Raw genomic sequence first — 227,627 nt, forward strand, 5'->3', positions numbered from 1 at the left:
GCACGATGACGGCGATCCACCACAGGGCCTTGAGGGCGAAACCGGCGCCGAAGAGGATCAGGGCAAGCAGAAGAACAAGAAGAATAGGAACCATTGTTATCAACCTCCGATCCTCCGCTTGCCCTGTGGAGCGATCTTCACTCCTGCGGATTTTTTGTGTTTCCCGGGCGGTCCGGAACTGCTGAGAGTCCGTGCGGCAACCGTCCGGTTTGAAGGCGGGATATGCGGTGAGACGGGCGGCGAACCTATTTCGAGACAGGCAGGGGTGAGTGGTTGTGGCTGCGGACGAGAAGGCGAAGGCCAAGGGCGAGCAGGCCAAGGGCAAGGTCAAGAAGGTCGTCGGCGGAGCGGTGGGCAACGAGTCCCTCAAGGCCGAGGGGCGCGCCGAGGAGACCAAGGGCGACCTGCGCGCGGCGAAGGAGAAGGCCAAGGACGCCATCAAGCCCAAGTAGGGCACCACTCCTGATCCCGGTCCCGGCAGTCCGTTGGCTGCCGGGATTCGTGCTGTCCGGCGCCTGCGACGCTCCATCGGCGGCCGGACAGGCCGACACGCGTGGCGTGCGTGACGAACTCGGCTACGGCTGGTCGGCACCCTGCGCCGGTACCTGCCATGGGCGGCCGCAGCGTGCGGGGGTGGTGGGGGCGTGTCCGGGGTCGGCCACTCCGGCAGAAAGGAGTCCTGGGGGAAGAGCCTCACTCGGCGTTGCCGAAGGCCGGCCTCCGTAACCCGCACCGTTTCCCGGGTCCCGGCGTCACCGGGCGAGGAGGGCGCTTACGGTCTTGCCGCCGGCCGCCTGGCGGGTCACGGCGGTGGCCTGGGCGAGGCGGTTGACCATGGGCCAGCCGAAGCCTCCCGTGCCGCCGTTCAGATCGGGGGTGCGCATGCGTGGCGTCCGGGGGCTGCGGTCGTGCACGGCCACCTCGACGCCGTCCGGGTGCGCGGTCAGGTTCAGGGTGCAGGTGCCGCCGCCGTGACGCAGGGCGTTGGTGACGAGTTCCGAGACGACCAGGACCACGGTGTCGGCGGCCTCAGCTGCGATCGGATGGTCGAGGCCTCGGAGGAAGGCCCGGGCGCTTTCGCGTGCGCCGGCGGCGGAGGTCGCGGAGCGGACGGTCGCGACGTTGACGCTCATGGTGTTCATCAGGTCTCCCCGGTCTCTGGATCGTTGTCCGGTTCTGCCTGGCGGGTCTTGTGCCCCGGCCTGTGGCTCGCTAATCAGGCGGGAGCAGCCCTCGCTCCTGCGTCTACTGCTGTTCGAGGTGGATTGCCTGACTGTCGAACACGCGGAAATCTGTGTTTGTTGGAGTAGACATTGGTGCGGGGGCGTGATTATGGTTCTCTCGTAGCCCAGAGAGACAGCAGGGCCCGGCAGATACGAACTGCCGGGCGGAGCAGTACCCGCAGGTGCAGTTCGCAGGACGGTGCGGTGGTGGAGTTCCGAAGCCAGAGCGGTTGCAGGACGGCGACGGGACTGACGACCGGACCGGGTGGCCCGCAGTGATCAGGGGCCGCCATGAGCAGGACCCAGCAGCACGCAGTAGCCCACCAGTAGGCAGTTGATCCCAGAGGGAAGAACGGAGGAGCCGAGCGCCATCAGGATCGCCCGGGCCGACATCTTGAACCCGGGTACCGCAGGACATCGATAGTGAGGTGGTCTCCGGTCAAGCAACCGCGATCCCGGCACCCCCGACGGCATTCAGGTCGGGGCTGCGGAAACAGAGGGCCGGCGCAGTACGAGGGCCGGCAGATGGTGTAGCAGTTCCTTCGGGGCCTTGGTGCCGTTCGGCACCAGGGCCCCTCGACGCGTTCCACAGAGAGGTGCAAATGACAGCAGACGACTCGTTCGGCCGTATCGACGACGAGGACTACCCCGCCTACACGATGGGCCGGGCCGCCGAACTTCTCGGCACCACCCAGGGCTTCCTCCGCGCCATCGGCGAAGCGCGGCTCATCACCCCGCTCCGCTCCGAGGGCGGGCACCGCCGCTACTCCCGCTACCAGTTGCGCATCGCGGCCCGCGCCCGGGAACTCGTCGACCACGGCACTTCCGTCGAGGCTGCCTGCCGCATCATCGTCCTCGAAGACCAGCTCGAAGAAGCCCAGCGCATCAACGCCGAATACCGCCGCACCGCGGAAGCGGCGGACCCGACCAGCACGGCCTGAGACGGCTGAGCCCGTCGGCAACGGCGGGCACCGCACTCCCGGTCCCAGTCCCGGTGTTCGGGGTGATCGCTTTCCCTGGTGACGCGAGGTGTGGGCATGTAGCGTCTGTGTCAGCTGTCGTGGTTCGGACTTCCCTATAGCCCACGCTCTTGGCGTGGGCGTTTTGCTGTGCTGTGCCGCAGGGACCAGGGCGATCACCTCCGCCTTCCACATGGAGTGGGAGGCGTTCATCGACTGGAAGGCATGAGACATGGCTACGGGAACTGTGAAGTGGTTCAACGCGGAGAAGGGCTTCGGTTTCATCGCCCAGGACGGCGGCGGCCCGGATGTCTTCGCGCACTACTCCGCGATCAACTCGTCGGGCTTCCGTGAGCTCCAGGAGGGCCAGGTCGTGACGTTCGACGTCACCCAGGGCCAGAAGGGCCCCCAGGCCGAAAACATCAGCCCGGCCTGACCCCGCACCCCTGCCCGGGGGATCGCACACGTCGCGGCGGTGACCGTCACCTTCCATCGGTGCCGTGCCGCTCACTCGGGCAAGGGGACCGGTTCTCGTGCCAGGCGTCGACAGGATGTGCAGTGCACAGGATCAGGGCCGCGCGGCAATGGCTGGGCGGCCCTGGCCTGTTGCAGTAGATCCGGGGCCGGCGCAACCTCGGCCGCGGACTTCCTGAACCGGGTCGGTACGAGCGTCGTCCCGGGCTCGGTCGCCTCCCCGAACGCGTTGCCGATGGGCCCTGCCAAGACCTACAGCACCAGGTCGCTCGCGCGCAGTTCGCCGGCGAGCAGGCCGTCCGCGTAGAGCAGGACCCCGATGAAGCCGGCCTCGACGAAGAAGGCCGTCACGACCTCCATACCAATGATTTGGCCCGTCCTGGCGCCGCACACGCCCCAGTTGAGACCCACCTGGAAGGCGGTGCCCGCCCCGGCGACCACGCCGATCGCGAAGCCGACGGCGAAGATGCGCCGCCAGGACCGGAACATCTGGAGGTGGACCGCCCCGCCGGTGCGTCAGTACAGCCCGTAGACGACCGACAGGAAGATCGAGAGTCCGACGGAGATTGCCGGAAGGGTCATGTGGAACACGCCGGTGATGGCGAACTGCCATCGCGACAAGTCGAGAAGACCGATCGCAGCTCTCTTTCGAGAGGGCCGGTTTCAGATCTCGACGACCGGAGTGGCGGCCACCGTGGCCTTGGCGAAGCGCGGTAGCGCTGCGGCGCTGACCGCGAGCAGGGCGACGATGCCCATCTGGACGTACTCGACGCCGGCAAACGCATGGGCGACGTTGTGCGGGGCCAGGACCAGATAGAGGGTGCCGAGGGTGGCCACGCCGAGGGCTAGTCCGCTCTGTTGGAGGGTGATCAGCACCCCGCTGCCGATACCGGCCAGGTGGGTAGGGACATCGGCGAGCACACTGCGGAACAGGCCGGCGAACAGCATCGACTGTCCCGCACCGACCAGGGCCAGCGGCAGGGCCAGCGACCACAGGCTGACGTGCGGCCAGTTGACGAGCAGGACCGCCACCAGTGAGACCAGTCCGGCGAGTTGGACCACGGCACCGGCGGACAGCGCGGCCCGGCCGAAACGGGTGATCAGGCGGGGCGCGACCAGCGAACCGGCGAAGAAGAGCAGCGCCATCGGCAAGATCGCCAGGCCGCTGTGCAGGGCGTCGGCGTGCAGGCCGTTCTGCACGGTGAGGGCGAAGACGAACATGAACGCGCCGAACCCGATGCTGAAGGCGAACACCATGGTCAGACCGCGGGACATCGAGGGCAGACGCAGCAGAGAGGGCGGCAGCAGCGGGACCTCGCCGCGCCGCTCGGTGCGCTTCTCCACGACGTAGGTGGCGACGCCCAGGACGACGGCGACGGCGATGAGCAGCCAAGTCCACCATGGCCAGCCGAGGGAATGGCCCTCGGTCAGCGGGACGAGCAGGGCGGTCAGGGTGCCGGCGAACAGAACTGTGCCGGGCACGTCGATGCCGACGGGGTGGTGCGAGCGGGTGCTGGGCACGATTCGGGACGCCACAAGGAGTACGACCACGCCGATGGGTACGTTGACCAGGAAGATCGGGCGCCAGGACGTTCCGGCGATGTCGGCGCTGACCAGCAGGCCGCCCATCAGTTGCCCGACAACAGCGGCGATGCCGGAGGTCGCCCCGTACAGGGCCACGGCGCGAGCCTTGCGCTCTCCTTCGAGGACGTGGTGGAAGGTCGCCAGCACCTGCGGGACGAGCAGGGCGGCGGTGGCGCCCTGGACGATGCGGGCCGCGATCAGCGCACCCACGCCGGGGGCGACACCGCAGGCCAGCGAGGCCAGGACGAAGCCCACCAAGGCCCCTAGGAAGATACGGCGGCGACCATAGCGGTCACCGAGCCGACCGCCGAGGACCAGCAGAGTCGCGTACGCGACGCCGTACCCGGCGATCACCAGCTCCAGCGACGACGCGGAGGCGTGCAGCGAGGCGTCGATGCTGGGCAGGGCCACGTTGGTGATGAAGAAGTCCGTGATCGGCAGGAAGGCACCGGCCAGCAGGATGAACACGCCGAACGGGTGCAGCCCGCCCGCACGGGCCACGGCGCGGGGCGAGGCCGTATCGGGTTGGGCCTGCCCGGAGGGAAGGGTTGTCGTCATGACAGATCCTCGATGGTAGTTATGCACTCATAACTATGAGGCGATGACGAGTATGATGTCATAACTAGTTCCTCGGCAACCCCCACCCGGGAGATCCCATGCACGACAGAGCGCAGCAGACAGGCGCAGCGGCCGGACCGGACGACGGCCATCGGTGGGCCGAGCTGGCCGACCTCGTGCTGATCATCAGCCGGGAGATCCAGTTCCGCCGCTACACGGACGAGCAGGCCGTCCACCTGTCACAGTCCGAGGGCATGGTGATGCGCTACCTGAAGAGCGACCCCGACGCCACACCCAGCCGCATCGCCGCCGCGACCGGGCTGCAGCGCACCAACCTCTCCACCGTCCTGCGCGGACTCGAACAGAAGGGCTTCATCGAGCGGCACGCCCACTCGGACGACGGTCGCGGGGTGACCGTCCACGCCACCGAGCGCGGGCTCAGCAACAGCGTCCTCGTTCGGCAGGAATGGGCAACGACCCTCTCCGAAGCCGCCGACCATGACACCCAGGACCTCGACGCGACCCTCGCACTGCTTGCCGCCGTGGAAGCCGGACTGACCAGGGAGCGACCTCGGATCCGCGCGACGCGCCCGGCCACGGAGTCCTGATCTTCTGGCCTCCGCGACGCGACCGGGCCTGACGCCGTCGCAACGTCGTCGCGTCCAGCAGCACGTCGACCGTTCTCACATCGGACGTACGCAGTTGCCCGCACTGCCTGACCACATGCAGCTTGGCCGCCTTGCCCTTGGCCGAATGCACCGTGACCAACGAGCCCTCAAACGGCCCGAGTGGAACGTCGGCTATCGACAGTCCGTCACCCGCCAGTTCCCCATCTCACTTCCTCCAAGACCGGAGCCAGACAACACCTGCGCCCCTTCCCGACGTCAGAACGGCCTCCACCGAACGACGCCGCTTCATCACTTGCATGCTCTTCGTCGACACCGACACCGCAACGCCACTGCGCGTAGCGGGCACTGGTCCCCAGCCTTGGTCCCCGGACCCACGCCGTACCACCACCCGCACCTCTGCGCGCCGTCAGGTCGCGCACCCGCACGACACGAACGCGACCTCAACGACAAAGCACCGATAGGCACTACCGCAGACAAGAAGACCGCGACGCCCGTCAGCGAACGCAGACAATGATCAGGAGAAGCGCCGGTTTGGCCAACCGGCGATCCCGTGTTTCAAGCGCCAGGCACGGCAGCCAGCGCGGATGCCCAAGCAGCCTGGTGGCGAGGGGTGCCGATCCGGTTGGGAACGGTTCCGCACGGGTTTTGACGGGTGTTCTTCCAGAACTTCCCGAAGTTCTGGTGCGGTCTCTCCGCAATCCACACGGCCGTACGTCCCTCTGAAGCAGGGCAAAACGGCATTCAGGTTGAAGGAGAGCTATATATCGCATCACCCTTGACGCCATGAGTCTTGTCTCCGCGTCCTTAGACCTGCCCGCCACGGGTGACTACGCACGCGACTGGGCCCTGGTCGATGTGGAGACCTCCGGGCTCGTCGCCCGGCGGGACCGGGTGCTGTCCGTCGCGGTGGTGACGATCGGGCCGGACGGCGATCAGACCGGGGAGTTCTCCACGCTGCTCGACCCGGGGTGCGACCCGGGACCGGTGGAGGTGCACGGACTGACCGTCGAGCGCCTGCGGGGTGCGCCGACCTTCGACCAGGTCGCCGGGCGAATCGGGGCGATGCTCCAGGACCGGATCCTGGTCGCCCACAACGCCCAGTTCGACTACGACTTCCTGGCCTACGAGTTCGCCCGCGCGCGGATGTGGCTGCCGGTGTCCCAGCGGCTCTGCACCTTGGCTTTGAATCGCCAGGTGGATCCGCCGACGGACAACATGAAGCTGGGCACTCTGGCCGCCCACTACGGCGTACCGCAGCAGCGCGCGCACGATGCGCTGGACGACACCCGGGTGCTTGCCGGGATCCTGCGGGCTTCGCTGCGCGAGGCGGCACGGCTCGATCTGCCGTTGCCGCTGGTGAGTTGTCCACCACGGGCGGAATCGCAGTTCACACCGAAGCCGCCCAAGACACCGTGCGCCTACCGCAATCCGGGGCGCATGACTCCGGGAGGGCCGCTGCTGCAAGGGATGAAGGTCGCGATAACCGGTGAGACCGCACACGCGCGGGCGGAGTTGGTCGGCCGGGCTGTCGCCGCCGGGCTGAACATGATGACCTCCGTGAGCCGGCACACCAGCGTGCTCGTCACCAACGAGCCGATGTCCCAGTCCGCGAAGGCCCGACGCGCAGCCGCCGAGGGCGTACCGGTCATCGACGAGCACACCTTTCTGCGGCTACTGGCCGACGTGCAGGGCGGAACGGTGCATGAGGCGACGGCTGCTTCCGCCGTGATCGCGCCGGTGAAGGCGCCGGCGATGGCAGCAGTTCAGGCCTCCGAGCCCGAATCCATCACAGCGCCTGTCCCGGAAGCGCCGGTCCTGCCGCCGCCCTCCCCCGGCGCGACCGTCCCCGCTCCGCGCCAAGCCGACGACTCGGCCGACACCTTGGCCAAGCCGCTGATCGGCCGCCGGGTGCTGGTGCTCGGCGGTGCCCATGCCGATGCCGCCGCGGCCCGTACCCGCGTCGTCGAACTGGGCGGATCCGCAGCGGTCAACCTGTCCACCAGTGTCACCGACGTCGTCGTCCTCGCCGACAGCGAGAAGGACCGCCGCATGAGCCGTATCACCGCTCTTGAACTCCCTGTGCACGACGCGGATTGGCTCATTTCCCCGACCTCCACCGCCCCGGACACGGCGGCTGTCCGACTGAACGAACCGCACGTGATGCCGAGGGGCGGTGTCATCGACCTGCCCATGCCATCCGGCAGACGTGCGCCCGAGTGGTATGTCACCGCCGGCTGGGCTCCGCAGGCCGACTGCGAGATCGACGTCGTCGCCTTCATCCTTGACGAGGACGAACAGGTCGTCTTCGACGAGGACTTCATCTTCTACGGCGCCCCCGAAAGCCCCGCCGGGACTGTGCGGCTGCTGACTGGCGGCCCGGCAGAACAGACCATCGCCCTCGACCTGGCATCCCTGCCGCCCGCGACGCGGAAGGTAGTCGTCGCCGCGGCCATCGACGGCCCAGCCACCTTCGGGACGGTCGGCGCGATCCAGATCGGGGCGGCTCCCGGCGACAGCGGATCGCCCCTCACCCGGGCCACTCTGGACGCCGCGACAACCGAACGCACCATGCTCCTCGCGGAGATCTACCGCAGGGGTCCGGTCTGGCGGCTGCGCGCCGTCGGCCAGGGCTACGACTATGGCCTCGACGCCCTCGCACGGGGATACGGGGTCGACATCGCCGACTGAACGACGGTGCCGGACGGGGAGCTCTGTGCGTCTCCTGGTTCAGGCCCGGCGGCGCGATGTGGGCGAGGAACCAGGCAGAGGAACCCGCGGACTCGGGGACAGCCCAGCGGGCAGCCGCTGGCGGTCTTCGCTGCGCTGCTGGAGTGCGGCGAGCCGGGAACTGCACTCAACGGCCTGATGATGCGCGGCAGTTACGGGACAGCCCCAAGCCGCCTGGTGGACCCGCCCGGAGCATGCCGTGTCCGATCCTTCCCACCACGCCCTGCCCGATGCACTCCAGTTCCAGCGGCGGATTCGCGGCTACCACGCGGACCACGGACTCCAGCACGGCGAAATCGTCGCGCTGACGCTCGACGCCCTCCTCGGTGCCAAGGGATACCCGCCTCACCTCACTTCGGCGCATTCAGAAGCGCCATGACCTGCTGTGCCGCCTTGCGGCGCCCTCGCTTCCAGCAACAGGGAAACCGAATCCCCCGTTGGCGCAGCAGCAGACGGCAAGAGGCTCAACGCCGCCTGGAATTCATGGATTTCCTGGAGAAGCCCGCGTCCCTCGGGCAGGCGGTTCTGTGCTGGTTCGGCACTCCTCGTTGCCACGGACGGCGTCGTTCCGACGCACGTGGCGGACCTTGACCGGTCGCCAGCACCGTTCCCTCACGTCATCTTGACGACGACCTTGCCGGCCTTCGCACGCCCTGCTTCGACGTACTCCAGCGCTTCTCGTGCCGACTCGAACGGGAACACTGTGTCGACGACGGGTCGGATCCTGCCGGCCTCGATGAGATGGGTGAGCTCGCGCAGCTGGTCCCCACTGGCCTTCATGAACAGGAACGAGTACGTCGCGTTGCGGCGCCGGGCGCTTCGCCGGATCCGGAAACTCAGCGCGGACATCACCAGCCGGACGATCGGATTCGCTCCCAGTTCCCTGGCGAAAGCGGCGTCGGGAGGACCCGCGACACTGATGACCTTCCCGCCGGGTTTGAGTACGTCCAGGGACTTCTTCAGCGTCTCGCCGCCGAGCGAGTCCAGGACGACGTCATAGTCGTGCAGCACCGTCTCGAACGCCTGCTTCTTGTAGTCGACGACAACGTCCGCGCCCAGACGCTTCACCAGATCGACGTTGGCCGTGCTCGTGGTGGTCGCCACGTGCGCACCCAGCTCCTTCGCCAGCTGGATGGCGATGGTGCCCAGGCCGCCGGAACCCGCGTGGATGAGAACCTTCTGGCCCGGCTGAACGTGCGCCCGCTCGACCAGCACCTGCCACGAGGTCAGGGCGACCAGAGGAAGGGACGCCGCCTCCTCCATGGTCAGCGTGGCCGGCTTGATCGCCACGTCGTCCTGGTGCACCGCGATGAGTTCGGCGAACGTACCGATCCGGCCTTTGTCGGGCCGCGCGAAGACCTCGTCGCCCACCGCGAACCGCGTAACGGCCGCACCCACTTCGACCACCACCCCGGCCAGGTCGTTGCCCAGGACGAACGGAACCTTGTACGGCAGGATCGCCTTCATCTCCCCGTCCCGGATCATGCGGTCGAGCGGGTTGATGCTCGCGGCGTGGATCCGGACCAGCACGTCCTCCGCGCCCGCCTCCGGGTCCGGCACATCGCCGACACGCACGCCGGCCTTGTCGCCGTAGCGCTCTACCGTGAAGGCCCTCATCGTCGGCTCCTCATCTCGCCCGCGAGCGGACGGTGGTGCTGTTCATCCCGGACTTCGTTGGATGGTTGGTGATTTTTGGTAGTACGCGCTCTTTGGCGCGACGGGTCTCAATGGGAGCTTTGGTCGCACCCACTGACGAAGGGCAAGCACCCTGGGTGACGATCACCCAGAGGACACACCAGGCGCAGCGCCCGACGTTCACCTCCGTCGGCAGAACCTTGCGGCGACACCCTGCCAATTAAATTATGCTCGTAATTCTAAGCGGCCGACCGGCGGCCCGCAAGTGGACCCGCCCCTCACGGGGATGCCTCACTCGCGGCGGACGCGGGACTGATCGGCGAGGCCCGGCCGTCGGCGAGTCATCGCCCTCGCAGCCTTGCAGAGGCACTCGGCTTACGGCGAGGAGTTGACGCGACATGCGGCCAACTGGTGCACCACCCAGGCGTAAGTGAGCGCCCCGCGATGCGGGCCAGCGCATCCCACTGACACGCCGATTCGAGGTCCCGGCGTGCTCACGCCAGGCACCCAGCGGTGCGAGGGCGTCGCGGATGCCCCGATCGAGGAGGCCATCAGAAAGATGCCTGCCGAAAAGGACACAGGAGAGCCGCAGCGTCCCGCCCACCTCATCGGAGTTGCTGACCTGGTTGCTTCCCGGTCGCCCTGTGATGTCAATCTTGGCGTGGCGGACACCCCCGTCATCGAGGTGGACGGCAGTCTCGGCTGATCTTCCAGACGTCCAGCCAGGCGAAGGCGTGCTTGGCGCGGGAACGGGCTTTGCGGTGTGAGCGGTTGCGGTCGTCACTCCGAGCCGGCAGCTCGGCCTGGCCGCGCTGCCGGCAGTGCGCGATGACCAGACCGGTGTCCGGGTAGCCGCCACCCGTGATGATCGCGGTTCTGCTGACGGTGTCCTTCGCCTCGGACGACCCCCACGCCCTGGAGTCGCTGCCGTCGGCCATACCCGCCTCCCCGCTGGTCGGCGTGAGGCGAGCCGGGAGAAGACTCCCGGCGACTCCTTGGGCGACCTTGGGCTGTCCCCTCAGCGCATGAAGGCGAGGGCGTTCTCGATTCCCCGCTCAAGGACCTCATCGGCGAACTTGCGGTCGGAGAGGGCGCGGGACAGTTGCAACGCCCCCACCAACATGGTGAAGAGTCCGATGGCCTTGCCGCGAGCGGACTGCGGATCCTCAGGTGCCAGGCGGGCGGCGACCTCTTCCAGGATGTCCCGCGCGCCGTCGGTGTAGACCTGTTTGGTCCCGTCTCCGCAGCGGCCGATCTCGTCGAGCAGGGCGGCGGAGGGGCATCCAACGCCGGGGTGGTCCCGGTGCTCAGCCGACAGATATTCGCGAACGAGGTCCTCAAGTCCCGGGCGGCCGGGACGCAGAGTGCCGTACCTCGCGATCTGCGTGCGCAGCTCGTCGGCCACGACATGGGCGACGAGGTCGTCCTTGGATGCGAAGTGAGCGTAGAAGGCCCCGTTGGTGAGCCCGGCGTCCGACATCAGCGTGGAGATGCCCGAACCGTCGATGCCGTCCTGCTTGAACCGATGGCCGGCCGTCTCGATGATCCGTTGCCGCGTCACCTGCTTGTGCTCCTTGGCGTAGCGCGCCACAGGGTTCCTCCATTCGCTTCGCGGGGCCGTTGCGACGCACTCCATCCTAATCGATGGCCTGACGAACGTAATATTACGGCAGGCGGATCATTGGCAGAGGTCGACCGTCGGGCGACCCCGCGTTGTTGATCAGGAAGGGGAAAGCCCCGGTAGCTCCGGTGCGTTCCCGACTGGCACATGCTGCGCACCGGTCATACCGCAAGCAACGCGTGAGGGGCCTGCCGTGTGCACGGCAGGCCCCTCACGCGATCAGCCGAGACGGACTCAGAGGTTGACGATCATGCCGGAGCGGTGGCGACCTCGACGGCGAAGCGGATGCGGTTGTCGAGGGACCCGCCCAACCCTGTTCGACCAGGCCGGCCCCGTGACCGATACGCGGATGACGTCTCAGCCGTGCTGCTCGGCATCCAGTAGTGCGAGGGCGTTGTGGATGCCCTGTTCGAGGAGTTGGTCGGCGAGTTGCCGGTCGGTCAGGGCACGGGAGAGCTGAAGCGTACCGGCCATCATGCCGAGGAGGCCGAGTGCCTTCAGACGTGCCGACGGCGGATCGCGGGGTGCCAGGCGGGCGGCGAAGCCGTCGATGAGAACCAGAACGCCGTCGGTGTACGCCTGCCTGGTGCGATCCGTGGAGCGTCCGATCTCGTCGAGCAGGGCGGCGTTGGGGCAACCGTCCTCGACGTTGTCGCGCTGCTCGGTGGAGAAGTACCAGCGAATCAACTGTTCGAGTCCGGCACGTCCGGGCGCCGCCTGCGCGACGATGTTCTCGTGCTGTGCGCGCATCTGGTCGGCGACCGCGGTGGCGACGAGCTCGTCCTTGGACGCGAAGTAGGCGTAGAAGGTGCCGTTGGTCAGCCCCGCGTCCTTCATGAGCGTGGCCACTCCGGAGCCGTCGAAACCGTTGCGCTTGAGCCGGCGGCCGGCCGTCGTGATGATCCGCTGCCTTGTCTCCTGCTTGTGTTCTTTCGGGTACCGCACGAGGCGTTCCTCCATCGCAGCCGGGGCTTGTGCTCCGGATACCGCCCTGGGCGAGTCAGTGTGCCGCGTGGGCAAGGAGAGCAGCGAAGTTGATCCTCGCTGTCTGGAGTTTCGGGTCGTGGGGCTCGGGGACCCCGCCGTCGGTGACGTACAGCCGGTCGCCACGGACCGCGGTCGCGGAGGGCGAGGCGAGACCGTCCGCGCTGGTCAGGACGGGCTTGTAGCTGCCGTCCGGGTAGATCACCACGCCCCTGTCCGGACCGTTGTTCGAGGAGGAGCCGTTCTGCGCCGCGAACACCACGTCGGAGCGGGGGGTCAGGAAGCTGAGGTCGTCGATGTTGGGCAGGCCGCCCGTGACCTGGCGGATGTGACCGGCCGTGCCGGTGGCGGTGACCGGTACCCGCAGCAGTGTTCCCTTGTTGAAGTTGCTGATCCACAGGGCGCCGTTGTGGAACCTGAGCCCGTTGGCGCCGATCGGCAGGGCTTCGGTCGGTACCGGCGCGAGAGCGGCGTCGGTCAGCCAGGGGGTCGCCGATCCGCCCGAGACGGGAACGGACCAGATGATGCCCTTGAGACTGTCGGCGATGTAGAGGGTGCGTCCGGCCGGGCCGACGGCCAGCCCGTTGGGGCCCGCGTCGGCGGGCAGAGCGGCGACGCGCTGAGGGGCACCGTCCGGAAGCAGCTTGTACACGCCGTTCCTGGCCGCGTTCCCCGGGGCCCACACGCTGTAGTAGATAGTGCCGTCACTGCCACGGGTGTTGCCGCTGATCGCCTCACCCACCTGCCCGGTGGCGAGCACCGTGTGCTGTCCGGACGCGGAGATACGCATCAACTCCGGACCGTGCGTGCGCTCGCACACCGCGCAACTGCCGAGCAAGGACAGGGTCACCGAGCCGTCGGGGTTGACGGTGATGTTCTCGGGGATCTCTCCGGCGGCGAAGTCGAACTTCGCCGCGGTCCGTACGTCGGTGACAACGGATTTGTTGTACGAGTGTCCCGTCCACGCGGACGCGGACGGCGCCGACACCAGGGCGGCCGCCGTCACGATGACCGCCAGCGCGATGCCGACGTTCCTCTTCAGGAAACGCCTTGCGCCCGAGGCACCGCGCCGGGCCGTTTGCTGCCGTTGCTGCTGCATGACTCTCCTCGGCAAATCAACGAGCGACTGATCAATGGGCTTTCGGCGACATCAGGGAAGCCAGTGATGTCGGGTACACCGGAGACATCCAGGCGGAATCGGCGCACCCTGAAGCCGTACCGGGATGTCAGGCGGGCATCCGGTTGAATTTGCGGATGCCTTTGTCGAAGGTGATGGCGGGGGCGAAGCGGCGCAGCGTCCTCATGCGCGTGGCGAGGGGGCCGGCCGCGTAGCGCAGCTTCGGCTTCTTGTCGGTGGCCGCCGTGACGATCACCTTGGCGACGACCGCGGGGTCGTCGCCGGCCTTCATCGCATCCGCGATCACCTCGTCGAAGACGCGCCGTCGCTCCGCGTACAGAGGCAGCGGGGTGTCGGGCTGTGCGGCGTTGGAGTCGAAGCTGGTCTTGGTATAGGCGGGTTCGACGAGGAGGACGCGGATGCCGTGTTCGCGGACTTCGTGGTCCAGGGACTCGGAGTAGCCCTCGATGGCGTGTTTCGCGGCGACGTAGAGCGCCATGTAGGGCTGGGGAACCAGGCCCAGGACGGACGAGATGTTGATGACGCGTCCGCCACCCCGGGCGCGCATGTGCGGCAGGACGGCCTTCGTCATACGGATGACACCGAGGACGTTGATGTTCAGGACGTTCTGGGCCTGGGCGACGGAGTTCTCCTCGACGGCGCCGGCCGAGCCGATGCCCGCGTTGTTGACCAGGACGTCGATGCGTCCGAACCGGTCGATCACCTTTCCGACCGCGGCGGTGGCCGAGTCGTCACTGGCGACGTCGAGATCGAGGTATGTCACCCCGGCGGGCGGGGTGAGTCCGGAGGTCTTGCGGCCGGTTCCGATCACCTCGAAACCTGCCGCGGCGAAGGCGCGGGCCGTCTCCTTGCCGATCCCCGATGAGGCACCTGTCACGAGCGCGACCGGCCGAGTTGTCGTCATCACTGACTCCTTTTGATTGCCTTACGTTCGTATGCCTTACGTTCGTACGACCATACGATGGTCGTGGGTCGATGGCAAGTAGTCACGTCCGGTGCTCCAGCCAGCTCCACCGCGCCGACGGCGCTCGGCGACGAGCGGTCGCTGTTTCACGACACGGTCGCCGCCGATACAGATCTCCGGCCGCTTGGCGCCGATACGGCGAAGAGCGACCGGAGAACGGTGGGGCACGGCACCGCTGTGTCGCGATCGGCGAGAGCGGCTGTCGTTGTGAGAGCGCGGTCAGGCGGCGAAGGAGGCGAGCAGTTCGTTGTACTGCTTGACCGCGGTGGCCAGGTCTTCGTCGGAAAGGCCGAAGGCGGTGCCGTAGAGCTTGACCATCGGCTGGATGTCGAACTGGCACAGCCGCAGACTCGCGTGCCAGTTGCTGAGGAGGGTCACGATGATGGCCTGGTCGGCGCCTTCGGGGGTGTAGTGGTCGGCGGGGACGCCGGTGGTGACGGCGACGACGGCCTTCTTGCCGGCCGGCTGCGAGGGAGAGCCGTCCACAATGTAGGCCCAGCCGAGGGTGAAGACCTTGTCCTGCCACTGCTTGAGCAGAGGGGTGGTGTACCAGAACACCGGGTGCTGAAAGACGATCACGTCGTGGTGGGCCAGCAGCGCCTGCTCGGCGGCGACGTCGATCTGGAAGTCGGGGTAGACGGCGTAGAGGTCGTGCACGGTGACATGGGCCAGATCGCGGACGGCGTCCACCAGGGCCTTGTTGGCCTTCGACTGGGACAGGTCGGGGTGACCTACGACAAGGAGAACCTTGGACGTGACGAGAAACCTCTTCAGTGATCAGTGAAGTGGGTGAACGGATGCAGGTCGGTCGAGTGCGACGGATCAGCAAGTCGCCACGGCGTCAGATCACCGGTCGATGCTGGCCATGTTCGTCTCGTCGTGGCGTTCGCCCGCGGCCGGTGTGAGGTTGTTGAGGCGGTCGAGCTGTACGGCGCTGAGCTCGACGGCGTCGGCGGCGGTGTTCTCCTCGACGCGCGTAACCCGCCGGGTTCCGGGGATGGGGGCGATGTCGTCGCCGCGGGTCAGCAGCCATGCCAGCGCGGTCTGGGCCGGGGTGGCGCCGATCTCGGCGCCGATGGCCTGTACTTCGTCGACGATGCGCAGGTTGCGCTGGAAGTTCTCGCCGGTGAAGCGCGGGTTGGTCTTGCGCCAGTCGTCGTCGGTGAAGTCGTCGACGGTGCGGATCTGCCCGGTCAGCAGGCCGTGCCCGAGCGGGGAGTAGGGCACGAATCCGATGCCCAATTCGCGCAGCAGCCGGAGGATTTCGGCTTCGACGTCACGGGTCCACAGGGAGTATTCGGTCTGGAGCGCTGCCACCGGGTGCACGGCGTGCGCTCGGCGGATCGTCTCGGGACCGGCCTCGGAGAGGCCGATGTGGCGCACCTTGCCCTCGGCGACCAGCTCGGCCAGCGCGCCGACGGTCTCTTCGATGGGGGTGTTGGGGTCGACGCGGTGCTGGTAGTAGAGGTCGATGTGGTCGGTGCCCAGCCGCAGGAGCGAGCCTTCGACCGCGGCCTTCACGTTGCCGGCGCTGCTGTCGATGACGCCGGGGCCGCCGCCGGAATGGGAGACGAGACCGAACTTCGTCGCCACCACGACGTCGTCGCGCCGGCCCTTGATGGCCTTGCCGACAAGCTCCTCGCTGTGGAAGGGGCCGTAGATCTCGGCGGTGTCGATGTGGGTGACCCCGAGGTCCAGCGCCCGGTGGATGGTGCGGATCGACTCGGCGTCGTCGAGTCCTCCGCCCGTGGTGTAGGTGCCGGCCATGGTCATGGCTCCCAGGCCGATGCGGGAGACATCGAGCCCGCCCAGCGATACGTGCTTCATCAGGTACTCCTTGTCGTGACGGCCGTCAGGCCGGTCGGTGGTCATGGTCAGGGGGGGGTGTGCCACCAGTTGGTGGGCCGTGCTGGGGTGGTCCGCGCGGCGCTGGCGCGGCGCCGTTGCCCGGGGAGCTGCTCAGTGCCAGCAGGTGCAACGGGCGGCTGCCGGCCTCGGCCGGGGCATGGTGCTCAGGCGTGGGTGTCGTCGTCGTAGGCCAGGCTGCCGCCCAGTTCGCGGGAGGCTTCGGCCTGGGCGAGGAGTTCCTTCGCCTTGGCCTCGGCGGCCTCGATGGCGTCCGCACCGGCGACGAAACGCGGCAGCGGCTTGTCCTGCCCGGCGATGGTGAGCAGGGCGCGGGCGAGCTTGGCGGGGTCGCCGGGCTGCCGGCCGTTCATGCTCTTCATGCCCTCGATCCTGGGGGCGGTGCGCGGGGCGTAGTCGTCGATGGACAGCTCGGGCCAGTTGGTCGAGCCGTCCACGAGGAGTTCGGTACGGAAGTAGCCGGGCTCCACGATGGTGGTGTGGATGTTGTACGGCTCGACGTCGTGGCGCAGGGACTCCATCCAGCCCTCTTCCGCGAACTTGGAGGCGGCGTAGGCGGAGGTGAACTCCATGCCGACCAGCCCGGCGGTCGAGGTGATGGTGATGATGTGGCCGGCGCGCTGCTTGCGCAGGATCGGCAGGACGGCGCGGGTGACGTTCATCGGGCCGAAGAGGTTGGTCTCGAACTGCCGGCGCATCTGCGCGGGCGAGATCTCCTCGAAGTAGCCGGTGAAGAGGTTCCCGGCGTTGTTGATCAGCACGTCGATGCGGCCGAAGCGGTCGACGGCTGCCTGCGCGGCGGCCTCGGCATCCTCCGGGCTGGTGACGTCGAGCCTGGTGACCAGCAGATCGTCCTGCGGCCCGCCGAGGGTCTTCTCGACCTCTTCGGGGCGGCGGCCGGTCGCGACGACCTGGTGGCCTGCGGCAAGGGCCTCGCGGGCGATGTCCGTGCCCAGACCGCGTCCGGCACCGGTGACGAGAATGACCTTGCTCATGGGTGGGGTTCCTTTCAGGCGCCGTGATCCGGCACCCGCTGTATGCCGGGGGGGCATGTGGCGCTGACAGCGCTACAGAGGGGGCTCGGACCGGCGGCACAAGCACCGTCTGTCCGGACGGTTCACACCGCCGTGGGCGGTGCACCACCAACAAAACCGCCTGTCACGCGCGCGTGGGAGTCCCTGCTGAGGGGGTCACTGACAGGGACCCCCACCCCGGCGGAAGCACTCGTAGAGTGAAACGCATGGCAGGCAGAAACGACCCACAAGGCGGCAACCGCGACATCCGAGATGATTTCCGCGCGGAGATCCGGGAATTCCTCGGCACGCGACGGGCCAGGGTCACCCCCGAACAGGCCGGACTGCCCCTCTACGGCGGAGAGCGCCGACGGGTCACCGGGCTGCGCCGCGAGGAGGTCGCCCTCCTCGCGGGCATCTCCAGCGAGTACTACACCCGGCTGGAGCGCGGCAACGCCACCGGCGTCTCCGAGAGCGTCATCGAAGGCATCGCGCAAGCACTCCAGCTCGACGAGGCCGAGCGCATCCACCTGCTCGACCTCCTGCGCGGCGCCGGCACGACCCGTCCGCCGCGCCGCCGCCCGGCCCAGCAACGGGTCCGGCCCGCGGTGCAGCGCGTCCTCGACTCGATGGCCGGCACACCCGCGTTCATCCTCAGCGGACGCGGGGACATCCTGGCCGCCAACCACATCGGGCGCGCCCTGTTCTCCCCGGTCTACGCCGACCCGGCACGGCCGCCGAACAACGCCCGGTTCGTCTTCCTCAGCCCGCACGCGACCGAGTTCTTCCGCCGCTGGGACGAAGTCGCAGGCGACACGGTCGCCATGCTGCGCGCCGAAGCCGGCCGCGACCTCTACGACCGACGGCTGACCGACCTGATCGGGGAACTGTCCACCCGCAGCGAGGAATTCCGCCGTCGCTGGGCCGCCCACAACGTCCGCATGCACACCACCGGCGTGAAACTCCTCCACCACCCGGTCGTCGGCGACCTCGACCTGCCCTTCGAGACGTTCCCACTCCCCGACGGCCCCAGCCGGTTCCTCCTCACCTACACCCCCGAACCCCACTCACCCACCCAGGACGCCCTGAACCTGCTGGCCAGCTGGGCCGCGACCACCGACGACATCGAACGGTCCGCTCCGGCCACCGACTCCCAGCCCGCCGACTCGGCCGAGACACCCGACTGACCGACGAGCCACGCGAGTCGATCCGCGGCAACTTTTGCGGAGCAGCGGCAGCTACAGGCCCGCTTCAGTGTCGAGAAGACCGTCGAGAGCGTGGGTCAGAGCGTGCTGATGCCGGGTCAGCCAGTAGTGCGCGGCCTGGTCGCCCGCCCTCTGCTCCCCGGACCCACAGGGATAGTCCCGTTGCCGGGTACTTCCGACGCACCGAAGCGCAGGTCCTCTGCCTGTGGAAGTGGACCCCCACTCACCAAGATCCGAACCAGGAGCGGATCCCGTGCCGGGCATCAAGCACCAACGCCCGCGCCACGACCAGTGCACAACCCGTGCACACTTCCACCGGAACTCCCGGGAACTCCCAGATAGCAGCAGGAAGCCCCCAAGCACACCGATCGACCCCAACCAGGCAAAAGCGCCTGGTCAGAGCGCCGGCACTAGGCAAGTCCCGCCCTACACGCTGTAAGGTGAGCGCCATGGCTGGCAGAGACCCGCAGGTCCGGGCGGAGCGGCGCAGCGCCGGTGAGCTGGAGAGCGAGGTCCTCGCCTCACTGTGGGCGACCGACCGCCCCCTGACACCGGCCGAGATCCAGGCCGATATCGCGGGCGCGCTCGCCTACAACACCGTGCACACGATCCTCAAGCGGCTCTACGACAAGGGGCTCGTCCTGCGTGACGCGGACGGGCGGCGCGGGGCCTACCGGCCGGCGAAGAACGCGGCCGAGTTGACCGCCGAGGCGATGCACGAGGCGCTGAACAGAGGCCCGGACCCGATCGCCGCGCTGCAGCAGTTCGTGACCGGTCTGCGTCCCGATGAGGAGAGGGCCTTGCGCGATCTGCTGGCCGGGGGCGCCGGATGAGGTTCGAGGTCTCTCCCTCCTCGGTTGCAGCCGTCGGTGCCACTCGCGGCGATCAGCCCTGGCCCACGCCGTCCTGAGCGCCGAACGCGCCCTGCCCGTCCGCGCGTTGAGCTCCACCGACCGTGCCGTCATCCGCTGGATCACGGTGTCGCGGACGGCTCCGCCCCACGCCGGTGACCCCTCACGTCAGCCGTCCCCACCCTTGGCGCGCTGCCCGCGCCCGGCGCGACCGACGAGCTGTTCCGGATGCTGACGGAAGTGCTCCAGCGGGCGCCGGTGTCGACGTCGGCCTGAGCGAACCGCGTCGGCTGTCGGCTGTCAGCGGCCTCGGGGCTTGCCGCGCTTGGTGCCCTTGGCGCCACCGGAGGAGCTGCGGGGGTTCTTGCCGGTGTTTCCGGTCCTGCCGGTCGCTTTTCCGGCGGCGGGCTTGCGACGCGCGGGGGTTTCGGCGCGCTTCGCCTTCGTCTTCGGCTGGGGAGGCGTCGGAGTGCGACCCCGGGTGCTGTTGACCGTGCGGCCGCGGACGATGCCGATGAAGTCCTCGACCAGTTCGGTGGTCGCGTCCTCGGGCCAGGACAGGGCGACGTCCGACTGGGGGGCGTCGACGACGGTCCGGTAGGTGAGGTCCTTGCGGTGGTGCAGCCGGGCCAGGGACTGGGGGACGTAGAGGATGCCGATGCCCGACGCCACGTGTTCGATGGCGTCCTCGGTGGTCGCGGGACGCTCGAACGCGGGCTCCCCCGGCGGCTGTTCCCAGTCGAGGACGTCGTCGAGGGGGTGGAGGACCACCTCGTCGGCGAGTTCGTCGAGGGACACCTCGTCGGCCGCCGTCACCACATGGTCCTTCGGCGCTACGACCACGGTCGCCTCGGTGTAGAGGGCGATCGCGCTGAAGACCTCGCGGTCGACCGGCAGCCGCACGAGTCCGGCGTCGGCCTCGCCGCGCCGCAGTACATCAGCTGCCTCGCCGGCCGGGACCGGTACGAGGACGAGGGGGACGTCGGGCAGGCGCTCGTTCCAGATCCGCACCCACTTGGCGGGCGTCACCCCGGGGACGTACGCGAGCCGGAACGTGGGGGATGCTTCCGAGCCTGTCACCCCGCAAGGTTACCCGCCGTGGTCGGAGGTCTCGAACGCGGTCGATACTCTTGACGGTATGAAGTCGCAGCAGACCGCCCAGACCATGAAGCCCGCCACGGCGGCGAAGAAGCTGGGTGTGTACCTAGAGGCCACCCCCGCCGAGTTCCAGAAGGGTGACGTCTCCCGCGCCGAGTTGAACGAGTTGCAGGCCAGTCCGCCCGAGTGGCTGCGCGACCTGCGCGCCAACGGCCCGCACCCGCGCCCGGTCGTCGCGGCCAGGCTCGGCGTCTCCATCGCCGGTCTCGCCCGCGGCGGGGTCACCGAGCCCCTCACCACCGAGCAGATCGAGGCCCTGAAGGAGGACGGCCCCGAGTGGCTGGAGAAGGAGCGCGCCACCCAGGCCGAGGTCCGCAAGGAAGCCGAGCGGATCAAGAACAAGAAGAACGCCGAGAGCGCCGAGAACGACTGACGGCCTCGGGACCTGGGAGAGGCGCGCGGTGACGGACGGCCCGGCCGGCACGGGGAGACCCCCGGCGATGTACCGGAAGGTCGCGGCCGACCTCGGCCGCGAGATCGGCGAGGGCCGCTACGGCTCCGGCGGACGACTGCCCGCCGAGGGCGACCTCGCCGAACGGTACGGCGTCTCCCGGGGCACGGTCCGCCAGGCGATGGCCCTCCTGCGCACCGAGGGACTGATCGCCTCCCGGCGCGGCACCCGTCGGGTCGTGATCGGCACCCCCCGCCCGCAGAGCTTCGGGGAACTCCTCAGCTTCACCCGCTGGGCCCGCTCGACGGGCGAGGAACCCGGCGGCCGGACCGTCACCGTGGAGACCCGCCCCGCCGACGCGACCGAACGGGAGCAACTGCGCCTGCCCGCGGGGGCGGAGATCTACGAGGTACGGCGGCTGCGCACCCTCGCGGGGCGGCCCGTGATGATCGAGCGGACCGTATACCCGTCCGCCGTGGGCGAGTTGATCGCCGAGCTGCCGCCCGACACCGTGTCGCACACCGTGGCTCTGGAGGAGTCGGGCGTGCTGATCGCGGACGCCCAGCACACCATCGACCTGTGCCGGGCCGACGAGGAGGACGCCCGGCTGCTCGGCTGTAGGCCCGGCGACCCGCTGCTGCGCGAGCGCCGGTGCAGCACCGATCCGGCGGGCACACCGGTCGAATGGTCCGAGGACCGGTATCTCCCGGAGACCGTGGCCTTCACCGTGCACAGCTCGGCCGCGTCCGGCTCGCTGGCCCGCCGCCCGGCCGACGACGCCTGAGCCAGTCCTTGGGGTAGAGGTCTTGGTCAGTCCTTCCGCAGCAGGGCCGTGAGCAGCGGCCGGAAGTGCGCGAAGTCCGGGGTCGGTGCCTCGGGGTCCTTGCCCTCGTCGTCCCAGCGGCGCACCGCGACCCCGTCCGCCGCGTAGGGGTTCGCCTCGTACGCGGCGACCTCCGCTGGAGACATCGGACCACCCTGCACCTCCAGTGTGTACACCGAGGCCTGCGAGAGCCGGCCGAAGTAGCCCGGCTCGACCGCGCACAGATACCGCTTGGCCGCCACGTGCAGCCGGATCGGCTCGGTGACCTCGGGGCCGAACCACTCGGCCAGCCGGTCCGCCCCGGTGTGGCTGTGCCTGTTGTCGGTGCCCTCCATCAACTCCGCACCGCTGACCGGCCCGTGGAAGTGCCCGAGGTCGTGCAAGAGCGCGGCGGCGACCAGCGCGTCGGACGCACCCGCTTCCTCGGCACGCACCGCCGCCTGGAGCATGTGCTGCGCCATCGTGACCTCCTCCCCCAGGTAGGCGCCCGCACCCTCGCCCGCGAAGAGTTCGGCCACCTCGTCCACGAACTCCGTTGCGGCTACGGCCCGTTCGCGACGCAGTACGGCCAAGGTGCCGGCCAGTGCGTCGAGGTCGGCGTAGGTGCCCTGGAGGTGACGGGCACCGCTCTCCTCGAAGGCGGTCCGTGCGTGCAGCAGCCGGACGTTGTCGAAGATCAGGCAGTCGCCGGGCAACAGCCGGAACTCCAGTTGGAGTTCGGGGCGCAGGGTGATCTCGGCGAAGGTGCGGTAGGCCCGGTAGAAGGCTTCCAGTTCGTCGGCGGGCAGCAACAGGGTGCCGATGGAACGGTTGTTGAAGCGCACCTCACGGATCCGGCCCCGGCCGTCCACGTCGATCAGCGGCCGGTCGGCGGCCAGTTCGGTGCGCGCGTCGCCGAAGCGGAACGGCACGGGAGTGCGCGTCAGGACGGCGAACGCCTCCGGGTCCTCGGCACGCAGCAGCGCGGCGGCCTTGAACCCGTCGACCAGTCCGGAGTCGCCGCCGACCGCCGAGTTGGCCAGACAGTGCAGGAGTTGGAGCGTGGGCACCGGGTCGCGGTACGGGTTGTCGGTGTGCGGGGTGATCCTGGCGCCGGTGAAGGCGAGGTTGTTGGGGTCCGGTTCGACCCGTACGTCGAAGAGCCGCCCGTAGTTGGTCTCACGGACGTACCCGAAGGTCTCCGCCACCTCCAGCACCTGCCCCTCGCGGCACGGTACGGCACGCAGCAGGGCGAAGCCGAGCCCGAGGACCGACTCCAGCACCCGGGCCTTGGCCACCGGATCGCCCAGGTACTCCGCCCAACTCGCCTCAGGGAGAAGGCCGTTCAGGTCCGCGGCGGACCACAGGGTCTTGCCGTTCTCGCCACGCCGGTCCCCGGAACCGCCCCCACTCTCGGGCCGGTTGGCGGTCAGCCACTGCGCGGAGTACTCGGACCGGTGCCCGTCGGGCGCCCAGTCGACCTCGACACCGTCGGCGGTCCGCCGTACGGCTTCCAGCGCGAGGCCTGTGGGCAGTTCGGTGATCTGGAACAGCTTCTGCCCGTTGCGCGGGTCGCGGCACCGGGGGCAGGGGCAGTTGTCCCGCAGCCAGGTGAGCGGCAGTTCCTCTACGGATGGTGACATCGTCACCACTCTCTCTCAAAGTTGTATAGCCAACTTTTCCAACAGAGGGAACGTCTCAGGACGGGATGAGCAACAAGTGACGCTCTGGCTACCTGCGCATGAACGAGACAGCGGCGACTCGGTCAGCGGGACAGACGCAGGCCCGCGACGAGGACGTCGACGAGGCGCAGCGCGTCGTAGCGGTCGTCGCCCTCCGCGCCGGCGCAGAGGTTCCCCACGCCGCGCATGACCTCGTAGGCGGTCAGATCGGACCGGACCTCACCGGCGGCGGCCGCCGCGTCGAACAGCTCGGCGCACACGGGCAGGAGACGGTCGAGGAAGTAGGTGTGCAGCGCCTCGAAGCCGGCGGTGTCGGACCGCAGCACCGCGGCGAGTCCGTGCTTGGTGACCAGAAAGTCGACGAAGAGACTGATCCACTCGCGCAGCGCGGCGTACGGCGTGGCGCTGTTCGCCAGCAGCGCCGGGCCGGCTTCGGCGCAGGCCTCGACCTGGTGCCGGTAGACGGCGATGACGAGGTCCGCGCGCGTCGGGAAGTGGCGGTAGATCGTGCCGAGCCCGACCCCCGCTTCGCGCGCGATGTCGCGCACCGGCGCGTCGACACCGGACGCGACGAAGACCTTGGCGGCGGCGTCGAGGAGGGTCTCCTTGTTGCGCCGGGCGTCGGCCCGCTTGGACTGGACCGCGCCGCCCGCTGCTGCCTCGTTGTCACTCACCGCGCGGTTTCCTCCACCACTAGAACTTGCTCGGCACATGGGAGCTTGCTAAACGGAACAGTGTTCCGTATCGTTTTCCGGAACCTCGTTCCGCTTGCTCATGATGCCAGAGCAGAAGCCGGACGACCAAGCCATGCCCGCCACCACGCAGTGCGTAAGAACGGACGGCACCATGCCCCACACACCCCGCCCCGGCTTCGGAATCATGACCGCCCCCATGCAGGTCGACTACCCCGACCTGCTCCGCGTCTGGTGCGAGGCGGACACCGTCCCGGAGATCGAGCACGCCTGGCTCTTCGATCACCTCATGCCCATCGGCGGCGACCCGGACGGCCCGGCCTTCGAGGGCTGGACGCTGCTCTCCGCCCTCGCCGCGCGGACCCGGCGACTGCGGCTCGGCGTGATGGTGACGAGCAACCGCTTCCGGCCGCCCGCGATGCTGGCCAAGATCGCCACGACCGTCGACATCGTCTCCGGGGGACGGCTCGACTTCGGCATCGGCGTCGGCTCACGCCCCGATCACCCGCTGGCCAGGCGGGAGTACGAGGCGCACGGCCTCCCCTTCCACGGCTCCGCGCACGCCGTGGCAAGCCTCGCCGAGGCATGCACGGTGATCCGGCGGTTGTGGACCGAGGAGAAACCCTTCGACTTCCACGGCACCCACCACCACCTCACCGGAGCGTTCGGCAACCCCAAGCCCGTCCAGCGCCCGCACCCGCCGATCCTCATCGGCGGACGCTCGTCCGCGACCCTGCGCGTGGTCGCCGAGCACGCCGACCTGTGGAACATCCCCGGCGGCGACATCGAGGACGCCATCAACCGCAGCGCACTCCTCGACCGCTACTGCGCCGAGACCGGCCGCGATCCCTCCTCGATCACCCGCTCCATCCACCTGTCCGCCTCCTACGACAGGCCCGACACCACCCGGCACGCGATCCGCGAGGCGCTCGACGCGGGCTTCCACCACATCGTGCTCGGACTGTCCTCCCCCTACCCCGCCGAGGTCGCGCACTGGGTCGCCGACGAGCTGATCAGCAAGTCGACCTGAGCGCCCTTTCGAAGTCGGTCGTACGTCAGTCGTGCGTCAGTCGTGCGGGAACGAATGGTGTTCGTGCGCGACCAGCCACCGGCCCCGCTCCTTGCGCAGGCCGAAGGTGAGCCGCAGTCGCAGGGCCGGGTATGCGGCGAACTCCTCGGGGGTGCCGCACCGGAGCAGGGCATGGGCGTAGGCGACATCCGTGCCGGCCGTGATGTCGAGGGAGTCGATGTCGAAACAGGCGCCCTGGGCCTGCCAGTCGAAGAACGGCGGCCAAGTGGCGCGGTAGGCGGCGAGGCCGTGGATGCCGGAGTGGGGCGGCGGGACGTCGTACATGACGAGGTCCTCGGTGTGGTCCGCCATGACGCCCTCGATGTCGCCGCGGTGGACGGCCTCGGCCCAGCCGGTGATCAGGGCGCGGATCTGTGTCGCGTCGTCGGTCATGGACGGCTCCTGTTCCTGTCCCCCACTCCATGGTCTCTCTGCTGGGTCGACTCCCCGATCTTCCGCACATCATCGCCCCGGCCGGGCAACCGAGACGGATGGCACACTCTCCGTGTGCCGCTGACTTTCGACGACCTCCTCACCCGTGCCACCGCGCTCGCCGCCCCGGGCCGACGTGCCGTCCTCGGTATCGCCGGCAGCCCCGGTGCGGGCAAGACGACCCTCGCCGAGCGCCTGGTGCGGACGCTGAACGAGAGCGGCGCGGAACCGTGGGTCGCGCACGTCCCCATGGACGGCTTCCATCTCGCCGACGTCGAACTCGACCGCCTCGGCCGCCGCGACCGCAAGGGCGCGCCCGACACCTTCGACGCGGGCGGCTACGCGGCACTGCTGCGGAGGCTGCGCGAGGAGCCCGCCGAGGTGGTGTACGCGCCGACCTTCGAGCGCGTGCTGGAACAGCCCGTCGCCGGCGCGATCCCGGTACCGCCCACGGCCCGGCTCGTGGTGACGGAGGGCAACTACCTGCTGCTGGAGGCGGGTTCATGGTCACGGGTACGGCCGTGCCTGGACGAGGTGTGGTTCTGCGAGGTCGACGAGGACGAACGCGTCCGCCGACTCGTCGCCCGGCACGAGGAGTTCGGCAAGGACCACGGGACCGCCGTGTCCTGGGTGTTGGGCACCGATCAGCGCAACGCCGACCTGGTGGCGGCGACCCGGGACCGGGCGGACCTGGTCGTGCCGGTCGGCGCACTGCCCGCGCCGGAGCAGAACTCGGCGGCGCGGGCAGGCAGTTGAGGGGCCCTCAGGCCCGCAGGGTCAGCTCCGGTTCGGCGTCGGAATCGCCCGCCGGGTCGCCGATCACCGCGGTGAACGCCTCCGTGCGGACGGTCAGAGTCAGACCGTCCTCGCCGGTCTCGAAGGCGGCCGTGAACTCCCCCGCTCCGGGGCCGTACCGTACGGCGAACACGTGCAGGTTCTCCGGCGCGCCCGGTACCGGTTCGGCCTCCAGTGCCGTGGAGGTGACCAGGTGACCCCAGCCCTCGTCGGGGTTGCCGTAGCCGCGCGGGTCGGCCGCGAGGGCGAACGCCGCCTCCTGCTGGGTGAGTTCGGAGCGGGCGTCGAAGTGGTCGGCGCCCTGATCGGTCGGGTGGGTGAGGCGCAGGGCGCCCGCGGACGCGACCTCGCCCTCCGCCGTCCTGCGCACCCGGTCGCCCTCGTCCGCCGCGTACGGCAGCCCGGCCAGCAGGTACGGTGCTCCGTCGAGCCGTTCGACGGCCACCGTCGTCCACAGGGTGGTGCCGTCGGTGACGTAGAGGGACCGGATGTGCCGCAGGACGTGGTCGCGGCCGACGACCGGCTTGGTGACCAGCTTGGCGGCCAGCCCCTCGGCGCGGACGTCCCGGACGCGCACCTCACCCATCGGGCGGCAGAACAGGAAGCCGTCGAGCACCGGGCCGAAGCCGTGCTGGCGGTTCACGGCCGCGGGCAGGTAGTAGGTGCCGTCCGCCTCGATCAGTGACGGGGTCATCTTGCCGTCGAAGGCCACCGAGACGGTTCCCGCGCGGAGTTGGTGGCGCGCCGTCTCCGTCGACGGTGTGCGGTGCCAGCGTGTGCTGTCCTGGATCTGCCAGACCAGCATCCACGCGAAGTGGCCGTCCGCTCCCCCGTCCGGCTTGACCGCGTGCCGGCCCCAGCGGCTGTCGCCCCGGTAGCGTCCGATGTCCGAGCCGATGCGGCTGCCGAAGTAGCGCAGGCCGAGGACCGATTCGAAGGCGGAGTGCTGTTCGCTGTAGCGGGGGCCGCCGTTGTCGAAGCCGCCGTTGGTGAGGCGGGCGTCGATGTAGCGGGCCAGCGCCTCCCCGTCCTCGGCGAAGACGTCCTCGCCGCTGACGATGTGGGCCTGCGCGAGGAACGACAGGGAGATCGGGCCGTAGTTGTTGTCGTACGCGCCGCCGTGCTCGGGCGGGAGGAGAGCGCCGCGGTCGCTCACGCGGTGGGCGCGGATCTCGTCGCCGTACACACGGAGTGCGCGCGTGCGGACCGACTCCCCTTCCCCTGAAGGGAGATGGCGGGCCAGCATCAGGCCGCCGACGACACACCCGATGGCCTGGTTGCCGGCCTCCTGCGGGTTGAAGAAGGTCGCCTCGGTGAGCCAGCGCCAGTAGCCGTGCGCCAACTCGACCAGCGCGCCGCGCTGTTCGTCGTCGACGAGTCCGTCCGCCGCGTCCAGGACGTTGACCGCCTGGAGGAGGGCCCACGCCGTGCTCGGCCAGTCGCCGATGGGGTGCGCGCCCGCTTCCAGGACGTAACGGGCGTACGGGAGACCGGAGTTGCGGACCTTCAGGTTCGGGTAGCCGGGGTTGTCCGCCGTGTAGACGCGCTCGCTTAGGTGGAAGGCGAGGCTGCGCCGTACCGCCTCCGGCAGGCGGGGGTCCTTGCCGCGCTGCCAGGCGAAGGCCAGCAGGGACGTGATCCCGAGCGAGGTGTCCCCGATGTCGTCGTAGCAGTCGGGGTGTTCGAGGTTGCCGTCCGGCGTGATGCGGCGCAGGGCCTGCTCGACGACGTCGGCGAGGACCGCGTCGTAGGCCTCCTGGGTGTCCGGGAGATCGTGCAGCGGGCCGCGCTGGTGGAGGAGGTGCACGGGTGGTTCAGCCCTTCATGCCTGAGGTGGCCATGGTGTGGGTCGTCGGGGTCATGAGACGGGTGCGGGGCGGCGGGCGCGGAGTGCGACGGTCAGTGTCTGGGGGCCGTTTCCACCGATGTAGAGGCGGTTGCCTGTCGTCGCGTCGGTGCCGCCGACCACCGTGTAGTCCTGCCCCGGGTCGTACCGTAGTACGTCGCTCCGGCCGGGCCCCGCGAGGGGTTCGCCCGCCTCGACGGTGGCCTCGACCCGGATCTCGTCGTCGCCGACGCGGTAGGTCACCGGCCCGGTCGTCAGGCACCAGCGGCCGTCGGCGATCGGTACGGCGCCCTCTGCAACTCCCCCTGGCCGGAAGGTGAGTTCGAGGGCCCAGGGCACCCGTGGTCCGCTGATGTCGATCCGCAGGTCGGCGCCGTCCTCCCGCAGCTCCACGTCGACGCGGGTCGTCCGGGAGACCTCGTCCTGGGGCCGGTCCGGGAAGGCCATCGCGGCGGAGAAACGTCCCTCGTCCGCCATGCAGTAGGCGCCGTCGTCCTGTCGTCGGTCCGGCGGGAGCGGCTGGTAGTAGGCGGCCGAGAGGGTTTCGGTGAGCCGGTACCGGTTGTCGGCGAGCTGCTCCATGCCGGCGGCGCGGAACGGGCCCAGGTCGAAGAAGCCCTGCGAGAGGCGGACCGCGTCGAGGACGGCGGCGCCGGCGAACAGGCGCAGGAAGGTGGGATTGCAGGCGAGGCCCGAGCGGATGCGCCGGTGCGCGGGCACGTCCGAGCCGCCGTAGAGAACGCTGTGCGCGGTGGTGGAGGCGCGTGAGGCGAGGCGCGCCGTGGTGATGTAGCGGTCGCGGGGAAGGCGTTCCGGCGTCGGTGCCGGGAGTTCGCGGCACAGGTCGGGGGTGAGGATGGTCTCGGCGAGCAGGTCGGGGTCGTCGATGCCCCCGGCGGCCGCCAGTCGCGCCGCCCGGCTGAAGTCGCCCCTGCCGGTACGGATCGCGAGCAGCCGGTAGTGCGGCAGGTAGGGCGCCAGCGGGAACGAGTGCTTCTGGTCCTGTCGGCGCGAGTGGACGGTCTCCACCGTGCCGTCCGGCCTGATGAGGTCCAGGGTCGCGGTGAGGTTGCGTTCGACGGCGTCCCGCAGGTCGGCGCGGCCGAGGACGTCGGCCAGCAGCAGGAGCGAGGGGTTGGACACGTGGGACGCGTAGACGGCGCTCCGCTCCGAGTACAGGCCCTCCGCGTCGATGTCGACGCCCTCGGCGAGCCACTCCTCGACGCGGTCGAGCAGCCGGTCGTCGGGGAACGAGCGGTGCAGCCGGGCCAGCGCCGCGGACAGCTCCCAGCGGTGGTTCGGGGTGTGCACGCCACCGGTCAGGAGACTGTCGGAGGCGGCGCCCGCGATGTCGGCGAGCGCGGCCGTGACCTCACGCAGTTCCGGCCCCGCGCCCGCGGCGAGGACGTACGCGTCGCACACGTCGTTCATGGTGAACGCGGAGTCCGGCGGTGACTGCACGTTGTCGCCGCCGGCGAAGAGGCCGGTGGCGGTCTGCGCGGCCCGCAGGGCGCGCAGCTGGGTCGTCGCGGCGGCGACGGCCCGCCCGCTGCCGTGCAGTGCCGAGTCCGGGGAACGATAGGCCGCGATCAGGGTCTTCACCCGGCGCGCCAGACCACGGTGCGGCACACCGGCGGGTTCCTCGTCGGGGCCGGCCGCCAGCGGGGCGGCCGCCCGGTCGGCGGCGCCGGCCGCCGCGCGGACGAAATCGTGGTCGAGCGGGGTGGGCAAGGTCAGTCCTTCAGTCCGGCGTTGATGTCGGCGCTCATGACGTAACGCTGGAAGACCAGGAAGATGACGATCAGCGGGATCATGGAGATGACCGAACCGCCGAGCAGCACCGACCAGTTGATGTTCTGCGCGCCGACGAGGCTCTGGATGCCGATCTGCACGGTGAACTTGTTGGGGTCGTTCAGCATCAGCAGCGGCCAGATGTAGTCGTTCCACCGCCACTGGAAGGACAGGATGGCGAGGGTCAGCATGATGGGCCGGGAGATCGGCACCATGATCCGCAGGAAGATCGACAGTTCACGGGCGCCGTCGATGCGAGCGGCCTCGACGAGTTCGTCGGGGACCGTCAGGAAGAACTGGCGGAACATGAAGCAGCCGGTCGCGGTGAGCACGGCCGGGAGGATGATGCCGGCGAAGGAGTTGTAGAGGCCGAGGTTGCGGACGACCAGGAACTCCGGGGCGAGCATGACCTCGGACGGCAGCATCGTGGTGGCCAGGATGCAGAGGAAGAAGAACTTCAGCCACTTGTTGTTGTACTTGGCCAGCGCGTACCCGGTGCAGCAGCTGACGCCCACCGTGAGGATCGTCGTGATCACGCACACGATGGCCGTGTTGATGAAGTACTGGGAGAAGTTGGCGCTCTCCCACGCCGCCTTGTAGCCCGACACGGTGGGGTTGTGCGGAAGCACCGTCAGCGGAAGCGAGAACAGGTCTCCCGCCGGCTTGAAGGAGCTGAGGACGAACCACGCGACCGGCAGCCCGTAGAGGGCCGCCAGGATCCACAGCAGTGTCGTCGCGGGTACCGCGCGCCGGAGCCCGCCGTCGCGCACGTTGCGTCGCTGCCTCTTGGAGAGGGTCCGGACGGAGTCGGCGTGGGCCGGACGCGGCGTGTCTGTGGTTGTCATCGGTTCTCCACCCGTCGGTTGACGATCAGCTGGATGATCGCGACGGCCATCAGGATGAGCATCAGCACGAACGACGCGGCGCTCGCGTAGCCGATCTGGCCCCGGTTGAAGCCGGTCTGATAGATGTACTGGACAAGCAGGTTGTTCGAGGTGCCCGGTCCGCCGTTGTTGAGGGAGACGAAGAGCGGGTATTCCTTCATCGCGTTGATCGTGTTGAGCAGGATGACGATGAAGGAGGTGGGCGCGATGCTCGGCAGGGTGATGCTGATGAACTGGCGCCAGGGTCCCGCGCCGTCGAGCGAGGCCGCCTCGTAGTACGAGGTGGGCACGTTCTTGATCGCCGCGATGAACAGCAGCATCGAGAAGGCCGTTCCCCACCAGGCGCCCGCCATCACCACGACGCCCAGCGACAGGTCGGCGTTCGACTGCCACGGGACGGCACTTCCGCCGAGCTTCTCGATGACGTAGTTGATCAGTCCGAAGTTCTCACCGAACAGCCACCGCCACAGGACACCGACGACGATGGGCGAGATGAGCCACGGGATGAAGAAGACGACTCGGGCGACCGACGCGCCCTTGGCCTGCTTGCTCACCACCAGGTTGGCGATGAACAGCGCGAGCACGAAGTTCAGCGGGACGACGAGCACGGCGTACAGCAGCGTCCGGAACAGCGCGTCGTAGAAGGTGGAGTCCCCGAACAGGTTCTGGTAGTTGTCCAGCCCGATGAACTGGAACGCCCCCACACCGGTGTAGTTCGTGAACGAGTAGACGAGCCCGATCACCGCCGGCCACACGAAGAACAGCGCGAAGAGCACGACATTGGCCGCGATGAGGACGAGCGGCGCGAGTGTGTAGGTGCTTCGTCGTTTCCTGGGCGGCCTCACGGACACGTCCGCGGCGCTTTTTGTCATCTTCCTGACTTCCGTGCTGGTGGAATGGATCGCTGTGGGCTCGCGTCATGAGCCCGGCATCACGTGGGCGACCGGGGCCGGGCGGCGGTGTCCCCGCCGCCCGGCCCGCCGGCCCACGATCAGCCGCCGACCGCCGCGTTGTAGCCGTCCACGATGTTCTGCAGGGCCTTGTCGGCCGACTGCTGGCCGTTGATCGCCTTGCCGAGCTCCGTCTTGGTCGGGTCCTCGGTGAGGCTCTTGCCCTTCAGCACCCAGTTCGTCTGCGCGTTGTTGAAGTAGCCCGAGATCGGGGCGTAGAGCGGGATCTCCTCGTTGTAGAGCTTGAACGCCGCCTGCGCCGCCGCGGACTTGAAGGGGTACTTCGGGCTCAGACCGCTCTCGACCGGGAGGAATCCGGAGGTCTCCACCAGCTCGGTGTAGTTCTTCGGCTCGTACACCCAGGACATGAACTTCTGCGCGGCGGTGGCCGCGGCACCGTTGTTGTTGAAGCCGACCATCATGCCGCCGCTGTTGACGTCACTGGCCTGCACCGGCTGGGCGGGGGTCGGGACGCTCGCCCAGTCGAACTTCTTGATGCTCGTCGCGAAGGCGGGAACCTGCCACACGCCGGACCAGTAGGCGACCACGTCACCGCTCTGGAACATGGCGGACGGGTCGGCGCCGCTGGTCCACACCGACTTCGGCATGACCTTGTCGTCGTTCAGTCCGACGAAGTACTCCACGGCCTTCTTGGTCGCGGCGTCCGCCGAGAACTTGCCGGAGGAGTCCGCGTGGACGTACTTTCCGCCCATCTCGTACACCATGGCGCGCAGCCGGGACGGAGACTGGTCGAACGTCAGGGAGTACTTGGCGCCGGTCTTCTCGCGGACCTTGTTGGCCGCCGCGATGAACTCGGTCCAGGTCCAGGTCTTCGCGGGCGAGGCGGGGACGGCGACGCCGGCCTTCTCGAACAGCGACTTGTTGATGAACAGGCCGGAGGCGGTGACATCCGAGGGGATGGCCAGCACCTTCCCCGACGAGTCCTTCGCGAGGAAGTTGGAGTTGATGTTGTAGCTCTTGTTGTTCGCGATGGACTTGAGGTCGATCAGCTTGCTCGACCAGATCGGGTCCAGCGCGGGCACGTCCGCCACGTCCGGCAGGGAGTTCGCCTGCGCGGCGTTGTGCAGCTTCGTCGTGTACCCGTCGTAAGGGATGTTGACGAGCTTGACGTTGACGCCGGTTTCCTTCTTGTACTGCGCGACCAGCTTCTTCCAGCCCGCGTCCTGTCCCGGAACGGTGGAGATCCAGAACGTCAGGGACTTCGCGTTACCGCCCGAGCCTGACCCCGACCCGCAGGCCGAGAGCAGCAGGGCACCAGACACAGCGACGGCAGCGAGGGGAACCAGGCGGCGCATGCCGCCGCGGCCGAGTCGGCTGGAGCGCCGCACACCCACAGTGGTCATCTTCGATCCCTTTTTCGTCGTAGGGGACGGAGCACGGCGCCGGCTGAGGCGGCACGGGTGCATTTTGCAGGAAAAGTCGCTTTCCGGGGGCGCGGCCTCGCCCGGCCGCGTCGTCCACGCGGGGCGAGATCCCCGGCCGTCATGGCCGTCACCGCACAAGCACACCCTCGTGCGGTTGCCGTACGTCACGTACGGGCTGAGAAGTCTCACCCCAAGTCGGCGTCCCGGCCGACTTAGAAAGCGCTTGTCCGGACATTGGCAGACCAAGTCGGAGGCCGTCAATCCTTCGCCCCCGCACCATCGGTCACGGTTTGGACTCCTCTGGCGACCGCGAGCCGGGCCGCACCCACCACGGTGCCGAGATCACCGACCGTGCTGCTGACCACCTCGGTGGGCCAGCTCAGCCGCCCCAGCTCGGCCCGCACACCGGGCAGGAGCTGCGGGTCCGTGCCCGTACTGCCGCCCAGGACGATCAGTCCCGGGTCCAGTACGGCGGCCACGGCGGCGGCGAGTCTGCCCACGTCGGCGGCGTGCCGGCGGACCAGCTCACCCGCCGTGACCTGCCCCTGCCCGGCGAGGGCGAAGAGCTGGTCGGCGGTGGCCGGACACGGCCCGTCGGTGTCCCGCCAGGCGGCGGCGGCCCGGCGCAGCAGCGAGCGGGCGCCCACGTAGTCCTCCAGGGCCTCACGGCGCGGTTCCACGGCGTCGTCCCACGGGTAGGGCAGCCGGGCGAGCTCACCGGCCGCGCCGTTCGCGCCGCGCAGCACATGGCCGCCGACGACGATGCCGAGGCCGATACCGACGCCGATGCGCAGATAGCCGAAGGTGGTGCGGCCCCGGGCGGCGCCCTCGTGCAGTTCGGCGAGGGCGGCGCAGTTGACGTTGTTCTCCAGATGGACCGGCACGCCCGGCGGCAGGGCGACCGTCATGGCGTCGAACACCGGCCCCGCCTTGGCGGTCGCGGGGCGCATGCCGGCGCCCGCCCGGTCCCGCGCGGCGACGTCACCGACGGCGACGACGACCGTACGCAGCGGGGTGCCGACGGGCAGCGCGTCGAGGGCCTCGCGCACGGCGTCGGCGGCGTCCTCACGGGATCCGGTGGCCTCGGCCAGCAGGGTGCCGTCGAGGGCGCAGCCGCGCACCCGGGTGAGGGCGGGGCCGAGGTCGACGGCCAGTACGACGCCCGCGGCCGGGCCGAGACGGTATACGGCGGCGTTGCGGCCCGTGCCGCTGGAGGCGGTGCCGGAGTGGGCGGCGAGCCGGACGTTCTCCAGTTCCACCACCGCGGAGGACACCGTCGGTTTGGACAGGCCCGCCAGGGTCGCGAGCTGTGGCCGGGTCGCGCTGCCGGCTCTCGCCAGCACCGCGAACACCGCACTCGCGCTCTCGGTCAGCCGAGACGCCTGCGCCACGACGTGTTCCACACTTCCCCCAGTTCACAGGCCGCGTTCCCGGTGGGTGTCCGTGGGATGCGGCGATGGGACGTCCTGATGTCACGCGGGCCCGGGCCATGGTCTCCGTGACCGAGTTCGCGATGACTCTTGACGCACTGTACTTCGTTAGTTAACTTCCTAACGAACGTCACGGTACTCGCCTGCCGTGGTCCGTCAGAAGCCCGTCCCGGGGCTTCCCTAGTGCTTGAACTGCCGTTCCCCCGGACACGGTTCGCCCAACCGTCGCAGCACAGCGCAACGACGAAAGAGGTTCCGTGCAGGACTTCACGCCCCTCGTGGTCGGCATCGACGTGGGTGGCACCAAGACACATCTGCGCGCGTGCGCGGGCGCGGATGTCGTCGCCGACCACATCCGTACGAGCAGCGGCTGGCGGCCGCACGACCCCGCGACCGCCGCCGACTGGCTCACCGCGCTGATCCATGACGCCCTGCCCGCACACACGCGCCCGTCCGCGGTCGCGGTGGGCGGGCACGCCTGTGAGACCCCCCGCCAGTGCGCCGAGATCCGTGCCGCGCTGGAGGAACGTCTCAAGGTGCCCGCGCTGGTCGTCGGGGACGCCGAACTCCTCGTCCCCGCCGCTGGGTTGGACAAGGGGGTCGGCCTGGTCGCCGGCACCGGTTCCGTCGCGGTGGGCCTGCTCGCCGACGGCAGCCGCCTCCAAGTGGGCGGCTGGGGCGCGGTGTTGGGTGACGAGGGGGGCGCCGCCGGTCTCGTCCGCGAGGCGGCCCGCGCCGCCTGGGCCGCGCACGACCGGGGTGAGGCTCCGGACCAACTCGCGACGGGACTCATCGAGGCGTTCGGTGTGGCCGAAGTGCCCGCGCTCGGCGCCGCGCTGGAAAGCGCTTCCGACGTCTCGGCCGATTGGGGACGTCACGCCCGTGTCGTCTTCACCGCAGCCGACGCGGGCTCGCTCCTCGCCCGCGAGGTGATAGCGGAGGCCGGTGCGTCCCTCGCCGAACTCGTCGTACGGCTCGCCGAACGCGGCGTACCCGTCGACGACGTGGTGGTCTCGGGCGGCACCGTCCTCGCCCAGCCCCTCCTGTACGACGCCCTCACCAGCGCGCTCGCCGAGCGGGTGCCGGGGGCGCGGCCATGGCCCATCCAAGTGCCGCCCGTCGAGGGCGCTGTGGCATTGGCCCGATCGATCCTGTGAACCGCACGGCCCCCGTTCACCCGGGGGTCATGTCGTGGCCGCCGAACCCTCTCCACCGGGACACGGTCCGCCGTAAATCTTCGCACGTACGCACCAGTTGACGTATGCGCTTTCCCGCGTCGTACGGTGCACCCCGAACCACAGCCGATCGCACGACCCTCCCTGGTCGCACGACCTCGCCGGCCTCATCGGCCGTAGAACTCAAGAGAGGCTCACCCATGCCGTCACCCGCCGGGCAGCGCACGAATACCGTTCGACCCGCCGTGAACAGACGTGGTTTCCTCAAGACCTCGCTCGGCGCCTCGGCCGGTGTGGTCGCCGCGCCCACGCTGGTCAGCTGGCTGGCCGCCGCGGACGCCAAGGCCACCACGGTTCCGCTCGCCTTCGTCGACGACTACAAGACGAACGTCATGGCGAACCTGACGCCCGAGACCAACGCCGTGGTCCGGGTCCTCGGCGGCATGGCGCAGATATGGAAGACCGGCGCCGCCTGGAACACCGGCACCCCGCTGCGGCCCGAGATCCTGCGCGCCAACGTGCGGTACTGCGTCGACCTCACCACGCACCGCACCGAGGCCCAGGCGAAGGAGGCGTTCCTCTACGACCGCCAGCACCAGAGCTACGCGATGATCGCGGGCCTGGGTCCGCTGGCCGACCTGTACAAGTCCGGTGCCCTGGCGGTCACTTCGATCACCAGCGCCCCGGACGGCACGCCCGCCACCACGATCAACGACGCCGTCCCGGCCGACGCGCCCGCCGGTTCCGCGCTCGGCGCGGGCTCGCACGACTCCGCGCTCGGCAAGGTGGCCGAACTCGTCGACACGCTGCGCGGCAACTACGCGTCGGGCAACCCGGGCAAGTACGCCTACCAGTACCCGCGTCCGTGGCGCATGAACGAGAGGAGCGAGGTCGTCGACACCGGCAAGGTCGACGCGCTCGGCTACCCGGTCTACGACTCCAAGGTGGTCGTCGCCCCGCAACTCCTGCGCCAGCGCAGCACGTCACCGGTGGACGACGGCGGCTTCCCCAGCGGTCACACCAACGCCTTCCACCTGGCGGGCCTCGCCTACGCGTACGCCGTACCGGAGCGCTTCCAGGAACTGGTCACCCGCACCTTCGAGTTGAGCCACACCCGGATCATGGCCGGCATGCACTCGACGGTCGACGTCATGGGCGGCCGCGTCATGGCCACGGCCCTGGCCGCCGCCACCCTCGCCGACCCGGCCAACGCCACGGTCAAGGCCGCGGCGCGCGCCCAGGCCCTCGCCTACTTCGAGGCGAAGACCGGCACCACGGCGGACACCCTGTACACGTACGCCCACTCGGCGTCCACCGCGACCGACCCGTACGCGGACCGGACCGCCAACTCCCGTCTGGTGGAGCCCAAGTTCACCTACGTGCTGACCCGCAGCGGCCGTGACAAGCCGCTGACCGTGCCGAAGGGCGCGGAGGTGCTGCTGGAGACCCGGCTGCCGTACCTCGACGCGGCGCAGCGACGCGAGGTCCTGCGCACGACCGCGCTGCCGTCCGGATACGTCCTGCTCGACGGGTTCGAGCAGTGGGGCCGCCTCAACCTCTTCGCCGCGGCGGACGGTTACGGCTCCTTCGAGTCCGACGTCGTCGTCTCCCTCGACGCGGCGGCCGGGGGCTTCGGCGCGGCCGACGCCTGGCGCAACGACATCGACGGCTGCGGCGGCCTGACCAAGCAGGGCACCGGCACGCTCACCCTGACCGGGCACAACGCGTACACCGGCGGGACCGTGCTCAAGTCCGGTGCGCTGGTGGCCGGTTCGGCGCACGCGCTGGGCCACGGTGACGTGAGCGTGCTCGGCGGTGCGCTGCGGGTCTCGGAGTCCGTGCAGATCCACGGCGCCTACACCCAGCAGTCCGCCACCCTTGAGGTCACGCTCCGCTCGGGCCACCAGCCCGCCGTCGAGGTCACCCGGCGCGCGATCCTCGGCAGGGGCAGCACGCTCTCCCTGCGGTTCGACGCCGAGCACCCGCCGGTCGCGGGCTCCACGGTGCGGGTGCTGAGCGCGTCCTCGCTGCGCGGCCAGTTCGACGGCATCACGGTGAACTCGGACAAGCTGCGGGCCGTACCCGTGTATACGGCGGAAGGTCTGTCGGTACGACTCCTGAAGCGGTGACGCCCCTGGTGGCGGGAGCGATGCGACAGTAGGGCCATGACCCGGCCCCGGCTCGCTCCCGCCACCACGCGGCCGGCCTCACCGCAGGGCGGATGATGGCGCGCGAACAGCACTCGGTCCTCGACCCCGACACGCTCGGCGACTGCGGTGGCGGGGAGTCACCGCCGCGCGCCGACGGCTCGCGGTCGGCACGCCTCCACGCCGGGCTGCGGCGCCACAAGCGATGGCTGTTGCCCCTCCTCGTGGTGGTGCTCCTCGCGCAGATGGCCGCCGTGATGATCACTACAGCCGTGCAGCAGACACCGACGATCGACGAGCCGGTGTACGTGGCCACGGCCACCGTCTATCTGCGTGAGCACAGCCTCGACTACAACCCCGAGCACCCGCCCCTCGGAAAGCTGGTGATCGCCGCCGGGATCGCGCTCGCCGACCCGCACTTCGACGCCAACTACAAGGGTGACCAAGGCGAGTTGGGCCGCCATCTGCTGTACGAGTCGGGCAACGACCCCTGGCGGTTGATGTTCTGGGCCCGGTTGCCGGTGATCGTGCTGACGCTGTTGTTCGGGCTGGTCGTGTTCGCGTTCGCCCGTGAACTCGTGGGCCCGGTACGGGGGTTGGCGGCGCTCGCCCTGTACGCGTTCTCGCCCGATGTCGTCGCGCACGGCTCGCTGGCCACGCTCGACGTACCGCAGGCCGGCTTTCTGCTGACGTCGGTGTGGCTGCTGTGGCGGGCCAGACGGCGCCCGCGGCTGTACGTCCCGCTCGCCGGGGCGGCGCTCGGGGCCGCCGTGGCGACGAAGATGAGCGCCCTGCCCGCCGTACCGGTGCTGATGCTCCTGGCCGTCGTGTCGGTGTGGTCCGCCCGCCGCCCGGCCGACCGCGACGCCAGGCGGCGGGCGTTGGTCCTCGGGGTCGCGGGCGCAGCCGTGGTCGCGGTGGTGGCGCTCGCCGTCGTATGGGCGTCGTATCTCGTCGTCGATCCGCGGCTGCGGTTCACGTCCACGGAACCGGTGCCGGTGATCCACGGGCTGCGCGGGCAGTTGGTGGATCTGATGCCGTTCCCGCGCGCGTTCCGGGACGGGATGCTCATGCAGTTCGGCATGGAGGACTACCCGTGGCAGGGCTTCCTGTTCGGGCACCTCTACACCGGGTCGCACTGGTACTACCTGCCGGTGGCCCTGCTGGTGAAGACCCCGCTCGGCATGATCGCGCTGTGGGTGGCGGGCGCCGTCGCGGTCGTGGCGGTACGGCGGCTGCGGCCGGCGGCGCCGTATCTGCTCGTGCCCACCGCCGTGCTGCTGGCCACGGCGATGGACGGTTCGCGCGACTTCGGCACACGGTACGCGATCTTCGTGCCGATGTTCCTGGCGGTCGCGGCGGCCTGTGTGCCGGCGCTGCGGTGGCGGTGGGCCGCGCTGTCCACGGGGGTGCTGGTGGCGTTCGTGGCGGTCAGTTCGCTGCGGACGTTCCCCTACTATCTGCCGTACTCCAACGAGGCGTTCGGCGGCCCGTCGAAGACCTATCTGCGGCTGCACGACTCCAACGTGGACTGGGGCCAGGACCTCGGCCGCCTCGCCGACCGGCTCCACGAGCGGTACGCGGGCGAGCGGGTCTGGCTCGTCTACAAGGGCAGTGGTGTGCCGTCGTACTACGGCATCGAGTCGTCCGATCCACGCAAGGCAGGGGTGCGCGAGGTGCACGGGCTGCTGGTCGTCTCGGACACCGCGATCGACAAGGCACGGGGAAAACTGGCCGAGTTGATCGACAGCAGTCGTCCGATCGATCAAGTCGGTCATTCGATCACGATCTACCGGCGTTGATCACCCTCTGGTCACAACGCTCCGTGAGCTATGTTGAGTGGCTGTGGGAGACAAAGGAGGCGCACCGGTGCCATCGCCGCAGCAGGCACGCGCCCAGGCATCCGTGATCACCTCGGGAAAAACCGACCCGGAAGTCGGCGCGGCACCGACGTCCCAACTCAGGGAACTCTTCGACGGGCCACGGCTGTCACCGGGCCAGCGGCGCATCGCCCAGTACCTGATCGAGCACATCACCGAGGCCGCGTTCCTCTCCATCACCGATCTCGCGGAGCGCGTCGGCGTCAGCCAGCCCTCAGTGACCCGGTTCGCCGCTGCGGTCGGCTTCAGCGGTTACCCGGCGCTACGGGAGCGGTTGCAGGCGATCGCCCTGCGCACCCTCGCGGGCGGCCCGGCGGCCGAGGAGAACCGCAGCAACGAACTGCAGGCCGCCGTCGACGCCGAGATCGCGAACCTGGAGAACCTGCGCCGGGACTTCGCCGACCCCGACCGGCTGATCGAGGTCGGCCGCGAACTGTCCGCGTCCACCCCGCTCACCGTCCTCGGCCTGCGCATCTCCGTCTCGCTGGCCGAGTACTTCGCGTACGCCGCGCGCCGCATCCACCCCGATGTGCGGCTGGTGACCCGCGGCGGCAGCGTCGCCTACGACGCGATCCTCCAGTCCCGCGAGGCGGGCGGCACCTGGCTGCTCGCGTTCGACATGCCCCGGCACGCGCACGAGACGCTCACCACCCTCCGGGTGGCGCGCAGCGCCGGGCTCAAGGTGGCCCTCGTGACCGATCTGGCGCTCGGCGCGCTGGCCGACGAGGCCGACGTCACCTTCGCCACCGGCACCGGTTCCCGCCTGGTCTTCGACTCGTACGCCGCGCCCGGCGTGATGGCCTCCGCGCTGCTCCAGGCCATGACGGACGCCGATCCCGAGCGGACCCAGGCCCGCCTGGAGGACTACGAGCAGATCGCCGAGCAGCACCAGTTCTTCATGCGGGACTGACCCGCCACTCCCCCCTCATACGACCTCACAATGGGGCGATTCCGTCTATTTCGCGCATGAATGTTTTCATACGCCTTGCAAAGCGGACGGCATATATAAATACTGCTCACGGATCGCACCCGCCCCGAGAAAGCCCGGTCCGCCCATGCGCACCTCCGCTCGACCCGCCGCGCCGGCGACACCTGCTTCCCGGGGCCCTCGCACGAGCACTCCCAGCCGCCGTCTCCTACCCGCGTCGGCGCCGGGCGTGTTCGGTCGGGCATCGCCTGCGCGAGCGCCCAGGGCGGCCTCGGTCATCCCCTGGGCCGGGGCCGCCACCCACCGTCGACCCACCCCCGCGACGCCGCACACCGGGAAGCGATGACATGCAACTGACCACCACGCGCATCAGCCAGGACTGGCCCTGTCAGGTCAAGACGCCCGGCAGCTACGACTGGGAGCGCTCGGCGGCCAAATGGCTGCGCGAGCTGGTGCCGGCCCGCTACGCCAGCTATCCCGCGTTCATCCGCCACCCGGTGCTGCTCGCCCGCCACGCGCAGATCCAGGTCCAGCACGAGATCCGCGTGGCCCGGACCGCCCTGCAGACCGCGCGGGCCGACCTGCCCGGCATCGGCCTGCCCGAGTCGGTCATCGAGCACACCATCAAGCTGTACGCCGCCGAGGTCCTCCAGCTCCAGCACATCGCGCGCAGCGTCCGTGCGGTGACCGAGGCGCTGGTCGGGCACAGCACTGGACGCTGACCTCACCTCCGGTCGAGGTCAGTCGTCGCGGTGCCGCCAGTACCAGAAGGCGCCCACGACGAGGGCCAGCAGAAGGACTCCGGGCAGGATGAGACCAGGAACGCGCGAGCCGCTCATCGGCGTGGCCTTCGGTTCGGAACGGGCACGACACCGCCGTCCTGCGGCGCCGCGCTGTCCATGATGAGGCTCTACGGCCCCACCAGCACCGACTTTCCGCGGGCCTTGTCGCGTGTTCGAAACCCCGGGTGCCCGAAACCCCTGCGCCTACTGGCCGGCGTCGAGCGTCGTGCGGGACTCCAGGTCCTTGCGGGTGTCGTCGCCGTACACACCGTTCTCGTCGCCCCGGATGCCGTACCAGAGCTGGAAACGGGCGACCGCCGCGGTGAGGGTCGCGTCGTACTGGCCGCTGGTGGAGCCGTTCTCGTAGACGTTGGGGATGCGCAGGAGTCGCTGCTCCAGCTCCTTCACCTCGGGGCCGCTGTCGCCCTCGCGGAGGGTGCCGGCGCCGTCCGGGTCCGCGGTCGCGGCGGTGGCCGTGGCGGACGCCACCGGAGTGGGGGTGCTGATCGGCTGGGCCGTGCTGGCCTCTCCCTTGCCGGGCAGCAGCAGGGCACAGGCGAAGCCGACGAGGGCCGCGGCGCTCACGCCGACCACGATCGCGGCCCGGCGCAGACCGGGTCCGAAGGGACCGGTGGCGGTGGGCAGCGGGTGCAACTCGCCGAGTACGGGCGGCAGTTCCTGTGTCTCGGCCTCGGAGCCGAAGAACGACCGGGGCACCGGCACGGACTCGAAGACGGAGGAGTCCCGGCGGGTCTCCCGCAGCAGCTCCGCGAGGTTTTCGGAGCGGCGGCGGCGCAGGACCCGGGAGGGTTCGAGGACCGGGCCGCCGGACGACGATCCCGGTTCGGGCGGTGTAGACACACTGCTCTCCTTCCGTTCCGCGCGCGCGGATGTCCGCCATCCCATGGAGAGATACGCGCGTACGGCCGCCGGAGTTCAGCTCGGCCTCACGCTCGCACGAACCGGTGCAGTGACTCCTTCAGCGCGGCGACGAAGGCGTCCCGCCGGGTGTCGTCGAGCGCCTCCAGGGAGAGGTACGGGTTCAGGTCCTCCAGCTCGACCAGGAGCAGCCGGCCGTCCGGGGCGCGGCAGGCGTCGACGCGCTGGATGCCGTGGTCGATGCCGTTCCAGTCGATGAACCGTTGCGCGAACTCCAGGTCCGCTGGGGCGGGTTCGTAGGGTTCCAGCTGCCAGCGCTTCCCGGTGTCCGGGGCGTAGAGGGCGTACTGGAAGTCGTGGTCGACGAAGTAGAAGGACACCTCGTACGAGAAGTCGACGCACGGCTGGATCAGGACGCTCCCGTCGGCCGGCGCGGGCAGGCGGTCGGCCGGGACGATCTCCAGGCCTATGGAGTCGGCGCCGAGTTTGGGCTTGACCACATAGCGGTCGGTGCGCGGCAGCCGGTCCAGGTCCTCGACGCGGTCGACGGTCGGGATGACGGGGAACCCGGCGGTGCTCAGGTCGAGGAGGTACTGCTTGCCCGCCATGTCCGCCCGGCCCGACAGCTGGTTGTAGACCCGGGCACCGGTGCGGAGCGCGCGCTCGCGGAACGCGTCGTACTCCGCCTGGTAACCGAGGACGGGACCGCTGTTGCGGACGACGACCGCGTCGAAGCCGTCCATCAGCGCGGCCGCGTCCAGTGGATGACACAGGGCCAGGTCGAAGTCCTCGCGCAGCCGGGAGGTCAGGTCGATGTCCTCGTCGCAGTAGCGGCGCCCGCGTGCGGGGTAGGCCAGGTCGGTGACGTACAGGACGCGGGGGCGAGGGCGGGTGAGAGGTGTGGAGGGCATGCCGGTTCTCCTTGGTCGAGAGCGTTCACCGAGAGCGTTCGCGCGGAATGATCAAAACGGTCGGCCCGTGTTCAGCGGGCGAGCGCTTTTCCTCCGCAGGACGAACGGATCCTCAACTCGGGGAGGAGTTCGACGTGTTGACGCGGGGTCGGCCGGCGCCCGCCGCCGCGCTCGGCGAGCCGTTGCAGGAGGAGTTTCGCGGCCGTCTCCCCCACCGCCCGCTTCGGCGGGGCCACGGCGGTGAGCGGGACGTCGGCGAGCGGGGCGACCTCGTCGTCGTAGGCGATGAGCGCCAGGTCGTCCGGGACGCGGATGCCGCGGGCCTGGAGTCGGGGCACGAGCACGATCGCGTCCTCGTCGCTGTGCACGAGGGCGGCGGTGACTCCGCGCTCGCGTACCGCGTCGACCAAGTAGTCCACGCTCGACTCGTAGTCGCCGTGTTCGCGGACGGACGGGGCACCCCGGGCGTCGTCGAGACCGAGGGAGCGTACGGCCGACTCGTAGCCCGCGAGGATCTGCGCGGCGTGCGAGCTGTCCTGGAGCACCGCGGTGATCCCGCGGTGGCCGAGGGCGGCGAAGTGACCGACGGCGACCGCGGCCCCGTGGGCGCGGTCGGTGCGCACCCGGTCCAGGGCGGCCGCGGGGTTGCCGGGCGGGGCGGAGCGTTCGACCAGGACGGTGGGCACGTCCCGGTCGAGGAGCCACCGTTCCTGGCCGCCGACGGGCACACCGCCCGGCCAACTGGGCGCGACGAGCAGTCCCTCGGCGCCGCCCGCGACGAGGTGCGCGGCCTGGACGGCGTCCTCCGTGTCGACGTATCCGGAGACTCCGAGCACCAGTCGGCCGCCCTGCGCTCCCACGGCCTCGCGGGCGCCGCGCACTATGCCGGCGAAGATCGAGGCGGTGGTCGGCACGATCATTCCGATCACGATGCCCTCGGCGGACGCGGCGGGTCCGGTGGACATGGCGGACTCCTGTCGCGCCCGCGGCCCGACGGTGTTCTCGCCGCCCGGCCACACCACCGCGCCGTGCAGCCGGTGCACCCGGCCCTGGCCGGCCAGCGCCTCCACGTCCCGTCTCAAGGTGACGGCGGAGACGCCGAGTTCGGCCGCTAGGTCGGCGACCCGCAGGCTGCCGCGCTCCCGGACGAGTTCGAGCACCCGCTCATGGCGCTGGTCGACGTGCGGTCGCATGGGTCCCCCTGAAGGTGAAACTGGTCGCGGTCACTCTATGCCGCGGATCGTTTCGATCGTTTTGATCACCTCGGTCGCTCCAGGTCTTCAGGTCTTCCAGGGGACTCAGTTCCCCGCATGGAGCGCACTGAGTGCCATCCGTGCCTGCCTGGTGCTACGTTCCCGTCCATGAGCTCCAAGCCGCCCATGCGGGACGCCCTGGTGGCGGCCGCGTTCCAGCTGTTCCTGGAGCGGGGCTACGAACAGACCACCATCGACGACATCGTGGCGCTGGCCGGGGTCGGACGGCGGTCGTTCTTCCGCTACTTCCCCTCCAAGGAGGACGTGGTCTTCCCCGACCACGAGCGCTGCCTCGCCGACATGACGGCCTTCCTCTCCACCTCCGGCGACGAGCACGAGCCCGTGCGGCGGGTCTGCGACGCGGCCCGGCTCGTCCTGCGCATGTACAACGAGAACCCGACGTTCTCCGTGCAGCGTTACCGCCTCACCAAGAAGGTGCCGGGGCTGCGCGCGTACGAGCTGTCGGTGGTGTGGCGCTACGAGCGCGCCCTCGCCGACTATCTGCGCGGGCGCTTCGCCGGGCGGCGCGACGGCACCCTGCAGGCCGACGTGATCGCGGCCGCCGTGGTCGCGGCGCACAACAACGCCCTGCGTTCCTGGCTGCGTTCGGACGGGCAGCGCGACGCGGGTGCGGAGGTGGACCACGCCCTGGGGTACGTGCAGTCCGCCTTCGGGCACCCTCCGGACCTGCCCGTCGTCCAACAGGGGCCCGAGGACGTCGTCGTGGTCGTCTCCCGGCGCGGGGCCCCGCTGTGGCGCGTCGTCCAGGAGATAGAGACCGTGCTCGGGCGGGGCTGAATCAGAACAGTCAAGGGTACGCAGTGTCTTTACGCTTGGCACTGAGTGCCATACGCTGTGGTCGTGCACGGTGGCACGGCGAGCCGCGCACATGCGTGCCCGGCTCGGCCGCGCGCGCGGGATTCCGGCCGAGCGCAGGGAGTTGACAGCGTGTACCACCACTCAGGATTCGCGACCCGTCCGGCAGTCGGCTCCCCGGCGGGCGTGCTCGATCCGCCCAGCGCGGACGGAGACACGATCCTCTTCCAGCGCTGCACCTGGTGCGGCACCGCCATGTACCACCGGCTGTTGTGCCCGGTCTGTCAGGGCGGCGACCTGCGTACGGAGCGCAGCGAGGGCACCGGCACGGTCCGCCACTCCACGGTCGTGCACCGCAACACCCCCGCCGCCCGCAATGTGTCGCTCATAGAGATGGCCGAGGGTTTTGTCGTGCGCGGCCGGGTCATCGGCCCGCCCATCGGCATCCACAGCGGCGACCGCGTCCGGCTGTCCACGGCGAAGGACCCGGTGCGCGGCGAGCCCGTCTTTCAACTCCTCGACGAGCCGTACCGCGCCTGGCGCTGACCGCCTTCGACCGACCCAGCGGGCACCGGTCGGCGGACGGTGCCTGAACGGCCGTACCGCGAAGCCGAGTTCAGGCCCGGCCCGACGAAGATCGGCCGAATCCTCCTCCACAGGCAACCCACAGGCTCCGCTTCTCGTCCTCCGGGGCGCGAGAGGCTCCCGTGATCCACGGGGCGCCTGAGCCTGGGGTTCGAGGAGGAGAACACATTGTTCCGTGCCCGGCGAATATGGGTCACGGCCGCGGCGGTGCTCGCGGTGGCGGGAGGGATGTCCGGGTCGGCGCAGGCGGCGCCACCGTCGGACACCGGACCGTTCACGGCGACGGCGGCGGTCAACGACGGTACTCTCCCGCCGGGTTGGCGGATCACGGGGAAGGGTTCCGCGCAGCAGTTGGTCTGGCGCTCGGGCACGCGGGTGCCCATGGGGGACGCGCGCGTGGAGTTCCACGCCGGGGGCCGACTCCTCGGTGTGCCGAGACCGGCGAAGGACGGACGGACGTTCCGGCTCGGCCTGGGTGCCGTGGCGCCCAAGCAGCTGACGGACCTTCAAGTACTGGCCGCAGGGCGCCGGTTGGACGCAGCCGGTGACAACAGCAACTCCGGCAAGGGGCGTTCGGAAGTCGCCGCACAGCCCGCGGCCCCGCTCCCGGCCGGCGCGATCGATCCCGGCAAGCCGGGTACGTACCGTACGACGACAGGCGAGTACAAACTCAACTCGGTGCGTCTGCCCGGATATCCGCAACCCATCGAGATGCAGGCCGTCGTGGTCGCGCCGAAGGGCGCCACCGGCAAGCGGCCGCTCGCGCTGTTCCTGCACGGCCGTCACTACACCTGCTACAAGCCCGGCACCGAGGACATCACCGGCGACTGGCCCTGCCCCACCGGCCTCAAGTCGGTCCCGAGCTACCGGGGTTACCTGCGCGACCAGCAACTCCTCGCCTCCCAGGGCTATGTCACGGTGTCGATCTCCGCGAACGGCATCAACGCGCAGGACGCCGATGCCGAGGACGCCGGCGCACAGGCCCGTTCGTCGCTGGTCCGGCTCCACCTGGCCCACTGGGCCGACTGGTCCGCCCACCCGGATTCGGCCCCGCCCGTCGTGCGGAACGCGCCCAGGACCGACCTCTCCCGCGTCCTCCTGATCGGCCACTCGCGCGGTGGCGAGGGCGTCAACCGCGCGGCGATGGACAGCCTCTACCCGCCGCCTGCCGCCCAGGACGGCTACCACGGGCCGGTCCGCTGGAAGATCCGCGGCACCGTCCTCATCGGCCCGACGATCTTCGGCCAGAACCCGGTGGCGGACGTGCCGTCGGTGACGATCCTGCCCGGCTGCGACGGTGACGTCTCCGACCTCCAGGGCGAGGTCTACGTCGACGGCACGCGCGGGGTCAGCCGGGGCGCCGCCCTGCACAGCGCGGTCTACGTCGAGGGCGCCGACCACAACTTCTTCAACACCGAGTGGACGCCCGGCCAGGCCCAGGCGCCCGCCGAGGACGACTTCTACGACGACCCCGACCAGCGGGACGCGGTGTGCTCGCCGGGTGCCGCGACCCGGCTGACGGCCGACCAGCAGCACAAGGCCGGCTCCACCTACATCGCCACGGCCGCACGGCTGTTCATCGGCGGCGACGACCGGGCGCGCCAGCTGCTCGACGGCTCCGGCCGCCGGGCGCCCTCGGCGGACCCGGCGCGCGTCCTCACCCACGCGGTGGGCGCGAACCGTGGTGCCGGGTTCCTGCCGGACGGTCAAGTCACCGTGTCCGGCGCCAAGTTGTGCTCCGCGGTCGATCCCGACCCGGCCGTCGCCTGCCTGGGCCCCGACACCAGGGGCAGTTCCCCGCACTTCGCGTACTGGGAGACCTCGAAGGAGGCTGGCCGCCGCGCGCTCGCGCTGCGCTGGTCCGCGGCCGGTTCGAAGGTGACGGTACGCCCGAACAAGCCGGTCTCCCTCGGCGGCGCCAAGGGCCTCGCCCTGCGCGTGATCGTGCCGCCCAACAGCACCGGCACCCAGCTCGACGTGTCCGTGACCGACACCTCCGGCCACCGTGCGACCCTCGGCCGGGTCCGCGTCGACGGCCTGCCCGGCACCGAGCGCACCGCCTCCTACTGGGCCCGCGAGGTCCGCGTACCGCTGGCCGCCGCCGCCCACGCCGGGCTCGACCTGCGCCGCATCAAGTCCCTTGAGCTGACCCCGCGTTCACGCTCCGGCCAGGCCTGGCTGATGGACGCCTGGGCCTGGCGCCCCGGCACTCCGGCGGTCACCTCGGCCCCGCTTCCCCGCGTCGACATCGGCCGACTCACCGTCAAGGAAGGGAACTCGGGCGTCAGGACGTACCGCGTGCCCGTCCAGGTCTCCGGCCACGGCAGCGGCCAGGTCCGGGTCTACGTCAACAACCCAGCCACCGGCCAGAACACATCGCGGCTCGTGACGGTACGCCCCGGCGGCAACGCCATCGACGTACCGGTGAAGGTGGAGGGCAACACCCGCTTCGACTACGGCGTCCAGCACGACATCTTCGTGAAGGCGGTGCACGGCGCGGTGGTAGGCGCCCACCGGGGCGGGGTGACCACCGAGAACGACGACCCGATGCCCACGTTCACCGTCACGCCCATCGCCGACCGGGTCACCGAGGGACAGCCCCTCAAGTGGAAGGTGACGCTGTCCGCGCCCGCCGACGTGGAGCTGAACCCGGCGTTCCTCGTCCAACCGATCGTCTCGGGCGCGGAGTTGTCGACCCTGGACGTCGACCCGCAGTGGCTCAGCGAGAACTCCGGTGAGGAAGCCGCGCCGGAGCGCCCGCTGTCCAAGGTGCTGGGCCTGTTCCTCTGGACGTCCGTCCCGCCGGGGCAGCTCGGCGCGGAGATCACCGTGCCCACGATCACCGACCAGGTGACCGAACAGCCCGAGTCCGTGCGGTTCCTGGCCGTGGACGAGAACGGCGACCCGCAGAGCGGCGGACCGGAGCTGACCGGCACGGTGCTCGACGCGTCGTAGCGAAACGTCGTAGCGGAGAGTCGTAACGGAACGTCGCACGAAGTGAAGGGGCCGCAGCGCGGAAGCTGCGGCCCCTTCGTCATGGTCGTCGTGCCGGTTCTCAACTCGGCTTCTGTGTCCCGCCGTTCATCTTGGCGCGGTTCTCGGTGAGGAGTTCCTGGACACGTTGTTCGACTTCGCGGGGGTCGAGGCCCAGCGCGGCGCCGATGTGGGCGGACCAGACCTCGGAGCGGACGTTGGTCTCGAAGTCGAGGTCGGCGCGGACGTTCTCGCGGGCCGCCTGGCGGTTCTGGCTCACCATGACGAAGGTCGACAGGAAGATGGCCTCCAGGCTGACGATCATCGTGAGCAGCCCGTAGGGATACGGGTCGAAGATCCCGACCGACCCGAGGAGCCCTTCGTTGAGGGCGATCCAGACGGCGAACCACAGCGCGTGGATGTAGACGAAGAGCATGGTGCCGGCGAAGGCGGTGATCGCGTCCGCGACCCGGTCCTGGGTGCCGCGCATCCGGGCGAAGACGACGCTCTCCTGCCGCAACGGCAGGTCGGCAGGGTTCAGCGCGGGGTCCACGGGCACTCCCTGGGTTCGGTGGGCGAGGGGGTGGTCGTCAGGGGGTGAGCGTCACGCGGATGCCGATGGTGCCGTCGAGCCCGCGGCGGAGCCGGCTGCCGAGGAGCGTGATGCGCCCGGTGAGGCCGTACTTGCGGGTGATGAGCTTGCGGTAGTGGGCGGTGGTCTCGGCGTCGCAGATCTCGGCGGTGCCGGGGACCTGGTTGCCGGTCGGGTTGCCGCGCAGGTCGCAGGGGCCGACGAGGACATCGCCGCGGGCCCGGATGCGCTTCACCTTCCAGGAGTCGGCGACCGTCCAGACACCGAGGGTCTCGCCGTCGCGCACGACCCACACGGGGGTGGCGACCGGGGAGCCGTTCTTTCGGTAGCTGGTGATCAGCAGGTATTGGCTTGCGCCGAGCCGGTCCAGCGGGGTCTCGTCCATGGTCGGCAGTCTAAGCACCCGCCGGTGCCCGTAGGAGGTCGAGATACCTGCGGGTGAAAAGGTAGGCGTCGCCGGGCCAGCGCGCCGACAGGTAGGTGCCGTCCCGCACGACGAACGCGTGCGTGTCGTCGCTCGCGGTGCCGCGCCGGGTGAGTTCCTTGGGGCCGCGCTCGAACTGTGTGCCGGGGTCGTCGAGGGCTGCCCGCACCTCGTCCTCCACGTAGGCGGGGTAGGTGCGGTAGTAGCGGCCGAGGCGCCAGGCTGTGGTCAAGTAGGCAGTGCGTTCCATGTACTTGGGCAGACAGGTCGTACGGCGTCCGGCGAGCACGCTGCGGCCGGTGTCCGGGTCCTGGGTCCGGGCCAGCACGAGGACGCCGTGGCAGATCGCACCGACCGGGCGGCCCAGCGCCCAGAACACCCCTGCTTTGGCGGCCAGTTCAGGAGATCCCAGGTACTGCCGCATGCCGGGCGCGTGGCCACCGGGCAGCAGCAGTCCGTCGAAGCCGGTCACGTCCAGGTCCGTCCACGCGACGGTGGCCCCGAACTCCGGTGCGGCGGTGAGCTGTTGGTAGAACCGCTTGGGTTCGTCCTCGGCACCGAGCTGCCCGAAGAGAACGCCGGTCAGCAACCGGGGGTCGGCTACGGGCCGGGTACCGGCCCGTTCGGTGGCGAAGACGACCTCGTGCCCGGCGTCGGTGAGCAGCCGCCAGGGCACGGCGACCTCGGTGACGTCGAAGTCACGGTCGGGGACCGGCATCAGCACACGCATGGGGTCATCATGGCAGCCGGGTCGGGTGTCCATGACAGCACGGCGGCACGGCTCGCTCCGTCGCCATCGCCCCGCTCACCCCGACGTCAGCACCATGCTCACCTCAACGTCACGGCCACGCTCACCCCAGCGCCACCGCCATCCGCCGTACCGCCTCCGTGATCACCTCGGGCGACGTCGCCACATTCAGCCGTACGTGCCCAACTCCCCCTGTGCCGAAGTCGATTCCGGGGCTCAGCGCCACCCGCCCCCGCTCCAGGAAGACCCCCGCCGGATCGTCGCCGAGGCCGAGTGCGCGGCAGTCGAGCCAGGCGAGGTAGGTGGCCTCGGCCGGACGGTAGCCGATCGCGGGCAGGTGCTCGGCGAGGAGATCCGCGAGGAGGCGCCGGTTGTCGTCGAGGCCTGCCAGCAAGGCGTCCAGCCACGCCGTGCCGTCGCGCAGCGCGGCCGTGTGGGCGATGACGCCGACGTGGCTCGGGCCGTGGCCGACCTCCTCCGGGAGGCGGGCCAGGTCGGCGGCCGATGCGGGGCCCGCGACGGCGAGGGCGGCCTTGAGGCCCGCGAGGTTCCAGGCCTTCGACGACGACATCAGCGACAGCCCGCTCTCCCCGCCCGGCACACTCAGATACGGCACGAAACTCGCGCCCGCGGCGACGACCGGCGCGTGGATCTCGTCGGCCACGACCCGCACGCCGTACCGCTCGGCGAGGGCCGCGACGGACGCCAACTCGTCGGCGGTGTGCACCGTACCGGTCGGGTTGTGCGGGCTACAGAGCAGATACGCGGCCCGCCGCCCGCCCTCGGCCGCCCGCCGGAACGCGTCCTCCAGCGAGCCGAGGTCGATCCGCAGGTCCTCCCCCAGCGGCGCGTCCACCAGCTGCCGGTCCATGTGCTCCACGAACTGGAAGAACGGCGGATACACGGGCGGACTCACCACCACCGCGTCACCGGGCCCGGTCACCAGCCGGAGCATCTCGACGACGCCCAGCATGACGTCCGGCACGATCCGCGTGCGCTCGACGGCGAGCCCGCTCCAGCCCCACCGCTTCTCCGCGAACGCGGCCAGCGCCTCCGCGTAGGCCGTACCGGCGGGATAGCCGGTGTCGCCGAGCGTGAGCGCGTCGGTGACCGCGCGGACCACCGGTTCGGCGAGCGGCACGTCCATCTCGGCCACCCACACCGGCAGCACGTCCGCGGGATACGTGCGCCACTTCATGCTCGTACGACATCGCAGCCGGTCGAGGGTGAGGGCGCGCAGGGGATTCGGTTCGCCGGACGCGTCCTGCGGGATGCTGGTCATGAGCCACAAGATAGGGGGATGTGCGATGACCGGGAATCCTGAGAACGGCGCCCTCATGGAGATCGCCTGCGACGAGTCCGGCTCGGACGGCGAGAACCTCACCGGCGGGAACACGGATGTCTTCGCCCATGCGAGTGTCCGGCTGCCCGTGGAGACGGCCGCCGAGTACGTGCAGGAGATACGGCGCCGGATCCGCTCGCCCGCGGAGGAGTACAAGGCGAACCATCTGCTGCGGGACAAGCACCGGGCGGTGTTGGAGTCGTTCCTCGGGCCCTCCGGACCGCTGCGCGACGGCAACGCCCATGTGCACCTGATCGAGAAGACGTTCTTCGTCGTGGACCGCGCGGTCGACCTGCTGCTCGACGGAGACGGGGACGGCGACAGGGACGGGGACCGAGACGGCACCGAGGCCGTCACCCTGTTCCGGGAGGGGCCTCGGACGTTCGGCGAGCGCGGCTGGCGGGAGTTCCTCGCCGCGTCCAACCAGTTGCTGCGGGTCAGGAACGACGCGGCGGCGACCGTCCCCGCCGACGTCTTCTTCCGCACGGTCGGCGCCCTGCGCGACGAGCATTCCGGTACGACCGCGGGTGTGATCGTGGGGCGGCTCGCGGCGGCCCGGTCGCGCGCGGAGTCGTACCGGGAGCGGATGCGGGACTCCCCCGTGCTGTTCCCCGTCCTCAACCCCCTGCTCCCCGCGATCGTCAGCACGGCCCGGTACTGGCTCGCCGGGGGCCGGTCCGTCCGGCTGGTGCACGACCGGCAGAACATGCTCACCCCGGAACGGATCGCCTGGATCATGGAATCGGCCCCGCTGAGCGACGTACGACTCGTCGCCGCGCGGTCCGACGCGCGGGTCCAACTGGCCGACTTCCTCGCCGGTATCGCCCGCAAGCTCGCCTCCGACGAGCTGAACGGCCGCGGCGACCCCGCCCTCACCGCGCTGCTGCGCCCGTACGTCGGCACGGATTCCGTCTGGGGCGATGACGACAGCGGGCTCCGGCTGGGTACCGCCGAAGCCAACTCGGCCGTATAGACCGCTCGTTGGTCGCGCGAGCCGAAGCCGATCCTCCGTCCGGTGAACACGGGAGTGCTGGGCCACGTATGGAGGAAGGGCACTCAACGACCGGAGCGCCCCGCGGTGTCGCACCGCACGTTCGGGGTTCGGGAGCCAAGCATGAGGCACGCACGACGACGGGTCATCCGGCGAGTTACACGGTTGGCGTCCGTCGGCGGACTCCTGCTGGGAGGTGCCATGGTCACCCAGGCGGCCATGGCCAGTGATTCTTCCGGCCCGTCCGCCGCCACGCTCAGCGCGCCACAGACACCCGCGGACAAGGGTTCCGCCCTGGCGGCGAAGCTCGGTTCGGCCCGCACGGCGGGCAGTTGGGTCGATTCGGGCGGCCGTACGGTCGTCGCGGTGACCGACGCGACGACGGCGGCCGCGGTGACGAAGGCGGGCGCCGAGGCGAAGGTCGTGCGGTACAGCATGAACGAGCTGAACTCGGCCGCCACCACGCTGAGTTCGGCGCCGAAGGTGCCGGGCACCGCGTGGGCGATGGACTACCGGAACAACCGGGTACTGGTGGAGGCCGACAGCAGCGTCTCCGCCACCGCCTGGACGGCGATGACGAAGGTCGCGAAAGGCATCGGCGCCTCGGTCCAGATGCAGCGCACGCAGGGCAAGTTCACGACCCGGATCAACGGCGCGCAGCCGATCCTGTCGACCGGCGGGCGCTGTTCGGCGGGCTTCAACGTAACCGACGGGACGAACGACTTCATCCTCACGGCCGGGCACTGCGGGCCTGTCGGGTCGATCTGGTTCGCCAACAACCAGGGCGACCAGCAGTTGGGCAAGACGGTCTCCGACAACTTCCCCGGCAGTGACTTCTCGTTGGTGCAGTACGCGAGCGGTTCGGCGGGCGACGGCGCGGACGTCGTCGCGATCGGCAACGGCAGCGGGGTGACCATCACGGGCCTTGCGGACGCGGCCGTGGGTGAGAAGGTGTTCCGCAGCGGCAGCACCAGCGGGCTGCACGACGGCGAGGTGACCGCGCTCAACGCGACGGTGAACTACCCCGAGGGCACGGTCACCGGTCTCATCCAGACCACGGTGTGTGCCGAACCGGGCGACAGCGGCGGCCCGTTGTTCGCCAACGGCATCGCGCTGGGCGTGACGTCGGGCGGCAGCGGTGACTGCACGGCGGGCGGTACGACGTTCTTCCAGCCGCTGTCCAAGGCGCTGGCCGCACTCAACGTCAAGCTGCTGGTGGCGCCGAAGACGGCCGCCTCGCCCGCCCCGTCCGCCTCGGCCCCCGCCGGAGCGGCAGCCGCCGGCTCGGTGACGCCCGGGACCTCCGCGCCGGCGACGAACACCACGGCGGAGGGGTCGACGACACTGGCGGCCCGGCTCACGGACCCGAAGAACGTGGGTCCCGGTCTGCTGGTCATCGCGGGAAGCCTGATCGCGCTGGTGGCGACGCGCTGGATTCGCGCCGAGCAGGACCGCAAGGCCTTCCAGCGGCACTACTCGGCGATGTGGGGCTGATCACTCGAGAGAGTTCAGCGAGGTAGGTCGGTGAAAGACGGAGCGGCCTGGAAGACGGAAGGGTCTGGGAGACAGAAAGGCTTTCGACGGGGGTGACGGGGTCGACCGGCTGGGCCGAAGGTCACGAGGAAGAAGGCCGGGCGACGGGATCCGAACGACACCTGCGTCGGCCGGCCGGACTGCTCTCAGGCCGCCGTGGCCGACTGCGGAGCTGCGGCGGCCCACTCCATGACAAGCCGCCTGTACTCCTCGCGCTGCTGGGCGCTCAGTGTCCCGCCCGACCGGAGCCACAGGGCCCTGATCTCCTCGTTGACCTCGGCTGCCGATCGCTCGGTGGCTGATTCAACACTGGTGGACATGGTGTGAAGCATACGTCGCCGAAGGTGAAGGCGATGTGAGTAATCGCGAGCTAACCGGACATATCGGACCGTGTTACTGATCACGTCATCTGTCAAGCCCCGTAACGCAATTCACACTTCGGCCACACCCAGCACCAGCACCTGGATCGCCAACACCGCCGCGCCACGCGCCCAGTCGTGGAAGTCGGAGACCTTCGTCTCCACGTCGAGCGGGGCGGCCAGCGGATGCCGGTGGGCGCGGAGCGTGTCGTCCACGGTCTTGCCGGCCACGTCGATCAGGCCGACGCCCTCACCGGCGAGCAGGATCTTCTGCGGCAGCACGAAGTTGGCGATCTGGGCGACCAACGTGCCCAGCGCGCGGGCCGCTTCGTCGATGACGCGGGCCGCCATGGGCTCACCGGCGGCGGCGCGGGCGAGGATCTCCTCGTAGCTCAGGTCGAGTCCGGTGGCGGCCCGGATCTGGTAGCGGATGCTGGGGATGGTCAACAGCGAGACGGCGCTGCCGCGTTGACCGGCCGGGGTGATCGGGCCGTTGGGGTTCAGAATCCAGTGGCGGCCGAACCCGCGGTCCTCCTCGGCGTACGGCACCCGCTTGCCGCCGAGGACGAGGCCGTAGCCGATGCCCGCGCCGATGGTGAGCACGACGAAGCGGTCGAGGCCGCGCCCGGCACCGAACCAGGTCTCGGCCTCGACGAGGGCGGCCACGTCGTTCTCGACGACGACCGGCAACCCGGTGCGCTCCTCGACGAGTTGGGCCAGCGGGACGTCGCTCCACTGCAGGAAGGGCGACTCCCCCACCACGGCACGGTCCTGGACGAGTCCGCCGACGCCGATACCGATGCCGGTGAGCGTGGGGAACCGGGTGGTGAGTTCGCCGGTCATCTCGCCCAGCAGATCGGCCACTTGGTCGGGTTCGCGGGTGGTGAGCGGCCGGTCGAGGCGGGCGACGATCTCGCTCCTGAGCGTGGTGACGACGCCGTAGACCATGTCCTCGGTGACCTTGAGGCCGAGGAACGTGCGCGACTCGGCGACCACGTCGAGGGGTTGGGAGGGGCGGCCCTGGCGGACCTCGGCCGGGCCGGAGCCGTCGGGGACCTCGATCAGCAGGCCGGATTCGATCAGCGGCTTGGTGAGGCGGGTGAGGCTGCCCGCCGACAGGTCGAGCCGGCGCGCGAGGTCGGTGCGCGACAGCGGGCCGTGGACGAGCACCTCGATCGCCACCGAGCGTTCACCGGGGCTCAGCGGCTGCCAGCTGGCGGCACGTGTGGTCATGAGGGTCACACTCCCACAGGTCTCTTTCTTTCACCATGGAAGTAACACGACCACTCCATAGCCGGAATCCGGCACGGAAAAGACCTTTGCACAGCTATTGACGCCTGGATTCTTTCGCAACGAAAGTAAGTGACCCGAGGACGAGCCGTCGTAGACAAGGGAGTCTCCAGATGACCATCGCCTCAAGCAGTCCCCCGACCCGTCGGCCGCGGGCCCGTGAAGACGGGGGCGACGGACGGCTGGCGGCGGTCTTCATCGCCCCGGCCCTGCTGGGCTTCCTGGTCTTCCTGCTCTGGCCGACCCTGCGCGGCATCTATCTGAGCTTCACCCGCTTCAACCTGCTGACGCCGGCGAAGTGGGTGGGCCTCGACAACTACGACCGGATGGTCCACGACCCCATCTTCTGGTCGTCGTTGAAGGTCACCGTCGAGTACGTGCTCATCAACATCGGCATCCAGACGGTCACGGCCCTCGCCGTCGCCGTCCTGCTCCAACGGCTCACCCAGTCCGCCCTGTTGCGCGGGATCGTGCTGACGCCGTACCTGATGTCGAACGTCGTCGCCGGCATCGTCTGGCTGTGGATCCTCGACACCCAGCTCGGCATCGGCAACGAGATCATCGGCGGGCTCGGCTTCGACCACATCCCCTTCCTCGCCGACAAGACCTGGGCCATCCCGACGATCGCCCTGATCAACGTGTGGCGGCACGTCGGCTACACCGCGCTGCTGCTGTTCGCCGGGCTGCAGGCCATCCCGGGCGACATGTACGAGGCGGCGAAGGTGGACGGCGCGAGCGAGTGGCGCATGTTCTGGCGGATCACGATGCCGCTGCTGCGGCCGGTGCTCGCGGTCGTGCTGATCATGACGGTGATCGGTTCGTTCCAGGTGTTCGACACGGTCGCGGTGACCACCGCGGGCGGCCCGGCGAACGCGACGAACGTCCTCCAGTACTACATCTACGGCTCCGCCTTCGGGCGCTTCCAGTTCGGCTACGCGTCCGCGATGTCCGTGGCCCTGCTGATCGTGCTGAGCGCCATCACGTTCCTCCAGTACCGGCTCACCCGCGCCGGCCAGACCGACCTCGGCTGACCGGAAGGAGTCGACATGGCCACCCTGACCACCACACCCAATGTGCCCAACTCCCCTACGCCCACGGCAAAGCAGGAGGTCGTACGGCCGCCCCGGCCCCGGCCCTCCGTCGGCAAGGTCGCCGCCTGGATCGCGATGGCCGCGATCATGCTGATCACCCTGCTGCCCTTCTACTGGATCCTGCGCACCGCGCTCTCCACCAACACCGGGCTCGCCGCCCACCCCTCGGACCCGCTGCCGGTCGACTTCACCACCGGTGGTTTCGAGCGGGCACTCGGTCTCCAGTCGACCAAGGAGGCGATCGCCCAGGGCGGTTCGGGCGGCGGGCTGAAGTTCTGGCGCTATCTGCTCAACTCGGTGATCGTCTCGACCCTGGTCACCGTCGGCCAGGTGTTCTTCTCCGCGATGGCCGCCTACGCCTTCGCCCGGTTGCGCTGGCGCGGCCGGGACCGGATGTTCGGGCTGTTCCTGGCCGGGCTGATGGTGCCGGCGATCTTCACCCTGCTGCCGAACTTCGTCCTCATCAAGCAACTCGGGCTCGTGGACACCCTGTTGGGGATCGCGCTGCCGACGATGTTCATGACGCCGTTCGCGGTGTTCTTCCTCAAGCAGTTCTTCATGAACATCCCGCGCGAGGTCGAGGAGGCCGCCCTGCTCGACGGCGCGGGCAAGGTCCGCGTGTTCTTCCGGGTGCTGCTGCCGATGGCGTCCACGCCGGTCCTCACCCTGGGCGTGCTCACGTACATCACGTCCTGGAACGACTACTTCTGGCCGCTGATGGTGTCCTACAGCGACGGTTCCCGCGTGCTGTCGGTGGCGCTGGCCATCTTCCGCTCGCAGACCCCGCAGACCGGCTACGACTGGTCGGGCCTGATGGCGGCGACCCTGATCGCCGGGCTCCCGATGCTCGTCCTCTTCGGGGTGTTCGCGCGCCGCATCGTGAGTTCCATCAGCTTCACCGGAATCAAGTAAGGGGCAGGGCATGCGATTTCGTACGGTCATGGCATTGACCGGGGCGCTCGCGCTGTCCCTGACGGCGGGTTGCGCCAAGGGCGACTCCGTGGGCTCGGCCTCGAACACGGTGACGTACTGGCTGTGGGACTCCAACCAGCTCCCCGCCTACCAGGCCTGCGCGAAGGACTTCGAGCAGCAGAACCCCGGGCTCAAGGTGAAGATCACCCAGTTGGGCTGGGCCGACTACTGGACCAAGCTCACCGCGAGCTTCATCGCGGGCACCCAGCCGGACGTGTTCACCGACCACATCCAGAAGTTCGGCCAGTTCGCCGACCTCAAGGTGCTCCAGCCGCTGGACGACCTCGATATCGACGCGTCCGCCTATCAGCCCGGTCTCGCCGCCAACTGGCAGGGCCAGGACGGACATCGGTACGGCGCGCCCAAGGACTGGGACACGGTCGCCCTCTTCTACAACCAGAAGATGGCCAAGTCGGCCGGTCTGGACGCGGACCAGCTCAACAGCCTGTCCTGGAACCCGACGGACGGCGGCACCTTCGAGAAGGCCATCGCCCATCTGACCATCGACAGGAACGGCAAACGCGGCGACGAACCGGGCTTCGACAAGCACCACGTCAAGGTGTACGGCATGGCCACCGGGGGCGCCGGTGACTCCGACGGTCAGACCACGTGGAGTCCCTTCACCGCCTCGGCCGGCTGGAACTACACGGACAAGAAGCGCTGGGGCACGAACTTCCAGTACGACAGCAAGACGTTCCAGTCGACGATCAAGTGGTACTTCGGACTGGCGAAGAAGGGCTATCTCGCGCCGTTCACGGACTACAGCGACGGCGCCAACCCGCCCAACGCGCAGATAGCGGCCGGCAAGGCGGCGACCGCGTTCGACGGCGCCTGGATGATCTCCACGTACGCCGCGGCCAAGGGGATCAAGGTCAACACCGCCTACACCCCTACCGGTCCGACCGGGAAACGGGCGACCATGATGAACGGACTGGCCGACTCGATCACCAAGAACGCCCCCAACAAGGCGGGCGCGCGAAAGTGGGTGACCTACCTGTCGTCGAACAACTGCCAGAAGACGGTGGGGAGTTACGGCATCGTCTTCCCCGCGACCCCCGACGGCACGAAGGCCGCCGTCGCCGCCTACAAGAAGAAGGGCATCGACGTCACGGCCTTCACCCGGCCGGTCGCCGACAAGAAGGACTTCTCCACCTTCTCCTTCCCGATCACCAACTACTCGGCGGACGTGTACGCGTTGATGCGCCCCGCCATGCAGGACGTCTACGCCAACGACGCACCGGTCAGCGGCCTGGGCAAGACCAACAAGCAGATCAACTTCATCCTCGGTCAGTGACTCATCGGTCGACGACTCATGAGTCAGCGAAAATCTCGTCAGAGAAGGACACGCACCTATGACGTTCTCCCTCGGCATCGTCGGAGCAGGCCAGTTCTCGGGCCAGTTCGCCAGACTGTTCCAGGCCCACCCGGGCGTGAGCGAGGTCTACGTGACCGACCTCCTGCCGGAGCGGGCGGAGCAACTGGCCGCCGAACAAGGGCTGGCGGGCACCTTCCCCTCCTACGAAGCGATGCTGGAGTCGAAGGCCGTCGACGCCGTCGCGATCTTCACCCAGCGCTGGACACACGGCCCCCTGGTACTCCAGGGGCTCGGCGCCGGCAAGCACGTGTACTCCGCGGTGCCCATGGCGATCAGCACCGAGGAGATCGCGGCGATCATCGACGCGGTCAAGGCGACCGGACTGACGTACATGATGGGCGAGACCAGCCAGTACAACCCGGCGACCGTGCACGCCCGCAACCAGATCGCGGAGGGCGCCTTCGGGCGGATCTTCTACGCCGAGGGCGACTACGTCCACGACATGGATCTGGGGTTCTACGAGGCGTACCAGTACAGCGGCGGCGACAACTGGAAGGCCACGGCCAGCTATCCGCCGCTGCTGTACCCGACGCACTCGGTGGGCGGGGTGCTCGGCGCGTGGCAGACGCACGCGGTGAGCGTGTCGGCGATCGGGGTGGTCGACGAACGCGGGGACGGGGTCTTCGACAAGGAGGTCAGCCAGTTCGGCAACGACTTCTCCAACGCCACCGCGCTGTTCGAGGTGGCGGGCGGCGGTTCGTTCCGTACGAACGAGTTCCGGCGGGTGGGCTATCCCTCGCAGATCCGGGAGTCGCGTTTCCGGTTCTTCGGGACGGACGCGAGCATGGAGCAGCTCGCGACGGTGGCCTTCTGGCAGGACAAGAAGGGGGTGCAGGACATCAGCGAGCTGCTGGAGCCCAAGCCCACCATGTCTCCTGACGATCCGTCACTCCAGCACATCGCGCCGGATCTCCGGGCCGCCTTCACCTCGGGCTCGGCGCCGGTGCACGACCGGTCGCGGCTGCCGCGGGAGTTCGACAACCTGCACAACGGCCACGAGGGCAGCCACCACTTCCTGGCGGACGACTTCGTGACCGCGGTCAACTCCCGCACCCTGCCCAGCGTGAACGCGTGGGTCGCGGCCCGCTACACCCTGCCGGGCATCATCGCGCACGACTCGGCACGGCAGGGCGGGGCGAGGCTGGAGATCCCGGACTTCGGGGACGCGCCCGCGTAACTGGGTTGGCACGCAAGCCGGGTGACTGTCTGTCAGGTCCCCGGCTTGCGGCTGTATCAGGTACCCGGCTTGCGGCCGTAGACGAAGACGTCGTCGCCGTTCTTCAGCAGCGACCAGTACTTCTTGGCCGTGGTCTTGGTCATGTTGACGCAGCCGTGCGAGCCCGGCGGGTTCCACATGCTGAGGCCGACCGAGTGGAAGGCCTGGCCGCCGTCGAAGAACTGGCTGTACGGCATGGGCACGTTGTAGATGTTCGAGACGTGGTCGATGTCCCGCCAGTAGATCTTCTTCAGACCGGTGCGGGTCTCGTAGCCGTTGCGTCCGGTGCGCACCGGGACCGGGCCGTAGACGAGCCTGCTGCCGTCCTGGATCCAGCTGATCTGGAGCGTGAGGTTGACGCAGGCGATGCGGCCCTTGTTGGTCGGGCACTTGCCGGCCTTGTTGGGCTTGTTGCCCACGGCCTTCTGCTTGTTCATGAGGTCCATCACGCCCCACGTGACGGAACCCGCGTAGCCGATGTTCGGCGTGATGCCGTGCTTGGTCTGGAAGGCCTTGATGGCCTTGCAGTCCGCGGCGGACTGCTTCCCGTCGACCGGCCGCCCGAGGAACTTCTCCACCTGCTTCTGGTACGGCCCCGCCTGCGTCGTACAGCTCGCCGCCATCGCCGGCGTGCTGCCCAGCGCGAGCGTGAGCGGTGCCACCAGCCCGGTGATCCCGAGCACCACGGCACCTCGTCTGCGTATGTCCCCCATGTCGAACCCTCCCCCTCGGCAAGAACTGCGATCTCTGCCACCTAGACCGGAGTATGGCGGCCGAGGTTGTAGTACGGGACACGCTGCGACGAAACGGTGACATTCCTCGCCTGCCGGTCAGCGTGCGCACCGGTGGCCGTCGTCCCTTCAGCAGTCCAGTTCCCCCGAAGTGGCCCGATACCCCACCCGCGACCTCCGCCTACGCTGCCGCTCATGCACCGCACACTCGCCGACGACCTCTCCCGGCTCCCCGCGCTCCTCCGGTCCGCCCATGACCTCGCCGCCCGCGAGCTGGCCGGGGTGGACGAGCGGCCGGTAGTCCGGCTCGACAAGGCGCCCGGCGGGGAGCCCCTGCCGGTCGAGGGAGCCGGTGGCGAGGCTGCGCTCGCCCGGTTCGCCGAGCGGTGGGCGCCCGGGCTCTCGGGGTCGGCGGGCCCGCGCTACCTCGGCTTCGTGACCGGCGGTGCGACGCCCGCGTCGGTCGCCGGCGACTGGCTGACCAGTGCGTACGACCAGAACGTGTCCGGCGCGGCCGGTTCCTGGGCGGCGGCCCTCGAACGGGAGACGGTCGACTGGCTGCGCGAGCTGTTCGGGCTGGGCGAGGCGCACTCCGGGGCCTTCGTCACCGGCGCGACCATGTCCAACACGGTCGGGCTGGCGATCGCCCGCGAGTGGCTCGGCGAGCGCCTGGGCGTGGACGTGTCCCGGGACGGGCTCGCCGCACTCGGCCCGGTCGACGTGCTCTCCGGCAGCCCGCACTCCAGCGTCACCAAGGCACTGTCCGTGCTCGGCATCGGCCGGAACCGACTGCGCCACGTGCCCGTGCTCGCCGGAAACCGTGAAGCCGTGGACGTGGCCCAACTCGACGCCGTCCTGGCCGAGTTGGACGGCCGCCCGGCGATCGTCGTCGCGAACGCCGGCACGGTGAACACCGTCGACTTCGACGACCTGCGGGCGATCGCCGCCCTCAAGGAACGGCACGACTTCTGGCTGCACGTGGACGCCGCGTTCGGCGGCTTCGCCGCGCTCTCCCCCACGTACGCCCACCTCGTCGACGGCCTCGACGCGGCCGACTCGGTCTGCGTCGACCTCCACAAGTGGCTCAACGTGCCCTACGACGCGGCCGTCCAGTTCACCCGCCGCCGCGACCTCCAGACCAGGGTGTTCCACAACGCGTCCCCCTACCTCGGCCTGCCCACCGGCGACCCGGACTTCCTCCACCTGACCCCCGAGAACTCCCGCCGGCTGCGCGCCCTCCCGGCCTGGTTCTCCCTCATGGCCTACGGCCGCGCCGGGCACCGCGAGATCGTCGAACGCAACGTCGCCCTCGCCCAGCGCCTCGGCGCGGGCATCGCCGCGCTCCCGGGCCTGCGGCTGTCCGCGCCGGTCCGGCTGAACGTCGTCTGCTTCACCCTCGCCGAGAACCCCACGCCGGAGCGGGTGGCGGCGGTGGCGGAGGCCGTGTCCGCCACCGGCGAGGCGTTCCTGACGCCGACGGTCTACGACGGGACACCCGCGCTGCGCGCCGCGTTCAGCAACTGGCATACGTCCGAGGCCGATACGGACCGGGTGCTGGCGGCGCTTGCCTCACTGCCCCTCGGCCCTGCGCTCTGAAAGGGACTGGTGGAACCCGGTGTTGACCGCCGTGAGTCCTCCGTCGACGGCGAGCGTCGTCCCGGTGATCCAGGAGGCGTCCCGCGAGGCGAGGAACGCGACGGCCGCGGCGATGTCCTCGGGCAGCGGAACGTCCCCGTCAGGGTGATGTCGAGGTCACGCGCCCACTCGTCGTCCGGTTCGTCCTCGAAGAGCGGGACGTCGGGCGTGCAGTGCGCGGCGCAGTTGACCAGGACGTCGAGCGACCCGAAGGTGCCGACGGCGTGCGCGACGGCCCGCTCGACCGCCTCCTGGTCTCCCACGTCACAGCCCAACGCCTCCGCCGCCAGACCGAGTTCGCGCAGTGCCGCCGCCGTCTTCTCCGCCTCGGGCAGATCCGCGTCGGTCACCAGCACCCGCGCGCCCTCCTCCGCGAGCCGCCGGGAGATGGCCGCGCCGATGCCGCGGGCCGCACCGGTGACGAGAACTCCGTACCCCTCGAAGCGCGTTGTGTCAGTCATGGACCCGAACGTACTGCCGGAACGATCAACTCGGCAGATAGCGTGCGGACATGCACGCGTTCCTACAGCAACTGCCCGCGCTCATCGGTGTCGTGATCGGCGCCCTCGGCTCGTACGTGGCGATCGTGCGGGGCGATCGGGCGAGGTTCCGCCGCGAGCGGGCGGCCCGCTGGGAGGAGCGGCGGCTGGAGGTGTACGCCGAGTACGCCCGGACGCTGAAGAAGTCCGTGACCCTGGCCTACCGGGTCGCGTCCCACTTCGGCAACGACCCGCATCCGCACCCGCTGACCCCGGCCGAGGCGGAACCGCTGCTGGCCGAGGCGACCGTGGGCCGCGATCCGTCCGGCGAGGCGCTCATCCTGCTGGGGAGTCCGGAGGTGGTGGAGAAGGCCCGGGCGTGGGTCAGCGCGGTGATGGAGATGGAGCGGTTCATGCGCACGCAGACCCACGACCCGGTCGCCTGGCGGGAGTTGATGGACCGTCAGCGTGCCGGTCGCGAGGGCTACTACGCTGCCGTACGGGACGATCTGGCACTGCCGCCCGGCCACTCGGGCCGCTGGTTGACGCCCCAGGACTGATCTCGTGGCTCACCGGTACCCGGTCACGTCCGCCGGCTTCCCCACGTCCTGTACCTCCACCAGGTACCGCCACGCGTCGGGGCGGCTGCCGTCGAGGTCCGTGAAGCCGTACACCGGGGCGAGTCCGCCGCTGGACAGCGACTGCCCGTTCCAGCGGGCCACTTCGGGGTCGGCGGCGAGGGCGGCGACGGCGCGGCCGACGTAGCGCGGGGTCTCCGAGATCGCGAAGTGGGGGACGCGTTCCAGGGCGTCGCGCCAGTTGTCCTCGCGGACGCCGAACTGGTCGAGCATGATCTCCGAGCGCAGCCAGCCCGGGGTCAGCGCGAGGGCGGTGGAGCCGCGCGGGCCGAGTTCGTGGCCGAGGGCGAAGGCCATGCGCAGGACGGACGACTTGGCGAGGTCGTAGAAGAAGGAGACGCGGTAGGTGTCGCGGTTGTACTCGGCGGTCCCGTCGGTCATCTCGACGACCAGGCCGCCGGGCCGGCGCAGCAGCAGGGGCAGCGCGTGGTGGCTGGTGATCGCGTGCGTCTCGACCGCCAGCCGGAGGATGCGGAGCCCCTTGTCGAGGTCGTGTTCCCAGACGGGAGTGTCCCAGGCGAAGAGGTGCTCGCCACCCCAGATGTCGTTGACGAGGAGGTCGAGGCGGCCCTGTTCGTCGTCGATGCGGTCGACGAGGGCCCGTACGGCCGAGGGTTCCAGGTGGTCGGTGGGGACGGCGATGCCCCGGCCGCCGGCCGCGGTGACGAGGTCGGCGGTGTCCTCGACGGTCTCGGGCCGGTCGTACTCGGAGCGCCGGGCACGGGTGCTGCGACCGCTCACGTAGACGGTGGCACCGGCCGCGCCCAGCTCCACCGCGATCCCGCGTCCCGCTCCGCGCGTCGCCCCCGCGACCAGCGCGACCTTGCCTTCCAGTGGACCCGGCATGTCCGACCTCCCGTGCTCGTTCGACCTGTCTCACGTCGATCGTGCAGGAGAAGCCGGACACCTTCTGTCAGGTATTCACCGGTGTCTCAGTGCCCCCGCGCGATCCACTCCTCCAGATGCGCGGCCTCCGCCCCGACGGTCGTCGAGTCGCCGTGCCCGGTGAGCACCTTGGTCTCGGCCGGGAGGGTCAGCAGACGGTCGCGGATGGAGTCGATGATCGTCGGGAAGTGGGAGTACGACCGTCCCGTGGCCCCCGGTCCGCCGTGGAAGAGGGTGTCGCCGGTGAAGACCGTGCCGAGCCCGGGCTCGTACAGGCACACCGCGCCGGGCGCGTGCCCCGGCGTGTGCAGGACCTTCAGGTCGGCGCCCGCGACCTCGATCACCTGACCGTCGACGAGATGAGCGTCGGGGTCGCGGTCGGGGTGGGTCTGCTTCCACAGGGGCAGGTCGTCGGGGTGCAGCCAGATCGTGGCACCGGTGCGGTCGGCGAGTTCGGGCGCCGCGTCGATGTGGTCGTTGTGCGCGTGGGTGCAGATGATCGCGGTGAGCCGACGGTCGCCGACCGCCTTCACGATGGCGTCGGCGTCGTGGGCGGCGTCGATGACGACGACCTCGTGGTCGTCGCCCACGATCCACACGTTGTTGTCGACGTCCCAGGTGCCGCCGTCGAGGCTGAACTGCCCTGAGGTGACGAGGTGTTCGATACGCGTCGCCATCACAGCACCACCACCGAACGCAGCACGTCGCCGCCGTGCATCCGCTCGAACGCCTTCTCCACCTCGTCGAGTTGGATGGTCTCCGTCACGAACGCCCCCAGGTCCAGGCGCCCTTGCTGATGCAGATCGATGAGCATCGGGAAGTCACGGGAGGGCAGGCAGTCGCCGTACCACGACGACTTGAGCGAACCGCCCCGCCCGAAGACGTCCAGCAGCGGGAGTTCGAGCTTCATCTCCGGGGTCGGCACCCCGACGAGGACGACCGTGCCGGCGAGATCGCGGCCGTAGAAGGCCTGCTTGTACGTCTCCGGGCGGCCGACCGCCTCGATGACGACATCGGCGCCGAAGCCACCGGTCAGCTCACGGATGGCCTCGACGGGGTCGCTCGTCTTCGAGTTGACGGTGTGCGTGGCCCCCATGGAACGGGCCTTCTCCAGCTTGCGGTCGTCGATGTCCACGGCGATGATCCGCGCGGCACCCGCGAGCCGGGACCCGGCGATCGCCGCGTCACCGACACCACCGCAGCCGATGACCGCGACCGTGTCACCGCGCCCGACATTGCCGGTGTTGATGGCGGCACCGATACCGGCCATGACCCCGCAGCCGAGCAGTCCGGCGACCGCCGGAGAGACGGACGGATCGACCTTGGTGCACTGTCCGGCGGCGACCAGCGTCTTGTCCGCGAAGGCGCCGATACCGAGAGCCGGGGAGAGTTCCTGGCCGGTCGAGGCGAGGGTCATCTTCTGCTTGGCGTTGTGGGTGTTGAAGCAGTACTGCGGCCGGCCGCGCAGACAGGCGCGGCAATTCCCGCACACGGCACGCCAGTTGAGGATCACGAAGTCGCCGGGGGCCACATCGGTGACACCCTCCCCCACCGACTCCACGACGCCCGCGGCCTCGTGCCCGAGCAGGAAGGGGAAGTCGTCGCTGATGCCGCCCTGTTTGTAGTGCAGGTCGGTATGACAGACCCCGCAGGCCTGCACCTTCACCACGGCCTCACCGGGTCCGGGATCGGGTACGACGATCGTCTCGACCCGGACCGGCTCGTTCTTGCCCGGTGCGATCACGCCGCGTACTTCCTGCGCCATGGTCCTGAACCCCTTCGTCGCCGTTGTCCCTGCCTACGACCCTACGCGTGACTGATCGGTAAGGCCCACGCGTACCACCATGGTCGTCACCGCCACCGTCCCTCTCACCCCGGTCGGTCACCGACGTAGCCTGAATGCTCCGACCGACTCGCAAGGAGCACCGTGGGCGCCGTGGGCATCGCAGGGACTCGGAGCGCCCCGCCGACCTGGCGGCTGCTCCTCGACTACGTACGGCCGCACCGCTGGGCCCTGTTGGCGGGTGCGGTGCTTTCGCTGGTCACCGGGGGCACCGGGCTGCTGCTGCCGCTGGTCGCGCGAGGGCTGATCGACGACCTGTCGCACCACCGGACGATCACCGGGGCGCTGTTCGCGATGTCGGCGCTGGTGGTCGCCAACGCGGCGCTGGGCGCGCTGGGTTCATACGTTCTGCGGCGTACCGCGGAGTCGGTGGTGCTCGGTGCGCGGCGCGCCCTGTCGTCGTATCTGCTGCGGCTGCGGATCTCAGCGGTGGACCGCAGCGAGCCCGGTGACCTGATGGCCCGCATCACCTCGGACACCACGCTGCTGCGCGAGGTCACCACCGACTCCCTGGTCGGGCTCGGCACCGAGGGGCTCATCCTCGTCGCGACGGTGGTGATGATGGGTCTGGTCGACCCTGTGCTGCTGGCCGTCACCCTCGGCGTGATCGTGGGTGCGGGCGTTGTGCTCAGCGTGATCGTGCCGCGCATCAACCGGGCCAGCCGGCAGGCACAGGACGCGATCGGTGTGATGGGAGCGTCGCTGGAGCGGATCCTCGGCGCGCTGCGCACGGTGAAGGCGTCCGGCGCCGAGGACCGCGAGGAGCGCACCCTGCACGCGGCGGCCGAGGAGTCGTGGCGGCAGAGCATCCGCGCGGCCAAGTGGGCGGCGGCGGCGGGCAATACGGCCGGCCTGTCGATGCAGATCGCGTTCATCACGGTCCTCGCGGTGGGCGGAGCGCGGGTGGCGACGGGCGCGATCGACGTCGGCACGCTGGTCGCGTTCCTCCTCTACGTCTTCTATCTGATGATGCCGATCCAGCAGGTCGTCGGCGCGATCACCCAGTACCAGACGGGCGCCGCGGCCCTTTCCCGCATCCAGGAGGCGCTCCAACTCCCCGCCGAACCCCCGTCCCCGCCCGCCCAGTTGCCCTCCCCCGGTGCCGAACCCGCGTCCCTCGCCTTCGACGACGTCCGCTTCCGCTACGCCGACGACCTCCCCTACGTCCACCACGGCGTGACCTTCGAGGTACCGGCCCGGGGCATGACGGCGTTCGTCGGCCCGTCCGGCGCGGGCAAGACCACCGTGTTCTCCCTCATCGAGCGTTTCTACGACCCCGAGTCCGGCGCCATCACCCTCGACGGCCGGGACCTCGCGGAGTGGGAACTGTCCCAACTCCGGTCCGCCATCGGCTATGTGGAGCAGGACGCCCCTGTCCTGTCGGGTTCCCTGCGCGAAAACCTGCTGCTCGGCAACCCGGACGCGGACGACGACGCCGTCACCCGCGTCCTGAGGACGACCCGCCTCGACGGCCTGGTCGCCCGCCTTCCGAAGGGCGCCGACACGCTCGTCGGCCACCGCGGCACCCGCCTCTCGGGCGGCGAACGTCAGCGCGTCGCCATCGCCCGCGCGCTGCTGCGCCGGCCCCGGCTGCTGCTCCTCGACGAGGCGACCTCGCAGCTGGACGCGGTGAACGAGGCGGCCCTGCGCGACACCGTCGCCGATGTGGCCCGTACGACGACGGTCCTGGTCGTGGCGCACCGGCTGTCCACGGTGACGATGGCCGACCGGATCGTCGTCATGGACGCGGGCCGCGTCCGCGCGGTGGGCACGCACCGGGAGCTGGTGAGCGCGGACCCGCTGTACGCGGAGCTGGCGGCGACACAGTTCCTGGCGACGACGGGCTGATCCCGGGGAACGGCTGAGGGCCGCCCGTTTCCGGACGGCCCTCAGAAAGCGCGTGCTCAGCAGGATCGGTACCGCTTCGGTGCCACAGGCTCGACAGGCTCTATTCGACGGCGGGGAGGAGTCCCGTGACCGGCGCGGTGAGGTCGGTGACCTGGTGCAGCTGCTGGAGGTCGTTCAGGTGGTTCAGCCCCTGCAGCTGGCTGGCGACCCGGGGAATCTCCGCCTGGTGCTCGGCGGGGATTTCACTCACCGCGAGCGAGTCCAGCAGGGCGACCGGGCTGACCTTGCCGTCCTTGAAGGCGGGCGCGTCGGCGGCGTTCGCCATCGGCGCGACGAGGCCGGTGACCCCGACCGCGAGACCAACGGCGGCGGCAATACGTCGTGTTGAGATCATGCCCTCAGCAACGCGCCCGGTCCCCGCGCGGTCACGGGCACCAGGCACCGCTCACCCGTCAGGCGGAGCGTGCCGCCCGGTTTGCCGACCCCGGCGTGACGGAGGAGTCTCGTAGGAGAGGCCCGTCGCGGCTCGCTCCTGTGCGGACCGCGGCCCTCCGAGGAGGTCACCATGGGCACCGCGGCACGCCCCGGCTTCGACACCGAAGCCCTGCGCCGGGGCATCGAGGACCACACAGCGGCGACACTTCTGTCGCTCTACGCGGACGACGCCGAGATCCACGTCGTCGACCACCAGACCCAGCCCAGTCACCCCAAGGTCCTGCACGGCCGGGACGAGATCGGCGCGATGCTCGCCGACGTCTACAGCCGCGACATGACGCACAAGCTGGAGGAGTGCGTCGTGGAAGGGGACCGGGTCGCCTACAGCGAATCGTGTCAGTACCCGGACGGGGCCAGGGTCCTCGCCGAGTCGATGCTGTTGCTGCACGACGGCAAGATCACCCGGCAGACCATGATCCAGGCATGGGACGGCTAGCGAGGCTGGTGCCGAGGGTCCGGATCAGCACCCGTCTGACCTGGACCTTCTCGGCGAGCACCGCACCCGCGCGGTCCGTTGTGACGCGACGCCGCGCACCGGTTTCCGCGGCGGGCCTGCGAGCGTCCACCGCCCTCCTGGGGTCAGCGCTGCGAGCGGCGCAGTCCCGTCGGCGCGTCCGGCGTGGGTGAGCGGGCCCCTGACGGCCGTGGACAGGTCGGTTAGGCTGTTCGTGGGTCGTGACTGGCGCTGAGGTGGAGCACCACCGTGGAGCGGCCCACGCGGAGTCGATGCCGTGCGCCTGGGCGATTGGTCAACCAGCTCAGGAGTGGATCATGTCCCAGGCACGACTCATGGACGGCACCGCGCTCGCCCGGCGCATCGTCGAGGACACCGCGAAGAAGGCCGCCGACCTCACGGAGCGCACCGGTACGGCGCCCTGTCTGGCGACGGTCCTGGTCGGCGCGGACCCGGCCTCCGTCACGTACGTCCGGATGAAGCAGAACCGTTCGCGCAAGGCCGGCATCGAGTCCCGGCACGTCGAGCTGCCCGCCGCCACGACCACCGCCGAACTGGTCGGCACCCTCGACGAACTCTCCGCCGACCCCACGGTGCACGGCATCCTGCTCCAGCACCCGATGGGTGAACACATCGACGAGCGGGCGGCGTTCGAGGCCATCGCGGCGGAGAAGGACGTGGACGGTGTCACCTTCGCGTCGTTCGCGACGATGAGCTTCGGCCTGCCGGGCTTCGTGTCCTGCACGCCCGGCGGCATCATGCGGCTGCTCGACGAGTACGACGTCGACCTGTCCGGCAAGCGGGCCGTCGTGGTCGGCCGCAGCGCGATCCTCGGCAAGCCGGCCGGCATGCTGCTCCTGGCCCGCGACGCGACCGTCACCTACTGTCACTCCCGCACCCGGGACCTGTCCGCCGTGGTCCGCGAGGCGGACATCGTGGTCGCCGCCGTCGGGCGCCCCCGGCTGATCCGCGGCGAGGACGTCAAGCCCGGCGCGGTCGTCGTCGACGCCGGCTACAACGCGGGCAACGTCGGCGACGTCGACTTCGAATCCGCCGCCGAACGCGCCTCGTTGATCACGCCGGTGCCGGGCGGTGTCGGCCCGATGACGATCGCCACGCTCCTGGAGCAGACCGTGACCGCCGCAGCCCGGCAGCTCGGGGTGTGATCAGCGCGTCCACGCGCTGTACTCCATGACGTCCCCGGCCTTGACGCCGTACTCGGGCTGATCCTTCGTGGAGGTACTCTCCAGTCCGAGTACGGCGCCGGTGGCCGGGTCCATGATCAGCATCAGGCGGCTGCCAGACCGCTGATACACGTACGCCTGCCCGTGCCGCCCGAGGCGGTCGGTCACCTCCCCCACCGGCCGCAGTCCGTCCGCCCCCGCGAGCAGCCGCGCCAACGCGGCCGACTCACGCGCCCCGAGCGTCCAGTGGTCCAGCAACTCCCCCACGGCCGACAGGAGTTCGGGGGTGGTCAACGGCGTCTTGCTGTACGCCGCCTCCTGGAGGTACGCCCGCAGTCCCGCCACGTCGTGCGGGGGCCGGGCGTCGGGCGGGACATCGCTCCAACTCGGCGGATACGTCGTGTCCTTGACGACACGCCCGTCCTCGATGTCCCGCTCCGTGTGACTGTCGTCCGCGTTCCAGCGCACGATGCGTTCCTCGGGGACGGTGACGGGTGGCTTGTCGTCGGACATGCCGAGGCTCCACGACTGCACATGGGTTCCCCTGCGCAGAGCGGGAGTTCCGTCGGCCGCGACCGCCGCGGCGAGGGCGGCGAGCTGCTTCAGGGATACGGGGGTGGAGTGCGCCTGCACGACCAGGGCGCGGGGAGCCGCCACCGCCGGGGTGCTGCTCGGCCCGCCCAGCGCCAGAGTGAGCACGGTCGCGGCCACGGAAGCGGTGGCCGCAAGGCTCCACAGCAGCCGGCGCCGCCGTGAACGCCGGTCGTGCAGCAGCCTGTTGAGCCGGCGCTCGGCGTGATGGTCGAGCGGCCCATCGCCGTAGAGGGGTCCGTCGCTCGTGAACGGGTTGGCGCTACGCAGGAGTTCGAGTTCATCAGCCATGGAGACGGTCCTTAAAGGGGCGGTACCTGAAAAGCGCCCCACCTGTAGCGACCCAAAGGGGCGCGGGGAACTGCGCGACCAGCCACGACGCGCCCGCAGCCGACCACCAACACATCGCGGCACTTTCGACGCTCATCGCCCCGCCCCTCCAAGCACCGCGAGTCGATCGATCTCGGCGCGCAACCTCCGCCGCGCCCGATGCAGCCGCATGGCCGCGGCCCGCCCCCCACACCCAAGAACCACGGCAACCTCCTCCACGCCCAGTTCCTCCCACGCCGTCAGCCGCAACACCTCCTGATCGGCCGGAGACAACCGCGCGAGCGCCTCGTGCACCCAGGCCCCGGGCGCCTCCGCCTCGGGACCGACCGCGACCTGCCGCCCATGCGCGCTCTCGTCGTTGCCCAGCCGGTCGACAAGCCGACGCCGCCGCCCGAACCCACGCACCGCATTGGCCAGACAGTTACGGGCCACGCCGTACAGCCAAGGCAACGGGGCCGACGGAAGATCCGCGCGGCGGCGCCAGGCGACGGTGAAGACCTCCGCCACCACTTCCTCGACCTCACTGGTCCGCCCGTCCAGTCGCCGCGCAACGTAGCGGCTGACCGCCCAGTAGTGCTCGCGATAGGCAGCGGCGAAGATCTCGTCGTTGCTCATGTCCCGTTCGTGTCCGGCACCGGGGCGATCGTCACACCCGGTTTCGTGATTCTCCTCGCGTCCGTCGAGTGTGACGTGCGGGCGGGGCGCGGACACAGGCGGGGCGTGAGAGACCTCAAGAGCATCAAGTGGCTGACGACCACGGATCACAAGACGATCGGCACGCTGTACCTGGTCACGTCGTTCGCGTTCTTCCTGATCGGCGGCGTCATGGCGCTGCTCATGCGCGCCGAACTCGCCAGACCCGGCCTTCAGATCATGTCCAACGAGCAGTTCAACCAGGCGTTCACGATGCACGGCACGATCATGCTGCTGATGTTCGCGACACCCCTGTTCGCCGGCTTCGCCAACTGGATCATGCCGCTCCAGATCGGCGCCCCGGACGTCGCCTTCCCCCGCCTCAACATGTTCGCCTACTGGCTCTACCTGTTCGGCTCGACGATCGCGGTGGGTGGCTTCCTCACCCCGCAGGGCGCTGCCGACTTCGGCTGGTTCGCCTACTCCCCGCTGTCGGACGCGGTCCGCTCGCCGGGCATCGGCGCCGACATGTGGATCATGGGTCTGGCCTTCTCCGGCTTCGGCACGATCCTCGGCGCGGTCAACTTCATCACCACGATCATCTGCATGCGCGCACCGGGCATGACGATGTTCCGCATGCCGATCTTCGTGTGGAACGTGCTGCTGACCGCCGTACTCGTTCTGCTGGCCTTCCCGGTTCTCGCCGCCGCGCTCTTCGCGCTGGAGGCGGATCGGAAATTCGGGGCCCATGTCTTCGACGCCGCAAACGGCGGGGCGCTGCTGTGGCAACACCTCTTCTGGTTCTTCGGCCATCCAGAGGTGTACATCATCGCCCTGCCGTTCTTCGGCATCATCTCCGAGGTCATCCCGGTCTTCTCCCGCAAGCCGATGTTCGGCTACATGGGACTGGTCGCGGCCACGATCTCCATCGCCGGCCTCTCCGTGACCGTGTGGGCCCACCACATGTACGTCACCGGCGGAGTCCTCCTCCCGTTCTTCTCCTTCATGACGTTCCTCATCGCCGTACCGACCGGCGTGAAGTTCTTCAACTGGATCGGAACGATGTGGAAGGGATCCCTGTCCTTCGAGACCCCGATGCTCTGGGCCACCGGCTTCCTCGTCACCTTCGTGTTCGGCGGCCTGACCGGCGTGATGCTCGCGTCCCCGCCGCTCGACTTCTCGACCTCCGACTCGTACTTCGTCGTCGCCCACTTCCACTACGTCGTGTTCGGCACGGTCGTGTTCGCGATGTTCTCCGGCTTCCACTTCTGGTGGCCGAAGATGACCGGCAAGATGCTCGACGAGCGCCTCGGCAAGATCACCTTCTGGACGCTGTTCATCGGCTTCCACGGCACCTTCCTCGTCCAGCACTGGCTGGGCGTGAACGGGATGCAGCGCCGGATTCCCGACTATCTGGCAGTGGAGGGCCTGACGACGCTCAACACGGTGTCGACGATCTTCTCGTTCCTGCTGGGCCTGTCGTTGCTCCCGTTCCTCTACAACGTCTGGAAGACGGCCAAGTACGGCAAGAAGATCGAGGTCGACGACCCGTGGGGCTACGGCCGTTCACTGGAGTGGGCGACCTCGTGCCCGCCGCCGCGACACAACTTCGTCACGCTCCCCCGCATCCGCAGCGAGTCCCCGGCCTTCGACCTCCACCACGCCGAGATTCCGGCCCTGGAACGGGAGTTGACGCCCCGGTGACCGCGATGGACGAACACCCCCTGGACCAGCGGACGTTCCTCAACGAGATCGAGGGTCACCTGCTGATCGCGGCCGCCCGCACGGAGGGCCGTACGGCCGCCGTCCGCTTCAGCGCCCGGCTCGACTGGCTCACCGACGGCCAACGGGCCGAAGTGGAACGGCACTTCGAGGCGGAGTACCTCACCGTCACCCGTGCCTCCTGGGAGCGCACGGCCGAGCGGGGCAGGCAGGTGCGGAACGAGTACGAGGAGACGTACCGGCGCCTTCGCCAACGTCTCCTCGCCGCCTGCCTGTTGGGGTGTGCGCTGGTCGCGGCGACGGGTCTGGTCGTCACCGCGCTCACCTAGGGACGCGTGTCCCGCCGGCCCTGACGACCGGCGGGACGATGTGACTGTGCGGAGGCCGGTGCGGCTATGTCAGCGTCCACTTCTGGTTGTTCGCCGTGCCGCAGGTGTACAGGATCAGCAGGGTGCCGTTGGCGGTGGCGGCACCGGACGCGTCCAGGCACAGGCCCGCGTTGACGTTGGTCAGGGTGCCGTCGGAGTTGGCGGTCCACTTCTGGTTGCTCTGGCCGTTGCAGTCCCAGATGACGACCTTCGTGCCGTTGGTGGTGCCGTTGTTGTAGGCGTCCAGGCACTTGTTGCCGTAGACCACGAGTTCCTTGCGGGAGGTGTACGTCCACGCCTGGTTCTGGCCGCCGTTGCAGTCCCAGATCTCGGCCTGCGTGCCGTTGGTGATGGTGTTGTTGTAGACGTCGGCGCAGCGGCCGGATCCAGTGCCGACGACCAGGGAGCCGTTCGTGCCCGGGATCGGCTGGACGTTGACCGTGCCCAGGGTCGGGAGTGAACTGCCCGTGAGCGTTAGGGAGTTGGCCGATCCCTTCGACAGGTTGGCCTGCACCGAGATCGTGCCGGCGCTGGAGCCGGTCGGCGGGAAGGACACCGTCGTCGCGGTCTGGCCGTTGACCGAGAGGGTGCCGGTGACGGCCGTGGAGCCGGTGTTGGTGTAGGTGACGTCTACGACGTTCAGGCCGGTGCCGGCCGCGCTCACGCCGGTGTACTTGCCGGTGGAGGTGGCGGTGTAGTTGGTGCCGGCCGCCTCGGTGCCGCCGCTGATCTTCAGGAACACGGAGCCGCCGGCCGGGACGCTCGCCGTGTAACTCGTGCCGTAGGAACCGATGTTGGTGCGGGACCACAGGTCACGGACGGTGGCGGACGCGGTGGTCAGGCCGAGGTCGGACCAGCGGACGGTGATGTTCTGGGCGGACGAGGTGCGGTTGAGGAGGGTGACCGCGCGGTTGCCGAGGCCCGAGAGGACCTTGCCGTAGACCTGGAGTCCGGTCGTGTCCTCGGCGACCTTGACGCCCTGGAGGCCGCGCGCGTCCTGGTCGACCGCGACGACCTCGGGGTTGGTGAGGATGCCGGTGGTCTCGGTGGTGAGGGTCGTCAGGTCGTTCCCGGCGAGGAGGGGTGCGCCGGAGATCGCCCAGAGCGCCATGTGGGTGCGGTTCTGGGCGGCGGTGAGGCCGGACATGCCGACCATCAGCATGTCGGGGTCGTTGTAGTAGCCGGTGTGCTGGGCGGCCGGGTGCAGGCCCTGGTCGAAGTTGGACAGCATGTTCGTCGTCGACGGCGAGTTGCCGTAGTAGATGATGTCCGTGCTCGTCCGGTACATGGGGGCCAGGCCGGGGGCCCAGTTCCAGGGGTTCTGGTAGCCCCAGTTGCAGATCGAGAGGGTCAGCGCGCGGCCGGTGCTCGCGGTGGCCTTGGTGACCGAGGCGCTGAGCGCCTTGTACGCCGTCGCCGCGTCGAGGCCCTCGGCGTCGCCGCCGCACCAGTCGACCTTCACGAAGTCGAAGCCCCACTGCGAGAACTGGAGCATGTCCTGGTCGTAGTGGCCCTCGCTGCCGGTGTTGGCGGCGGCGGGACGGCCCGTCGGGTAGTAGTAGCCGCAGCCGTTCGCGCCGGCGTCCGTGTAGATGCCGGCCTTGAGGCCCTTGCTGTGGATGTAGTCGGCGATGGCGCTCATCCCGCCGGGCCACTCGCTGGTGTCGACGGTGATATTGCCCGCGCTGTCGCGGGTGCCCTGCCACCAGCCCTCGTCGATGTTGATGTACTTGTAACCGGCCGCCGGCAGGCCCGCGGCGACGAACGCGTCGACCTGCGCCTTGATGACGCTGTAGTCGATCTTCGCGGCGAAGCTGTTCCAGGAGGCCCAGCCCATAGGGGCGGTGGGCACGGCTATCTGACGGGTCGTCGAGGCGACGGGGGCCGCTCGGAGCGGGTCAGCGGGCGCGGGTCTGGTGACGAGAAGCAGGGTGAGCGCTGCTACGGCCATCGCGAGGGCGCGGAGGATGGGGGTGCGGAACATGCGGCTCCTTTGCCGATATTTCGAACCAGGATCGGGTCGCCGAACGAAACGGCGCGCTGAAAGTAGAGGCAGCCGGGGTCGAAGTCAACGGCTGTGACACGAGGGGCAGTTGGAATCCCGGCGGGAATCCCCCCCTCGTCGGTCACCGGACGGGATACTGACCGTCGTGCGCGTAGCGATCATGACAGCGGGATCCCGGGGCGACGTCGCCCCCTACACCGGACTCGGGCATGCCCTGGCCCGCGCGGGCCACGAGGTCACCCTCGTCACCCACGCGGGTTTCGCGCCCCTGGTGGCGGGCTCGGGTGTCGGCTTCCACCCTCTTCCGGTCGATCCCCGGGCCGAGTTGGAGTCCTCGCGGGGACGCGGACTGCACCGCAGCGCCTCGGGCGGGGGCAAGCTGCTGCGGGTGGTCACGATGGCGCGGGCGCTGGTCGGGCGGATGACCGACGACCTGCTGACGGCCGCCCGGGCGAGTGACGTCCTGTTGCTGTCCAGCTCGTTGGGGCCGTTGGGGCATGCCGTCGCCGAGGGACTGTCGTTGCCGAGCATGGGCGTGTATCTCCAACCCCTCGCGCCGACAGGGGAGTTCGCGCCGCCGGTACTCGGGGCCGGTTCCTGGGGCGCGGTCGGCAACCGGGTCGCCGGGCGCGGGGTGAACCGGGCGGTGGAGCACGTCTTCACCACCGCAGTACCGGAGGTGCGCTCCCGGCTGGGCCTGCCCCGCACCCGCCCCGGCGCCGCGCTCCGTTCCCGGGAACGGCAGAACTGGCCCGTCCACCACGGCTTCAGCCCCCTCGTCGTGCCCCGCCCGGCCGACTGGCGCCCCGGGCTGACGGTGACGGGCTACTGGTGGCCGTACGACGTCGACGCCCAACTCCCGCCGGAACTACGGGACTTCCTCGACTCCGGACCGCCCCCGGTCTTCGTGGGGCTCGGCAGTGCCACCGTGCCCGATCCGGAGCGGCTGAGCGCCGAGGTCGTGCGCGCGCTGCGCCGGGCGAGGCTGCGCGGGGTGGTCCAGCGCGGCTGGGGTGGCCTCGAAGCGGCCGGGGACGACGTCCTGACCGTCGGCGAGGTCCCGCACTCGGCGCTGTTCCCGCGGATGGCGGCCGTGGTCCATCACTGCGGTGCGGGCACGACCGCGGCCGGACTGCGCGCCGGGGTGCCGGCCGTACCGGTGCCGATCCAGTTCGACGAGGGCTTCTGGGCCGCACGCCTCGTCGCCCTGGGCGTGGCACCGGGCGCCGTACCGCTGCGCGGCCTGACCGCCGACTCCCTGTCCGCCGCACTCGTCCGGGCCACGCGCGAGCCTGCCTACGCCGAGCGCGCGCGGGTCCTCGGTGCCCGGGTGCGCGCCGAGGACGGGGTCGCGCCCGTGCTCGCCGCCCTGGACACCTTGCGCTAGCGCTCCTGCCGGGCCACGGCCTCGGGAGTGACCGGCGTGAAGAAGTTGATCAGGTTGCCGTCGGGGTCCCGGAAGAGGAGGGAGCGGTTGCCCCAGGGCATCGTCGTCGGCTTCTGGACGATCTCGCAGTCGAGGGGCGTCAGGTGCTCGAATTCGGCGTCGACATCCGCCACGCGGAACTCGGTGATCACCGAGTGGTTGGCGGCGGGGCGAGCGGAGTCGGTGCCGAACAGGGCCACGGTGCGGGTGCTCGCGACCGCCAACGTGCAGGCGGGTGTGGCGAGTTCGGCGAAGTCGGGGGTCGACCAGGTGGCCGTCACGCCGGTGACCTGTTCGTAGAACCCGACGAGGCGGGCGACGTCGTCGGTGATGACACGGATCGAGACGAAGTTCATGGCAGTTTCCTGTCGGAGGTCGGAGGCGGTACCGGATGAACCGGCGTCTCTCACGCTAGGACCGATACCGGACAGCTTCCGCCCGGTATCCGAGGGAGACTTTCGGGGTGACCACCTCGACCGCGCGCGTGCTCGCCCTGCTGGAGATCCTCCAGGGCGGCGGCCTCCGTACCGTCCCCGACCTGGCCGCCCGCCTCGGCGTCGACGAACGCACGGTCCGCCGCTACGTCGGCCATCTGCTGGAACTGGGCGTGCCGGTCGACTCGGTGCGTGGCCGCTACGGCGGCTACCGGCTCGCCCCCGGCTATCGGATGCCCCCGCTGATGTTCACGGACGAGGAGGCCCTGGCCGTGGTGCTCGGGCTGCTGGCCGGCCGGAGGGCGGGGCTCGTCACCACGTCCGCGGCGGCCGGCGAGAGCGCCACGGCGAAACTGCTGCGGGTGCTGCCCGTCGCCCTGCGCCGGCGGCTGGACGCCCTGCTGGACACGGCCGACTTCACCGCGCGGCCCCGTACGGCCGCCGCCCCGGAGACGGGGGTGCTGCTCGAACTCGCCGAGGCCGCGCTCCATCGGCGGCCGGTGGCGATCGGCTACACCGACCGCAAGGGCCGGGGCAGCGACCGTACCGTCCTGCCGTACGGTCTCGTGGCGCATGCCGGCCGGTGGTATCTGACCGGCGCGGACCCTGCCGACGGGGAGGTCCGCACCTTCCGGCTGGACCGGATCACCGCCATGAGCGTGCGGCCCGGCTCGTTCGCCGTGCCGGATGAGTTCGACCCGGCGGCCACGGTGCTGGACAGCCTCGCGCGCACGCCGTGGACCCACGATGTGTCGCTGCGGATCCGGGGCAGCGTGCGGCACATTCGCACACAGCTCCCGGCCGAGGTCGCGACTCTGTCCACGGTCCCGCCCCACAGCGGCGAGACCCCGCCCGACGGTTCAAAGGCGGACGACCACTCCGATTGGGTCCACGTCCGGATCCGGGCCGAGCGGCTGGACTGGATCCCGCCGGTCCTCGCCGCCCTCGACCGCCCGTTCGTCATCGAACGCCCCGCCGCCCTGCGCGATCTCGTACGCGCGCTGGCCCGCCGCCTGGACGAGCACGCTACGGACGACTCGGTCTAGGGCTTCCAGCCGGGCGGCTGCATGATGCCGAGCAGTTGCCGGACCAGTTCCTCCACGACCTCGTCCAGCGTGGCGTCCACCCAGCCCGCGCTCCAGTCGTGGAGCAGGCCGTTGACGCTGCCGATGAAGGCCGCCGCGGCGATCCGGTAGTCGCGCCGGGCCGCCTCCCCGCGCTGGGCGGCGGCCTTCGCCTCGTTGCAGATGAGGTTGACCCAGCGGGCGCGGCGGGCCAGCCGCTGTTCCTCCAGCCGCGGGCTGACGCCGATGATCTCGACGAACGTGATGCGGATGCGGCGCGGGTCCGTGGTGACGTCAGCGGCATAGGCATGGAAGATGCCGGTGCACCGCTCGGCAAGGGGAAGGCCCTCCACCGAGCTGAGCGCGGCCATGACGGCTTCCTCGGCCCAGTCGTTGACCTGGAGGTGGAGGGCGGCCAGGACGTCCTCCAGGCTGCGGAACTCCTCGTAGAACTGCCGGGTGGACAGGCCCGCGGCCTCGCTGAGGGCAGCCACGGTCGTGGCGCGGTAGCCGGGGGTGTCGCCGAACAGCTGGAGCGCGGCGTCCAGGAACCGTCCGCGCCGCTCGGCCTGCCGTTGTTCGGCGGACTTGCCGCCGTAACGACCGGTCGGCGCCTTGAGCCTGCCCACCACTGTCACACCCCTGTCTCGTCGACCATCGGCCAATCTTGTCGTGTCCACAGTCTTGCGGAGAAGAGGGCCCTTCCTTACTTTTCAGTAAGTTCACTCTGAATGCGAGCGTGTTCAGATTCCTTCACGCCCTCTCGGCACCCCTCTCACCTCACAGAAGAGAGCAGTCATGCCTGCCTTCAGACCCAGGCACCTTTGCTCCATGGCCGCCGCCCTCGTCCTGACCGTCGCCGCTCCCGCCACGGCCGCCACGGCCGACTCCTCCGCCGCTCTGCGCGAGGTGCTGTTCGTGGGCAACAACTGGGACGGCACCGCGTACGTCATCAAGTCCACCGGAGACTTCGCGAAGATCGGGGAGATCAACATCGTCCCCGACAAGGCGGCGCGACTGGCGGAGATCAACGCCGACCCGATCAAGTGGATCTACTACACGTCCATCCACAACGAGGTCGGACAGGGACACGACCAGTACGTGGACGACATGTACTCCACGCCGGACGGCAAGTCCCTCGTCGTCTCCCGCCCCAGCTTCGCCGACGTCGTGTCGATCAACCTCGCCACAGACACCATCAACTGGCGTTTCCCGGTGGCCGGTTACCGCGCCGACCACATGGCGGTGTCCCCCGACGGCACCCGCGTCGCGGTCTCGGCCTCGACCGCCAACAAGGTGCAGGTGCTGGACATCGACACCGGCGCCGAACTGGGCGAGTTCGACACCGGCGACAAACCGCACGAGAACTTCTTCACCAACGGCGGCAAGTACATCTGGAACATGGCGATCGGCGAGGTCACCACCTCCCTCGACGATCCGGCCTGGGACTGGACCAAGGGCGACCGGCACATCACCGTCGTCGATGCCACCACGTTCAAGCAGGTCAAGATCATCGACATGCGGGACCGGCTGGACGCGATCGGCCTCACGAACTTCTCCGACGCCGTCCGCCCGGCCGCCTTCACGCCGGACTGGTCCAAGCTGTACTTCCAGGTGTCGTTCTTCAACGGCTTCCTGGAGTACGACGTCGCCACCGACAAGATCACCCGCGTGAAGACGCTCCCGGCGAACCCCGCGACCAGCACCGACCGCACCACCTGGCTGCTCGACTCACGCCACCACGGCATCTCGATGAACCCCGACGGCACCAAGCTGTGCGTCGCCGGGACGATGGACAACTACGCGACAGTCGTGGACCGGGCCACCCTCCAGGAGGGCCCGCTCGTCACGGCGTCCACGCCGTACTGGGCGACCGTGAGCGGCGACGGCAAGGACTGTGTCATCTCGGAGGCCGGCGCCGACCAGGTGACGGCCATCGACTTCGCCACCGGGCAGAAGGTGCTCTCCGTCCCGGTGGGGGACCATCCGCAGCGCGTACGGCTTGGTCATGTGCAGGCCGACTGGACGAGCCCGTCGGCGAGTTGAGCGACCGTCAACGGCACCGGTCCCCGAGGGGATCGGTGCCGTTGCCTTTGTCAGCTGTGCGCTGCCGCCCACGTGGCCAGTTCGGACTTGGCCGCGCTCAGCAGCGTCGAGGAGGGGCTCGACGCGCCGTTGGTGATCAGGGCGTAGTGCAGGGTTCCCGAGCCGGAGGCGGAGAGCAGCAGACGGTGGCTGCCGGTGCCGCCCGGTTCGTTGGCGTAGCCGATCGGGGTCGACGACGTGTACGCCGGAACCCCCGAGATCGCTCCCAGGTCGGAGACCACCGTGGTGGACGCGGCCGGGAAGGACGCCGGGAGGTGCAGTTCGGTCGGCGCGGTGGAGCTGTTGGAGCGCCACATCAGGAGGCCGTACTGGCCGGAGCCGACCAGCGAGGACACGTTCGGGAGGGAGCTGGGGACGGGGTTCCAGGTCAGGGTCGTCGAGCCGTCACGGGAGCGGTCCTCGTAGGTGAAGGCGACCGTGGTGCCGGCGGTCGCGCTCGGGTAGATCCGGTCGAGCAGACGGGCGTCCTGACGGAGTGTCACCGTGCCGGAGTCGGTCATGTTGACGGCCGAGAGGTCCTCGTCGTTCCACGCGTCGCCGGAGGTGAGCACCTTGTCGGGGTTGTCGTTCATCAGCTCGCTGTGGCGGCCGTTGTAGATGTCCCACTGCCACTGCGTGCCGGACAGGACCGGGCCGGAGCCCGCCGGGTTGGACCACCAACTCGCGCCCGGCAGACGGGAGTCGAGGGCCTGGTACATCGCCTTGAGCACGGTCGGCGCCTTGCCGGAGACCGTGCCGGACAGTGGATGCCCGAACTCGCTGACGATGGCGGCGGTGCCGGCCGCGGTGGCCCGGTCACGGACCGTCCCGAAGTCGGTCGAGTACTGGCCGTCGGCCGCGTTGCCCCACATCAGGATGCCGGAGATCGCCTTCTGGTCGTAGAAGTGCGTGTTGAAGACGTACCGCGACCCGAGCGTGCCCGCGTCGAGGAGTCCGCCCACCTGCACCTGGCTGGAGATGTTGGAGTTCCAGAAGAGGTTCGGCTCGACGAGGGCGGGCTTGGCGCTCCAGCCGGCCGCGTCCATCCGCGCCCGGAACTTCACATAGAACGGCCAGAGCAGGTTCTGTTCCCAGGTGCGGCTGGTCTGACCGGAGTCGTAGGTGCCGGCGAAGGGCTCGTTGTACGGGTCGAAGCCGACGACACCCGCGAACTCCTCGGTGGTGAGGTGCTGTTGGATGTACGTCATGGTCGACTGGGCGGTGGCGAGGAAGGAGTCCTGGAGGCCGTAGTTGTTGTGCCAGAAGTCGTACTGCCCCTCGGTCACGGCCGCGTTCTGGGTGATGTTCTGACCCCAGAAGAGGCAGATGCCGCAGGACTCCTGCGGGTAACTCCCCAGCGCCACGGCCCACTTGGGCGCGCCGTCGCCGGTGTACCAACTTCCGCTGTTGAACAGGTACTTCGAGTAGAGGTCCTGGTGGAAGTCGGGGTAGACGCGGATGCCGGCGTCGAGGAACGCCTGCATCTGCGCGGTGGCGGCGGCCAGGTACGTGGTGTCGACCTGGCCTCGGACGGGTTCGGCGTAGGCCCAGGAGAGCAGGAAGCGGACCGAGTTGCCGCCGCCGAGGGCGCGCAGCGCGGTCGCGGACTTCTTCGCGTCGGCGACCGAGGCGAAGGGGAGACCGTCATTCTCCGCCAGTTTGGTCTCACCGGAGACGTTGTAGCCGCGCAGCACGACCTGGCGGCCGTAACCGTCCACGAAGCTGCCGTTCTGCACGGTCAGCGCTGAGCCGTCGAACCAGAGGGAGTCGGTTGGGGTGGCGGCGGCGGGCGATGCGCCCGCCACCGACAGGAATCCGCAGAGGACAACCAGGACAACGATCAAACGCGCCCGGATATTCGTCATGTCCACTACAGTCGGGTGATTTCCGGACACTGTCAACACTTCTGACTCACGAGTAAGTCCGCGCGCCACAAGCCCTGTTGAAACATCTCAGGCCACCCGACGTGTCACGTTCAACAGGTACTCCTTCCGGTTCAGCGGGTTGTGGTCGGTGCGCGCCCGCTCCGGAACCGTGCCGTGCGCGACGGGCGCGTAGTGGTCGAAGGCGCTCTCCCACTCACCCTCGCCACGCGTCAGACCCGGCAACTGCCGCTCCAGTCCGTGCACTTGAGCCGCCGGCACCTCTCCCTCCAGCACGCACGACGACCCGTGGGTCTCGGTGGTCCGCGGTACGGCGCGCAGCGCGGCCAGCACCGGCAGCAGGGCACCGAGGGTGTCGGCCGGTGCCTCGACACGGAACCGGTGCATCGGCTCGTGCACCTGGCTCCCCGCCCGCCGCAGCGCCTCGGCCAGGACGAGCGGAGTCACCCCGCGGAAGTCGGCCCCGGTGCTCGACATGCCCTTGTCGAAGCCCTGGTGGGCGTGGCTCTGCCGGGGCGAGTAGCCGGAGTGCGTCATGGTGACCGCGCAGTCGGTGACCCGCCAGCCGTGCAACCCCTGCCCGAGCGTCTCGCGCACGGTGTCCTCGACGGACTTGAAGAAGGCGTACGGCATCGCGCCCAGTTCCACCTCCAGGCCGAACCGCACACCCGAGCCGACCGGGCCCGGTTCGACGCGCAGGCCGACCGTGGCGAGGAACGGGTTCGGGTCCTTCTTGTTGAACTCGACCGCCGCACCCGTGCCGACCGGCCGCTCGATGCACAGCGGAGTCGTCTCTCGGAAGGTGACCCGCACTCCGAACTCGTCGGCGAGCGTGGCCTGGATGACCTCCTTCTGGACCTCGCCGTAGAGGGAGACGGCGGTCTCCTGGCGCACCTCGTCGTGGCGCAGGCCGATCAGCGGGTCCTGTTCGGCGAGTCGGGTGAGCGCGAGGTGCAGGGCGCGCCGGTCGGCGTCCGGGCCCGGGACGACGACGGTTTCGAGGGTCGGCGGCGCGAAGTGGTGCTCAACCGCCTTCCTGGGTACGCCGATCGAGTCCCCGATCCTGATCCCGCCGAGTCCCCGCAGCCTGCCGATCCGGCCCGCCGGAACGGAGTCGCACTCGACGTCCGTACCGCGGTCGAAGACGCTGACCGAGGTGACCTTGCCCTCCTCCCCCGCGTCGCCGAAGGTAATCCGGTCGCGGGTGCGGAGGGTGCCGGAGAACATCCGAGCGTAGGCGATCTTCTCCCCCGCGAGGCCGCGCTCGACCTTGAACACCGTGCCGGAGAGCGGGCCTTGGGGGTCGCCCTCGGCTGCGGGGAGCAGTTCCTTGATGCCGGTGATCAGCGCGTCGACGCCGGCGCCGGTGATGGCGGAGCCGAAGTAGACGGGGTGCACGAGGGCTTGGCGGGTCTGGGTGGCGAGGGCGGTGCGCAGGAGGTCGTAGGACACCGTGTTCTCGACGTACGCGGCGAGGAGTTCGTCGTCGTGCTCGGCGAGGACGGCCGAAGCGGTCGGGCCGAGGCCCGGCAGGCAACCGGCCTCCCGTGTCCCGAGGCCCTCGACCGAACCCATCGGTACGACGGCCGCCTTGAGCCGTCCGGAGATCGCCGTGAGGAGGTCGTCGTAGCGTGCCCCGCGGCGGTCGATCTTGTTGACGAAGAGGAGCGTCGGGATGCGCAGCCTCTGGAGTGTGCGCATCAGGACGCGAGTCTGCGGCTGGACGCCCTCGACGGCCGAGACGACGAGGACCGCACCGTCGAGCACGCCGAGCACCCGCTCCACCTCGGCGATGAAGTCCGGGTGGCCGGGGGTGTCGATCAGGTTGACGGTCACGTCGTCGACCGGGAAGGAGACGACGGCCGATTTGATGGTGATACCGCGCTGCCGCTCCAGCGCGAGGGTGTCGGTGCGGGTGTTCCCGTCGTCGACGCTGCCGATCTCGTCGATCACGCCGGCCGAGTGCAGGAGGCGCTCGGTCAGGCTGGTCTTACCTGCGTCTACGTGCGCGAGAATCCCGAGGTTGAGCAAGTGCACCTGGTGTCATGTCCTTTGAAGAGGGGGGCCTTCCTTCCTGGGTGGACATGAACGGTGCGCGCATCTCAGTACTCCTCGGTCGTCGCTGACTCGTCACGGGCAAGTGCAGCAGAATGGCCGGAGCGACGCCAGCGGATTAACGCCCGTGGCGGTCCGGGGCCGCTCACGCACCGGATGCGACGCTTGCGGCGTCCGGCGGTGGTGGAGACAGGAGCCGAGCATGCGTGACCTTCTTCCGGTGCTGAGCGGCTGGTACGCCGCGCGCGCCCCGTTCGGCCTGGCCACGGTGGTCGCGGTCAGCCGCAGCGCGCCGCGTGACCCCGGTGCGGCGATGGCCGTGGGCCCGGACGACGAGGTCGTGGGAAGTGTGTCCGGCGGCTGCGTGGAGGGGGCGGTCTTCGAGCTGGCGCGCGAGGTCGTGGCGAGCGGTGAGGCGCGCCTGGAGACCTTCGGGTACAGCGACGAGGACGCCTTCGCGGTCGGGCTCACCTGCGGCGGCGAGATCACCGTGCTGGTACGGCCCGTCACGCCCGGGGCCGATCCCGCGTTCGGGGCGGTCGCACGGTCGGTCGCCGCGGGTGAGCCGGTGACCGTGGCGACGGTGACCGACGGCCCGGCACCGCGCGGCGCCACGCTCGCCGTCTGGCCCGACAGAGTGGACGGCACCCTCGGCACGACCGGCCTGGACGTGGCCGTCACGGCCGACGCCCGCGGTGAACTCGCCCTCGGGGCAACGGGGTTGCGGCACTACGGCCCGCACGGCGAGCGACGCGAGGACTCCGTCACCGTGTTCCTGCACTCCTTCGCGCCGCCGCCCCGGATGCTGGTCTTCGGCGCGATCGACTACGCGGCGGCGGTCGCCCGGATCGGTGACTTCCTCGGCTACCGGGTCACCGTGTGCGACGCCCGCCCGGTGTTCGCGACGCCGAAGCGCTTCCCGGCGGGTGTGGAGGTCGTCGTGGACTGGCCGCACCGCTATCTGCACGGCACGGACACCGACGAACGCACGGTGATCTGCGTCCTGACCCACGACCCGAAGTTCGACGTGCCGCTGCTGGAGGAGGCGCTGCGCCGGCCGGCCGCGTACATCGGGGCGATGGGCAGCCGCCGTACGCACGACGAACGGATGCGGCGCCTGCTCGAATCAGGCCTGGACGAGGGCGAGTTGACCCGCCTGCGCTCGCCGGTCGGCCTGGACCTCGGCGCGCGTACACCGGAGGAGGTGGCCGTGTCCGTGGCCGCCGAGATCGTGGCGCTGCGGTGGGGCGGCACGGGGGTGCCGTTGACCGCTACGGCGGGGGCGATCCATCGGGCACCGTCGGGGTGAATCGGGCGCCGTCGGGGTGATCAGCGCGTCACCTCGGCGGCAGGCGGTGCAGTTCGACGTCCGTCAGGGTGCCGTCGGCGACCGTCGCCGTCATGTACGTGCAGCAGGGCTGGCGTCGGCGGTCGGTCGGGGACCCCGGGTTGAGCAGCCGCAGGCCGGTCGGGGCCGTGGTGTCCCAGGGAATGTGGCTGTGCCCGAAGACCAGCACGTCCAGATCGGGAAAACGGGCCGCGCAGCGCGCCTCGCGGCCCTGGGCGGAGCCCGTCTCGTGCACGGCGCCGAAGCGCAGGCCGCCCAGTTCGGCGTACGCCACCTCGGGGAGCCGGGCGCGCAGCTCGGGCCCGTCGTTGTTGCCGTACACACCGACGAACCGGCGGCTGCGGCTCTCCAGCAGGTCCAGGGTCGCGGCGTCGACCCAGTCCCCGGCGTGGAACACGACGTCGGCGCGCGGGAGTTCGGCGAGGAGCGGCGCGGGGAGTTCCTTGGCACGCTTGGGGAGATGGGTGTCGGACATCAGCAGCAGACGCACGGTCTCAGCCTAGGGGCCGGAAGCCTGGGCATCGGAGATCTTCAGTTGTACCTGTTCAGTTGCAACTGGACAGGTGCACCTGAGACTCCTACGGTGAGGGTGTGGATCACAAGCCGACCGAGACCTCCGCGGGCATCTCCGACTCCGCCGCCCGCTCCGCGCGCGATCTGCGGGTGGTGCTCAGCCGGCTGCGGCGCAGGATCCGTGAGGTCGCGACGGACGAGGACCTGACCCCGTCGCAGGAGTCGGCGCTCACGCTCGTCGGCAAGCACGGCGCGGCCACGGCCAGCGCGCTGGCGTCGGCCGAGGGGGTCAGGCCGCAGTCGATGGCCGCCACCCTCGCCGCTCTCGACCAGCACGGGCTGATCCGGCGCAGCCCCGACCCCGAGGACGGCCGCAGACAGCTCGTCACGCTCACCGAAGCCGGCCGCGAGCGGGTCGAGGACAACCGGCAGGTCCGGGAGGAGTGGCTCGCGCGCGCCTTCGAGGACCGGTACACCGAGACGGAACGGCGGACGATCCTCGACGCGCTGACGTTGATGGAACGGCTGTCCGAGCAGTGATACCGAAGCTCACCCGGGCACGAGGGACCACGCGTCCCGCACCGGCCGGCTTCGACCGGCGCCTGATCGCGCCGATGGTCCTCGGCTCGGTACTGAACCCGATCAACTCCTCGATGATCGCCGTGGCCCTGGTGCCCATCGGCATCGCCTTCGGGGCACCGCCCTCGCAGACGGTGTGGCTGGTCTCGGCGCTCTACCTCGCCACGGCCGTGGGCCAGCCGGTCATCGGGCGACTCGTCGACATGTACGGACCTCGCCGTCTCTATCTCATCGGTACGGCCCTCGTCGGCATCGCCGGTGTCATGGGCGCCCTCGCGCCGTCGCTCGGCGTGCTGATCGCCGCCCGGGTCCTGCTCGGGTTCGGCACCTCGGCCGCGTATCCGGCCGCGATGCAGCTGACCCGCAGCGAGGCCGAGCGCACCGGCAAGGACAGCCCGGCCGGTGTCCTGACCGCGCTCGCCGTCTCCGCCCAGACGGTGTCGGTGATCGGACCCACGCTGGGCGGCTTCCTGATCGGCGTCGGCGGCTGGCGCGCCATCTTCACCGTCAACGTGCCGCTGTCCGTGGCCTGTCTGGTGCTCGGCGCGCTGCGACTGCCGAAGGTGAGCAAGGACAAGGACACGGCCGGCGTCCGCCGCGATGTCGACCCGCCGGGCATGCTCCTGTTCGCGGTCATGCTGGTCTCGCTGATGATGTTCCTGACCGCCCCCAAGCTCTCCGAGTGGTACCTCCCGGTCCTCGGCGCCGCCGCGGCCGTCGCCTTCGCGAAACGCGAACTCCGCGTCCCGGAACCCTTCGTGGACCTGCGCGTCCTCGGCGGCAACCTCCCGCTGGTGACCACGTACATCCGCCAGTTCCTCGGCTACACCACCTCGTACGCCTTCCTCTACGGCTACACGCAGTGGCTGGAGGAGGGGCGCGGGCTGCACGCCTCCGCCGCCGGACTCGTCCTGCTGCCCCTGTCGGTCACCGCCCTCGGCGTCTCGACCCTCACCGGGCGCCGTGAGGCGGTCCGCGCCAAGCTGCTCGTCGGTGGCGCCGTCCAGGTCGTGGGCTGTGTCGCGCTGTTCCTGGTCGGCTCCGGCAGTCCGGTCTGGCTGCTGCTCGCCGTCGGCGCCGTGCTCGGCGTACCGCAGGGCCTGCTCGGTCTGGCCGGGCAGAACGCCCTGTACCGGCAGGCCGAGCCCGAGCGCATCGCGTCCGCCGCCGGACTGCTGCGCACCTTCATGTACCTCGGCGCACTGGCCGCGTCGGCGGCCACCGCGGCCTTCTTCCCGCACCGCGCCGACACCCCGGGACTGCACGACCTGGCCCTGTTCATGGCCGTCGGGTCGGCGCTGCTCCTGGCGATCACCCTGCCCGACCGTTCGCTGCGGACCCTCACCCCCCAAGCCACCTGAACCACGGAATACCCCGTACCTCCTGAAAGGCCTCTCCCATGGCACTCACCACCCTCGACCCGCGCACCGCCCTCGTCGTGATCGACCTCCAGGGCGGCATCGTCGGCGCCCCGACCCAGCCGTACAGCGGTCCCGAGGTCGTCGCCCGTACCGTCGGACTCGCCGACGCCTTCCGTGCCGCCGGCCTTCCCGTGGTGCTGGTCCGGGTCAGCTTCGCCGCCGACGGCGCGGACGCGGTGCCCGGCCGCAACGAGCAGCAACGGCCCGGCGGCGCGGCCCGCCCCGAGGGCTGGGACGTCATCGTCGACGAGCTGGCCGGGCACCCCGGCGACATCCAGGTCACCAAGCGGAACTGGGGCGCCTTCCACGGCACCGACCTCGACGTACAGCTGCGCCGCCGCGGTGTCACGCAGATCGTGCTGACCGGCATCGCCACCAGCATCGGCGTCGAGTCCACCGCCCGCGCCGCCCACGAGCACGGCTACCACGTGACCCTGGCCACGGACGCGATGAGCGACCTGGACGCCGTCTCGCACACCCACAGCATCGAGCGGATCTTCCCGCGTCTGGGCGAAACGGGTACGTCCGCCGAAATCCTGGAACTTCTGGCCAAGACCCACGACGTGAGGTGACGTCCGTCCACGTCGGGTTAACCGTTGCCCAACACCGGCCCAATGGGCGGCATCGAGACAGACCGGGTTAGCATCAGCCCACCGCGCCGTTCCACGACTGGGGACGGGCAGCGCAAACAAGGGGGCTAGAAGCCGGATGTCGGTCAAAGTCAGTGTCGTCGTCCCTGTCTACAATCCAGGGCCTTATATCGAGGATTGCATCTCCTCTCTCCTCAGGCAGTCGCTGCCTAACGACGAGTACGAGGCGATCTTCGTCGACGACGGCTCGACGGACGGCACGCCCGCGCGGCTCGACGAGATCGCCGCGGAGCACCCCCACATGCACGTGATCCACCAGGAGGCGTCGGGCTGGTCGGGCAAGCCCCGCAACGTCGGAATCGCCGCCTCCAAGGGCGAGTTCGTCATGTTCGTCGACAACGACGACTACCTCGGCGACGAGGCCCTGGAGCGGATGTACGAGTACGGCGTGGCCAACGGCGCCGACGTGATCGTCGGCAAGATGGCCGGCAAGGGCCGCGCCGTACCCGTGGAGCTGTTCCGCAAGAACTACCCGCACGCGTCGGTCGAGACCGCGCCGCTGATGGACAGCCTCACCCCGCACAAGATGCTCCGCCGCGCGTTCCTCGACCGCATCAACCTGCGGTTCCCGGAGGGGCGTCGCCGCCTGGAGGACCACGTCTTCGTGACGGAGGCCTACCTCGCCGCGGACAACGTCGCCGTGCTCGGCGACTACGTCTGCTACTACCACATCAAGCGCGAGGACGCCTCGAACGCCGGCTTCCAACGCTTCGACCCCGTCGGCTACTTCAAGAACCTGCGCGAAGCCCTCGACGTCGTCGAGAAGTACACCGAGCCGGGTCCGGCCCGCGACAAGATCTTCCGCCGCTGGCTGCGCGTGGAGATGATGGAGCGTCTCGGCGGCGGCCGGCTGCTCAAGGTCCCCGACGACTACCGCCGTGAACTCCTCAAGGAGATCCGCGGTGTCATGAACGAGCGCTTCGGCCCCGGCGTCGCGGCCGGTCTCGGCCCGCGGCTGCGGGTCGTCGCGGCCCTCGCCGCCGCCGACCGCTACGACGACCTCGTCGAGCTGGCCGAGTGGGAGGCCTCCCTCAAGCCGACCGCGGTGCCGGGCGAGATCGAGTGGCGCGACGGCAAGCTGCTGGTCCACTACCAGGCCGAGTTCGTCATCGACGGCAAGCCTGCGATCTTCGAGGCCAAGGGCGCCCCCGCTCCCAAGCACCCGGAGCCGAAGACCCTCGCCGAGGCGACGGCCATGCTCACGGCCGACGCCACCGCCAACTTCAAGAAGGCGACGGCCGACCTCGTCGTCCGCGAACGCACCAGCGCCGCCTCGCACTTCCAGCCCGTGCAGATCTCGCACGAGACGGTCACCGACGGCGCCGGCGTCCGCCTGGTGTTGCACGCGACGGCCACCATCGACCCGGCCACCGCCGCGGTCGGCGCCCCGCTGGGCAGCGGCCTCTGGGACACCTACGTCCGGGTCGTCATCGGCTCCTGGAACAAGGAGTGCCGCCTCGGCCCGGTCCCGCAGCACGGCGAGAACGCCGGGCACGCCGGTGTCGTCTCCGGCCAGGTCATGCTCCCGTACTACACGGAGCCGCACGGCAACTTCTCCCTGGATGTCGACAAGGCGAGCAAGCGCCTCGGCCTCGCCGACCTCAAGCCCGACGACTTCACGGTCACCGGCGCCCGCGTCGGCGTCCTGCTCCCCTTCCACGTCCCGGCCACTACGGACGTACTGCTGCGGCTGACGCACAAGTCGTCCGGTACGACGCTGGACGTGCCCGGTGTGGTCTCCCCCGAGTCCTCCGGCGCACGGCTCGCCGCCGAGGTGCCGGCCGCGGATCTGAAGGACGCGGCGTGGAACGCCTCGGTGTGCCTGACCCCGGCCGCCGCCGGGCAGCGTTTCCTGGCGCTGCCGGTCCGGCTGACCGGTGACGCCGGTGGCATCCGGGTCGAGGCGGCCCCGAAGTCCGCGGCCAAGCCCGCCCAGCCGAAGCCCGCGCCCAAGCCGGTGGCCGCCAAGCCCAAGCCGGGGCTGGCCCGCCGGGTGGCACGCAAGCTGAAGCGCGCCCTGAACAAGTAGCGGTACCCGAGAGCGAGTTGCGGTACCCGAGCAAGCAGCAGTGCCCGAGCAAGCCGAAGGACGGAAGAACGTGCGATCACTGGGGATTGAAGGCGCCTGGGTCCTGGAACCCAAGGTCTTCCCTGACGACCGGGGCAGTTTCCACGAGTGGTACCGCGGTGAGGAGTTCCGCGAGGCCACCGGGTACGACCTGGCTCTGTCCCAGGCCAACTGCTCGGTCTCGCGGCGGGGTGTGGTGCGCGGAGTGCACTTCTCCGACGTGCCGCCGAGCCAGGCCAAGTACGTCAAGTGCGTGCGGGGCGCGGTCCTCGACGTGATCGTGGACATCCGCGTCGGCTCTCCCACGTTCGGTCAGTGGGAGGCCGTCCGGCTGGACGACGACACCAAGCACGCCGTGTTCCTCGCGGAGGGTCTCGGTCACGCGTTCATGGCCCTGACCGACGACGCGACGGTGGTGTACCTGTGCTCGACGGGCTACTCGCCCGGCCGTGAGCACGGGATCAACCCGCTCGACCCGGCGCTGGGCATCGCCTGGCCCGAGGGCTTCGAGCCGGTGCTGTCCGACAAGGACGCGGAGGCTCCGACATTGGCAGAGGCGGAGCAGTCAGGACTTCTTCCGTCCTACGCGGACTGCTCCGCCTACTACGAGCGACTGCGCGGTGGGCAGGTCAGCGACTGACGCTGAGCTGCTCCACCGAGCGGCGCAGGGGCTCCCAGCCGCGGGACCGCTTGGTCCCGCGGTCACGCGCTTTGGCCAGGGGGCCCCAGAAGCCGGCGCCCAGCAGCGCCTCGGGCTTCACCGCGGTGGTGCGCTCCAGGATCGCCTCGGGCACCTTCTGCGGGTCCGGGACCTCGAACTCGGCGACGATCTCGTCGTACTTGTCCTTGAGGACGGTGCTGCTGGGGTCGGCGCCGAAGACCACGAGCTGGCCCGTGGGCTGGGTGTCGACCAGGACCGTCACGAGGTCGGGACGGTAGCGGTTGAGAATCTCGATGAGCTTGTAGACGTCACCGGTCCAGGCGTCGGTGTGCCGGTCCCGGGCCGCCTCGTCGATGCTGCGGGGCAGCATGTCGTCGAAGACGATGACGCTGGCCCAGTCCGAGTGCTTCTCCACGTTGATGAAGTCGCGCAGCGCGTACTCGAACAGGTGCATGCCGTCGATGAACGACAGGTCCAGCGTGGTGGTCTTCCACCAGCCCAACGGGCTCCGGTTACGGGCCAGTTGACGCAGCGGGTGACGGCCGCCGCGCAGGTGCACCAGCGGGTTGTCCCGGGCGAAGAAGTCGTCACTGGTCGCCTTGGCCAGGTGGACGTCACAGCGGATCTCCGTGACCACCTTGAACGCGGGATCGATCGCGACGCTGGGCACCCGGGAGAGCGTCAGGCTGCGGCCGTCGTTGACGCCGATCTCCAGGTAGTTGCGGTTCGCGGTTGACTTGTGGAGCCCCCGCAGGAACTCATGGCGTTTCACGAAGAAATCTCCTTGCGGATGTGAGGAAGTGCTTCGTGCAGGGCGGACCGCCAGTCCCTCGGCGGTTCCAGGCCGACCTCCCGCCACCGCTCGTGCCCGAGGGCGCTGTAGGCGGGGCGGGGCGCGGGACGGACGAAGGCCGCGCTCGTGGTGGGGCGGACACGCTCCGGGTCTGCGTCGATGAGCCGGAACACCTCCTGTGCGAGACCGTGCCAGCTGGTCTCGCCGGAGCTGGTCGCGTGGAACACCCCGTGCGCGCCTTCGACTTGGCCGATACGGGCGCCGAGATCGGCGATCCGCACGGCGACGTCGGCGGTCCAGGTCGGTTGACCGCGCTGGTCGTCGACGACGTCGAGAGTGTCGCGACGTGCCTCCAGCTCGATCATTGTGCGGACGAAGTTACCCCCACAGGCTCCGTACAGCCAAGCCGTGCGCACGACCGCGCTCGCACCGGGCAGTTCCGCCAACACGGCCTGCTCTCCCGCGAGTTTGGTACGGCCGTAGGCGGTGCGCGGCGCGGTGGAGTGATTCTCCGGGTACGGCGTGCCGCGGGCCTCGCCGTCGAAGACGTAGTCGGTGGAGACGTGCACCAGGCGCGCGCCCGAGGCGGCGCAGGCGCGGGCGAGGAGCCGGGGCCCCTCGCCGTTGATGCGAAGGGCCCGCTCCTCGTCGGTCTCGGCGTCGTCGACGGCGGTGTACGCCGCGCAGTTCACCACCACGTCGGGGTGGTGCTCCGCGAACGCCCGGTCCACCGACGCGGGGTCGGTGATGTCCAGGGCGGCGCGGTCGAGACCGACGAACTGCTCACCGCGGCGGGCGAGTTCCTCCAGCACGTCGTGGCCGAGCATCCCGCCGGCACCGGTGACCAGCCACTTCATCAGGGGCGCTCCACCCGGGCCTTGAGGGGCTCCCACCAGGCGCGGTTGTCGCGGTACCAGGCGACGGTGTCGGCCAGGCCGCTCGCGAAGTCGTGCTGCGGCTGGTAGCCGAGCTCGTCGTGGATCTTGGACCAGTCGACGGAGTAGCGCAGGTCGTGGCCCTTGCGGTCCTCGACGCGCTCGACCCGGTCCCAGTCCGCGCCGCAGGCCTCGAGCAGCAGGCCGGTGAGCTCCTTGTTGCTGAGCTCGGTGCCGCCGCCGATGTTGTAGACCTCGCCGGCCCGGCCCTTGGTGCGCACGAGCTCGATGCCCTGGCAGTGGTCCTCGACGTGCAGCCAGTCGCGGACGTTGAGGCCCTCGCCGTAGAGGGGGACCTTCTTGCCGTCGAGGAGGTTGCTGACGAACAGCGGGATGACCTTCTCGGGGAACTGGTGCGGCCCGTAGTTGTTCGAGCAGCGGGTGACGCGCACGTCCAGGCCGTGGGTGCGGTGGTAGGCCAGGGCGAGCAGGTCGGAGGACGCCTTCGACGCGGAGTACGGCGAGTTGGGCGCCAGCGGGTGCGTCTCGGGCCAGGAGCCGGTCTCGATGGAGCCGTAGACCTCGTCGGTGGAGATGTGCACGAACGGGGTGCGGTAGCGCAGGGCCGCGTCGAGCAGGACCTGGGTGCCCACCACGTTGGTGCGGACGAAGTCGGCGGCGCCGTTGATCGAGCGGTCCACGTGGGACTCGGCCGCGAAGTGGACGACCTGGTCCGCCTCGGCCATCAGCTTGTCGACCAGTTCGGCGTCGCAGATGTCGCCCTGGACGAACTCGAGGCGCGGGTGGCCTATTTCCAGGTTGTCGAGCGTGCCGGCGTACGTGAGCTTGTCCAGCACCGTGATGCGGGGCGCGTCAGGCGCGTCCGAGGCGAGGAGCGTGCGGACGTACGTGGAACCGATGAAGCCGGCGGCGCCGGTGACGAGGAGATTCATGAACGGATCTGCACCTTGCTGTGGTCTCCGAGAACGAGGCGGTGGGCGCTGGGTACCCCCGGAGCGGGGGTCACTTCGACGTGCTTGCCGATGAGCGAGGACTCGATCCGGCCCACCCCGGCGATGGACGAGTCCTGCAGCACTATGGAGAACTCCAGCTCACTGTCAGTGATGCTGCAGTTCTCCGCGACAGAGGTGAAGGGGCCGACGTAGGAGTCGCTCACCACGGTTCCGGCCCCGATGATGACGGGTCCGACGATGCGTGAGCGCTCGATGCGCGCGCCCTTTTCGATCACCACGCGGCCGATGGTCTCGGACACGTCGTCGACCTCGCCGTCGATGCGGCGGTCCATGCTCTCCAGGACGGTCCGGTTGACCTCGAGCATGTCGACGACGTTGCCCGTGTCCTTCCAGTAGCCGTGGATGACCGAGGAGCGCACGTCGGCGCCGTCGTCGATCAGCTGCTGGATGGCGTGGGTGATCTCCAGCTCGCCGCGCCAGGACGGCTTGATGGCGCGTACGGCGTCGTGGATGGCGGGCGTGAAGAGGTAGACACCGACCAGGGCGAGGTCGCTCTTGGGGTGCTCGGGCTTCTCCTCCAGGCCGATGACCTGGCCGGATTCGCTGAGTTCGGCGACGCCGAAGGAGCGCGGGTCGGGCACGTGGGTGAGGAGGATCTGCGCGTCGGGCTTGTTGGCCTGGAAGCCCTCGACGAGACCGGTGATGCCGCCGACGATGAAGTTGTCACCGAGGTACATCACGAAGTCGTCGTCGCCGAGGTACTCGCGCGCGATCAGTACGGCGTGGGCCAGTCCGAGGGGACGGTCCTGCGGGATGTAGGTGATCTGCAGGCCGAACTTCGACCCGTCACCCACCGCCTCCTCGATCTCCGCCGCGGTGTCACCGACGATGATGCCGACCTCGGTGATTCCCGCGTCGGCGAGTGATTCGAGCCCGTAGAAAAGGACGGCCTTGTTGGCCACCGGGACGAGCTGTTTTGCCGATGTGTGTGTGATCGGCCTCAGGCGGGATCCAGTGCCGCCGGAGAGAACGAGAGCCTTCATCGCTTCACCTTAGCGTCATCTTCGGACGTGCATCGTTCCTCCCTATGTTCGTTTATTACGACCGGCCAACGATGAGGGGACCGCGAGGTGTCTAGCCGGCTGCCGGGCCGGACAAATCGCCCGCGGCCCGTGCCACGTCCGCCTCGACCTCGGCCCGGTCGAGGCCCTCGTCCCTCGCGTACTCGTCCGCCGCGGCCTGCATGTCACGGGCGAGGTCGCGCCAGGCCCGCCACGCGGTCTCGTAGATGTCGGTCTCGGTCTCGGTCCAGGATTCGTGGGCGGGGGCGCCCAGGGAGTCCCGCATCTCCTGCACCCGGGCGCGTGCCGCCTGGGCCGCGCGGTGCTTCTCGATCAGTTCTTCGAAGGTGTGTGCCACAAGCACGCACCCCATCACGGCGGGGACGCACAACCGCCCCGACCTGCCGTTCCACGTCCGGACAGGCACCCGTGCGGCGGTTCCCCGGGTCGGCTACCGGTCGAGGGCGATCTCGGCCCACACCTGCTTGCCCCCGCTCACCGGCACCGTGCCCCAGGCCGCCGACATGGCCTCGACGAGGAGGATGCCGCGCCCGCCGGTGGCCTCCCAGCCGATGCTGGTCGGTTTGACCGGGGTACGCGGCGAGGAGTCCGCCACGGCGACGCGGAACCGCCGGTTGACGAGGGTGAGGTCGAGGCGGACCGGGCCGTCGGTGTGCACCAGGGCGTTGGTGACCAGTTCGGAGACGACGAGCAGGATGGTGTCGGTCTCCTCGGTGACGCCCCAGGTGCGCAGGGTGCGCTTGGTGAAGCGGCGGGCGTGCCGGGCGGCCTCGGGGACGCGCCAGACCGTCCAGTTCTCCCGGCGGGGGCGGGTCGCCAGGCCGTCGTAGCGCATGAGGAGGAGGGCCACGTCGTCCTCGCGGCGGGCGTTGCCGAGCAGGGCGTCGGCGACGAGTCCGAGGTGGGCGGGGTCGGAGACGGCGAGGCCGTGGGCGAGCCGGTCGAGGCCCTCGTCGATGTCGGCCTCCTTGGACTCGACGAGGCCGTCGGTGGTGAGGGCGACGACGGTGCCGGGCTGGAGCCGCAGCGGGCTCATGGGGAAGTCGGCCTGCGTGACCACGCCGAGCGGTGGTCCGCCGTCCGCGTAGGGGATCTCGGTGCTGCCGTCCGGGTGCCGCAGGACGGGCGGGAGGTGACCGGCCCGCACGTACCAGGCGGAACCTTCCTCCAGATCGACGTCGACGTAGCAGCAGGTCGCGAAGAGGTCGGTCTCCAGGTCGATGAGCAGGCGGTTGGCGTGCGAGACGACGACGTCGGGCGGGTGTCCCTCGACGGCGTAGGCGCGCAGCGCGGTGCGCATCTGGCCCATGAGAACGGCGGCGCCCGCGTTGTGGCCCTGGACGTCGCCGATGACGAGGGCGACGTGGTTGTCCGGCAGCGGGATCACGTCGTACCAGTCGCCGCCGACCTCGAGACCGGCCGTGGTCGGCAGATAGCGGGCGACGGCGACCGCGCCGGGCAGCGTGGGCAGGCGGCGCGGCAGCAGCTGGCGCTGGAGCATGCCGACGAGTTCGTGTTCGGCGTCGAAGGCGTGGGCGCGCATCAGGGCCTGGCCGGCGAGGCCGGCGGAGGCGGTGAGCAGGGCGCGTTCGTCGGGGCCGAAGACGTGCGGGTCGTCCCAGCCGATCAGACAGGCACCGGAGACCCGGCCGCCCGCGGACAGCGGCAGGACGGCGAGGCCACCGGGTCCGACCTCGGCGAGGGCGGGCTCCAGGTCGGTGCCCGCCGGCCAGATCGCGGCGCGGCCCTCGCGCAGGGCGGCGGCGAGGGTGGGCATGGTGCGCACGGGTGCGTCGGGCCATTCGCTGCGCCACTCCAGGCGCCACAGCTCGGGCCAGGCCTCCGGTTCGGGCGGGTCGAGGACGGTGACGACGAGCCGGTCGCCCTCCAGTTCGGCGAGGGCGATCCGGTCGGCGCGCAGCGGTTTGCGCAGGGCGGCGACCACGGCCTGGCTGACGTCGTGGACCGTGCCGGCCATGGCGAGGGCGGCGGCGAGGCGCTGGACGCGGGCCACGTCGTTGACGCCGGAGCGCAGCTGGGAGGCGTCACCGACGGTGCCGACGAGGCGGGCGGGGCGGCCGTCGCCGCCGGGCAGGAGCCGGCCGCGCAGCCGCAGCCACTTCGGTGTGCCCGAGGGCTGAAGGACCCGGAACTCCAGCTCGCGGTCGCCGATGGCCATGTGGTCGGCCTCGACGACGGACATCAGCGAGGGCAGGTCCTCCGGCACGGTCAGCCCGAGGAGGGTCTCGACCTTGCCGTCGAAGTCGCCTGGGCCGAGTCCGAACAGCTCCAGGACGTCGCCGCCGACCTCGACCCGCCCGGTGTCCATGGCCAGGTCGAACGCGCCCGCGGCCACGTCCTCGCCCGCCGCCGCCTCGGCCGGTACCGGGATCGCGACCGCCTCGGCGATCAGCGCGAGGCACGCGCGGTCGTCGGTGCCGAAGCCGTCCGGGTGTTCGCCGACCGCGAGCAGACAGCCGCCGCCCCGGTCGCCGTGCACGGGCAGCGCGGCGAGATGGAACTCCCCCGACGGCAGCCGTCGCGCGTCGCAGCCCGCGGCCAGTTCCTCGGGGCCGAGCCACACCGCGTGCCCGGTCCGCCGCACCTCGGCGACCGGTGATCCGCCGGACGCCGGATAGCCGTCCCGCAGCCCGTACAGCGTGCGCGGCACCCCGACCGACTCGACCAGGCACAGCAGCTCGGCTTCGTCACCGGGTGTGTACACGCCGGCGAAGCTCGCACCGGCGAAGACGAGGGCCTGTTCGAGGACGCGGCGCAGCCGTTCGCGGGGATCGAGATCGACGGTGAGCGTCTTGAGGGCAAGTTCGGCTCGCAACGTTCGCGTTCCGCGTCCCTCAGCGCCCTCACTGACCACGTCCGCAATTACAGCGCTTATGCGGCGACTGCGCAGCCCCTGTGACCGTTCCGTGGAGATGAGGGACCGGATGGCCCTCAACGCGCCGGGGTACTCGCTCGCCGTGCGCGTCGGGCGCGCAGGGTGGAGCCTGATCACGGAGACCGCGCGGCCGTGCGAGGAGGTGGTCGGCGTGTCGGACGGGCAGGCTCCGGCGGTCACCGGGGCGCCGGTCGGCCGGCCGCTGCTGTCGCTCGCGCTGGCCGCGATGATGGACGGCGTCCACGCGCACTCGGGTGCGGTGTATCTGCTGACGCCCGACGAGCCGGTGCTGGAGATGGCGGTCATGGCCGGGCTGCCGCGCGCCTTCGCGGCGCCCTGGGAGCGGGTCGGGCTGAGCGCGCCGATCCCGGTGGCCGAGGCGGTGCGCGAGCGGCGGCTGATCTGGGTCGGCGGCGAGGAGGACATGGCGCGCCGTTATCCGCGCATCGCGGTCGTGCTGCCGTACCCCTTCGCGCTGGCCGCCGTGCCGGTCGCCACGCCGTCCACGGTGTACGGCTCGGTCTTCGTGACCTGGCCCGGTTCGCATCCGCCGGTCCTCTCCGACCGGGACCGCGACCAGCTGACCGCCGCCTGCGACCGGCTCGCGCTACGGCTGGAGCGTGCCGTCGAGGAGCGGCGTCCGGTGCGGGCCGAGCCCGACCTGCTCGCCACCGGGCCCGCGGCGAGCGTGGCCGGGACGCTGGGCACGGTCGAGGCGGCGCGGATGGTGGCCCGGCTCCCTTACGGGCTGTGTTCGCTGGATCTGCACGGGCGGGTCGGCTTCGCGAACGCGGCGGCCGGGGAGCTGCTCGGCCGGTCGGTGAGCAGTCTGCTGGGCACCCAGTTGTGGGCTGCGGTGCCCTGGCTCAACGACCCGGTGTACGAGGACCGTTACCGGGCCGCGCTGCTCAGTCAGCAGGTCACGTCGTTCGTGGCGCTGCGGCCGCCGGGCGACTGGCTGTCGTTCCGGCTGTACCCGAGTACGACCGGTCTGAGCGTACGGATCAGCCGGGCGCGGGCGGTGACGGAGCTGAGCCGTGCCGCACCCCAGCCGGGCGAGGGGCCGTCGCGGCTGGTGACCATCTCCCAGGTGCTGAGCCTGGCCGGGGCGCTCACCGAGGCGGTCGGGGTGGAGGACGTGGTGCAGCTGATCGCGGACGAGGTCGCCCCGGCCGTCGGCAGCCAGGCGCTGGTCGTCCTCGGTTCGCGGGGCGGGCGGCTGCATGTGCTGGGACACCGCGGCTATCCGGACCCGGATCTCGTCGAGCGCTTCGACGGAATGCCGCTGACCCGGTCGACGCCGGGGACGGCCGCGCTGAACAGCGGTATGCCCGCGTTCTTCGACTCCCGGCAGGAGATGGAACGGCTGTATCCGGACCTGCCCTCCACGCCCGACATGTTCACGGCCTGGGCGTATCTGCCGCTGATCGCGTCCGGGCGCCCGGTCGGCACCTGTGTGCTGGCCTATGCCGAACCGCACGCCTTCCCCGCGGACGAGCGGGCCGTGCTGACGAGTCTGGGCGGGCTGATCGCGCAGGCGCTGGCGCGTGCGCTGCTCTACGACGCGAAGAACCAGCTGGCCCACGGACTGCAGGCGGCGCTGCTGCCGCACTCGCTGCCGCCGCTGCCGGGCATCGAGGCCGCCGCCCGCTATCTGCCGGCCACGCAGGGCATGGAGATCGGCGGCGACTTCTACGACCTGGTGACGTCCGAGGGCCTGGTGGCCGTGATCGGTGACGTACAGGGGCACAACGTGACCGCGGCCGGGCTGATGGGACAGATCCGGACCGCCGTCCGCGCGTACACCACGGTCGGCCAGGCGCCGGAGGAGGTCATGCGCAGCACCAACCGGCTGCTGATCGACCTCGGTTCCGAACTCTTCGCGAGCTGTCTGTATCTACGGCTCGATCCCGCGCGCGGTACGGCCGTGATGGCGCGGGCCGGGCATCCGCCGCCGTTGCTGCGCCGGCCGGACGGGCGGGTACGGGTGCTGGACCTGGCGGGTGGTCCGCTGCTGGGCATCGACCCCGACGCCGTCTATCCGACGACGGAGGTCGATCTCGCGCCCGGTTCCGTCCTCGCCCTCTACACCGACGGGCTCATCGAGTCCCCCGGTGTCGACATCGAGGACGCCCTGGCCGAACTGGGCCAACGCCTCGCGGCGGCCGGGGACTTGCCGCTGGAGGAGATCGCCGACGAACTGGTGCGGCACAGTGCCGCCGCACAGGAGCGGATCGACGACGTGGCGCTGCTCCTGCTGCGGGCCCGGGAGCCGGGACCGGATCAACTGCCGTGAACGCAGGGCGGTCCGGCCCTCCCGCCGGAGGGCCGGACCGATCCACCGCCGACCTGATGGAAGGGGTCGGATCAGTGGTTCGAGGTGAGCGACGAGCCGTCGTCGGCCCCGTTGCCGGTGTCCTGGCCGGTGCCGTTCTGGTCCTCGCCGGTGCCGGTGCCGTCGGTCGCGGACGGGTCGACGGCGCCGGACTGGTCACCGGTGCCGTCGGTCGCGTTCGGGTCCACGGCGCCGGACTCGTCGCCCGTGCCGTCGGTGGCCGACGGGTCGGCGGCGGTCGCCGACGGGTCCGCCGTGGCGGTGTCGTCGCCCGCGCCGGCACCCGCGCCCGCGTCACCGAGGGTGGCCCCGGTCGCGGTGAGCGCGGCGGTGACCGGCTGGAAGAAGGTCTCGCCGCCGGCGGTGCAGTCGCCGCTGCCGCCGGAGGTGAGGCCGACCGCGCCACCGTCCTGGGTGAAGAGCGAGCCGCCGCTGTCACCCGCCTCGGCGCAGACGTCCGTCTGGATGAGGCCGTTGACGGTGTCGACACCGTTGGGGTCGGTCTCGCTCTGGAAGTTGACCGTCGCGTCGAGCCCGGTGACCGTGCCGTCGTGCAGACCGGTGGTGGAGCCCATCCGGAAGACCTGGGTGCCGACCGTGGCGTCCTCGGCCTGGGTGATCTGCACGGTCTGGCCGTTGCCGACGTTGACGTCGCTCGTGGTCTGCGTCGCCGGGTCGTCGTACTTCACGAGGGAGAAGTCGCTGACGGGGAAGGTGGCCTGGTCGACGGTGGCGATCGGGGCGCCGTCCTGCGAGTCGGACCACTGCTTCGCCGCGACGCCACAGTGGCCGGCGGTCAGGAAGGCGGGGGTGCCGTCGCTCGCGGTGACGTTGAAGCCGAGGGAGCAGCGGACGCCGCCCTGGTCGGTCTGGGCGAAGATGGCGTCGCCGCCCGAGACCAGCGTCTTGAAGGAGCCGCCGGTCTTCTTGACGGTGGCCATGTCGGTGCCGAGGCTCTTGACCGTCGAGAGCACGGTGTCCCACTTGGTGCCCGTGACGGTGCTGTCGGCGAGGACCTGGATCTTGTTGGTCTTCGGGTCGACCGACCAGGCGGTACCGGGGACGGTCGCCTTGGTCTTCAACACCTGGGCGGCGGCGGTGAGTTCGGCGGTGCTGTTCTGCACCTCGCGCACCTTGGCGCCGGCCTTCTCCGCCTGCACGACCACGTTGTTGTTGTCGCCCGAGATCACGTTGACGACGAGCTGCTGGGTGGAGCTGTCGTAGTAGGACCCGGCGAAGGCGTCACCCAGCAGTCCGGCGATCTGCGAGGAGAGGTCGGAGGCGCCCGTCGCCTTGAGGGTCTTGGGGGTGGCGGCGCCTGCCGAATTGTCCTGGGACGCGTTGGCGTTCGGGAGCAGGATGGCCGCCGCTCCGAGAGCCGCGACACCGCCAACCGCTATGACTGCCTTGCGCTTCGGAATTCGCTTGTGACTCAAACTGCTCGACCTCCTGGGGACCGGGGTCTGTGCCGCCGGGCGGCGGCTTATGGGGGGGGCGCCTGGATGCCCGTTGATACGCACGTGTCACGTGGGCCGTTCAATTCCGTTTCTCAACTTCCTTTGCGAAACCGCGAATCGGCCATGTCCAAGCCCTGACCCGGCGCGGGTACGAAGGGGCTGCGGGCCAGTGCTCACGGCGTATCGGCCGCTGTCCGTCCGGCGTGCGGTGAGCGGGCGGATGTCTTGATCGAATCGGTGCCGCTCAAACCTGCCTGTGCGGGTGGGCAGTTCACACACTCCCGGTCCGCCGCCGGCCCATTCCCGAACCGACACGGAACGCGTTCGGTCGGCAACGGTCCGTCGAGAACAGCGGGCAGAATCCTCGCTTCAGGGAATCTGCACAGCGCGTACCCAACGAAGTCACCGGTCTCCACGGATCTGCACATGCACACGCCCCCTGCAACGCCTTTGGTGGGGAGTGCCCGATTCCGCTTCGGCGCCGCAAGCCCTCCCGCGCGGCGATGCCGCGCGGTGTGTGAAGAAGTCGCCGACACCTCGTGCCCACGCCTGCACGGTTCGCGGCTCCTGGGGCTCAAGTGCCCTGGTGGGACAGGAGTTTGATTGGCTGCGTCCACCGGCGGCGTGCTTTGATCCATCGCATCGCAGGAGCCGGAAGGGCTCCGGAAACGGCGCCCGGCGCCTGCGGTCGCGGCCGTCGTCTGTCCCCAGAGGGGGCCGCTCCCCCCCTTGTGAATATCCATATGAAGGGAAGTTCCCCCATGAACTCCACCCCCCAGGTTGAGACCGTCGAGATCTCCGACGCCGAGCTCGACAACGTCTCCGGCGGTCTGTCCGTGAACGCCCTCGGCACCGTCACCGGCCTGGTGGACGGCGTCGCCCCGGTCTCCGGCCTGGTCGACACGGTCGTCGGCACCGTCCAGGGTGTCACCGGCCTCAACGTGACCCCGGTCACGAACCTGGTCGCCGGTCTCTGATCGCACCTTGTTCCACCGAGTCCCGGAGCCGTTTCCCGGCTCCGGGACTCTCGGGTGCCCCCCTTTTTTTTGGTTCGGTTCACCTCCGGGGCGCCAAAGCCTGTGTCGAGAGCCCGACCGTGCTCGCCCCTTCGGGCCTCCGCGCGCTCGAACTCTCGACACAGGCGCGCCCCTTCGGCTCACTCGCCGCGCCGGTCACCAGCGCCTTCACAGGTGAGGGAAATTCGTGCAGTTCCGCCAACAGGCCCTCGCCAAGCTCCAGTCGCCCGAAGAGCTCGATCTCCCGGTGCGCTTCGCGCGTCCCCAGGGCTGGCTCGTGCTCTCCGTGACGGTGGTCGTGGTGGCCGCCGCGTCCGTGTGGGCGGTCACCGGTTCCGTGGCGTCCACGGTCGGGGCGTCCGCCATCCTCACGCACGGGGAGGGCAGTTACATCCTGCAGAGTCCCGTGGCCGGACAGGTCACCGCCGTCCTCGCCCAGGAGGGTGAGCGGCTGCCCGCCAACTCCCCTGTCCTGAAGGTCCGTTCGGGCGACGGTGACGCAGTCGTGCGCACTGTTGCCGCGGGCCGGATCACCGCGCTCGCCGCCACCATCGGCCAGATCATCCAGACCGGCGCGAACGTCGCCGCCGTGGAGAAGGTCGCCCGCGCCACCGACCCGCTGTACGCGACGGTGTACGTGCCCGCCGAGAACGCGGCCTCCATCCCCGCGAACGCCGCCGTCGACCTGACCGTCTCGTCGGTTCCGACGCAGACGTACGGCGTGCTGCGCGGCCATGTGAAGGCGGTGGACCGGTCGGCCGAGTCGGCGCAGCAGATCTCCGCGTTCCTCGGTGACAGCCAGCTCGGCGAGCAGTTCACCAAGAAGGGCAGGCCGGTGGCCGTGCTGGTGAAGCTCGACAGGTCGAAGGGAACGAAGAGCGGTCTCAAGTGGTCGTCGAAGGACGGGCCGCCGTTCGCCCTCACCTCCATGACCATGGCCTCGGCCTCGATCCGGCTGGCCGATCAGCGTCCCCTCGATTGGCTGCTGCCGTGAGCCCCGCACAGGACACCCGGAGCAGACGCCGCTCCGCCCCGCCGAAACGCCCGGTCCCCAAAGGCCGCGCGAAGACGGTCCGTTCACCCACCGTCCTCCAGATGGAGGCCGTCGAGTGCGGCGCCGCCTCCCTCGCGATGGTCCTCGGCTTCTACGGCCGTCACATCCCGCTGGAGGAACTACGCATCGCCTGCGGCGTCTCCCGCGACGGCTCGCGCGCCAGCAACCTGCTGAAGGCGGCGCGCAGTTACGGCCTGACGGCCAAGGGCATGCAGATGGACACGGCCGCCCTCGCCGAAGTCCGGTCCCCCGCCGTCCTGTTCTGGGAGTTCAACCACTACGTCGTCTACGACGGCATGGGCCGCCGCTTCGGCCGCCGCGGGGTGTACATCAACGACCCCGGCAAGGGCCGCCGGTTCGTCCCCATGGAGGACTTCGACGCCAGTTTCACCGGTGTCGTCCTGGTCATGGAGCCGGGCGACGGTTTCGAGAAGGGCGGGCGCAAGCCGGGTGTCCTCGGTGCGATGCCGGCCCGGCTGCGCGGCACCGCGGGCACGATGCCCGCCGCCGTGCTCGCGAGTCTGCTGCTGGTGCTGGTCGGTGCGGCGATGCCCGCGCTCAGCCGGACCTACATCGACATGTTCCTGATAGGTGGTCAGACGTCCCTGCTGGGCGTCCTGTTCGCGTCGATGGGCACCTGTGTGCTGCTCACACTCGCGCTGACCTGGCTGCAACAGGCGAACCTGCTGCACGGCCGCGTCATCTCCTCCACGCTCTCCAGCGCCCGCTTCCTGCGCCATCTGCTGCGGCTGCCGGTGACGTTCTTCTCCCAGCGCAGCCCGGCCGACCTGGTGCAGCGCCTCCAGTCGAACGACGCCGTAGCCGAGACCCTGGCCCGCGACCTCTCGGCGGCGGGCGTCGACGCGGTGGTCGTGGTGCTCTACGCGTTCCTCCTCTATACCTACGACCCCCAACTCACCTACGTGGGCATAGCTGTCGCGCTGCTGAACGTGGTGGCGATGCGGGTCGTCATCCGGCTGCGCGCGACCCGTACCGCGAAACTGCGCGCCGACAGCGCCCGGCTCACCAACACGGCATACACCGGGCTCCAGTTGATCGAGACGATGAAGGCGACCGGCGGCGAGGACGGCTATTTCCGCAAGTGGGCCGGACAGCACGCCACCACCCTGGAGGAACAGCAGCGGCTCGGTGTACCGAGCGCCTGGCTGGGCGTGGTCGCGCCGACGCTCGCCTCGCTCAACAGCGCGCTGATCCTGTGGATCGGCGGCCTGCGGGCCGTGGAAGGGGGCATCTCGGTCGGCCTGTTGGTCGCCTTCCAGGCCCTGGTCACCCGCTTCACCGCGCCGATCACCCGGCTCAACGGCGTCGCGGGCCGCATCCAGGACTTCGCGGCCGACGTGGCCCGCCTCAAGGACGTCGAGAACTTCCAGGCCGATCCCCTCTACTCCCGTGCGGGAGGCGCCGATTCGACCCGCCGACTGCAAGGGCACGTCGAGCTGGAGAACATCACCTTCGGCTACAGCCCGCTCGACAAGCCGCTGCTCACCGGCTTCGACCTGACGGTCGGCCCGGGTCAGCAGGTGGCGCTGGTCGGCGGCTCGGGCAGCGGCAAGTCGACGGTGTCCAGGCTCATTTCGGGCCTCTACACGCCCTGGGAGGGCGTGATCCGCATCGACAACCACCGGCTGGAGGACATCCCGCGCGGCGCGCTCGCCGCCTCCGTCTCGTTCGTCGACCAGGACGTGTTCCTCTTCGAGGGCTCGGTCCGCGACAACGTGGCGCTGTGGGACCCGTCGATCCCGGACGAGGCCGTCACGGACGCGCTGCGTGACGCGGCCCTGTACGACGTGGTCATGCGGCGGCCCGGCGGCATCCACAGCCGGGTCGAGCAGGACGGCCGCAACTTCTCCGGCGGTCAGCGTCAACGCCTGGAGATCGCACGGGCGTTGGTGCGCAGGCCCAGCATCCTGGTGCTGGACGAGGTGACGAGCGCCCTGGACGCGGAGACCGAGCTGGTCGTGATGGACAACCTGCGCAAGCGCGGCTGCGCCTGCGTGGTGATCGCACACCGGCTCAGCACGGTGCGGGACAGCGACGAGATCGTCGTCCTCGAACACGGCACGATCGTGGAACGCGGGCGGCACGACGCCCTGGTGGCGGTCGGCGGCGCGTACGCCACGCTGGTCAAGGAGCGGTGAGATGACGTCCGTCCACGAGGGCGACCTGGTCCTCGGCGCGCTGGGAAACCTGGGCACGCCGATCGACTGCGCCGGATCCAACCGCCTCGACCTCGAAGGCCCGCAGGTGCTGTGGCTCGTCGCGTCGGGCGCCATCGACCTGTTCGCGGTCGACGCCGTGGAGCAGGGCCACTGGCACCACCTCGGCCGGCTGGAGGCGGGCTCGCTGCTGCTCGGCCCGGTCGCCGGGCCCCAACACACTCTGGTGGCACGCCCGTTGCGGGACTGCGTGGTGCACCGCATCAACCTGCGCGAGCTGTACCAGCCCGCGAACACCCAGACCTGGTCGTACGACGAGTACGGCAACCCCCAGTACGTGCCCCCGACTTCGAGCCCGCTCGAATACGCCCTCGCCCTCGGCGTCGGCCGCGGCCTCTCCATCCTCTTCCAGGCACCGATGGCCACCGAACGGGCCGCCGCGCTCACCGACGAGGACGTCTTCTGGATGCAGGTCCCCCCGGGCAGCGTGCAGTACGGCTCGATGTACGGCGCGGAGGCCGCGGCCGACCTGCTGATGGACCCGGGTGTCTGGCAGGGCATGGTCGACCAGCAGTACCGGCTGCTGTCCACGCTCGACAAGTGGATCGAGCAGCTGGAGCGCACCCACGAGACGCGAACGGCCGCCGGAATCAAGGCCGGTGAGGCCGTGCGCGCGCAGGCCGACCGGACCCTGCTGGCATCGATCGGCAAGCCCTCGGCCCGGCGCACGACGTCCGCGGACGCCGACGCGTCGTACGCGGCCTGCAAGTTGGTCGCCGAAGCGGCCGGCATCCCCCTCGCCGAGCCCGCGCAGAGCGGCAGCGAGAGCGACCGCCTCGATCCGGTCGAGCGCATCGCCCTCGCCTCACGGGTCCGGGTGCGGGCCGTACGGCTCGACGGGCGCTGGTGGCGTGACAACGTCGGCCCGTTGGTGGGCCATCGGGCGTTGTCCGGGGCGCCGGTCGCGCTGCTGTGGCGGCGCGGCGGTTATGTCGCCGTCCATCCGGCGACCGGCCGCGAGACGCCGATCGAGAAGGCGAACGCGGAGGAGTTCGAGCCGCGCGCGGTGATGTTCTACCGTCCGCTGCCCGAGCGGCGCCTCAGCCCGTTCGGGCTGCTGCGCTTCTCCATGCAGGGCACCGCCGGCGACCTGACGAACCTGCTGATCAGCGGACTGGTGACGGTCGCCATCGGCGCGTTGGTGCCGATCGCGACGGGCAAGGTGCTCGGCGAGTTCGTACCGAAGGCGCAGACGAACCTGATCGTCCAGGTCTGCCTGGCCGTGATGATCACCAGCGTGGTCGCGGCGGCCTTCATGCTGCTGGAGAACCTCACCATGCTCCGCCTTGAGGGCCGGATCGAGGCGACCCTCCAACCGGCGGTCTGGGACCGGCTGTTGAGGCTGCCGACGAAGTTCTTCACCGAGCGCTCGACGGGTGAGCTGGCGAGCGCGGCGATGGGCATCAGCTCGATCCGCCGTCTGCTGGCGGGAGTCGGCCCGGTGGTGGCCCAGTCGGTGACGGTCGGCGTCATGAACCTGGGGCTGCTGTTCTGGTACAGCCCCTCGATGGCGCTCGCGGCGATCGGCATGCTCGTCGTGATCGCGGCCGTGTTCCTGGGCCTCGGCCTGTGGCAGGTGCGCTGGCAGCGCAAGCTGGTCGTGCTCGGCAACAAGCTGAACAACCAGGCGTTCCAGACCCTGCGCGGCCTGCCGAAACTACGCGTCGCGGCGGCCGAGAACTACGCCTACGCCGCTTGGGCGTCGGAGTTCGCCCGCAGCCGCGAGTTGCAGCAGAAGGTCGGCCGGATCAAGAACCTCACCACGGTGATGGGCGCGGTGTATCTGCCGGTCTGCACCCTGCTGATGTTCATGCTCCTCGCGGGCCCGGCACGCGGCTCGATGTCGGCGGCCTCCTTCCTCACCTTCAACACCTCGGTGACGATGCTGCTGACCTCCGTCACCAGCCTGACCGGCGCCTTCGTCTCCGCGGTCTCCGCACTCCCCCTCTTCGAGGAGATCAGGCCGGTCCTGGACGCCGCCCCGGAGGTCCGCACCGCGAGCACCCGCCCCGGCCGGCTCTCCGGCGCGATCGAGGCCCGCCGGGTCTCCTTCCGCTACGCCGACGACGGCCCCCTGGTCCTCGACGACGTGTCCTTCCATGTCCGCGCGGGCGAGTTCGTGGCGATCGTCGGCCCCAGCGGCTGCGGCAAGTCCACCCTCCTGCGCCTTCTCATCGGCTTCGACAAACCGGTCTCCGGCAGCGTCCTCTACGACGGCCAGGACCTCGGTGCCCTCGACCAGTCGGCGGTGCGGCGGCAGTGCGGGGTGGTGCTCCAGCACGCGCAGCCGTTCACCGGTTCCATCCTGGACGTCATCTGCGGCACCGAGCCGTTCACGCCGGAGGAGGCGATGGCGGCGGCCGAGATGGCGGGGCTCGCCGAGGACATCAAGCGGATGCCGATGGGCCTGCACACAATCGTGGCGGGTAGTGGCGCTGTGTCGGGCGGCCAGCGTCAACGCCTCATGATCGCCCAGGCGTTGATCCGCCGACCGCGCATCCTCTTCTTCGACGAGGCGACCAGCGCCCTGGACAACGAGACCCAGCGCACGGTGATCGAGAGCACCAAGGCCCTCAACGCCACCCGCATCGTCATCGCGCACCGCCTGTCGACCGTCCTCGACGCGGACCGTGTCGTCGTCATGGAGGACGGCAAGGTCGCCCAACACGGGCCGCCCGCAGAGCTGTTGGCGGACACGGGCGGTCGGCTGCACGAGCTGGTGCGACGGCAGATGGCGTGACGGTCGACGGGCCCGGGATGCGTCAGTCCAGGCCCGGCACGGCCGCGCCGGAAGGGACCCCGGCCGCCAAGTAGCCGTCGTAGAACGCCTTCCAGGGCGCACCGGCACCGGAATGCGGTCCCTCGGCGCGCTCGCCGCGGGCCTTCGCGTCCAGGGCGGTCAGGCAGACCTCCCAGCCGGCGCCGTTGCGGGACGCGGTGTTCCCGGCGCTCAGGACGTTGGTGAGGGTGAAGCGGGTGCGCTTCTCCTCGACCTCCTCCAGGTCGAAGTGCAGTTCGTCGCCGCCCCATTCGAAGGAGAGGTGCCGGGGCGCGTCGACGGCGATGACCCGGCCGGTCGACTCCGGCATGTCGGGATCGCCGCTGAAGGTGACCGTGCCGCCGGGGCGCAGCTCGAACTCGGCGCGTGACGGGAACCATTGGGCGAGTTCGTCGGGGTCGGTCACGAACTGCCAGACGCGGTCGAGGGGTTGGTCGTAGGTGCGGCTGAAACGGACGGCGGGGCGGCCGTCGTCCAGCGTCAGGTACGTGCCGGTGAGATCGACGGACATGACGGATCAGTCCTTCGGGGTGGGGTGCGGGGTGTCGTCCTCCGACGTCTCGTCGAGGCGTTGGCCCAGCCGGTCCAGGCTGCGGTTCCACAGCTCGCGGTAGGGGGCGAGCCAGGCGTCGAGTGCGGCGATCGGTGCCGGGTCGAGGGCGTAGACGCGGCGCTGTGCGTCCTGTCGTACCCGGACGAGGCCCGCGTCCCGCAGCACCCGCAGATGCTTGGACGTGCTGGGCTGGCTCAGACCGCATGCCTCCACGATCTCGCCGACGGGCCGGGGCCGCTCCAGTAGCAGGGCGACGATGGCCCGCCGGTGGGGATCGGCGAGGGCGGTCCAGAGCGAGGCGTCGGACATGACTTCAATATTCCTCGGCGGTTATATTCCCGTCAAGGAATGCAGAGCCCCGGAACCGGGACCAGGACCGCATCCCCCTCAGGCGACCCGGCGGCCGTACCCCGCCGCGTCCCCGTGATCCACCCCGTGCGCCGCCCAGCTGTACAGATGCAGGTCGAGGCCGTCCGGGTCGTTGAACACCAGCAGCCAGCCGATCGAGGCCTCGATCACCGGCGAGTGCGGGATGCCGAGGGTGTCGAGGTGGGCGGCCCAGGCCTCGACGTCGGCGCGGTCCCGGACCGCGAAGCTGACCGGGTCGAAGCCCTGACAGCCGTGTGCCGCCTCGGAGTTGACCCGCAGGCAGAGCATGGAGTCGCCGAGTCCCGGGACCTCCCCCGCCACTCCGCGCACGACGCCGTCCGCGTCCGCGAACTCATGGGTGACCTTGAAGCCGAGGACGCGGCCGTACCAGTCGCGCGAGCGGTCGAGGTCGGTGACAGGCATCTTCACGTGGTGGATTCCGGCGAGCTCCGGCATGGCACCCACACTCCTCATCGCCCTGATTTCACGCCCTGATTCATTTCACCGCAGTACCACTGCGACGATTTACTTCTAGACTCCTCCCCATGTCCGACCCCGTCAACCAGAAGAGCAACCAGGCGAGCAACCCGAAGAGGCCCTACCGCTCGGCCAAGCGCGCCGAGGCGGCGGAGGCGACCCGCGCCCGCATCCGGGAGGCGGCCGCCCGGCTCTTCACGGAGAAGGGGTACACGGGCACGCGGATGAAGGAGGTGGCGGCGCTGGCCGGTGTCGGCGAGCGCACGCTGTACGACGCGTTCCCCACCAAGGCCGCCCTGTTCGGGCACACCCTGGGCGTCACGCTCGCCGGCGACGAGGAACCGGTCGCCGTGCCGGAACGCCCCGAGACCCTGGCGATCCGGGAGGAACCCGACCCCGAGCGCGCCATCGGCCGCACCGTCGACCAGATGACCGGCCTGCTGGAACGCGCCGGCGACCTGATCATGGTGACCGTCGAGGCGGCCGGCGCCGACCCGGACATGCGGGCGTCCGCCGACGCCGGCGCCGAGGCGACGTACGGCGTGCACCTCGCCCTGACCACGGCACTTCAGGAGCGCGGAGCCCTCCGCCCGGGCCTCGACGCGGGCACCGCCGCCGACACGCTGTACGCCCTGGCGTCACCGCACACGCATCAACTCCTGCGCAGGCACCGGGGTTGGACGCGGGACGCCTATCGGGCGTGGCTGCGAAGGGTGTTGGTCACGGAGTTGCTCGGTCCTCACTGAGCCCCGCCCTCCCAGAGTTCCGGCACCTCGCCTTCCCGGCTGTACATCTGGGTCGCCAACACCCGTACCGCCGCCGCGAATCGGTCCGGGTCGCGCAGGAACTCCATGTGGATGCCGGGGAATTCGACCCACGGCACGCCGATCCGCCGGGCGATCTCGATCGACGGCCGCGCGTAGTACGTACCGCGGTCCTCCGCGCCCGCGCCCAACACCACAGGAAACGGCGCCGACTTGAGCGCGGTCTCGTCGGGCCGGAAGGCGGCGAAGCCGGGCCACTCCGTGCCGAAGAGGTGGTCCTGGTTCCCGAGGAACCGCTTCCAGAGGTCGGCGGGCCAGCGGTACGTGCCCTCGCCGCGTGTCGTCTCCGCGAACCGGCGGCCGGCCGCGGGTGCCCCGCCCTGCTCGTACAGTGCGGCCAGTTCCGCGAAGAAGCCGCGCCCGGGGTCGCCGTCGGGCAGGACGTTCGCGGCGGGCGGTTCATGGGCGATGAGGCCCGCCATCACCTCCGGGTGCCGCGCGGCCAGCGTGAGGCCGATGATCGCGCCTCCGCTGTTGCCGAAGACCAGCGCCCGGCCGCCGGCCAGGCCGTCGATGAGCGCGCGGGCGTCGGCGGCCTGCACGGCGAGCTCCATCGGCACCGGTGACCTGCCGGAACTCCGCGAGTTGCCGCGTCGGTCGTACGAGATCACCATGAATGCGTCGGAAAGGGTCGCGGCGATGCCGGAGTAGTAGTCGGCGTCTCCCCCGGCCCCGCTGATCATCAACAGCGCCGGGCCGGTTCCGCGCACCTCGTAGTACAGCCCGGCCCCATCGACCTCGAAGACGCCACTGCGCATGCCTGCTCCCCGTCCTCAGCGAAACGTTGCCGTTTCGCTGAAAGTGCTCTAGTCTCCATGTGTACGAAACCGTTTCGTTTACGTTTTGGTAAACCCCGAACGACTTCCCTGGAGTGGTTCCCGATGTCCCAGAAGACATTGACCGAAGACACCCGGTCGGGTGCCGGGGAGGCGCAGTCCGCGTCCTCCTCCAAGCGCTGGTGGATCCTCGCGATCGTCGCCGTAGCGCAGCTGATGGTGGTCCTTGACGCCACCATCGTGAACATCGCCCTGCCGTCGGCCCAGAAGGACCTCGGATTCTCCGACGGCAACCGGCAGTGGATCGTCACCGCCTACGCCCTGGCGTTCGCCTCCCTGCTGCTGCTCGGCGGCCGGATCGCCGACCTGTTCGGCCGCAAGACCGCCTTCCTGGTCGGTGTCGTCGGATTCGCCGCCGCCTCCGCGCTCGGCGGCGCCGCCACCAGCTTCGAGATGCTGGTCACCGCACGCGCCCTCCAGGGTGTCGCGGGCGCACTGCTCGCGCCGGCCGCGCTCTCCCTGCTCAACACGACCTTCACCGACGCCCGCGAGCGCGCCAGGGCCTTCAGCGTCTACGGCGCCATCGCCGGCGCCGGTGGCGCGGTGGGCCTGCTGCTCGGCGGTGTGCTGACCGACGCCTTCGACTGGCGCTGGACGCTCTACGTGAACGTCGCCATCGCCTTCGTCGCCTTCGCGGGCGGCTGGGTACTGCTGAGCAACCACCGTGACGCCGCGGGCTCCAAGCTGGACGTGCCGGGCACGGTCCTGGTCGCCGGTGGCCTCTTCTCCCTCGTCTACGGCTTCTCCAACGCCGAGACGCACGACTGGAGTTCGCCGCAGACCTGGGGCTTCCTGATCGTGGGCGTCGTACTGCTCGCGGCCTTCACCTGGTGGCAGAACCGCGCCGCGCACCCGCTGCTGCCGCTGCGCATCCTGCTCGACCGCGACCGGGGCGCCTCGTTCCTCGCCGTGCTGATCACCGGTGCGGGCATGTTCGGCGTGTTCCTCTTCCTCACCTACTACCTCCAGCTGAACCTCGGCTTCAGCCCCACCAAGACCGGTGTCGCGTTCCTGCCGATGATCGGCGCCCTGATGGTCATGGCGCAGATCGGCACCACGATGCTCGTGCCGCGTGTCGGCCCGAAGGTGATCATCCCGCTGGGCTTCGCCATCGCCATGGTCGGCATGGCCTGGCTGACCGACATCGGGACCAGCTCGTCCTACGCGACCCATGTCCTGCCGCAGCTGATCGTGATCGGCGCCGGTCTCGGCATGGTGATGCCGCCCGCGATGCAGCTCGCCACGGGCGGCGTGGCCGCCGAGGACGCTGGTGTCGCCTCGGCGACGGTCAACGCCATGCAGCAGGTGGGCGGTTCGATCGGTACGGCGCTGCTGAACACGCTGGCCGCGAGCGCCGCGACCGACTACCTGGCCGGGAAGGACGCGCGCAGCAAGCTGGTCCAGGCGCAGGCGACGATCGAGAGCTACACCACCGCGTTCTGGTGGTCGGCGGGCTTCTTCGCCGCGGGCACGGTGATCGCGTTCGTGCTCTACCGTCGCGGGGTCCCGCAGCAGGACGCGGACGCCGCACCGGTCGTCCACATGTGACCGGCTCCGCCCGAGCCTGAGCCGCACAGACCGAGGGGCCGCCGTCCGCAGGGAGACGGCGGCCCCTCTTCTCCGGAGTGACGCTTGAACAGAAGTCAACCTCCGGAACCGAAATTCACCTTGTCGAGTGAACCAGATCTTGCGCACGGCGTGTCGGGGATGCCGGGGGCTCCTCCGGGGTAACTACCGAGACCGAATGCGCCCCGTGCCGAGGTGGAGCGGCCATGACAGCGGAAGCGGACGAACGCGACAGTCCCACAGCCAACTCCTGTGCCCGTACGCGGTCGAGGGGCCCCTTCACGGTGGTCGAGGTCTCGGGCGAGATCGACATGGCGACGGCCGACCTCGTCGTAGAACATCTGGACGCCGCGACGGCGGTCGCGGAGCCCGACGTGCTGGTGGACCTGCGGCCCGTCGAGTTCTTCGACTGCTCGGGGCTGCGTGTCCTGTGCCGGGCCGAGCGGCGGGCCAGGGAGCGCGGCGGCCGGCTGCGGATCGTCTCCGACGGACCGCGCATCGACCGGCTGTTGCGCGCCTCGGGGCTGCTCGGCCGCTTTCCGCCGCTCCGCGTGCTGCCCTCGCGGACCGAGCGGCCGCAACGATGACAGGGGCCGGCACGGGCGACCCCACACCGCCCGGCCGACCCCTGGATGCGGGACCGCAGTGCTCCGTGACAGGGGCACGCACTCCCCAGCTACGGACCCTCCCTGGTACTCACGGAGACCGTGCGATCCCGGTCTCTCAGAACGTGAAGACGCCTCCGTATCCGTAGGAGTCCTTCACGCACTCGTTGGAGAAGACGCGCTCGTAGGAGACGCGTCTGCCCTGCCAGACACCGTCGATCGTGACGACGACGGGGCGGTAGAGCTTGTTGCAGAGCACGTCGTCCCGGGCCGACAGGGCGTCGAAGTCGCCCCCGACGCCGCGCAGTTCGGCGCAGGCCGCAGCAGCGGCCGGGTGGGTGCCCGAGGAGGTCGGCGCGCAGGTGAGGGTCACCGCGCGTTCCGGTGTGGCGAGGGCGGCGTCGTCGCCGTGGCCCATGGTGAGCACCAGGGCCGAGGGGGCGTAGAGCGCGGCCGGGCCGGCTCCGTGGGCGGCGAGGGCGGACCCGGTCAGGGGTCCGCAGACGGCGGTGGCCGTCAGGCCCAGGGTCGCTGCCCAGCGCGCGGTGTTCCGCATTGTGTGCATCCTTCCGCTCGGTACGGACCGATCACGAAACGATCGGTTCGAAGAGGTGCCGGTCCCGCTCGGTCGGTGCCGGACCGGCGGGCGCCACTCTGCCGAGTCCGTCGCGGAAACTCACATCCCACCCACAGGTTTCAGTAACCTTGCGTATTGAATCAGTGGCGTGAAGTCACAGAATTCGAACGCGCGAACCCCGTAACCACACGGTTCTTGATCGCCAGAGCGGGTCGGATGGCCGGTTTACCCGTGCTCGCCAATCGTCCTGAAACAGTCCCGAAACATTCCGCTTCAGCTCTCGGCGCACTCCGCCGCAGCCCCTTGCCTTCGCTCCGCTCGCGAGTAATCGTCATTACATGATTACGACAGAGCAGCAGGAGAAGCTTCGCGGCTGGTTCACCGGCCGTCTGCCCGACGACCTGTTCGAGGAGCTGGTCGAGGTCACGGTCGACCGTGAGGAGGTCACCGTCATCGGCCGCATCCCCGCGCCCAAGCTCACCGAGGGCGTCTCGGACGCCGAGAAGGAGGCGGCCGTCCAGGGCCGCGTGCAGGAGTTCCGCGAGCGCACCCGGGAGACCCGGATCGCCCTCGCCCGCGAGGCCGAGCACCGGTTCCGCAGGAAGGTCTCGTGGGGTGTGGAGTGCGCCGGGGAACGCTCCCTGTTCACTCACATCGCCGCGCCCGTCATGACCCGGCTGCGCCAGCCCGAGCGCCAGGTCCTCGACACCCTCATCGCCGCCGGCGTGGCCCGCAGCCGCAGCGACGCGCTCGCCTGGTGCGTCCGCCTCGTCCAGCGTCACACCGACGACTGGCTCAGCGAACTCCGCGACTCCCTCGAACACGTCCAGCGGGTCCGCGCCCAGGGCCCCGACGCCGAACCGGAGGACGTCCCGGGCGACAGCGCGTAGGAACAGCGGTGGATGATTCCTCCACCCACGGCACGGAAGATGGATGAACCGTCCTCTGGTGCGGGTGTCACGGCCGGCCATAACGTCGGCAGACCCCCTGAGGACGGCATCCGCTCACCCCGCCCACCCCGCGCGCGTGAACGGCCGTCCCCTCCGCCACCGCGCCACAACGCGCTCCACCGCCGTCCCCCGCTGGAGCCCCCTTGTCCGAGCAGCCCGCCCCCTCCCCCGCCGCACCGAGCCAGTCCCTGACCGAGGTCGAGACCTACGGCGTCGAGCGCATCCCCGACGCGGACCGCACCGCCACCCCGCTCGACCTGTTCCGGGTCGCGTTCGGCGGTGCCAACACCTTCTCCACCTGCGTGCTGGGCGCCTTCCCGATCCTGTTCGGCCTCTCCTTCTGGCAGGGCCTCGCGGCCACGCTCCTGGGAGTCGTCGTAGGCGCCCTGATCCTGTGCCCGATGGCGGTGTTCGGCCCGGTCAACGGCACGAACAACGCGGTCGCCTCCTCCGCGCACCTGGGCGTGCACGGCCGGGTCGTCGGCTCGTTCCTGTCCCTGCTCACCGCCGTCGCGTTCTTCTCCATCTCGGTGTGGAGCTCCGGCGACGCCCTGGTCGGCGGGGCGCACCGCCTGTTCGGCCTGGAGCAGAGCACGCTCTCCTACGTCGTCGCGTACGCGCTGTTCGCGGTCCTGGTCCTTGCCGTCTGTGTCTACGGCTTCCGGTTCATGCTGTTCGTCAACAAGATCGCCGTGCTGTCCGCGACGGTCCTGTTCCTGCTCGGCGCGATCGCCTTCGCCGGTGACTTCGACCCGTCGTACGCCGGTGTCTTCACGTCCTCGGCGGACGCGGCGACCCAGGCGCTGTTCTGGCCGTCGTTCATCGGCGCGGCCCTGATCGTGCTCTCCAACCCGGTCTCCTTCGGCGCGTTCCTAGGCGACTGGTCGCGCTACATCCCGGCGAACACCCCGCGCCGCAAGGTGATCGGCGCCGCGTTCCTCTCCCAGATCGCGACCCTGCTGCCCTTCGTCTTCGGCCTGGCGACCGCGAGCATCATCGCCGCGAAGGCCCCCAAGTACGTCGATCCGGCCGCCCCCAACTTCGTGGGCGGACTGCTCGCGATCTCGCCGAGCTGGTTCTTCCTGCCGGTCTGTCTGCTGGCCCTGATCGGCGGCATGTCGACGGGCACGACCTCGCTCTACGGCACCGGGCTCGACTTCTCGTCGGTGTTCCCGCGGCTGTCGCGGGTGCAGGCGACGTTCCTGGTCGGCGTGCTGTCGATCGCGTTCATCTTCGTCGGGCGGTTCGGCTTCGACCTCGTCCAGTCGATCTCCACCTTCGCCACGATGATCATCACCTGTACGACTCCGTGGATGGTCGTGATGATGCTGGGCTTCTACACCCGGCGCGGCTGGTACGACCCGGACGCCCTCCAGGTCTTCAACCGCCGTCAGCGCGGCGGGCGTTACTGGTTCGCGCACGGCTGGAACTGGCGCGGCATGACCGCCTGGTGGGTGGCCGCCGTCGTCGGTGTGCTGTTCACCAACATCCCGGGGCAGTTCGTCGGCCCCCTCGGCGACCTGGCCAACGGCGTCGACATCAGCCTGCCGCTGTCGCTCGCCGTCGCCGCCGTGCTGTTCCTCGGCCTGCTCCGGCTGTTCCCCGAACCCCGGGCCGCGTACGGGCCCGAGGGGGCGCGGCTGGCCCGTACCGTCGAGGTCCCGGTGCCGCCGATCACCGGCCCCGGAGCGGACGTCGACGCGCCCGCGCCGGCCACCGCGAGCAGCTGATGCCGGCCTGGTTCGACCTGTCGGTGCCCGTCGTCACCGGGATGCCCGTGTATCCCGGTGACCCGGCCGTCGAGGTCTCCCCCGCGCTGCGCGCACCCCGCGACGGCGTCAACGTCCTTCAGCTGCACATGGGTTCGCAGTCGGGCACGCATGTCGACGCCCCCTACCACGTGGACGACGCGTGGCCCCGCCTCGACGAGCTGCCCCTGGAGCGCTTCGCCGGGCACGCGGTGGTGGCCGACGTACGGGGGCTGCCGGACCGGGCGCCGATCACGCCCGGCCTACTGGCGCCCGCGCTGGGGCAGTTGAGGCCCGGGTCCCTCGTTCTGCTGGCCACGGGCTGGTCCGCGTACTGGGGCACCGACCACTACCTCGCGCACCCGTGGCTCACCCCGGAGGCGGCCGAGGCTCTTGTCGCGGCGGGGGTCCGTACGGTCGCGGTCGACGCCCTGAGTGTCGATCCGACGCCCGAACCCGGCGACGCTACGGCCGACTTCGGGCTGCCCGCCCACCGGGTGCTGTGCGGCGCGGGCGGGGTGATCGCCGAGAACCTCACGGGTCTGGAGCAGCTGGTGGGCATCGCGGACGTGGAGTTGTTCCTGTTCCCGCTGCGGCTGCCGGGGGCGGACGGTGCGCCGGTACGGGCCGTGGCGCGGGCGGTCTGATCGTTCCGGGAAGTGTCGTTGTCAGACCCGGCGGTTACGTTGGGATCATGACTCGATTCGTGGTGGTGGCGGGGGCGTGGCTCGGTGCGTGGGCGTGGGACGAGGTGGTGCCCGAGCTGCGCGGAGCCGGGCACGAGGTCCATGCGCTGACCCTGTCCGGGCTGACGGAGAAGCAGGGGGTTCCGGCCGGGCAGCGGACCCATGTCCAGGACGTCGTCGACGAGGTCGAGCGCCTCGATCTGCGGGACGTCGTCCTGGTCGGACACAGCTACGCAGGTGTTCCTGTCGGTCAGGCCGCCGAGCGGATCGGCGATCGGCTCGCCCGGGTGGTGTTCGTCGACGCGAACGTGCCGGTCGACGGGCAGTCGTTCCTGGACAGCTTCCCGAGCGACCACGTCAGGAAGTCGCTCGACGAGAACGACGGCGGCTGGCCGCCCCTGGACCCGGACGACTACGCGGGCCAGGACCTCACGGACGAGCAGATCACCCGCATCATCACCGAGGGGACCACACACCCGGGTGCCACGCTGACCGAACCGGCGGTCCTGGCCCACCCGTTGGCCGACCTGCCGGCCACGTACGTCAAGTGTCTGCTCGACGGCGACGAGTTGCCGGACCCGGTGGACGAGCTGGTCGGGAGCGGGCGCTGGGAGCTGGTCCGGATGGACACGGGACACTGGCCGATGTTCTCCCAGCCCCGCGAACTGGCCCGTGTCCTGCACGAGTCGGCCACCCGGTCCTGACGTACGCGCGGACCCCGACCCGTCTCCCCCGTCCCGACAAGGATTCCGCATGTCCCCCACGAAGAACGTCCTGGCCGTCGTCCCACCCCACATGGGCGGCCGGAGAGCTGGAGCCGGCCTCGCGACGCTGCTGCCCGAGGGCGTGGACGTCACCGTCGCCGAGACCGTCGACGAGGACCCGCGAGCCCTGCGCGCGGCGCACGTCGTCATCACCGCGCTCTCCCCGGTGACCGCCGAACACCTCGCCGCAGCCCCGGAGTTGGAGCTCGTCCAGTGCGCGAGTCACGGCTTCGACTACGTCGACCTGGACGCCGCGCGCGCCCAAGGGGTGGTCGTCTGCACCATCGGTTCCAGCGGTGCCGAGGCGCAGAACGTGGCCGAGCAGACCTTCGCCCTGATGCTGGCGCTGGCCAAGCAGCTCGTCCCCGCGCACACCGCACTCGTCGAGGGCGACTGGGCGCTCCCCCGCCTCCAGCGCTCCCTGACCGAGCTGTCCGGCAAGACGCTCGGCATCGTGGGCCTGGGCGCCATCGGGCAGCAGGTCGCCCGCCGCGCGGCCGCGTTCGACATGACCGTCGTCTACGCCGGCCGACGTCCCGTCCCCGAGGAGACGACCGCCCGGCTCGGCGGCGCCCGCCACGTCCCGCTCGACGAACTGCTCCGCCTCTCCGACTACGTCACCCTGCACACGCCGCTCACCGACGGGACCCGGCATCTCCTGAACGCGGAGCGGCTCGCGCTGCTCAAGCCGACCGCGTTCGTGATCAACACCGCGCGGGGCGCCCTGATCGACCAGGACGCCCTGGCGGACGCGCTCGAAACGGGCGCCCTCGCGGGTGCGGGACTGGACGTCTTCGACCCCGAACCGCCCACCCCGGCCCTGCGGTTGCTCAAGGCCCCGAACGTGGTGCTCTCGCCGCACGTAGGCGGCGTGACCCGGGAGACGGTGCTCCGGATCGCGCTGGCCGCCGTACAGAACGCCGCCGGCTATCTGACCGGCAACGCGCCTGCCGACGTGGTCAGTTGAGCCGGTCCGCGATCTTCGCGGGGCGCGGTGACGGGGCTCCCGTGCCGGCGATCGACAGCGAACCGGGGCTGGCCGTCACCGAGTCGGTCAGCCAGCGTTGCGCGGTGGAGCCGTCGCGGACCTTGAGGACGATGTCGGCGCCCGGGTCCTTGTTCGTCGAGGTGAGTGCGAGTTCCGAGTTCCAGCGGGGCAGCAACTCGCCCTGCACGGTGAGGTCGTAGCGGACGTCGTTGGCACGCTTGGTCTTCGCGTCGGCGCAGGTGCCGAGGACGACGACACCGGCGTCCGCGTGCGAGTCCAGGCACAGCCCGGGGCTCGCGACGCTGCGCAACAGCCCGTCGGTGTCGTAGGACCACTCCTGGGTCTCGGCCGACGAGCAGACGGCCAGGACGGTGGCGGCGCCGGCCTTCGCGGTGCCCTTGATGTCGAGGCACAGGCCGGCCGCGGCGTTGTGCAGCCGCGTCCGCTGGGGTGTGGCGGGGAGCCGGGCCGTGCCGGGGGCCGACGCGTGTCCGGAGCCGCTGTTCGTGGTGCTGGAGGCGACCGGACCGGTGCCGCCACCGTCGTGGTCCGGCCACAGGACGACGGCGAACACCGTCGCGAGGATCCCGGCACCGATCAGGCCGACGCCGACGAACAGTGATCGGGAGGACCGGGACGCGCGGGCCGCCCGGGCCGCGTCCACGATGCGGCGGCCGGGTGCGGGGATCCGGGACAGCAGCCGGTGTCGCCCCGTGCCGCCGCCGGTGTTTCCGCCGTGCCGGGAGGCGGCCCTCGTCCGCGTGTCGCGGCGGGCGCGGCCGGGCCGTGATTCGAGGTAGCCGCGGGCTCCCCAGCCGAGCACCGCCTCGGCGAGGAGGACTCCCAACCCGCCTTCGAAATAGCTGAGTTGTTCGGCGGCGAAACGGCAGTAGCGGCACTGGGCGAGATGCTGCTGGACATCCGGCAGCAGTGCGCCGCCGCGGCGAATCGGGACGTCGAGGAGCCGGTTGTAGAAGCGGCAATCCTGGGTCGGCGCGAGTTCCCGGTGGGCGCGTACACAGCCTTCGCGGAATTTTTCGTGCGCCTGCTGGAGAGCGGCCGACGCGTTGTCGGTATCCATGCCGAGCAGGGCCGCCGGGACGGTTATCGACTCGGCCTCGACCTCGGTGTGCCACAGCAGACACTGGGCGAACGGCGGAAGGGTCTGGAAAGACCGCTCGGCGAGCTTGCGATTTTCGGCGGTCATGGACTTCGCGGCACGCATGGCGCGGCCCCCGGAGGGTTTCTCCAGGTCCGGCAGAACACTGGATATTCGCTCTTCCGCGGCCCACTCCCGGATCGTGTCGCGCACGGTCAGCAGCAGCCGGGGCCGCAGCGCCACACCGTGTTCGCCGAACGTCAGCCGGTCGAACACCCGGTGGAAGGCGGCCGCGGCGGCCATGGCGGGAATGGCTCCCTCGGCGGCGAGACAGATGCCCGCGTAATCCTGGACCGGCCGCCAGTGCCGCGCCATGAGCAGTGCTACGGAATGAGCGGCCTCGCCCTCCGGACGGCCCCGCAGCCGGGCGGCCAGGGTCTCGTCGGATTCCTCGGGGGCACCGCCGTCCGGCGGTGGGTAAGGAGGACGAGGAGGGTGCGGGATGGACACGGAGTGGATTCCTCGGATTCGCTTCATCAACAGGTCAATGAGCCCCGGGCATTGCCCCCGCGCGGGTGATTCACCCTTGCACAACCCATCGAACCCAACAAGGCACTTGGGTAACTTCCACCTCGTTGAAAGTAAGTCAGATGCGGTGACAACTCGGTTCACTCGCACCGGCTTTCGACTTTCCATGCGCCCCGTGTGAACCATGCGCACACGCCGGTGTGTCGCGCACGCTCCCGGCGCACCGCTCACCGCGGTCCACTGGATCCGGCCCTTCTCGGAGGCCACGCGCTGGACGGCGGCTCTCCCGCGCCAAACGGCCGCCGACCTTGCTCCTCCCGCCCTCGGTCGGCGGCCCCGAGGGCGGGGGCGGCCCACCCCCGCCCTCCCCGCATCAGGCCACGGCTGATCAGTCCACGGCCCCGCCGATGGTGTCGAGTTCGGCGATCGCGTCGGCGGGCAGCGCCAGGTCCGCGGCGGCGATGTTGTCGCGCAGATGCGCGCGGGACGAGGTGCCCGGGATCAGCACGGTGGTGGCCGAGCGCTGCAACAGCCAGGCCAGGGCGACCTGTTGGGGCGAGGCGTCCAGCCGGGCGGCGACGTCGGAGAGGGTCCGCGACTGAAGCGGGGTGAAGCCGCCGAGCGGGAAGTACGCGGCGAACGCGATGTTCTCCGCGGCACACCGCTCGACGAGGGCGTCGTCCTCCCGGTTGGCCAGGTTGTACAGGTTCTGCACGGTGACGACCGGCGCGATGGCCTGGGCCTCGGTCAGCTGGGCGGCGGAGACCGTGCTCACCCCGAGGTGCCGGATCAACCCGGCCTTCCGCAGCTCGGCGAGCGCACCGAACTCCTCCCCGATCGACTCCTCGTGGGCGCCGTGATCGGAGCCGGCCCGCAGGTTCACCACGTCGAGCGCGTCGAGCCCGAGGTTGCGGAGGTTGTCGTACACCTGGGCCTTGAGGTCCTCGGGGTGCCGGGACATGATCCAGCTGCCGTCGGGGCCGCGCCGGGCGCCGACCTTGGTCACGATGCGCAGGTCCTCCGGGTACGGGTGGAGGGCCTCCCTGATGATCTCGTTGACGACGACCGGGCCGTAGAAGTCGCTGGTGTCGATGTGGGTGATGCCCCGCTCGACGGCCTCGCGGAGGACGGCCACCGCTTCGGTACGGTCCTTCGGCGGGCCGAAGACGTGGGGGCCGGCGAGTTGCATGGCGCCGTATCCCATGCGGGTGACGGTGAGGCCCTCGGCGAGGGTGAGGGTGCCGCCGGAGACGGAGTCGGCCATGATGGCGCGCCTTTCGATCGGGGAGTGGACGCTTCGGTCCTGCCACCGACTCTGCGCCGGTCCCGGCCGGGCAGGCAGTACCCGGATGTTCCTGGTAGTGGCAGGGCCACGCACCTCCGCGGATTCGGACCTACGGTGGTGGGTGTGGACAGCAAGAACGCGCTCGGGGAGTTTCTGCGGGCCCGCCGTGAGCGGGTCCGGCCCGAGGACGTGGGCCTGAGCGGCGGCGGGCTGCGCCGGGTGCCGGGGCTGCGCCGGGAGGAGGTCGCCCTGCTGGCCGGTATCAGCTCCGACTACTACCTGCGCCTGGAGCAGGGCCGGGACCGCAACCCGTCGGTGCAGGTGCTGGAGGCGCTGGCCCGGGTGCTGCGCCTGGACGCGTCCGCGACCGCCCATCTTCTGAGCCTGGCGCAGCCGGAGCGGCCGGCCGTGTCCCGCAGGAGGGCCAGGCGGCCCGAGGCGGTACCGGCGAGCGTCCGCGAACTGCTGGACACCTGGTCCGCCCACCCGGCGTATGTACAGAACCGGTTCACGGACTGCCTCGCGGCCAACGCGCTGTGCCGGGCCCTCTCCCCGAACTACACACCGGGTGCGAACCTGCTGCGGGCGGTCTTCCTGGACCCCGGCGAGCGCGAACTGCGCCGCGACTGGGACGAGTTGACCGCCGAGGGCGTGGCGACCCTGCGCGGTCACATCGGCCCCGACGTCGACGATCCCCGGCTGGTGGAGCTGGTGGGCGAGCTGTCGGTGCGCAGTGACCGCTTCCGGCTGCTGTGGAGCCGCCACGAGGTACGGCCCATGCTCGGCCGGACCAGTCTCCTCAGCCACCCGCTCGTCGGCGACTTCGAGCTGCGGTCGAACAAGTTCGAGATCCCGGGCACGAACGCGTTGAGCGTGGTCGTCTTCCACGCCGAGCCGGGGAGCCGCAGCGCGGAACTGCTGGGTCTGCTGGGCAGCCTCGCCGCGTCCGACGACGATCCCCGCGAGGAGAGCCCACGGTCGCACGAGGAGAACGCCCGCCAGGACGACGACCGCTGACGGACGCGTCGAAGCTGCCGCTCAGATCTGCCAGGAACGCAGCCGGTCCGCCGCGCCGTAGACATCGGTCTTGCCGGAGATCAGATCGCGGGCGAGGTCGACGAGGGCGCCGTAGGGCGGATCGATGCCGACACCGCTCACGAACATGTAGGCGACCGCCGTGGCGCAGGCGAAGCGGGCGTTGGCCGAGGGCAGGGGCTTGAGCAGGGCGACGGTGTGCAGCAGGGCGGTGGCCCGCCAGGCCGGGTCGGAGTCGACTCCGAGGCGGGGCGGATCGACGCGGTGCCGGGCTACGGCCGCCACTAACGCGGAGAAGTCGTTGATGGTGGGCTGGTCCGGCAGGACTTCCTCATGGCGCTGGAGCAGCCAGGGCACGTCGATATGGATGGCGGGGATGACGGGCATGCGTCAGGCGACCCGCCCCTCGCCCTTGGCCGCCGGTTCGTCGTCGGGGAACGCGGCGGCGAACTCGTCGGCGTGCGTGGCGAAGAACCGGCGGAACGCCTCGGCGCCTTCCTGAAGCGCCCGGTGCCGAGCGATGTCGGCCGCGGCCGCCTCGCGCACCAGCGCCTTCATCGACGTACCGCGCTCCTTGGCGATCTGCCGCAGGTCCTCTAGCTCGCGGTCGCTGAACTCCACGTTGAGAGCTGGCATCCCAACACGGTACCGCTCGGGTACTTACCCGTAAATACCCCCAGGTCAAGAGCATCACCCGACGGTACCGAGCGGGTCCCGTCAGGCCTCAGCTCCATGTCCGAATCCCGCCGGACTCGACCGCCGTTCCGGAGCAGACTCATCTCCATGACCACTCTCTACACACTCACCGACAGCCCCGTGGGCGAGCTGCTCCTGACCGGCGAGAAGTCGGCCGACGGCACCACCCTCACCTCCCTGACCATGCCGGACCACCCGGGCATCCCCGCCGACTGGCAACGCGACGACGCGGCCTTCGCCGAGGCCACCCGCCAGCTGTCCGCGTACTTCGCCGGACACCTCACCCGCTTCGAACTCCCGCTGGCCGCCGAGGGAACGGAGTTCCAGCAGCGGGTCTGGCAGTCGCTGGACGAGATCCCGTACGGCACCACGACGACCTACGGCGCCCTCGCCGAACGCCTGGGCGTACCGCGCGCCGAAGTCCGGGCACTGGGCGCGGCCCTCGGCGCCAACCCGCTGCTGCTGGTACGCCCGTGCCATCGCGTGATCGGCGCGGACGGCTCGATGCGCGGGTACGCCGCCGGTGTCGAACGCAAGGTCCAACTCCTCACCCATGAGGGCGCGTTGCAGCCGATGCTCGGCTGACGGAGGACCGGGACGGAGAAGGAGGAGTCATGGATCGCACCAACTGGCCCGCGCTCGCAGCGGAGTTGGACGAGCACGGCAGCGCGCCGACCGCCCGACTGCTGACACCGGCCGAGTGCCGCGACCTGGCCGCGCTGTACGAGAAGCCGGAACTGTTCCGCACCACGGTCGACATGGCCCGGCACCGCTTCTGCTCCGGCGAGTACCGCTACTTCACCCACGACCTGCCCGCACCCGTCGCCGCCCTGCGCGCCGCGCTCTACCCACTCCTGCTGCCGATCGCCCGGGACTGGGCGGCCCGGCTCGACCGCCCGGCCCCCTGGCCCGACGAGCTGGACGAGTGGCTCGCCCGCTGCCACGACGCCGGCCAGGACCGTTCGGCACAGATCCTGCTCCGCTACGGCGAGGGCGACTGGAACGCCCTGCACCGCGATGTCTTCGGCGAGTTGGTCTTCCCGCTCCAGGTGGTGATCGGCCTCGACGAGTACGGCACGGACTACACCGGCGGCGAGTTCCTGATGGTCGAACAACGTCCCCGCGCCCAGTCCCGGGCCACCGCGACCCCGCTCCGGCAGGGCCACGGCCTGGTGTTCACGACGAGGGACCGACCGGTTCGAACGAAGCGCGGCTGGTCGTCCGGACCCATGCGACACGGGGTGAGCACCGTACGCTCCGGCAGGCGGCACGCGTTGGGCTTGGTGTTCCACGACGCTGCCTGAAATCGCCGGGGAGGCGTCCCGGCCGTGGGGACCGGCGAAGCCCGGTCCTTCAGGGGCGCGGGGAACTGCGCGCCCAGCCCCCACCGGCCGTGGCCGAGCGAACGCCCCAAAGCCCCTACCACCAACGATCAACGCGCGGCCTCCTCCAACTCGGGCTCGGACATGGGCAAGGCATGCGGATTGACGGACGGCCCGTGGTGTCGCCGTACGGCAAGACAAGCGACCGCCCCGGCCAGCAGAACGGCGACCGCGACATACACGGCCGGCCCCATCGCATGGACGAAGCCGTGGCCGAACACCTCACCACCAAGCGCACGCATCCGCTCGGCGACGCCACGCGGAACCCCGGCCGGCGCACCAACCTGCTGCCCGGCACCGACGTCGGACTCCCCCTTCGAGAACGCGGCGACGAACGACTCCCGGTAGGCGACGGGGAGTTGACCGGCCCGAGCCCGTGCCTGCTCGGTCAGGGAGGAGGCGAGCTGGGCCTGGAGCACCGCTCCGATCACAGCGCCGGCGAGCACCGACCCGACCTGCCGGAGCGCGTTGGTGACACCGGACGCGGCACCGGCGAGCCGGGGCGGGACGTTCCGCATGACCTCCGTGGCCATGGGCGCGAAGGTGCAGCCGACGCCCAACCCCGTGAGGAACAGCGGGAACGCGACGGTCAACCAGCCCGTGCCGACGTCCGCGACGCCGACGACCCACACAAGCCCGCCCGCCCAGGCGAGCAGCCCGCCCATCAGGATGAACTTGCCCCCGACCTTGTCCGCGAGCGCCCCGGCGGGCCCCGCCATCACGAACGAACCGAGGGCGACGGGCAACAGCACGAGCCCCGCCTTCTGCGCGCTGAAGCCGAGCACGGACTGGAGATAGATCGTCAGGGTCAGGAACATCCCGACCACGCCGAACGACACGGTGACGCCGACGAAGTTGATGAGGCTGAAGTCGCGGTCCTTGAACAGCGAGAAGGGGACCAGGGGTTCACCGTCCTGCTGCCCGCGCTCGTGCAGCAGGAAGCCGGCGAAGAGGACTACGGCCGCGCCGAACAGGCTCCAGATCCAGGCGTTCCAGTCGTACCGCTGTCCCTCGGTCAGCCCAAACGCCAGGCAGAACAGGGCAGTTGAGGCGAGGGTGACGCCGAGGGTGTCGAAGCGGCGCCGTACCGTGCGCCGGGCGCCCGGGATGATCGCCATGGTCAGGACGAGCACCAGCGCGCCGATCGGCAGGTTGACGAAGAAGATCCAGCGCCAGGACAGATGGGTGATCAGCACCCCGCCGAGGATCGGGCCGAGCGCGCCGGACACCCCCGCCACGGCGCCCCAGATGCCCATCGCGACACCACGCCGGTCGGCCGGGAACACCTCGGCGATGATCGACAGGGTCTGCGGCATGAGCAGCGCCGCGCCCAGCCCCTGCACCGCGCGGAACCCGATGAGTTGGGCCGGGTCCTGCGCGAGGCCGCAGGCGAGGCTGGCCAGCGTGAACAGGGCGACTCCGGCGGCGAACAGGTTGCGTTTGCCGCGCAGGTCGCCGAGGCGGCCGCCGGTGATCAACAGGACGGCCAGCGCCAGCGTGTAGGCGTTGACGATCCACAGGATCTCGTCCAGGGACGCGTCGAGGTCCTCGCCGAGCTGCGGGATCGCGATGTTCACGATCGTCAGGTCGAGGAGGGTCATGAAGAACCCGAGCGAGAGCGTGCCGAGGATCGCCCAGGGGTTGCCGTGCCACTTCTTGAACACGATGTCGACTCCTTACGTCCGACTGCGCGTCCGACGACGGGTCGGACTCGCGTTCAAGAGGGCGGACGCCCGACGGGTGTGACACGGCGCGAATTTCCCGAGACGTACGTCACATTCAGGCCGTCCGCTGTCACATTCCGACCCCCGCCGCCCCTCGCAGTAGTGAGCACGCCACTGGGGAGGCGCATACATGTCCGAGTTCTCCGAGATCGCTGTCACCGATGAGGCGACCACTGAGGCGACCACTGAGGCGACCACTGTCTTCATGGACCATCGGGAGCTGCTGTTCGGTCTCGTCTACAACATGCTGGGCAGCGTCGCCGACACCGAGGACGTCCTCCAGGAGACCTGGCTGTCCTGGACGGCCCGCGCCCGGCGCGCCCCGCTCGGCACCATCGCCAACCCGCGCGCCTATCTCGTCCGCATCGCCGTCAACCACGCCCTCCAGCGCCGCGCCACGATCACCCGCCGTCGGGAGACGTACGTCGGCCCGTGGCTGCCGGAGCCGTTGGTCGACCAGGCCGCCGACGGCGACCCCGAGGACCCCGCGTCGCGCGCCGAGTCCGTGTCGCTGGCCATGCTGGTCGTCCTGGAGTCGCTGACGCCGCTGGAACGCGCGGTCTTCGTCCTCAACGAGGTGTTCGGGTACGCCCACACCGAGATCGCGGACATCATCGACCGCACCCCGGCCGCCGTACGGCAGCTCGCGCACCGGGCGCGGGCCCATGTGCACGCGCGGCGGCCGTTGTACGAGGCGCATCCCCGGGTGCGGCGGGAGGCGACCGAGCGGTTCGTGCGGGCCGCGATCGGCGGGGACATCGCCTCGCTGATGGAGATCCTCGCGCCGGACGTCACGGTGTGGACCGACAGCGGGGGCAACCGGAAGCCGGCGGGACTGCGCCCGGTGCACGGGCGGGACAAGGCCGTCCGCCTCATCAACTCCTTCGCGACCCGGCGCCGCGGCCCCCAGGACCTGGAGCTGCGCTACCGGCGCGTCAACGGCGACGACGCGGCCGTGCTGTTCGAGGGCGACTCGCCGTACGCGGTGATGGTCATGGACCTCACGCCCGAGGGCGACCAGGTGTCCGGCGTCTACATCGTCACCAACCCCGAGAAACTCACGCACGTGCACAAGGACGAGGAGGAGGACCAGTGACCGGCACCTCCGACACCTCCGACACCTCGCGGGGCGAACGCGTCGCCGACTGGTTCGACGGCCGCCTCGGCATCCACACCCTCGGCAAGCAGTACTTGCGGAAGGTGTTCCCGGACCACTGGTCGTTCCTGCTCGGCGAGATCTGCCTCTACAGCTTCGTGGTGCTGATCCTGACGGGCGTCTACCTCACGCTCTTCTTCCACCCGTCGATGAACGAGGTGACGTACCACGGGAGTTATGTCCCCCTGAACGGCATCCGCATGTCCGACGCCTACGCCTCGACGCTGCACCTCAGCTTCGACGTGCGGGGCGGGCTGCTGGTCCGGCAGTTGCACCACTGGGCGGCGCTGGTCTTCATCGCCGCGATGCTCACGCACATGATGCGGCACTTCTTCACGGGCTCGTTCCGCAAGCCGCGCGAGCTCAACTGGCTGTTCGGCTGGACCCTGTTGTTCCTGGGCCTGTTCGAGGGCCTCTTCGGCTACTCGCTCCCGGACGACCTGCTGTCGGGCACGGGCATGCGCTTCGTGGACGGCGCGCTGCTGTCGGTGCCGATCGTCGGGACGTACCTGTCGATGTTCCTGTTCGGCGGCGAGTACCCCGGCCACGACATCGTGTCCCGCTTCTACTCACTCCACGTCCTGCTGATCCCCGGCATCATGGCGGCACTGGTGGTCGTCCACCTCCTGCTGGTCGTCCACCACAAGCACACCCAGTTCGCGGGCCCCGGTCGCACCGAACGCAACGTGGTGGGCTCCCCGTTCATGCCGGTGTACCTCGCGAAGGCGGGCGGCTTCTTCTTCCTGGTCTTCGGCGCCCTCACCCTCCTCGCGGCGGTGGCGTCGATCAACCCGGTCTGGTCCTACGGCCCTTACCGCGCCGACCAGGTCTCGACGGGCGCCCAGCCGGACTGGTACCTGGGCTTCGCGGAGGGCCTGGTCCGCATCATGCCCGGCTGGGAAGTCACCTTGTGGGGCCACACGTTGGTCCTGGGCGTACTGATCCCGATCGTGGTCTTCCCGCTCCTCCTGGTCCTCATCGGCGTGTACCCGTTCCTGGAGTCATGGCGAACCGGCGACAAACGCGAGCACCACCTCCTGGACCGCCCCCGCAACCGCCCCACCCGCACGGGCATCGGCGTGGCCTGGATCAGCCTCTACCTGATCCTCCTGGCAGGCGGCGGCAACGACATCGTGGCGACCCGCCTCCACCTGTCGATCAACACGGTGACCTGGGCGGTACGGGTGGCGGTGTTCGTCGTACCGGCGATCGCCTTCATCGCCACTCGGCGCATCTGCCTGGGCCTCCAACTCCGGGACAGCGAGCTGGTGTTGCACGGCCGCGAGACGGGCGTGATCAAGCGTTTGCCGCACGGCGAGTACGTGGAGCTGCACCGGCCGCTCGACCGGGCCGAACTCCACACACTCACCGCGCACAAGCGCCCGAGGGAACTCGTGGAACGCGAGCCCTGACGCCCGTTACCAGGCCGGCCGCGGATCCCGGAGGTGTTCCGGGGTCTGCTCCGGCAGCTCGCGGTCCTGGTCCGTCCGAAGGAGATAGCCCGGATCGGGCGGGAACTCTTCGGTGGGCGGGGCCGGTTGGTGGAAGCGGCGGGTGCGCGGAAGAGGTACCTCCACCAGTTTCCCGTCGTGGAACATCCACAGTCCGAAGCACTCGTCGTCCTGGTCGTGGATCAGCACCTGGACGCTCCCCGGCCAGGGCCACGGGAGCGACTCCAGATGCCTCAGCAGCCCCTCCCGTGGGCGCATGCGCTCGAACTCGGTGGCCCATCCCGCGCCGAACGACGTCCCCCACTGGCTCTGGATCGGTACGAAGCGGCCCCGCCAGGTGCGCTCCGGGTCGTCCCGGGTCAGCGGTTCCATCACTTCGTGCGCGTGAAGGGCCAGCACGACGACCTCGGCGAATCTGCTCATCCGGAGATCATCCCTGATCCGCCGCGAACGACGCCATCCACGCCAACGCCGCGTTCCAGTTCACCGCCGTCTCGTTGGTCGACCACGACTGGATGTCGTCGATGTAGCAGAACTGGCCGACGCAGCCGAGGAGTTTGCTCTGTGCGTAGGGGTCCTGGATGGAGGAGTTCGCGCCTCCCGCGAGCGTGCCCCTGGGCGGGTTGGGGAGGTTCGGGTCGAGTTCGTGGGCGTACCAACGGCTGTGCTGGTTGTGGGAGTTGGCCTCGCCGTAACCGGTGACGTACGACATGTTGAGGGCGTTGCGACCGAAGATGTAGTCCATGCTCTGGAGCGCGCCGTCGCGGTATTTCGCGGCGCCGGTGAGGTCGTACGCGGTGGCGATGACATGGGCGTTGTTGAGGATCTGACTGTTGGAGCCCCAGTCGTAGAGGTTGCCGGGCGGCGCGTACGGCATGCCGTACGGCTGGGTTCGCAGTGTGGTCAGGTAGGTGTCCGCGCCCTCGATCACCGAGCGGCGCACCTTGTCCCGGCCCGGAAGCCTGCTGGGGACCGTCGCGAGGTCGAGTCGGCCCAGTGCCGCCGTCCGGGCCCAGTCGAAGCCGAGGCCGCCGAAGATGTCGGCCGTGTTGAGGGGCGAGTTGACGACGTAGTCCGCGAACTGCCGTTCCCCCGTGGTGAGATACAGCTCCGCCGCCGCCCAGTAGAACTCGTCGGTCGCGTTGTCGTCGGGGTACGCGCCGCCGCCGGTGCCGTCGTTCGGGTCCGGGTACACCGCGGGGTGCGCGACCGCCGCCGCCCAGGCCTTCCTCGCCGCGGCCAGCGCCTTCGCAGCGAACTCCCGGTCGTAGGGCCGGTACAGGCGGGCCGCCTGTGCCGCCGCCGCAGCGAGGTTGAGCGTCGCCTGGGTGGTCGGCGCGTGCAGTTCGCGCTTCTGCGGGTCCTGGCTCGGCAGCAGGGGCAGCCCGGTCCACTGTTCGTCGTGGATCTTGTCGTGGGCCATGCCTGCCAGTGGCTGTCCGTCCGGTACCTGCATCTTCAGCAGGAACTCCAGTTCCCAGCGGGCCTCGTCGAGCACGTCCGGCACCTTGTTGCCGCTCTCCGGGATGGCCAGTGTCCCGTCGCGCAGTTTGGCCGGCTGTCCGGTGCGGGCCAGGCGTGAGCGCTCGTAGGTGCTCAGCAACTCCCAGGTGGAAATACCGCCGTTGACGACGTACTTGCCGTGATCGCCCGCGTCGTACCAGCCGCCGGTCACGTCAAGTGTGTAGTCGCACAGGCCGGGTTGGCAGGGCACATGCGCGTCGCCCTGGTTGGGGGCGACGTCCAGGTGACCGGCCGGGCGGGCGTAGCCGGGGCGCAGGTCGTCCCGGATCTCGATGCCGCTGCGCTGGGTGTAGTAGTACTTCAGCGAGTCGAGGCGCAGCTGCTCGTAGGCGCTCGTGCCGATGTCGAACGGACGGCTCGTCTCCCCGTCGGCCACCAGCGTGAAGCCCTCGCCGTGCCCCCGATAGGAACCGAAGTCGATCGACTGGACGTTCTGCGCGGAGGCCACGTCCGTGCCGCGCGGCGCGGTCCGCCCGTGTGCGACGACCGCGCCCGCCGCGTTCTTCAACTGCCAGGGCAGCACGGCCGTCGACGCGGTCACCAGGGTCGCGTTCTTCGGCCCGCCGGGCAGATAGGCGACCTGGTTGACGCGCACGCGCGGCCCGGTGTCCGGCTGGTACACCTCCGGCGGCACCCCGCCCAGCAGCGACACGTCGTCCATGCAGAAGTGCCAGGCGTCCGTACCGCCGCCGAGTTGGAAGGCGACCTGCCCCTGCGTGGTGTCGACGGGTGAAGTGAACGTGTACGCATAGGAGTTGCCCGACCCGCTCAGCTCGGGACTGACCTCGTAGTAGGTGTCGTACGGCGCCACCGACAGTCCGACGATCGCGCGCGCCACCTGCCCCTCGGGCGCACCCGACGCGGTGAAGGCGAACTTGTACGACTCGCCCTTCACCAACGTGATGTCGTTCTGGCCGACGGCCGCGTCCCAGCGGTTCGTCGTGCCGCCCGGCACGTCCGCGCAGAGCTGTCCGTCGGACAGGCCCGCCGTGACATTGCTCGTCGTCCACCAGGGTTCGGTCGTGGTGTCGAAGGTGCCGTTCCTGACCTGCTCGACCTCGTCGGCCCCGGCCGGGCCGGCCGGCAGGGCGGTGAGCGCGGCCGCGAGGAGGGCCATGGCGGCGAGCAGGGTCGTTCTGCGTCGTTTCACGTCTGGGCTCCTCGGGGAGGTGGGGGCGCGCTGCGGTGGTGCGTGCGGTGGGAGCGCTCCCAGATGCGGACGCAGGCCATGGTGTTCGAGACATGACATCCCGTCAACGGTCCGGACAGGCCAGATTCCCGTCCGGACCGCAACGGACGCCGTACTACCCGGCCGGTGCCTCCAACTTGCTGATCCGCACCGCCCCTTGAGCCGTACCGGGATGACTGCTCGTCAGCGTCAGCCGCACCCGCGATCCGCGCGCGGCGCCGAAGGTGATGACGGTCGGGGCCTCCGAGGCCGTGGCCCAGTCGACGGCCGCCCCCTCGACCGGCACCCACCTGCGCCCGTCCCACACCGCGACCGCCACCGCCGCGGGCAGACTGTGCGTCGCGTCCACCGTGAACGACACCTCCACCCGGTCGAAGGACCGCCTCCTCCCCCAGTCCACCGACACCCAGTCCTCCCCGCGCGCACCACTGAAGGCGGGCAGCAGAGCCGTCGCCGACTTCGCGAAGGCGTTGGACCAGCCGGTGGCCGTGTCACCGTCGAGCATGGCAGCGGGGAGTGTGTCGGGGCGGCCGGAGTAACTCGCGTCGGCGTAGGGGTAGTTCAGGGGCGCCGGATAGTCGGCCTCGAAGCGCGCCGCGGAAGTCGTGACCACGTCCCGTCCGGGCGTCGTCCGTACCGTCACCGTGCCGGCCCGCAGCCCCTCCGCGCGCGCCGTCACCTTCAACGAGCCCGCCTTCGTACCGGACCGCACGATCGCGAGTGCCTTGCCGTGGAAGGCGGTTCGGGTGCTCGCCTGGTACCGCTCGGCGCTCTCCTCCCGCCCGTTGTCGAGTCCGGCCAGGGATCCGCCCTTCACGTCGAAGGCGATCAGATCCTCCGCGTCGGGCAGGACGACACCGTGGGCGTCGACGACCTCGGCGGTCACGAAGACCAGTGAACGGCCGTCGGCGGCAAGGGACTTGCGGTCGGCCGTGAGGCGGACGGCGTGCGCGGCCCCCGCCGTACGCAGCACGTCGGAAGCGACCACCTTCCCTCCGCTGCTCGCCACCGCCTTCAACTCGCCCGGCTCGTACGGGACTTTCCACGTCAGGTGAAGCTTGCCCGCGCTGCCGTTCGGGCTGGTGTAACTGCCCGGGTAGGGACCGGTGGTGAAGGTCTTGTCGTCGCCGGTGGCCTCGGTGGTCTCCAGGTAGGCGCGGCCGTCGGTGGTCTTCTTGGTGTCGAACTCCCTTGTCCCGAGGGACTTTCCGTTGAGGAACAGCTCGACGGTGCCGACATTGGCGTACGCCCACACCTCGACCGTGTCGCCCGGCTCGTGGTTCCAGCTCATCGGCACCAGATGGACCATGGGCTCGCTGATCCACTGGCTGCGGAAGAGGTGGTACATGTCCTTCGGGAAGCCTGCCGTGTCGACGGCGCCGAAGAAGGACGCCTTGACCGGGAAGACGTCGTACGGCGTCGGCTCCCCGATGTAGTCGATGCCCGACCACAGGAACTGGCCCGCGAACCACTTCCGGTCCCGGTCCTTCTTGTGTCCGTACTCGCCGCTCATCGTCCAGGAGGCGAGGTTGTTGTCGTACGACGAGGTGTCGCGCCTGCCGGGGGTGTAGTTCTCGCCGGTGTTCAGGTGCTCCGGCTCCTGGTAGGCGCCGCGCGTCGAGGTCTCCGAGGAGGACTCCGACTCGAAGAGGAACAGCTTCGGATAGGCCGCGTGCAGTCCGTCGACCGACTTGGCGGTGTTGTAGTTGAGGCCGAGTCCGTCGAGCTTGGCGAGCATGAGGTCGGCCGCGGAGCCCTTGGCGGGCACCCCGTGGTACTTGTTCGAACCGATGACCACCGGCCGGGTGTCGTCCGCCGCCTTGATCGCGCCGATGATGCGGTCGGCCATCGCGAGACCTGCGGTGGTGGTGGAGTCGGGTATCTCGTTGCCGATGGACCACAGCAGCACGGCGGGCGAGTTGCGGGCGGCGAGGACCATCTCGGTGGCGTCCCGCTCGCACCAGTCGTCGAAGAACCGGTGGTAGTCGTAGGTCGTCTTGCCGGTGTGCCAGCAGTCGAAGGCCTCCACCATCATCACGATGCCCAACTCCTCGCAGGCCTGGATGATCTGCGGCGAGGGCGGGTTGTGCGAGGTGCGGAAGGCGTTGACGCCCATCGACTTCATGATGCTCAACTGCCTGCGTACGGCGTCGATGCTGATCGCGGAGCCGAGGGCGCCCTGGTCGTGGTGGAGGTCGACGCCCTTGATCTTGGTGTGGACGCCGTTGAGGGAGAAGCCCTCGTCCGGGTCGAAGCGGTAGGTGCGGATACCGAAGGGGGTGCGGTAGGTGTCGACCGTCTTGCCGGCCACCCGCAGTTCGGTCTCCAGGGTGTAGCGGTGGTCCGGGGTCTCGATGTCCCACAACTTGGGCTTGGGGACGGTGAGTTCATGGGGTTCGGTCGCGCGGTCGGCGACGGTGACCGTGGAGGCGGCGCGGGCCACCGTCCGACCGCCGGGGTCGACGACCCTCGATCTGACCTCGACCTCGTTCGGGGCACCCGACTCGTTCACCACGGTCGTCCGCACCCCTACGACGGCCCGCTCGGCGGTGATGTCCGGGGTCGTGACGTATGTTCCCCAGCGTTCGACGTGCACCGGCTCGGTGACGACGAGGCGGGCCTCGCGGTAGATGCCGCTGCCCGAGTACCAGCGGCTGCTGGGGAGTTGGTTGCGCACCTGCACCGCGACGACGTTCTCCGTGGTGCCGTCGGTGTGCGACAGGTCGGTGAGGTCGAAGGCGAACCCCGTGTATCCGTAGGGGTGTTGGCCGACCTGTGTGCCGTTGCAGTGGACGTACGAGTCCATGTAGACGCCGTCGAACTCCACCGAGATCCGCTTGCCCGCGAAGGCCGGCGGCAGGGTGAAGGCGATCCGGTACCAGCCGAGGCCGCCGGGGAAGAACCCGGTGCCGCTGGTCGTGCCGTATGCCGTGGTGGGGGTCTGTTCGATGCTCCAGTCATGGGGGACCGCGACCCGGCGCCAGGCCGAGTCGTCGTAGTCCGGTGCGGCGGCCCCGGCGTAGGCGCCGGTCGGGTCGGTGATCCCGCCCGGGTTGACCAGCGCGAAGCGCCAGCCGTCCCGGAGGGGGACCGTGTGGCGGCCGGACGCGGCCGAGGTGGTCCCGGCGGCGCGTGCGGCCGGGGTGGACAGAAGTGACGCGGCCGTCGGCGCGGCCGTAGAAGCGATCAACACCGATCTGCGAGTGACCGTCATGGCGGCTCTCCCTCATCAGGGCCCAGAAGTACTCACAACTGATCGTGACCAAACAGATTCTGACGGGGTGCTACACCTGGCCGTCAAGGGTGCGTGGTCGGGCTTCTGCCGCATGCGCCACTTCGACCGGATTTCCCCCTTGACCACCGGTACCCGCGGCCGTGGGGGTTCTCGTCCGCGCGGGACCGTGACGCACTAGGCTGGAACGCAAGTGACGTGTCTGTTCACTGTGAGTGCGCGCGATGGAGTGGCGACGATGAGTCCGGTCTACCCGTTCGACGATGCCGCGACGGCGCGGGTTGTCATCGACGATGCCGGAACTCTGGTGGAGTGGAACGACGGGGCCCGGCGGCTCCTCGGCCACACCGCGGGCGAGGTCGTGGGCCGCCCGGCCGTGCGGCTGCTGGCCGGTGACGACGAGGCGCTGCCCGAGATCACGGGCGCCCGCTGGGACGGCACGGTCACGCTGCGCCACCGGGACGGCAGCGCCGTACCCGTGTGGCTGCTGGCCCACCACCGGCGCCCCCGGGACGGCGGCCCGGGCGACTGGCTCGTGGTGACACCGCTGGAGGGCGGCGGCCCCCGCGCCTCGGAGGACCCCCTCGCGACCGCGGCGCTGACCCAGTCGCCGTGTGCCATCGCTGTCTACGACGAGCGGCTGCGGCTGAGCCGGGTCAACGACGCGATGGCCGACGTGATCGGGCTGCCCGAGGAGCGCATCCAGGGGCTGCGGATCACCGAGATCGGCGGGAAGACGCAGAGCTCGGAGCTGGAGCAGTACATGCTGCGCGTGCTCACCTCGGGCACCGCCGAGGACTTCCAGATCTACATGCGCACCGGCGGCGAGGACGCCGCGCACGCCTGGCTGGCCCGGATGGCGCCGATCACGGACGCCGAGGGGCGGGTGCGGGGCGTGTGTCTGGCCGCGCACGACTTCACCGAGAACTACCTGTCGCGGGAGCGGCTGCAACTCGTCAACGAGGCGAGCGTGCGCATCGGCACCACCCTCGACGTCACCCGTACGGCCCAGGAGCTCGCGGACGTCTGCGTACCGGCGCTCGCCGACTTCGTCAGCATCGACCTGCTGGACCCGCAGGAGTACGGCGGCGAGCCCCCGGCGGCGATCACCGCGCCGATCAGACTGCGCCGGGCCGCCCACCAGTCGGTGCAGCAGGGCAGCCCGGAGGCCGTCGCCAAGCCCGGCCAGCTGAACCTGTACCCGGAGCAGTCCCCGCAGGCCGACGCGCTGGTCGCGGGCCGCACGCTCGTCGCCTCGGGCCGGGCCCTCGAACTCTGGCTCGCGTGGGACAGGACCCGCAGCAGGCGCGTCGCGGAGTACGGCATCCACTCCTCGATGGCCGTACCGATCCAGGCCCGCGGCGTCACCCTCGGCGTGGCGGTCCTCACCCGGTACCGGCGCCTGGACCCGTTCACCGACGACGACGTCCTGCTGGCCGAGGAGGTCACGGCCCGCGCCGCCGTCTGCATCGACAACGCCCGCCGCTTCTCCCGCGAACGCGAGACCGCGCTGGCCCTCCAGCGCAGCCTGCTCCCCCGCAAACTGCCGCGCACGGCCGCCCTGGAAGCGGCCTCGCGCTATCTGCCGGCGGCGCGTGCCGGGGTCGGCGGCGACTGGTTCGACGTGATCCCGCTGTCCGGGATGCGGGTCGCCATGGTCGTCGGGGACGTGGTGGGCCACGGCATCCAGGCCTCCGCCACGATGGGCCGGCTGCGCACGGCCGTCCGCACCCTCGCCGACATCGACCTGGCCCCCGACGAACTGCTGACCCACCTCGACGACCTCGTCGTACGGCTGTCCGCGGAGGCCGGGGGCGAGGGCAGCCCGGGCGAGGTCGGCGCGACCTGTCTGTACGCGGTGTACGACCCGGTGTCCCGCCGCTGCACGCTCGCCCGCGCCGGACATCCGCCGCCGGTCATGATCCGGCCGGGCGGCCCGCCCGAGCCTGTCGACCTGCCCGCGGGGCCGCCGCTGGGCCTGGGCGGGCTGCCCTTCGAGTCGGCCGAGTTCGAGCTGCCCGAGGGCACCGTGCTCGCGCTGTACACCGACGGGCTGATCGAGAACCGCGACCGGGACCTCGACGACAGTCAACGGCTGCTGTTCGACGCCCTGTACGCCCCCTCGGACTCCCTTGACGAGACCTGCGACCGGATCCTGCACGCCGTGCTCCCGCCGGGCGGTGCCGCCGACGACGTGGCGCTGCTGCTGGCCCGCACCCAGGGACTGCCCGCCGAACAGGTCTCGACCTGGGACATCCCGGCCGACCCGTCGCTCGTCGCCCCGATCCGCAAGCAGGTCGTGGAGCAGCTGGACACCTGGAACATGAGCGAGGCCGGGTTCACGGCCGAGCTGGTGGTGAGCGAGCTGGTCACCAACGCCATCCGCTACGGCGCCCACCCCATCCGGCTCCGGCTGATCCATGACGCGACCACGCTGATCTGCGAGGTCTCGGACACCAACCACACGGCCCCGCACCTGCGCCGCGCCAAGACCTGGGACGAGGGCGGGCGCGGGCTGCTGCTGGTCGCGCAGCTCACCCAGCGCTGGGGCAGCCGGCACACGGCCGACGGCAAGACGATCTGGGCCGAGCTGTCCCTCTTCGAGGAGAACTGACTTCGACGAGGGCCGAAGGTCAGGAGAGGTCGGTCAGCCAGGGCCTGACCTGGCGGCGGGCCTCGTGCAGCCGGGACTTGAGGGTGCCGAGCGGGATGCCGATCCGCTCGGCGATGTCGGCGTACTCCAGGTTGCAGATGTCCCGGTAGACCAGCGGCTCGACGAGGTGCGGCTGCTCCCGCTCCAGGCGCTCCAGCGCCTCCAGGAGGTCGATCTTCGAGCCGGCGATCACGCTCGTGGTGCGCGGGTCGACGTGCTGTGACACGTCGATCTCGGCCGGCTGCTCGGCGGCCCGCCGCTTCAGCTCGCGGTACTTCTGCCGGGCGCCGTTGGCGACCACCGTGTACAGCCAGGTGCTGAAGAGGCTGCGGCCCTCGAACGTGCCGATCTTCCGGGCGACCTGCATCAGTACGTCCTGCGCCGCTTCCTCGGCGTCCTCACGGCACGGCAGGAAGCGTCCGCACCGCCGCAGGACCTCGGGTCCGATCGACCGCAGCAGCTCGTCCAGGGCACCCGGATCACCGGCCGCGGCCCGCCGCGCCAGTTCCTCGGTCCGCACCGTGTCCCGCACTGGATCCACTCCTCCGCCTCGGTCTACGAGCAGGCATGATAGTCCCATGCACTTCGTCGAACAGATCGGCCGCTACAGACTCGAACGCCGCCTGGGCACCGGCGCGTTCGGCACGGTCTGGCTCGCGCACGACGACGTGCTCGAAGCGCCGGTGGCCGTGAAGGTCCTCGCCGACAACTGGGCGCACCGCCTCGACATCGTCGACCGCTTCCTCTCCGAGGCCCGGCTGCTGCGCAGGGCCGACTCCAACCGGGTGGTGCAGGTCTACGACATCGGTGAGCTGCCCGACGGACGGCCGTACTTCGTCATGGAGTACGCCGACGCCGGCACCCTCGCCGATCTGCTCACCGCGGGTCCGCTGCCCGTCTCCGAGGCGCTGCGGCTGACCGCGCTGGCCGCCCGGGGCGCCGCCGCGCTGCACAAGGCGGGCATCGTCCACCGGGACATCAAGCCGACGAACGTGCTGCTGCGCACCGCCCCGGACGGCAGCTACCGCGTCCTGCTCGCCGACCTGGGCCTGGCCAAGAGCCTGGCGCAGGGGTCGGGCCTCACCCTGGCCGCGGGTTCCGCGGGCTACCAGCCGCCGGAGCAGGCGCAGCCCGGGTTCGGCATCGACGAGCGCGCCGACGTGTACAGCCTGGGCGCGGTCGGCTACGAGCTGGTCACCGGCACGGTTCCGGGGGCGCCCGGACAGGTCGTACGGCCGGACCGGCTGCGGCCGGACGTGTCCCCCGATGTCCAGCGGGCCCTGCTGCGCGCGCTGGAACCGGACCGGGAGCGGCGCTGGCCGTCGGCGCGGGCGTTCGCGGAGGAGCTGGAGCGGCTGGCTGCCCAGGCGGCCCCCACCCGCGAGCAGCGCAGGCCGCACAGTCGGCACCGGAGTGTCGCGCTGATGGCCGGTCTGTTCGTCGTGGTGGCGGCCGGCACGGGCGCCGTGGTGCTGAACCTGCCGTCGTCGTCCAAGAGTTCCGAGCTGCGGGTCAAGGACAGCACCGGCCGGATCGTGGCCGAGGTGCCCGCCGCGTGGGGCCGTCAGCTGCGCGACTCGGGCTGGGATCCGCACGCCCTCGGGCTGACGGCGGGGCACGAGTCGGGGCTGGCCGTCGCCGACGACCTGACGAAGTGGCCGGATCTGTCGGCGGACGTGAACGGTGTGTTCATCGGCCTGAGCGAGCACGGCAGCGTGACGACCAAGGTGGACGGCATCGCCCACTCCGGCTGTCACTACGACGGCAGCCACGCCTACTCCAGCGCCACCTGGCGCGGCACGATCCGCACCTGGAGCGACTGCTCGGGCAGTACGGGCACCCTCTCGGAGACCGCGTTGCGCCTGGTGGGCGGCACCGCGCAGCCGCAGGTGTACGTCCAGATACGGCAGCACAGCGGTGACGCGACCTCGCGCATACTCCGCTCGCTGCGGGTCACCTGATCACCGTCGAAATCCAAGTCCGGGAAAGGATCCCGGCGGACTCGCGAACTTTTCGGCGCCCATCCGTATCGGACCACTGTGACGGCGCATGAGGCGCGGTCGGCACGTCGAAGAGCGTGCGGTGAACCACCAGGAGTGTTGAAGATGGCGAACACGTCCCAGTCCCTGCGCCGGGCGGCCCTGCTCGTGAGCGCGATCGCCGTCCTGGGTCTGACGACGACGGCCTGCGGCAACGGCAGCGGCACCGTGAGCAGCCCGCAGACCGAGTCGGGGACGGCCGCGCCCGCCGCCGGCGACGCCTCGGCCGACGGGTCCGGCACACCGGCGTCCCCGTCGAGCGGCAGCGACACCGCGACCGGTTCGGACTCGGCCTCCACCTCGTCGGGTTCCTCCACGTCCACCTCCACCTCCTCGGGCTCCGGCGTCACCAGCAGCAGCCGGTGCCACACCTCCGAGCTGCGGGCGAAGGTGGGCGCCAACGACCCGGGCGCCGGGCAGGAGAACTTCCCGATCGTCCTCACGAACGCGTCCGGCCGTACCTGCACGGTCCGCGGTTATCCCGGCGCCGCGTTCCTGAACGCGTCCGGCACGCAGCTGGGCGACGACCCGCAGCGCGAGTCGGGCACCACCGTCACCACGGTCACGCTGAAGCCGGGGCAGAGCGCCTGGGCGGGCCTCAGCTTCTCCAACCCGGAGGTCAGCGGCGCGAAGACGGCGACCGCGAGCTGGCTCGCGGTGACCCCGCCCGACGAGCAGGACGCGCTGCACGTGAAGTGGACGGCCGGCCCGGTGCCCCTGTCGGGCAACTCGTCCTCGGTGCGTCTGACGGTGCTCAGCGCGGGTACGGGTTCCTGATCACTGGTTGCGCGCCGCGGCCTGGTTACATGGGGCGGGCACCACGTCCCGCGTCCCGGAGGACCGTCCCCTGAACACCCCGCTCGCCGAAACCCTGTCCGTCGTCCTGCTCGTCGCCGTCCTGGTGTGGGCCGTCGTCCGTCCCTTCGGGTGGCCGGAGGCGGTGATGGCGGTCCCCGCCGCCGGGATCGCCGTGGCCACCGGGGCGATCTCGCTCGACCACGCGCGGGCGGAGGCCGAGCAGCTCGGGCCGGTGGTCGGGTTCCTCGCCGCGGTGCTCGTGCTCGCCCACTTCTGCGATGTCGAGGGGCTGTTCAGGGCCTGCGGCGCGTGGATGGCGGAGTGGGCGAAGGGCAGCCCGAGCCGGCTGCTGACCGCGGTGTTCGCGCTGGCCTCGGTGATCACGGCCGTCCTGAGCCTGGACGCCACCATCGTGCTGCTGACGCCGGTCGTGTTCGCGACGGCGTCCCGGATGGGGGTGCGTCCCAAGCCGCACGTCTACGCGTGCACGCACCTCTCGAACACCGCCTCGCTGCTGCTGCCGGTCTCCAACCTGACGAACCTCCTCGCGTTCGCGGCGAGCGGCCTGAGCTTCACCCGCTTCGCCGGGCTGATGGTGCTGCCCTGGCTGGTCGCGATCGGCGCCGAGTACCTGGTGTTCCGGAAGTTCTTCGCCCGCGACCTCGCGGCGGCGGCGCCCTCGCCGGTGTCCGGCGACAAGCCCGAGCTGCCGGTGTTCGCGCTGGCGACCGTCGCCTGCACCCTCGCCGGGTTCGTGCTGACCTCCGCGATCGGCATCGATCCCGCGTGGGCCGCGCTGGCGGGCGCGCTCGTCCTCGCCGGCCGGGCGCTGCTACGGCGGCAGGCGACCCCGCTCACGGTCGTGCGGGCCGCCGCGCCGTCCTTCCTCGCGTTCGTGCTGGCGCTCGGGATCGTGGTGCGGGCCGTGGTGGACAACGGGCTCTCGGACGCGCTCGGGCACCTCCTGCCCGGCGGGACGGGGATCGCGGCGCTGCTGGGGATCGCCGCACTGGCCGCCGTACTGGCGAATCTCATCAACAACCTGCCGGCGGTACTGGTCCTGCTGCCGCTCACCGCGCAGTCCGGGCCCGGGGCCGTGCTCGCGGTGCTGCTCGGGGTGAACATCGGGCCGAACCTGACCTACGCCGGGTCGCTCGCGACACTGCTGTGGCGGCGGATCGTGCATCAGCACGAACACGGCGTGGATCTCAAGGAGTTCACGAAGCTGGGGCTGCTCGCCGTGCCGTCGGCGCTCGTTCCGGCGGTGGTGGCACTGTGGGTGTCGCTCCAGGTTCTCTGACACCGAGGGAGGCCGAATGCGTGTGATCGCCTGGCTGGTCGAGGGCACATGGCCCACCTGTGTGGACGCCGTACGGACGCATGCGGCGGAGGCGGACGAGGTGGTACTGCTGCATGTGAGCGGGCCGGACGTGCCCGGTGTCGCGCACGGGGCGTTCGCCGGGCTGCTCGGCCGGGGTGGTCCGCAGCGTGATCCCGGGACCCGGCTGGAGGATCTCGGCAGTACGTCGGCGGCGGAGCTGCTCGACGCGGCGGCCGGGCGGCTCGGGCGGCCGTGCACCCGGGTGGAGCGGGCCGGGCGCGTGGAGCGCGAGGTGGTGGCCGCCGCCGGGGACGCCGATCTGCTGGTGCTGGCCCGTGACGGCGACCGGGCCCGGCTGGGCCCGCACAGTCTCGGGCCCGCCGTACGGTTCGCCGTCGATCACGCGCCCTGTCCGGTGCTGCTGGTGTGGCCGGAGGCGGCGCCGGGCATCTCGACCCTGCCGCCGCCACCGCCGCATCCTCCGCACTGAGGCTCAGCGGCCGTGCCCACCGCCGCCGTAACCGCCCCCGTATCCACCGCTTCCGCCCCAGCCGCCGCCCGTGCAGTAGGACGGGTAGTAGTCGCAGTAGTCCATGGTCGGGGCCGAGGTCGTCGGCGTGGACTGCGGGGTCGACGCGCTCGGCGTCGGGGTGGGCGTGGCCGTCGGGGTCTTCGACGGCGTCGGGGCGGCCTTCTTCGTCGTGGGGGTCGGCGAGTCGGTGCTGTCGGTGTCCCAGTTGACGACCTGCATCTGCGGGTCGGCCTTCGAGGTGTCGAAGACCCAGCGCTGGGCCGTGCCGTCCGCCCGGTTCTTCAGGACGAGCGCGCCGCCGCCGTCGGTGGAGGCGGGGGTCAGGGCCAGGTCCTGGTTCCAGCGCGGTACGAGGATGCCCTGGAGCGTGAAGTCGTAGCGGATGTTCTTCGCGGTCGCCGAGGACGTGCCCGTGCAGGGGGCGAGCTGCACCTCGAAGGCGAGGTGCGAGTCGAGGCAGAGGCCGGGGTCGGCGGTGCTGCGCAGCTGGCCGTCGGTCTCGTACGACCACTGCTGGCCGGCCGCCGAGGAGCAGGTCTGCAGTTCGGCCTCGGTGCCCTGGAGGGGCTTGTTGCCGGCGACGCCGATGCAGAGGCCGGACTCGACGTTGTGCAGCCGGCCGCTGAGCGTGCCCTGGGCGGTGTCGTTCTTGCTGGCCCAGGACGGGTCGGCGGATTCCTTGCCCGTGCCGGCGCCGCCGGCGGCCTGGCTCTCGGTCGTGGTCCTGTCGCCGCCGGAGCCGCCGAGGGACCACACGACGAGCGGGACGACGACCAGTCCGCTCACGGTCAGCACGGCCATGGCGAGGTTGCGGCGGCGGACGCGGCGGGCCGCCTTGTGGGCCGTTCTGAGTTCGCCGCGCCGCGGGCCGGGGTGCACCTCGAGTTCGGTCGAGGCGGACGAGACCTCGGCGGGCAGCACGCGGCTGCCGGCCCTGACCTCCATGTACGAACGCGCGCCCCAGCCGAGCACCGCTTCGGCCAGTGCGATGCCGAGTCCGGCGTTGAACTGGTTCAACTGGTCGGCGGTGTACCGGCAGTGCTTGCAGAGACTGAGGTGCATGGCGAGGTCCGGGTCGACCTCCGCGCCGCCGCGCCGGAAGGTGACGTCCAGCAGCCGGATGTACCGCATGCACTCGTCGTCCTGGGCGAGTTCGCGGTGGACCTGGAGGCACTCCTCGCGCAACCGGCCGCGGGCACGCCCGAGTTCGATCTCGGCGCCCTCCTCGTCGATGCCCAGCAGTCCGGCGGGCACCGAGAAGGGTTCGGACTCGACATCTATGTGCCACAGCAGCGTGCGGGCCGACTGGGGCAGCCGCTGGAACGCCCGGGAGATCAGCCGCCGTTCGGGCACCGGCAGCAGTCGGGCCGCGACGCGGTCGATCTCACCGTTCGCCCAGCGCAGATCGGGGTGGAGCATTTCCTGCCGGTGGTCGGCGACCCATTCCGCGGCGATACGGCGGACGGTGACCAGCACCTGGGGGCGCCAGGCCGCGGTCGGTCCGGACTGCCGCAGGGATTCCCCGAAGAGCCGGGTGAAAGCGGCCGTGGTGAGCATTCCGGCGTGGTGCGGTCCGTCGGTGCACAGCTGCGCATAGGCGAAGGCCGCTTCCCAGTGCCGGTCCAGCAGTTCGCCGACGGGTTGCAGCGCGGGCGTCGTCCCCGTCCACTTCTTCAGCTCGGCGCTGAGCTGCTCGTCGGTCACTTCGAAGTGGTGAGCGGAAGTCGGGGAATTCGAGGGACCTGCGTCCTTCACGGCTGCATTCCTCCAGGTGAAACGCGGAATTCGGCCCATACCGGCGGGTATGCGACCCTGCCGACAGGCCGACAAGGTCCGCCCGTCCGATTGATGGCATCCCGAACGTCCGCCTGGGGCAGCTCTTTTGAAGCAAGGGGGGTGACGTACGGGAGCGGCCTCGAGCGCACGGAGGGGAATCATCTATGTGCCCGCGCGCCGACAGGCACACCTTTGCACAGGTCAGCGAGGCGGAACAAGGTCTGCCTCGGTTTTGTGCTTTGCGTTCGGGTCCACGCAATTTGACGATTCGTCAATCGGGTCCGTTATGGGATTGCCACCGTATCCACACGGGAAATCCCGAAACCATTGGCCGGAGGCCGTCCGCCGCACCCGGCGCGCCGGACGTGGGGACGACCTTCTTCCGGTTTCCCCAGGTCATGTTCAGGCCACCCGACCCATTGCCGGACGAGCCGGTGACGTCACGGGAGTTGCCGACTTCCACGGCATCACCGATGAGGGAGTTCACGACCAACCAATAGGCGCGCACCCGGCCTCCCGGCACTGCGGTGTGACATAACACCGAGGAGGAGGGGTTCTCGGTCGCGCGGATTGTTCGGGTACGACGAAATCGACCGGCTCTGTACGAAGTTCACGGCGCGGCCGGGGCGGGGCCGTGCGGCACGGAGTTCATGCCGCACGGTCCGTACTGATGGTCCGTCAGGAGTGGCCGCTGATCGCGTGCGGAGCGTAGGGCTGCTCCAGCTCCTCCAACTCCTTGTCGCTCAGTTCCAGTTCGACGGCCGCTACGGCGTCCTCGATGTGCTGCGGCTTGGCCGCGCCCACGATCGGCGCGGCCACCGTGCTCTGGTGCAGCAGCCAGGCCAGGGCGACCTGGGCGCGCGGCACGCCCCGGTCGCCGGCGATGCGGGTGACCGCCTCGACGATGGCGCGGTCGCCGTCCTGGTAGAGGCGGTTGCCGAAGTTGTCGGTGCTGCTGCGCTCGGTGGTGGTGCCCCAGTCCCGGGTGAGGCGGCCGCGCGCCAGCGGGCTCCAGGGCAGCACGCCCACGCCCTGGTCCGCGCAGAGCGGCAACATCTCGCGCTCCTCCTCGCGGTAGAGGAGGTTGTAGTGGTTCTGCATGGAGACGAACTTGGTCCAGCCGTGCCGCTCGGCGATGTGCTGGTGCTTGGCGAACTGCCACGCGTACATCGAACTCGCCCCGATGTAGCGGACCTTGCCAGCCTTCACCAGGTCGTGCAGCGCCTCCATCGTCTCCTCGACCGGAGTGTGCGGGTCGGCGCGGTGGATCTGGTAGAGGTCCACGTGGTCGGTGCCGAGACGCTCCAGGCTGTGATCGATCTCGGACATGATCGCCTTGCGGGAGAGTCCGGCGCCGTTGGGTCCGGGGCGGGTCCGGCCGTGCACCTTCGTGGCGAGGACGACCTCGTCGCGGCGGGCGAAGTCGCGCAGCGCCCGGCCGGTGATCTCCTCGCTGGTGCCGTCGGAGTACACGTTCGCCGTGTCGAAGAAGTTGATCCCGGCGTCCAGCGCCTGCCGGATCAGCGGGCGCGATGCCTCCTCGTCGAGGGTCCACTCGTGGGTGCCGCGGTCCGGGAGGCCGTAGGTCATGCAGCCCAGGGAGATCCGCGAGACGTCCAGGCCGGTCGAACCGAGCTTCACGTACTGCATCGTTGCTGCTCCTGCCTTCGAGTTCGGTACCGGTTTGGAGCGTACGACTTCGTGAGTACTCGAAGTCGGGCATGTGCGCGCACCCTTGACGAGTGGCGCGGCCGGGCGCTTTGATCCTGGACGTGCCCGCGCGTGCGGCGCGGTACGCAGAGGTGCGCCCAGCCGGTAGCGGACAGGTTCCAAGCCCGGCCACAGTCGCCAGGACCGCGGCTCCATCCGGTCCGAGGCGGGGTCGTACCCGCGATTGATGGAGCGGACATGCCCGTCAGGGGTGTCTCCCGCGTCGGAGGTCTCGGGACGGCCGCTGTCCTGAGCGGCGCCGTCGCGACCGCGGCGGTACTGACCTCGTGCGGAACCTCGACCACTTCGGCGCCGGAACAGCCGTCGCGCGCGGCACCGAAGAGCCCGTCCCGCGCGGCGCCGTCGAAAAGCGCCACGCCTTCGGCGAGCGCCTCCCGTCCGGCGCCCGCCACAGTTCGGCTTCCGCCCCTCCACGCCGACTTCGACTACCAGATCGGCGGCGCCTATCCCCCGCCCGCCGGCGTCCGGATCGTCAGCCGCGACCGTACGGCGGCGCCCGCGCCCGGCCTCTACAACATCTGCTACGTCAACGCCTTCCAGGCCCAGCCGGACGAGCGCGCCTCCTGGCCCGCCGACCTGCTGCTGCGGGACGCGGACGGCGAGGCAGTCGTCGACGAGGACTGGGGCGAGGCACTCCTCGACATCGGTACGGCGGCGAAGCGGGAGCGGGTGGCGGCGCGGGTCGGCCGGTGGATCGACGGGTGTGCGGCCAAGGGCTTCGACGCGGTCGAGCCGGACAACTACGACAGCTACACCCGCTCCCGGCACCTCCTGACGGCGAACGACGCGACCGCCTTCATCGCTCTGCTCTCCCGGCACGCGCACGCCCGGCACCTGGCCATCGCCCAGAAGAACACCGTGGAGTTGGCCGGGCTCAGGAAACGGACCGGGCTGGACTTCGCGATCGCGGAGGAGTGCGCGGAGTACGACGAGTGCGGTGAGTACGCCCGGGCCTTCGCCGACCGGGTCATCGTCATCGAGTACTCCGACTCCGGTCTGCGCAAGGCCCGTTCGGGCTTCGCGGGGAGGCTCAGCATCGTGCGCCGGGACCTGGACGTGTCGACGCCCGGGAGTACCGGCTACGTCCGCAAGGTGCGGTGAGGAGGCCGTGATGGAGAACGGGATGTCACGCCGTGGGCTGCTGCTCGGGGCCGCCGCGATCGGTGCCGCGAGCGGTTGTGCGGGCGGTGCGTCGGACGGGGTCGGTGCGGACGGCCGGGTGACCGTGGAGCTGTGGCACGGGCAGGTCGACACGGGCCGCAAGGCGGTGGAGGCGCTGGTCGCCGAGTTCAACCGGACCCACCCCACGATCCGCGTGGACCCGGGCGGCGGTGGGGTGCTGGCCGACGCGATGCTCCAGAAGGTGACCGCCGCGCTGGCCGCCGGCTCGTACCCGGACATCGCCTACATCTTCGGTTCGGACCTAGCGAGCGTGGCGCGCAGCCCGCGGGTCGTCGACCTGACGTCCGCGATGCGCGACGGGCCGACGCCGTGGGACACGTTCTGGAAGCCGGTGCGGGACGCGGTCACCGTCAACGGGCGGGTGCGGGCCGCGCCCGCGGTGCTCGACTCGCTGGCCGTCGTCTACAACAAGAAGCTGTTCCGGCAGGCCGGGCTCGACTACCCGGAGCCCGGCTGGAGTTGGGACCAGTTCACCGACACCGCACGGCGGTTGACCGACCACGACCGGGGCGTCTTCGGCACCGGCTGGCCGGCCGTCGGCGACGAGGACACGGTGTGGCGGCTGTGGCCGATGCTGTGGGATCTCGGCGGCGAGGTCGTCGCCCCGGACGGCAAGCACATCGGCTTCGCCGACCAGGGCGTACGAGCCCTGCGCACCCTCGACCGACTCGGCCACGACAAGAGCGTGTACCTGGACACCAAGCCGGGCAGCGAGCAGCTCTACCAGGTGTTCCTCAACAGCCGGATGGCCATGGTCGCCACCGGGCCCTGGGAACTTCCCGACATCCTCACCGCGAAGATCGACTACGGGGTCGTGCCCCTGCCGACGTACAGCGGGCACGCGGTCACCATCTCCGGGCCCGACACATGGACGGTCTTCGACAACGGTTCGGCCCGGTCCCGGGCGGCCGTGGAGTTCGTGCAGTGGATGAACGCGCCCGTCCACGACGTCCGTTGGGACATCTCGGCGGGCGGTCTGCCGCTGAGCACGGGCACCGCGGCACGGCCGCAGTGGCGGGAGCACAGCGTCCGTACTGTCGGGCTCGACGTCTTCACCGACACCCTGCGCTCGGCCCGTGTCCGGCCCGTCCACGCCGCGTATCCGCAGATCTCGCAGGCGTTGGGCGAGGCGATCGTCTCCGTGCTGCTCGGCCGGGACTCCCCCGAGAAGGCGCTCCGTTCCTGCGCCGACAAGGCCGACGCGGCCCTGCTGATCCCCAGGTGACTTCCCCCTTCCGGGAGACCCCGATGTCCACACTGCCCCGCGCCCTCACCCTTCCCGCGCAACCAGCCGCCAGCGCCCGGGCCGCGCGTCGCGCAGCCCGTCGTCGCGCCCGTCAAGAGCGGTCCACCGCCTGGGCGTTCATCGGTCCGTCGGTCGTGGTGATCCTCGGGCTGAGTGTCGTGCCCGTCGTCTGGTCGCTGCTGCTGTCGTTCCGCGCGGACGACCTGGTCACGCCAGGCCGCTGGGTCGGTCTCGACAACTACCGGGCCCTCGCCCAGGACCCCAACTTCCGTACGGCGGTGGGCAATACGCTGTTGTACGCGGCGCTGTACGTGCCGCTCAGCCTGGTCGGCGGCTTGGCGCTGGCGCTGGCACTAAACCGCCGGATCCGGCTCATCGGCCTGTACCGCACGCTGGTGTTCATCCCGTTCGTGGTGTCGGCGACCGCGCAGGGCGTGCTGTTCTCGTTCATCCTCGACCCGGAGTTCGGCGTCGCCAACGCGCTGCTGCACCAACTCGGCATCTCCGCCCAGGGGTTCCTCGCCGACCCGGACCAGGCGCTGTATCTGCTGGTGCTGATCTCGCTGTGGAGCGGGGTGGGCTTCTGTGTCGTGGTGTACCTGGCCGCGCTCCAGGACGTGCCGCCCGAACTCGTCGAGGCGGCCCGCATCGACGGCGCCGGCCGGGCGCAGGTGCTGCGCCATGTGACGCTGCCCGCGCTCACGCCGGTCACGGTGTTCCTGCTGCTGTGGCAGTTCATCACCTCGCTCCAGGTGTTCGACCTGATCTATGTGACGACGAAGGGCGGCCCGTTGGGCTCGACGACGGTGATCGTGTACTTCGTCTGGCAGCAGGCCTTCCAGATGTTCACCGCGGGCTACGGCGCCGCGTCCGCGTACGTCCTCGCGGTGGCGCTGCTGGTGGCGGGCGGCGCGCTGCGGGTCGTACGACGGCGGCAGGGCCGTACGGAAGGAGGTCTGCGATGAGTGCGCGGCGGATGAGTGCGTGGCATCTGGTGCTGGCGCCGCTGGCGTTGTGCTTCGCGCTGCCGTTCGTGTGGCTGCTGCTCAGCTCGGTGATGACGAACGCGGAGATCAACCGCTTCCCACCGGCCTTGTGGCCCAGGGGAATCGACCTGGGCGGCTACCGCTATGTGCTGGGCAACGCGATGTTCCCGCGCTGGTTCGCCAACTCGCTGATCGTGGCGTCGGTGGCGGTGGTGTCGAATCTGCTGCTGGGGTCGCTCGGCGGGTACGCGTTCGCGCGGATGCGGTTCGCCGGCTCGCGGCTGCTGTTGGGGCTGATGCTGGCGACGATGGTCGTGCCGTTCCAGCTGACGATGATCCCGACGTTCCTGGTGATGAAGTGGTTCGGGCTCATCGACTCGCTGGGCGCGCTGATCCTGCCGTCTCTGGTGACGCCGTTCGCGGTGTTCCTGTTCCGGCAGTTCTTCCTCGCGCTGCCGAGGGAGATGGAGGAGGCCGCCTGGATCGACGGGTGTTCGCGGCTGCGGGTGCTGTTCTCGATCGTGATGCCACTGGCCCGCCCGGCGCTCGCCACGGTCGCCGTCCTCACCTTCCTGTCCACCTGGAACGACCTGTCGTGGCCGCTGATCGCGATCAACCACGACACCCAGTACACCCTCCAGTTGGGCCTGACGACCTTTCAGGGACAGCACCACACCAAGTGGTCGGCGGTGATGGCGGGCAACGTCATCACGGTGGTGCCGGTGCTGGTGGCGTTCCTGCTGGCGCAGAAGACGTTCATCCAGTCGCTGACGTCCAGCGGACTCAAGGGATGAGCGGCACACCCCGACTCCGCTTCCCTGAAAGGAACTTGATGACCGACGGCAGCGCTGTGAAGGTGGCCTTCATCGGCGCCGGCAGTGTGGTGTTCACGCAGGGCCTGCTCGCCGACCTGTTCGCGTTCCCCGAACTCGCCCACGCGCGCATCGCGTTGCACGACATCGACCCGGAACGGCTCGCCACGGCGGAGGGCGCGGCCCGGCACATCGCCCAAGTACGCGGCGCCACACCGGAGATCACCGCGCACCTCGACCGGCGATCAGCCCTCGCGGACGCCGACTTCGTCGTCAACATCGTCCAGGTCGGCATGAACGAGGCCACCCGCACCGACTTCGCGGTCCCCGCCCGCTACGGCCTGCGCCAGACGATCGCCGACACCCTCGGCATCGGCGGCATCTTCCGCGCCCTGCGCACCTTCCCGGTGCTGCGGTCGCTCGCCGAGGACATGGCCGAACTCTGCCCCGACGCCCACCTGTTGAACTACACCAACCCGATGGCGATGAACCTCCTCTACCTGAGCCGCGTCGCCCCCGCCCTCCGGGCGACGGGCCTGTGCCACTCGGTGTACTGGACGATGCACGACCTGTCCCAGCTGATCGGCGTCCCCTTCGAGGAGGTCTCCTACCTGGCGGCAGGCGTCAACCACCAGGCCTGGGTGCTGCGTTTCGAGCGCGCGGGCCAGAGCCTGTACCCGCTCCTGGACGACACGATCGCGAAAGATCCCGAACTGCTGCGCCGGGTCCGCGTGGACATGTACCGCAGGCTCGGCCACTACCCCACCGAGACCAGCGAGCACTCCGCCGAGTACGTGCCCTGGTATCTGCACCACCCCGAGGAGATCGAGCGGCTACGGCTGCCGGTCGGCGCGTACTTGGAGATCATCGAGGAGAACACCGCGAGCTACGAACGCACCCGTGAGGCCCTCGCCTCCGGCACCCCGCTCCCCGTCGAGGGCACGCTGGAGTACGCCCCGCAGATCATCCACAGCATCGTCACCGGCACGCCCCGCACGGTCTACGGCAACGTCCCCAACCGCGGGCTCATCGACAACCTCCCCGCCGACTCGGTCGTCGAAGTCCCGTGCCTGGTCGACGCGTTGGGGGTCCAGCCGACCCGGATCGGCGCCCTGCCCCCGCAGTGCGCGGCCCTCAACAGCGCCTACGTCTCCGTCACCGACCTGGTGGTCCGCGCGGCCACGGACGGCGACCCGCGGCACATCCGGCACGCGGCGATGGCCGACCCGGCGACGGCGGCGGCCCTGCCGGTCGAGCGGATCTGGGACCTGTGCGACGACCTCGTACAAGCGCACGGAGAACTGCTGCAACCGGAGCTGCGGGCGCTGCTCGGGCACTGACGGGCGTCCGGGCGAGGCGTGACCGGGCCCTCGGCCGCCGGGCGTGGGCCGGAGCCAGGAGTGGCGCGGCATCGCTCACCGGCGTCCGGCGTCGCACGACCGTCCCCGGCCGACCGACGAGGGCCCCGGAGCCGTGAGCGACACCGCGCCGGTCACGGCCGTCCGGCGTTGGTGTGACCGCCCTCGACCGCCCGGCGTGGGAGCGGCCGGGCTGCCACCGGGGACGCGCATCCTCGGTGCGGACGACCGGCGCCCGGCCGGTCGGGCCGTACGGGAGGAACGCGGTGCCGAGACGTTCGACCAGCCTGAGGATTCTGATGGGGGCGGTTCTACTGCCGCTCGCCCTGGTGTCGCCCGCGTGGGGCGGCACGGACCCGGCGCCGGCACCGCCCGAGCCGCCTTCGACCCTGTGCGCTCCCGCGGGCACCCTGCACGGCGCGCACGGCCAGCACGCCGTCGTCAGTGTCTGCGCGGGCAGCGGCACCCCGACCATGGCGGTCTCGGCCCCCGCGACCTGCGGACAGCTCAGGGCGACCGTCCGGTACGCGTGCCGTACCTCGGGCACCTGGACCGCCGAGCGCGACGGCGGGACGGTCGCGTCCGGCAAGCTTCCGGGGTCGGGCGAGTACCCGGGCCCGGGGACCTACGACTTCACGGCCACCGTGCGCGTCCGCTCCGCGCCCGAGGGCGTGGACCTGCAAGGCACTGTGCACGCCACCCTGACCCTGACCGCGCCCAGGCCGAAGGCCACGCACGGGATCGAGGTCGACCGGAGCACGCTGCGGCCCGGCTCGGTGACCACGTTGACGTACACGGTCCAGCGGCACAGTGCCGAGGGCGACGGCAGCGCGCGGTTCGGGCTGATCGCGGAGGAGGGCACGGGGGCGGAGCTGACCACGTCCGACGCCCGTTGCGTGAATCCGCTGATCGGCCGCCACCCGTCGAAGGACCGCCTCCCGCACGCCCTGGACTGCGCGCTCACCGATCTCCAGCCCGGTCACCCGGACACCGTGGTGGTCCGTGTCGCGCTCAAGTCCCGCTGTTCCACGGTGGTTTCGAAGCTGGGCTACTGGATGCCGCAGGGCCAGGCGCTGTACACCGGGGGCATGCTGGCGGGACCGACCGTGACCTGCGGCTGACGGCTAGAGCAGGTCCAGCGCCCGCTCCCAGCCGAACTCCGGCCGCCCGCCGTCCTCTTGGACCTCGCCGGAGTACGGGTCCCCGAACCGGACGCCCATCCCGCGCAGTCGTATCAGGCTCGCCCGGTAGGCGGGGTGGGCCGCCAACGCGTCGGCCACACAAGGGAGTACGACGGTCGGGACGCCCAGGCCGTGCATCTCGCACAGGGTACCGAGGGCGAGGGTGTCGGCGGTGCCCGCCGCCCACTTGTTGATGGTGTTGAAGGTGGCGGGCGCGACGATCACGGCGTCCGGCGCCGGGAAGGGGCGTGGGTCACCGGGGCTGCGCCACGCCGAACGTATCGGGCGCCCGGTCTGCGCCTCGACGGCGGCCGTGTCGAAGAAGCCGCCCATCGCCACCGGGGTGGCGATCACCCCGACCTCCCAGTCCGACTCCTGTGCGGCGGCGATCAGTCGGCCGACGTCGGCGGCGATCCCGGCGGCGCAGACGACGACGTAGAGGAAGGGCTTCGGGTCCTGTTCGGTCACCCGGGGAGCCTACTGAAGCGGAGGGGAGCCTATTGAAGCGGAAAGGACCGCCCGCGCTCCTCCTCGGGCCGCGTCCCGAAGACGCGCCGCTCCTTCTCCTCGATGGCGAGGTCGTTGATGCTCGCCTCGCGCCGGGTCATCAGACCGTGCTCGTCGAACTCCCAGAGCTCGTTGCCGTACGACCGCCACCACTGTCCGTCGGCGTCCCGGCACTCGTACTGGAAGCGGACCGCGATGCGGTTGCCGTCGAAGGCCCACAGGTCCTTGCGCAGCGCGTATTCGTGCTCGCGCGCCCACTTCGCGGTGAGGAACTCGACGATCGCGGCGCGGCCGGTGACGAAGGTGTCGCGGTTGCGCCAGACGGAGTCCTCCGAGTAGGCGAGCGCCACCCGCTGCGGGTCGCGGGTGTTCCAGGCGTCCTCGGCGGCCTGGACCTTCTGGGCCGCGGTCTCACGGGTGAAGGGCGGGAGGGGAGGGCGGTCGGCCATGGTCGTCTCCAGAGCGGAACGGGATGGGACGGGACGGGATGCGATGGAGAACGTGCGTTCTCCAGGTGGCTGCTAACGTAGAGAACGCACGTTCTCACGTCAAGGAGGGACCGGGTCCATGGACAGCGAAGTCGCCCGGGAGCAGGCGCTGGACGCCGCCGAGAAGCTGTTCTACGGGCGGGGAGTCCAGGCCGTCGGCATGGACGCCGTCCGCACCGCCTCCGGGCTCTCCCTCAAGCGGCTCTATCAACTCTTCCCCGCCAAGGAGGAGTTGGTGGAGGCGTATCTCGAACGGCGTGACCTGCGCTGGCGCGGACGCCTCGCCGAGCACGTCGCGCGGCACGATGATCCGCGGGAGCGGATTCCGGCCGTCTTCGACTGGCTGGAGCAGTGGTTCGGCGAGTCCGACTTCCGTGGGTGCGCGTGGATCAACTCGTACGGCGAACTGGGCGCGACCTCGGAGCGCGTGGTAGCCCAAGTGCGGGCGCACAAGCGGGCGTTCCGCGAGTATCTCGCCGGGCTGGTGGCGGACGCGGGGCTGCCCGACGTACTGGCGGGGCAGGTGTTCCTGCTGGCCGAGGGGGCCATGGTCACGGCGGGCATCACCGGGAGCGCGGAGCCTGCGGCAGAGGCACGGGAGGCGGCCCGTTCGCTGTCTCGGGCGCACTGACGGTCAGGCGGCGGCGAGCGCCGTGAGCGTGGCGCGGGCCCGGGCGAGGGAGTCCGCCGCCAGCTCCTCCAGGCCGGCCAGTTGGGGCAGGACGTCGACCCGGGTGAGTTCGGCGGCGACGAGGTGGAGGTTCTCCGGCGGTACGCCCAGACTGCCGAAGTAGGCCTTCAGGTAAGGCGTTTGGAAGTCGAAGTGTTCGCGCGGGGTGCCGGGGCCGTATCCGCCGCCGCGTGCCATGACCGCGATCACCCGGGTGTGGCGCAGGAGGCTCTCGCCGGTGTCCGGGTCGGTGAGCGCGCCGGGGAAGGTGACGCGGTCGATCCATGCCTTCAGGGTCGCGGGCACCGCGAAGTTGTACATCGGGACACCGAGCAACAGCGTGTCGGCGGCAAGGAGTTCGGTGATGTACGGGAGGGTCAGCCCCCACTCGCGCTGTTCAGCCGCGCTCTCGGTCAGTGCGGGGACCTTGGCGGGCGGGACGAATCCCTCGCGCTCCACGCGGCGGCCGAGGGTGGTGTAGGCGGGGGTGATCGGCGGCACCGGTGCGGCGGACAGGTCCCGGTGACGGTGGTCCGCCGAGTTGCCGTGCGCGGTGTGCCAGGTCCGCGCGAAGGCCTCGGTGAGTTGCCTGGTCACGGAGTCGGCGGTCGTGTCGGCGCTGGAGTCGATGTGCAGCAGCATGGTGTGGTCACCTCGGTCGGCTCGGGTTCGTCGGACAGGTGACGGAGCACGACGAGGAAAGGTGACCCATGCGGGGGCACGACGAGTTGGCGGAGCGGTTCGAGGAGCGGCGCGGGCACCTGCGGGCGGTCGCGTACCGGATGCTGGGGTCGCTCGGCGAGGCGGACGACGCGGTGCAGGAGGCCTGGCTACGGCTCGGCCGCGCGGGCGGCGACGGCATCGACAACCTCTCCGCCTGGCTGACGACGGTCGTCTCGCGCATCTGCCTGGACATGCTCCGCTCGCGCGCGTCCCGACGGGAGGATCCCTACGGCGACGACCTGCCGGAGCCGAGCGCCGACGAGCTGCCCGAGGACGAGGCCGTGCTCGCCGACTCGGTGGGGCTCGCGCTGCTGGTGGTGCTGGACACGCTGGGTCCTGCGGAGCGGGTCGCGTTCGTGCTGCACGATCTGTTCGCGGTGCCGTTCGACCGGATCGCGGCGGTCCTGGACCGGTCCCGGCCCGCCGCGAAGAAGCTCGCCAGCCGGGCCCGGCACAAGGTGCGGGGCACGCCGGTGGTGCCGGGCGCCGAGCTCGGCCGGCACCGGGAGGTCGTCGAGGCGTTCCTGTCCGCCGCGCGGGGCGGTGACCTCGGCGCGCTCCTCGACGTACTCGCCCCCGATGTGGTCCGCCACGCCGACCCCGCCGTGTTGCCGCCGGGCGTGGCCGCCGAGCTGCGCGGGGCCCGGGCGGTCGCGGAGGGGACGGTACTGCTGCGGCACCGGACGCGCTTCGCGGCCGTCGCTCTCGTCGACGGGGACGCGGGCATTGTCGTCGCTCCGGGAGGACGGTTGCTGCTCGCGCTCCGGGTGCGGGTCGAGGGTGGGCGGATTGCCGCGTATGAGGTGGTCGCGGGGCGGGAGGCGTTGCGGGGAGTCGAGGTGGGGGCGCTTGGGGTGGCGGATTGAGGCGGGGGCGCTTGGGTGGCGGATTGAGGCGGGCGGGCTGGAGGGATCGGCTTCGCGGCAGGAGGGGTGGCTCGGCTCGGTGGGCCGGCCACCGTAGGAACCGTTCAGCCCAGCGAGCCCGCCACCGCGCTCAGGAACCGCTCTCCCAGCAGCCCGCCCTCTACGGAGGGGCCCGCTCAGCCCACCGTGTCCGACACCGTGATCGCGCTCACCGGGCAGGCCCGTGCCGCCTCCTTGAGCATGGGGTCGTCGGTGTCCTCCTTGCCCGGCAGCACCGTGCTGTAGCCGTCGTCGTCCTGGGTGAAGACGCCCGGGGCGGCCAGGGCGCACTGGCCCGCCCCGATGCAGATGTCCTTGTCGATGTGGATTTCCGTGTGCATGGAGCGCAGCCTCTTACCAGGTCACGGGGAGTTCCAGCATCCCCTGGATCGTGTCGCCGGGTTTGAAGGGGATCTCGTCCGCGGGGACGGCCAGGCTCAGCGTGGGCAGCCGGCCGAAGAGGCTGTGCAGGGCGATCTCCAGTTCGGCGCGGGCGAGGTTCTGGCCGAGGCACTGGTGGATGCCGAAGCCGAACGAGACGTGGTGGCGGGTGGGCCGGTGCCAGTCCAGGGTGTCCGGGGCGGTGTAGACGTCCTCGTCGCGGTTGATGACCGCGGCCGAGAAGATCACACCCTCGCCGGCCCGGATCGTCGTGCCGTCCACGTCGATGTCCTCGATGGCCTGCCGCATCAGCCCGTCCACGATGGACAGCGACCGCATCAGCTCCTCGACCGCGTCGGGCAACAGCCCTGGATCGTCCCGGAGTTCGGCGAGCTTCTCGGGGTGGAGCAGCAGCGTGTAGGTGCCCAGGGAGATCATGTTGGCGGTCGTCTCGTGGCCCGCGACGAGGAGGATGATCGCGAGGGAGATCAACTCCTCGCGGTCCAGCGCCCCTTCGTTCAGCTGGTCCCGGACGAGGTCGTCCAGCACTCCCTCGCCCGGATCCCGCTGTTTGCGGTCGATCAACTCGCCCAGATACGCGTCCAGTTGATCGCGTGCGTCCTGGCTGTCCTCGGCCTTCGGACCGCGCAGCAGGCGCCGGGACTGGGCCTCGAAGAACTCGTGGTCGGTGTACGGGACGCCGAGCAGTGCGCAGATCACCATCGAGGGAACGGGCAGCGCGAACGCGGACACCAGGTCGGCGGTCGGGCCCTGGGCGATCATCGCGTCGAGCCGTTCGTCGACGATCCGCTGGATGTCGGGCCGCATCGCCGTGGCGCGCTTGACGGTGAAGGCGGGGATCATCATCCGCCGCTGGGTGCGGTGTTTGGGGTCGTTCTCACCGATCAGGGCGACCTTGCGGTTCCGGACCGCCGCGAACCGTTCGTTGGTCGCGGGGAAATCGGGCTCGGTGCGGTCGGAGGACAGGCGCTGGTCGGCCAGCAGTGCGCGGGCGGCGGCGTGCCCGGTGACGAGCCATGCCGTGCGGCCGTCGAAGAGCGTGACGCGGGTCAGTGGGCGGGCGCTGCGGAGGGGGTCGTAGCCGGCGGGCGGGTGGTAGGGGCAGGTGCGGTCCTGCGGGAAGGCGACGGGTTCGGGCACGTCGGTCAGACCCGTCAGTTCCGTCAGATCCGTCATGGAAGACCTCGCAGACGAAGAGTGCGTCATGCCGATCTTCATTAGATGCCCGAGGCACCTATGAGGCCACCTGAAGTTCGGCCAGATCGGTGGTACCTACAATCTGGCCGAACCTGATGGCCCCGACCGCCTCGACGATCACGGTCGCGGGACCGGTCCGACGTCACCCGCCCGCGACCGGAGTCCCACCGTCCGCCGGGGCGAAGGCCAGGAACACGGCGAGGCTGTCCTCGTACACGTGATGACGGACGATCAGTCCGTCCCGGACGGTGAGATGAAGGGCGAACCTGGCGCGATACGACCGTCCGGTGGGCCTGGCGGTCAGCCGGATCTCGCCGAACACCACCGCGTCCTCGCCGTCGACCAGGACCCGCTCGATCTCCGTGCCCACCTGCCCCGGCACATGGTGCGCGGCGAGGTCCCGGAAGTGGTCGGCGGCGTCGGCGCGGGTGGCGCGGTGCCGGATCCACGGGATGGAGGGACCGCCGTGCCTGTCCTCGGGCCAGTCGAGTCTCCAGTCGGTGTGCTCGGCGTACAGCTCGGCGATGTGCTCGGGCTCGGCGTGGCCGATCCGGTGCAGCAGGTCCGCCACGACGGTGCGGGTGGTCGGGGTCGTGGACATCGGGCGCTCGCTCTCGGCAGGTGATCGTGCGGGGTTCCGACTGTGCCGGAGAGGTCGTTCCGGTGCGATTACCTCCGAGGTAGTCACCCGGTGGAGGGGGCGTGGCCGAAGAGAGCCGCGGTGCGGATGAATCGCGCACCGGCTGGTGTTGAATCTCGTTGCGAGACAGCCGTAGAACGCGAGATGGGACGAATGCCATGCCTCTTGAGGGCGAGTACGAACCCAGCCCGTCGCAGTGGGTACGCGACCAGGTCGAGCTGTACGAGAGCTCCGGCGGCACCAAGGGGACGACGTTGATGGACACGGGTCTGCCCGTGATCCTGCTGACGACGGTGGGTGCCAAGAGCGGGAAGATCCGCAAGACCCCGCTGATGCGTGTCGAACACGACGGGACCTACGCCGTCGTCGCCTCGCAGGGCGGCGCGCCCAAGCATCCGGTCTGGTTCTTCAATGTCCAGGCCGATCCGCACGTCGAGCTTCAGGACGGACCGCGGAAGTGGGACCTGACGGCCCGCGAGGTCACCGGCGACGAGAAGGCCGAGTGGTGGGAGCGGGCGGTCGCCGCGTACCCCCCGTACGCCGAGTACCAGACGAAGACGGACCGGCAGATCCCCGTGTTCGTCCTCGAACCGGCCGCCGGAAGCTGACTCCTGGAGGCCGGCCCCGGCCCGGGGAAAGTTTCTTGTTTCCGGGGCGCATGAACCGTTGAGCGTCGGGCATCCGACGTTCAGGCCCCGCCGCGCTCCCCCGTCGCGGCGGGGCTTTCCCGTGTCTCCTCCACCGGCCGGTCGGTGATGTCCAGGAAGATCTCGCCGGTCTCGGACACCGCACGGCCGAGGGACTCCTTGATGCGCATGGAGACCTCCTCGACCCGCTCGCTGTCCATGCCGGGGACGAGGTCGACACGGGCGGCGACCATCGTCGAGTCGAGTCCCATCCGCATCGTGAACAGCGCTTCCACGCTGTCGATCTCCGGCTCGGCCGCCAGCAACGAGCGGATCCTGTCGCTCAGTTCGGGGTCGACGGCCTCGCCGATGAGCTGGTCGCGGGCGTCGCGGCCGAGGCGGTAGGCGACGTAGCCGAGCAGTACTCCGATCGCGATCGACGCGGACGCCTCCCACACCACCTGCCCGGTGATCATGTGCAGTGCCATGCCGATGATGGCGAAGGTCACGCCGAGCACGGCCGTGCCGTCCTCCGCCACGACGGTCCGCAGCGCGGGGTCGCGCAGCGCGTCCATGCCACCGCCCTGGGCGCGCACCTGATGCAGGGCCCGCAACAGGGAGATCCCCTCCACGACCAGGGCCACGGCGAGCACGACCAGGCCCACCACATATCCGCCGGACGTCTCCTCCGCGCCGTTCCGGAGGGCCTCGATCCCCTGGAACACGGAGAAGCAGGCGCCCATCACGAAGATCCCGACGGCGGCGAGCAGCGACCAGAAGAAGCGCTCCTTGCCGTAGCCGAAGGGGTGCCGGCTGTCGGCGGGGCGGCGGCTGCGGCGCAGGGCCGCGAGGAGGAAGACCTCGTTGAGGCTGTCGGCCACCGAGTGCGCGGCCTCCGAGAGCAGCGCGGGCGATCCCGCGACCAGACCGCCGACGGCCTTGGCGGCCGCGATCACCAGGTTGGCGGCGAGTGCGACGAGGACGGTGACGCGGGTCTTGCGGTCGGATTCGTGGTCGGTGGCTGTGTCGCTCATCTACGCCGACTGCCCCTGAAGGTCCTGCTCACACCCTCTACCGAAGCACCGGTTTCGATGACACCGTCGGGGTGCCGACCGTGCCGGCCCGCCCGTTCGTCCGCAGAAGGAGATCCACGTGGCCAAGATCAAGAAGAAGAAACTGCCCCTCGTCTACCAGCCCGTCGGTCTCGTCCTGGGCCTGGTGAGCGGCGCCCTCGCCGGCCGTGCCTTCCGCGCCGCATGGAAGGCGATACGGCACGAGGACAACGCCCCCGACCCGCTGGACCGGGACCGCGGCTGGGCCGAGATCCTGCTCGCCGCCGCGCTCCAGGGCGCCCTGTTCGCGGTGGCGCGCAGCGCGGCGGACCGCACGGGCGCAAAAGCCATCGAGCGCTCGACCGGGATCTGGCCGGCGAAGGACAAGGGCGGCCGGGAGTAGGGCAGGGGACCAGGGCGGCCGGGAGCGAGCTCGCTCAGCCCTGATCGGTGGCCGTCGGCGGCACCGGGCGGAGCGTGAAGGAGTGGCCGGCCGGGTCCGCGTACACGCGCTCCTGGTACGGGCCCGGCATGTCCTTGGTCTCCAGCGGGCGTCCGCCGAGTCCGACGATCCTGCGCTCCGCCTCGTCCAGGTCCTCCACCAGGAAGTCCAGGTGGACCTGTTGGTTGTTCTCGGCGCGGGGCCAGCTCGGCGGGGTGGCGCTGAGGTCGCGGCGGAACGCCAGCCGGGTCCCGTCGGCACCCCTGATCTCCACCTGGTCGAGGGTGATGTCCGTCTGCTCGCCGTCCAGCAACTCCGTGTAGAACACGGCGAGCTTCTCCGGCTCGAGCGCGTCGAGCACCACGAAGCTAGCGTTGACCAGTGCCATGTGTCCTCCGAAGATTCAGGCGGGCAAGGGTCGAGTCCGGTTGCCACGCACCCAACGGATATCCCGGTTCGACCAGTTGATGCCGACGACCGGCGTCGATCGACGAACGTGCAACAACCGCGCGGCTCCCCTGGTTCGGGTGTGACGCGGGATGTCAGAGTGAGACGGGTGAAGCCTCGTATCGCCGTAGTGACTCTCGCCGTCTGTGCCGCGCTCGCTCCGCTCAGCGGATGCGGGAGCGGCACCGGCGCTCATGAATCGTCGCCGTCCCCGGGAGAGTCGACGACGTCCGCCGCGAGCCGAACTCCCGCTCCGGGCAAGGGTTCCAGGGACCCCGACGACATCAACGGCGACGGTCACCGCGACCTCGTGGTGCCGATCGTCGTCGGCGGCGGCGAGGGCGCCACGGACGAACGGGTCGGTGTGGTCTACGGATCGGCCAAGGGCCTCGATCCGTCGACGCGCACGGTCTACGGCCGCGCCGACCTGGGTCTGCCCGAGCCCGGCAGGCAACTCCTCGCCCCGAAGGGCTCGTTGTCCGCCGCCGACCTCACCACCGCCGATCTGGACGGCGACGGCTTCCCCGACTTCGTCACCACCGTCCAGGGCGCGATGACGTCGGACAACAACGTCGTCGCCCCGCGCACCCTCCCGTACATAGCGTGGGGCGGCCCCGGCGGGCCGACGGGGAAGACCTCCGCCACGCCGGTCCAACTGCCCCGGAGCGCGACGAAGTTGGGCCTCCAGTCCGTGGTGCGCGGCGACTTCGACGGTGACGGGCACCACGATCTCGCCGGGTTCGCGTACAACCACTCGTCCATGGTGGTGATGTACGGCCCGTTCTCGCGCTCGGGCGCACCCGCCCGTACCGACACGAGCCTTCCCTGGGCGGACGGCGACCTCACCGCCGACGCCGTCTCCCCGTCCGGCACACCCCGCGCGACCTCGCTGCTGATGCACGCGGTGAGCGACGGCGAGCAGTCCGGCAACACGCTCTACAAGGCCCGCCGAGGTTCTCAACTCATATCCACCGGACGGGAGTTGAGGAGCGGAAACGCTCACGCGTTCGGCGACTTCGACGGCGACGGACAGCGCGATGTGGCGGTCGGCGACGACGGCAGCCGTAACGACGAGCCGGGCTTCGAGACCGAACCGGCCGACGTCGACGGTTCGCTCGCCGTGTATCCCGGCGCCGGCGGCGCACCGGTGACGTACCGGCTCCCCGAGGCGCCGAAGTCCGCGCGCACCCAGTACGGGCCCGGTGGTTATGTGTCCGCCGACCCGGACGGCGACGGCCGTGACGGCGTCCTCGTCGCCACGTACGAGGGCGCCACGCTCATCGACGGCACCCGGCGGACCACCGTCCTGCGCGAAGGTCCCGCCACGGCGGACGGCAGGAAGATCCCCGCGAAGTGGCGGCACGCCCGGCCCGTGGGAGCCGCCGACTTCAACGGTGACGGCAAGGACGAACTGGTCCTGAACTGGGGCGCCGACGCGAAGTTCGGGACCTACGGCAAGCTCCCCACGCGCTGGTGGATCACCGACGGCACGACGGCCGCGAACAAGGCGACGTTCACGACGACGGCGTTCGCCCCGCACGCCTCGTAGGCGGCCCCGCGCTCCGCACCGGGAACGGGCTCAGTCGGCCACCAGCCACTCCCCGTCGCGCATCAGGTCGCGCCCCTTCAACTCGTTGGCCTCCCGCCAGGCCTGCACGCGCTGCGGACGGATCCTGAAGTACATGTAGGGCGTGGCAAGTTGGCGCGGATCGAAGCCCGTCTTCGAGGCGAAGACCTCCGCGTCCTCCTCGGGCAGATCGGCCGGCGTCAGCATCACCACCGTGCCCTCGATCATCACGACGTCACGGGTCGGCCCGATGCCGAGCCGGGCGACGCCGGTCGCGGCGAGGTTGCGGCCGGTGGGGCTCGCGGCCGGGGTCGCGAACAGCAGGGTCGTGCCGTCCCACACGAACGACAGCGGCACGAGATAGGGCGCTCCCCCGTCCTCGCCGGCCGTCGCGACCCACGCGTCCTCGTCGTCCTCAAGCCGACGGAGCGTGTCCTGCTTGCGCTGCTTCGCGGTGCGTGCGGGCTCTTGAGTCATGGCCCCAGTCTGCCGCTCAGCCCTCCGCCGCCGCACGGATCTCGGCGAGCCGCGCCGCCGCCGCGCCGAGCAGCAGATCCAGAGCGGCCGGATAGGAGCTGTGCCGCATGGTGGCGACAAGGTGCCGTGCCGTGGCCGCGATGTGCGGGTGCGTGTCGGCGGGCAGCCGCGCGTACGTCGCCTGCCATACGGCCGCCTCCGCCTCGCGGGCAGGCTGCGGCAGCGCCGTGTTCGCGGAGTCGAGGGCCCCGAAGGCGAGGGCCTGGTCGACGTAGGCGTGGTAGATCCGCGCCGCCTCGGCGTCCGGGAACCCGGCCCCGCGCAGCACGCCGAGGATCGCCTCCACGGCCTGGATCTCGTACACCCGCCCGGTCACCCGGTACGCGCTGAGCACCGCCGCCCTCGGATGCGCGAGCGCGCCCGCGTGCATGCGCAGGCCCAGGTCCCGCAGGTCGGCCCGCCAGTCGCCGCTGGGGCGCCAGGTGCGCAGCGTCCGGCCGATCAGCTCGTCGGCGACGGCCAGCATCAGGTCGTCGGTGTGCCGGAAGTAGCGGTACAGGGAGCTGGGGTCGGCGCCCAGGGCGCGGCCGAGCCGGCGTACGGACAGGGCCTCGGTGCCGTGCTCCTCGATCAGCCTCAGCGCGGTCTCGACGATCAGTTCCTCGGACAGGACGACGCCCTGCTTGGTGGGGCGTCTGCGCCGCCGGTCGGCGGCCGGCACGACACGCTCGCTCATACGACGGCCTCCTCGCTGCTCGGGTCCGGGTGTCCGCACCTTATGACAACACCGTTGACCTGTTAAGTGCCCGGGCAGTTTCATGTGCGTTCACCGGGGCCGTTCGGGCCCCCCGGTGCGAGCGGAGAGCACGCCATGATCGACACGCCACCCCCGTCGGGGCCCGCACTGCGCAAGTCCCTCGGTCTGCTGGACGGTGTCGCCATCGCCGCGTCCAGCACGGCCGCGACCACCAGCATCGGCATCGGCCTGGGCGTGACCGCCGGGGTGGTCGGGCTGCATCTGCCGGCGATCATGCTGCTCGCGTTCCTGCCGATCCTGGGCATCGCGGGGGCCTACTCCCGGCTGAACAAGGTCGAGCCGAACGCGGGCAACGGCTATGTGTGGGTGGGCCGTTCGCTCACTCCGTGGCTGGGCTTCCTGGTCGGCTGGGTGAACATCGTCGCCACGATCGCGTTCCTCGCGTACACCACGGCGGTCACCGGCTCGGCCATGATCCAGCTCGCCGGGGAGGCCGGAGTCCACGAGGTGGGCGGCCTCACCCTCGACCCGGGCTCGACGGCACAGACGACCGCCGTGGGCATCGTGGTCCTGGTCGCCGTCACCCTCACCGCCGTCACCGGTGTCCGCACCGCCGCCCGCCTCCAGAGCGGCCTGCTGGTCTTCGAGTACGTCGTCCTGCTCGGCTTCTGCGGATACGGCATCGTCACCGGCCCGCACGCCTTCAGCCTGAGCTGGTTCGACCCGTTCGCGATCCCCTCGGCGTCGGCGCTCGCGCAGGGCCTGCTGCTGTCGGTCTTCTGTTACTGGGGCTTCGAGGCCGCGTTCACCGTGAACGAGGAGGTACGCGACCCGCGCGACGCGTCCCGGGCCGGGCTGATCACCCTGGTGACGATGCTGGGCCTGTTCCTGCTCGGCTCGATCGCCTTCCAACGGGTGCTGTCCGAGGGCGAGTTGGCGGGCCACGGCGCCCAGGGCCTGGCGTACTTCGGCGACCGCCTCGCCTCCCAGCCACTGGCCGCGCTCCCCCTGGTCGCCCTGATGTTCTCGGCGGTCGCCTCGCTCCAGGCCGGTGTGATCCCCACCGCCCGCGGCATGTTCGCGATGAGCCGCGACCGCACCCTCGGCCCCGTCTGGTCCAAGGTCAGCTCCCGCTACGGCACCCCGGCCCTCGGCACCCTCCTGATCGGCGCGCTGGCGACGGCGGTCGCGGCACTGGCGCTGGTGATACCCCGCCTCGCCGACATGATCATGGCGACGGTGAACGCCGTGGGGATCGTCGTGGCCCTCTCCTACGCGCTGACCGCCCTGGCCGCCGCGGTCCGCTTCCGCGCTCTCCTCCGGGAGGACTGGCGGCAGGGCGTGCGTGCGGTCGTGCTGCCGACGCTGAGCGCCATGTCCCTGCTGGGACTGGGCGGTTACCTCGGCTGGTCCTTCTACACCTCCACCGATCATCTCGAAGTCAGCGCGGACAACGGCTGGTTCCTGCTGCTCACCCCGCTGGCGATGATCGCGTCCGGCTTCCTGGCCGCCGCGTGGGCGAAGTGGGTGCGCAGGTCCCCGTACTTCCACTCGGGCCAGGGCACCGACGCCGACGCGCCGCAGCTCCTCGCCACCTCCTGACAACCCCGCAAGGATACGAACCATGCACGCAGACCTCCTCTTCACCAACGGCCCGGTCCTCACCCCGGAGGGCCGCACCGCGACCGCCGTGGCCGTCACCGGCGACCGCATCACCGCCGTAGGCCATGCCGAGGTGCACGACCTCGCCGGGCCGCGTACCCAAGTCGTCGATCTGGCGGGGCGGTTGCTGTTGCCCGGGTTCCAGGACGCGCATGTGCATCCCGTGCCGGCGGGGCTGGAGCTGACCCAGTGCGATCTGACGCGGGCCAGGACGGCCGAGGACACGGTCGCCGCCGTGCGGGCCTATGCCGACGCGCATCCCGAGCGGGAGTGGATCACCGGGGGCGGGTGGTCGATGGAGGCGTTCGAGGGCGGTACGCCGACGAAGGAGCTGCTGGACTCGGTCGTACCGGACCGGCCGGTGTATCTGCCCAACCGGGACCATCACGGCGCCTGGGTCAACAGCCGGGCCCTCCAACTCGCGGGGATCACACGGGACATGCCCGACCCGGTGGACGGGCGGATCGAGCGGGACGCGTCGGGCGAACCGGCCGGGACGCTCCAGGAGGGCGCGATGCAGCTGGTCGGCCGGCTCACGCCACCGGCCACGCGGGCCGACCGGCTGGCCGCACTGCTGCACGCCCAGCGGCACCTGCACGCGCTCGGCATCACGGCCTGGCAGGACGCGCTGGTCGGGGAGTTCCTGGGGATGGACGATCCCTCGGACGCGTATCTCGCCGCCGCCCGGGACGGCTCGCTCACCGCGCGCGTCGTCGGCGCGCTGTGGTGGGACAGGGAGCGCGGGGCCGAGCAGATCCCCGAACTCGTCGAGCGGCGGGCCGCGTTGAGCCACGGCCGGTTCCGGGCGAGCAGCGTGAAGCTGATGCTGGACGGGGTCGCCGAGACCGGTACGGCCGCCCTGCTCGATCCCTACCTCGACAAGTGCGGCTGCGCGACGGCCAATCGGGGCACCAGCTTCATCGACCCGGAGCAACTGCCCAAGTACGTCACCGAGTTGGATGCGCTCGGCTTCCAGTGCCACTTTCACGCGCTGGGCGACCGGGCCGTACGGGACGCGCTGGACGCCGTAGAGGCGGCGCGGGCCGTGAACGGGCCGAGTGACACCCGGCCGCATCTCGCGCACCTCCAGGTGGTGCACCCGGACGACGTGGCGCGGTTCGCGCGACTCGGCGCGGTGGCGAACATCCAGCCGCTGTGGGCCGCGCACGAACCGCAGATGGACGAGCTGACGATTCCGTTCCTCGGGCCCCAACGGGCCTTGTGGCAGTACCCGTTCGGAGCACTGCTGCGCTCCGGGGCCACCCTCGCGGCGGGCAGCGACTGGCCGGTGAGCAGTCCCGACCCCCTCCAGGGCATCCACGTCGCGGTGAACCGGGTCGAACCCGGGGGCGCGGGGCCGGTGTTCCTGCCGGGCGAGCGCCTCGACCTGGCGGCGGCGGTCACGGCGTACACCGCGGGTTCGGCGTACGCGAACCATCTGGACGAGACCGGCCGCATCGCGGCGGGGGCGTTGGCGGATCTGGTGGTCCTGGACCGCGATCCGTTCGCCGCTCCGCCGGAGGAGATCGCCGAGTCGCAGGTAGCGCTTACTTATGTGGGAGGGACGGGAGTGTACGCAGCTCAGGAGGCATAGGCAGTAACGGGGATCACGATCGGGGCACGGTGTAGATCATCTAGGCTCTGGGCAGTCTCGTAACCGCTTCTAGGTCCAACTTTCGCACCACGAAGCGTAGTTCGAGGGCGCGGGCGGTCGAACGGACCGCCCGCTCGCAGTGGGGGGACTCAGTGTTCCGTCTCCCGAAAGGAAGCGCATGCCTCAGGACGTCACCTTCGACCTCCCCTTCGACACCCCCGTCAGCGACCATCTGGAGTACGCCCGGGCCCGCCATCTGCGGTGGATCTGGGACATGGGTCTGGTGCGCAGCCAGGCCGGGTTCGAGGAGTACCGGTCGTGGGATCTCCCGCAGGCCGCGGCCCGCACCTATCCGCACGCGTCGGCCGCGGACATGGTCGTCCTGATGAACTGGTTCTCGCTGGCGTTCCTCTTCGACGACCAGTTCGACGCGAGCCGGCCCGACCGCGCCGACCGAATACTCGAAGTGGCGCGGGAGTTGATCGTCACACCCCTGCGTCCGACGGGCAGCAGGCCCCGGGTGGTCTGCCCGATCACCGTGGCCTGGGCACAGGTCTGGGACCACCTTTCGGATGGCATGTCCCTGACGTGGCGGACCCGGTTCGCCGCGTCCTGGGGCCGGTTCCTGGTGGCGCACTGCGAGGAGGTCGACCTGGCGGCCCGGGGCATCGCGGGCACGCTGGACCTCGATGAGTACACGGAGTTCCGGCGCCGTACGGTCGGCATCCACCACAGCATCGACGCCGGCGAACGCAGCCGTGGCTTCGAGGTCCCGGCTCAGGTGCAGGCCCACCCGCTGATGGAACGCATGCGTGACCTGGCCGCCGACACCATCGGCTTCATGAACGACGTCCACTCCTTCGAACGCGAACGCCGCCGGGGCGACGGCCACAACCTGATAGCCGTACTCCACCGGGACCGCGGCCTGTCCTGGGAGGCCGCGGCCGACGAGGCCTACCGCATGACCAACGCCTGCCTGGCCGAGTACCTCGAACTCGAAGCCCAAGTCCCCCGGATGTGCGACGAGTTGAATCTGACCGAGGACGAACGCCGCCGGGTACAACAGGGCGTGGAAGCCATCCAGCACTGGATCAACGGCAACTACGAGTGGGCGCTGGTCTCGGGCAGGTACGCGGCAGGAAAAGAGGGCCCGGCAGCAACTGCGGAACTGGCGGGCAAGGGCTCAGTGGACGACTTGTTGGCCGTCTGAACAGAGGGGCGCGCTGCCTGGCCAACGGCTGGGCAGCTCGCCTGTCTTTAGGGGCGCGGGGCTGTATCGATTTGCGGCTCCGCCGCGCGGGCGCGACCAGCCCCAACGCGCCCGCAGACAAAAAACAACCGACTCACACGGCAAATTCAACCGGCAGCCGGTCCAATCGGGACTCCCACGTAGACGCCGTAGAAGTCAGTTCCTCAACCGCCACACCCAACCGCAACCCCGGCAGCCGATGCAGCAGCACATCCACCCCGACCTCAAGAATCGCCTGCCCAATACTCTGCCCCGGGCACTCGTGCGGCCCCGAACTGAACGCCAGATGCGAGTGGTTGCCCTGCACGGACACCCCTGCGTCAGGCCGAACCTCCGGATCGACATTCCCCGCGGTGAGACCCAGCACGAGCAGATCCCCCTCCTCGATCCGATGCCCCCCGAGCTCAAGATCCGCCGTAGCGAACCGCCCCGGCAGAACGGCCAACGGCGGGGTGTCCCACATGACTTCCTCGACGACGGCCGAGACGGTCAACTGCCCACTCACCAGCCCCGAAAGCCGTGACGCATCCGTGAGGATCCGCTGCAAGACCCGCGCCAGCAAGTTGCTGGTGGTCGTGTGCGCGGCGATCAGCACCAGCCGCAGATGCATGACGACCTCTTCCGCATCGAGCCCCGCCGGGTGCTCGATGAGCGCGGTGGTGAAGTCGGAACCCGGCTCCGCCCGTTTGCGCTCGGCGAGTTCACCGAGGATCTCGATGATGCGGTCGTTGTGCAGCAGGGCGTCCTCGCCCCCCTTGAGGACCTGCGCGCTGGACTCGACGAGCCGGTTCCCGTCCGCCGCGGGAAGCCCGAGGATCCGGGTGAGGACAAGCATCGGCAGATACTCGGCATAATCCGCCACCAGATCTGCCCGACCGGCGTCCGCGAACGCGTCGATCTGCTTGTTGGCGAAGTAAGTTGCGTGCCGCCGGACACCCCGCCCGGCCGCCGCCAGCAACCCGTCCGTCACCGCGCCCCGCAGCCGGCGGTGAGGTTCGCCGTCCTGGGAGACACAGTCCGGCCGCCATCCGACCATCGGCATGATCGGCGAGGTCTCCGAGACCCGCCCTTCCCGCCAGTCCCGCCAGATCCGCGCGTCACGGGAGAACTGTCGGGGGCTGTCCAGCACCCGCCGGTTGTCGCGGTACCCGAGGACCAGCCAGGCGGGGACGTCGCCTTCGAGCAACACCGGTGCCACGGAGCCGTGTTGCTCGCGCAGCCGCTCGTAGATGCCGCGCGGGTCGGTCGCCGCGTCCGGCCCGTACAGTCGCGTGAGGTCGTCACCCGAACCGTGGGCGACGGGGCAGCCCCTCGGAGCATCGGGGTCGTTTAAGGTCTGGTCGGTCATCGGGGCTCCAGTGCGACGACGGCCGAGCGTTCCTTCAAGTGCCGTATCAGCGCGACCAGTACGTCACGGCTGGAGGAGCGGTCGCGGGCGTCGCAGGCCACGACCGGGATGTCCGGGGAGATGTCCAGGGCGTCCCGGATCTCGTCGACCGGGTGCTCCGGGGAGTCGGGGAAGACGTTCAGCGCGATGACGAACGGGACGTCCTGCCGCTCCATCTCCTCGATCGCCCGGAAGCTGGAGGCGAGCCGGCGGGTGTCGACGAGGACCACCGCGCCGAGCGCGCCCTTGAACAGTCCGTTCCACAGGAACCAGAACCGCTCCTGGCCCGGCGTCCCGAACAGGTAGAGGACCAGCTCGTCGTTGATGCCGATCTTGCCGAAGTCGAGGCTGACGGTGGTCTCCGTCTTGTCGGTCACCCCGATGAGGTGGTCGACGCCGGCGCTCGCCTGGGTGAGGGTCTCCTCGGTGGTGAGCGGCTTGATGTCACTGACCGAGCGGACCATGGTGGTCTTCCCGGTGCCGAAACCGCCGGCGATCATCACCTTCACCGAGCGGGTAACACCTTTTTCGACGCTTGCCTCCAGGGCGCCGAAGCCGGGGTCGAGAGGCCGATCGTGCTCAGCCCTTCGGGCCTCCGCGCGTTCGTCCTCTCGACCCCGACGCGCCCTTTCGGCGCCGGCCGGTGCGCCGGGATGGTCAAAGCCTTTGAAGTCCACTGAGTACCTCCTCAAGGAGCGCGAGGTCGGGCCCGCGACCGGCGTCGTGCGCCGGGATGGGGTCACGGGCTTCGACGCGGTCTGCCTCCAGCAGATCCGCCAGCAGCACCGCGAGAATGTTGAAGGGCAGTCCGAGGTGGGCGCCCAGTTCGGCCACCGACAGCGGCTCGCGGCAGCGTCGGAGGATCTCCTCGTGCTCGTGCTGCATGCCCGGTACGGGTGCGGCGCGGGAGACGACGAGGGTCGCCACGTCGAGGCTCGACGCCGAACCGCCCGGTCCGCTGCGCCCTCCGGTGAGGACGTAGTAACGCTCCAGACCGGACGGGTCGACGGGCCGGCGGGGAGCACTCATCCAGAGTGCTCCTCCAGGCGCGCCGTGGTGCCGAGGAGTTCACCCATCCTGCGGGCCAGGTCCCGCATCTGGTGCCCGAGCAGGCCCTGGTCGAGGCCCTCCCGGGCCAGCACGCCGAGATACGTCTCCACACCCGCGCGGACCACGAAGAGATGACCGCCGTCGACCTCGATCATCGCCAGCCGCAACTGCCCCGCGTACTTGGGGAACTGCTCGGCGACCGGCTGGGCCAGCGCCTGGAGGCCGGCCACCACGGCCGCGAAGCGGTCCACGTCGTCGGGGTCCTCCGCGCCGAAGGAGGTGATCGCCTTGCCGTCGCTGGAAGCCACGAGGGCGAAGCGGATCTCCGGGATGCTCTCCACCAGATCGCGGAGCGCCCAGCTCACGTCGGTTCCCTGTTGCGTCATGTGGACTTGTCGCTCTCTTCAGTGCTGTGCTCGGTGAACTCGCGGCCTGTGGACGCCGGTTCCTCCTCCGGGGCCTCCCGTCCGGCCGTGGCGAAGGCCGCCAGGCCGGTGAAGGAGGCGTCGGGCGGTACGGCGGAGACGGCCATCTCCCCGGTCCGCCCGGCCGGTTGGGGCCGCGCCGTCTCGCCACGCTTGCTACGGCGCCTGGGCAGCCCGCCGGGTGTGGTGTCCTCCGCCTCGACGGTCTCCGCCGGGGTCTTGGCGACGGCGGTGCCGCGGCTCGCCGCCGCGGTCGCGGCCGTCGCGGCGGCCTGGAACGAAGGGGTGCCGGTGACGGCCGCCGCGGGCAGCTGGCTGAAGTACTTGTGCGGGACCACGACGACCACCGAGGTGCCGAGCCAGGGCGAGTCCGCGAAGGTGACGCGGATGCCGTAGCGGCGGGCGAGGGTGCCGACGACACGCAGGCCGATGCTGGCGTCCTCGGAGACACCGCCGAGTCCGGGGCCCGCGCCGGTGCCGGCGAGGGCGTGTTCGGCCTCGCGCTTGGACTCCTCGCTCAGGCCCTTGCCGGAGTCCTGGATCTCGATGCCGACGCCGTTCGGCACCTCCTTGCCGGAGACGATCACCGGCTCGGTGGGCGGCGAGTAGCGGGCCGCGTTGTCCAGGAGGTGGGCGAAGATCAGCGTGAGGTGGTCCACCAGACCGCCGTCGACGCCGAGTTCGGGCAGATGGCGTACGTCGACCCGCTGGAAGTCCTTGATCCGGCCGATGCCGCCGCGCACCACGCTGAGCAGGCGCTGCGGTTCCTGCCACTGGCGGCCGGGCCGATCCGAGCCGCCGAGCACGCCGACGCTCGCGGCGAGACAGTCGGCGGGGCCGATCTCCTGGTCCAGCTCCATCAGACCGCGGGCGACGGCGGGCAACCGCCCGTGCTCGCCCTGCAGTTCGTGCAGTCGGCCGCGGAGCTTGCTGGTCAGTACGTGGATGCGGTTGCCGATGCTGATGACGGCCTGCTCGGCGGCGGTGGAGCGGTTGAACTCCTCCTCGACGCCGATGAGCGAGGTCCGCAGCACCTTGCGCAGTTCGGCCTGGAGCTCGGCGCTGACCTTCGCGCACTGGCTCGTGACCGGCAGCAGGTCGTCGATGGCGTCACCCGCGCGCAACTGCTTGAGCGCCTCGGGGAGTTGCTCGTCGGCGAGCCGGGCCACGGCGGAGAGCTGGTGGGCCAGCTGCTCCTGCCAGACCTCGGCCTGGTCGGCGAGCTGTGCCTCGTAGGACGTGGCCTGCCCGGTCAGCCGCTCCTCGTACGCCCGTGCCTGCTCGGCGAGTTGGGCCTCGTAGGCGCCGGAGCTGTCGGCGAGCCGGGTCTCGTAGACACCGGAGTGCTCGGTCAGCTGCGCCTCCAGGGTGGCGCGCTCGGCGCTGAACTTCCGCTCCAGGCCCGCCACATGCTGCTGCCACTGCTGGGAGTGCTCGGCCTGCGAGGCGCGGAAACCGCTTTCGGAACGGCGCAGTTGAGCCTGGGTACGGACGAGCAGTCGTACACACACGGCACTGGCCACCGTGGCCGCCGCTCCGGCCGCGGTCGCGGCTATTCGCTCCGAGCTCATGAACGTGGCGGCAACGGTCCCACCTCCTAAGGCCAGCGGCATCAGCCACCAGCTGTACCAGGCGACAGGGGCCCGCGCCGCCGATGGCGGAGTGGCGAGTTCCATCTGCATCCTTCGAAGCGACACGAACGAACGGGGGGTGTGCGAGGACAGACCGCACTCGTGGGACGCACCACGAGCCGACTGGTGACGATCACGTCAACTCGCTGCGCCGCACGGGAGCTTATCGGGTTTGAACCGTAAAAGATCAACTACAAGGCGGTGCGGAAGTGAGGGTTCCGTCACTCTCCGAGAAGTCTGAACATGGACATGCGTCCAGTTATAGTAGACACCTGTCCAAGAAGACGAGGAGTCGATCGATCATGGAAACGCTCGCGAACGTGCTGGTCGGACTGGTGGCCGCGCTGCATCTGTACATCCTGGTGCTGGAAATGTTCCTGTGGGAGAAGAAGCCCGGGCGCGGTCTGCACGGCTTCGACCCCGAGATGGCCAGAGCCACCGCATCGCTCGCCGCCAACCAGGGCCTGTACAACGGCTTCCTCGCCGCGGGTCTGATCTGGGGCCTGATCGCCGCCGACCCGACCGGCTTCCGCGCCCAGGTGTTCTTCCTGAGCTGCGTCGTGATCGCGGGCGTCTACGGCACGGTGACGGCGAACCGGCGCATCCTGTTCGCCCAGGCGCTGCCCGGCGCGCTGGCCCTGGCCGCCGTCCTGATCGCCCGGTGAGCCGCGCCGAGCCCGAGGACCGGCGGGCCGCCCGCACCCGGGCACGGCTGCGCCAGGCCCTCCTCGACGAGTGCGCCGAACACCCCCTGGAGGAGGTCGGCGTCGCCGCCCTGGCACGCCGGGCCGGGGTCGGCCGGGCCACCTTCTACGTCCACTACGACGGCCTGGAAGCGCTTGCCGTCGACGCCTGCGCGGATGTCGTACCGGAGGCCGTGGAGGCACTGCACGCGTGGCGCGGCCGGCCCGATCCGGTGCACGCGCCGCCCGCACTGCCGGAGTTCTTCGCCGGCCTGCTCCCCCACGCGGCCCTGTACCGCGCCCTGTTGAGCCCGGGCGGCGGCGGTCCGCTCGGCCGGGTGCTGCACCGGGACCTGCGGGCCTACAGCCTCCGTGAGCGCGAACTCGCGGGCGCGGCGGACGCCCCGCTGGTCGCCTCGGCCGTCGCCGGGACCTTCGGCGGAGTCCTCGCCGACTGGCTGCACGGGCTGTTGGAGGGCACGGCGGAGGAAATCGCCGACCAGGTCTGGCAGTTGCTGGTCGCCCTGCACATGAGCCGGTGACGGACGCTCAGAGGCAGCCCGTGCCCTTCTTGACCGCGGGCCACGCCTCCACGCCGTCCGGTGTGCGCACGTACGCCTTCGACGCGTCGGCGGTGAGCCACAACTGCCAGTCGCGGTACCGGTATCCGGTGTCGTGGGCACTCGCCGGCATGCGGACGTCACCGTCGTAGGAGGCGGTGAGCATCTCGGACGGGAGCACCCTGTCCGGATCGCGGGCGTACAGCCTGCCCTTCGCGCCTTCGCCGGTCTGAAGGAAGTGCGCCTTCTGCCAGTCGCAGTGCGTGGCACCGACCGAGCTGCTCACCACCGTGGTCGGCACCCGCTTCCCGTCCTTGCCGGTCCAGATCTCGTATCCGTGCGCCTTGGTGAAACTCTCCGGGAGTTCGGCCGGGTCGCAGGACGCGCTGGTCTCCGGGCCCCAACCCGGCCTGTTCTTACGGTCCTTGGCGACGACGACGGCCACCTTCGTCCGGCCGCCGACGTCGTAGGAGAACAGGACGCGGCCGTCCGCCCTGCGCTCGACGCGGTAGCCCGTGCGCGGCACGTCCGGCTGCTGCATGTCGAAGTACGCCCGCAGGCCGCCCTCGGGGGTCGTGCCCCCGTCGCCCTCGCTCCACGCGTCGGCGCCCCCGCCCTCGTACATCGTCCCGTCGCACTCCAGCGCCCGGCCCGCGGCACCCGACTCGTCGGAGCCGGTGGCCGGCACGTACAGCGGTCCGGCGTAGGGCGCGGCCGGCGGTGTGCCCGCGACCACGGTGTCCTTCCCGTCCTCCGTGCCGCATCCCACCGCCGTGACGGCCACCAGTACGGCGACCCCTGCGAGCCCTCTGCGCATGCCCTGCCCCCCTCATGTCGTGTTCCTACGACGCACGGGCGGGCCGAAACGTTGGGGGTTCAGCGGGTTTCCTGGAACGTGCGCCGGTACGCCTGCGGGGAGACCCCGATCGCCGCGTGCAGATGCTGTCGCAGGGACGCGCCCGTGGCGAAGCCGACGCGGCCGGCGATCTGGTCGACCGACAGGTCGCTCGCCTCCAGGAGGTCGCGCGCGCGAGTGACCCGCTGCTGGATCAGCCAGCGGCCGGGGCTGAGGCCGACCTCGTCGTTGAAGCGGCGGGCGAAGGTGCGCAGGCTCATCCCGGCGTGCCGGGCGAGGTCGGTCAGGGCGAGGGGCTCGTCGAGGCGGGTCAGGGCCCAGTCGCGGGTGGCGGCGGTGCTGGTGACCCCGCAGTCCGGCACCGGCTGCTGGATGTACTGGGCCTGGCCGCCGTCGCGGAACGGCGGGACGACACAGCTGCGGGCGACCGTGTTGGCGAGTTCGCTGCCGTGGTCCGTGCGCACGATGTGCAGGCAGATGTCGACTCCGGAGGCCGCGCCTGCGGAGGTGAGGATGCGGCCGTCCTGGACGAAGAGCACGTCCGGATCCAGGTCGACCTGCGGGTACAGGGCCCGGAAGCGGTCGACGACCTGCCAGTGGGTGGTGGCGCGGCGGCCGTCGAGGAGACCGGCGGCGGCGAGCACGAAGGCGGCCGTGCAGATCGAGACGATCCGCGCGTCCGGGCGGATCCGGGCGAGGGCGTCGGCGATCTCGGTGGGCAGCCCGGTGGGGATGCGCGGGGTCGCCATGGAGGCGACCACGACCGTGTCCGCCGTTTCGAGGATCTCGGGGCCGTGCTCGACCGCGACCGAGAAGTCGGCGTTGGTGCGCACCGGACGGCCGTCGACCGTGCAGGTCAGCACCTCGTAGTGACCGCCCGCCGCGCCGAAGATGCGGCTGGGGATGCCCAGCTCGAAGGGGTAGACGCCGTCGAGCGCCAGGACCACGACCCGTTCCACATGTTGCATGGCACGATTCTATCGAAGGTTGGCCATCGTGCCATTTTCTTGTCGTGCGGGACCCGGCAGGCTGACTGACCATGAGCACTGTGAACACGATGCGCGTCATCACCCAGCACGTCCTCGGCGGTCCCGAGGTCCTCGAGGTCGCCGAGGTCGAGCGCCCCGCGCCGCGCGCCAACGAGATCCTGATCCGGGTCCGCGCCGCCGGCGTCAACCCCACCGACTGGAAGCACCGCGCCACCGGCGGCTTCCTCGGCGAGCCCCCCTTCGTCCTCGGCTGGGACGTCTCCGGCGTCGTCGAGGCCGTCGGCGTCGGTGTCGCCCGCTTCCAGCCCGGCGACGAGGTCTTCGGGATGCTGTCGTACCCGTGGGGCCACGGCTCGCACGCCGAGTACGTCACCGCCCCGGCCCGCGCCTTCGTCCGCAAGCCGGCCGCGATCGACCACGTCCAGGCGGGTGCACTGCCCCTGGTCTCGCTGACCGCGTGGCAGGCGCTGGTGGAGAACGCCGAAGTCCAGCCGGGGCAGCGGGTGTTGATCCACGCGGCGGCCGGCGGGGTCGGGCACGTTGCCGTGCAGATCGCGAAGGCGCGCGGCGCCTACGTGATCGGCACGGCGAGCGCGGCCAAGCACGACTTCCTGCGCGAGCTCGGCGTCGACGAGGCGATCGACTACCGGGAGACCGACTTCGGCGAGGCCGTGAAGGACGTCGACGTCGTCCTGGACATGCTCGGCGGCGAGACCGCGCTCAAGTCGCTTCGGGTGCTGCGGCCGGGCGGGATCGTGGTCTCCATCGTGCCGATGGGCAAGGCGGACTTCTACGAGGAGGCCGAGCGGCTCGGCGTACGGGCCGTCCGGATGCTCGTCGACGCCGACCGTGCCGACATGGAGGCGATCGCGGACCTCGTCGAGGCGGGGAAGCTGCGCGCGACGATCGCCGGGACGTTCCCGCTGGCCGATGCCGCCGAGGCACACGCGCTCGGCGCCACCGGCCGCACCGCGGGCAAGCTGGTGCTCACCGTCGACTGAGCCGGCGGGTTCATCCGGTGAGGGCGGGCTGCCGGGTCAGAAGGTGAGCACGGGCTTGATCGCCTTGCCCGCGCTCATGTCCCGCACCGCCTGGTCGATGTCCGCGAACGGATAGGTACTGATCAGGCGGTGCAGCGGGAGCCGCCCCTCCTTCACCAACCGCACGAGCGCGGGGATGAAGCTCTGCGTCTCGCTGTCCCCGAGGGTGAGTCCCACGATCCGCTTCCCGGGGATCAACCCGTTGACGTCCAGGGCGACTTCACTGCCGAACGGCGGCGCCCCTACGACGACCAGGGTGCCCCGGGCAGCCAGCGCGTCGGCGCCCTGGCGGAGGACGCCGACATTGCCGGTGGTCTCGACGATGCCGTCGGCTCCCCGGCCGTCGGTCAGTAGCGCGAGGGTCTCGCCGAGGTCGGCCTCGCCCGCGTTGACGGTGTGGGTGGCCCCCAACTCCTTTGCCAGCGACAGGCGTTCGGCGACCCGGTCGACGGCGATGATCCGGGTGGCCGGGGTGAGCGCGGCGGCCATCACCGCGGACAGGCCCACGGCTCCGGCGCCGAGCACCACGACCGTGTCACCGAGCCGGGGCTTCAGGACGTTCCACACGGCACCGACACCGGTCTGAACTCCGCAGCCCAGCGGGGCGATCGACTCCAGCGGCACGTCCGGGTCGACCTTCACCAGGCTGCGCTCGTCGACCAACGCCCGCTCGGCGAAAGAGGATTGGCCGAAGAAGTGCCCGCCGAGGGGCTCGCCGTCGCGGCTGATGGTGCTGCTGCCGTCGGCGCGCCGGCCGCCGATGAGGTTCAGCGGCAGCCAGGTCGCGCAGTAAGCCGGGTGTCCGCCCTGGCAGTTGCGGCAGTCGCCGCAGGACGTGAAGGACAGCACGACATGGTCGCCGGGTGCGACACCGGTGACGGCCGAGCCGACCTCCTCGACGACACCGGCGCCCTCGTGACCGAGAACTCCGGGGAGCGGAAAGGGCAGTCCGCCGCTCGCCACTCCGAGGTCGGTGTGGCACAGGCCTGTTGCGACGACCCGGACCAGCGCCTCGTGCGGGCCCGGCTCGGTCAGCTCGACGTCGGTGAGGGTGAAGGGTGCGCCGCCCGACTCGACGACGGCCGCTCGCGTGGTGGTGGACATCGTACGAACTCCTTGATGGACGTGGTCGGTCGAGTTGATGGGGGTGCTCAGTCGAGGGAGACGACGACGGACTTGGTCCGGGTGTAGGCGGCGAGGCCCTCGGGGCCGTACTCGCGGCCGAAGCCGGAGTCCTTGACGCCGCCGAAGGGGACGTTGGGGTCGAGCATCGCCCAGTCGTTGATCCAGACGATGCCCGCCTGGAGCCGGTCGGCGATGCGGTGCGCGCGGCCGAGGTTTCCGGTCTGGATGCCAGAAGCCAGGCCGTAGGGCGTGGAGTTGGCGAGTTCGACGGCCTCGTCCTCGGTGTCGAAGGGCTGCACGGTGAGGACCGGGCCGAAGATCTCCTCCTGCACGACCCGGGAGTCGTTGGCGAGGTCGGCGATGACGGTGGGCTTGTAGTAGTAGCCGCCGTCCAGGTCGAGGCGTTCGCCGCCGCAGACGATGCGGGCGCCCTCCTTGCGGGCGAGGTCGACGTACTCCTCGACCTTCCGCAGGTGCTTCTCCCCCGCCATCGGCCCTACGACGGTCTCCGGCAGCCGGGGGTCGCCGAGCGGCACTCCGGGGACGGCGTCGGCGAGGATGTTGAGGAGCGTGCTGTAGACGGGGCGGGCGACCAGCAGACGCGGGCCGCCCATGCAGAACTGGCCGGTGTTGAAGACGAAGCCCTTGATGACCGCGCCGACGGCCTTCTCCAGGTCGGCGTCCTCGAAGACGATGTGGGCCGCGTTGCCGCCGAGTTCCATGGTCACGGGCTTGAGGTTCTCGCCGGCGACGCTCGCGGCGTGCCGGCCGACGGCGGTGGAGCCGGTGAAGGCGATCTTGTCGACGCCGGTGTGCCGCAGCAGGGCCTCGCCGGCGACCGGGCCCGCGCCGGTGACGACGTTGACGACACCGTCCGGGACGCCGGCCCGCTGGAGCAGTCCGGCCATGTAGAGGGCGCTGAGCGGGGTCTCGTCGGCGGGCTTGTGGACCACGGTGTTGCCGGCCGCGAGGGCCGGGGCGAGTTTCGAACCGGCCAGGATCAACGGGAAGTTGAAGGGGGTGATCGCGGCCACCACGCCGATCGGTTCGCGCTTGGTGTAGGCGAGCGCGTTGAGCGGGGTGTCGCGGGTGGCGCCGTCCAGGGAGTAGGCGAGGGCGGCGTAGTGCTCGTAGTCGTTGGCCGCGTTGGTCACGTCGACGGCGTGGCACAGGGTGATGGGCTTGCCCACGTCCAGGCTCTCCAGCTGGGCCAGTTCGTCGGCGTTCTCGCGGATCAGTTCGGCGACGCGGTGCAGGATCCGGCCGCGTTCACGGCCGCTCAGCCCGGACCAGCGGCCGCTGTCGAAGGCCTCGCGGGCGGCGCGGACGGCGGCGTCCACATCGGCGGGGCCCGCCTCCGCGACCGTGGTGACGACCCGGCCCCGGGACGGGTCGACCACCTCGGTGCGCGCTCCGTCGGCGGCCTCGCGCCAGCGGCCCCCGACGAACAGGCGGCCGGGTTCGATCTCGAAGGCGGTCATCGCCACTCCTCAGCATCGTTGCCAAGATTTCAACCAACAGGATTCCTGTTGGTTCCTCGTCTGGTCCGCAGTCTCATTACAGACAGGTTTCCTGTCAATGCTCTAGGGTGAATCCATGGCTGAATCCCTGGTTGGCGCCCACGCGACAAAGGCACCCCCGTCCCTGCTGTACATGGTCAAGCAGGTGGAGCTGGTCGTCCGCTCACGCCTGGACGAGCTGGTCAAGCCGTACGGAATCACCGCACTCCAGTACACCGCGCTCACGGTCCTGGAGCGACACGACGGCCTGTCCGCGGCTCAACTGGCCCGCGACTCCTTCGTCACCGCGCAGTCCATCGCCGATCTCGTGCGCTCCCTGGAGGGGCGCGGGCTGATCCGCCGGGAGCGCAATCCGCGGAATCGCCGCGAGCTGCTGATCCTGCTGACCGAGGAGGGGCGCGAGCTGCTGGCGGGCTGCGCCGGGCCGGTGCGGGAGCTGGAGGAGCGGATGGTGCGCGAGCTCACAGCGCACCAGGGCGAGCAGTTCCGCCAGGCACTTTCCAAGGCCTGGCACGCGCTGTCGTAGACCCTCCCCGAGGATCTCAGAAAGCTCTGGCTCGATTCGAAGACATATGTCAATCGAACATGCTCAAATTCACTCCATCGAGGGTAACTTGCAGGGCGGGGAGCGCTTCTACGCTCAACCCCGCTTCACCGAGGGCCGGTTGGAGGCGATGTGGACGTGCAGCAGGAACCCGCGCCGCTGACCCGGTATCTGCGGATCCACCGGGATCGTGGGTTCACGGTCCTGGAGTTCCGCGGGGAGATCGACATCGCCGCGGCGACGGAGATCCTGCCGTATCTGGACCGGGTGACGGCACTGCCCCGCGCGCGGATCGTGATCGACCTGCGGCAGGTCGACTTCTTCGACTGTTCGGGGCTGCGTCTGCTGTTCCGGGCGCGGCAGCGGGTGGTGGAGCGCGGCGGCAGGCTGCACCTGGTCTGCACGCACCCGCTGACGCTGCGCATCCTGCGGGTCACCGGTCTCAACCGGCTGCTGCCGCCGCAGCCGACGCTGGACGCGGCCCTGGAGCAGCCCGAGGCCACGTCCGGCACGTTGTGAGCCGCGCTCTCCCTCGATGTCCCGCGATCTCCCGTGCGGGCAGCGCTACTTGAGGATCTTGGTGACCTGACCGGCCCCGACCGTGCGCCCGCCCTCACGGATCGCGAACTTCAGCCCCTCCTCCATGGCGATGGGTTGGATCAGCTCGACGTGCATGGTCGTGTTGTCGCCCGGCATGACCATCTCGGTGCCCTTCGGCAGGGTCACCACGCCGGTCACGTCCGTCGTGCGGAAGTAGAACTGCGGGCGGTAGTTGTGGAAGAAGGGCGTGTGCCGGCCGCCCTCGTCCTTGGACAGGATGTAGGCGCGGGCCTCGAACTCCGTGTGCGGGGTGACCGATCCGGGCTTGATGACGACCTGGCCGCGCTCCACGTCCTCGCGCTTGACCCCGCGCAGCAGCAGTCCGACGTTCTCGCCGGCCCGGCCCTCGTCGAGGAGTTTGCGGAACATCTCGATGCCGGTGACGGTCGTCCGGGTCTTCTGCGGGTGGATGCCGATGATCTCCACCTCGTGGTTGACCTTCAGCACCCCGCGCTCGATCCGGCCGGTGACGACCGTGCCGCGCCCGGTGATGGTGAAGACGTCCTCGATCGGCAGCAGGAACGGCCGGTCCACGTCCCGTACCGGCTGGGGCACGAACTCGTCGACGGCGGCGAGGAGTTCGAGCACCGAGGCGGTCCACTCCGGGTCCCCTTCGAGGGCCTTCAGCGCGGACACCTTGACCACCGGGAGGTCGTCGCCGGGGAACTCGTACTCGGTGAGCAGCTCCCGCACCTCCAGCTCGACCAGTTCCAGGATCTCCTCGTCGTCGACCATGTCCGTCTTGTTGAGGGCGACGACGATGTACGGCACGCCGACCTGCCGGGCCAGCAGCACGTGTTCCTTGGTCTGCGGCATGGGTCCGTCGGTGGCCGCGACAACGAGGATCGCGCCGTCCATCTGGGCGGCGCCGGTGATCATGTTCTTGATGTAGTCGGCGTGCCCGGGGCAGTCGACGTGCGCGTAGTGCCGGTGTTCGGTCTGGTACTCGACATGGGCGATCGAGATCGTGATGCCGCGCTGCCGTTCCTCGGGCGCCTTGTCGATCTGGTCGAACGGCGTGAAGGGGTTGAGGTCGGGGAACCGATCGTGCAGCACCTTCGTGATGGCCGCCGTGAGGGTGGTCTTGCCGTGGTCGATGTGACCGATGGTGCCGACGTTCACATGGGGTTTGGTCCGCTCGAACTTCGCCTTCGCCACGGCGAGTCCTCCTGATCACCTCGGTTGATGCCGAGCGTTGCTCCGTCCCCTCATGTCTATTCGTTCGGCGGCGCGTCGAACAGGGCGCTGACGGACTCACCGTTGTGAATGCGGCGCACGGCCTCGGCGAGCGCCGGGGCGATGGACAGGATGCGCAGCTTCTCGGTGCGCTCCTCCTCGGGCACCGGCACCGTGTTGGTGCAGACGATCTCCAGTACGTCGGGCTGCTCCCCGATCCGCTTGAGCGCGCCCGCCGCGAACAGGCCGTGGGTACAGGCCACTCGGATCGAACGCGGGCCCAAGTCCCGCAGCCGGTCCAGGAGTTCGAGGACGGTGCTGCCCTTGGCGATCTCGTCGTCCAGGACGATGACGTCCCGGTCGGCGATGTCACCGATGACGGAGCTGATGACGACCCGGTCGTCCGCGTACCGCTGCTTGGCGCCGGCGGCCACCTGCGCGCCGATCAGCCGGGCGAACGCGGCGGCCTCCTTGGCGTTGCCGAGGTCCGGGGAGACGACGGTGGTGCGGGAGAGGTCGTACTGCCGGAAGTGCGCGGCGAGTTCGCGCAGCGCGTGCAGATGGTCGACCGGAACCGAGAAGAAGCCGTGCACCTGCGGCGAGTGCAGGGTCATGGCCAGGACGCGGCTCGCGCCCGCCGCCACCATCAGGTCGGCTACCAGCCGTCCGCCCAGCGAGATGCGCGGGGCGTCCTTCTTGTCGGAGCGGGCGTAGGAGTAGTGCGGCATGACGACGGTGATCCGCCCGGCGGAGGCACCGCGCGCGGCGTCGCACATCAACAGCAGCTCCACCAGGTTCTCCTGAACCGGCTTGACGAGCGGCTGGATCAGGAAGACGTCCCGTTCCCGGCAGTTGGCCTGGAGCTGTACCTCCAGGCAGTCGTTGGCGAACCGGCTGACCCGGGTGGGGCTGAGCGGTACATCGAGATGTGCGCAGACCTCCCTGGCCAACTCGGGGTGGGCACTCCCGCTGAACACGGCGATGTCTCGCACGATCTGCTGCTCCTCGCATGATCATTCCCGGCCGTCGTTCATGCTACTGACCCGCGAAAACGGGTTGCGTACCGCCCACTCCCGCACGCCATGATGGCGGCGCCCGTACTCCCCCGCATGTCAGGAGCCCCAGATGCGCCGACGCCTCGGAATCCACCAGCCTCCCCACTGGACGACGGTTCTCGAGGACTCGACCACGCATGCGCACCCTGAACATCGGAATTCTGGCCCACGTCGACGCCGGTAAGACCAGCCTCACCGAGCGGCTGCTGTTCGACCACGGCGCGATCGACCGGCTCGGCAGCGTCGACGCGGGTGACACCCGTACGGACGACGGCGCCATCGAGCGGCAGCGCGGGATCACCATCCGCTCGGCCGTCGCCGCGTTCACGGCCGGCGACACCCAGGTCAACCTGATCGACACCCCGGGCCACTCGGACTTCATCGCGGAGGTCGAGCGCGCCCTGGAGGTGCTCGACGGCGCGGTCCTGCTGCTCTCCGCCGTGGAGGGTGTCCAGGCGCAGACCCGCGTCCTGATGCGGACCCTGCGCCGGCTACGGCTGCCCACGCTCGTCCTCGTCAACAAGATCGACCGGGCGGGCGCCCGCGCCGACGACCTGGTCGCGGACATCCGCCGCCGGCTGACCCCGCACGTCGTACCGCTGACGGACGTGACCGGCCTCGGCACACCCGCGGCACGCGTACGACCCCGCCCACCCGCCGACCCGGAGCTGGCCGAGGCACTCGCCGAGGTCGACCCGGACATCCTCGCGGCCGTCGTCGACGGCCCCCGCCCCACCCCGGACGACCTGCGCGAGTCCCTCGCCGCCCGCACCGCCGACGGCTCGGTCCACCCGCTCCTGTTCGGCTCGGCCCTCGGCGGCCAGGGCATCACCGAACTCGTCGAGCACCTGATCCGCCTGATCCCACCCGCACCCACCACCCCGGGCGGCCCTCCGAGGGGCACGGTCTTCGCGGTACGCCCCGGCCCGGGCCGCGAACGGACGGCGTATCTGCGGCTCTACGACGGTGAGGTGGCCCCGCACGAGCGGCTCACGTTCCGCCGCCACGGCGCGGACGGCCGGACGGCCGAGGTCTCCGGACGGGTCACGCGCCTCGATGTGATCGGCCGCTCCGGTCCGCTCACCGCCGGGAACATCGGGGCGCTGACCGGCCCGAAGGACATCCGGGTCGGTGACCGGCTCGGTGAACTCACCGAGCGGGCACCGCAGTTCGCGCCGCCGACGCTGGAGACGGTCGTACGGGCGCGGCGGTCCGGGCAGGCGGCGGCGCTGCGTTCGGCGCTGCTGGCGCTGGCCGACCAGGACCCGTTGCTGCACGCGCGGCCGGCCGCCTCCGGGGCGACCGTGCTGCTCCTGTACGGGGAGGTCCAGAAGGAGGTCGTCGCGGCGACTCTCGTCCAGGACTTCGGTATCGAGGCCGACTTCGAGCCGAGCCGGGTGCGGTTCCTGGAACGCCCGGCCGGGACCGGCGAGGCCTGCGACGAGTTCCCGTGGCACGACCGCACCCACTACTGGGCGACGATCGGGCTGCGCGTCGAACCGGCGGAGCGCGGCTGCGGCGGGGTCTTCGGCTACGAGACCGAACTCGGCGCGCTGCCCCGCGCGTTCCACCAGGCCATCGAGGACACGGTCCACGCGACCCTGCTCAGCGGGCTGCACGGCGCACCCGTGACGGACTACCGCGTCACCCTGACCCGCTCCGGGTACGCCGCCCCGATCAGCACGGCGGCGGACTTCCGCGGCCTCACCCCGATCGTGCTGCGCCGCGCGCTGCGGCTGGCGCGGACGCGGCTGTACGAGCCGTACGTCATGTTCGAGACGGAGGTCCCGCTGGACGCGCTCGCGCCGGTGACCGCGCATCTCGCCTCCTGCCGCGCCGAGTTCGCGGGGACGACGGGAGGCGTGGGTGCCTGGCTGATCACCGGCGAGCTGCCCGCCCGCCGGGTGCGGGACGTGGAACTGGCCCTGCCCGGGCTCACCCACGGGGAGGGGATGTGGTGGTCACGGCCGTCGGGGGACCGTGAACTGCGGTCGCACTGAGGGGTGTTCACCAGCGCGGGGGCGGGAAACGGACGGCGCGGCCGGGGTACCCGTGGCCAGTGTCACGACATGGAGCGGACCGTGCTCCGGAAAGGTCACGGGACGCATGGGGCGGGGCGGCCGGGAAATGCTGTCTGCGGCCGCCCGGGACTCCTGGCGGGCCGGAAACGTGACTTTTCACCCCTGTGCGCCGTCCATGCCTCCGTCAGATGGACCATTCGACCAACAGGTCGGTCTGACAAGGCATTTGGGGGGCATGCGGATAGCGAGGAAGGGAGGGCCGTCCCCATGACGACTTCCATCAGCCGTATACCCCGGCGCATGCCGGGCTGGGCGAAGGTGCTCACCGCCGTCGTCGTTGTGATCGCCGTACTGTTCGCCGGGCTCAGGCTGGCCGTGCTCCCGGGACTGCGGGACATCTTCGGCACCGAGACCCATGACCGTTCGGGTCCGGCGCTGCTCAAGTCCATCCAGGACATGAGCCGTTACGACGCGGCCTCCGGCAACTTCCAGGTCGTCGTGGACCTGGAGAAGGACGCCAAGCTCCTGCCCGACTCGATCCGCGGCACCCGCACGCTGTACGTCGGCGCGGGCACCGTGGAGGGCTACGTCGATCTCGGCAAGCTCGGCAAGCAGGACGTGACGGTCAACAGCGACCGCACGTCGGCCAGCATCAAGCTGCCGAAGGCGACGCTCGGCAAGCCGGCGCTGGACCCGGACCACTCCTACACGGTCTCCAAGCAGCGGGGCCTGCTGGACCGCCTGGGCGACATCTTCTCCGACAACCCCAACAGCGAGCAGGCCGTGCAGAAACTCGCCTCCAAGCACATCGCCGAGGCGGCGAAGACCAGCGGTCTGACCACGCGTGCCGAGACGAACACCACCAACATGCTCAAGGGCCTCCTCGGCTCGCTCGGCTTCAAGACCGTGAACATCTCCTACAGCGCCTGACCGGGCGCTGCTGAACCATGGATAGCTGGAGGCCCACCGCATGGCCCGTACCGTCCCGCGCCTGCGCACCACCAAGAAGACGGAGCCCGAGTCGAAGCCGGCCCGCCCCGACCGCGGACGCCATCGACTGTCCCTCCCGGTACGCCTGTTGGCGATGCTGATCGGGTTCGTCTTCATGGTCGCGTTCGCCGTCGTACTGGCCAAGCTCACCTTGGAGCCGTCCCCGGCGTCCAAGGCGCTCGTGCACACCAATCTGCACCCGGGCCGCTCCCTGAAGGCCTATCTCGACCAGCCGGCCATGCGCGACGCCATCAAACAGATCGGCGGCAACGTGGTGCTCGGCATCCCGTTCGGAGTGCTGGTGCCCGTGTTCGCGCCACGGGCACGCGGCATCCTGAAGGTGCTGCTGCTGACGGCGACCGTCATGCTCCTGGTGGAGTTCGCGCAGGGCGCCCTGATCACCGGACGGGCCTTCGACATCGACGACGTCATCCTCAACACCTCGGGCGCGCTGATCGGTTGGGTCCTGCTGGGACGCCGGCTCGGCAGGGCCGTGCACGCGCGGAAGCCCGCGCCGAAGACCCCCAAGCCCGTGAAGGCGGCAAGGACAACAAAGGCATCGAAGGCGTCCAAAGCGCCGAAGGCCACGTCATGACGCTCAACTACCGGCCCGTGACATTCAACTACTGGTCCGTACCAAGGTATTGACGCTCCCCTTATCTCATCCCTTAAATCAAGAGGCGACGCTTTCACCCCCCACCTCAGTCGGCGTGCCGGTCCCCACGACCGCCGAAAAGAAGGGAATGACGTGGCCTCCCCACGCATGTTCCGCAGCTGTCTCTTCGCCGCCCTGTCCGCCGCACTGGTCGCGTCCGCCGCGATCGGTCCGGCGCGGGCGGCTTCCTCGTCGGCCGCCCGGGCCGACGCCGTCACGTTCTCCGACACCTTCGACGGGGCCGCCGGCAGTGCCGTCAACTCCTCGAAGTGGACGCTGGAGACCGGCGACAACGTCAACAACCACGAGCGCGAGTACTACACGTCCGGCACCAACAACGCGGCGCTGGACGGCCAGGGCCATCTGGTGATCACGGCCAAGAAGGAGAACCCGGCCAACTACCAGTGCTGGTACGGCACTTGCCAGTACACCTCGGCCCGGATGAACACCTCCGGGAAGTTCAGCGCGCAGTACGGGCACGTCGAGGCCCGGATGAAGATCCCGCGCGGGCAGGGCATGTGGCCCGCGTTCTGGATGCTCGGCACCGACATCGGCTCGGTCGGCTGGCCCAACTCCGGTGAGATCGACGTCATGGAGAACGTCGGCTTCGAGCCCTCCACGATCCACGGCACCATCCACGGCCCCGGCTACTCCGGCTCGGCCGGTATCGGCGCCGGCTACACGCTGGCGAACGGCCAGGCCTTCGCGGACGCCTTCCACACCTTCGCGGTCGACTGGGCGCCCAACTCCGTCAAGTGGTCGGTCGACGGCGTCGTCTACCAGACCCGCACACCCGCCGACGTGGGCGGCAACACCTGGGCCTTCAACAAGCCGTTCTTCCTGATCCTCAACCTCGCGGTCGGCGGCTACTGGCCCGGCGACCCCAACAGCTCCACGGCCTTCCCGGCCCAGCTGGTGGTCGACTCGGTCTCGGTGACCACGAGCGACACGGCCGCCGGAGTGGCGATCAGGGGCCTGGCCGGCAAGTGCGTCGACGTCAACGGGGCGAGTTCCGCCAACGGCACCGCGATCCAGCTCTACGACTGCAACGGCTCGGCCGCCCAGCAGTGGACCGTGGGCTCCGACGGCACGATCCGAGCGCTCGGCAAGTGCCTGGACGTCGCCAGTGGCGGCACCGCGGACGGCACCAAGGTCCAGCTCTACGACTGCAACGGCAGCGCCGCCCAGAGGTGGGCCGTCAGCTCCGCCAACGACATCGTCAACCCGCAGGCCAACAAGTGCCTGGACGTCACCGGCAACACCTCGGCCAACGGCACCCCGCTCCAGATCTGGACCTGCTCGGGCGGCGCCAACCAGAAGTGGACGGTCGGCTGACCTCGTAGCACCCCGGTGTTCAGTGCCTAGTGCGGCATCCAGGTGAGCTTGTCCCCGCCGACCCAGCGGACCACGTCCGGGTCGTCCAGGTCACTCACCGTGATGCCGCACACGGCCGCGACCTCCAGGACGTCCGTGAGGGTTCTGGCCTCGCAGACCATCTGTCCGTCGATCTCCACGATGCGGAACGGCGGCGTGCCCGGCTGCACCTTGAGCACCATGATCCGCGGGTGGGAGATGTGCGGGCTGGCGATTTCGGTCATGCAATAGAGCCTAGAACGCATCAGGCGGACGCGAGTGGTCCACGGTCTCCGGCCGGGGACCGCTCGCGGGAGGAGGCTCGATGGATCCCGTGCAGGCACTGGACCGGATCGCCTTCCTGCTGGAACGCTCCCTGGCCCCGACGTACCGCGTACGCGCCTTCCGTACGGCGGCCGGGGTGCTGGCGGCACTCCCCGAGGGCGAGATCGCCGAACGCGCCGCAGCCGGGACGCTGGAGTCCCTCAAGGGCATCGGCCCGAAGACCGCCCAGGTGGCCCGCGAGGCCCTGGAGGGGCGGGTTCCCGCCTATCTGGAGCAGCTGGAGGCCGAGGCCCCCGCCCCGTCCGGCCTCGGCGGCGAGGGACTGCGCGCCCTGCTGCGGGGCGACTGCCACCTCCACTCCGACTGGTCGGACGGCGGCAGCCCGATCGCGGAGATGGGCCGTACGGCGGCCCTGCTCGGCCACGAGTGGGCGGTGCTGACCGACCACTCCCCCCGGCTGACCGTGGCCCGCGGACTCTCCCCGGAGCGGCTGCGCGAGCAGCTGGAGGTGGTGGCGGCGCTGAACGAGACCTGGGCGCCCTTCCGGCTGCTCACCGGCATCGAGTGCGACATCCTCGACGACGGCTCGCTGGACCAGGAACCGGAGCTGCTGGAGCGGCTCGACGTGGTGGTGGTCTCCGTGCACTCGAAGCTGCGCATGGACGCCCGCGCGATGACCCGCCGCATGGTGGCCGCCGTACGGAATCCGCACGCGGACATCCTCGGGCACTGCACCGGGCGGCTGCTGATCGGGCGGGACGGGGGTGCCGCGCGGCCGGAGTCGGTCTTCGACGCGGACGAGGTGTTCGCCGCGTGTGCCGAGTCGGGGACCGCCGTGGAGATCAACAGCCGTCCGGAACGGCTGGACCCACCGCGGCGGCTGCTGCGGAAGGCCGTCGACGCAGGGGTGCTGTTCTCGGTCGACACCGACGCGCACGCGCCCGGTCAGCTCGACTGGCAGATCAACGGCTGCGCGCGGGCGGAGGAGTGCGGGGTGCCCGCCGAACGGGTGGTGACGACCTGGCCGGCGGACGCGCTACTGGACTGGACCAATGGCAAGTGATGCACATCACCGGTCGCCGCGGTCCGCACAGGAACACTCGCCGGTGGTTCGCCGTTGAACAGACCGTGGGTGCGGAGGGAACAGTGTCCCCGGGCCTCAACCTCCGCCCACAGGGAAGATCGTTCGGCTGAAGCCCTGTGGAGCCTTTCGCCGCGAGGCGACCGCCTTCCGTGCCCACCACCTGGCCGCCCCGGCCGTGATTCCCCCGTCGCGGTCGGGGCTTCTCCTTGACTTCGAGCGCACTCCAATTCGTAGCGTTCCGGTATGACCACTGCACAGCACAAGATCGGTTCCGGATTCGGTGCGAAGAGCACCGCCGACGATGTCCTCAAGGGCGTCGACCTCACCGGAAAGCTCGCCGTCGTCACCGGCGGCTATTCGGGTATCGGCCTGGAGACCACCCGTGCGCTCACCAAGGCGGGGGCCCGGGTCGTCGTCCCCGCCCGCCGTCCCGACACCGCGCGCGAGGCCGTGGCCGGCCTCGACGGTGTCGAGCTGGACGAGTTGGACCTCGGCGATCTGGAGAGTGTGCGCGGCTTCGCCGACCGCTTCCTCGCCTCCGGCCGCACCGTGGACCTCGTGATCGACAGCGCCGGCATCATGGCCTGCCCGGAGACCCGGGTCGGGCCCGGCTGGGAGGCGCAGTTCGCCACCAACCACCTCGGCCACTTCGCCCTCGTCAACCGGCTGTGGCCGGCGATCGCAGCGGGCGGCGCGCGGGTGGTCTCGGTGTCCTCGGGCGCCCACCACAACTCCGGGATCCGCTGGGACGACATCCACTGGAGCCACGGATACGACAAGTGGGAGGCATACGGGCAGGCGAAGACCGCGAACGTCCTGTTCGCCGTCCACCTCGACAGGCTGGGCGCCGACCACGGCGTACGGGCCTTCGCGCTCCACCCGGGTGGCATCCTCACGCCGCTCCAACGCCATCTGGCCACGCAGGAGATGGTGGACCGCGGCTGGATCGACGAGGACGGCAACTTGCTGAATCCGGACGCCTTCAAGACCCCGGAGCAGGGCGCCGCCACCCAGGTCTGGGCCGCGACCTCACCCCAGCTGGACGGCCTCGGCGGCGTCTATCTGGAGGACTGCGACATCGCCGAACCCGCCCCCGCCGACGGCGAGCGCATCGGCGTCAAGTCCTGGGCGACGGATCCCGAGCAGGCCGCCCGCCTGTGGAAGCTGTCCGCCGACCTGACCGGTGTGGACGCGTTCGCCGGATAGTTCCGGGCACAGCGCTTCACGAAGGGTCGAGGTCCTTCGGCCCGTAGAGGGCGGCGGGTGCACCGCTCATCAGCGCCCAGTAGCGGTCTCCGTACGACCAATGCCACCACTCCGTCGGGTAGTTGACCAGGCCGACCGCACCGAGCGCCTTGCCCAGCACGGCGCGGTTGGCCCCGGCCTCGGCGGTGATGTTGTCGGCGCCGGTGTAGCAAGCCCCGTCGCTCTGCTCAGGGTTGGCGTTCATCGGCGTACCCATGTCGAGTTCGCGGCCGTCGGCGTCGGCGAGGGTCAGGTCGACGGCCGCGCCGGCGGAGTGCGGGGCGATCTCGGGCGGGGAGACATAGCGGCTGGCGGCGGACCGGATGCGATCGGCGGACCAGTCCGGGTTGGCGGCGCGCAGTTCGTCGCCGTAGCCCTCGAAGTAGCGGCGCTGGAGGGCCGGCGGCCGGTAGCCCTCGACGAACAGCAGGCGCAGACCGTCGGGCAGCAGGGCCTCCGCTTCCAGGAGCCGGTCCAACACGCCCTGGCGCAGGTGGAGTTCCGCGCCGCTGTCGTTCTTTCGGTCGTCGACCAGCAGCGCACCGCTCACGTCGACGAGGGGCTCCCCGCACTCCTCGACGGGGATGGCTGCGACCCGGGCGTCGGACATCAGGATGATCTCGTTCATGGGGTGATCATCCCCCAGCCGCCCGTCCCCCCTCAGTGCGGGGCGCGTTCCTCCAGTGCCGTGCGCCAGGCGGGCGGCGGGCCCTCGGGCTCGGGTTCGGCGCGGCGGCCGCCGCGGGCGAAGAAGTCGGCGAGGGGGAGGATCGCGGCGCCGACGGTGACCGCGTCGGGGCCGAGCCGGCCCAGTTCGATGGTCACGCGGCCGGCGGGGTGGCGCAGCGCGTAGGCGGTGGCGTGGTGGCGTACGGCGGGCAGGAAGCGGGAGCCGAGCTGGAGTCCGGCCCAGCCGCCGATGAGGATGCGCTCGGGCTGGAAGAGGTTGATCAGGTCGGACAGGCCGGCGCCGAGGTATTCGGCGGTCTCCTCCAGGACGGCGAGCGCGACGGGATCGGCCTCGGCGCCCTCGGGCGGGTAGGCGGCGACCAGCAGCGCGGTCATCGCGGTCTCCTCGTCGGTGCCCTCCGGGGGACGTCCGCCCTGCTCGCGCCAGCGGTCGAGCAGCGACTCGGCGCCCGCGTACGCCTCCAGGCAGCCGAGGGCGCCGCAGCGGCAGCGGCGGCCGCGGACCCGTACGGTCAGATGCCCCCACTCGACGGCCCGCCCGTTCTCCACCTCAGGAGTGACGAGACAGGCGCCGACACCGGAGCCGAAGAGGACGACGATCGCGTTGCGCGCGCCGCGCCCGCCGCCGAACCACATCTCGGCCTGGCCGAGGGTCTTGGCGCCGTTGTCGATGAAGTACGGGACGGCGTCGGGGAGTTGGGAGGTGGAGCGGAGCAGCTCTTCGAGGGGGACCGCGTCCCAGCCGATCGTCTGGCCGTGCACGACCGCGCCGTGGTCCGCGGTGTGCTCGACTATGCCGGGGACGCCGATACCCACACCGAGGAGCTGTTCCGGTGCGATGTCGGCGGCGGCGAGCACCTCGGCTATGCCGTCGCGGATGTGGCCGACGATGACCTCGACCTCGTAGCGCTGCTGCTCCAACGGGCGTTCGGCGCGCGCGAGTTCGGTGAGGGTGAGGTCGAACAGCTCGACGCGGACCCGGGTCTCGCCGACGTCGACGCCGATCATGTGGCCGCTGTGCGGGGCGACTTGGAGGAGGGTGCGGGGGCGGCCGCCGTCGGAGTCGACGCTGCCGGCCTCCTCGACGAGGCCGTCGGCGACGAGGTCCGCGACGACGTTGCTCACCGAACCGGAGCTGAGCCCGGTCGCCGGGCCCAGTTCGAAGCGGCTGAGGGGTCCGTCGAAGTACAGCCGTTGCAGTACGGCCGTGCGGTTGGCCCGCCTGAGGTCGCGTACCGTGCGCCCGTTCTGCCCCGCCATGTGGCTCCCTCCGAACCCTGCCCGACCTGCAAGATACTCCTGCGGCCCGCCGGACGCGACTTTCCCCGCCCTCTTAATTCATGCCCTGAACTAAGGGGCGGCGGAATGCACACTACGGGGTGGAAGCCGTCTCGTCGATCTCCCCCAGGGCGGCGAGCAGCTCGGGGGCGACCCTCTCCCGCCGCCAGCGGTTCTCTTCCTCGCCGAACTTCCGGGGGACCGCCTCGGTGAGCATGATGAGGTAGAGGTAGCTGCGGTAGAGGGCGTAGCGGAGGCGGGCCGACCGGTCGAACTCGGCCCGCCCGCCCGCTTCCCGATAGCCCGCGAGGAACGCCTCGTCCTTCCTGATGTCCCCGAGCAGCGCCAGGGACACGAAGTCGGCGAGGGGGTCGCCCCAGAACATGCGCTCGCCGTCGATGAGGCCGCCGACACGGGGCGTTCCGGTCGTGCGGTCGACCAGGATGTTGCCCCGCCACAGGTCGAAGTGGACGGCGATCGGGACGGTGACCTCGTCGAGGGCGCCGTACGCCGTCCGGGCCGTGCGGACGATGTCGTCGGCGGGGAGCGGCAGCCAGGCCCCGTAGCGGCGGGCGTCGTCGAGGACGGCGTCGTGGAGCGTGGTGAACGCGGTCCGCCAGTCGGGGGCGAGGGGGCCGAGGGCGCCGGAGGGGTAGCCGAAGCCGGGGCCGGTGATCTCGTGCAGGCGGGCGAGCCGGCGGCCCAACTCCGTGCGCAGGTCGGTCACTTCGGTGTCCGTGAGGGAGTCGTCCCAGGGTTCGCCCGGGCACAGTGTCATCAGGAGGGTGTCGCCGTCGAGGACCACGACGCGCGGCGCCGCCACCCCGGCCTTGGCGGCGGCGCCGTAGAAGTCGGCCTCGGAGACGAGCAGTTGGCGTTCGTGCGCCAGGCCGGGGGCGGTGGGCGCGGTCTTGAGGACGTAGCGGCTGCCGTCGGTGAGGGTGAGTTCCTCGACGGTGTTGTAGGTGCCGCCGCCCATGGGGCGGAGGTGGGCGAGGTCGCCGGGCGGGATGCCCGCCGCGCCGAGTACCTGTCGGGCCCGCTCCGAGGAGTCCGTCACCGTGCGCCCACCTCTCCCTCTCGGTCAGCCGGCGGCGTACACGTCCTCGACGTAACGCCCGTCCGCCATCAGTGTGTTGAGCCACCGCTCGGCGGCCTCGTCGTCGGCGCCGGGCGTGCGGTCCCGGTACAGGGTACGGAACGCGTCCCGCACGCCTGGCGCCATGCGCGAGCCGTCGCCGCAGACGAACACCCGGGCGCCCGCGTCCAGCAGGGCCCACACCTCGTCGGCCTCGGCGGCGACACGGTGCTGGATGAAAGTCACCTCGCCCTCCGGGGCCGCGCTGAACGCCGGTCGGAGCGAGACGGCTCCGGCGCGCTCGGCGGCGCGCAGTTCGTCGGCGTGGAGGTAGTCGGCGTCGGGGGCGTCGCAGCCGAAGTAGCAGAGGGCTGGGGCGAGTTCGGCGCCACCCGCCAGTGCTGCCGTACGGTCGGCGACGGTTCCGCGGAAGGGGGCGAGACCGGTGCCCGCCGCGATCATCACGACCGGGGTGGAGTCGTCGATCCGGAAGGCCTCGCGGCACGGCTGGACGCGGGCGTACACCGTGTCGCCCGGCGCGACGGTGTTGAGGTGACCGGACCCCGTGCCCCGGTAGACGCCCTTGCCCGAGCGGGCCGGGGCCTCCAGCAGGGAGACCATCAGGTCCGCATGGACGGGGTCGACGGCGGGCGAGGACGAGATCGAGTAGTGCCGGGGGCGCAGCGGGGTGAGGAGTTCGAGGAGCGTGGGCCAGTCCACGGCGCCGCGCAACGCCGGGTGGTCCTCGACGAGTTCGACGAAGGTGCGCGGGTCGTCGGTGAGGGCGGCCAGGGCCATGCGCTCGGGTGGGCAGGGGTTCGCGGCGGCCAGTGCGATCAGTTGGCCGGCGGTCGGGTGGTCCTGCAACTCGACGTGATGAGTGAGGAGTTGACGTACCGTCACGGGCCGGTCGACCGCGAGGCCGTCGCGGCGCGGGCGGGCCGGGCGGATGTCCAGCACGGTGTCGAGGTCGACGCCGAGGGCCGCGGCGGCGCGCTCGACCAGACCCGGCGCGTTCGCGGGCAGGACGGTCAGGTGGTCGGCGGTGCGGTAGGTGGTCCCGTCCGGCAGGGCCACGCGCACGAAGCGCTTGCGGCGCGGGTGGCCCGGTGCGGTGAGGTCGTGGGCCTCGGTGACGGTCATGGGGATGAGAGCGTGCCGTTCGGCGAGGGCGTCCAGGTGGCCGCCGGTGAGGGTGCGGACCTCGTAGCCGGTGGCCGGTTCGGCGGGTTCGGCGGCGGCCATGGCGTCTGGATCGCCGTACGTCTCCAGGAGTGCGGTGCGCAGCCGGGCCGTGAACTCCCGTACCGCGCCGGTGAGATCGCCGGAGGCGTCGGCCGCGGCGCGGTCGGTCAGTCGGGTGGCGCCGAGTTCGGCGAGGCGGGCGTCGATGCGGATCGGCATGTGCTGGTAGGTGGCGGCCCAGTTGCGGTCGCCGACGCCGAGGACGGCGTACGTCACGCCGGTGAGGTCGTGGGTCTCCTCCAGCCAGGCGGCGAAGGCGAGGGCGTCGTCGGTGGGGCGGCCGTTGTAGGAGGCGGAGGTGATGACGACGGGCCGGTCGGCGGGCAGTCCGTCGGCGTACGCGTCCAGCGGTGCCACTTCCACCGAGCACCCCAACACGGCCGCTTCATCGGCCAGTTGGGCGGCGAACTCGCGGCAGGTGCCGTAGTTGCTGCCGTGCAGGAAGAGGGCCGCGGTGCCCGGGCGGACGCGGGCGGGCAAGGTGGTGGTGTCGGCCGTGGGGGTCGCGGGTGCGTCGACGGCGCCGGGCAGCGGACCGTGCACGCGGTCGGCGGGGGTGCGCGGGGTGAGGGTGAGCGTGAAGCCGTCGGGCTTGAGGGTGAGGGTCTCCTTCACCGTGAGTTCGTAGTCAGCGTGGTCGTGCAGCCGGTAGCGGTGGACGAGCATCGCGAGCAGCATGGTCGCCTCGTGCAGTGCGAACTGCCGCCCGATGCAGGCGCGTTCACCGGTGCCGAACGGCTTGAAGGCGTGCACGGAACGGGCCGCCTCCGCCTCGGGCGTGAAGCGCGAGGGGTCGAACAGTTCGGGGTTGTCGCCCCAGCCGGGCTGCCGGTGCAGCATCGGGGCGATCACGGTGACGGCCTGCCCGGCACGGAGCGGAACACGTCCGCCGAGCACCGTGTCCTCCAGGGCGTGCCGGCTGAACGCGGCGGCCGTGGGCCACAACCGCAGTGCCTCGTTGAGGACTTGGCGGGTGTAGGTGAGCCGGCCGACCTCGTCGTACGTCGGTTCCGGGTCCGCCGTGTCGCCCCACAGCGCGTCCACCTCGCGCTGCACGAGCTGGAGCACCGCCGGATGCTTGGCCAGGTAGTACAGCGCGAACGACATCGCGCCGGACGTCGTCTCATGGCCCGCGACGAGGAAAGTGATCACCTGGTTGCGGATGTTGGCGGTGTCGAGCGTCGTGCCGTCGGCCGGGTGCTCGGCGCTGAGCATGAGCCCTAGGAGGTCCCCGGCGTCGCCCTGGTCGGTGCCGGTGCGGGCGGCGATGACGTCGTCGACGACCTGGGCGAGGTGGTCGGCGTCGGCCCGGAAGGCCGCGTCGGCCGCCGAGTGGTCCTCGCCCGGGACGCGCGCCAGCCGGGTCATGCTCCACTCCAGGCACCGGACCATGGACTCGACGAAGGGGTGCGGCTCGTCCCGCTCGAACGACCCGAAGTCGTAGTCGAATCCGGCGAGTCCGATGGTGTCGAGGGTCATCCGGGTCATGTCGTCGGGCACGTTGACCGGCTGCCCGGCACGGGCCCCGCGGTCCCAGGACTCGACGAGCCGGCGGGCCACCTTCAGCATCACGGGGTGGTAGGTGCGCATCGAGCCGAGCGCGAACGCGGGCATCAGAATGTCATGCGCCTTGGCCCAGTTGGGCTCGTCGTTGTACGCCGTGAAGAGTCCGTCGGCGGCGAAGGCCCGGACGTTCTCCAGGGCGGGGCCGATGTGCTTGGCGAACCGCCGCTCGTCGGCGAGGTCGGTCACCAGGTCCAGATCACTGACGAACAGCGTGTCCCGTCCGTGCAACCGCCGTACGAACACCGGTCCGTGACGGTGCATCAGGTCCATGATCTGCTGCATCGGGGTGCGACCGGGGCCGGTCGCGGTGATGTCGACGACGGGCACGCCGGGGAGCGTGTCGACGGGCTGGGGGTGCGGCGCGGTGGGGGGCATGGCGCGACAACGGCCTTTCGCGGTACGGAAGTACTGCGCTCCAGCCTGCTCGCCCCGTCCCGGCGGCCCGCGCCACGGGACTACATGATCGTGTAGTGAAAAGCACCGATGGCGTCTTGCGCGGACGGCACGGTCCGGCTAACTGAGTGCGCGTACTCATGTGCGCCCCGCGACCGCCCCGGCAGGGTGGACCCATGACTCAGGCACTGCCCGAATGCCCTCCGCTGCGCAGCAGACGGCCGTGGTCCAACAGGACCTCCACCGCTTCGGACGTCACCACCGCCATCGCCCTGTTCATCGGCGAGATCGCCGTCCTGGCATGGATCATTTTCGGCTACGGCATGAAGAACTGGGCCGCGCAAGGGGACCCGGACGAGATCGACACCGCGGCGCTCGCGGAGATCGCCTCGCTGGAAGTCTTCCTCTACGTCGTGATCGCCCTGGCGGTTCTCGCGGCGCTGTCCCGCGCACCGTGGACACTGGTGTCGCACCTCCTCGTCGCCCTGCTCCTGGGCGCACTGGTCACGGGCTCGCAGCAGGACTACGACCGCGCGCATCCGGACCCCACACCCACCCCGACCGTCCACTACACGCCCTGCCTCAGCGGCAGTGGGAAGTGCCACTGAGGCGCATGATGGTGTTGGGCGCGAGGGCGTCGCAGGAGGTACGGGTGGACTGGTCGCGCAGAGAGGGCGTGGTGTGGCGCAACCGTGCCCTCATGCTCTTCGACCGGGTGGCGGTGCCGGTCGCGGTGTGCGACGTGTACGGCTCGGTGCAGGTGGCCAATCCCGCGATGGCGGCGGAGTGCGGTACGACGCCGGGCCGGCTGCGCGGCCGGGACGTGCTCGACCTGTTCCAGCCGCAGGAGTCGGGACAGGTGGAGCGGATCGCGCAGGCGCTGCGGCTGCGGCACCGGTCGCGGTACCAGGTGTCGGTACGGTGGCGGGCCCCGAACGGCGCCGACCGCCATGGGGAGTTGACGGCCGACCCGGTCAGCGACACGGTCGAGGAGACGCCGGCCCTGCTGGTCATGCTCCGCGTGCGGGGCGAGGGCGAACCCCGGGACGGCGGGCCCGGCCCGGACGCCCCCGCGCAGGTCACCCCGATCGAGGCCCGCATCCTGGCGCTGCTCGCCGGCGGCGCCACGACCGCCCGCGCGGCCCGCGAGACCGGCCTCACGACGGACGGCGTGACCTATCACCTACGGCGGCTGTCGGCCCGCTGGGACGCGGCGAACCGTACCGAACTGGTCGCCCGCGCCTACGCACTTGGGGTGCTGACGCCGGGGGTGTGGCCGCCGGTGCCCGGCACGGACGCCGACGAGCGGTAGGCCGTACCCGCTCCCTCCGGCGCCCCGAAGCGGGCGAGGGTGTGCCACACCATCTTCAGGTCCTGGAGTTCGTGGCGACCGGTGCGGGCCGCGTCGCCGATGACGCGCGGGTCGACGACACCGGACTCGGCGATGCGGGCGCCGAGTTCGGCGTACTCCTGCCCCCGGTAGTCCGCGTGCCTCCGCAGCTCGGCCACCGTGAGCCGGTAGCCGGGGTGCCATTCGACGGGGCAGGGCAGGCGGCGGGCGGCGGTCTCGACCGGGGTGCCGCGGTAGCTCGCGTCCAGGACGAGGGCCTCCATGTCCCGGGCCAGGACGACACCTCCGTGCACCTGGGTCTCGATGTAGTCGTTCAGCGCGTCCTGGTCGTCGTCCTCGGCGAGCGCGATCAGGTTCATGCCGGAGGCGACGCCGAAGTCGGTCGGTTCGGCCGCGCTGTCCGGGTAGCAGAAGGTCGCGCGGGCGAGGGCCGTACCGCTCAGCCGGAAGTGCGAGGAGCCGAACCGCGGGGCCGCGCCGACCAGTTGGCGTCTGAAGTTCAGGGCGCCGTACACCGGTCGCTCGGGTGCGGGCGCCCCGTCGTAGGCACCGGCGAAGATCCGGCTCTCCCAGCGCCAACGGTCGCCGCCTGGGCGGGCGGTGAGGCCGCCGTTGCTGGTGCCGGTGACGAACTGCGAGTGGTACGTGCCGTCTTGGGCCAGCGCGTCGAGGATCGGGCGGCCGGTCGCCGTCGCCGTGCGGTCGGGGTGGAAGTTCAACGTGATGCGGAGGCCCACGTCGACGGCCGGACCCGAGGAGCGCTCCGCCACATGCCGCAGAGCCCGTGCCTGTCGCGCGCCGACGCCCCCGAAATCCATTGGCTCCTCCACCCCTCGCCTTACTACCCTGAGCCGAAACCTAGACCCCCTAGGTTTCGGAAACGGGCACCACCCCATCCGACGCCACCCCGACGGACACCGCCCCAGGAGGCTCCCCCATGAGATCACTCACCGAGCACGACATCCGCAACTCCTTTGTCAACTGCTCGAAGGGCGAGGCCAAGCGACTGGCCGTCCCCCGCGATCTCGACACCCGCCCCTGGGGCGACCTGGACTTCCTGGGCTGGCGAGATCCCGGGGCGCCCGACCGCAGCTACCTCGTCACCGAGCGGGCGGACGGGCTGATCGGCGTCACGTTCCGCTTCCCGTCCTCGCAGCGCGGCTTCCTGCACCGGAGCATGTGTTCGCTGTGCGTGACGACCCACCCGGGCGGCGGCGTCTCCCTGATGACCGCGCGCAAGGCGGGACCGGCGGGCCGCGAAGGCAACTCGGTCGGCCTGTACATGTGCACCGACCTCGCCTGTTCCCTCTACGCCCGGGGCAGGAAGATCCCCGAGTCGGGCATCCGCATCGAGGAGAGCCTGACCGTGGAGCAGCAGATCGACCGGACGGTGGGCAATCTGACCGCGTTCCTGGACAAGCTGTACGTCTGACCTCAGTCCTCCCCCACGGCGATCACGATCTTGCCCCGGTTGTCCCGCCGCTCCAGCCGCTCGTGGGCGGTCCGCGCCTCGGCAAGGGGCACGACGGTCTCGATCGGCACCCGGTACGTGCCCACGGCCACCCGCTCGGCGAGTTCACGCAGGTCCGCGCGCGGGTCGTAGCCGCCGTGGATCTGGAGGTTGGTGAGCTGGAAGCCGAGGATCGACGCGTTTTTCGGATAGAAGTCGCGGGTGTCGACGGTGCTCGGCTCCAGGGCCACATTGGCGAGGGCGACGACCCGGCCGCCGTGTCCGATCTCGCGCAGGCCGCGCCCGAAGGCCGGGCCGCCGACGGTGTCGAGGACGACGTCCGCGCCCCGTCCGCCGGTCAGCCGCAGCACCTCGTCGACCTCGGCGTCATCCGGGTGGGCGGAGGTGTCGAGGGTGGCGTGAGCGCCGAACTCCCCTGCCCAGGCGGCCTTTTCGGGTGATCCGGCGAGGGCGATGACCCGGGCGCCGGTCTCGGCGGCGATCTGTACGGCCGCGCTGCCGACCCCGCTCGCGGCGGCCTTCACGACCACCGTGTCCTCCTTGGTGACGCGGGCGAGGTGCCGCAGGCAGTACCAGGCCGACAGCCAGGCGACGGGCAGCGCGGCGGCGTGCGTGAGGTCGATGCCGTCCGGCAGGGCGGTGACCTGGGTGGCGGGCACCACCGCCAACTCGGCGTAGAAACCGGGTGAGTTCACGCCGTCGAGGGCCACGACCCGTTGCCCGACGGTGAATCCGGTGACACCCTCCCCCAGCGCGGCGACCGTACCGGCTCCCTCCACTCCCGGGATCAGCGGCGGCTTTCCGGCCCGGTGGTAGTTCCCGGACCTGATCAGGGCGTCCGCGCGGTTCACGCCCGCCGCCGCGACCCGCACCAGCACCTGCCCGGGGCCCGCGACCGGGTCGGGCACCTCGACCGGTACCAGCACTTCGGGCCCGCCGAACTCGTCGATCCGTACCGCACGCATACCGCACCTGCTCCCTGTCACGGCCACCGAATCCGGGCCGACCCGACTGACACCTCTTGAACTAGTGTCACCATGCGACACCGGACGAACCGGTGTCAAGGCTCGTCGGGTATTGCCGGTCGCCGTCGACCGCCCTTGCGTACACCGCATGAACCGGTGTACGCGAGGTAAGCTCGCTGCCATGACCATCCCGCCCGTCTTCCCGTTCATCGGCGGTCGCCCGTGCCTGAACTTCGTGGCGACCCTCGGCAAACGGCACGGCACCCCCGTCGAACGGCTCCCCGACCCCGCGGCCCTGGCCGGCTGGATCACGGAGGCCGAGCTGTCGGCGGGTGCCGGGCCGGTGCGGGTCACGGCCCGGGAGCTGACGGACGCGCGCACCCTGCGCGAGGCGCTCTACCGCGTCGTACGGGACGCGATGGCCGGCCGGGAGCCGGCGGCGGCCGATGTCGAGCGGGTCAACGAGGCCGCCGCGCGGCCGGATCTCGCGCCCCAACTGGGCGCGGAACGCTGGAAGTCGGCGCATCCGGCGCGCGCGGCGCTGGCGACGGTGGCCCGGGACGGCGTTCTGTTGGTGGGCAGTCCGCTGCTGGAGCGGGTCAAGGAGTGCGAGAACCCGGAGTGTTCCCTGCTGTTCCTCGACGACTCCCAGGCCCGCCGCCGCCGTTGGTGCTCGATGGACCGCTGCGGCAACCTCGCGAAGATCGCGGGCTATCGGTCGCGCAGCCGGGCCGCCGTGACCGAGTGAAGGTGGATCAGGACGTCGTAGCTGCGGGCCAGGGCGATGCTCCGCGGGTCCTCCGGGTAGTCGGTGCCGATGCTGCGGGTCGGCCGTGCCGTCGCCAGCCACGTACGGGCCGGTGATCCCACCGAGCGCAGATCGACCAGGTAGTCGGTGAACCGCACCTGGTCCAGGGTCCGTTCGTTGCTGCCCGCCCCGGCCGGTCCCAGCGTCCAGCGGTGGATCGCGTCGTCCGGGCCGGTGGCGTTGAACGAGCCCCGGTCGAAGGTCAGGCCCACGCCGCGATACCCGGAGCCGAGTTGGTCGCGCAGGAACGCTCCTTGCATCTTGGGGTAGTTGGCGGGATCGGACGACACATAGCCGATGTGGGCGTCGTGGGCGGACAGCAACACCTTGGTGCCGGTGTGCCGTTGCCACCAGACGACGTTGGCCGCCATCGTCTCGTCCCGGTAGCGCATGGCCGCGGGGACCTGTGCGGGGTCGGCGAAGTCGAAGTCGTACTGCCGGGCCACCTGGTCGAGGACGGCCGCGTCCTGTACGGCCCAGTCGTACGCCTCGCGGTCCTTCCCCGGCGACTGCTTCTTCAGCAACTCCAGTGCGCGGCCGGTGCGTTCGGCCATGTCCTGCCGTTCGGCGTACGGCTTGTCCAGGTACTGCTCGATGTACGTCCCGGCCGGCACGGTGGGCCGCAGCCCCCGGTACAGCTCGGCGAGCCGGGAGCTCAACTCGGGGTAGTGGTCGGCCACATAGGCGGTGACCGAGTCGTAGAGCTCGGGTCCGGCCCAGCCGATGTCGTCGCCCATGAAGCGCACGGGGTCGCCGGGATGCCGGACGTTGTACGCGCGCATCCACTCGACGAGCTTCAGATAGTCGGTGTTGTTCCACCACAGGTAGTCGCGCTGGAACTCCTCGCGGAAGATGCGCCGCGGGTCCCCTTTGCCGTACAGGACATAGTCGTCCAGGCGCAGGCCGGTGCTCCAGGCGCCCTCCAGGGCGAAGGTGCGGAAGCCCTCCCTCTCGACGAGGTGGCGGAAGACGCGGTCCTTGAGGGCGAGGAAGTCGTGGGAGCTGTGGGTGGCCTCGCCGAGGCCGACGACGCGGGCGCCGCCGATCATCCGGTCGAGGGGGCGCAGGTCGTCGGTGGTACCGCCCGGTTCGACGGTCCGCAGCGGGTGGGCGGAGCGGTCGAGGGCCGCAACCACGGCCGAGGTAGAGGGAGTTGGCTGTGCGGAGGCCGATGGGGTCGGAGGTGCTGCCGTCGCGTCCGGGGTGCCGGCCGCGACGGCGCCGAGGCTGATGAGCAGGGTCAGGATCAGTCCGGTCCGATGCCGTGTCATCGTCCGAGGGTCGCGGGCGCCCGGGGCGGGGACCATCCGGTGGTCCTCCGTACCGGGGTGGGGTTTCCCTCAGGAGCCGGCGGGTGTCCAGTGCGGGTCGCGGCCGAGGAAGGCGAGGAGCGCCTCGGACCGGTCGTACTCGTCCGTCACCTCCAGTGCGGGCGCGAACACCCGGTAGGAGTCCCGGAGTTGATCGACGAGCCGGTCCGCCGCCGGCCAGATCCCCTCGGCCAGGTCCACCCCCAGCGGCCGGTTCTGACCGGTGGCCGCCGCGATGTCCCAGGCGTGCACGGCCGCGTCCATGGCGGCCGTCGCCGCGGCGAACGGGAGGGGCATCGGCCCCAGCGGGGTCGGCACCTGGCCGGCGTCGGCGGGCAGGTGGGCGTAGCCGTCCGCCACCGCGCGGAGCACCTTGTCGAGTTCGGCGACCGGGTCCCCGTCCAGGGCGTCCGCGGGGTGGAAGGGGTCGGAGCCGGGCCGGTCGCCGGTGAGGACGAGGCCGTAGGCCTGCTGGTCGATGCGTGCGTGGTTGAGGACCTGCCGTACCGTCCACTCGCTGCACGGCGTGGGCGCCGCCCAGGCCGTCTCGGGCACGGCGGCCACCACCTCGCGCAGATAGTCGTGCGAGCGGGTCAGTACCTCGATGCCCTGGATGTTCGTCATGAACGTTCCTCTCCCCTTCGCGCTGTGCGGTGATGCCAATCTAGGAGGCCTTGCGGACAGCTACGGTCCTCAACGAGCACGTTCAGCGCACCTCTGAAAGGGAATAGGCCAGGGATGCGAGATGTCCGTGAGTGGACGGCGCCACTGGTGCGGTTCCTGGGACGGCACCGGGACCCGGTGGTCGTCCAGACGCTGCGGTCGGCGACCGCGGCGACGGTCGCGTACGTCGTCGCACTGCGCCTGAGCCCCGAGCCCGCGCCGCTCACCGCTCCCCTGACCGCGCTCCTCGTCGTCCAGGTCACCCTCTACGCCACTCTCACCAACGGCATCCGCCGGGTGAACGCCGTGGTCGCGGGCGTCCTCGTCGCCATCGCCTTCAGTCTGCTGGTCGGTCTGACCTGGTGGAGCCTGGCCCTGCTGATCGTCGCCGCGCTGGTCGTCGGGCGGCTGGTCAAGGTCGACGAGTACGTGCCCGAGGTGGCGATCAGCGCGATGCTGGTCCTCGGGGTCACCACGGTCGGCAACACGGCCTGGGCACGGGTGGTGGAGACACTGATCGGCGCGGTCGTCGGACTCGGCTGCAATCTGCTGCTCGCTCCCCCGGTGTGGGTGGACGAGGCCGGCGAGTCGATCGAGGGGCTGGCCCGTCGGCTACGGCGGCTGATGCGGCGCATGGGCGAGGAGGCGGCGGGCCGTACCCCCGTCGACCACGCCACCGCCCGGCTGCACGAGGCACGGCGGCTCGACCACGACATCGTCGAGGTGGACGCGGCCCTGCGGCAGGCCGAGGACAGCCTGCGGCTCAATCCGCGCGTCCGGGAGGGACTGCTGCACCGGGTGGTACTGCGGACCGGCCTGGACACCCTGGAGATCTGCACGGTCGTGCTCCGTGTTCTCGCCCGTACCTTCACCGACCTGGCGAAACAGCGCGACCCCGAGCCCCTGTTCGCATCGCCGACGGGCGCCGCCGTAGAACAGCTGCTGTCCGAGATCGGTGACGCCGTGGTCAGTTTCGCGGTGCTGGTGACCACCGATGTGACGGTGAGCGCCGAGTCCGCGGAGTCGCGGCTCACCACCGAGCTGCACACGGCCGCCGCGACCCGCGACAAGCTGGCCCAGCTGCTCCTGGAGGAGGTCCAGCGCGACGCGGCCCAGTGGCAGCTGCTGGGTGCCGTGCTGACCGAGGTCAACCGCATGCTGGACGAGCTGGACACCGAGCACCGCTCGCGCCGGCTGCTGGAGGAACTCGACCGGTGCACCAGTGAGCAGCGGGAGCGGATGCCCCGGCTGACCTGGTTGCGGGAGCGGGTGGGTGTGCCGGACCGGCTGCGCAGGAACCAGGGCGGGGGCGCCGATCGTTCTAGGTGACGGAGTCACCTGGGGGCGGGGCGCCTTCGGCAGTACGCCGATGAGGGGCGGGCCGTTCCCTACGGCAGAGCGGAACGATGGGGGCGGGCGCATGGCCGAGAGCACCGTACGGATCGACGGGAACACCTTGCGGCTGCCCGGAGGGGTGGCGGTGCGGTTCGTCCGCACCCTGCGCCTGCCCGAGACGGGCACGCATCCGTTGCCGCCGGGGCTCGGCGAGTTCCCGGTCCGGCGGGTCGCGGACTTCCCGGACACGGTGCCCGCGGAGTGGCGGGCACGCGGCGGGGTGATGCTGCCGGTGTATCTGCGCGAGGCGATGTGGCTGAGCTTCGCGGGCACGGCCGAGCCCGCCGCCCTCCAGGTCGGGGTGGGCAAGGTGTGCGCGGTCTCGGGGAAACCCTGGAGCGACCGGCTGTCCCGGCACCCGCAGAACTATGTGGTGCTGCCCCGCCAGCCGTGGCTCGACGGCATCAACTCCGGCAAGGGGACGGTCCGTCAGTTCGTGGCGGTCCCGCTCGGCCTCGGTGCGACGGTCGAGGGGCAGGTCACGGGCGAGGAGGTGTGGGGCGGCGTCCAGCTCCAGTCCTTCCCGCTCGGCGAGCGGGAGTTGGCGAAGTGGCGCGAGGCGGAGCGCCGCCGGTCGGAGCAGTCACGGGCACGGACGGCCGCCCTCCCGACCGGGGGCTACGGCATGCCCGCCATGCCGATGATGTCCGCGCAGCCCGCCCCCGCGCCCGGCGCTCCGCCTGCGCCGAGCCCCCGGGCCGCCGCTGCCATGGGGCTCGGTGTCGGCGGTTCGATGCGCCAGGAGGTCTACGAGGACGACCGCCCGCTGAAGGCCTGGGCCGAGGAGCCCGCCGGGCGGGTGTTCGTGCACCTGGTGACGCCCCCGGAGTGGCGCCGCATCACCGGCGAGGCCCCGCCGCCGTCGCCCGTGGACCGCGCCGCGTACACCCGGGCGGGGCTCCCCTGGTTCGACTACTACGACCAGGACGCCGAGGATCTCGCCCCCACCGACACCCTGGAGGCGGTGAAGCCGGTCGGCGACTGGCTGGGCGACGACCACGAACCCTGGCAGCAGCCCACGCCCGGCCAGGTGGAGCCGCTCAAGGACGCGCAGGGCAAGCCGGTGGAGGACGGCGACTGGTGACCCACGCGCGCGTTGCACCAGATGCAACGCACGTTGCCGGTCTTGCGCTCAGCGGCCCGCCCACGCCAAGGTTGCCGTGACGACCGAGGCGAGCGACGACCTGAGGGTGTGGGTATGACGAGTGGTGCGGAGGCGTCACGCGAGGGCTGGAGCAGGCGCCGATTCATCGGCGCCCTGGGGGGAACCGCGGCGGTGATCGCGGTCCCGGCACCCGCCTCGGCACCGGCCGACCCCGAATCCACTCCCGCAGCGGACTCGACGGCCGCGAAGACACCGGCACCCGCCGCACCACCCTCCACCGGCAAGGCCTCCGGCCCCCGCCCCCTCTACCTCGGCACGTACACCTCGGTCGACGGCGGCGGCACGGGCATCGGCCTCGCCACCTACGACGCGTCGACCGGACAGATCACGGGCGCGGGCACCCTCACCGGGGTCGCCGACCCGTCGTACCTCGCCGTGCACCCCGACGGCCGCACGCTGTACGCGGTCGACGAGCAGACGGCGGGCGCGGTGACCGCCGTACGGCCGGCGGACCGCAGGATCCTCGGCGCGCGGAGCACCGGCGGAGCGGGCCCCTGCCACCTGTCCGTGCACCCCACCGGGCGCTGGCTGCTCAGCGCGAACTACACGTCCGGCAGCGTGGCCGTGCACCCGATCGACGCCTCGGGCGCGCTCGGCGCACGCACCGCTCTCGTCAAGCACTCCAGTCCGCAGCCGGGCCCGGGCCAGGACGGCCCGCACGCGCACCAGTTCGTGACCAGTCCCGACGGCGGCCATGTCCTCGCCGTCGACCTGGGCACCGACACGGTGTACACCTACCGCCTGGACACCGCGAAGGGCACGCTCACCGAGGTCTCGCAGGCGCACACCCGCGCGGGCGCGGGCCCGCGCAGCCTCACGTTCCACCCCGGCGGTCGGTACGCCTACCTGGCGAACGAGGTCGACGACACCGTCGCGGTCTGCGCCTACGACCCGGCCACGGGCGCCCTCTCGATCGGGGACCCGCAGTCCAGCGGCAGCACGGGCGACGCCACCAACTACCCGGCGCAGATCCTCGTGACGTCGAACGGCGCGTACGCCTTTCTCGCCAACCGCGGCGACAACACCCTCGCCCGGTACGCCGTCGAGGCGGACGGCGCCCGGCTCAGGCTGCTCGGCACGGTGCCGGTGTCCGGAGACTTCCCGCGGCAGATCGCGCTCTCGCCGGACGGGACGCTGCTGTTCACCGCGAACCAGAGGTCGAGCACGGTCAGCGTGTTCCACGTGGACGACGGCACGGGTCAACTGCGGCTCGCGGGCGAGCCGTTCGCCTCACCGGTCGCCGTCTGTGCGCTGCCGCTGTAGGGGGCGCGGGCACGACGCGGCGCTGGCCTGGGTGAGCAGCACATGCATGCGCTCGGTGAGGTGGGTGACGGAGTCGGCGGGCGCGTGAAACGGCAGCCGTACGTCGCCGTGGGCGCGGACGCGCTCGATGCGCAGTGTCAGTCCGTGCCGGTCCACGGCGAGGGGCTGGACGCGGACCGCGCCGTGCAGGCTGTCGGGTTCGACGAGCCGGGTGAGCCGCTCGACCGCGTCGGAGTGGCAGTCGGCGAGGTGGGTCAGCAGTTGGGCCTCGGCCAGTGCCAGCGGGTCGGGTTCGGCGGCGGCGAACTCGTCGAGGTCGACGACGACCGCGCCGGTCGGCGGGCGCAGCACCACGCGCGTTGCCCGGAAGGCGAGTTGGCCCTCCTCGGGCACGAACCACCCGGCCAGCCACAACCGGGCCCGGATACGGTTGCGCACGGGGACGGGTGCGACGTCCGCGAACTCCAGGACGGCGGACGGCTCTCCGCGCGGCGCGCAGATCGCGGCCGCCAACAGGGCGCTGTCCTCGGGTACTTGAAGGAGCACCCGGCCGTCGTCGTCCACGCTGTGCGCACCGACGAACTCCTCGCGACCGCCCTCCGCGGTCACCGCGCAGGACCATGCGGCGGCGAGCACCGAGCGGGCTCGCTCGGCCGCGGCAGGCACGGCCGTCCACGTCTGGCTGTCACCCATCCCTGAACCTCCTTAGGTAAGCCTTGCCTAACTTACCGAAGATCGGGGCGCACGCCAACCACGCCACGCAATCTCTACAGAAGTCGTCCGGAGCGAGCGCCACCGGAGTCGTTCAGGGCGAGAGGACGCCCAACAGCGCGCGTGCGCACAGATCGCGCACCTGCTCCCGGCCCAACTCCGGCCCCCGCAGCCACTCCAGACAGACGGCGGTGGTGAAGGCCAGCCACCCGCGCACCGCGAGCTTCGCGTCGGGCCGCTCCGCCACGGCCGGCCCGAACTCGGGATCGGCGGCGAGCGCGGCCAGGATCTGCCGCTCCTGCGCCGCCAACGCCCGCTGATAGACCCGCCGTACGGTCTGGTCCCCTGCCGCGTCGGCGCGGTGGAAGGCGCGGTAGCCGTGCGCGTGGCTGTGCACGTACTCCAGATACGTGTCGAGGGCGACGGCGAGCTGCTCGCGGGCCGGTACGCCCGGCACGGCCTCCGTCATCCGCAGCATCCGCTCGCTCTCGCGCTCGACGACGGCCGCGAAGAAGTCCCGCTTGGTCGGGAAGTAGTGGTAGAGCAGCCCGCGGGAGACCCCGGCGATCTCGGCGACCTGCTCGATCAGCACGTCGTCGTAGGGATCCTCCGAGAACAACCGCGCGCCCACCGTGAGGAGTTGCTCCCGGCGCTCCTCGGTGCTGAGCCGGCGGCGCGTGCGCTCACCCTGGTTCGCGGCCATTCCCGCACTTTACTTGACGTCGGTTCAACAGCGGGATCACACTGAAACCCGCTATTGAACCCACGTACAACAGACTCAACCTGCCGCTGACTCAAGGGAGATCGCGTCATGGCGGAGACGACGACGGCGACGCCGACCGCGCTGCCGAAGGGATTCCGGGACGCCGAGCAGGGCTGGCCCCACCTCGACCGCATCCCGCATCCCCCGCGCCGGGTCCCGTTCCTCGGCGACATCATCGGCGCCGACCGGCGCACTCCCCTCCAGGACTCGCTCCGCTTCGCCCGCCAACTGGGCCCGATCTTCCGGCGGAAGGCCTTCGGCAAGGAGTTCGTGTTCGTGTGGGGCGCCGGCCTGGTCGCCGACATGGCGGACGAGTCGCGGTTCGCCAAGCATGTCGGGCTGGGGGTCGCGAACCTGCGGCCGGTCGCCGGGGACGGGCTGTTCACGGCGTACAACCACGAGCCCAACTGGCAGTTGGCGCACGACGTCCTGGCCCCCGGTTTCAGCCGCGAGGCGATGGCGGGCTACCACCCGATGATGCTGTCCGTGGCGGAGCGGCTCACGGACCACTGGGACGGCGAACTGGCGGCCGGGCGCCCGGTGGACGTCCCCGGCGACATGACCAAGCTGACCCTGGAGACGATCTCGCGCACCGGCTTCGGCCACGACTTCGGCTCCTTCGAACGCGACCGCCCGCACCCCTTCGTGACGTCGATGGTGGGCACGCTCAGCTACGCCCAACGCCTCAACTCCGTACCGTCGCCCCTGGCCCCGCTCCTGCTGCGCACCGCGACCCGCCGCAACGAGGCCGACATCGCCTACCTCAACCGCACGGTCGACGAGATGGTGCACACCCGCCGCGAGGCGAGCGGGAGCGGCGACGGCGACCTGCTCGACCGCATGCTCGACACGACCCACCCGGAGACCGGCGAGCGCCTCTCCCCCGAGAACGTCCGCCGCCAGGTCATCACCTTCCTCGTCGCCGGCCACGAGACGACCTCGGGCTCCCTGTCCTTCGCGCTGCACTACCTCGCCCGCCACCCGGAGATCGCGGCCCGCGCCCGCGCCGAGGTGGACCAGGTCTGGGGCGACACACGGGCCCCGGGCTACGACCAGGTCGCCAAGCTGCGCTACGTCCGCCGGGTCCTCGACGAGTCGCTGCGCCTCTGGCCGACGGCCCCCGCGTACGCCCGCGAGGCCACCCGGGACACCGAACTCGCCGGGATCCACCCGATGCGCCGAGGCGCCTGGGCACTGGTCCTCACACCGATGCTGCACCGCGACCCCGAGGTGTGGGGCGCGGACGCGGAGGAGTTCGACCCGGACCGCTTCGACGCCAAGGCCGTGCGCTCGCGCGCCCCGCACACCTTCAAGCCGTTCGGGACGGGGGCGCGGGCCTGTATCGGCCGCCAATTCGCCCTGCACGAGGCGACGTTGGTCCTCGGTCTGCTGCTGCGCCGCTACGAGCTGCGCCCCGACCCGGCGTACCGGCTGCGCGTGACCGAGCGTCTGACGCTGATGCCGGAGGGGCTGCGCCTGCACCTGGACCGACGCACGACGACGACGCCGCCGCCGGCCGAGGAAGCGGTGTCCGTCCCAGACAACGGCGGCTCAGAGCCCCGCTGTCCAGTGCACGGGACGGACGACTGACTCCGGCAGTCTGGTCCCGGCGCTCCCCCGGGCCGCGTTGACCTGGGGCTGGGTGAGGAAGAACGCGCCGGTCAGATCCGCGTCCGTGAGATCGGCGTCCCGCAGATCGGCCCCGATCAGATCCGCACCGCGCAGATCGGCCCCGGTGAGATCGGCGGCGATGAGGTAGGCGCCGCGCAGATCGGCCCGGCTCAGATCGGCACCCCTGAGCCGGGCACCCATGAGGTCGGCACCCCGCCGCGCCTTCTTCTTGCCGCGCACACCGGCGCGCACCAACTCGCTGGTCCGCAGCAGGAGTTCGTTGACCATCTGCCGATGCGCGCGCACATCGAGTGCGCCGAGCTCTTCGGGGGTCCCGCGCGTGAGTTCCCCGGTACGGGCCAGGGCCCGGCGCAGGTCGGGGTGGACCGGCCCGGCGGCGGGCAGGGTGAGCGCCTCGGTCAGGTACCAGAGCAGTTCATGGAGCTGCCGTACGACGGGAAACACGTCGAACATCCGCCGCGCCTGCTCCCGGGGAGCCGTGCGCCAGTCCCGCCCGGCGAAGGTGACCTGGGAGACCTGCTGCCCGGCGCCGAAACAGTCGTAGACCGTGCAGCCGGTGAAGCCACTGGGCCGGAGCTTCGCGTGGATGCCGCAGCGGTGATCACCCTGAAGATTCCGGCACGGCGTCCCGGCGGCCTTGTCGACCGCGAAGTCGGCCGAGACGGCGAAGGGCAGGGCCACACAGCACAGCCCGAAGCAGCGCTCGCAGTCGCCGCGGAGGTCGGAGCGGTCGGCTATGTGATCTTCCATGGTGTCCAGCGTACTGATCCTTCGACAACATCATGGACTCACATCGAACCGATCGGTACCATCTCCTCCATGCCCGTACCCAGAGGAACGGCCCTGGACCCCGACCGCACTCGCGCGACACTCCTCGCCTCCGCGACCGAGATCCTCTACGAACGCGGACTGGACGGCGTCGGCGTGGCCGAGCTGTGCCGGGCGGTCGGCGCCTCCAAGGAGACGCTGTACCGCCACTTCGGTTCGAAGGACGGCCTCGTCGAGGCGGTTCTGGAGGCCAGGAGCGACCGGGTGGTGCACTGGCTGACGGAGACGGTGGAGACGGCGGGCCCCGACCCGCGCGCCCAACTCGCCGCGCTCTTCGACGTGTTGGGCGACTGGTACCGACAGCCCGGTTTCCGGGGCTGCGCGATCGTCAACGCGGCGACGCAGCGGCACGCTCCACCCGCCCGCACCCTGGCAGACCGCCATCTGGCCCGCTACGGCGACCTGCTCACCGGCATCGCCGAACGCGCCGGCGCCCGTGAACCGGCCCTCCTGGGGCGGCAGTTGCTGATCCTGCTGGAGGGCGCCACGGTCGTGGCCGACCACCACGACCCGCACGGCCGGGCCGCCGAGGACGCCAAGCAGGCGGGCCTCGCCCTGCTGTCGGCGCAGGGGGTGTGATGGACGTCCAGGGCCGCACGGCACCCGGCTTCGAGAAGGTCGGGGAAGTCTTCGCCACCAACGTCGAGCGGTACGGGGAGGTGGGTGCCGCCTTCGCCGCGTACCGGGACGGCGAACCCGTCGTGGACCTGTGGGCCGGGGCGACCGACCGCGGAACAGGGCGGCCGTGGCGGGCGGACACGCTCCAGCTCGTCTTCTCCGGAGCCAAGGGCCTGACGACCGCGTGCGTGTTGCTGCTGGTCGAGCGAGGTCTGCTGGAACTGGACGCCCCGGCCGCCCGCTACTGGCCGGAGTTCGCCGCGGCCGGCAAGGAGCGGATCACCGTCGCCGAGATCCTGTCCCACCAGGCGCGGCTGCCCGGCGTACAACAGCTTGTCGACACAGAGGAGTTGCTGAACCCCGAGCACATGGCGAAGCTCCTCGCGGCACAGGCACCGTCGACCGATCCGCGGGCCGCGTTCATGTACCACGCGCTGACGTGGGGCTGGCTGACCGGGGAACTGGTACGCCGGGTGGACGGACGGAGCGTGGGCGCCCTGTTCGCCGACGAGTTCGCGGGTCCGCTCGGCCTGGACATCTGGCTTGGCCTGCCGGACGCGGAGCATCACCGGGTCGCGACGACGATCGCGGGGCCGGGTGTGCTGCGGCCGGCGGACGAGGCCGAGGAGAGGGACGCCTTGCAGGTCCTGACCCGCAATCCGCTACTGGCCCCCGACGCGCCCGCCCTGTGGAACTCCGCCGCCTTCCGCCGGGCCCAACTTCCGGCCGTGGGCGCACATGTGACGGCCCGTTCGATGGCCCGCTTCTATGCCTGCCTCGCCCAGGGAGGCGAGTTGGACGGTGTCCGGGTGCTCGACGAGGCGACCGTACGGCTCGGGCGGCGGGAGCTGCGCAGGGGCGTCTCGCCGTTGTGGGGCACCCCGATGGCGTACGGCGCCGGTTTCGAACTCCGCACGGAACTGGGCCTGTTCGGCCCGCCGCCCGACACCTTCGGCCATGCGGGCGCGGGAGGCTCACGGCACGGTGCCTGGCCCGGCGAGCGGGTCGGGTTCTCGTACACGATGAACCTGACCCGCGCGGAGTTCCCGGACCGACGGCCGTTGGACCTGCTGGCCTCGCTGCACGCCGCGACGCTCACGTTCCCGGGGCGCTCACGCAGCAGATGAACGGGCGAACGTGAGCGCCGTGTCCCGTGTCCGTTTGCGGGGCGGGTGGGGCGGGACGACGATGTGAGTCATGGACCCGGTCGGCGTCGCGTCCCGCAGGCTGCCGCGTATCGCGGCCGTGGTCCTGGCCGTCTTCGCCACGGCGGTGCTCACCATGGCGGCCACGGCCCGCTCGACCGTGGTCTCACCAGGCTTCTACCGGTCCGTGCTGGACGAGCAGAAGGCCTACGACCGGCTGTACAACCAGGTGCTGGTCGATCCGAGGACGGCGGCGGTCACCCGGGGGCTGCTGGCCCGGCTGCCCGTGCCGGAGGCCCAGGTCACCTCCAACCTCAAGCTGGTGCTGCCTCCGCGGACGGTCCGGGATCTCACCCGGCAGCAGATCGACGCCGTGGTGGGTTACCTGGGCGGCACGCGCGACTCGCTGGACCTCACCGTGGATCTGCGCCCGGTGCTCGCCAACCTCAACGACCTGGCCCAGATCTACTTCGGCGATCTCGTCGCCTCCGTCCAGGACCGGCCCGAGCCCGACTTCGAGCGCTTCTCGGCCGATCTGTCCACCGCTCTGGGCGCGGTGGTCGCGGGGCACGTACCGGACGGGCTGCCCGCTCTTCCGCTGACCGAGGCGCAGGCGGGCCAGGCGGCCGGGACGCTGGTGAGCGGGCTGCCCGCGGCGGAACGGGACGCCCTGCGTCCGGCGGTCGAGACGGCGCTGCGGGACGGTGATGCCGCGACCGCGCTCGCCACCGTCGCCCCCGCCCTCGTGTCGGACCGGACCCGTACGGCCGCCGCCCAGCTCCGGGCGACCGTGGACGGCGGCACCTGGAATCTCACGGACACCCTCGCCGCGTCAGGCAACGACCTGGCACCCCTCCATCGCGCCCGCGCCTACACCGCCGTCGGGCTCGGTCTCGCGGAGGCCCTCGCCTCGGCGCTTCTCGTGGTCGCCCTGGTGGTGCTGTGGATCGGCGGAGGACCGGCGCCTCCGGGCCGCCGGCTCCTCCCCCTGGGCTGGTCGCTCGCGGGCGGCGGGGTGCTGGCCGGGCTCGTCGCCGTCCTGTTCCGGCTGGTCAGTGGCGGGCGGGTCGTCGATCCACCGGGTTCCTGGCCGCCGAGCCTGGCCCGGCTGGTCGACGACGTCCAGCGCACCGCCCTGGACCGGCTCACGGCCACCGCCCTGACGACGGCCCTGGTGCCCGTGCTGGCCGGCGCCCTCCTGACCGGCGTGGGCTGGGCCCTCCAGGTCCGGCCGCGCGTCCCCGCGCTCCCGCGCGTCCGGTGGCTCGCCCTGGCCACGGGCGGCGCCGCCGTCGCCGGCCTCCTGCTGGTGCCGTACGCCGTCACTCCCGCCGCGTCCCGCACCTGCGAGGGCAGTGCGGAACTGTGCGACCGGTCCTACGACGAGGTCGCCTACCTCACCTCGCACAACGCGATGTCGACGACCGTCGACCGGTTCATCGGTCCGCTCCAAGACCCGGGTATCTCCGCCCAGTTGGACGACGGTGTGCGTGCCCTGCAGATCGACACCTACCGGTGGGAGCGCCCGGACGAGATCGCCCGGCGGCTCGCCGAGTCCGATTTCACCCCGGAACAGCGGAAGTTCATCGCGGCGGCCGTGGACAGGTTCAACCCGCCGCGCGACGGGCTGTGGTTGTGCCACTCGGTGTGCCGGGCGGGGGCGATCGCACTGGTGCCCGCGCTGCGCGAGATCGGCGACTGGATGCGTGCCCATCCGACCGAGGTCGTCACCCTGATCGTGCAGGACGCGATCAGCGGCGAGGACACCGAACGGGCCTTCGCTCAGGCCGGGTTGACCGACCTGGTCCACACCCCGGACCCCGATCCCGCGAAGCCCTGGCCGACCCTCGGCACCATGATAGACAGCGGGCGTCGGCTGGTCGTCTTCGCCGAGCTGGCCGACGGTCCGGCGTCCTGGTACCGGAACTTCTACGACTACGGCATGGAGACCCCGTTCGCGTTCCGCACCCCGGACGCGATGAGCTGCGTACCGCATCGCGGCGGCAGCGACAAACGCCTGTTCCTGCTCAACCACTTCATCACCATCGACGGCGGCAGCCGCCTGGACGCGGGCAAGGTCAACGCCCGCCGGTACGTGCTCGACCGCGTCCACCGCTGCGAGCGGGAACGCGGTCGGCCGGTGAACTTCGTCGCCGTCGACTACACGACGATCGGCGAGGCGGGAGCAGCCGTGGACGACCTCAACTCCCGGCGCTGAGACGCCCGTTGCCCAACAGCCTGCTCAATAGCGTTGCGCCTTCGCCAGTTTCGGGGTCAGTACCGGCTCCGGCGGTTTGGCGCTGATGGCGACCGGCTGTGCCTTCGCGCCGGGGGCGAGGTTCTCGGCGCCGACGTAGCGGGTCTCCACCACCTTCCCCGAGGAGTCGAGGAAGTCGACCTGGACGGCGTAGGACGCCTTCTTGTCGGTCTTGTTGGTGATGGTGACGACGACGGCGAGCAGTCCGCTGGTCTGGGCGCGCGGTTTGCCGGTCATGGCGACGTCCGACATCGCGTTGCCCTGACCCTCGACGTCCTTGAGTTCGTTCTGGGCGTCCTTGCTCGCGCGGGCCACCTCGGCCGACACCGCCGCATCGAAGGAGGACGCCGCGGCCGATGCGGAGGACGCCAGGGCGGAGGCCTCGGCGCGGGCGGACGCGACCGCCGAGGAAGCGGCCGACTTCAGCGCTGACGGCGTCATCCCCGAGAAGGAGGACGCGTCCGGGGTTGAAGCCTGCGCGCTGCTGCTGCTTCCGCTGCTGTCGTTGTCGTCGCCGCACGACACCAGCGCGACCGTGCTCGCCGCGACGACGGCGAGGACCAGGGCGGCCGGGCGGGCCCGGCGGAGTGACTTGGTATTCATCGAAATGAACCTTATGTCGAAAATTTCGATGTCACATCTCGTCGCCGCTGTCACATCCCCGTCGCCGTCGCTCTCACACCTCGTCGCGCGTGAGGGCGAGCAGCCGGTCCAGGACCCGCGGGCCGCCCGCCCGGACCCCGTCGTGTTCGAACTCGTCGGTGACCCAGGTGCGCAGGCCGCGGATGGCGCGGGCGGTCTGGAGGGAGTGGGTCGCGTCGACGTACATGTCGTCGTGGTAGACGGCCGCGGCGACCGGGACCTCGTTGGCGGCGAGGCGCGCGGGGTCGTAGAGCGGCTGCCAGTCGGTGTGGGCGGCGAGGAGTTCGGCGGTGTCGCGGAGCGGGCGCAGGGCGGGGTCGCAGTCGAACATCCAGGGGTGGATGGTCTCGCCGGTGAAGAGGAGGGGGCTGTCGCCCGCGAGGGTCTTGGCGGCGTCGAACTGCGGGAACTCGGCGCGGACCCGTTCCGCCGACCAGGCGGTGGGGCGGCCGTCCTGGCCGTAGACCGACTCGTGGACGAGGGCGTAGAGGGGGTGGCCGGCGTAGGAGAGGGAGTTCTGGACCTCTTCCTGGAACGCGTCGGAGAGGTCGAAGCCCTGCGGGGTGCGGACGAAGGCGTGCTCCAGGAGGAAGTGGAGGCGGTGGCTGCCCTCGCTGCCGCCGAGCATGATGCCGAGGGACTGGAAGGCCTCGACGGTGAGCCGGTAGCCGTTGGGGAGGACCGGCTCGTGCCGCATCAGGTGCTCGGCGATGCGGCGGGCCCGGTCCACGTCCTGCGGGTAGCGGTCGTAGTGGGCGGCGACCTTGCGTTCGATGCGCGGATAGGCGGCCCGGTAGACGTCGTCCGCGTGGGCGTCGAGGGACGGCAGGCCGCCGGTGAGGACTGCGGCGCGCAGGCCTTCGGGGGCGGTGGACAGGTAGTTCACCGCGCAGAAGCCGCCGAAGCTCTGGCCCAGGACGGTCCAGGGGGCGCCGCCGGTGAGGGCCGGGCGGATCGCCTCGCAGTCCCGGACGATGGAGTCGGCGCGGAAGTGCGTGAGGTGCGCGGCCTGCTCGGCGGGGCCGCCGCGCAGCGGGAGCGTCTGCCGGGTGAGCGGGGTGGAGTGGCCGGTGCCGCGCTGGTCCAGGAGGAGGACGCGGTACTCGTCGAGCGCCCGGCCGAGCCAGGCCTGTTTACCGACGAAACGATTCGCCCCGAAACCGGGTCCACCCTGGAGGTAGAGCAGCCACGGCAGGTCCTCGCGGTGCGCCTTGTCGCTCGCGACGACCTCACGGGCGTAGAGCTCGATGGTCTCGCCCGTGGGGTCCTCGTGGTCGAGGGGCACGGTGAAGTGGCGGTCGGTGAGGACGACGCCGGGCTGGCGGTAGCTGACGGACAACGGGGCTCCTGGGACGGACGATTTACGGGCCGCGTCACATCTCAGCACATGCGCGTCCGATATCCGACCCCCTGGATCATGAAATCCTACGGATCGCTACTGACCGATGGATCAGCGGGCAGCGAGGCTGGAGCGGCGCACCACCAGTTCCGGCTGGAGCACGACCCGCCGGTGCTCGTGCGGGCGGGCCGTCGGGTCCGCCTCCGCCTCGGTCTCCTCCAGGAGCAGTTCGGCGGCCAACGCGCCCATGGTGACGGCGGGTTGACGGACCGAGGTGAGCGGTACGGCCGCCGCCGCGGCGAACTCGATGTCGTCGTAGCCGACGATCGCGAGGTCGTCCGGAACGCCGACCCCGGCCGCGTACATGGCCTGGAGCACGCCGAGCGCGAGGAGGTCGTTGGCGCAGAAGACGGCCGTCGGGCGATCGGCGAGGCCGAGCAGCCGTGCTCCGGCGTCGCGTCCGGCGGCCACGTCGAGCCGGTCGGTGGGCAGCTCGCGCAGCGCGTCGGGGTCGAGACCGGCCTCGGCGAGCGCGTTCTTCGCGCCGGTACGGCGGTCCCGCACCTGGTTGAAGCCGGGCGGACCGCTGACGTACGCGATGGAGCGGTGCCCGGCGTCGACCAGGTGCCGCACCGCGAGCGCGCCGCCTGCGACGTCGTCGACGGAGACCGAGCACTCGGTGGTGCCCTCGGCGACGCGGTCGACGAGCACGAAGGGGATGCCGTGCCGGCGGAACGACTCGATGTTCCGTCCGGTCGCGTCCGCCGGGGTCAACAGCACGCCCCGCACCCGCTGTTCGGCGAAGAGCGAGAGGTAGTCGGCCTCCTCGACGGGGCTCTGCGCACTGTTGCAGACCATCACGCCGAGCCCCGATTCACGCGCGGCCCGCTCGGCGCCGCGGGCCACGTCCACGAAGAACGGGTTGCCCATGTCGAGGACGAGCAGCCCCATGATCCGGCTGCGGCCGGCGCGCAGCTGGCGCGCCGACTCGCTGCGGACATAGCCGAGCCGGTCGATCGCGGACAGCACCCGGGCCCGGGTCTCCGTGGCGACGGTGTCCGGGCGGTTGATGACGTTCGAGACCGTGCCGACGGAGACTCCGGCGGCACGGGCGACGTCCTTGATACCCACCGGCTGGGCCATCAGGCGGAGACCTCCAGGGTGACGTGGGGCGGCGGGCAGGTCTTCACATTACCGCCATGACCTGTGCCGACTCCGGCGACCGTGCCGCTCACGCGGGCAGGGCGAAGTCGACGACGTGGAGTGCCGAGGGGGTCGTGCCGCTCGACTTCTCCTGGTACATGAACGACAGCACGTTGTCCGCCTTCACCCGCAGCTCGTCGATGACGACCTCACCGAACGCGTTCAGGCCGCTCCCGTCGTACAGCAGCGCCCAGTCGGTGTACCCGGAGGACTTCGAGGCGCCCGCGATACGGCCGTAGGGCAGGACCGCGTAGGCGTTGTCGTACTTGTCCAGGACCAGCTTGGTGCGCTGGCTGGAATTGAGAGCGATGGGGATCTCGGTCTTCTGCCAGGTCCCGGCGGAGTTCTTGCGGACGTGGAAGGCGCGGCCGTTGGTGGTGCGGTCGGTGACGTAGTTGGTGGTGCACTGGCCGAAGCGGCCGGGCACGTAGCTGATGATCGCGTGCGGAAGGCCCGTCGAGTCGGTGGACTGGCTCTCCTGGTTCATCAGCGAGTGGTCGGGGTCGAGGGAGTCGACGACCAGTCCGGCGACCGTGACGGCCACGGTGTTCGAACTGCCCGTGGTTCCTACAACGGTTCCCGCGTCGTTGCGCCAACTGCGGCCCCGGTCGGTCGAGTAGACGTAACCGGTGTCGTGGTTGGTGATACCGCCGCCGTTGCACATCACGGCGGCGGACTGCTCGCGCCAGGTGAAGAAGGCGTGCAGCCGGCCGTTGACGTCGTAGTCGATGCCGTGCAGGTACATGTTGCGGGCGGTGCTGGAGCCGTGCGTGCTGGTGTAGGTGCCGGTCGAACCGCTCCACTCCCCCAGCGCCGTCCAGGTCGAACCGTCGTACTCGGCAAGGGCGTTGCGGCCGTTGCCGGAGATCCCGACGCGGTAGCTGAGCTGCAGTTCGCCCTCGGGGGTGGCGATGAACTGGGGGTAGGTGAACTGGCTGGTGAGTGCGACGCCGTCCAGCGATGTCTGTACGGCGCCGAGGACGGCCGAAGTCCAGGCGGTGGACGCCGGGTTGTCGAGGAGGCCGGCGACCGACTTGACGTAGAAGAAGCCGTCGCTGTGGGAGTCCATGTGGAGGTGGAGACGGCCGTCGGTCCTGGACACGCCCATGGAGATGACGTTGTGGGAGTCGTCGCTCTTGAGGGTGTGGGAGAGGGTGATCGTGGACCAGGAGGTCGCGCCCAGGACGCGGCGGGCGACGACGGCGCGCTTGGTGGCGGTGTACCAGGCCGCGTACTGGTAGCCCTTGTAGGTCAGCAGGCCGTTCTTCTGGAACGAGTTGTTGTTGACCAGGCCGTCGTACGAGACGAAGTAGACGGCCTGGGCGTCGAGTTGGGTGGTGCTCTTCTTGGTGACGGACGGGCCGGGGTCGGCCGCCCGTGCGGTGCCCGGCGTTGCCACGGCCGCAAGTATGGCGGTCGTGAGCACGGCGCGTCTTCTCATGAGCGGCTCCTGTGGGGGATCACGCGAGGTGGAAGACCTCGGTGAGGGGCTTCATCGCTTCGTCGGGACGGGCGCCGTCCAGGGACTCGAAGAACGGCGCCATCTCCGCCTGCCAGCGGGAGTTGATGTCGGTGGCTTCCATGCCGGCCTGGGCGGCGGCGAAGTCCTCGGTCTCCAAGTAGCCGACCAGCAGGCCGTCTTCACGCAGGAAGAGCGAGTAGTTGTGCCAGCCGGTGGCCGAGAGTGCGTCGAGCATCTCGGGCCACACGGCGGCGTGCCGCTCGCGGTACTCGTCGAGGCGGTCCGCCCTGACCTTCAGCAGAAAACACACGCGCTGCATCAACGCCCCTTCATCTACTAGAAGTTGAACTGGTCGATGTTCTTCGCGTCGAACACGGTCGGCTTGCCCAGGTTGATCACGCCGTCCTTGCCGATGGTGTACGACGTCCCGCCGGCCTTGAAGGTCTCGCCTTCCTTGCCGGTGATCTGCCCCGACACCAGCGCCACCGCTGTCTGCGCGGCGAGGGCGCCGAGCTTCGCCGGGTCCCACAGCTCGAAGCCGTCGACGGTGCCGTTCTTGACGTACTTGCGCAGGTCGTTGGGGGTGCCGAGGCCGGTGAGCTTGACCTTGCCCTTGTACTTGGAGCCGGACAGGTACTGGGCGGCGGCCTTGATGCCGACGGTGGTCGGGGAGATGATCCCCTTCAGGTTCGGGTGCTCCTGGAGGAGACCCTGGGTCTGCTGGAAGGACTGCTGGGCGTCGTCGTTGCCGTAGGCGACCTTGACCAGCTTGATGTTCTTGTACTTCGGGTCCTTCAGCTCCTCCTTCATGAAGCCGATCCAGGTGTTCTGGTTCGTCGCGGTCTGCGCGGCGGACAGGATCGCGATCTCGCCCTTGTAGCCGATCTGCTGGGCGAGCAGCTGCACCTCGGTGCGGCCCAGGTCCTCGGCGCTGGCCTGCGAGACGAAGGCGTTGCGGCACTCGGGGTTGGTGTCGGAGTCGTAGGTGACGACCTTGATCTTGTTGCTCATGGCCTGCTTGAGCGCGGTGCACAGGGCGCCCGGGTCCTGCGCGGACACGGCGATCGCGTTCACCTGCTGCTGGGTGAGCGTGTTGACGTAGGAGACCTGACCGGAGGTGTCGGTGGCACTGGTCGTGCCGACTTCCTTGTACTTCTCGCCCAGTTCGGTGAGGGCCTTCTCGCCGCCCTTGTCGGACGTGGTGAAGTACGGGTTGTTGACCGCCTTCGGCAGGAACCCGACGGTGAGCCCCTTCTTGAGCGCGGCATTCGGATCGGCCTTGCCACCGGTGACGGCCGACCCGGTGCTCTCGTCCTTCACGTCCTTCTTGGTGGTACCACCGCAAGCGGTGGCGACAAGCGTGAGAGACGTTACGGCGACGATGGCCGCGCAGGCACGACGGAGGGATGTTTTGCGCATGGCAGGGGTTCCTTTGATACGAGGTTGAGTGAAAGCGCCCTAACAGGGGCGCGGGGAACGGCGCGACCAGCCACAGACGGGCCGCGGACGCCAGACGACCTATCCAGTGGAACGAGCCGCGGCCCTGGCCACAGCCACTTGCTGAGCGACCCGAGGGCCAAGCACCGAAACGACGAGCAGCACACCGGTGACGACGATCTGCGACTGTGCCGAAACATTCAGCAGGCTCATCACGTTCTGCAACGCCCCGAGCAGAAAGACACCGGCGATCGCACCTCCCAATGTCCCCTTCCCGCCGTCGAAGTCGATACCGCCGAGCAACACCGCTGCCACGACGGACAGTTCGAGCCCCGTGGCATTGTCATAGCGCGCACTGGCGTAGTGCAGCGCCCAGAACACCCCGGTGAGAGAAGCCATCAACCCGGTCACCGTGAACAGGATCAGCTTCTGCCGCCGGACCCGAATACCGGCAAACCGCGCCGCTTCCACATTCGCCCCGATCGCGAACAACGACCGCCCGAACGGCGTCGCATGCAGCACGACCACGGCGATCGCGAGCAGCACGAGGAAGGGCAGAAACGCCCGTGGCAGGAACGTCCCCCCGAGCCGCCCGGACGCGAAGTCCAGATACTGCGTGGGGAAATCGGTCACCGCGTCGGACCCGAGCACGATCTGCGCGATCCCCCGGTACGCGGCGAGCGTGCCGATGGTGACGGCGAGGGACGGCAGCCCCAGCCGGGTCACCAACAGCCCGTTGACCAGTCCGCAGACCACGCCCAGCAGCAGGCAGATCGGGATGATCGTCTCGATGGTCATGCCGTCGTTCCACAACTTGCCCATCACCGCGCCCGACAGGCCGGCCGTGGAGGCGACCGACAGATCGATCTCGCCGGCGACGACCAGGAGGGTCATCGGGAGGGCGATCAGCGCGATGGGGAGCGTGTTGCCGATGAGGAACGACAGGTTCAGCGCGTTGCCGAAGCCGTCCACGAAGGAGAAGGAGAACAGCAGCAGGACGATGAGCAGGGCGCCGACGACCGTGTCCCAGCGGATCGCACGCGTCAACGACTCAGGCATGGCGGGCGTTCCTCTTCTTCAGTGCGGTGGCCACACGCAGGGCGACGATCCGGTCGACGGCGATGGCGAGGATGAGCAGGATGCCGTTGATGGCGAGCACCCAGACGGAACTGACGCCGAGGGCGGGCAGCACACTGTTGATCGAGGTCAGCAGGAGTGCGCCGAGAGCCGCGCCGTACACGCTGCCGGAGCCGCCGGTGAAGACCACGCCACCGACAACTACCGCGCTGACGACGGTGAGTTCATAGCCGGTACCGGTGCCGGAGTCGACGTTTCCGAAGCGGGCCAGGTACATCGCGCCGGCGAGTCCGGCGAGTCCGCCGCAGAAGGTGTACGCGGCGAGGGTCCGCTTGCGGACGGGGATACCGGCGAGCCGGGCGGCCTCGGGATTGGAGCCGAGCGCGTACAACTCCCGTCCGCTGCCGAAGTGTTTGAGGTAGTAGGCGGTGGCGATCAGTACGGCGAGCGCGATCATCGCCAGCCAGGGCACGGCCGACAGTCCGCCGGAGCCGAAGTCCACGAATCCGCCCGGGAGATCGGCGGCCGTGATCTGCCGTGAGCCGACCCAGATGGAGTCGACGCCCCGGATGATGTACAGCGTGCCGAGGGTGACGACCAGCGCGGGCACCTGCCCCAGACTGACCAACAGGCCGTTGACCAGGCCGAGTCCGACACCGAGCAGCACCGCCAGCAGGATCGCGATGACAGCGTTGCCACCGCCCTGGAGATAGGTACCGGTGGCGAAGGCGGTGATGCCGAGCGTGGAGCCTACGGACAGGTCGACGTTGCGGGTGATGACGACCAGCGACTGACCGGTGGCGACCAGCACCAGGATGGTCGCGTTCAGGAGCAGGTCCTTGATGCCCTGCTCGGACAGGAACTGGCTGTTGCCCGCCTGGGTGATGCCGATCATCACCAGGAAGACGACCAGGATGGCGAGTTCACGCATCTTGAAGACCCGGTCGACCAGCCGCGTGCTGCTCGACTCGGGCACCTCGGCGGCGGGCGCGGGATTGGGAGCGGTGACCGTCATACGGCGGCCCTCCCGGAAGCTGCGGTCGTCATGAAGGACCTGTTCATGCGGCGGCCCTCCCGGTGGCTGCGGCCATCACGGTTTCCTCGGTGGCTTCGGAACGGGGGATCTCGGCGGTGAGCCGGCCCTCGTGCATCACCAGCACGCGGTCGGCCATGCCGAGGATCTCGGGCAGATCGGAGGAGATCATCAGGACGGCGACCCCGTCGGCGGCCAACTCGCTGAGCAGCCGGTGCACTTCGGCCTTGGTCCCGACATCGATGCCACGGGTCGGCTCGTCGACGATCAGCACCTTGGGGCCGGTGGCCAGCCACTTGGCGAGGACGACCTTCTGCTGGTTGCCGCCGGACAGGGTGTTGACGGTGTCGGCGATCCGCGCGTACTTGACGTGCAGCTTCACCGCCCAGTCGAGGGAACGGCTGCGCTCGGCGCCCCGGTCGACGAGACCGGCCCTGACGGTCGTCCGCAGGCCGGTCAGGCCGATGTTCCGCTCGATCGACATGTCCATCACGAGACCCTGGGCGCGCCGGTCCTCGGGGACCAGGGCGAGGCCCGCGGCCATCGCGGTCGAAGGGGCGCCGTTCGTCAGCGACCTGCCGTCGACCTCGACCCCGCCCGCGTCCCAGCGGTCGATGCCGAAGACGGCCCGCGCGACTTCGGTACGGCCGGCGCCGACCAGCCCGGCGAGACCCACGATCTCTCCGCGCCGTACGTCGAAGGAGACGTCGGTGAAGACGCCCTCGCGGGTCAACCGCTTGACGCTCAGGGCGACTTCGCCGGGTTCGACGTCCTGCTTGGGGTACAGCTCGTCGAGATCGCGGCCGACCATCCGCCGTACGAGATCGTCCTCGGTCATTCCCTCGATCGGCTCGCTGGAGATCAGCGCCCCGTCGCGCAGGGTGGTGACCCGCTGGCAGATCTGGAAGATCTCCTCCAGGCGGTGCGAGATGAACAGGACGGCGGCGCCCTGTTCGCGCAGGGTGCGGACCACGCCGAAGAGGCGGGCCACCTCGCTGCCGGTGAGCGCGGCCGTCGGCTCGTCCATGATTAGGACGCGGGCGTCGAAGGAGAGCGCCTTGGCGATCTCGACGATCTGCTGGTCGGCGATGGACAGTCCGCGCGCCGGGCGGTCGGGGTCTAGCTCGACCCCGAGCCGCTTCATCAGGTCGGCGGTCGCCGCGTACGTCGCCTTGTGGTCGATACGGCCCAGCGCGCGGCGGGGCTGGCGGCCCATGAAGATGTTCTCGGCGATCGACAGGTCGGGGAAGAGAGTCGGTTCCTGGTAGATCACGGCGATCCCCGCGTCGCGGGCGTCACCGGGGCCGTGGAAGAGGACGGGCGCGCCGTCGAGCAGCACCTGGCCGGCGTCGGGCCGGTGCACACCGGCGAGGGTCTTGATGAGAGTGGACTTGCCCGCGCCGTTCTCACCGGCGAGTGCGTGCACCTCACCGGGGAACAGTTCGAGGGACACGTCCCGCAGGGCGCGCACCGCGCCGAAGGACTTGGAGATGCCCTTGAGCGCGAGCACCGGGGCCGGACCCGCTTCTGACGGGTGGGTCATGAGGGGCTCCTCGACGACGCCGGCGGGTAGGCCCTCACAGCGTCGTGAAAGGTTTCAACTTGGTTGCCGGGACGTTAGGCGCGCCAGCCTTGTCACGTCAATGGGTCCGCGTCGAAAAACTTTCGATAGCCAAAGGTCACATTGGAGTCACGGGCCACAGGCTTCGCCGTAGGGCTTGACACCCCTTCGGGGGGCTCATAACTTCGCTCTCTGAATCGTTTCATACACACGT

General features: G+C 70.5%; 210 protein-coding genes, 2 pseudogenes and 1 riboswitch (1 of these 213 only partly in view). Of the genes and pseudogenes, 101 read left to right on the forward strand and 111 right to left on the reverse strand.

Going from position 1 to position 227,627, the window contains the following annotated elements; all coding sequences use genetic code 11:
- Positions 1-94, reverse strand: the 5' portion of a protein-coding gene (locus OG714_RS05695) for a hypothetical protein (protein WP_033279275.1). The gene continues 77 nt to the left of window position 1, outside the view; 94 of the gene's 171 nt are visible here — the first part of the coding sequence; the start codon lies at positions 92-94; its stop codon lies off the left edge, out of view.
- A 181-nt stretch (positions 95-275) separates the two neighbouring features.
- On the opposite strand from OG714_RS05695, the gene OG714_RS05700 reads away from it, so the two are divergent.
- Positions 276-452: a CsbD family protein gene (locus tag OG714_RS05700; RefSeq protein WP_406118978.1), complete on the forward strand. Its 177-nt coding sequence runs from the start codon at positions 276-278 to the stop codon at positions 450-452.
- Positions 453-752: 300 nt separating this feature from the next.
- On the opposite strand, the gene OG714_RS05705 is transcribed toward OG714_RS05700, so the two are convergent.
- Positions 753-1,142, reverse strand: a complete 390-nt coding sequence (locus OG714_RS05705) for an ATP-binding protein (RefSeq protein ID WP_406118979.1) — start codon at positions 1,140-1,142, stop codon at positions 753-755.
- 683 nt (positions 1,143-1,825) lie between these two features.
- Here OG714_RS05705 and OG714_RS05710 point away from each other — a divergent pair.
- On the forward strand, positions 1,826-2,164 hold the full coding sequence (locus OG714_RS05710; protein WP_406118981.1) for a MerR family transcriptional regulator: 339 nt from the start codon (positions 1,826-1,828) through the stop codon (positions 2,162-2,164).
- Positions 2,165-2,414: 250 nt separating this feature from the next.
- Entirely contained in the window at positions 2,415-2,618 is a 204-nt protein-coding gene (locus tag OG714_RS05715; RefSeq protein ID WP_266771059.1) for a cold-shock protein, read from the forward strand.
- A gap of 290 nt (positions 2,619-2,908) precedes the next feature.
- Here OG714_RS05715 and OG714_RS05720 read toward each other — a convergent pair.
- Together OG714_RS05720 and OG714_RS05725 are read right to left on the reverse strand one after the other, a co-directional pair.
- Positions 2,909-3,277 (reverse strand): annotated as a pseudogene (locus OG714_RS05720) (cytochrome ubiquinol oxidase subunit I).
- Between the two features lie 42 nt (positions 3,278-3,319).
- Positions 3,320-4,798 carry an MFS transporter gene (locus tag OG714_RS05725; protein WP_406118983.1) on the reverse strand — a complete coding sequence of 493 codons (1,479 nt, stop codon included), beginning with the start codon at positions 4,796-4,798 and terminating at the stop codon, positions 3,320-3,322.
- A gap of 98 nt (positions 4,799-4,896) precedes the next feature.
- Between OG714_RS05725 and OG714_RS05730 the strand changes: the two genes are divergently transcribed.
- The 3 genes from OG714_RS05730 (at position 4,897) to OG714_RS05740 (ending at position 8,533) form a co-directional block, all read left to right on the forward strand.
- Positions 4,897-5,406: a MarR family winged helix-turn-helix transcriptional regulator gene (locus tag OG714_RS05730; protein WP_406118984.1), complete on the forward strand. Its 510-nt coding sequence runs from the start codon at positions 4,897-4,899 to the stop codon at positions 5,404-5,406.
- Positions 5,407-6,210: 804 nt separating this feature from the next.
- On the forward strand, positions 6,211-8,115 hold the full coding sequence (locus tag OG714_RS05735; protein WP_406118985.1) for a TerD family protein: 1,905 nt from the start codon (positions 6,211-6,213) through the stop codon (positions 8,113-8,115).
- Between the two features lie 238 nt (positions 8,116-8,353).
- Positions 8,354-8,533, forward strand: a complete 180-nt coding sequence (locus tag OG714_RS05740) for a hypothetical protein (RefSeq protein WP_406118986.1) — start codon at positions 8,354-8,356, stop codon at positions 8,531-8,533.
- 233 nt (positions 8,534-8,766) lie between these two features.
- On the opposite strand, the gene OG714_RS05745 is transcribed toward OG714_RS05740, so the two are convergent.
- The 9 genes from OG714_RS05745 to OG714_RS05785 form a co-directional block, all read right to left on the reverse strand.
- Positions 8,767-9,771, reverse strand: a complete 1,005-nt coding sequence (locus OG714_RS05745) for an NADP-dependent oxidoreductase (RefSeq protein WP_406118987.1) — start codon at positions 9,769-9,771, stop codon at positions 8,767-8,769.
- A 695-nt stretch (positions 9,772-10,466) separates the two neighbouring features.
- On the reverse strand, positions 10,467-10,727 hold the full coding sequence (locus OG714_RS05750) for a hypothetical protein (RefSeq protein WP_406118988.1): 261 nt from the start codon (positions 10,725-10,727) through the stop codon (positions 10,467-10,469).
- 80 nt (positions 10,728-10,807) lie between these two features.
- Complete coding sequence (locus tag OG714_RS05755; RefSeq protein ID WP_406118990.1) at positions 10,808-11,380, reverse strand: TetR/AcrR family transcriptional regulator; 573 nt, start codon at positions 11,378-11,380, stop codon at positions 10,808-10,810.
- A 387-nt stretch (positions 11,381-11,767) separates the two neighbouring features.
- The gene (locus OG714_RS05760) at positions 11,768-12,370 is read right to left on the reverse strand and encodes a TetR/AcrR family transcriptional regulator (RefSeq protein WP_406118992.1); all 603 of its coding nucleotides are present in this window, start codon (positions 12,368-12,370) and stop codon (positions 11,768-11,770) included.
- Between the two features lie 40 nt (positions 12,371-12,410).
- A complete protein-coding gene (locus OG714_RS05765) occupies positions 12,411-13,493 on the reverse strand; it encodes an SMP-30/gluconolactonase/LRE family protein (RefSeq protein ID WP_406118993.1) in 1,083 nt (360 codons plus the stop codon).
- 127 nt (positions 13,494-13,620) lie between these two features.
- Entirely contained in the window at positions 13,621-14,436 is an 816-nt protein-coding gene (locus OG714_RS05770; protein ID WP_406118994.1) for an oxidoreductase, read from the reverse strand.
- A gap of 279 nt (positions 14,437-14,715) precedes the next feature.
- Positions 14,716-15,270: an NAD(P)H-dependent oxidoreductase gene (locus OG714_RS05775; RefSeq protein ID WP_406131726.1), complete on the reverse strand. Its 555-nt coding sequence runs from the start codon at positions 15,268-15,270 to the stop codon at positions 14,716-14,718.
- Positions 15,271-15,342: 72 nt separating this feature from the next.
- Positions 15,343-16,323, reverse strand: a complete 981-nt coding sequence (locus OG714_RS05780; protein WP_406118995.1) for an aldo/keto reductase — start codon at positions 16,321-16,323, stop codon at positions 15,343-15,345.
- A 185-nt stretch (positions 16,324-16,508) separates the two neighbouring features.
- Complete coding sequence (locus OG714_RS05785) at positions 16,509-17,357, reverse strand: SDR family oxidoreductase (RefSeq protein ID WP_406118997.1); 849 nt, start codon at positions 17,355-17,357, stop codon at positions 16,509-16,511.
- Between the two features lie 245 nt (positions 17,358-17,602).
- Here OG714_RS05785 and OG714_RS05790 point away from each other — a divergent pair, with 245 nt between their 5' ends.
- Both OG714_RS05790 and OG714_RS05795 read left to right on the forward strand, forming a co-directional pair.
- On the forward strand, positions 17,603-18,562 hold the full coding sequence (locus OG714_RS05790; protein WP_406118998.1) for a helix-turn-helix domain-containing protein: 960 nt from the start codon (positions 17,603-17,605) through the stop codon (positions 18,560-18,562).
- A 467-nt stretch (positions 18,563-19,029) separates the two neighbouring features.
- The gene (locus tag OG714_RS05795; RefSeq protein WP_406119000.1) at positions 19,030-19,413 is read left to right on the forward strand and encodes a BlaI/MecI/CopY family transcriptional regulator; all 384 of its coding nucleotides are present in this window, start codon (positions 19,030-19,032) and stop codon (positions 19,411-19,413) included.
- Positions 19,414-19,731: 318 nt separating this feature from the next.
- Here OG714_RS05795 and OG714_RS05800 read toward each other — a convergent pair whose 3' ends face one another.
- A complete protein-coding gene (locus tag OG714_RS05800) occupies positions 19,732-20,511 on the reverse strand; it encodes a LysR family substrate-binding domain-containing protein (protein ID WP_406119002.1) in 780 nt (259 codons plus the stop codon).
- Positions 20,512-20,569: 58 nt separating this feature from the next.
- Between OG714_RS05800 and OG714_RS05805 the strand changes: the two genes are divergently transcribed.
- Together OG714_RS05805 and OG714_RS05810 are read left to right on the forward strand one after the other, a co-directional pair.
- Positions 20,570-20,962, forward strand: a complete 393-nt coding sequence (locus OG714_RS05805; protein WP_406119003.1) for a DUF5997 family protein — start codon at positions 20,570-20,572, stop codon at positions 20,960-20,962.
- A 67-nt stretch (positions 20,963-21,029) separates the two neighbouring features.
- Positions 21,030-21,764: a GntR family transcriptional regulator gene (locus tag OG714_RS05810; protein WP_406119005.1), complete on the forward strand. Its 735-nt coding sequence runs from the start codon at positions 21,030-21,032 to the stop codon at positions 21,762-21,764.
- 26 nt (positions 21,765-21,790) lie between these two features.
- On the opposite strand, the gene OG714_RS05815 is transcribed toward OG714_RS05810, so the two are convergent.
- On the reverse strand, positions 21,791-23,425 hold the full coding sequence (locus OG714_RS05815; RefSeq protein WP_406119007.1) for a TauD/TfdA family dioxygenase: 1,635 nt from the start codon (positions 23,423-23,425) through the stop codon (positions 21,791-21,793).
- A gap of 122 nt (positions 23,426-23,547) precedes the next feature.
- A complete protein-coding gene (locus OG714_RS05820; RefSeq protein WP_406119008.1) occupies positions 23,548-24,138 on the reverse strand; it encodes a TetR/AcrR family transcriptional regulator in 591 nt (196 codons plus the stop codon).
- Between the two features lie 172 nt (positions 24,139-24,310).
- Here OG714_RS05820 and OG714_RS05825 point away from each other — a divergent pair, with 172 nt between their 5' ends.
- Positions 24,311-25,186, forward strand: a complete 876-nt coding sequence (locus tag OG714_RS05825; RefSeq protein ID WP_406119009.1) for an LLM class flavin-dependent oxidoreductase — start codon at positions 24,311-24,313, stop codon at positions 25,184-25,186.
- A 36-nt stretch (positions 25,187-25,222) separates the two neighbouring features.
- On the opposite strand, the gene OG714_RS05830 is transcribed toward OG714_RS05825, so the two are convergent.
- A complete protein-coding gene (locus tag OG714_RS05830) occupies positions 25,223-25,618 on the reverse strand; it encodes a YybH family protein (protein WP_406119011.1) in 396 nt (131 codons plus the stop codon).
- Positions 25,619-25,732: 114 nt separating this feature from the next.
- Here OG714_RS05830 and OG714_RS05835 point away from each other — a divergent pair, with 114 nt between their 5' ends.
- Entirely contained in the window at positions 25,733-26,413 is a 681-nt protein-coding gene (locus OG714_RS05835) for a nucleoside/nucleotide kinase family protein (RefSeq protein ID WP_406119013.1), read from the forward strand.
- 7 nt (positions 26,414-26,420) lie between these two features.
- Here the strand turns inward: OG714_RS05835 and OG714_RS05840 are convergent, their stop codons facing one another.
- The 6 genes from OG714_RS05840 to OG714_RS05865 form a co-directional block, all read right to left on the reverse strand.
- A complete protein-coding gene (locus OG714_RS05840) occupies positions 26,421-28,259 on the reverse strand; it encodes a hypothetical protein (protein ID WP_406119015.1) in 1,839 nt (612 codons plus the stop codon).
- Between the two features lie 51 nt (positions 28,260-28,310).
- On the reverse strand, positions 28,311-30,029 hold the full coding sequence (locus tag OG714_RS05845) for a hypothetical protein (RefSeq protein WP_406119017.1): 1,719 nt from the start codon (positions 30,027-30,029) through the stop codon (positions 28,311-28,313).
- Between the two features lie 2 nt (positions 30,030-30,031).
- Positions 30,032-30,934 (reverse strand): carbohydrate ABC transporter permease, encoded by a 903-nt coding sequence (locus tag OG714_RS05850; protein ID WP_406119019.1) that lies wholly within the window; start codon positions 30,932-30,934, stop codon positions 30,032-30,034.
- Complete coding sequence (locus OG714_RS05855) at positions 30,931-31,845, reverse strand: carbohydrate ABC transporter permease (protein ID WP_406119020.1); 915 nt, start codon at positions 31,843-31,845, stop codon at positions 30,931-30,933. Before OG714_RS05855 ends, OG714_RS05850 begins: the two co-directional genes overlap by 4 nt.
- A gap of 119 nt (positions 31,846-31,964) precedes the next feature.
- Positions 31,965-33,287, reverse strand: coding sequence for an ABC transporter substrate-binding protein (locus OG714_RS05860; RefSeq protein ID WP_406119022.1), 1,323 nt, complete (start codon positions 33,285-33,287; stop codon positions 31,965-31,967).
- A 278-nt stretch (positions 33,288-33,565) separates the two neighbouring features.
- The gene (locus OG714_RS05865; protein ID WP_406119023.1) at positions 33,566-34,699 is read right to left on the reverse strand and encodes an ROK family protein; all 1,134 of its coding nucleotides are present in this window, start codon (positions 34,697-34,699) and stop codon (positions 33,566-33,568) included.
- A gap of 296 nt (positions 34,700-34,995) precedes the next feature.
- Here OG714_RS05865 and OG714_RS05870 point away from each other — a divergent pair, with 296 nt between their 5' ends.
- From OG714_RS05870 to OG714_RS05890, 5 genes are all read left to right on the forward strand, one after another.
- Positions 34,996-35,895 carry an N-acetylglucosamine kinase gene (locus tag OG714_RS05870; protein WP_406119025.1) on the forward strand — a complete coding sequence of 300 codons (900 nt, stop codon included), beginning with the start codon at positions 34,996-34,998 and terminating at the stop codon, positions 35,893-35,895.
- A 218-nt stretch (positions 35,896-36,113) separates the two neighbouring features.
- Positions 36,114-38,042, forward strand: a complete 1,929-nt coding sequence (locus OG714_RS05875) for a phosphatase PAP2 family protein (protein ID WP_406119026.1) — start codon at positions 36,114-36,116, stop codon at positions 38,040-38,042.
- 92 nt (positions 38,043-38,134) lie between these two features.
- On the forward strand, positions 38,135-39,862 hold the full coding sequence (locus OG714_RS05880; RefSeq protein ID WP_406119027.1) for an ArnT family glycosyltransferase: 1,728 nt from the start codon (positions 38,135-38,137) through the stop codon (positions 39,860-39,862).
- Positions 39,863-39,929: 67 nt separating this feature from the next.
- Complete coding sequence (locus tag OG714_RS05885) at positions 39,930-40,850, forward strand: MurR/RpiR family transcriptional regulator (protein ID WP_019064418.1); 921 nt, start codon at positions 39,930-39,932, stop codon at positions 40,848-40,850.
- A gap of 365 nt (positions 40,851-41,215) precedes the next feature.
- Entirely contained in the window at positions 41,216-41,590 is a 375-nt protein-coding gene (locus OG714_RS05890) for a hypothetical protein (RefSeq protein ID WP_019064417.1), read from the forward strand.
- A 264-nt stretch (positions 41,591-41,854) separates the two neighbouring features.
- On the opposite strand, the gene OG714_RS05895 is transcribed toward OG714_RS05890, so the two are convergent.
- From OG714_RS05895 to OG714_RS05905, 3 genes are all read right to left on the reverse strand, one after another.
- Positions 41,855-42,511, reverse strand: coding sequence for a peptidoglycan-binding protein (locus OG714_RS05895; RefSeq protein WP_406119028.1), 657 nt, complete (start codon positions 42,509-42,511; stop codon positions 41,855-41,857).
- Between the two features lie 86 nt (positions 42,512-42,597).
- A complete protein-coding gene (locus OG714_RS05900) occupies positions 42,598-43,440 on the reverse strand; it encodes a hypothetical protein (protein WP_406119030.1) in 843 nt (280 codons plus the stop codon).
- A 71-nt stretch (positions 43,441-43,511) separates the two neighbouring features.
- Positions 43,512-44,633 carry a substrate-binding domain-containing protein gene (locus tag OG714_RS05905; RefSeq protein WP_406119031.1) on the reverse strand — a complete coding sequence of 374 codons (1,122 nt, stop codon included), beginning with the start codon at positions 44,631-44,633 and terminating at the stop codon, positions 43,512-43,514.
- 186 nt (positions 44,634-44,819) lie between these two features.
- Between OG714_RS05905 and OG714_RS05910 the strand changes: the two genes are divergently transcribed.
- From OG714_RS05910 to OG714_RS05920, 3 genes are all read left to right on the forward strand, one after another.
- Positions 44,820-45,491, forward strand: a complete 672-nt coding sequence (locus OG714_RS05910) for a TetR family transcriptional regulator (protein WP_406131727.1) — start codon at positions 44,820-44,822, stop codon at positions 45,489-45,491.
- A 150-nt stretch (positions 45,492-45,641) separates the two neighbouring features.
- The gene (locus OG714_RS05915) at positions 45,642-46,055 is read left to right on the forward strand and encodes a Zn-ribbon domain-containing OB-fold protein (RefSeq protein ID WP_406119033.1); all 414 of its coding nucleotides are present in this window, start codon (positions 45,642-45,644) and stop codon (positions 46,053-46,055) included.
- A gap of 207 nt (positions 46,056-46,262) precedes the next feature.
- On the forward strand, positions 46,263-49,049 hold the full coding sequence (locus tag OG714_RS05920; protein ID WP_406119034.1) for an alpha/beta hydrolase family protein: 2,787 nt from the start codon (positions 46,263-46,265) through the stop codon (positions 49,047-49,049).
- 100 nt (positions 49,050-49,149) lie between these two features.
- Here the strand turns inward: OG714_RS05920 and OG714_RS05925 are convergent, their stop codons facing one another.
- The 4 genes from OG714_RS05925 to OG714_RS05940 all read right to left on the reverse strand — a co-directional run bounded on the left by OG714_RS05925 (position 49,150) and on the right by OG714_RS05940 (position 52,113).
- Positions 49,150-49,620 (reverse strand): DUF1003 domain-containing protein, encoded by a 471-nt coding sequence (locus OG714_RS05925; RefSeq protein WP_406119036.1) that lies wholly within the window; start codon positions 49,618-49,620, stop codon positions 49,150-49,152.
- Between the two features lie 37 nt (positions 49,621-49,657).
- Entirely contained in the window at positions 49,658-50,044 is a 387-nt protein-coding gene (locus OG714_RS05930) for a PPOX class F420-dependent oxidoreductase (RefSeq protein WP_406119037.1), read from the reverse strand.
- 10 nt (positions 50,045-50,054) lie between these two features.
- Complete coding sequence (locus OG714_RS05935) at positions 50,055-50,813, reverse strand: type 1 glutamine amidotransferase domain-containing protein (protein ID WP_406119039.1); 759 nt, start codon at positions 50,811-50,813, stop codon at positions 50,055-50,057.
- 121 nt (positions 50,814-50,934) lie between these two features.
- A complete protein-coding gene (locus tag OG714_RS05940; RefSeq protein ID WP_406119041.1) occupies positions 50,935-52,113 on the reverse strand; it encodes a MalY/PatB family protein in 1,179 nt (392 codons plus the stop codon).
- A gap of 25 nt (positions 52,114-52,138) precedes the next feature.
- On the opposite strand from OG714_RS05940, the gene OG714_RS05945 reads away from it, so the two are divergent.
- Together OG714_RS05945 and OG714_RS05950 are read left to right on the forward strand one after the other, a co-directional pair.
- The gene (locus OG714_RS05945) at positions 52,139-53,146 is read left to right on the forward strand and encodes a hypothetical protein (protein ID WP_406119042.1); all 1,008 of its coding nucleotides are present in this window, start codon (positions 52,139-52,141) and stop codon (positions 53,144-53,146) included.
- Positions 53,147-53,287: 141 nt separating this feature from the next.
- Complete coding sequence (locus OG714_RS05950) at positions 53,288-54,658, forward strand: S1 family peptidase (protein WP_406119043.1); 1,371 nt, start codon at positions 53,288-53,290, stop codon at positions 54,656-54,658.
- Between the two features lie 185 nt (positions 54,659-54,843).
- On the opposite strand, the gene OG714_RS05955 is transcribed toward OG714_RS05950, so the two are convergent.
- Together OG714_RS05955 and OG714_RS05960 are read right to left on the reverse strand one after the other, a co-directional pair.
- Positions 54,844-55,029 (reverse strand): hypothetical protein, encoded by a 186-nt coding sequence (locus tag OG714_RS05955; protein WP_043662304.1) that lies wholly within the window; start codon positions 55,027-55,029, stop codon positions 54,844-54,846.
- Between the two features lie 99 nt (positions 55,030-55,128).
- Entirely contained in the window at positions 55,129-56,289 is a 1,161-nt protein-coding gene (locus OG714_RS05960) for an ROK family protein (protein ID WP_406119044.1), read from the reverse strand.
- Positions 56,290-56,459: 170 nt separating this feature from the next.
- Between OG714_RS05960 and OG714_RS05965 the strand changes: the two genes are divergently transcribed.
- From OG714_RS05965 to OG714_RS05980, 4 genes are read left to right on the forward strand one after another with little or no spacing between them, the layout of a single operon-like run.
- On the forward strand, positions 56,460-57,377 hold the full coding sequence (locus OG714_RS05965; RefSeq protein ID WP_019064401.1) for a carbohydrate ABC transporter permease: 918 nt from the start codon (positions 56,460-56,462) through the stop codon (positions 57,375-57,377).
- Positions 57,378-57,392: 15 nt separating this feature from the next.
- Positions 57,393-58,349, forward strand: a complete 957-nt coding sequence (locus OG714_RS05970) for a carbohydrate ABC transporter permease (RefSeq protein ID WP_406119045.1) — start codon at positions 57,393-57,395, stop codon at positions 58,347-58,349.
- A gap of 10 nt (positions 58,350-58,359) precedes the next feature.
- Positions 58,360-59,703: an ABC transporter substrate-binding protein gene (locus OG714_RS05975; protein ID WP_406119046.1), complete on the forward strand. Its 1,344-nt coding sequence runs from the start codon at positions 58,360-58,362 to the stop codon at positions 59,701-59,703.
- A 58-nt stretch (positions 59,704-59,761) separates the two neighbouring features.
- Positions 59,762-60,961: a Gfo/Idh/MocA family protein gene (locus tag OG714_RS05980; RefSeq protein WP_406119048.1), complete on the forward strand. Its 1,200-nt coding sequence runs from the start codon at positions 59,762-59,764 to the stop codon at positions 60,959-60,961.
- 56 nt (positions 60,962-61,017) lie between these two features.
- Here the strand turns inward: OG714_RS05980 and OG714_RS05985 are convergent, their stop codons facing one another.
- Entirely contained in the window at positions 61,018-61,713 is a 696-nt protein-coding gene (locus OG714_RS05985) for a L,D-transpeptidase family protein (protein WP_406119049.1), read from the reverse strand.
- A gap of 213 nt (positions 61,714-61,926) precedes the next feature.
- Between OG714_RS05985 and OG714_RS05990 the strand changes: the two genes are divergently transcribed.
- A complete protein-coding gene (locus tag OG714_RS05990) occupies positions 61,927-63,327 on the forward strand; it encodes a pyridoxal phosphate-dependent decarboxylase family protein (protein WP_406119050.1) in 1,401 nt (466 codons plus the stop codon).
- On the opposite strand, the pseudogene OG714_RS05995 reads toward OG714_RS05990, so the two are convergent.
- Positions 63,301-63,827: pseudogene (locus tag OG714_RS05995) on the reverse strand (SDR family NAD(P)-dependent oxidoreductase). The gene OG714_RS05990 and the pseudogene OG714_RS05995 sit on opposite strands and share 27 nt — an antisense overlap.
- 50 nt (positions 63,828-63,877) lie before the next feature.
- Between OG714_RS05995 and OG714_RS06000 the strand changes: the two are divergent.
- On the forward strand, positions 63,878-64,405 hold the full coding sequence (locus OG714_RS06000) for a hypothetical protein (RefSeq protein ID WP_406119052.1): 528 nt from the start codon (positions 63,878-63,880) through the stop codon (positions 64,403-64,405).
- A gap of 9 nt (positions 64,406-64,414) precedes the next feature.
- Here the strand turns inward: OG714_RS06000 and OG714_RS06005 are convergent, their stop codons facing one another.
- The 3 genes from OG714_RS06005 to OG714_RS06015 all read right to left on the reverse strand — a co-directional run bounded on the left by OG714_RS06005 (position 64,415) and on the right by OG714_RS06015 (position 67,133).
- Positions 64,415-65,329, reverse strand: a complete 915-nt coding sequence (locus OG714_RS06005; RefSeq protein ID WP_406119053.1) for an SDR family oxidoreductase — start codon at positions 65,327-65,329, stop codon at positions 64,415-64,417.
- A gap of 86 nt (positions 65,330-65,415) precedes the next feature.
- Positions 65,416-66,045, reverse strand: coding sequence for an MBL fold metallo-hydrolase (locus OG714_RS06010; protein ID WP_406119055.1), 630 nt, complete (start codon positions 66,043-66,045; stop codon positions 65,416-65,418).
- Positions 66,045-67,133, reverse strand: coding sequence for an S-(hydroxymethyl)mycothiol dehydrogenase (locus tag OG714_RS06015; RefSeq protein WP_406119056.1), 1,089 nt, complete (start codon positions 67,131-67,133; stop codon positions 66,045-66,047). The genes OG714_RS06010 and OG714_RS06015 overlap by 1 nt, the downstream gene beginning before the upstream one ends.
- Before the next feature lie 171 nt (positions 67,134-67,304).
- Between OG714_RS06015 and OG714_RS06020 the strand changes: the two genes are divergently transcribed.
- Positions 67,305-69,059, forward strand: a complete 1,755-nt coding sequence (locus OG714_RS06020) for an ABC transporter ATP-binding protein (RefSeq protein ID WP_406119057.1) — start codon at positions 67,305-67,307, stop codon at positions 69,057-69,059.
- A 100-nt stretch (positions 69,060-69,159) separates the two neighbouring features.
- Here the strand turns inward: OG714_RS06020 and OG714_RS06025 are convergent, their stop codons facing one another.
- Complete coding sequence (locus OG714_RS06025; protein WP_406119058.1) at positions 69,160-69,453, reverse strand: hypothetical protein; 294 nt, start codon at positions 69,451-69,453, stop codon at positions 69,160-69,162.
- 171 nt (positions 69,454-69,624) lie between these two features.
- On the opposite strand from OG714_RS06025, the gene OG714_RS06030 reads away from it, so the two are divergent.
- Positions 69,625-69,990, forward strand: a complete 366-nt coding sequence (locus OG714_RS06030) for a nuclear transport factor 2 family protein (protein WP_406119060.1) — start codon at positions 69,625-69,627, stop codon at positions 69,988-69,990.
- Between the two features lie 229 nt (positions 69,991-70,219).
- Positions 70,220-70,304, forward strand: a riboswitch (ZMP/ZTP riboswitch).
- A gap of 21 nt (positions 70,305-70,325) precedes the next feature.
- Entirely contained in the window at positions 70,326-71,174 is an 849-nt protein-coding gene (locus OG714_RS06035) for a bifunctional 5,10-methylenetetrahydrofolate dehydrogenase/5,10-methenyltetrahydrofolate cyclohydrolase (RefSeq protein WP_406119061.1), read from the forward strand.
- On the opposite strand, the gene OG714_RS06040 is transcribed toward OG714_RS06035, so the two are convergent.
- Both OG714_RS06040 and OG714_RS06045 read right to left on the reverse strand, forming a co-directional pair.
- On the reverse strand, positions 71,175-72,074 hold the full coding sequence (locus OG714_RS06040) for a CU044_5270 family protein (RefSeq protein ID WP_406119063.1): 900 nt from the start codon (positions 72,072-72,074) through the stop codon (positions 71,175-71,177). It lies immediately after the preceding gene.
- 132 nt (positions 72,075-72,206) lie between these two features.
- Complete coding sequence (locus OG714_RS06045) at positions 72,207-72,728, reverse strand: RNA polymerase sigma factor (protein ID WP_406119064.1); 522 nt, start codon at positions 72,726-72,728, stop codon at positions 72,207-72,209.
- 105 nt (positions 72,729-72,833) lie between these two features.
- On the opposite strand from OG714_RS06045, the gene ctaD reads away from it, so the two are divergent.
- Together ctaD and OG714_RS06055 are read left to right on the forward strand one after the other, a co-directional pair.
- The gene (ctaD, locus tag OG714_RS06050) at positions 72,834-74,450 is read left to right on the forward strand and encodes a cytochrome c oxidase subunit I (protein WP_406119066.1); all 1,617 of its coding nucleotides are present in this window, start codon (positions 72,834-72,836) and stop codon (positions 74,448-74,450) included.
- Positions 74,451-74,455: 5 nt separating this feature from the next.
- Positions 74,456-74,797 (forward strand): hypothetical protein, encoded by a 342-nt coding sequence (locus OG714_RS06055; RefSeq protein ID WP_406131728.1) that lies wholly within the window; start codon positions 74,456-74,458, stop codon positions 74,795-74,797.
- A gap of 64 nt (positions 74,798-74,861) precedes the next feature.
- Here OG714_RS06055 and OG714_RS06060 read toward each other — a convergent pair whose 3' ends face one another.
- On the reverse strand, positions 74,862-76,820 hold the full coding sequence (locus OG714_RS06060) for a ricin-type beta-trefoil lectin domain protein (protein ID WP_406119067.1): 1,959 nt from the start codon (positions 76,818-76,820) through the stop codon (positions 74,862-74,864).
- Positions 76,821-77,001: 181 nt separating this feature from the next.
- Here OG714_RS06060 and OG714_RS06065 point away from each other — a divergent pair, with 181 nt between their 5' ends.
- Entirely contained in the window at positions 77,002-78,228 is a 1,227-nt protein-coding gene (locus tag OG714_RS06065) for a glycosyltransferase (RefSeq protein ID WP_406131730.1), read from the forward strand.
- Here OG714_RS06065 and OG714_RS06070 read toward each other — a convergent pair.
- Positions 78,225-78,623 (reverse strand): VOC family protein, encoded by a 399-nt coding sequence (locus OG714_RS06070; protein ID WP_406119068.1) that lies wholly within the window; start codon positions 78,621-78,623, stop codon positions 78,225-78,227. The two genes, OG714_RS06065 and OG714_RS06070, sit on opposite strands and share 4 nt — an antisense overlap.
- Positions 78,624-78,730: 107 nt before the next feature.
- Between OG714_RS06070 and OG714_RS06075 the strand changes: the two genes are divergently transcribed.
- Positions 78,731-79,747 carry a helix-turn-helix transcriptional regulator gene (locus tag OG714_RS06075; protein WP_406119069.1) on the forward strand — a complete coding sequence of 339 codons (1,017 nt, stop codon included), beginning with the start codon at positions 78,731-78,733 and terminating at the stop codon, positions 79,745-79,747.
- Here the strand turns inward: OG714_RS06075 and OG714_RS06080 are convergent.
- On the reverse strand, positions 79,744-80,397 hold the full coding sequence (locus tag OG714_RS06080) for a TetR/AcrR family transcriptional regulator (protein WP_406131732.1): 654 nt from the start codon (positions 80,395-80,397) through the stop codon (positions 79,744-79,746). The two genes, OG714_RS06075 and OG714_RS06080, sit on opposite strands and share 4 nt — an antisense overlap.
- Positions 80,398-80,563: 166 nt before the next feature.
- On the opposite strand from OG714_RS06080, the gene OG714_RS06085 reads away from it, so the two are divergent.
- The gene (locus OG714_RS06085; RefSeq protein ID WP_406119071.1) at positions 80,564-81,811 is read left to right on the forward strand and encodes a YncE family protein; all 1,248 of its coding nucleotides are present in this window, start codon (positions 80,564-80,566) and stop codon (positions 81,809-81,811) included.
- A gap of 50 nt (positions 81,812-81,861) precedes the next feature.
- Here the strand turns inward: OG714_RS06085 and OG714_RS06090 are convergent, their stop codons facing one another.
- Together OG714_RS06090 and OG714_RS06095 are read right to left on the reverse strand one after the other, a co-directional pair.
- Positions 81,862-83,715, reverse strand: a complete 1,854-nt coding sequence (locus OG714_RS06090) for a cellulase family glycosylhydrolase (RefSeq protein WP_406119072.1) — start codon at positions 83,713-83,715, stop codon at positions 81,862-81,864.
- Between the two features lie 87 nt (positions 83,716-83,802).
- Positions 83,803-85,770, reverse strand: a complete 1,968-nt coding sequence (locus OG714_RS06095; protein ID WP_406119074.1) for a GTP-binding protein — start codon at positions 85,768-85,770, stop codon at positions 83,803-83,805.
- A 220-nt stretch (positions 85,771-85,990) separates the two neighbouring features.
- On the opposite strand from OG714_RS06095, the gene OG714_RS06100 reads away from it, so the two are divergent.
- Entirely contained in the window at positions 85,991-87,097 is a 1,107-nt protein-coding gene (locus tag OG714_RS06100) for an XdhC family protein (protein ID WP_406119075.1), read from the forward strand.
- A gap of 28 nt (positions 87,098-87,125) precedes the next feature.
- Here OG714_RS06100 and OG714_RS06105 read toward each other — a convergent pair whose 3' ends face one another.
- A complete protein-coding gene (locus OG714_RS06105) occupies positions 87,126-87,626 on the reverse strand; it encodes a metallophosphoesterase family protein (RefSeq protein ID WP_406119076.1) in 501 nt (166 codons plus the stop codon).
- 101 nt (positions 87,627-87,727) lie between these two features.
- On the opposite strand from OG714_RS06105, the gene OG714_RS06110 reads away from it, so the two are divergent.
- From OG714_RS06110 to rfbC, 5 genes are all read left to right on the forward strand, one after another.
- Positions 87,728-88,189 (forward strand): MarR family winged helix-turn-helix transcriptional regulator, encoded by a 462-nt coding sequence (locus OG714_RS06110; RefSeq protein WP_406119078.1) that lies wholly within the window; start codon positions 87,728-87,730, stop codon positions 88,187-88,189.
- Complete coding sequence (locus tag OG714_RS06115; protein WP_406119080.1) at positions 88,186-89,589, forward strand: MFS transporter; 1,404 nt, start codon at positions 88,186-88,188, stop codon at positions 89,587-89,589. Before OG714_RS06110 ends, OG714_RS06115 begins: the two co-directional genes overlap by 4 nt.
- A gap of 38 nt (positions 89,590-89,627) precedes the next feature.
- Positions 89,628-90,221, forward strand: coding sequence for a hydrolase (locus OG714_RS06120; protein WP_406119081.1), 594 nt, complete (start codon positions 89,628-89,630; stop codon positions 90,219-90,221).
- 136 nt (positions 90,222-90,357) lie between these two features.
- The gene (locus tag OG714_RS06125; protein WP_406119083.1) at positions 90,358-92,328 is read left to right on the forward strand and encodes a glycosyltransferase family 2 protein; all 1,971 of its coding nucleotides are present in this window, start codon (positions 90,358-90,360) and stop codon (positions 92,326-92,328) included.
- Between the two features lie 70 nt (positions 92,329-92,398).
- A complete protein-coding gene (gene rfbC / locus OG714_RS06130; RefSeq protein ID WP_406119084.1) occupies positions 92,399-93,007 on the forward strand; it encodes a dTDP-4-dehydrorhamnose 3,5-epimerase in 609 nt (202 codons plus the stop codon).
- On the opposite strand, the gene OG714_RS06135 is transcribed toward rfbC, so the two are convergent.
- From OG714_RS06135 to OG714_RS06160, 6 genes are all read right to left on the reverse strand, one after another.
- Positions 92,997-93,800: a class I SAM-dependent methyltransferase gene (locus OG714_RS06135; protein WP_406119086.1), complete on the reverse strand. Its 804-nt coding sequence runs from the start codon at positions 93,798-93,800 to the stop codon at positions 92,997-92,999. The genes rfbC and OG714_RS06135 overlap by 11 nt on opposite strands.
- Positions 93,797-94,678, reverse strand: coding sequence for a dTDP-4-dehydrorhamnose reductase (gene rfbD, locus OG714_RS06140; RefSeq protein WP_406119087.1), 882 nt, complete (start codon positions 94,676-94,678; stop codon positions 93,797-93,799). Before rfbD ends, OG714_RS06135 begins: the two co-directional genes overlap by 4 nt.
- Complete coding sequence (gene rfbB, locus OG714_RS06145) at positions 94,678-95,649, reverse strand: dTDP-glucose 4,6-dehydratase (RefSeq protein WP_406119088.1); 972 nt, start codon at positions 95,647-95,649, stop codon at positions 94,678-94,680. The genes rfbD and rfbB overlap by 1 nt, the downstream gene beginning before the upstream one ends.
- Positions 95,646-96,713, reverse strand: coding sequence for a glucose-1-phosphate thymidylyltransferase (locus OG714_RS06150; RefSeq protein ID WP_406119090.1), 1,068 nt, complete (start codon positions 96,711-96,713; stop codon positions 95,646-95,648). The genes rfbB and OG714_RS06150 overlap by 4 nt, the downstream gene beginning before the upstream one ends.
- A gap of 91 nt (positions 96,714-96,804) precedes the next feature.
- Positions 96,805-97,089 carry a hypothetical protein gene (locus OG714_RS06155; RefSeq protein ID WP_406119091.1) on the reverse strand — a complete coding sequence of 95 codons (285 nt, stop codon included), beginning with the start codon at positions 97,087-97,089 and terminating at the stop codon, positions 96,805-96,807.
- Positions 97,090-97,182: 93 nt separating this feature from the next.
- Entirely contained in the window at positions 97,183-99,627 is a 2,445-nt protein-coding gene (locus OG714_RS06160) for a SpoIIE family protein phosphatase (RefSeq protein ID WP_406119093.1), read from the reverse strand.
- A 163-nt stretch (positions 99,628-99,790) separates the two neighbouring features.
- Here OG714_RS06160 and OG714_RS06165 point away from each other — a divergent pair, with 163 nt between their 5' ends.
- A complete protein-coding gene (locus OG714_RS06165; protein WP_406131734.1) occupies positions 99,791-101,944 on the forward strand; it encodes a SpoIIE family protein phosphatase in 2,154 nt (717 codons plus the stop codon).
- A gap of 71 nt (positions 101,945-102,015) precedes the next feature.
- Here the strand turns inward: OG714_RS06165 and OG714_RS06170 are convergent, their stop codons facing one another.
- Positions 102,016-103,419, reverse strand: a complete 1,404-nt coding sequence (locus OG714_RS06170; RefSeq protein ID WP_406119094.1) for a S1 family peptidase — start codon at positions 103,417-103,419, stop codon at positions 102,016-102,018.
- Between the two features lie 782 nt (positions 103,420-104,201).
- On the opposite strand from OG714_RS06170, the gene OG714_RS06175 reads away from it, so the two are divergent.
- From OG714_RS06175 to OG714_RS06190, 4 genes are all read left to right on the forward strand, one after another.
- Positions 104,202-104,417 (forward strand): type A2 lantipeptide, encoded by a 216-nt coding sequence (locus OG714_RS06175; RefSeq protein WP_356060247.1) that lies wholly within the window; start codon positions 104,202-104,204, stop codon positions 104,415-104,417.
- A 226-nt stretch (positions 104,418-104,643) separates the two neighbouring features.
- The gene (locus OG714_RS06180; RefSeq protein ID WP_406119095.1) at positions 104,644-105,450 is read left to right on the forward strand and encodes an HlyD family efflux transporter periplasmic adaptor subunit; all 807 of its coding nucleotides are present in this window, start codon (positions 104,644-104,646) and stop codon (positions 105,448-105,450) included.
- Positions 105,447-107,669 (forward strand): NHLP family bacteriocin export ABC transporter peptidase/permease/ATPase subunit, encoded by a 2,223-nt coding sequence (locus OG714_RS06185; protein WP_406119097.1) that lies wholly within the window; start codon positions 105,447-105,449, stop codon positions 107,667-107,669. The genes OG714_RS06180 and OG714_RS06185 overlap by 4 nt, the downstream gene beginning before the upstream one ends.
- A gap of 1 nt (position 107,670) precedes the next feature.
- Complete coding sequence (locus tag OG714_RS06190; protein WP_406119099.1) at positions 107,671-110,487, forward strand: NHLP bacteriocin export ABC transporter permease/ATPase subunit; 2,817 nt, start codon at positions 107,671-107,673, stop codon at positions 110,485-110,487.
- Positions 110,488-110,509: 22 nt separating this feature from the next.
- Here the strand turns inward: OG714_RS06190 and OG714_RS06195 are convergent, their stop codons facing one another.
- The 3 genes from OG714_RS06195 to OG714_RS06205 form a co-directional block, all read right to left on the reverse strand.
- Positions 110,510-111,037 (reverse strand): SRPBCC family protein, encoded by a 528-nt coding sequence (locus tag OG714_RS06195; RefSeq protein ID WP_406119100.1) that lies wholly within the window; start codon positions 111,035-111,037, stop codon positions 110,510-110,512.
- Between the two features lie 6 nt (positions 111,038-111,043).
- The gene (locus tag OG714_RS06200; RefSeq protein ID WP_406119101.1) at positions 111,044-111,388 is read right to left on the reverse strand and encodes an ArsR/SmtB family transcription factor; all 345 of its coding nucleotides are present in this window, start codon (positions 111,386-111,388) and stop codon (positions 111,044-111,046) included.
- 78 nt (positions 111,389-111,466) lie between these two features.
- The gene (locus tag OG714_RS06205; protein ID WP_406119103.1) at positions 111,467-111,904 is read right to left on the reverse strand and encodes a VOC family protein; all 438 of its coding nucleotides are present in this window, start codon (positions 111,902-111,904) and stop codon (positions 111,467-111,469) included.
- A gap of 89 nt (positions 111,905-111,993) precedes the next feature.
- Between OG714_RS06205 and OG714_RS06210 the strand changes: the two genes are divergently transcribed.
- On the forward strand, positions 111,994-112,671 hold the full coding sequence (locus OG714_RS06210) for a TetR/AcrR family transcriptional regulator (protein ID WP_406119104.1): 678 nt from the start codon (positions 111,994-111,996) through the stop codon (positions 112,669-112,671).
- Here OG714_RS06210 and OG714_RS06215 read toward each other — a convergent pair.
- Positions 112,665-113,507: an alpha/beta fold hydrolase gene (locus OG714_RS06215; protein ID WP_406119106.1), complete on the reverse strand. Its 843-nt coding sequence runs from the start codon at positions 113,505-113,507 to the stop codon at positions 112,665-112,667. The genes OG714_RS06210 and OG714_RS06215 overlap by 7 nt on opposite strands.
- Positions 113,508-113,630: 123 nt before the next feature.
- Between OG714_RS06215 and OG714_RS06220 the strand changes: the two genes are divergently transcribed.
- Complete coding sequence (locus OG714_RS06220; protein WP_406119108.1) at positions 113,631-115,133, forward strand: MFS transporter; 1,503 nt, start codon at positions 113,631-113,633, stop codon at positions 115,131-115,133.
- Between the two features lie 224 nt (positions 115,134-115,357).
- Positions 115,358-115,738: an STAS domain-containing protein gene (locus OG714_RS06225; protein WP_406119110.1), complete on the forward strand. Its 381-nt coding sequence runs from the start codon at positions 115,358-115,360 to the stop codon at positions 115,736-115,738.
- Between the two features lie 136 nt (positions 115,739-115,874).
- Here the strand turns inward: OG714_RS06225 and OG714_RS06230 are convergent, their stop codons facing one another.
- Positions 115,875-116,312, reverse strand: a complete 438-nt coding sequence (locus tag OG714_RS06230) for a protease inhibitor (protein WP_406119111.1) — start codon at positions 116,310-116,312, stop codon at positions 115,875-115,877.
- 359 nt (positions 116,313-116,671) lie between these two features.
- Here OG714_RS06230 and OG714_RS06235 point away from each other — a divergent pair, with 359 nt between their 5' ends.
- The 5 genes from OG714_RS06235 (at position 116,672) to OG714_RS06255 (ending at position 121,448) form a co-directional block, all read left to right on the forward strand.
- Positions 116,672-117,223 (forward strand): hypothetical protein, encoded by a 552-nt coding sequence (locus OG714_RS06235; RefSeq protein ID WP_406119113.1) that lies wholly within the window; start codon positions 116,672-116,674, stop codon positions 117,221-117,223.
- A gap of 203 nt (positions 117,224-117,426) precedes the next feature.
- Entirely contained in the window at positions 117,427-119,013 is a 1,587-nt protein-coding gene (locus tag OG714_RS06240; protein WP_406119115.1) for a purine-cytosine permease family protein, read from the forward strand.
- Positions 119,013-119,678, forward strand: a complete 666-nt coding sequence (locus OG714_RS06245; RefSeq protein WP_406119116.1) for a cyclase family protein — start codon at positions 119,013-119,015, stop codon at positions 119,676-119,678. The genes OG714_RS06240 and OG714_RS06245 overlap by 1 nt, the downstream gene beginning before the upstream one ends.
- Positions 119,679-119,725: 47 nt before the next feature.
- Positions 119,726-120,421 carry an alpha/beta fold hydrolase gene (locus tag OG714_RS06250; RefSeq protein ID WP_406119118.1) on the forward strand — a complete coding sequence of 232 codons (696 nt, stop codon included), beginning with the start codon at positions 119,726-119,728 and terminating at the stop codon, positions 120,419-120,421.
- A 49-nt stretch (positions 120,422-120,470) separates the two neighbouring features.
- Entirely contained in the window at positions 120,471-121,448 is a 978-nt protein-coding gene (locus OG714_RS06255) for a 2-hydroxyacid dehydrogenase (RefSeq protein WP_406119119.1), read from the forward strand.
- On the opposite strand, the gene OG714_RS06260 is transcribed toward OG714_RS06255, so the two are convergent.
- Both OG714_RS06260 and OG714_RS06265 read right to left on the reverse strand, forming a co-directional pair.
- Positions 121,441-123,078: an RICIN domain-containing protein gene (locus OG714_RS06260; protein ID WP_406119121.1), complete on the reverse strand. Its 1,638-nt coding sequence runs from the start codon at positions 123,076-123,078 to the stop codon at positions 121,441-121,443. The genes OG714_RS06255 and OG714_RS06260 overlap by 8 nt on opposite strands.
- A gap of 406 nt (positions 123,079-123,484) precedes the next feature.
- A complete protein-coding gene (locus tag OG714_RS06265) occupies positions 123,485-124,360 on the reverse strand; it encodes an oxidoreductase (protein WP_406119122.1) in 876 nt (291 codons plus the stop codon).
- Between the two features lie 144 nt (positions 124,361-124,504).
- On the opposite strand from OG714_RS06265, the gene OG714_RS06270 reads away from it, so the two are divergent.
- On the forward strand, positions 124,505-125,398 hold the full coding sequence (locus tag OG714_RS06270; protein WP_406119123.1) for a helix-turn-helix domain-containing protein: 894 nt from the start codon (positions 124,505-124,507) through the stop codon (positions 125,396-125,398).
- Between the two features lie 21 nt (positions 125,399-125,419).
- Here the strand turns inward: OG714_RS06270 and OG714_RS06275 are convergent, their stop codons facing one another.
- Positions 125,420-125,803: a toxin Doc gene (locus OG714_RS06275; RefSeq protein WP_406119124.1), complete on the reverse strand. Its 384-nt coding sequence runs from the start codon at positions 125,801-125,803 to the stop codon at positions 125,420-125,422.
- A 3-nt stretch (positions 125,804-125,806) separates the two neighbouring features.
- Positions 125,807-126,052, reverse strand: a complete 246-nt coding sequence (locus OG714_RS06280; RefSeq protein WP_318020629.1) for a hypothetical protein — start codon at positions 126,050-126,052, stop codon at positions 125,807-125,809.
- A gap of 147 nt (positions 126,053-126,199) precedes the next feature.
- Between OG714_RS06280 and OG714_RS06285 the strand changes: the two genes are divergently transcribed.
- Positions 126,200-126,697 carry a methylated-DNA--[protein]-cysteine S-methyltransferase gene (locus OG714_RS06285; protein WP_406119125.1) on the forward strand — a complete coding sequence of 166 codons (498 nt, stop codon included), beginning with the start codon at positions 126,200-126,202 and terminating at the stop codon, positions 126,695-126,697.
- 29 nt (positions 126,698-126,726) lie between these two features.
- Positions 126,727-127,416: a 2OG-Fe(II) oxygenase gene (locus OG714_RS06290; RefSeq protein ID WP_406119126.1), complete on the forward strand. Its 690-nt coding sequence runs from the start codon at positions 126,727-126,729 to the stop codon at positions 127,414-127,416.
- Positions 127,417-127,544: 128 nt separating this feature from the next.
- Here OG714_RS06290 and OG714_RS06295 read toward each other — a convergent pair whose 3' ends face one another.
- The gene (locus OG714_RS06295; protein WP_406119128.1) at positions 127,545-129,158 is read right to left on the reverse strand and encodes a DHA2 family efflux MFS transporter permease subunit; all 1,614 of its coding nucleotides are present in this window, start codon (positions 129,156-129,158) and stop codon (positions 127,545-127,547) included.
- Between the two features lie 190 nt (positions 129,159-129,348).
- On the opposite strand from OG714_RS06295, the gene sigJ reads away from it, so the two are divergent.
- Entirely contained in the window at positions 129,349-130,314 is a 966-nt protein-coding gene (gene sigJ, locus OG714_RS06300; protein ID WP_406119129.1) for an RNA polymerase sigma factor SigJ, read from the forward strand.
- Positions 130,311-131,786, forward strand: coding sequence for a cytochrome bc complex cytochrome b subunit (locus OG714_RS06305; protein WP_406119131.1), 1,476 nt, complete (start codon positions 130,311-130,313; stop codon positions 131,784-131,786). Before sigJ ends, OG714_RS06305 begins: the two co-directional genes overlap by 4 nt.
- Positions 131,787-131,792: 6 nt before the next feature.
- Here the strand turns inward: OG714_RS06305 and OG714_RS06310 are convergent, their stop codons facing one another.
- The 3 genes from OG714_RS06310 to OG714_RS06320 all read right to left on the reverse strand — a co-directional run bounded on the left by OG714_RS06310 (position 131,793) and on the right by OG714_RS06320 (position 137,752).
- Positions 131,793-132,248, reverse strand: a complete 456-nt coding sequence (locus OG714_RS06310) for a hypothetical protein (RefSeq protein ID WP_406119132.1) — start codon at positions 132,246-132,248, stop codon at positions 131,793-131,795.
- Between the two features lie 7 nt (positions 132,249-132,255).
- Complete coding sequence (locus OG714_RS06315; protein WP_406119133.1) at positions 132,256-134,499, reverse strand: glycoside hydrolase family 9 protein; 2,244 nt, start codon at positions 134,497-134,499, stop codon at positions 132,256-132,258.
- Between the two features lie 154 nt (positions 134,500-134,653).
- Positions 134,654-137,752 carry a glycoside hydrolase family 2 TIM barrel-domain containing protein gene (locus tag OG714_RS06320; protein WP_406119134.1) on the reverse strand — a complete coding sequence of 1,033 codons (3,099 nt, stop codon included), beginning with the start codon at positions 137,750-137,752 and terminating at the stop codon, positions 134,654-134,656.
- A 256-nt stretch (positions 137,753-138,008) separates the two neighbouring features.
- Here OG714_RS06320 and OG714_RS06325 point away from each other — a divergent pair, with 256 nt between their 5' ends.
- The gene (locus tag OG714_RS06325; protein ID WP_406119136.1) at positions 138,009-140,384 is read left to right on the forward strand and encodes a SpoIIE family protein phosphatase; all 2,376 of its coding nucleotides are present in this window, start codon (positions 138,009-138,011) and stop codon (positions 140,382-140,384) included.
- 19 nt (positions 140,385-140,403) lie between these two features.
- Here OG714_RS06325 and OG714_RS06330 read toward each other — a convergent pair whose 3' ends face one another.
- Positions 140,404-140,955, reverse strand: coding sequence for an RNA polymerase sigma factor (locus tag OG714_RS06330; protein WP_406119137.1), 552 nt, complete (start codon positions 140,953-140,955; stop codon positions 140,404-140,406).
- A 46-nt stretch (positions 140,956-141,001) separates the two neighbouring features.
- Between OG714_RS06330 and OG714_RS06335 the strand changes: the two genes are divergently transcribed.
- The 4 genes from OG714_RS06335 (at position 141,002) to OG714_RS06350 (ending at position 145,071) form a co-directional block, all read left to right on the forward strand.
- The gene (locus OG714_RS06335) at positions 141,002-142,384 is read left to right on the forward strand and encodes a serine/threonine-protein kinase (protein ID WP_406119139.1); all 1,383 of its coding nucleotides are present in this window, start codon (positions 141,002-141,004) and stop codon (positions 142,382-142,384) included.
- Between the two features lie 144 nt (positions 142,385-142,528).
- Positions 142,529-143,239, forward strand: a complete 711-nt coding sequence (locus OG714_RS06340) for a DUF4232 domain-containing protein (protein ID WP_406119141.1) — start codon at positions 142,529-142,531, stop codon at positions 143,237-143,239.
- 7 nt (positions 143,240-143,246) lie between these two features.
- Positions 143,247-144,560 carry an arsenic transporter gene (locus OG714_RS06345; protein WP_406119143.1) on the forward strand — a complete coding sequence of 438 codons (1,314 nt, stop codon included), beginning with the start codon at positions 143,247-143,249 and terminating at the stop codon, positions 144,558-144,560.
- A gap of 16 nt (positions 144,561-144,576) precedes the next feature.
- Positions 144,577-145,071 carry a universal stress protein gene (locus OG714_RS06350; RefSeq protein WP_406119145.1) on the forward strand — a complete coding sequence of 165 codons (495 nt, stop codon included), beginning with the start codon at positions 144,577-144,579 and terminating at the stop codon, positions 145,069-145,071.
- Positions 145,072-145,074: 3 nt separating this feature from the next.
- On the opposite strand, the gene OG714_RS06355 is transcribed toward OG714_RS06350, so the two are convergent.
- Positions 145,075-146,868 carry a ricin-type beta-trefoil lectin domain protein gene (locus tag OG714_RS06355; protein WP_406119147.1) on the reverse strand — a complete coding sequence of 598 codons (1,794 nt, stop codon included), beginning with the start codon at positions 146,866-146,868 and terminating at the stop codon, positions 145,075-145,077.
- Positions 146,869-147,567: 699 nt separating this feature from the next.
- Positions 147,568-148,539, reverse strand: a complete 972-nt coding sequence (locus tag OG714_RS06360) for an aldo/keto reductase (RefSeq protein ID WP_406119149.1) — start codon at positions 148,537-148,539, stop codon at positions 147,568-147,570.
- Positions 148,540-148,797: 258 nt separating this feature from the next.
- On the opposite strand from OG714_RS06360, the gene OG714_RS06365 reads away from it, so the two are divergent.
- From OG714_RS06365 to OG714_RS06390, 6 genes are all read left to right on the forward strand, one after another.
- Complete coding sequence (locus tag OG714_RS06365) at positions 148,798-149,721, forward strand: endo alpha-1,4 polygalactosaminidase (RefSeq protein WP_406119151.1); 924 nt, start codon at positions 148,798-148,800, stop codon at positions 149,719-149,721.
- Between the two features lie 10 nt (positions 149,722-149,731).
- On the forward strand, positions 149,732-151,027 hold the full coding sequence (locus OG714_RS06370) for an ABC transporter substrate-binding protein (RefSeq protein ID WP_406119152.1): 1,296 nt from the start codon (positions 149,732-149,734) through the stop codon (positions 151,025-151,027).
- 23 nt (positions 151,028-151,050) lie between these two features.
- Positions 151,051-152,013, forward strand: a complete 963-nt coding sequence (locus OG714_RS06375; protein WP_406119154.1) for a carbohydrate ABC transporter permease — start codon at positions 151,051-151,053, stop codon at positions 152,011-152,013.
- Positions 152,010-152,828, forward strand: coding sequence for a carbohydrate ABC transporter permease (locus OG714_RS06380; protein ID WP_406119155.1), 819 nt, complete (start codon positions 152,010-152,012; stop codon positions 152,826-152,828). The genes OG714_RS06375 and OG714_RS06380 overlap by 4 nt, the downstream gene beginning before the upstream one ends.
- A gap of 38 nt (positions 152,829-152,866) precedes the next feature.
- Positions 152,867-154,186, forward strand: coding sequence for an alpha-glucosidase/alpha-galactosidase (locus tag OG714_RS06385; RefSeq protein WP_406119157.1), 1,320 nt, complete (start codon positions 152,867-152,869; stop codon positions 154,184-154,186).
- Between the two features lie 317 nt (positions 154,187-154,503).
- On the forward strand, positions 154,504-155,325 hold the full coding sequence (locus tag OG714_RS06390; RefSeq protein WP_406119159.1) for a hypothetical protein: 822 nt from the start codon (positions 154,504-154,506) through the stop codon (positions 155,323-155,325).
- A gap of 3 nt (positions 155,326-155,328) precedes the next feature.
- Here the strand turns inward: OG714_RS06390 and OG714_RS06395 are convergent, their stop codons facing one another.
- Positions 155,329-155,853, reverse strand: coding sequence for a flavoprotein (locus tag OG714_RS06395; RefSeq protein WP_406119160.1), 525 nt, complete (start codon positions 155,851-155,853; stop codon positions 155,329-155,331).
- Positions 155,854-155,882: 29 nt separating this feature from the next.
- Positions 155,883-156,341: a nuclear transport factor 2 family protein gene (locus OG714_RS06400; RefSeq protein ID WP_406119162.1), complete on the reverse strand. Its 459-nt coding sequence runs from the start codon at positions 156,339-156,341 to the stop codon at positions 155,883-155,885.
- A gap of 118 nt (positions 156,342-156,459) precedes the next feature.
- On the opposite strand from OG714_RS06400, the gene OG714_RS06405 reads away from it, so the two are divergent.
- A complete protein-coding gene (locus OG714_RS06405; protein WP_406119163.1) occupies positions 156,460-157,011 on the forward strand; it encodes a TetR/AcrR family transcriptional regulator in 552 nt (183 codons plus the stop codon).
- A gap of 3 nt (positions 157,012-157,014) precedes the next feature.
- Here the strand turns inward: OG714_RS06405 and OG714_RS06410 are convergent, their stop codons facing one another.
- Positions 157,015-157,692 carry an FMN-dependent NADH-azoreductase gene (locus tag OG714_RS06410; protein ID WP_406119165.1) on the reverse strand — a complete coding sequence of 226 codons (678 nt, stop codon included), beginning with the start codon at positions 157,690-157,692 and terminating at the stop codon, positions 157,015-157,017.
- Between the two features lie 68 nt (positions 157,693-157,760).
- On the opposite strand from OG714_RS06410, the gene OG714_RS06415 reads away from it, so the two are divergent.
- Complete coding sequence (locus OG714_RS06415) at positions 157,761-158,639, forward strand: sigma-70 family RNA polymerase sigma factor (RefSeq protein WP_406119166.1); 879 nt, start codon at positions 157,761-157,763, stop codon at positions 158,637-158,639.
- A 176-nt stretch (positions 158,640-158,815) separates the two neighbouring features.
- Here OG714_RS06415 and OG714_RS06420 read toward each other — a convergent pair whose 3' ends face one another.
- The 3 genes from OG714_RS06420 to OG714_RS06430 form a co-directional block, all read right to left on the reverse strand.
- Positions 158,816-159,019: a ferredoxin gene (locus tag OG714_RS06420; protein WP_406119168.1), complete on the reverse strand. Its 204-nt coding sequence runs from the start codon at positions 159,017-159,019 to the stop codon at positions 158,816-158,818.
- Between the two features lie 13 nt (positions 159,020-159,032).
- Complete coding sequence (locus OG714_RS06425) at positions 159,033-160,256, reverse strand: cytochrome P450 (protein WP_406119170.1); 1,224 nt, start codon at positions 160,254-160,256, stop codon at positions 159,033-159,035.
- Between the two features lie 163 nt (positions 160,257-160,419).
- A complete protein-coding gene (locus OG714_RS06430) occupies positions 160,420-160,878 on the reverse strand; it encodes a nuclear transport factor 2 family protein (RefSeq protein WP_406119172.1) in 459 nt (152 codons plus the stop codon).
- 197 nt (positions 160,879-161,075) lie between these two features.
- On the opposite strand from OG714_RS06430, the gene OG714_RS06435 reads away from it, so the two are divergent.
- A complete protein-coding gene (locus OG714_RS06435) occupies positions 161,076-161,525 on the forward strand; it encodes a nitroreductase family deazaflavin-dependent oxidoreductase (protein WP_406119174.1) in 450 nt (149 codons plus the stop codon).
- Positions 161,526-161,605: 80 nt separating this feature from the next.
- On the opposite strand, the gene OG714_RS06440 is transcribed toward OG714_RS06435, so the two are convergent.
- Complete coding sequence (locus tag OG714_RS06440) at positions 161,606-162,577, reverse strand: cation diffusion facilitator family transporter (protein WP_406119176.1); 972 nt, start codon at positions 162,575-162,577, stop codon at positions 161,606-161,608.
- A gap of 118 nt (positions 162,578-162,695) precedes the next feature.
- On the opposite strand from OG714_RS06440, the gene OG714_RS06445 reads away from it, so the two are divergent.
- Complete coding sequence (locus OG714_RS06445) at positions 162,696-162,998, forward strand: DUF4235 domain-containing protein (RefSeq protein ID WP_406119178.1); 303 nt, start codon at positions 162,696-162,698, stop codon at positions 162,996-162,998.
- 34 nt (positions 162,999-163,032) lie between these two features.
- Here OG714_RS06445 and OG714_RS06450 read toward each other — a convergent pair whose 3' ends face one another.
- A complete protein-coding gene (locus tag OG714_RS06450; RefSeq protein WP_406119180.1) occupies positions 163,033-163,425 on the reverse strand; it encodes a VOC family protein in 393 nt (130 codons plus the stop codon).
- 168 nt (positions 163,426-163,593) lie between these two features.
- On the opposite strand from OG714_RS06450, the gene OG714_RS06455 reads away from it, so the two are divergent.
- Positions 163,594-165,033 (forward strand): FG-GAP repeat domain-containing protein, encoded by a 1,440-nt coding sequence (locus OG714_RS06455; protein WP_406119182.1) that lies wholly within the window; start codon positions 163,594-163,596, stop codon positions 165,031-165,033.
- 30 nt (positions 165,034-165,063) lie between these two features.
- Here the strand turns inward: OG714_RS06455 and OG714_RS06460 are convergent, their stop codons facing one another.
- Together OG714_RS06460 and OG714_RS06465 are read right to left on the reverse strand one after the other, a co-directional pair.
- On the reverse strand, positions 165,064-165,528 hold the full coding sequence (locus OG714_RS06460; RefSeq protein ID WP_406119184.1) for a pyridoxamine 5'-phosphate oxidase family protein: 465 nt from the start codon (positions 165,526-165,528) through the stop codon (positions 165,064-165,066).
- 16 nt (positions 165,529-165,544) lie between these two features.
- A complete protein-coding gene (locus tag OG714_RS06465; protein ID WP_406119186.1) occupies positions 165,545-166,264 on the reverse strand; it encodes a TetR/AcrR family transcriptional regulator in 720 nt (239 codons plus the stop codon).
- Positions 166,265-166,399: 135 nt separating this feature from the next.
- On the opposite strand from OG714_RS06465, the gene OG714_RS06470 reads away from it, so the two are divergent.
- The 3 genes from OG714_RS06470 to OG714_RS06480 all read left to right on the forward strand — a co-directional run bounded on the left by OG714_RS06470 (position 166,400) and on the right by OG714_RS06480 (position 170,751).
- Complete coding sequence (locus OG714_RS06470) at positions 166,400-167,887, forward strand: APC family permease (protein WP_406119187.1); 1,488 nt, start codon at positions 166,400-166,402, stop codon at positions 167,885-167,887.
- 22 nt (positions 167,888-167,909) lie between these two features.
- Complete coding sequence (locus OG714_RS06475) at positions 167,910-169,541, forward strand: amidohydrolase (RefSeq protein WP_406119188.1); 1,632 nt, start codon at positions 167,910-167,912, stop codon at positions 169,539-169,541.
- A 178-nt stretch (positions 169,542-169,719) separates the two neighbouring features.
- Positions 169,720-170,751, forward strand: coding sequence for a 7-epi-alpha-eudesmol synthase (locus tag OG714_RS06480; RefSeq protein ID WP_406119189.1), 1,032 nt, complete (start codon positions 169,720-169,722; stop codon positions 170,749-170,751).
- Positions 170,752-170,884: 133 nt separating this feature from the next.
- Here the strand turns inward: OG714_RS06480 and OG714_RS06485 are convergent, their stop codons facing one another.
- From OG714_RS06485 to OG714_RS06505, 5 genes are all read right to left on the reverse strand, one after another.
- Positions 170,885-172,138, reverse strand: coding sequence for a cytochrome P450 (locus OG714_RS06485; RefSeq protein WP_406119190.1), 1,254 nt, complete (start codon positions 172,136-172,138; stop codon positions 170,885-170,887).
- Positions 172,135-172,722 (reverse strand): GTP-binding protein, encoded by a 588-nt coding sequence (locus tag OG714_RS06490; RefSeq protein ID WP_406131736.1) that lies wholly within the window; start codon positions 172,720-172,722, stop codon positions 172,135-172,137. Before OG714_RS06490 ends, OG714_RS06485 begins: the two co-directional genes overlap by 4 nt.
- A gap of 112 nt (positions 172,723-172,834) precedes the next feature.
- Positions 172,835-173,206 carry a DUF742 domain-containing protein gene (locus tag OG714_RS06495; protein WP_406119191.1) on the reverse strand — a complete coding sequence of 124 codons (372 nt, stop codon included), beginning with the start codon at positions 173,204-173,206 and terminating at the stop codon, positions 172,835-172,837.
- Positions 173,203-173,613: a roadblock/LC7 domain-containing protein gene (locus OG714_RS06500; RefSeq protein WP_019057749.1), complete on the reverse strand. Its 411-nt coding sequence runs from the start codon at positions 173,611-173,613 to the stop codon at positions 173,203-173,205. Before OG714_RS06500 ends, OG714_RS06495 begins: the two co-directional genes overlap by 4 nt.
- Positions 173,610-175,328 (reverse strand): ATP-binding protein, encoded by a 1,719-nt coding sequence (locus OG714_RS06505; protein WP_406119193.1) that lies wholly within the window; start codon positions 175,326-175,328, stop codon positions 173,610-173,612. Before OG714_RS06505 ends, OG714_RS06500 begins: the two co-directional genes overlap by 4 nt.
- Before the next feature lie 257 nt (positions 175,329-175,585).
- Here OG714_RS06505 and OG714_RS06510 point away from each other — a divergent pair, with 257 nt between their 5' ends.
- Positions 175,586-175,948 (forward strand): DUF1304 domain-containing protein, encoded by a 363-nt coding sequence (locus tag OG714_RS06510; protein ID WP_406119195.1) that lies wholly within the window; start codon positions 175,586-175,588, stop codon positions 175,946-175,948.
- Positions 175,945-176,508, forward strand: a complete 564-nt coding sequence (locus OG714_RS06515) for a TetR/AcrR family transcriptional regulator (RefSeq protein ID WP_406119196.1) — start codon at positions 175,945-175,947, stop codon at positions 176,506-176,508. The genes OG714_RS06510 and OG714_RS06515 overlap by 4 nt, the downstream gene beginning before the upstream one ends.
- Positions 176,509-176,515: 7 nt before the next feature.
- Here the strand turns inward: OG714_RS06515 and OG714_RS06520 are convergent, their stop codons facing one another.
- Positions 176,516-177,343 carry a hypothetical protein gene (locus OG714_RS06520; RefSeq protein ID WP_406119197.1) on the reverse strand — a complete coding sequence of 276 codons (828 nt, stop codon included), beginning with the start codon at positions 177,341-177,343 and terminating at the stop codon, positions 176,516-176,518.
- A 59-nt stretch (positions 177,344-177,402) separates the two neighbouring features.
- Positions 177,403-178,350 (reverse strand): GlxA family transcriptional regulator, encoded by a 948-nt coding sequence (locus tag OG714_RS06525; RefSeq protein WP_406119198.1) that lies wholly within the window; start codon positions 178,348-178,350, stop codon positions 177,403-177,405.
- Between the two features lie 71 nt (positions 178,351-178,421).
- Here OG714_RS06525 and OG714_RS06530 point away from each other — a divergent pair, with 71 nt between their 5' ends.
- A complete protein-coding gene (locus OG714_RS06530; RefSeq protein ID WP_406119199.1) occupies positions 178,422-179,372 on the forward strand; it encodes an NADP-dependent oxidoreductase in 951 nt (316 codons plus the stop codon).
- A gap of 36 nt (positions 179,373-179,408) precedes the next feature.
- Here OG714_RS06530 and OG714_RS06535 read toward each other — a convergent pair whose 3' ends face one another.
- Together OG714_RS06535 and OG714_RS06540 are read right to left on the reverse strand one after the other, a co-directional pair.
- Complete coding sequence (locus OG714_RS06535) at positions 179,409-180,515, reverse strand: NAD(P)-dependent alcohol dehydrogenase (RefSeq protein WP_406119201.1); 1,107 nt, start codon at positions 180,513-180,515, stop codon at positions 179,409-179,411.
- Positions 180,516-180,562: 47 nt separating this feature from the next.
- Positions 180,563-182,017 (reverse strand): aldehyde dehydrogenase family protein, encoded by a 1,455-nt coding sequence (locus OG714_RS06540; RefSeq protein ID WP_406119202.1) that lies wholly within the window; start codon positions 182,015-182,017, stop codon positions 180,563-180,565.
- Positions 182,018-182,132: 115 nt separating this feature from the next.
- Between OG714_RS06540 and OG714_RS06545 the strand changes: the two genes are divergently transcribed.
- Complete coding sequence (locus OG714_RS06545; RefSeq protein ID WP_406119204.1) at positions 182,133-182,582, forward strand: MarR family winged helix-turn-helix transcriptional regulator; 450 nt, start codon at positions 182,133-182,135, stop codon at positions 182,580-182,582.
- 156 nt (positions 182,583-182,738) lie between these two features.
- Entirely contained in the window at positions 182,739-183,119 is a 381-nt protein-coding gene (locus OG714_RS06550; protein ID WP_406131738.1) for an anti-sigma factor antagonist, read from the forward strand.
- A 45-nt stretch (positions 183,120-183,164) separates the two neighbouring features.
- On the opposite strand, the gene tuf is transcribed toward OG714_RS06550, so the two are convergent.
- Together tuf and OG714_RS06560 are read right to left on the reverse strand one after the other, a co-directional pair.
- Positions 183,165-184,358 carry an elongation factor Tu gene (gene tuf, locus OG714_RS06555; protein ID WP_019057739.1) on the reverse strand — a complete coding sequence of 398 codons (1,194 nt, stop codon included), beginning with the start codon at positions 184,356-184,358 and terminating at the stop codon, positions 183,165-183,167.
- Positions 184,359-184,414: 56 nt separating this feature from the next.
- The gene (locus OG714_RS06560) at positions 184,415-185,368 is read right to left on the reverse strand and encodes a ribose-phosphate pyrophosphokinase (protein ID WP_033278914.1); all 954 of its coding nucleotides are present in this window, start codon (positions 185,366-185,368) and stop codon (positions 184,415-184,417) included.
- 200 nt (positions 185,369-185,568) lie between these two features.
- Here OG714_RS06560 and otr(A) point away from each other — a divergent pair, with 200 nt between their 5' ends.
- From otr(A) to OG714_RS06580, 4 genes are all read left to right on the forward strand, one after another.
- A complete protein-coding gene (gene otr(A) / locus OG714_RS06565; protein WP_406119205.1) occupies positions 185,569-187,431 on the forward strand; it encodes a tetracycline resistance ribosomal protection protein Otr(A) in 1,863 nt (620 codons plus the stop codon).
- Positions 187,432-187,719: 288 nt separating this feature from the next.
- Positions 187,720-188,382: a DUF4230 domain-containing protein gene (locus tag OG714_RS06570; protein ID WP_406119207.1), complete on the forward strand. Its 663-nt coding sequence runs from the start codon at positions 187,720-187,722 to the stop codon at positions 188,380-188,382.
- A 40-nt stretch (positions 188,383-188,422) separates the two neighbouring features.
- On the forward strand, positions 188,423-189,037 hold the full coding sequence (locus tag OG714_RS06575; protein ID WP_406119209.1) for a VanZ family protein: 615 nt from the start codon (positions 188,423-188,425) through the stop codon (positions 189,035-189,037).
- 153 nt (positions 189,038-189,190) lie between these two features.
- Positions 189,191-190,432: a lectin gene (locus OG714_RS06580; RefSeq protein ID WP_406119210.1), complete on the forward strand. Its 1,242-nt coding sequence runs from the start codon at positions 189,191-189,193 to the stop codon at positions 190,430-190,432.
- 26 nt (positions 190,433-190,458) lie between these two features.
- Here the strand turns inward: OG714_RS06580 and OG714_RS06585 are convergent, their stop codons facing one another.
- A complete protein-coding gene (locus tag OG714_RS06585; protein WP_406119211.1) occupies positions 190,459-190,695 on the reverse strand; it encodes a hypothetical protein in 237 nt (78 codons plus the stop codon).
- An 80-nt stretch (positions 190,696-190,775) separates the two neighbouring features.
- Here OG714_RS06585 and OG714_RS06590 point away from each other — a divergent pair, with 80 nt between their 5' ends.
- Entirely contained in the window at positions 190,776-191,798 is a 1,023-nt protein-coding gene (locus OG714_RS06590) for a PHP domain-containing protein (protein WP_406119212.1), read from the forward strand.
- A gap of 264 nt (positions 191,799-192,062) precedes the next feature.
- A complete protein-coding gene (locus tag OG714_RS06595) occupies positions 192,063-193,025 on the forward strand; it encodes an SDR family NAD(P)-dependent oxidoreductase (protein ID WP_406119214.1) in 963 nt (320 codons plus the stop codon).
- A gap of 16 nt (positions 193,026-193,041) precedes the next feature.
- Here the strand turns inward: OG714_RS06595 and OG714_RS06600 are convergent, their stop codons facing one another.
- From OG714_RS06600 to OG714_RS06615, 4 genes are all read right to left on the reverse strand, one after another.
- Positions 193,042-193,692: a M15 family metallopeptidase gene (locus OG714_RS06600; RefSeq protein ID WP_406119215.1), complete on the reverse strand. Its 651-nt coding sequence runs from the start codon at positions 193,690-193,692 to the stop codon at positions 193,042-193,044.
- A 32-nt stretch (positions 193,693-193,724) separates the two neighbouring features.
- Positions 193,725-195,014: an ROK family protein gene (locus OG714_RS06605; RefSeq protein WP_406119217.1), complete on the reverse strand. Its 1,290-nt coding sequence runs from the start codon at positions 195,012-195,014 to the stop codon at positions 193,725-193,727.
- 112 nt (positions 195,015-195,126) lie between these two features.
- Entirely contained in the window at positions 195,127-196,092 is a 966-nt protein-coding gene (locus OG714_RS06610; protein WP_406119218.1) for a phosphotransferase family protein, read from the reverse strand.
- Positions 196,093-196,116: 24 nt separating this feature from the next.
- Positions 196,117-199,296, reverse strand: coding sequence for a cytochrome P450 (locus OG714_RS06615; RefSeq protein ID WP_406119220.1), 3,180 nt, complete (start codon positions 199,294-199,296; stop codon positions 196,117-196,119).
- A gap of 194 nt (positions 199,297-199,490) precedes the next feature.
- Between OG714_RS06615 and OG714_RS06620 the strand changes: the two genes are divergently transcribed.
- Positions 199,491-199,922: a DUF6234 family protein gene (locus OG714_RS06620; RefSeq protein ID WP_406119221.1), complete on the forward strand. Its 432-nt coding sequence runs from the start codon at positions 199,491-199,493 to the stop codon at positions 199,920-199,922.
- A gap of 8 nt (positions 199,923-199,930) precedes the next feature.
- The gene (locus OG714_RS06625) at positions 199,931-200,626 is read left to right on the forward strand and encodes a PAS domain S-box protein (RefSeq protein WP_406131739.1); all 696 of its coding nucleotides are present in this window, start codon (positions 199,931-199,933) and stop codon (positions 200,624-200,626) included.
- On the opposite strand, the gene OG714_RS06630 is transcribed toward OG714_RS06625, so the two are convergent.
- A complete protein-coding gene (locus tag OG714_RS06630) occupies positions 200,557-201,483 on the reverse strand; it encodes a DUF3626 domain-containing protein (protein ID WP_406119223.1) in 927 nt (308 codons plus the stop codon). The genes OG714_RS06625 and OG714_RS06630 overlap by 70 nt on opposite strands.
- Positions 201,484-201,602: 119 nt before the next feature.
- Between OG714_RS06630 and OG714_RS06635 the strand changes: the two genes are divergently transcribed.
- A complete protein-coding gene (locus OG714_RS06635) occupies positions 201,603-202,097 on the forward strand; it encodes an FBP domain-containing protein (protein WP_406119225.1) in 495 nt (164 codons plus the stop codon).
- Between the two features lie 2 nt (positions 202,098-202,099).
- Here OG714_RS06635 and OG714_RS06640 read toward each other — a convergent pair whose 3' ends face one another.
- Entirely contained in the window at positions 202,100-203,101 is a 1,002-nt protein-coding gene (locus tag OG714_RS06640) for a zinc-binding alcohol dehydrogenase family protein (protein WP_406119227.1), read from the reverse strand.
- 181 nt (positions 203,102-203,282) lie between these two features.
- Here OG714_RS06640 and OG714_RS06645 point away from each other — a divergent pair, with 181 nt between their 5' ends.
- Complete coding sequence (locus OG714_RS06645) at positions 203,283-203,849, forward strand: CGNR zinc finger domain-containing protein (RefSeq protein ID WP_406119229.1); 567 nt, start codon at positions 203,283-203,285, stop codon at positions 203,847-203,849.
- Here OG714_RS06645 and OG714_RS06650 read toward each other — a convergent pair.
- Both OG714_RS06650 and OG714_RS06655 read right to left on the reverse strand, forming a co-directional pair.
- A complete protein-coding gene (locus OG714_RS06650) occupies positions 203,813-205,180 on the reverse strand; it encodes an erythromycin esterase family protein (RefSeq protein WP_406119230.1) in 1,368 nt (455 codons plus the stop codon). The genes OG714_RS06645 and OG714_RS06650 overlap by 37 nt on opposite strands.
- Before the next feature lie 69 nt (positions 205,181-205,249).
- Entirely contained in the window at positions 205,250-205,843 is a 594-nt protein-coding gene (locus OG714_RS06655) for a TIGR03086 family metal-binding protein (protein WP_406119231.1), read from the reverse strand.
- Between the two features lie 114 nt (positions 205,844-205,957).
- Here OG714_RS06655 and OG714_RS06660 point away from each other — a divergent pair, with 114 nt between their 5' ends.
- The 3 genes from OG714_RS06660 (at position 205,958) to OG714_RS06670 (ending at position 209,705) form a co-directional block, all read left to right on the forward strand.
- Positions 205,958-207,211 carry an FUSC family protein gene (locus OG714_RS06660; protein ID WP_406119233.1) on the forward strand — a complete coding sequence of 418 codons (1,254 nt, stop codon included), beginning with the start codon at positions 205,958-205,960 and terminating at the stop codon, positions 207,209-207,211.
- 91 nt (positions 207,212-207,302) lie between these two features.
- Positions 207,303-208,361: a hypothetical protein gene (locus OG714_RS06665; RefSeq protein ID WP_406119235.1), complete on the forward strand. Its 1,059-nt coding sequence runs from the start codon at positions 207,303-207,305 to the stop codon at positions 208,359-208,361.
- Positions 208,362-208,475: 114 nt separating this feature from the next.
- Positions 208,476-209,705, forward strand: a complete 1,230-nt coding sequence (locus OG714_RS06670) for a lactonase family protein (protein WP_406119236.1) — start codon at positions 208,476-208,478, stop codon at positions 209,703-209,705.
- Here OG714_RS06670 and OG714_RS06675 read toward each other — a convergent pair.
- Complete coding sequence (locus OG714_RS06675) at positions 209,673-210,398, reverse strand: DUF2470 domain-containing protein (RefSeq protein WP_406119237.1); 726 nt, start codon at positions 210,396-210,398, stop codon at positions 209,673-209,675. The genes OG714_RS06670 and OG714_RS06675 overlap by 33 nt on opposite strands.
- 112 nt (positions 210,399-210,510) lie before the next feature.
- Entirely contained in the window at positions 210,511-211,119 is a 609-nt protein-coding gene (locus OG714_RS06680) for a TetR/AcrR family transcriptional regulator (RefSeq protein ID WP_406119238.1), read from the reverse strand.
- A 108-nt stretch (positions 211,120-211,227) separates the two neighbouring features.
- Between OG714_RS06680 and OG714_RS06685 the strand changes: the two genes are divergently transcribed.
- Positions 211,228-212,769: a cytochrome P450 gene (locus tag OG714_RS06685; RefSeq protein ID WP_406119239.1), complete on the forward strand. Its 1,542-nt coding sequence runs from the start codon at positions 211,228-211,230 to the stop codon at positions 212,767-212,769.
- On the opposite strand, the gene OG714_RS06690 is transcribed toward OG714_RS06685, so the two are convergent.
- The gene (locus OG714_RS06690; protein ID WP_406119240.1) at positions 212,731-213,561 is read right to left on the reverse strand and encodes a pentapeptide repeat-containing protein; all 831 of its coding nucleotides are present in this window, start codon (positions 213,559-213,561) and stop codon (positions 212,731-212,733) included. The genes OG714_RS06685 and OG714_RS06690 overlap by 39 nt on opposite strands.
- Before the next feature lie 69 nt (positions 213,562-213,630).
- Between OG714_RS06690 and OG714_RS06695 the strand changes: the two genes are divergently transcribed.
- The 3 genes from OG714_RS06695 (at position 213,631) to OG714_RS06705 (ending at position 217,620) form a co-directional block, all read left to right on the forward strand.
- The gene (locus OG714_RS06695) at positions 213,631-214,218 is read left to right on the forward strand and encodes a TetR/AcrR family transcriptional regulator (RefSeq protein WP_406119241.1); all 588 of its coding nucleotides are present in this window, start codon (positions 213,631-213,633) and stop codon (positions 214,216-214,218) included.
- Positions 214,218-215,384, forward strand: a complete 1,167-nt coding sequence (locus tag OG714_RS06700; RefSeq protein WP_406119242.1) for a serine hydrolase domain-containing protein — start codon at positions 214,218-214,220, stop codon at positions 215,382-215,384. The genes OG714_RS06695 and OG714_RS06700 overlap by 1 nt, the downstream gene beginning before the upstream one ends.
- Before the next feature lie 70 nt (positions 215,385-215,454).
- On the forward strand, positions 215,455-217,620 hold the full coding sequence (locus OG714_RS06705; RefSeq protein ID WP_406119244.1) for a hypothetical protein: 2,166 nt from the start codon (positions 215,455-215,457) through the stop codon (positions 217,618-217,620).
- Positions 217,621-217,644: 24 nt separating this feature from the next.
- Here the strand turns inward: OG714_RS06705 and OG714_RS06710 are convergent, their stop codons facing one another.
- The 9 genes from OG714_RS06710 to OG714_RS06750 form a co-directional block, all read right to left on the reverse strand.
- Positions 217,645-218,262, reverse strand: coding sequence for an FxLYD domain-containing protein (locus OG714_RS06710; RefSeq protein WP_406119245.1), 618 nt, complete (start codon positions 218,260-218,262; stop codon positions 217,645-217,647).
- Positions 218,263-218,335: 73 nt separating this feature from the next.
- The gene (locus OG714_RS06715; RefSeq protein ID WP_406119247.1) at positions 218,336-219,640 is read right to left on the reverse strand and encodes an alpha/beta fold hydrolase; all 1,305 of its coding nucleotides are present in this window, start codon (positions 219,638-219,640) and stop codon (positions 218,336-218,338) included.
- A 111-nt stretch (positions 219,641-219,751) separates the two neighbouring features.
- Positions 219,752-220,783 (reverse strand): LacI family DNA-binding transcriptional regulator, encoded by a 1,032-nt coding sequence (locus OG714_RS06720; RefSeq protein WP_406119249.1) that lies wholly within the window; start codon positions 220,781-220,783, stop codon positions 219,752-219,754.
- Positions 220,784-220,871: 88 nt separating this feature from the next.
- Positions 220,872-222,284, reverse strand: a complete 1,413-nt coding sequence (locus tag OG714_RS06725; protein WP_406119250.1) for a BNR repeat-containing protein — start codon at positions 222,282-222,284, stop codon at positions 220,872-220,874.
- 19 nt (positions 222,285-222,303) lie between these two features.
- Positions 222,304-222,624 (reverse strand): L-rhamnose mutarotase, encoded by a 321-nt coding sequence (locus OG714_RS06730; RefSeq protein ID WP_033278944.1) that lies wholly within the window; start codon positions 222,622-222,624, stop codon positions 222,304-222,306.
- Positions 222,625-222,641: 17 nt separating this feature from the next.
- Positions 222,642-223,724, reverse strand: coding sequence for a rhamnose ABC transporter substrate-binding protein (gene rhaS, locus OG714_RS06735; RefSeq protein WP_406119253.1), 1,083 nt, complete (start codon positions 223,722-223,724; stop codon positions 222,642-222,644).
- Positions 223,725-223,823: 99 nt separating this feature from the next.
- Positions 223,824-224,801 (reverse strand): ABC transporter permease, encoded by a 978-nt coding sequence (locus OG714_RS06740; RefSeq protein ID WP_406119255.1) that lies wholly within the window; start codon positions 224,799-224,801, stop codon positions 223,824-223,826.
- Entirely contained in the window at positions 224,794-225,834 is a 1,041-nt protein-coding gene (locus OG714_RS06745; protein WP_365299307.1) for an ABC transporter permease, read from the reverse strand. Before OG714_RS06745 ends, OG714_RS06740 begins: the two co-directional genes overlap by 8 nt.
- 43 nt (positions 225,835-225,877) lie before the next feature.
- A complete protein-coding gene (locus OG714_RS06750) occupies positions 225,878-227,395 on the reverse strand; it encodes a sugar ABC transporter ATP-binding protein (protein WP_406119257.1) in 1,518 nt (505 codons plus the stop codon).
- Positions 227,396-227,627 lie beyond the last annotated feature (232 nt).

The organism is Streptomyces sp. NBC_00989, from assembly GCF_045162655.1.
Classification (GTDB): domain Bacteria; phylum Actinomycetota; class Actinomycetes; order Streptomycetales; family Streptomycetaceae; genus Streptomyces.

Bases quoted from the DNA above. Each gene is read 5' to 3' on its own strand.
- OG714_RS05705 (WP_406118979.1), bottom strand. From the start codon at position 1,142: ATGAACACCATGAGCGTCAACGTCGCGACCGTCCGCTCCGCGACCTCC.
- OG714_RS05710 (WP_406118981.1), top strand. From the start codon at position 1,826: ATGACAGCAGACGACTCGTTCGGCCGTATCGACGACGAGGACTACCCC.
- OG714_RS05715 (WP_266771059.1), top strand. From the start codon at position 2,415: ATGGCTACGGGAACTGTGAAGTGGTTCAACGCGGAGAAGGGCTTCGGT.
- OG714_RS05725 (WP_406118983.1), bottom strand. From the start codon at position 4,798: ATGACGACAACCCTTCCCTCCGGGCAGGCCCAACCCGATACGGCCTCG.
- OG714_RS05730 (WP_406118984.1), top strand. From the start codon at position 4,897: ATGCACGACAGAGCGCAGCAGACAGGCGCAGCGGCCGGACCGGACGAC.
- OG714_RS05735 (WP_406118985.1), top strand. From the start codon at position 6,211: ATGAGTCTTGTCTCCGCGTCCTTAGACCTGCCCGCCACGGGTGACTAC.
- OG714_RS05745 (WP_406118987.1), bottom strand. From the start codon at position 9,771: ATGAGGGCCTTCACGGTAGAGCGCTACGGCGACAAGGCCGGCGTGCGT.
- OG714_RS05750 (WP_406118988.1), bottom strand. From the start codon at position 10,727: ATGGCCGACGGCAGCGACTCCAGGGCGTGGGGGTCGTCCGAGGCGAAG.
- OG714_RS05760 (WP_406118992.1), bottom strand. From the start codon at position 12,370: ATGGAGGAACGCCTCGTGCGGTACCCGAAAGAACACAAGCAGGAGACA.
- OG714_RS05765 (WP_406118993.1), bottom strand. From the start codon at position 13,493: ATGCAGCAGCAACGGCAGCAAACGGCCCGGCGCGGTGCCTCGGGCGCA.
- OG714_RS05770 (WP_406118994.1), bottom strand. From the start codon at position 14,436: ATGACGACAACTCGGCCGGTCGCGCTCGTGACAGGTGCCTCATCGGGG.
- OG714_RS05780 (WP_406118995.1), bottom strand. From the start codon at position 16,323: ATGAAGCACGTATCGCTGGGCGGGCTCGATGTCTCCCGCATCGGCCTG.
- OG714_RS05785 (WP_406118997.1), bottom strand. From the start codon at position 17,357: ATGAGCAAGGTCATTCTCGTCACCGGTGCCGGACGCGGTCTGGGCACG.
- OG714_RS05790 (WP_406118998.1), top strand. From the start codon at position 17,603: ATGGCAGGCAGAAACGACCCACAAGGCGGCAACCGCGACATCCGAGAT.
- OG714_RS05795 (WP_406119000.1), top strand. From the start codon at position 19,030: ATGGCTGGCAGAGACCCGCAGGTCCGGGCGGAGCGGCGCAGCGCCGGT.
- OG714_RS05805 (WP_406119003.1), top strand. From the start codon at position 20,570: ATGAAGTCGCAGCAGACCGCCCAGACCATGAAGCCCGCCACGGCGGCG.
- OG714_RS05810 (WP_406119005.1), top strand. From the start codon at position 21,030: ATGTACCGGAAGGTCGCGGCCGACCTCGGCCGCGAGATCGGCGAGGGC.
- OG714_RS05815 (WP_406119007.1), bottom strand. From the start codon at position 23,425: ATGTCACCATCCGTAGAGGAACTGCCGCTCACCTGGCTGCGGGACAAC.
- OG714_RS05825 (WP_406119009.1), top strand. From the start codon at position 24,311: ATGCCCCACACACCCCGCCCCGGCTTCGGAATCATGACCGCCCCCATG.
- OG714_RS05830 (WP_406119011.1), bottom strand. From the start codon at position 25,618: ATGACCGACGACGCGACACAGATCCGCGCCCTGATCACCGGCTGGGCC.
- OG714_RS05850 (WP_406119019.1), bottom strand. From the start codon at position 30,934: ATGACAACCACAGACACGCCGCGTCCGGCCCACGCCGACTCCGTCCGG.
- OG714_RS05855 (WP_406119020.1), bottom strand. From the start codon at position 31,845: ATGACAAAAAGCGCCGCGGACGTGTCCGTGAGGCCGCCCAGGAAACGA.
- OG714_RS05860 (WP_406119022.1), bottom strand. From the start codon at position 33,287: ATGACCACTGTGGGTGTGCGGCGCTCCAGCCGACTCGGCCGCGGCGGC.
- OG714_RS05875 (WP_406119026.1), top strand. From the start codon at position 36,114: ATGCCGTCACCCGCCGGGCAGCGCACGAATACCGTTCGACCCGCCGTG.
- OG714_RS05880 (WP_406119027.1), top strand. From the start codon at position 38,135: ATGATGGCGCGCGAACAGCACTCGGTCCTCGACCCCGACACGCTCGGC.
- OG714_RS05890 (WP_019064417.1), top strand. From the start codon at position 41,216: ATGCAACTGACCACCACGCGCATCAGCCAGGACTGGCCCTGTCAGGTC.
- OG714_RS05900 (WP_406119030.1), bottom strand. From the start codon at position 43,440: ATGCCCTCCACACCTCTCACCCGCCCTCGCCCCCGCGTCCTGTACGTC.
- OG714_RS05905 (WP_406119031.1), bottom strand. From the start codon at position 44,633: ATGCGACCGCACGTCGACCAGCGCCATGAGCGGGTGCTCGAACTCGTC.
- OG714_RS05910 (WP_406131727.1), top strand. From the start codon at position 44,820: ATGCGGGACGCCCTGGTGGCGGCCGCGTTCCAGCTGTTCCTGGAGCGG.
- OG714_RS05930 (WP_406119037.1), bottom strand. From the start codon at position 50,044: ATGGACGAGACCCCGCTGGACCGGCTCGGCGCAAGCCAATACCTGCTG.
- OG714_RS05935 (WP_406119039.1), bottom strand. From the start codon at position 50,813: ATGCGTGTGCTGATGCCGGTCCCCGACCGTGACTTCGACGTCACCGAG.
- OG714_RS05940 (WP_406119041.1), bottom strand. From the start codon at position 52,113: ATGACCAGCATCCCGCAGGACGCGTCCGGCGAACCGAATCCCCTGCGC.
- OG714_RS05945 (WP_406119042.1), top strand. From the start codon at position 52,139: ATGACCGGGAATCCTGAGAACGGCGCCCTCATGGAGATCGCCTGCGAC.
- OG714_RS05950 (WP_406119043.1), top strand. From the start codon at position 53,288: ATGAGGCACGCACGACGACGGGTCATCCGGCGAGTTACACGGTTGGCG.
- OG714_RS05955 (WP_043662304.1), bottom strand. From the start codon at position 55,029: ATGCTTCACACCATGTCCACCAGTGTTGAATCAGCCACCGAGCGATCG.
- OG714_RS05960 (WP_406119044.1), bottom strand. From the start codon at position 56,289: ATGACCACACGTGCCGCCAGCTGGCAGCCGCTGAGCCCCGGTGAACGC.
- OG714_RS05965 (WP_019064401.1), top strand. From the start codon at position 56,460: ATGACCATCGCCTCAAGCAGTCCCCCGACCCGTCGGCCGCGGGCCCGT.
- OG714_RS05970 (WP_406119045.1), top strand. From the start codon at position 57,393: ATGGCCACCCTGACCACCACACCCAATGTGCCCAACTCCCCTACGCCC.
- OG714_RS05975 (WP_406119046.1), top strand. From the start codon at position 58,360: ATGCGATTTCGTACGGTCATGGCATTGACCGGGGCGCTCGCGCTGTCC.
- OG714_RS05980 (WP_406119048.1), top strand. From the start codon at position 59,762: ATGACGTTCTCCCTCGGCATCGTCGGAGCAGGCCAGTTCTCGGGCCAG.
- OG714_RS05985 (WP_406119049.1), bottom strand. From the start codon at position 61,713: ATGGGGGACATACGCAGACGAGGTGCCGTGGTGCTCGGGATCACCGGG.
- OG714_RS05990 (WP_406119050.1), top strand. From the start codon at position 61,927: ATGCACCGCACACTCGCCGACGACCTCTCCCGGCTCCCCGCGCTCCTC.
- OG714_RS06000 (WP_406119052.1), top strand. From the start codon at position 63,878: ATGCACGCGTTCCTACAGCAACTGCCCGCGCTCATCGGTGTCGTGATC.
- OG714_RS06005 (WP_406119053.1), bottom strand. From the start codon at position 65,329: ATGCCGGGTCCACTGGAAGGCAAGGTCGCGCTGGTCGCGGGGGCGACG.
- OG714_RS06010 (WP_406119055.1), bottom strand. From the start codon at position 66,045: ATGGCGACGCGTATCGAACACCTCGTCACCTCAGGGCAGTTCAGCCTC.
- OG714_RS06015 (WP_406119056.1), bottom strand. From the start codon at position 67,133: ATGGCGCAGGAAGTACGCGGCGTGATCGCACCGGGCAAGAACGAGCCG.
- OG714_RS06025 (WP_406119058.1), bottom strand. From the start codon at position 69,453: ATGATCTCAACACGACGTATTGCCGCCGCCGTTGGTCTCGCGGTCGGG.
- OG714_RS06030 (WP_406119060.1), top strand. From the start codon at position 69,625: ATGGGCACCGCGGCACGCCCCGGCTTCGACACCGAAGCCCTGCGCCGG.
- OG714_RS06035 (WP_406119061.1), top strand. From the start codon at position 70,326: ATGTCCCAGGCACGACTCATGGACGGCACCGCGCTCGCCCGGCGCATC.
- OG714_RS06040 (WP_406119063.1), bottom strand. From the start codon at position 72,074: ATGGCTGATGAACTCGAACTCCTGCGTAGCGCCAACCCGTTCACGAGC.
- OG714_RS06045 (WP_406119064.1), bottom strand. From the start codon at position 72,728: ATGAGCAACGACGAGATCTTCGCCGCTGCCTATCGCGAGCACTACTGG.
- OG714_RS06055 (WP_406131728.1), top strand. From the start codon at position 74,456: ATGGACGAACACCCCCTGGACCAGCGGACGTTCCTCAACGAGATCGAG.
- OG714_RS06060 (WP_406119067.1), bottom strand. From the start codon at position 76,820: ATGTTCCGCACCCCCATCCTCCGCGCCCTCGCGATGGCCGTAGCAGCG.
- OG714_RS06065 (WP_406131730.1), top strand. From the start codon at position 77,002: ATGACAGCGGGATCCCGGGGCGACGTCGCCCCCTACACCGGACTCGGG.
- OG714_RS06070 (WP_406119068.1), bottom strand. From the start codon at position 78,623: ATGAACTTCGTCTCGATCCGTGTCATCACCGACGACGTCGCCCGCCTC.
- OG714_RS06085 (WP_406119071.1), top strand. From the start codon at position 80,564: ATGCCTGCCTTCAGACCCAGGCACCTTTGCTCCATGGCCGCCGCCCTC.
- OG714_RS06090 (WP_406119072.1), bottom strand. From the start codon at position 83,715: ATGACGAATATCCGGGCGCGTTTGATCGTTGTCCTGGTTGTCCTCTGC.
- OG714_RS06100 (WP_406119075.1), top strand. From the start codon at position 85,991: ATGCGTGACCTTCTTCCGGTGCTGAGCGGCTGGTACGCCGCGCGCGCC.
- OG714_RS06120 (WP_406119081.1), top strand. From the start codon at position 89,628: ATGGCACTCACCACCCTCGACCCGCGCACCGCCCTCGTCGTGATCGAC.
- OG714_RS06125 (WP_406119083.1), top strand. From the start codon at position 90,358: ATGTCGGTCAAAGTCAGTGTCGTCGTCCCTGTCTACAATCCAGGGCCT.
- rfbD (WP_406119087.1), bottom strand. From the start codon at position 94,678: ATGAAGTGGCTGGTCACCGGTGCCGGCGGGATGCTCGGCCACGACGTG.
- rfbB (WP_406119088.1), bottom strand. From the start codon at position 95,649: ATGAATCTCCTCGTCACCGGCGCCGCCGGCTTCATCGGTTCCACGTAC.
- OG714_RS06150 (WP_406119090.1), bottom strand. From the start codon at position 96,713: ATGAAGGCTCTCGTTCTCTCCGGCGGCACTGGATCCCGCCTGAGGCCG.
- OG714_RS06175 (WP_356060247.1), top strand. From the start codon at position 104,202: ATGAACTCCACCCCCCAGGTTGAGACCGTCGAGATCTCCGACGCCGAG.
- OG714_RS06190 (WP_406119099.1), top strand. From the start codon at position 107,671: ATGACGTCCGTCCACGAGGGCGACCTGGTCCTCGGCGCGCTGGGAAAC.
- OG714_RS06195 (WP_406119100.1), bottom strand. From the start codon at position 111,037: ATGTCCGTCGATCTCACCGGCACGTACCTGACGCTGGACGACGGCCGC.
- OG714_RS06200 (WP_406119101.1), bottom strand. From the start codon at position 111,388: ATGTCCGACGCCTCGCTCTGGACCGCCCTCGCCGATCCCCACCGGCGG.
- OG714_RS06205 (WP_406119103.1), bottom strand. From the start codon at position 111,904: ATGCCGGAGCTCGCCGGAATCCACCACGTGAAGATGCCTGTCACCGAC.
- OG714_RS06210 (WP_406119104.1), top strand. From the start codon at position 111,994: ATGTCCGACCCCGTCAACCAGAAGAGCAACCAGGCGAGCAACCCGAAG.
- OG714_RS06215 (WP_406119106.1), bottom strand. From the start codon at position 113,507: ATGCGCAGTGGCGTCTTCGAGGTCGATGGGGCCGGGCTGTACTACGAG.
- OG714_RS06220 (WP_406119108.1), top strand. From the start codon at position 113,631: ATGTCCCAGAAGACATTGACCGAAGACACCCGGTCGGGTGCCGGGGAG.
- OG714_RS06225 (WP_406119110.1), top strand. From the start codon at position 115,358: ATGACAGCGGAAGCGGACGAACGCGACAGTCCCACAGCCAACTCCTGT.
- OG714_RS06230 (WP_406119111.1), bottom strand. From the start codon at position 116,312: ATGCGGAACACCGCGCGCTGGGCAGCGACCCTGGGCCTGACGGCCACC.
- OG714_RS06235 (WP_406119113.1), top strand. From the start codon at position 116,672: ATGATTACGACAGAGCAGCAGGAGAAGCTTCGCGGCTGGTTCACCGGC.
- OG714_RS06245 (WP_406119116.1), top strand. From the start codon at position 119,013: ATGCCGGCCTGGTTCGACCTGTCGGTGCCCGTCGTCACCGGGATGCCC.
- OG714_RS06250 (WP_406119118.1), top strand. From the start codon at position 119,726: ATGACTCGATTCGTGGTGGTGGCGGGGGCGTGGCTCGGTGCGTGGGCG.
- OG714_RS06255 (WP_406119119.1), top strand. From the start codon at position 120,471: ATGTCCCCCACGAAGAACGTCCTGGCCGTCGTCCCACCCCACATGGGC.
- OG714_RS06265 (WP_406119122.1), bottom strand. From the start codon at position 124,360: ATGGCCGACTCCGTCTCCGGCGGCACCCTCACCCTCGCCGAGGGCCTC.
- OG714_RS06275 (WP_406119124.1), bottom strand. From the start codon at position 125,803: ATGCCCGTCATCCCCGCCATCCATATCGACGTGCCCTGGCTGCTCCAG.
- OG714_RS06280 (WP_318020629.1), bottom strand. From the start codon at position 126,052: ATGCCAGCTCTCAACGTGGAGTTCAGCGACCGCGAGCTAGAGGACCTG.
- OG714_RS06285 (WP_406119125.1), top strand. From the start codon at position 126,200: ATGACCACTCTCTACACACTCACCGACAGCCCCGTGGGCGAGCTGCTC.
- OG714_RS06290 (WP_406119126.1), top strand. From the start codon at position 126,727: ATGGATCGCACCAACTGGCCCGCGCTCGCAGCGGAGTTGGACGAGCAC.
- sigJ (WP_406119129.1), top strand. From the start codon at position 129,349: ATGTCCGAGTTCTCCGAGATCGCTGTCACCGATGAGGCGACCACTGAG.
- OG714_RS06310 (WP_406119132.1), bottom strand. From the start codon at position 132,248: ATGAGCAGATTCGCCGAGGTCGTCGTGCTGGCCCTTCACGCGCACGAA.
- OG714_RS06320 (WP_406119134.1), bottom strand. From the start codon at position 137,752: ATGACGGTCACTCGCAGATCGGTGTTGATCGCTTCTACGGCCGCGCCG.
- OG714_RS06325 (WP_406119136.1), top strand. From the start codon at position 138,009: ATGAGTCCGGTCTACCCGTTCGACGATGCCGCGACGGCGCGGGTTGTC.
- OG714_RS06335 (WP_406119139.1), top strand. From the start codon at position 141,002: ATGCACTTCGTCGAACAGATCGGCCGCTACAGACTCGAACGCCGCCTG.
- OG714_RS06340 (WP_406119141.1), top strand. From the start codon at position 142,529: ATGGCGAACACGTCCCAGTCCCTGCGCCGGGCGGCCCTGCTCGTGAGC.
- OG714_RS06350 (WP_406119145.1), top strand. From the start codon at position 144,577: ATGCGTGTGATCGCCTGGCTGGTCGAGGGCACATGGCCCACCTGTGTG.
- OG714_RS06360 (WP_406119149.1), bottom strand. From the start codon at position 148,539: ATGCAGTACGTGAAGCTCGGTTCGACCGGCCTGGACGTCTCGCGGATC.
- OG714_RS06365 (WP_406119151.1), top strand. From the start codon at position 148,798: ATGCCCGTCAGGGGTGTCTCCCGCGTCGGAGGTCTCGGGACGGCCGCT.
- OG714_RS06370 (WP_406119152.1), top strand. From the start codon at position 149,732: ATGGAGAACGGGATGTCACGCCGTGGGCTGCTGCTCGGGGCCGCCGCG.
- OG714_RS06375 (WP_406119154.1), top strand. From the start codon at position 151,051: ATGTCCACACTGCCCCGCGCCCTCACCCTTCCCGCGCAACCAGCCGCC.
- OG714_RS06380 (WP_406119155.1), top strand. From the start codon at position 152,010: ATGAGTGCGCGGCGGATGAGTGCGTGGCATCTGGTGCTGGCGCCGCTG.
- OG714_RS06385 (WP_406119157.1), top strand. From the start codon at position 152,867: ATGACCGACGGCAGCGCTGTGAAGGTGGCCTTCATCGGCGCCGGCAGT.
- OG714_RS06390 (WP_406119159.1), top strand. From the start codon at position 154,504: ATGGGGGCGGTTCTACTGCCGCTCGCCCTGGTGTCGCCCGCGTGGGGC.
- OG714_RS06400 (WP_406119162.1), bottom strand. From the start codon at position 156,341: ATGGCCGACCGCCCTCCCCTCCCGCCCTTCACCCGTGAGACCGCGGCC.
- OG714_RS06405 (WP_406119163.1), top strand. From the start codon at position 156,460: ATGGACAGCGAAGTCGCCCGGGAGCAGGCGCTGGACGCCGCCGAGAAG.
- OG714_RS06410 (WP_406119165.1), bottom strand. From the start codon at position 157,692: ATGCTGCTGCACATCGACTCCAGCGCCGACACGACCGCCGACTCCGTG.
- OG714_RS06415 (WP_406119166.1), top strand. From the start codon at position 157,761: ATGCGGGGGCACGACGAGTTGGCGGAGCGGTTCGAGGAGCGGCGCGGG.
- OG714_RS06420 (WP_406119168.1), bottom strand. From the start codon at position 159,019: ATGCACACGGAAATCCACATCGACAAGGACATCTGCATCGGGGCGGGC.
- OG714_RS06425 (WP_406119170.1), bottom strand. From the start codon at position 160,256: ATGACGGATCTGACGGAACTGACGGGTCTGACCGACGTGCCCGAACCC.
- OG714_RS06430 (WP_406119172.1), bottom strand. From the start codon at position 160,878: ATGTCCACGACCCCGACCACCCGCACCGTCGTGGCGGACCTGCTGCAC.
- OG714_RS06435 (WP_406119174.1), top strand. From the start codon at position 161,076: ATGCCTCTTGAGGGCGAGTACGAACCCAGCCCGTCGCAGTGGGTACGC.
- OG714_RS06440 (WP_406119176.1), bottom strand. From the start codon at position 162,577: ATGAGCGACACAGCCACCGACCACGAATCCGACCGCAAGACCCGCGTC.
- OG714_RS06450 (WP_406119180.1), bottom strand. From the start codon at position 163,425: ATGGCACTGGTCAACGCTAGCTTCGTGGTGCTCGACGCGCTCGAGCCG.
- OG714_RS06460 (WP_406119184.1), bottom strand. From the start codon at position 165,528: ATGACTCAAGAGCCCGCACGCACCGCGAAGCAGCGCAAGCAGGACACG.
- OG714_RS06465 (WP_406119186.1), bottom strand. From the start codon at position 166,264: ATGAGCGAGCGTGTCGTGCCGGCCGCCGACCGGCGGCGCAGACGCCCC.
- OG714_RS06470 (WP_406119187.1), top strand. From the start codon at position 166,400: ATGATCGACACGCCACCCCCGTCGGGGCCCGCACTGCGCAAGTCCCTC.
- OG714_RS06475 (WP_406119188.1), top strand. From the start codon at position 167,910: ATGCACGCAGACCTCCTCTTCACCAACGGCCCGGTCCTCACCCCGGAG.
- OG714_RS06480 (WP_406119189.1), top strand. From the start codon at position 169,720: ATGCCTCAGGACGTCACCTTCGACCTCCCCTTCGACACCCCCGTCAGC.
- OG714_RS06485 (WP_406119190.1), bottom strand. From the start codon at position 172,138: ATGACCGACCAGACCTTAAACGACCCCGATGCTCCGAGGGGCTGCCCC.
- OG714_RS06495 (WP_406119191.1), bottom strand. From the start codon at position 173,206: ATGAGTGCTCCCCGCCGGCCCGTCGACCCGTCCGGTCTGGAGCGTTAC.
- OG714_RS06500 (WP_019057749.1), bottom strand. From the start codon at position 173,613: ATGACGCAACAGGGAACCGACGTGAGCTGGGCGCTCCGCGATCTGGTG.
- OG714_RS06505 (WP_406119193.1), bottom strand. From the start codon at position 175,328: ATGGAACTCGCCACTCCGCCATCGGCGGCGCGGGCCCCTGTCGCCTGG.
- OG714_RS06510 (WP_406119195.1), top strand. From the start codon at position 175,586: ATGGAAACGCTCGCGAACGTGCTGGTCGGACTGGTGGCCGCGCTGCAT.
- OG714_RS06520 (WP_406119197.1), bottom strand. From the start codon at position 177,343: ATGCGCAGAGGGCTCGCAGGGGTCGCCGTACTGGTGGCCGTCACGGCG.
- OG714_RS06525 (WP_406119198.1), bottom strand. From the start codon at position 178,350: ATGCAACATGTGGAACGGGTCGTGGTCCTGGCGCTCGACGGCGTCTAC.
- OG714_RS06530 (WP_406119199.1), top strand. From the start codon at position 178,422: ATGAGCACTGTGAACACGATGCGCGTCATCACCCAGCACGTCCTCGGC.
- OG714_RS06535 (WP_406119201.1), bottom strand. From the start codon at position 180,515: ATGTCCACCACCACGCGAGCGGCCGTCGTCGAGTCGGGCGGCGCACCC.
- OG714_RS06540 (WP_406119202.1), bottom strand. From the start codon at position 182,017: ATGACCGCCTTCGAGATCGAACCCGGCCGCCTGTTCGTCGGGGGCCGC.
- OG714_RS06545 (WP_406119204.1), top strand. From the start codon at position 182,133: ATGGCTGAATCCCTGGTTGGCGCCCACGCGACAAAGGCACCCCCGTCC.
- OG714_RS06570 (WP_406119207.1), top strand. From the start codon at position 187,720: ATGACGACTTCCATCAGCCGTATACCCCGGCGCATGCCGGGCTGGGCG.
- OG714_RS06575 (WP_406119209.1), top strand. From the start codon at position 188,423: ATGGCCCGTACCGTCCCGCGCCTGCGCACCACCAAGAAGACGGAGCCC.
- OG714_RS06585 (WP_406119211.1), bottom strand. From the start codon at position 190,695: ATGACCGAAATCGCCAGCCCGCACATCTCCCACCCGCGGATCATGGTG.
- OG714_RS06590 (WP_406119212.1), top strand. From the start codon at position 190,776: ATGGATCCCGTGCAGGCACTGGACCGGATCGCCTTCCTGCTGGAACGC.
- OG714_RS06595 (WP_406119214.1), top strand. From the start codon at position 192,063: ATGACCACTGCACAGCACAAGATCGGTTCCGGATTCGGTGCGAAGAGC.
- OG714_RS06600 (WP_406119215.1), bottom strand. From the start codon at position 193,692: ATGAACGAGATCATCCTGATGTCCGACGCCCGGGTCGCAGCCATCCCC.
- OG714_RS06605 (WP_406119217.1), bottom strand. From the start codon at position 195,014: ATGGCGGGGCAGAACGGGCGCACGGTACGCGACCTCAGGCGGGCCAAC.
- OG714_RS06615 (WP_406119220.1), bottom strand. From the start codon at position 199,296: ATGCCCCCCACCGCGCCGCACCCCCAGCCCGTCGACACGCTCCCCGGC.
- OG714_RS06620 (WP_406119221.1), top strand. From the start codon at position 199,491: ATGACTCAGGCACTGCCCGAATGCCCTCCGCTGCGCAGCAGACGGCCG.
- OG714_RS06625 (WP_406131739.1), top strand. From the start codon at position 199,931: ATGGTGTTGGGCGCGAGGGCGTCGCAGGAGGTACGGGTGGACTGGTCG.
- OG714_RS06630 (WP_406119223.1), bottom strand. From the start codon at position 201,483: ATGGATTTCGGGGGCGTCGGCGCGCGACAGGCACGGGCTCTGCGGCAT.
- OG714_RS06635 (WP_406119225.1), top strand. From the start codon at position 201,603: ATGAGATCACTCACCGAGCACGACATCCGCAACTCCTTTGTCAACTGC.
- OG714_RS06640 (WP_406119227.1), bottom strand. From the start codon at position 203,101: ATGCGTGCGGTACGGATCGACGAGTTCGGCGGGCCCGAAGTGCTGGTA.
- OG714_RS06645 (WP_406119229.1), top strand. From the start codon at position 203,283: ATGACCATCCCGCCCGTCTTCCCGTTCATCGGCGGTCGCCCGTGCCTG.
- OG714_RS06650 (WP_406119230.1), bottom strand. From the start codon at position 205,180: ATGACACGGCATCGGACCGGACTGATCCTGACCCTGCTCATCAGCCTC.
- OG714_RS06655 (WP_406119231.1), bottom strand. From the start codon at position 205,843: ATGACGAACATCCAGGGCATCGAGGTACTGACCCGCTCGCACGACTAT.
- OG714_RS06660 (WP_406119233.1), top strand. From the start codon at position 205,958: ATGCGAGATGTCCGTGAGTGGACGGCGCCACTGGTGCGGTTCCTGGGA.
- OG714_RS06665 (WP_406119235.1), top strand. From the start codon at position 207,303: ATGGCCGAGAGCACCGTACGGATCGACGGGAACACCTTGCGGCTGCCC.
- OG714_RS06670 (WP_406119236.1), top strand. From the start codon at position 208,476: ATGACGAGTGGTGCGGAGGCGTCACGCGAGGGCTGGAGCAGGCGCCGA.
- OG714_RS06675 (WP_406119237.1), bottom strand. From the start codon at position 210,398: ATGGGTGACAGCCAGACGTGGACGGCCGTGCCTGCCGCGGCCGAGCGA.
- OG714_RS06680 (WP_406119238.1), bottom strand. From the start codon at position 211,119: ATGGCCGCGAACCAGGGTGAGCGCACGCGCCGCCGGCTCAGCACCGAG.
- OG714_RS06685 (WP_406119239.1), top strand. From the start codon at position 211,228: ATGGCGGAGACGACGACGGCGACGCCGACCGCGCTGCCGAAGGGATTC.
- OG714_RS06690 (WP_406119240.1), bottom strand. From the start codon at position 213,561: ATGGAAGATCACATAGCCGACCGCTCCGACCTCCGCGGCGACTGCGAG.
- OG714_RS06695 (WP_406119241.1), top strand. From the start codon at position 213,631: ATGCCCGTACCCAGAGGAACGGCCCTGGACCCCGACCGCACTCGCGCG.
- OG714_RS06700 (WP_406119242.1), top strand. From the start codon at position 214,218: ATGGACGTCCAGGGCCGCACGGCACCCGGCTTCGAGAAGGTCGGGGAA.
- OG714_RS06705 (WP_406119244.1), top strand. From the start codon at position 215,455: ATGGACCCGGTCGGCGTCGCGTCCCGCAGGCTGCCGCGTATCGCGGCC.
- OG714_RS06710 (WP_406119245.1), bottom strand. From the start codon at position 218,262: ATGAATACCAAGTCACTCCGCCGGGCCCGCCCGGCCGCCCTGGTCCTC.
- OG714_RS06720 (WP_406119249.1), bottom strand. From the start codon at position 220,783: ATGGCCCAGCCGGTGGGTATCAAGGACGTCGCCCGTGCCGCCGGAGTC.
- OG714_RS06725 (WP_406119250.1), bottom strand. From the start codon at position 222,284: ATGAGAAGACGCGCCGTGCTCACGACCGCCATACTTGCGGCCGTGGCA.
- OG714_RS06730 (WP_033278944.1), bottom strand. From the start codon at position 222,624: ATGCAGCGCGTGTGTTTTCTGCTGAAGGTCAGGGCGGACCGCCTCGAC.
- rhaS (WP_406119253.1), bottom strand. From the start codon at position 223,724: ATGCGCAAAACATCCCTCCGTCGTGCCTGCGCGGCCATCGTCGCCGTA.
- OG714_RS06740 (WP_406119255.1), bottom strand. From the start codon at position 224,801: ATGCCTGAGTCGTTGACGCGTGCGATCCGCTGGGACACGGTCGTCGGC.
- OG714_RS06745 (WP_365299307.1), bottom strand. From the start codon at position 225,834: ATGACGGTCACCGCTCCCAATCCCGCGCCCGCCGCCGAGGTGCCCGAG.
- OG714_RS06750 (WP_406119257.1), bottom strand. From the start codon at position 227,395: ATGACCCACCCGTCAGAAGCGGGTCCGGCCCCGGTGCTCGCGCTCAAG.